Raw genomic sequence first — 230,686 nt, forward strand, 5'->3', positions numbered from 1 at the left:
AAATATATCGTACAGAAACATATTTGAAAAATATGTTTGTAGGCAATGTACGAATGATGGATCATATTTATGAACTTGAGGATATTAATGTTCAATATGGTGCTTGTGATGTGGAAATAGATTTAACAACTGCTATGATTCCAGAAGGGGAAACGGTAATTGTTATTCGGGGTGTCGTTGGTAATATTCGTTTATATGTGCCATATGATATTGAACTTTCTTTAAATCATTCTGTTATTGTCGGACGTGTGCTCTTGCCAGGTCATGAAGAGACAGGGTTTAACCGCAATGTTACATTTAGAACAGAGCAGTATAAAGAGGCTCCTCGTCGTATTAAAATTATTTCTTCGCTTGTCGTAGGCGACACGGAAGTGAGGAAAGTATAATGAAGAAACAAAAAAATATTTCGTGGATGTATATTCGTTATTCTATGTTGTCCTCTGTTAGTATCGCACTCATTTGTACAATTGTATATGTATGGAAAAGCGAGCAACAAGTGTATGATTTATTATGGAAGGAATCCATCGCTTCTGTTCCAATTGGCTTGTTTATTATGACTACAAGTTTACTTATCGGGGGAATTGTAGGATATGCAATCGGTTATTATATAGAGCAGCGTATACAAGGATTAAATACTTTTCTATTTGAAGTAGAGCGAGGGAATTTTCCGAGCGATGTTTCGTTTACTGCAGATGATGAATTTCATGAAGTGGAACGAAAAGTAATCGTTCTGGCTCGTCGATTAGAGGAGCAAGCTGGACTCTTTCAAAAAGTAACGAATGAACGAGCTCATTGGAATGAAGAGATGAGACAAGAAGCGATTTCTCAAGAAAGGCATCGTTTAGCAAGGGAGTTGCATGATTCAGTAAGTCAGCAGCTTTTCGCAATGTCGATGATGATGTCAGCGATTAATGAACAAATAACTGAATTTCCAGATGTGACAAAAAAACAATTGCAACTTGTTGAAAATATGGTTGTAAATGCTCAATCAGAAATGAGAGCATTGCTCCTTCATTTACGTCCTGTACAATTGGAAGGTAAGAAACTGACAGAAGGTATAGAGGAATTATTAACGGAATTATCGCGAAAACAACATATGAAAATTGAATGGCTTATTGAGCCAATAGAATTAAAAAAAGGTGTAGAAGATCATTTATTCCGTATTGTGCAAGAAGCGCTATCAAACACGTTGCGACACGCGAAGGCAAAGAAAACAGAAGTGCGCCTTCGAAAAATTGATCAATATGCGATTTTAAAAATCATTGATGACGGCGTTGGGTTTGAAGTAGGGGTTAATAAGGCTGGTTCATATGGCCTAAGATCGATGCAAGAGCGTGTTCATGAAATTGGTGGGACACTTAAGGTACTTAGTTTCCCGACCAAAGGTACACAAATAGAAGTAAAAGTACCGATCATGATTGAGAGAGGGGGAGAAGTATGATAAAAGTATTGCTTGTCGATGATCATGAAATGGTTCGTATGGGTGTATCGGCATATTTATCTACACAGCCAGATATTGAAGTAGTAGGGGAAGCTGAGAATGGAAGAAAAGGATCAGAGTTAGCATTGCAATTAAGGCCGGATATTATTTTAATGGACCTTGTTATGGATGAGATGGATGGTGTCGAAGCAACACGTGCTATTATTCAAGAATGGCCAGAAGCAAAAATTGTAGTTGTAACAAGCTTTTTAGATGACGAAAAATTGTATCCTGTTATTGAGGCTGGGGCGACCAGTTACTTATTAAAAACATCAAGAGCAAGTGATATTGCTGATGCTGTACGAGCTACTTATGATGGAGAAACAGTATTAGAGCCGAAAGTTACCGGGAAAATGATGTCCCGTATGCGTCAAAAGAAAGAGCAACCTTTGCATGATGATTTAACGGAAAGAGAGTTTGAGATTTTGTTATTAATTGCAGAGGGAAAAAGTAATCAAGAGATTGCGGACGAGTTATTTATTGCACTGAAAACGGTAAAGACACATGTGAGTAATATATTAAATAAATTGAATGTAAGTGACCGTACTCAGGCGGTTATTTATGCATTTAGGCATCAATTAACGAAGTGATAAAGTGAAACTTTAATCAGTGGGGAGGTTGTTCCTCTCCCACTGATTATCAGCCCTCACCAATCGGGCTTTTACGGGCAGTTAATGCGAAGCTTTAATTGGAGGGGAATTCCTCGCTGATTATTGGCTCGATACAATATAGATTTGGCATTAAAACAATTGAATGTTTTTATTGACGATAAATAATGTAAGCGTTATCATTGAGGTGTTAACAGTACATATAAAGGGGAGAATGTATATGTTAGTTCAAACTATATTCGGAATGGATAAGTCTAAAAAATTAGGGGATTATGTGAACGCATTACAAGCGCTTTGTGAACAATATAATGTTGAAACAGATAAAATTGCGATTATTGAGGCAACAGAGGAATACTATTTATTTTTAGTAAAGCAAGAAGAGCGCTATGATGTTGTCAAGGTAGAAACAGTTGATACAAATATTGAATATTATACGAAGGCTTATAAAATAAGCAGTTTTAATCATGCTGCGTATCAAATGTAAAAAAACTCCCTTTTGGGAGTTTTTTTAGGAGGCTTTTACTTCGTGAGATTCGGTTACTAATGGAACTTTTTTCGTACCGCTTAACCTAGCCGTTGCAAGACCAATAAGACCTCCTACTAATGCTGGTATTAGCCAGCCGATTCCTTCATTATATAAAGGGATAAATTCAAAATATGGTGTGATAAATGAAACTGAAATACCACCTTGTTTTAATCCATCAAATACGCTCACTACAGCTGCTCCAATTAAAGCACCTACATAAACAGAGCGATATCCACCGAAGTATTTATGAAGTAATGATAGTAGTACGAGTACAATCGCAATTGGATACACAACAAGTAGAATTGGAACAGAGATTGCGATAATTTTCGTTAAACCTAAGTTGGCAACTAGTAATCCTAATGCGCAAATGATACTCGCGAACGTTTTGTATGAAAATGTAGTCAATAATGTTGAAAAATATTGGCTGCACGCAGATACGAGTCCAACGCATGTCGTTAAACAAGCGAGTGTAACGATAAGAGATAATAGGAGCAAACCGTATGGACCGAATAATTGTTGTACGATAACAGTAAGTAGCTGTCCGCCATTTTTTGCATATCCGAGCGAGACGCTAGTTGCCCCAAGCCAGCCGAGTGCACCGTATACAAGTACGAGCCCTGTAGCGGCAATAAGCCCTGCTTTTGCTGTGGCGATGGCAATGGACTTACGATCATTCACACCTTTAGAGCGAATTGCATTTACAACGATAATTCCGAATGCAAGTGCTGAAATAGTGTCCATTGTTAAGTAGCCTTCCATAAAGCCTTTGAAGATTGGAGAAGTTTGATACTCTTGCATCGCTGGTCCTGATTGCCCAAGTGGTGTAAATACACTTTTAACAAATAATAAGAAAATAGAGAGTAATAAAATAGGTGTTAATACATTCCCAATACGATCAACAAGTTTAGATGGATTCAAACTCAGCCAAAATACGATAGTAAAGAAGATGATTGTATATACAAATAGCACTAGGCTGCTAGAGCGGATTGTTTCTGGCAAGAAAGAACTAACCCCCATTTCATAAGCGACATTTGCAACACGTGGGATGCCCATGGATGGACCGATGGCAATGTATACAACTACTGTAAAGAAAATTCCGAATAATGGATGGGCATGACTTGCAAGTTGCTGCATTCCATTTCCTGATAGAGAAATTGCGATAACAGTAAGTAGTGGTAAGCCAACTCCTGTTAGTAAAAATCCAATCATTGCTGGCCAAAAGTTTTCACCTGCGTTTTGCCCAAGCATGGGAGGGAAAATTAAATTACCTGCCCCAAAAAATAAAGAAAATAGCATAAGACCCGTGAAAAAAATATGTTTTTTTGATACAGTGTTCATTGTTTTTCCTCCTTTTTCATTCATTTGTAAGAACACAAAAAACTCGTCCCTAAAGAAAGGGACGAGTTATATTTACCCGCGATACCACCCTAATTTACACATGTAGAAATAAATCTATATGTATACGGCTTTGCAACGTACAACATGATACGTGTTCCTTGTAACGGGGGACGGCCGGTAAGAACTTACTGTAACATTCGGTTCTACTTCTCGGAGATGATTTTCGATTACGCACTGAACGTTGGCTTTCAGCAAATCGCCAACTCTCTGGGGAACAGTTCTATAACGTACTCGTTCTCGTCAATGAATTTTTATTCAAGTATTCTGACAGTATTGTTGCATGTTTTTTTTAGAAAGTCAATATGTTTTTTGGAAGATATATTTATATATGGAAATATTGAAAGTGATATTCGTTGTTGCAAAAGGAATAATGAATTGTAAAATAGGAGTAAAAATTTGCGGAGAATTGTAAAATTTATAGAGAAAGTTGATATTTATAGGAGTAAAGAAGGGATTGTTTGAATTTACAGAGAATAATACAACAATCCACTTGCTGGAAAGAACAAACCAAAAGAGGTGACTGAAATGCTTGCGATGGGAGTATTATTTGGCATTATTGCTATAATTGGTTTTATGTGGTTATATTATTCGCGTTCGTTTAAACAAGCAGAAGTTTTACTCTTTCAAAAAGGTAGTTTATTGACAAATCAGTCTAGATATTTAGTATGTCCGAAGTGTGGAAGTGCACAGGCCAGAAGTGGAGGATATCAAGAGTGTTGTAAAATTAGATTATGAAAGAAAGGAAGCCTCACATTATTTTGTGAGGCTTCCTTCCTTACAACTTCATGGCGCTCCAAATTGTCCATCGATCTCTTTCAATAATAGGAGAGACGTTTTGTAATGCGGTCTGTATATGTTGTAGAAGTTGAGAAAGTTCATCATCTGTTAACTCATATAGAATGGATCGACCTGTTCGAGGAGATAAATCTTGCAATAATGCTTCTACAGAATCATGTATTTTTCGTATTTCCCATTGTGTTTGTGCGGGAAGTACATGAAGAGAATGTTTTTGTAATTCTGTCTGTATAGTGTTGGTTTTTGGACGTCTTTTTGACTCTATTTCAATAAGTTTTGGAAATAGAGAGAAAAAATATCCGCGAATGTGTTCGGGACTTCCTGGAATTGTACAATCTTCAATTGTTCGATCTTGTAAAATAAGTACACCGTTTTTATTTAATATACGAGAAGCTTCACGTAAAAATGTAGGAATGTCTTGTAAATGATGAATAACTGCACGCGAAATAACTATGTCGAATGTTTCATTAGGGTATGGGATATTATGTGCATCACCGTGGATGAATGAAATGTTTGAAAAGTTGTTACAATTTTCTTTTGCAGCTTGTAATATTTCTTTTGAAAAATCAAGTCCCACAACATTTTTGGCTCCCATAAGAGCGAGTTCTTTCGTATAAATCCCACCACCACAGCCGATATCAATTATTTGCTTGTTTTGTATTTCTGTAATGTTTTTTACCATTTCAGCCCAAGAAATATGAGCGTTTCTTGTTGCATATGTGTACTTATTATTTTCATCATGAAAATTAATGGACATGATAAAGACCTCCTTTCAATGATTAGTATAGCGTATTTAATAGGATGTCACGTTTTTGTTTTATGTATGAAGATTATAAGGATTTCTTATCGTAAGAGGAGGATTAATTTGAAAGGGAAATATGTATTGGTGTTGTTGTTTGTTATGTTACTAGCAGCTTGTGGTCAAGTTGAGCCGAAAAAAGAAACAAAAAAAGTAGAAGAGACGGTGAATGAAGTGAAAGAAACAATAGGGGTAACCGTTATACAAAAAAAACATAAAGAGAAAAAGTTGCAGGAATCAGAAGCGAAGTTAGTAATAGACATTTTGAATAAAGCTGAGAAACAAGAAATAACAGGAAGCTTCGGTGAACCTGAATATGAAATACAAATTAGTAGAGATGGGAAAAAAGAAACTTATTATGCATGGTTAAGAGGAGAAGATAGACGAGGATGGGTGCAATATAAGAAAGCTATGTATATGTTGAATGAAAAAGATACGGAAAAGCTTTTGGATATATTTCCAAATGTCTCAGAACAAAAAGAAGATGAGATGCAGGTAAGCCCTTTAACAGAAGTAACAAAAAAAGATTTACAGATTACCGCATTTCATATTAAAACAGGCGATCAAAACGTGAATTATACGGTACGGTATACGATTTCACAATCACTATACAATAAGTTAGTGAAGGAGCAAGAATATTATTTGCAACTCAATTTTCCAGAAAAAGTTCAAAAATTAATTGGAGCAAAAGAGAGTGAAATAATTTTAGGTGAAAAAGTAAAGGAAGGGTATAAGCAATATGAATTGCATGCTACTGTTCTGATAAAAAGCGCTTCACAATCACAATTAAAATCATTAGAAACATATTACGAAAATTATGATTTGAAAATATTAAACAGTGAAAAAGAAAAAATAGGTGTGTTTCAAAATATAATTCAGATTGTTAAAGATTATGGTGAAAAAATGAATTTTCAAAGATAAAGTGAGCCTTTAATTAGCCCTTACGGATTGGAATGAATGTAAACTCGTCAAATCTATATGGCCTTTCCTAGGAAATGATAATAGAGAGGGGAAAGCACCCCTCTCTATTACTTTGCTTTTGCAGATGGCTCATTCATTGATTTTCGTGTAATAAGAAAAGAAATCATAAGAGCGGAAAGGATGACAAGGGCAATAAATACGTGATTGGGCAACAAATCTAATAATAATACGTAACTAACGGTATAAAAAATAAGAGTTGAAGCTAAAAACGATAGAGCACCTATTATAAGAGATTGTAAATTCATTTGTGTACACCTCCTTTTATTTATATTTTTGGCTGAAAATGGATTATATAAACATTATTTCTAACAATAGAAAAAAATATGTCATAATAGAGAAAAGAACAAGCTTTGATGAATGAATATGATTCATTAATGAGAGATAAAGGAGAGGAATATGAAAAATAATAAAAAAGGATTATGGGGAATTATTGTTGCGGTAGGTCTATTTTTACTGTCTAAGTTAAAGTGGGTATTTGCAATTTTTAAATTAGCAAAGTTTTCAACGGTATTTAGTATGTTTCTATCGCTTGGCGCATACGCAGTTCTATATGGTTGGAAATTTGGAGTAGCGCTCATTTATTTGTTGTTTGTTCATGAAATGGGCCATTTATGGGCTGCGAAAAGAAAGGGGATCCCGACATCGCCAGCAATCTTTATTCCATTTATGGGGGCCCTTATTGGAATGAAAGAGATGCCGAAAAATGCGAAAGATGAAGCTTACATTGCCTATATGGGGCCGCTTTTCGGACTTCTGTCATTTTTACCGGCGATACCGCTTTATATAATGACGAAAGAGCCATTTTGGGCGCTTGTTATTTTGCTTGGAAGTATGATTAATTTCTTTAATTTAATTCCCGTTTCGCCGCTAGATGGTGGGAGAATTATTTCAGTTGTCAGTACTAAAATTTGGGGAGCAGGCCTTATTTTATTACTTGGCTATTCAATTTACTTTAAAAGTATTTTGGGAGGATTTATTGTTATTATCGGTTGTATGGAGTTATATAGAGTAATAAAGAGAGATGAGCCGATTAAGGAATTAGGGCATAAAATTGATGGGATGAAAGAATATGTTACTAGGCTTGAAGAGGAATTAAAAGAAACGGGTGCTGTACATCGGACTATATACGTGATGCATCATGAGATGAATGCATTAAGACAAAGAGAACGGGAAAAAGAGTTACAAATAGGTGAACTTCAAAAAATGGAAGTGTTAGAGTATCTTTTACCGAAGTTCGAACCGTTAGATTATGTTCCATATGAAGATGAAAAAGATGAGTATACAATTCACATAAGGGAAGCATTTGAAGCGTCAGAAAGAAAATTAAATGAATGGAAAACAGAAAAGGAACAACAAGAAAACTATTATAAAGTGGATGAGAAAACGAAATGGACAGTATTTGCTTGTTATATCGGATTAATGGTTATACTCGGTTACACAGCTTATGAAGGATATATTGTTTTACAAGAACATTTGCCAACGAGAAATGTATAGAAAAATATTGTCGAAATGATAGGAAGAATTAATACAGGAATTATATTTCTACGAGAGAATGTTACAAGTATAGTCATACGTTGCAATATTTTTAGTAGAGAAGGAGTTCTGTGTATGAAGAAATTGTTAAATGTATTAGGTATTATTATCGTGATGATCATTGCGAGTTATAGTCTTATGAAAGTGCTGTTACATTATGCGAATAAGCCTGCTGAGGTAAATACAATAGCTCAAATAGAAGATGTGCAAGAAGAGACAAAAGTGCTAGATTTTATTCGAATGACACATGAAAGCTATAATAATTTCTTAAATTATGGTAAAGCAGAGAATTATACAGACGGGGATTGGAATCAATTTAAGCAATGGTTTCAACAACAAGAACAATCTTTAAAAAATATACATACGGAAATAAAGAATGAAAAAATAAAACGCGATGTAAATAGAAGCTATGAAATTGTAAAAAAAGGTGTGGAACTTCAAAATATTGAGTATGTAGTGTATGCCCACCGTGTATATCATGACTTGGATATTATCGTAAATAAATATAGAGGTGAAACGAATATCTGGGGGTATACGGAGTTTGGCGATGGGAAAGATATAAAAGTAATCGAACAAGCTATACAAACAAAATAATAAGCTAGCTAGAATTCTAGTTAGCTTATTTTCTTTTGTAAATGCAATGTTCATATATTATTCACAAAAACACCGTGTTAATAGTGATTAAAATCACAATCTGCATTATAAGATTCAGTTAAACTAAAAACAGTTAAGGAAATAGAGGAGTGGGATACAATGTTAAGTGCAAAAACAATTGAAATCGTAAAGTCAACAGTACCATTATTACAAGAAAAAGGTGTTGAAATTACAACGAGATTCTATCAAATTTTATTTTCGGAACATCCGGAATTGTTGAATATTTTCAACCATACGAATCAGAAAAAGGGAAGACAACAACAAGCGTTAGCGAATGCTGTTTATGCAGCTGCAACGTACATTGATAATTTAGAAGCAATTATTCCAGTTGTAAAACAAATTGGTCATAAGCATAGAAGTTTAGGGATTAAAGCTGAGCATTATCCGATTGTAGGTACATGTTTACTACGTGCCATTAAAGAGGTCGCAGGTGCACCAGATGAAGTTTTAAATGCATGGGGAGAAGCATATGGTGTAATTGCTGATGCATTCATTAGCATTGAAGCAGAGATGTATGAAGAAGCTGCACATAAAGAAGGTGGATGGAAAGACTTCCGCAACTTTGTGATTGTAAAAAAAGTGAAGGAAAGCGATGTTATTACGTCATTTTATTTGAAACCTGAAGATGGAGGGAAAGTTTCTTCATTCATCCCAGGTCAATATGTAACGATTCAAATCAATATTGAAGGTGAGACATATACACATAATCGTCAGTACAGTTTATCCGATGCTCCTGGGAAAGAATATTATCGTATTAGTGTAAAAAAAGAAAAAGGTGTAGATACACCAGATGGTAAAGTGTCTAATTACTTACATGAACATGTAAAAGAAGGAGATGTTTTACCAGTAAGTGCACCAGCGGGAGATTTCGTGTTAAATATGGATTCAACATTACCAGTTGTACTAATTAGTGGTGGAGTAGGGATTACACCGATGATGAGTATGTTAAATACGTTAATTGAACAAGATTCAAAACGTAATGTATATTTTGTTCATGCAGCAATAAATAGTAATACACATGCAATGAAAGAACACGTTAAGGCAGTAGAAAATGAATATGAACAAGTTAAAGCATATACTTGTTATTCTGCACCGACTGAAAAAGATTTAGAAATGAAGAACTTTGATAAAGAAGGTTTCATTGAAAGTGAATGGTTAAAAACTATTATTCCGACAACTGAAGCAGAGTTCTATTTCTGTGGTCCAGTAGCATTTATGAAGCATATAAATGCTGCACTAACTGATTTAAGTGTGAAACAAGAGCATATTCATTATGAATTTTTCGGCCCAGCAACAAGCTTACAATAAGCAAAAAAACGAGGTATTTATTTTACCTCGTTTTTTATTTGTTCTCGTAATAAACGGTTTACTGTTTCACGGCGTATACCTATCAGTTGGCCAATTTCGGTTTGTGTTAATATTTCATATATAGGAATGTCACCTAAATATAGGGTGAACCATTCTTGTAAACGATGAAGACGTTCTTTCGGGGAGACGGTTGTCAATTGATCAATTCGTTGTTGCATCATTCTTAATTTAGATTGTAATTGCATAGCAATGTTAGCATACGATTCGGGATTTGCTTGAAGTCTCTCATACCATTCACTACTAGTGATCGGTTCCACTTCTGTTTTTATTAAAGCGATAGCTGTACCGTGATATTCTTTCGGTGAAATTAAAGAATGATGAGGTATCGTTTCACCTGGAACGATAATGTTGAATAAAAATGGTGTTCCGTTTTCTTCTAGCCGAACTACTTTTAATAAGCCTGTTTTTATAAAGTATAAAGGACCGTCCTCGCCTTGACGGAATAGTACATCTCCTTTGTGTAGAATCAATGTTAGCCCCCCATTAATATGTTTCTATTTCTTCTATTTTAGCGTATATGTATATAGACAATATGCTATTTCAACAGCAATTTCATTGACGAAATGTATGCTATTACAGTAGTATACTATTTAGTGTGTAATAGTACTAGCAATGAATACGCTGTAGGGGGTTTAGTATATTGTTAGATGCGATGAGAATGACGGATATGAGAATTCCGGCGAATGCTATCATTCATGTAGAAGAGATGAAAGGTGGAGTCGTTTTATCCGTTGAAGTAGACGGCCAAATTATTTATACGATGGCTTATGATGAAGAAACAGATAGTTATGCTGAATTATATGATCGAAAGGATAAGAGGGCGTGCCAAGTACATGAAGACTTCATGGGATGGTCACTTCTTCACTAAAAAAGATGTCAATATGACATCTTTTTTTATTAAATCGATAGAATATACAAAGAAATGAAATATAAGGATAAAATTTGTAATAATTGATTTTGCATTGTTAGCACTCTGTAACTGCAAGTGAACTATTTTTTCGCTATCATAAAGATAACAGTCGCAGTTATAGGAGTGGTCAACTTGAAGAAAGTACATATTTCAAATTATATGTTATTATGTGTTTGTTTAATTTTATTTGTTCTCCTCGGAGGATTTTTATATTCATGTGTATAAGAAAAACGCATTCTAAAAAGAATACGTTATAAAAGGGAAATAATGATTAATCTAGTTCCAAGAATAATTAACGTAATACGCAATAAATTAATTACGGCGTTACCACTTAGTTTTGTATTAATGTAAGCCCCGATTTTTCCGCCAATCCATGCACCCGGAATCAGGATTAATGCATAAATCCAGCTGACATTTCCAAGTGAGATGTGAGTTGCAGAACTTACAATTGCTGATAGAAATACGATGAACATTGAAGTTGCTACTGCAATATGTGCTGGGAATGCAAAAAGAAGCATCATTGCTGGAACAAGTAAGGCACCGCCACCAATTCCAAATAATCCAGATATAAACCCAACTATAAAAGCGATAAAGATAGCAAGAAACGGTGGGAATTGGTAGTGTACAGTATTTCCATCATTATCTGTAAAAGAACGCTTAATTACAGACGTATTTGAGAGGGAAAGAGGTTTTAATTTGTCTCGAAGCATAAGTAGAATTGAGACGAATATAAGGAAAATCCCAAAGTATAAAGAAAATGTGTCTTGGTTTAAAAATTTATTTGCCCATGATCCGATAATACCACCAGGGCCGCTTCCGATAAATAAAATAAGTCCACTTTTATAATCTACTCGCTTATGCTTCATGTAAGTAAGGGTGGAAGATAGTCCTGTGAAAACGACTGTTACCATAGAAGTCCCTACTGCAAGTTGTGGTGATAAACTGTGTAATCCAATTAATAACGGAACAATAATAATTCCGCCTCCAAGCCCAACTAGGCTGCCGATTGTTCCGGCGATTAGTCCGATGAAAAGTAACATGATGTATTCCAAAATTGCCAACTCCTCTAAATAACTTATCCATCAATTATTATACACGCTTTTTAATGAGAAATAGGCTTGTTCACAAAAAAGTCGTCTTCCTAGAAAAATAAGGAAGACGACTTTTGATTAGAAAACAAAATGTAATAGGTAGTAAAACAGAGCAGCTAAAGAAGCTGAAATAGGAAGTGTAATAACCCATGTAATTAACATACGTTTTGCAGTTCCCCATTTTACCCCTTTCACACGGTGAGAAGCACCAACCCCTAAAATAGAAGAAGAGATAACGTGCGTCGTACTAACCGGTAAGTGAATGAATGTTGCACCGAAAATAACAAGTGATGATGATAAATCGGCAGCTACACCATTTACAGGACGAATTTTCATAATTTGTCCACCGACAGTTTTAATAATTTTCCATCCACCGACAGAAGTACCAAGCCCCATTGCGATAGCACAAGATAATTGTACCCAGAACGGGATATCGCTAGAAGTATGATAGTTATTAGCCATAAGAGCCATCGTAATGATTCCCATTGCTTTTTGTGCATCATTCGTACCGTGTGTGTAGGCTTGTAATGCTGCAGTGAAAATCTGGAATATACGGAAGTTCTTATTCGTTTTTGTTAAGTTAAAGTTTTTAAATACTACTTTAAAAATACTGTATACGATATAACCAATAACGAAAGCGATAATCGGTGAAATGATTAAAGCTTCAATAATTTTAATAAATCCTTTAAGATTTAGCGAGCTAATCCCAGCGGCCGCAATTGCTGCACCTGCGATTGAGCCGATAATTGCATGCGAAGAACTACTTGGAATACCGTAGTACCAAGTAATTAAGTTCCAAGCTATCGCCGCAAGCAAAGCAGCTAAAATTACAAGAGAACCATTTTGTAAGGCGAATGGATCAACGATATCTTTTGTAATCGTTTTTGCTACACCTGTAAATGTCATTGCGCCTAAAAAGTTCATAATAGCCGCCATAATAATGGCATGTCTAGGCTTTAGAGCTTTCGTTGAAACAGCCGTTGCAATAGCGTTTGCTGTATCGTGAAATCCATTGATAAAGTCAAAAGCTAAAGCGCAAATGACTACTAAAACGGTCAGTATCAAGAGTGTATCCATGATCAAACTCCTTACGCGTTCTTCATAATAATTGTTTCTAATACGTTTGCAACGCTTTGACAGCTATCAGCTACTTCTTCAAGCTCTTCGTAAATCTCTTTAAATTGAATAATCTTAATCGGATCTTTTTCACGAGAGAATAAGTTCTTAATCGCATGACGGCGAATATCATCACACTGTGATTCATAATCCTTAATTTTAATCGCATTTGTACGAATGTCGACTAATTTTTTGTTAGACATTAATTCAACAGAGTTTGCAATCTCAATCGCACATTGATTAATTGCTTCTACGAATTTAATCATGTATTCATCAGCTTCTGTAATAGAATACATTTCGAACAGACCAGCACTGTGATCTAATCCGTCTAATACATCATCCATACTCATCGCAAGTTGTAGGATGTCCTCACGCTCAATCGGAGTGATAAACGCTTTGTTTAACTCCATAATGATTTCGTGAATAAATGAGTCACCTTTTGACTCATACTCTTTCATGCGCATAGAAAACTCTTTTAAATCGCTAGCATTTTTAATTTTATACTCCACGAAAAACTGCGCGCCTTCTTTTAAATTTTCGGAAACATTCATTAACATTTCAGAAAATTTATCTTTTTTTGATTTAAAGACCATTATTGTTACCCCCACAAAAGTAATATATGTAAAATATATTGGCTAATCAATTCTAACAAAAAACTGTCGTTTTTTAAAACATTTTATCGAAAAGTTTACAAAAACTTAACATAACTCTCGTTGTTCTATTAATAATATTAATATCCAATAGTGAATATCTTACTTGTAGAATGTCCTTTTCTTGCAAAAAGTATGAATGCAAAAGAAAAGCTTTACACTATAGGAATGACTACGTTATTATAATAAATTTAAAAGGCGGTATATTCTTCCTTTTAAAAAGAAGAGTGTAAATAAATGAAGGAAGTGAACGAATGAAATTGAAGAACACTCATTTTAAAAAAATGCTTGAGTGGTTCAATAAGAGGAAGAAACTTCGTAATTCATTAATTGTATTGGGAAGTGTATTCGTTACTCTATTTATTGCTGTAAATATAATAATTTCCATTCAAGACATATCTGAATTAAAACAAGCTGTTCCACAACCGACTTTAATTTATGATGCAAATAATGAGGTCGCAACTAAATTAGCTTCTTCGAAAACAGAAGGCGTTAAAAGAAAAGATATTCCTGATATTATGGTTCAGGCAATTGTTGCAGTAGAAGATAAGGAATTTTTTAACCATCATGGTATTTATTATAGTGGAATTATAAGTGCGGTTTTTAAAAATATTACAGCAGGAGAAGTTGTAGCAGGGGGAAGTACAATAACACAACAACTTGCGAAAAATGTATTTCTGACACAAGACCGCACATACTCCCGAAAAATAAAGGAATATTTTTTAACGAAAAAAATAGAGCGCACGTATACGAAAGATGAAATCATTGAAATGTATATGAACCAAATTTATTTTGGTGAAGGGGCTTGGGGTATAAAAAGGGCAGCTAAATCTTATTTTGATAAAGATGTAAAAGATTTAACAATTTCAGAAGCTGCAACGATTGCGGGCTTGATTAAAGCACCATCTGCGTATTCACCTTATAAAAACTTTAACAAGTCAATTGAAAGACGTAATGTCGTATTAAGTTTAATGAAAGAGCAAGGGTATATTTCTGACGAACAGTATAATAAAGAAAAAGAGAGCGGACTTGTGTTAAAACGTGGCGTTGATGATAAATACAAGGGAAAATACTCTCAATATGTAGACTATATTGTTAGAGAGGCGATGGAAAAGTACGAATTAACACAAAATGAAATTTTAGCGGGTGGTTATCGTATTTATACAGAGCTTGACCCGAAAAAACAACAGGCTGTAGAAGACGTTGTGAATAATGATAGTTATTTCAAAGATAGTGGCTCAGACCAACTTATGCAAACGGGTGTAGTTCTTATGAACCCAAAAACAGGTGGTGTACCAGCTCTAGTTGGAGGCAGAGGGCCGTATCAGTTTTTACAGTTTAACCATGCAACCCAATTAAAAAGACAACCTGGCTCAACGTTAAAGCCTTTGGCTGTATATGTACCAGCGTTAGAACAAGGATATGAAGTATACGATATATTAAAAGATGAACCATTTAACATTAAAGAATATAAACCACAAAATAGCGATCATACTTTTCACGGTGATGTGACAATGTATGAAGCTGTGGCAAAGTCGTACAATGTTTCAGCTGTGTGGCTATTAGAACAAATTGGATTAGATAAAGGATTGAAATCTTTAGAGCGATTTGGTATCCCATTAGTGCCAGAAGATCGTACGTATCCGATTGCTTTAGGCGGTATGCATGTGGGGACATCTCCATTTGTAATGGCTCAAGCATACAGTACATTTGCAAATGATGGAGTCCAAGTGGAAGCTCATGCAATTAGGGAGGTACAAAATGCTGAAGGTGAAACACTTGGAAAGTGGTATAAGAAAGAGACACGAGTGACGAGCGAGAAAATTTCTCAAAAGATGACATATTTATTAAAAGGTGTTGTCGAAAAGGGAACGGGTGAAAAGGCGAAAGTTAATAATGTTGATACGGCAGGTAAGACAGGAACTACTCAAATTGTAAATGGCCCGAGCACCGGTGCAAAGGATTCATGGTTTGTTGGATACACGCCAGATTTGGTAGGTGCGATTTGGGTAGGATATGATAAAACAGATAGCGATCATTATGTTCCGGGTGGTAGTCAAATTACGACGATAATGTTCCGGGATATTATGAAAAAAGCAAACGCAAATCCAGCTCAAAAAGCATTCCAGTTATCGCTCATATCTGAGGCTGATTATAAAAAACAATTGACTACAATAGAAGAGGAAAAACGAAGAAAAGAAGAAGAGAAGAGAAGGAAAGAAGAGGAACAACAACGAAAACAAGAGCAACAAGAGTGGCTTGATAAAGTGAAAGAATGGATTCCTTCATTTTGGTAAAAGAAAGAGGCGAATAAAAAAATTCGCCTCTTTTTTTGTATGAAAACAAAATAAAATTTTAATCGGTAGAGATTTTTGTCTATCTTAATTAGCTATTAATCCATATCCGTTGAGATACATGATATTACTCATTAAGTACAATATTCGTACTGCCAAAGGATTCGGAATCGTATGTGACGATTATTTTGCCTTTACTAATAGGTTCGTAAGGCAATTCTTCTTCGTAATTACCATTATTTTCATTGTGGATAGAAAGTGTAATTTCATCGATTTTTTTATTTGTATACTGATCTTTAATCGTTTCAGCAATTTGGAGTAACGCCTCGGAACTAGAAGCTTTCGTAATAAGCATTCCTTTTATAACTTTTTTTTCATTATTTGTTGCATTGGAATAAGGGATGTTGCTTTGTTTTGTATACAAAAGTTTGTATGGAACAGTTTTTCTCTCTGCTTTTGATATAGTGGAATATTTTAGAGTTAAAAAAAATCCTACACAGAAAATAATGCATACCATAAGAGCAAACCAAATGCGTATTAGTGACATAACTCTCATTTTCATCCCTCTTTCATATCTTTGACTTCATTATTTATCATACAAAATGAGGATTAAGATAGAGTAAATTTGAGGTAAAGAAACGTAAAGAAGGAGCACTTATCCTCCCAAACAAGTGCACCTTTTTATTAAAAGAGAGATTTAATAGTCAATCAAAATCACATCTATTACTTATAAATGTGCTTAGTCCTCCCAAAATATTTTCGGAAATTGTGGTTAGTAAATTCGGAAGACAGATAGTGTCGCAGTTGTATCGCCCGCAGGTCCTTGTTGAGGCCCTTGAGCACCAGTAGTCCCCGTAGTTCCTCCGCCTAGGCAACCAGATCCATATTGAACTAGAATAGCTTGGCCAAGAGCTTGAAGAAGTCTAACGAATTCTGTAAGTTCGGACTTAGAGATGTTAATGTGACTGCAAGTTCTGACTTCACAACAATCATTACCATAAAATACTTTTCCTTTATTTTTATTGTTCATCTTTTCATTCTTTTCTTTCATAGAATCAATAGTCATTACTATATATTAAAATGAAATTTCTACTAAATCCGTGCTGGACAAACTACCATTTCTAAAAAAATAAGAAATCGGCCCAGCTAGCAAAAAATAAGTAAAATATAGAGAAGGTTTTATATAATGTAAAGAAGAAAAGTTCAACATAAAAACTGCATGTCAATTGTTGAAGGATGTAACAATTGACATGCAGTTCGTGGATTGGATTTTATTTGTATTGATTTAATCTTTCAAGGGCTGTTTTAGGTAAGATTGGAATTGAAATAGTAAAAGTAGTACCATCTTCATTACTAGTCATTTTTAATGTACCGTTATGATTTTGAATAATTTTTTTCGTTACTGACAAGCCCAAACCTGTGCCGGAATCTTTTGTTGAGAAGAATGGATCAAAGATATAGTCTTGAATCGCTGGTGGAATACCAGTCCCATTATCAGTGAAAGTAATACGAACAAAATTATCTAGGCGGTAACTAGTGATTTGGATAGAAAGTTTTTTTTCTCCTTGAGCATCGACAGCGTTCTGGAATAAGTTTAAAAAAACTTGCACAAGTTCATGACGATCAATATGAACTAATATATCATCTAATTCGGTAGAAAAATTATAATCAATTGAAATGTTATGTAAAAAGACTTCGCTAGCTAGTAACTGTTGAATATACTCACGTAAAAATGTATTAATGGGAAAGGGTTCTCTTTTAAATTCACGTGTTTTTGAAAGAGATAAAAATTTTGTAATGATACTATTTGCTCGATCTAATTCAGGAATAAGTAAATTTTTAAATAGTTCTTTATTGGATGGAGAAACACTTTCTTGTAAAAATTGTAAGTATCCTCGTACTGTTGTAAGAGGATTTCGTACTTCGTGTGCAATTCCAGCTGCGATTCGCCCTGCTAACGAAAACTTCTCTGCATCACGTTCTGTATTTAAATAATGAAAGACACTAATAACTCTAAAAATCTCCCCGTTATAATCACGAATAATTCGGTTATTTATAATGCCATAGTTTTTGTCTAAAACTTCTTCATTATATATTTCTGTTCCCGTTTTTAATGTTTCAATCGCTTTAATTTTTTCTTCCGGCAAGTTTAGTAATTGTTGAATCGGTTTTCCGATAATATCATTTCGTATTACACCGAAATCATCTGCAGCAACTTGATTACATAAAGTAATATTCCCTTTATTATCGATAAAGGTTACATGATGTGAAAAGGCATCAAAAATATGTACAAAGTGTTTTTCGAGTTGTTCAAATAAAAATAATGAATCACAAGTAAGTTGAAAATGAGCCTCTTTATTCTCTTTTGGTATTTCTTGAATGGAATGGGTTGTTCTAGTTTTCTTTATTCGTAAACCAATATGTGGATTTTTGTATGTGAAATGATGTGGTAATTGATTCACAAGTTCTTCATAAAAACGTACTTTATTTTCTAGTTCTTCAATTCGTTTTTCATGAGATACAGTAGCATCGTTTGGAAGCATAAATAAATAACCCCTCATTTTAAAAATTCTTCCATATAGTATATCATATTTTTATAAGGATACTCTTAAAGAAAAGGCTACATGATGCAAAGTGTTTGGAAAGTGAATAGAAGATGAAGTTAAAAAGGGAGGGGTATATGTGCTGTTTATTGGATTGACAGGATGGGGAGATCATGATTCTTTATACATAAATCCCTATGAAAATAGAAATAAATTACGAACATACAGCGAGTATTTTCCTATAGTAGAAGTGGATAGCTCATTTTATGCGATGCAACCTGCACGAAACTATACAAAATGGGCAATGGAAACACCGAAAGATTTTTCTTTTATCGTAAAAGCATATCAAGGAATGACAGGACATATGAAAGGTGAAATTCCTTTTTCTACGTTCGATGAGATGTTTGATGTATATAAACAATCTATTCTTCCCTTAATTGAAGCTGGTAAATTAAAAACGATTTTATTTCAATATCCACCATGGTTTGATTGTAAAAAGAAAAATGTAGATTTTCTTCGATATACGAAAGAAAAAATGGAAGGTTTACCATGTGCAATAGAATTTCGAAATCAAACATGGTTTTATCCAGAAATGAGAGATAGGACGTTACAGTTTCTAGAACAAGAGAAATGGATTCATACAATTTGTGATGAACCACAGGCTGGGATAGGTTCTGTGCCACTCGTGTTAGAGGTTACGAATTCAGACATGGCATTAATACGTTTTCACGGTCGAAATGTTCATGGTTGGCTTGATAAAGGGGAAAACTGGAGAGCGGTTCGCTGTTTATATCGCTACAACAATAAAGAACTGGAAGAATGGGTTGAACGATTAGAGCAATTAAAAAAGAAAACAAAGGATATATACGTACTGTTTAACAACAATTCAGGTGGGGATGCAGCAGATAATGCGAAACAGCTTATGAAAATGATGAACATTACATATGGTGAGCCGAAGCCGGAGCAATTAAATTTTTTTGAATGATAATAAACAAGAAAGGCACTGTACAAACAGGGGGAATGTACAGTGCCTTTCTATATGAAAAAGAGGGGTAACAATGTTACTGAGCGTTTGGTTGATTCATCAATTGTTGGCTTCATAATGAATGATAATGGTTATCATTATCATTGTCAATGGTTTTTCTAAAAATATATAAAAAACTTTGTATATTTTAAATAGAGATAAAAAAAGAACAGCATTAATGCTGTTCTTTTCCGTTGACGAATTGTTGTAAATCAAAAGGAGTTATCGCCTGGATAAATTCTTTTGAGATAAGTGTTTGAACGAGAGTGCTCTCAGAGATAGAAGCACCTGTTTTCTTTTCATAAGCTTGTTTTAATAAATCAAGTTTTTCAGCCGTTTCTTTTGGTAATTCAATTGTAAGTGTGTTCATAATTTCTCCCCCTTATTATTAGAGTACCACTACAGTATAGGAGAGACAAGAAAAGAGAATATGAAATATAAAAAAGGTTACCAAATTTTCAAATGGTAACCTTTTTTATGTATAAGAGTTATTAAGCAATACCGATATACTTTAAAGTTTTTGATGGAGTACTGTGATCAAAGAAGTGTTGTAAAAATGCAATATCAACACCTGATTTGTATGCACAATAACCCCAAGTTTTTCGAAGTGTATGTGAGCTAATCCCTTCTAATCCAACTTCTTTTGCAGCTTTGTTTAAAATGTACCATGCATGTTGTCTCGTAATAGATTTTGTTCCTTTTTGAGATTTTAACAATGGTTCATTACGTTTCCAAGTTTTACGTTCTTTCATGTAGTCTTCGATTGCGTGCTGTAAGTCTTCATTTACAGCAAACCATTTATGTTTCTTTACTTTTTCATTGTAAAATAAAATGGAATGGCGAACATTTTCATTTTCATCGATTACATCACTAACTTTTAATTGTAAGATTTCACTTACTTTTAAGCCAGAATTTACAGCTAATACGAATAATAAGCCATCACGTTTCGAAGATTGTAAAAGTATATTTTTGATAGTTTCTAATTGTTTTTCATTTTGAATAGGTTGTCCTGCTTGTTTCATTTCACGCACTCTCCTCTTTTATATGTGTAAAGGAAAGGATTAACTTGTTTCTTACTATAAAGGGAGAGTGTGAATTTCATGTGAACTCCTAGTGAAATTAAGACAAATTATTTGACTTCTTTTACTTTTTGTAAATTGAAATAGAATACAACACTGTTAGTCGTATTATACACACCGTATTCGGCATGATGGAGGTCTAAAATATTTTTTACAATAGATAATCCGAGACCGGTACCTCCAGTGTGACGGCTACGTGATGCATCTAGACGATAGAAGCGATCCCAAATTTTTTCAAGACTTTCTTCAGGGATAGGGTTTCCTGTATTCTCGATTTCGACTTTTACGGTATCTTCTGCTTCTATAATGGAGACTTGTATTTTTTCTCCCTCTGGCGTATAACGGATTGCATTACTTAGTAAGTTCACAACTACTTGCTCAATGCGACTGCGATTTGCTTTAACAAGTATAGAAGGGTCTGCATCGATGTTCACTTGTAAATGTTTTTCTTCCATGCTAAATAATAATTTTGTGTAGACTTGTTGCGTTAATTCACCGATTGAGAACGTCGTCATATCTAGTTTGTAAGTACCAGATTCCAACTTTGCTAATTCTAACATTTCAACAATCAGCCTGTTCATATTTTCTGTTTCTTCTAAAATAACATCAGTATAATACGAAGTATCCTTACTAACACCATCTTTAATTCCTTCTGCAAAACTTCTAATTACACTTAGCGGTGTTTTTAATTCGTGTGATACGCCAGAAATGAATTCTTTTCTTGTTTTTTCTAATTGACGTTCACGTTCAATATCTTGTTGTAACTTTGTATTAGCAACATTTAATCGATCGATTCGATCTTTTAAATTTACAGATAATGTATTGATACTGCCAGAAAGCCCGCCAATTTCATCGTCAGCTGTAACAGGTAATTTCTCGCTGAAATCAAAATTAGCCATTTTTTTTGTAACACGATTTATTTTAATTAATGGCTTAACAATGATTTTTGAGTAGTAGAAGGATAACAAAATAATTACGAGAAACACGATGATTAAGGCATAGACATAATAATCTTTTAAAACGAGCATCGCTTCATTAACAGGCTGCAAAGATGCTATCGCAAAAGCGTATTCTGTAATCCTTCCATTTTCTATAATCGGTTTTACAAAGATACTATTTTTTATATTTTCTCCGCCATCTAATATGAAAGTACTTAATTGGTTCGAGTTAGAAGTTCCCTCTCTAATCATATCTGCAAAATATTGAACGGCTTGTAATGTTTCAATATCATTTGCAAGACGAACCTCCGCTTTGGATGGGAGCTGTAACTTAGTTATAACACCTGTAAAGACGATTCGAGTTGTAGATTTGTATCGGCTTGCAAGTCTGTTCTTAGAAGGGTTACCATTAATTGACTGAAAATCCGAATAGAAATGTTCGTTCTGCCATTGATTATAATTCGTTCCTAATTTTTGTGGTGTGATTATATTATTCTCTTGTACGACTCCATCAACATTGATTATTACATCTTTTTTTAAGCCTAAATTTTCGAATTTATTATATTCTTCTGGTGTTAAAAGATTATTGAGTGGTATGGAATACTGTTTTTCATTTTTGGGATTAATGACATCGATATAGTAATTATTATCACTTTTAATAATGCCGTTGGAATCCAAAAACTGCATATCTGCATTTGTTTTATCATGAAATTCTTGTTTTAGTTTTCTAACCTGCTCATAACTTTTATCACTTTTATCGTAATTATCTACGAATTTTTCAAAAGCAGTTTGGACTGTTTTTACTTTCTTGTTAATATAAAATTTTTCTAAAAATAGAGATTGTCCTAGGAAAAAAAGTAGGAATATGATTGTAAATAAAGTGGATGTTAATAAAAATAGTTTAAAGACGATACTTCTGTTTTTCACTGCGTCACCTCTTATGAGAAATACTGTAAATGATTTCTTTATCCCGTTAAATCCGATTGGTTCAACTAATAATCAGTGGGGGATGGAAAAACCCTCCACTGATTAAAGTTTCACTTCATTATAACAAACGTTACAAGAAAGTAGAGGGGAGAAATCTGTCTCTTTATAAAGTAGTTATTTATAAAAAGTCACATAAAAAGAACTCGCCAGACGTATGACAAGTTCTTTAGTGTATTATTGTTGAATTGCTGCATCTAAAGCGATTTCAATCATTTCGTTAAATGTAGTTTGACGCTCTTCAGATGTTGTTTCTTCGCCAGTGAAGATGTGATCGCTAACTGTTAATACAGATAATGCATTTACACCGTATTTCGCTGCTAATGTGTAAAGAGCAGTTGTTTCCATTTCTACTGCTAATACACCGTAATCTCCAAGTTTTTTAACTATGTCCATGCTTTCACGATAAAACACATCTGCTGTTAAAACGTTACCGACACGAACGTGTAATCCTTTTTCAGTTCCAGCATCATAAGCTTTCTTTAAAAGGTCAAAGTTTGCAGCTGGTGCAAAATCAAATCCTGGGAATGTTAAACGGTTCATATTAGAATCAGTACAAGCCGTCATTGCGATAATAACATCACGAACTTTTACATCTTTTTGAATTGCACCGCAAGTTCCAACGCGAATTAAATTTTTAACTCCGTAGCTTTGGATTAATTCGTTTACATAAATAGAAATAGAAGGAACACCCATACCTGTACCTTGAACAGATACACGTTTTCCTTTATAAGTTCCAGTGAAACCTAACATACCACGCACATTATTATAGCAAGTAACGTCCTCTAGAAATGTTTCAGCGATATATTTTGCACGTAATGGATCACCAGGTAATAGAATAGATTCAGCGATTTCGCCTTGTTTTGCTTCGATATGTACACTCATAAAAAAGTCCTCCTTATAATGTATTGATAGAAATCAATATCATTTGCATTATACACTACGAATCCTTTCAATTAAAATCTTTTTATTATTTGTAATATGTGCAAAATAGGAGGATTTCATAAATCATAATCTAGAATATATATCTTAAGAAGTTTTGTATGAATAGAGACAATAAAAATGGTAGGTGATGTTTTGAAAAATCTTGTCATTGGGCTTATTGCGTTAGTACTTATTGTGGCAGGAGGATTTTACATAAAAAAATATCAAGAAAACGAAGAGACTGTAGGAGATGTTCAGGAAGTAAAGTGGGATGTTTCAAATGGAAAGGGAAATGAGAAAGTAGATATTGTATTTCAGTTGTTAAACAACAAGAATAATGAAATTCGTGGTGTAAATGATCAAATGCGGGCAGTGATTGTAGATGGACAGTTAAAAAACATACAACAAATTAAACCCACATTTGCAGGGAACGGGTCATATAAGTTATCTTCCAAAATAGCAAAAGACGAAGAATATACAATATTTTTATACGAAGACAAAAATAAGTCCGTAGAGTCATTCGCTAGGAAGAATTTTGGTAGAACGAAAGAGGAGAACAATAAGAAAAAAGTGAAATTTCCAATCGACAGTGTACTTACAAAAAAAATAGGAGAGTATGAAGTTTCTCTTTTATTTGGCGCATTACATCCGAATGAACCAGTTACGTTAACATTTCAGTTTCAAGCGAAAAAGGGTGAAAAATTGAAATTGCATTCAGAGAGAGGAGAAGTAGAGTCACTCTATATAGTGGATGAAACGAAGGAGAATTTTTTATACGCTATGCCTGTAGATACGGATGAGCAATTACAATACCGAATTACATTTCCTGCCGAGGGCACGTATAAAATGTGGGGGAATTTCTATATAAATGGTAAGAAGTATGAAAAAGAATTTATTGTACAAGTTCAAAAAAGAAAAAACAGCTAAGAATTTAGCTGTTTTTTCTTTTTCCTATTAATTTTGTTACAGAGAGCATTGTAATTGGTAAAGAATGATTCTTCCTAAATGCTAAATATTTACCGCTCCATGCTGGTTTATATTTTTCTTTAAAATGTCGTAATCCGCTGAAACTATACGTATAACGAACGTTATTAAAGATTGCAGCAGCCACTCGTTCAGACCAGAAAGACTGTGTGGATAAACCAACATTTGAAAGTGGTGCCATACCGATATTAAAGGAGTGGTATTCATTTTCTTTTGCCCACTGGAATAAGTGGATGAAAATTGCGTCCATAATGCCGCTAGGCGCATCTGGATAATATCGCATTAAATCGACAGATAATGATCCGTTTTGATATACAGGCATGAATGTTGTGAATGCAATAATTTTTCCATCCGCATCAGATAATGTTGCGATAGGAGCGCGACTAATATATTCACGATCGAAGTATCCGAGTGAAAAACCTTTCTCTTTTTTTCCACCAAGCCATGCATCTGAAACTTTTCTTAACTCTTCATATAATTCGTCGGAGAAAGATGGCTCATGAATAGAGAATGTATAGCCTTCTCTTTCAAAACGGTTGAAAGTAGCTCGCATGCCAGCGCGTTTCTTTCCTGTTATTGTAAAGGTATTTAAATCAACAACAGCTTCTTCACCAAGCTTAAAGAAGTTATAACCAAAATCGTGGTATAAACTCATCCATTTACTTTCAATTTGATAGAATACACAAATGTATCCAAATCGATCAGCCTCAGCTAAAAACTCTTGCAATACAGTACGATAGGAGGAAGGGTCCCCAATTGGATCACCCAGTACAATAAGTCGTTTTCCAGTTATTGAGAAGAGAATGAGTGCTTTTCCATCACTACTGAAAAAGAACTGTTTATCTCCTAAAAAACCTAAATGACTAAGTACATTTCCACCATGTTCATCTAAGAAGTTTTGTAATCGTTTATCATTAGCTGGTTGCCCGGGAAATTCATTTCGATAACGATTTGCAATGAGTGAACCAATTAGTAAAAAAGTAGGAACAAAAAAGGCAGCTGCTAATGCACTTCGTTTTACTTGTGTAATATTACGAACGACAAAATCAGGTTTGAAAGCTTCTTTTGCACCTGCAAATAAAATACCTAAGTTTTTATATAAATATAACGTTACAAGTAGGAATATAAAAACTTTTACGATATCGGAAAGTGAGACTTCCATTTTCTCACGTACAAACCTTTTACGAAGCATATACAATACAGCGAGTACGATTAATAAAATAAAAGTTTCTTCAACATCAATTCCTTTTAGTGTGTTAAAAATAGCCGCTCCTATTAAAGAAACAATCGTCATATAATAAGAACGTTTTGTTCCGTAATATATCCCCCGCGAAAGAATGAGGAGGAGAATACCGAATGTTAGCGATAAGCTAAAAGAAAATTGAATAAGATGTTTTGGAGCTAGAATATGTAAGGCGTGTGCCCGATTTATACTTGTCGGTAGAATGGTTGATAAAATAACCATTAAGCCAGCAAATACTGTTAAAGCAGCAGATGCCCAAGAACCTAACTTTCCTAGAAAGTCACGCTGCAAAGTCCATATAACACCAGTTGTCTCTAATGCAGGCGCAATAAAAGGTTTATCTTCAAACTTTTTAATGGCTACTCCTGTCATTTCAAAAGCTGCAAAAATGAGACCAAGGCAGAAGGGCAAGATGTAATAGACGAGACGATATAATAACATAGCAGGGAGTAAAACACCTGTATCGATGCCGTATTGCCCAAGCCCAGTTAAGAAGACAAGATCAAATGATCCAAGGCCACCAGGAACAAGACTAACGACACCAGCTAAAGCAGCAATAACATATACGCCTAAAAACTTTTGGAATTCGATTTCAATGCCAAATAATAGTAATATGACGTACATAACAATACCAGCAGATACCCATTCGACTAATGAAACTAATGAGTATAAAACAGTTGGGTTTTTCTCCTCTTCTTCTTGTTCCTCTGTTTGCGTCGCTTTTCTATTTTTTAATTTAGAAAATCCGATATATATAGGGACGAAAAGAGCGAAGAAGATAAGAACAGGCCATAGCCATGGTTTTTCATGCAAAATAAATCTCGTGTCTAATATTCCGATAAGACCAAGAAATGAAAGAATGGCTAATCCATTAATAAAGGCAGTTGTCATCCAAGCGATACTTTTAATAAGTTTTCCATTTTCTTTTATATATGGACGATAAAGCATTGTGCGTACGCCGGCTCCAACAAGACCACCAAACCCGATAAATCCATTTAAAGTATTAGCAATCCACGAGATACGGAAAATCTTTTGGACAGGAATGTCAGCTTTTAAGTAACGAAGCATAACATAGTCATAAAAGAACATTGTTGATACAGCGAATGCACCAAGTGTAATTGCTAAAAAGACTCCTCCAGTTGGAATGTTTTTAATTGTATCAATCGCTTCTAAAAAAGAAATGCCCGCTAATTCTTTTTTTGCTTGAAAGAATACAATTGTTAATACAACAAATGGGAAGATAATTTTCCCGATTTGTAAGAAACGTTTCCATGAAAACGACATAAATACAACTCTCCTTGTATAAGAAAACTGAGACAATAATATTATTATGACAAACTTCAAGAAAAATAAAAAGGTAATTTCCTGTATAGGGGAGCTATTTTTTATATAGGTATATTTAAAAGAATATTTTGTTTATCGGAAAATTAAGTTAGAATAAGGTGAAAGAAGGGTGAGGGGGGAGTATATGATTATAAAAGGTTACGTAGGATATGAGTTAGAAAAAGAGAAACCTAATACATCAGAAGATTTTTTTAACAGATCTGAAGTGACATATATATTAAATGGTAAAGAGAAAACTTTTTCGGTTTTATACGTTCGATATTTTGAAGAAGTTTTACAAGAAATTACTCCTTTTGAAGGAAATCCAGTGTATAAAGTAGAAGAACAAAACATATATTTGCGCGATATTGTAGCGATATGTTGTTTAATGAAAGATAAGGAGCTTCGTGCGCAAAAACGTTTGTATTTAAATAATATGGAAGAATTTCAACAATATTTTGATGAGGGAACGGTGTCGAAAGTACAAGAAATATTGGCTGAATTACATAAAAATAAAAGAGTAGAAATAGCGTGAAATGGCAAAGGAGAGAGAAAAAATGTCTAATTTGATGGTTGAAAATCAAACAGAACAAGTTTCTATATTTTTAGAAGATGCTATTAATTTGATAACCAATTATGTAAATTATCATACGTTACCTTCTTTATTAGAGGAAACACCAGCAGGGAATGAGCGATATTATAAAGGGTTATTAGCATCAATGAGACGACTTCTCGTTTTTTGCGAAGAAGGACAGGATGCATGTTTTGTTTTGTTGAATAGCCAGCCATTTCGAAAAACAGCAGCTGAAAAAATTTTATATAAGATTTACCATCAAGTAATTGCAGAGTTTTTTTCACCGAAGAGTGATCATTGGTATGAAAATAGTCGGTCTGCATATACAGGGAAAAATTCTATCGTTTTTCAACAAACACCACCTGCATCTTTAGAGCAAGTGATGAAGAGTTTAGAAGGTAAATTTCAATTGATGCGTGAAGAACTAGAATATTATGAGACGGATTATCAGACAAAGATGTTACACAAATATTGATTGAGGAAAAGAAGCTAAGGTGACTTAGCTTCTTTTCCTTTTGTACAGTTATATAAGGGATTTTCATTGAATATAGTTAAGTGGATAGCATTAGGGAGGTGCAACATGAATCAGCAAGGTGTATTTACAGATTACTTTCATGAAGTAGAAAATTGGTGTGAAAGTGTTCTTCACGTATTAGATAGTCGCGCAATGGAAGTGTATGATGTCCATATGCTTGCTTATAAAATTCAGACGTTATTAGAGCGTATGAAAGAGCATGAGTATGAAACAGATGCAGAGTTTATGTATGAAATAAGCGATGATGTAGAACATATTCAGCATCACTTGCAGGAAGTATTTATGCAAGAAGAAGAGGAATATGAATTATATGAAAGAGGGGATAGTGAACGAGCTGTCCCAATTGGAGGACATACACTCCCGCCATTACCTTATCCATATAATGCGTTAGAACCGTATATTTCTAAAGAAATTATGATGTTACATCATGATAAACATCATCGGAGTTACGTGGAAGGATTAAATAAAGCAGAGAAGATGATGGAAGAAGCGAGAAAAACAAATAAATTTGATTTAATTAAGCATTGGGAAAGGGAAGCGGCTTTTCATGGGTCAGGTCATTACTTACACACGATATTTTGGAATAACATGAAAAAAGACGGTGGTGGAAGTCCAAGAGGAACTTTTTCACAACAAATTGAACAAGATTTTGGGAGCTTTTTACGTTTCCAAAAACATTTTACAGAAGCAGCCTCTAAAGTAGAAGGTTCAGGCTGGGCAATTCTCGTTTGGGTACCCCGGTCTGGAAGGTTAGAAATTTTGCAAAGTACACTTCATCAATTATTTACACAATGGGATACGATACCGCTCCTTGTACTAGATGTCTGGGAACATGCGTATTATTTACAATACCAAAATCGAAAAGATGAATATATTAAAAACTGGTGGAATGTTGTAAATTGGCCTGATGTAGAAAAAAGGTTTGAAACTGCGAAACAAATTGAATGGACACCATATTAGACGCAAATTCTCTGCGTCTTTTTTAATGGAAGTAGAAGGAAGATTTCGTTCATATTTTAAAAGGCCAAGCATACACTTGTACAAAAAGTGCCAAAAGGACGTGGGGGGGAAATATGAGACGAATTTGTGTAATCATTACGCTTCTTATGATGTATGCAAGCGTTATGCCGATTCCTACATATGCAAAGATGAACAGCAATGTTAGTGCTCGAAATGCTGTATTAATGGAGCAACAGTCTGGTCGTGTATTATACGGAAAGGCAGAACATGAGCCTCAAAAAATTGCTAGTATAACAAAAATTATGACCGCCTTATTAGCTGCTGAATCAGGGAAGATGAAAGAAATGGTATCAGTTAGTAATGAAGCGGTGAGGGTGGAAGGATCGGCAATCTATTTAAAGCCTGGACAAAAAGTGAAGTTAGAAGATTTAGTATACGGACTCATGCTTAGATCTGGTAATGACGCAGCGCAAGTAATTGCTGAAAGTGTGGGTGGGAGTATAGATGGATTCGTATATTTAATGAATCAAAAAGCGAAAGAAATTGGAATGAAAGATACGCACTTCTCAAACCCTCATGGCTTAGATGGAGATGGATCACATTATTCGTCGGCTTACGATATGGCATTATTAACGAAATATGCAATGGGAAACGAGACATTTAAGAAAATCTTTGGAACCAAAACATATAAATCAGATTCTTGGGATTACCCGTGGAAAAATAAACATAAGCTGGTAACGTCTTATTATGAATTTGCAACAGGGGGAAAAACAGGCTTTACGAAGAAAGCTGGGCGAACGCTTGTTACAACGGCATCAAAAGGTGGACTAGATTTAATTGTCGTAACTTTGAGTGCCTCTAGTGATTGGGATGATCATATGAATTTGTTTGATAAAGGTTTTGACCGTTTCAAACAAACGAAAGTTTTAGGACAAGGAGCAATTGCTGAAATAAATGAAAAGAAGTATGCCAACCATGTTTATACGAAAAATAGTTTTTCGGTACCGTTAACTGAAGAAGAAAAAAAGAACGTAGTATTAAAAGTTGAACTCGATAAAAGTACAAAACTTACGGATGGAGTAAAGGTTGGGAAGACAGACATTTATGTTGGTAATGAAAAAGTTGGAGAACGGAATTTATTTTATAGTAAACGAAAGTTAGTAGCTACAACGGGACTTTACTGGAATAATGTGAAAGAAATTTTTTCTTACATGATAGGTGTTGGGAACGATGGTTAATCTCGTATGGGTAGCGATGGCTGTCATTGGGATTGTATACGCCATGATAAATGGAACGATGGAAGAAGTGAATAAAGCTGTATTTGACGGAGCAAAAGATGCGGTAACGATTTGTATAGGACTTATTAGTGTTTTAGTATTTTGGCTCGGTTTAATGAAAATTGCAGAGGAAGCCGGATTGTTAAAAAAATTAGTTACACTTTTTATGCCGATAGTAAAAAGGTTGTTTCCAGAAATACCAAAGAATCATCCGTCTATGGGATTTATTCTATCAAATATGATGGCAAACTTTTTTGGTCTAGGTAATGCAGCGACCCCTCTTGGTATTAAAGCGATGGAACAACTGAAAGAGTTAAATGGAGGAAAGGATTCGGCGAGCCGTTCTATGGTGACGTTTCTAGCATTAAATACATCAGCTATTACATTAATTCCTACGACAGTCATTTCCATTCGAATGACGTATGAATCAGCGAATCCTACTGAAATTGTTGGGGTAACATTTATTGCACAAGTACTTTCTATGATTGGGGCAATTTGGATTGACCGCTATTTTTACCGAAGAAGGAGTAGAAAGGGGCGGAAAAAATGAGCATTGTAAATACAATTTCCTTATGGGTAATCCCTTGTGTAATTGGTTTTATCCTTTTATATGGCACAATAAAGAAAGTGCCGACGTATGAATCGTTCGTTGAGGGAGGAAAAGAAGGGATTCAAATTGCAATTTCCATCTTACCGTTTATGGTTGGAATGCTTGTGTCTATTTCTATATTCCGGTCTTCAGGTGCGTTAGATGCAATGATATCGGTAATGAAGCCAATGTTAGATTTGATCCATGTTCCAGCAGAAATTGTACCCTTAGCACTTATACGCCCTATTTCAGGCTCTGCTGGTTTAAGTATTACGACCGATTTAATTGCAACATATGGGCCAGATTCGTTTATTGGGAGATTGGCTTCTACGATGCAAGGGAGCACAGATACGACTTTCTATATTTTAACTGTATATTTTGGAGCGGTTGGGATTAGAAAAATGGGGGATGCACTAAAAGTAGGACTTTTTGCAGATTTAATCGGGATTATATGCTCAATTGTGTTCGTTTCTTTATTGTTTCAGTAATACTATTCATTTTTTACGCTATTTCGCTTATAATACGTATACGACCACTATTAAGGTGTAGCTTAATAGTGGTTTTTTTATGTGGTATTTTTGACAAAATGATGAACTTTTATTGTGAGAAATATGAAAAATATGGACAATAATAAAGGGTAAAAACATGATTTGACCTTTATATGTTTATTATCATCGCTATGTTGTTTAAGTAAGATGAAGCGAATAGCCGTAAAGCGTATGCGGTTGCCAAGTCTTTCTAATGTAAGGTAAGATAAATTCGAGGTGAAAAAAAGAAATGGAACGATTACAAAAAGTGATTGCGCAAGCAGGTATTGCATCGAGAAGAAAGGCTGAGGAATTAATTCAGCAAGGAAAAGTGAAAGTTAATGGAAAAATAGTGAAAGAGTTAGGGACAAAAGTAACTCCTCAAGATAAAGTAGAAGTAAATAATATCCCTCTTGAAAAAGAAGAACCTGTTTATTTTTTACTATATAAACCAACTGGCGTAATTTCAAGTGTATCAGACGATAAAGGAAGAAGTGTTGTAACGGACTTTTTCCCGGAAATTACACAACGTTTATTCCCAATCGGACGCTTAGATTATGATACGTCTGGCGTATTATTAATGACAAACGATGGGGACTTCGCAAACGTATTAATGCATCCTAGATATAAAGTTGAAAAAACATATGTTGCAAAAATAAAAGGGCCATTAACAGGTGAGAAAATTCGCATGTTAGAACGCGGTGTTACGTTAGAAGACGGTAAAACAGCACCAGCACGTGTGAAAATTATTTCTTGGGACAAGCGTAAAGAAATGGCTATTGTACAATTAACAATTCATGAAGGACGTAATCGTCAAGTACGTCGTATGTTTGAAGCGTTAGACTGTAAAGTAGTGAAATTAAAACGTGAACGTTATGCTTTCTTAGAAGTAGGAAGCCTGCGACCTGGTGATGCGAGAGAATTGACACCACATGAGGTGAAACAATTACGCGCGCTTGCTTCTACAAAGCCAAGATAAGCTATAGAGTTAAAAATTCACCAGTGGAGTGCTCTGCTGGTGATTTATTCAATACAACATTTACAGAAGATAATACATAACATTTACCGAGGAGAGGAGAGGTAATATGAAGAAAAATCGCTTATTATTTCGCGTTATTATTCTACTCATTTTATGTGGTGCTGTAGGATTTACCCTTTATCAAGGATTCTTTGCTAATAAAGAGAAAATGCAAATCGGAAAAGAAGCACCTAACTTTATTGTGACGGATTTAGAAGGAAAGAAAATTGAACTAAAAGATTTAAAGGGAAAAGGTGTATTTTTAAACTTTTGGGGCACGTGGTGTAAACCTTGTGAAAAAGAAATGCCTTATATGAATGAATTATATCCAAAGTATAAAGAAAAAGGCGTTGAAATCATAGCGTTAGATGCAGATGAAACGGATATTGCAGTAAAGAACTTTGTGAACCAATATGGTTTGAAATTCCCAGTTGCCATTGATAAAGGACAAAAGATTATAGGAACATATGGAGTAGGTCCTTTACCGACAAGCTTTTTGATTGATAAAGATGGAAAAGTAGTGGAGCAAATTATAGGGGAACAAACGAAAGAACAGTTAGAAGGGTATTTAAAGAAAATTACTCCGTAATAAAGAAAGCCTTTACATAAGGGGTGCGTGTTTATAGTGCCTCTGGTTTAAAAATTCTGAGTATTGCGGTAACTCAAGGTTAGAATATACAATAGTACATATAGATACAGGGGCGGTGAGAGTGTTGAAAGAAATTAAATGTGAATGTGGACATGTTAATCCGATAGGAACCGTTTTTTGTGAAGCTTGCGGGAAACCATTTGAAAGCAATGAAAATGCAAAACTATTGGATATGCGCTATGAGGGGAGTGCACGGAGATCTCTCACGCAGACAAAAACGATAGTCGATAAAATTTGGAGCTTTTTCTCTTCTGTAAAAGTAGGTGTATGGCTAATCGTAATAACTTTAGCTGCATCAGCGATAGGAACTATATTTCCGCAAGAAATGTACATAACTCCAGGTATTGCACCAGCTGAATATTATAAACAAGAATATGGATTTTTAGGACAATTATACTATCAATTAGGGTTTAATAATTTATACGGTTCATGGTGGTATATGATTTTGATTGCTTCTATCGGTATTTCACTTGTGATATGTAGTTTAGACCGCGTTATTCCACTTTATAAAGCTTTAAAAAAGCAAGGCGTAAAAAGACATCCTAGTTTTTTAAAGAGACAGAGATTATATGGGACTGGTACACCGCAAGAAGGTGACCTGGAAAGAGTGCAAGAGAATTTAAAGAAAAGAAACTATAACGTGAAAGTGGAAGACGGAAACGTTTTAGCAGAAAAGGGACGCTTCTCGCGTTGGGGTCCATATGTAAATCATATCGGTCTTATTATCTTTTTATTCGGTGCGATGCTTCGTTTTTTACCGAGTATGTACGTAGACGAAGCACTTTGGTTACGTGACGGTGAAACGAAAGAAATACCAGGGACGGATGGACAATACTACTTAAAAAACGAGAAATTTATAAAAGAAGTTTATGATAAAAGTAAGGACAAGGAAGTTTTTGATGAAGCGATTGATCGTGTAGGCGATAAAATGATTGCGAAAAACTTCCAAACGAATGCCGTATTATATAAAGCAGTAGGAGAAAATATAGCAGGACAAAAACCGAAATTAGAAAAAGTAAAAGAAGCGGAAATTCGAGTGAATGAACCACTGAAATTTGATCAATTTGCAGTGTATCAAGTGGATTATAAAGAAAGTGAATTTAAAAGTATGTCCTTTAACTTGCAAAATAAAGAAAATAATCAAAAGTGGGGACCAATCAAAGTAGATTTAACGAATCCTAAGGAAAAATATGATTTAGGAAATGGTTATTCTCTAGAACTATTAAGCTATTTCCCTGATTTTTATTTTGATGAGAATGGAAAACCAAATACAAAAACGAAATTACCAAACAATCCTGCATTTGTATTTAAAATGTTTACACCTGAAACACCAGATGGTGAAGTGAGTTTTGTTGGTATTCAGCAAAATATAGAACCAGATGGAAACAACAAATATAAAATGTCGTTTGCAGGTGTTGAAATGCAAAATGCAACAGCACTTACTGTAAGAAAAGATTTAACGCTTTGGATTCTCGGCATTGGAGGATTTATATTTATGGTTGGTGTCATTCAAGGTATGTATTGGAATCATCGCCGTATTTGGATACAACGTGTTAATGATGAATGGTGGATTGCAGGGCATACAAATAAAAATTGGTTCGGTTTAAAGAAAGATATTGAAAGAGTACTAGAAGGTACAGCAATTCCACAGCCAAATGATAAAGTAATTGATAAAAAAATTAGTTAAGGTGGGGAAACGATATGGTGCAAATAAGTAGTAACTTTCTCTTTACCGCATTTATTTTATATTTAATTGCCACTCTATTTTTCGGGGGAGCAATTAAAGAAAAGGGTCATAAATGGGCAAATGTAGGAATAACGATTACAATTTTAGGGTTTATTGCACAAACAGTATATTTTGTTACAAGGTGGATTGCATCAGGACATGCGCCAGTGAGTAACTTTTTTGAATTCGGTACATTTTTCGGCATGATGCTTGTAGGAGCATTTATTGTCATGTATTTTATGTACCGTGTAAGCATAATCGGACTATTTGCATTACCAGTTGCGCTTTTATTAATTGCCTATGCAAGTATGTTTCCGAGGGAAATATCTCCGCTTATTCCATCTTTAAAAAGTAATTGGTTACATATTCACGTGACGACGGCAGCAGCAGGACAAGCCATTTTAGCGATTAGTTTTATTACAGGTGTTATGTATTTATTGAAAAATGTAGATCAATCGACGAGAAGTAAACGTACATTTTGGCTAGAGACGGTAGTATTTACACTTGTTTGTACAGTTGGATTTATTGGAGTAACAACGGTATTTTCTAGTATGAAATATGAAGCGAAGTTTCAATGGATTGATAAAAATGAACAACAAGTGGAAATGAAATACAATCTTCCGGCTTTAGTTGGACCGCACGAAGGGAAGTTACTGACAGAAAATAAATTAGAACCGGCAGTTGAAGTTCCAGCGATTGTAAATGCGAAAAAATTAAATACTGTTATTTGGTCAGTGTTAGTTGGAACATTACTGTATATTGTATTAAGACTTGTTTTACGGAAGCGAGTATCGGCGGCACTTCAGCCGTTAGTAAAGAATACGAATAGTGATTTACTAGATGAAATCGGATATCGATCTATTGCAATTGGATTCCCAGTGTTCACATTAGGTGCATTAATTTTTGCGATGATTTGGGCACAAATAGCGTGGACACGTTTTTGGGGCTGGGATCCAAAAGAGGTTTGGGCACTTATCACTTGGCTCTTTTATGCGGCAGTATTACATTTACGCCTATCAAAAGGATGGCATGGAGAGAAGTCAGCTTGGCTTGCAGTAATTGGTTTTGCAATCATTATGTTTAACTTTATTGTAGTAAACTTAATTATTGCCGGTTTACATTCATATGCATAGAGAAATAAAATAGGGGAGTGCATGTCACTTTCCTATTTTATTTTTGTCAACTTTTCTTCTTTTTTGAGAAAAACATGACAAAGTAGCGGTTGATTTTGTAAAATGATGTCGAGGACATTATATGCTGTTCAAAAAAAATACATAGTTTTGGAAAAAAATTGAACAAAATTTATTATTCTTGTGAAGCATAATATGGGAAGTGAAACATTTAGAAGATTGCTTAAATAAACGAGAATAGCGCAACATAATAGTTAAAGAAGGGTAGGTGTGAACCGCTGAGGTGAGAGTACGCAGCGGGTAGAGATGGAAAATGAATCAAGAATTTTAATTGTAGATGATGAGGATCGTATTCGTCGTTTATTGAAAATGTACTTAGAAAGAGAACAATATACGATTGAAGAAGCAGATAATGGTGATACAGCTTTAGAAATGGCGTTGCAAAATGATTACGATTTAATCTTATTAGATCTTATGATGCCTGGTAAAGATGGCATTGAAGTATGTAAAGGGGTTCGTGAGAAGAAAGCGACACCAATTATTATGCTGACAGCAAAAGGTGAAGAAGTAAATAGAGTACAAGGATTTGAAGTTGGAACAGATGATTATATTGTAAAGCCATTTAGTCCACGTGAGGTCGTACTACGTGTGAAAGCGGTATTACGTCGTGCTGTACCAACAACATTCTTTACACAAGATACAACGACAAAAGATGTTACTGTATTCCCGCACTTAACAATTGATAACGATGCACACCGTGTTACTGCAGATGGTAATGAAGTAAACTTAACGCCGAAAGAATATGAGTTACTATTATTTTTAGCGAAAGCTCCTGATAAAGTATTCGATCGTGAGCAACTGTTAAAAGAAGTATGGCAATATGAATTCTTCGGAGATTTACGTACAGTTGATACACATGTAAAGCGTTTACGTGAGAAGTTAAGCAAAAAATCACCAGATGCAGCGAAAATGATCGTTACTGTTTGGGGTGTAGGTTACAAATTTGAGGTTGTGAACGACTGATGCTTTGGAGAAGTGTAGTAGGGAAGTTATGGATGACCATATTACTTCTCGTTTCGTTTGTTCTTGGATTTGTTGCGATTTTACTTTCACAGTTTTTTAGAACGTATTATGTTGATATGAGTGAAGCTAGGCTTCAAAAAGTTGCAACAAGTGTTTCAGAGTTAATTGAAGAAGGTGCCGATGTAAAAACGATTGAGAATATCGCTTACAAATTCTCTGACCCACTTTCAAGGATTATTATTGTAGAAGATGGTAAAGAAATCTCTTCTTCACCGAAACAAGAAGGGTTAGTCACTCTTACAATGGATGACTTAAAAGAAGATAAAGAATTAGCGGCTGTGTTTACAGACAAAAAAGAAATTAAGAATAATATTAGAAAAGCGTCTAATAGTAGGAAGAATAAAAACACCGAAAATGATATTATGATCGTCGGAAAACCAGTGCAATCAAAAAATCAAAGTGCAGTGTTCGTATATGAATCTTTACAAGTACCGATACAAGGTATGGAAAGAACAACTGATTTTATTTTCTTATCGGCTGGAATTGCGATTATATTAACAACTTTCTTTGCGTTCTTCTTATCTACTCGGATTACAGCACCGCTTCGTAAAATGCGTGAGGTTGCTTTTGAAGTGTCACGTGGGAAGTTTGATGCAAAGGCTCCTATGGTATCTCAGGATGAGATTGGTGAGCTTGCAACGGCCTTAAATCAAATGGGAAAACAGTTGAAGTTTAATATGAACGCCTTGCAACAAGAAAAAGAGCAGTTAGCAAGTATTTTGAGTAGTATGGCAGATGGGGTTATTACGTTAAATCAAGAAGGTGAAGTCGTTGTAATCAATCCGCCGGCCGAACATTTCTTACAAGTTTGGCAAGAAGAAAAAGAGATAGAGCTCAGTAAAAAACTACCTTCTGAACTTGTGGAATTATTCCATCTCGTTGTAGAAAGCGAACAACAACAAGTTGTTGAAATTAATTTACAAAAAGGAAACTATGTAGTTCTTATGACGCCGCTTTACAATCAAACGAAAATTCGTGGAGCTGTAGCAGTGCTGCGAGATATGACGGAAGAACGTCGTCTTGAAAAGATGCGTCAAGATTTTATTGCGAATGTATCACATGAACTTCGTACACCAATGGTCATGCTGCAAGGGTATAGTGAAGCGATTTTAGATGATATTGTGCAAACGAAAGAGGAAATAGATGAGTTTGTTCAAATTATTTATGATGAATCTGTTCGTTTAGGTAAACTTGTAAATGAATTGTTAGATTTAGCTCGTATGGAAAGCGGTCATGTAGAGTTACATATTGGTGAAGTGGATATACATCCGTTTGTTGAAAAAATTGGTCGTAAATTCCAAGGGATTGCAAAGGATAAAGAGGTCGCGTTAACGGTTGATTTCAAAGGTCCAATTGAACAATACCCGTTTGATGCAGATCGTATGGAACAAGTATTGACGAATTTAATTGATAACGCAATACGTCATACGAATGCAGGCGGACATGTAATGCTTGTAATTGATACGAAAAATAACGGTCTTATTTTTGAAGTACAAGATTCGGGTGCAGGCATTCCAGAAGAAGATATTCCATTTTTATTTGATCGTTTCTATAAAGCTGATAAAGCAAGAACACGTGGGAAAAAGGGTGGAACAGGACTCGGGCTTGCGATTGCGAAAAATATTGTTCAAGGCCATGATGGTAAAATTTCTGTATCAAGTGTTGTTGGAGAAGGAACTACATTCTCTGTATATTTACCGCATCGTATAATTTAGATATGCGTTTTTAAAGTTGATAATGAATAAAGTTCTGCTGTTTTTTATTTTTTTGTAAACTCAATTAAATAAAGAATGGTAGAACTTTTTTCTATGTTGCTCGAATAAAGAATAACAAGAGAGGTGCTGTGAAGAAATGAAATTATATACAAAAACAGGAGATAAAGGAACGACAAGTGTAATAGGTGGCAGGGTTGATAAAGATGATATCCGTGTGGAAGCGTATGGAACAATAGACGAGGCAAATTCTCATATTGGATATGCAATGACTAAGCTTCAAGGCGGGGCTTTTATAGATATTTACAATGAGCTCGAAAATATTCAACATGAACTATTTGATTGCGGAGGAGACTTGGCAATAGTGGAACAAAAAATTCCTTATAAAGTGACAATTGTGATGGTTGAAAGTTTAGAAAGAAAGATTGATTTATATATAGAAGAAGCCCCGCCACTAGAACGCTTTATTTTGCCAGGTGGTAGCGAGGCAGCGGCTACTATTCATATTGCACGTACTGTTGTAAGGAGAGCAGAACGCTCTATAGTATCATTGCAAAAAGAAGTGAAAATAAATGAAGTTGTATTAAAGTATGTAAATAGATTATCTGATTATTTGTTTGCGATAGCTCGAGTAATAAATGCCCGATTACAAGTGAAAGATGTGGAGTATAACCGTAGTGCATTAGTTTTTCGTGATAAGAAAGAGAAGGAAGTGGAGTAATTCACTTTCTTTTTTTGTATACTTTTTTCTGTAATATACCAAAATAGAGAAGGTATGGTGGTAATTAGAAAACGGAGGATGTATATGAAAGTTTTAAAATGCGGTGTCATGTTATTGAGTATACTGTTTGTATCTCAATTACATGTTTATGCAGAAGAAAATCGATGGACATGGCCTGTTGAAGGTCAGATAAGTGATTATTTTGGGACAAGGCATGGAAAACACTATGGTATTGATGTAGCTGCGCCGATTGGAACGCCTGTGGCAGCTATCCAAGATGGTAAGGTAACGAGGTCTTATTATTCAAGTAGTTATGGAAATGTTGTATTTATTAAACACGGAGAATATGAGGCTGTATATGCACATTTAAATAAGAGATATGTGGATCAAGGAGATTATATTTCCAAAGGAGAAAAAATTGGAGAAGTAGGGAACACGGGAGAATCGCGAGGTGCGCACTTACATCTAGAACTTCATCAAGGAAGATGGACGATGGCGAAAAAGAATGCGATGAACCCATTGCTTGTTTTAAGTGAACAAAGAAATGAAGTTGTTTCTTCGTCATTATATGTCGTACAAAAAGGGGATACTTTAGTTAGTATTGCACGGAAATTTAGTATGACACTTAAGGAAATTAAAGAAAAAAATGGATTGCAGCAAGAGCTAATTTATCCTAATCAACAATTATATGTTAAGTAAAGGAAACGCTTCAAAAATTAAACTTTGAACAAATTTATGTTCTTCTTAAATAAGATTCAATGTAAATGAAATTATATGGGCGCTTTTGCTAGAACTATTGAGTGAATCAGAGCATCTATATCTAAAAGAAAACCGTCCCAAAATTTATTTTGGGACGGCTTCTTTTACCAAAAAATAAAGACACATATAAATCCAGAAATAGCTAAATAGCTATATAAGTAAAAAACTTTTGTTCTTGTTTTCTCTTTTGTTCGAAACAGTACGATAGTCGGTTCAATTAAACCGATTGTCAAACAAAGTAGGCCAAGAAGCATACAACCAATCGAGATAGAATACAGGGCGATTTGTGGTGCTTGAAATGGAATCATCCATTTTAATAAAAATGCAATAAGTGCAGTGTAACAAATACTACCGATGTATTTATTCAGTGGTGTATTAGAACGAAAACCAGGAAGTTTTTTTAAGAAAGAGCGGGAAACAACTTCTGTTTGTAAAGATGTATGCTCTTCAATAATTTTTTGAGCTTCTTTTCCTTTTTGAAAAAGAGATAAGATCCAATTTCGCTCACCCTGAAAAATAAATTGAGAAGTTGTCAAATAGTGATCAATCTTCACTTTATTCCAACTCTTCCACGGATGACGCTCACACAATTTTAATTTACTTTCTGTTTTTTTATCATACTGATAAATACTGATGCCATCTTCATCGAAAGTAGCATAGTATGTCTCGTTTGAGAATGTGCCTAAATCAATTGGGCAGTAGAAAAGTAATTCTTTTTTTAAGTAAAAGTATTCTTTTCTTAAGTTTTTTTTCATTGCTTCTCGAATAGAATGTCTCTTGTCTTTTTTCATGACATTTCCTCCATAACTCAGAAAATGTTCTTATCTTAACAATTCAATATCTTATCACTTTTAATTATATATGACTAGGTAATTCAAAAGAGAAATGCCGAATAATAAAAAATATGGATTGTATTGTAAAATATCTCGCAATTTATTTGTTGTTACGAAAAATAAATAACTAATTTTAAATAAGTTACAATTTTTTAGTTCACAATGTTATGAGGTTGTTGTATAATGAAGGGGAAAATAGAATATCGGTCTATCTTCGGGGCAGGGTGAAAATCCCGACCGGCGGTGATGAACTATTTATGATTTTGTTCTAAGCCCGCGAGCCGTTAAGGCAGGATTTGGTGTGATTCCAAAGCCGACAGTATAGTCTGGATGGGAGAAGATGGAGGTTCAAGCGTTCAAAAAAGATATGGATTTGAACGTCTGTTTGATGTGCCTTAAATTCTCCCTTTGTGTAAAACACAAAGGGTTTTTTCGTTCTATGAAAAAATAGGCATAGCAGAACCTTTCCACTTTCCATGAGATGATCGATGGAAAAGGAGAGAGAAAGATGAAACAAAAAAACAGTGTAGTGCAGATGGTGAGTGTAGCGATGCTAAGTAGTATTGCATATTTACTAATGATGTTGGATTTCCCGTTCCCAGGGCTTCCGCCATTTTTGAAAATTGATTTTAGTGATGTACCAGCTCTAATTGCGGCAATTATCTTTGGACCAGTAGCAGGAGTGATTGTAGAGGCGATAAAGAACATTTTACATTACGGGATTCAAGGAAGTTTAACGGGAGTACCAGTTGGAGAAATTGCAAACTTTATTGCAGGATGTTTATTTATTGGGCCAGCAGCTTTCTTATTTAGAAAGTATCGTACTGTGAAGAGTTTAACTACAGGATTAATGCTAGGGACAATTACAATGGCACTTATTATGAGTGTATTAAACTACATCATCATATTCCCGGCGTACACTTGGTTTTTAAATTCACCAGCTATGTCTAGCGAAGCTATAAAAACAACGGTTGTAACGGCAATCTTACCATTTAATTTAATTAAAGGGATTGTTGTAACAATTGTATTTGTAGCATTATTTTCACGCCTGAAAGTATGGGTGTTTGCAAAAATGAAAAATGCATAATATATACTAAAACCATTAGTAGTGTGAAACTACTAATGGTTTTTTATTAAGGAAAATAAAATTTAGATACAAAAAACGCCCCTCATCAATAGGAGGGGCGTTTTTTGAAGTTAATAAAAGACTATTCGAATTTTAAAGCGTCTCCGTCGAATGATTCGTCAGCAACTTTAATTGAGTCAGTTGGACATCCTTCGAATGCATCCATCATATCTTCAATTAATACATCTGGAATTTCAACGATACCTTGGTTATCATCTAATGTTACAAATGCAATACCTTCATCATCATAGTCATAAATGTCTGGTGCAGCAGCGCCACAAGCACCACATGCAATACAAGTATCTTTATCAACGATTGTATATTTTGCCATCTTTTTTCCCTCCTGATAATATGTATGTGAAAAGCTCGCCATAAAAATTATAACCTTATTGTAAAACGGTTTGTAAAACTTTTCAACATAAAATTATAATGATAATGCTTATCAATTAGAGTGTCAACTTATTTTTGAATTATGTCATAAGATTTTCAAAATACGTAAATATGATTTCGTTTGATACAATAGAATATATACAAGTATATAGTTCTTATATGATAAGTTTAATGAGCGACAGTAGATAGTGTAATTGTACTGAAAAGAATGAAGTTAAGATTGGAAGGTGGAAGCGGTCATGCAAATACAATATACTTTGTTGCATTGTTTAAAACAATTGAATGGTGAAAGAACCGTTTCTTCTATTTATTATTTACTAAAGGGCAAACGTTCTTCGCAAACTTTACAAGATGGAAATATGTTCCGAATTTCTTTTTTGTTCGGAATATATAAATCATTAAATAGAAATGACTATGATGGTGAAGTTGCAAAGTTGTTGCAAGCGGATTTTATTCAAGAAATACATGAAAATACATATGTGTTAACACCTACGGGTAAAATGCAGTTACATAAATGGGAGGAAGTTTATGCTTTTCCGGCGCATTTGCATGGTTTACAATATGGTGAATTAGGTGAAACATTTTGGAAAAGATTATCATTAATTATTCAAACCATATCAAATTTACAACAGAATAATACGAGATTTATTCCAATTCAGCAAGATACAGAAATAATGATGTGGGTGAAACGTTTTCTAACAGGAAGGCCATATAAGAGAAGTGAGTTGGCGAGAAAACTATGGACGGAAGTACATAATCTTTTAGAAAAGAGTAATGCGATAGAAGCGACGATTGTAACATATCGATTAACGGGTTATGAACGCATTGGTTGTACATTGCAACAATTAGCAGAAATTACGAAACAAGATATATTCAGGGTGTATTTTTTATTTTGGGGTACAATACATTTCTTTATACAAGAAGTTCGTGATAAAGAAAATGAATTTCCACTATTAGCTGAAATTATATCTTATCCAAATGAGAGAGCTGAATTATTTAGTTTATCCACGAAAAAAACATATAATTTTTGGAGACAAGGACGTTCTTTAGAAGAAATAGCGACGATTCGGAATTTAAAGGTTGCAACGATAGAAGATCATTTTGTTGAAATTGCTTTGCGAGAAAAAGATTTTTCTATTGAAATGTTTATGGAAAAAGAAAAGATAGACAAAGTAATAAAAGTAATTGAAGCATTGCAAACGCGGAAGTTACGTGTTTTGAAACAAGCGGTTGGAGAAGATATCTCTTATTTTGAAGTTCGTCTTGTATTAGCGCGGATGGAGGGTGTAAATGAAACTTGAAGAATATTTATATAAGTGGTTTGGATATTCTGAATTTCGTCCAGGTCAAAAAGGAGTAATTACAGATTTATTAGAAGGAAAAGATGTGATAGCAATGCTTCCGACTGGAAGAGGGAAATCTATGTGCTATCAGTTTCCGGGGCTTATGCGAGAAGGAACAGTGCTTGTTGTATCACCGTTATTATCTTTAATGGAAGATCAAGTGACACAATTAAAGTATGTTGTGAAAAACCGAGTGATAGCATTTAATAGTTTTCGGACATTAAATGAAAAAAGAGAAGCGATGAAAAAATTATCTTCATATAAATTTATTTTTGTTTCACCAGAGATGTTGCAGTCGGAGTTATTAATTAGGGAATTGAAGAAAATTCATATTTCATTATTTGTTGTTGATGAGGCTCATTGTATTTCTCAATGGGGTTATGATTTTAGACCGGACTATAAAAAACTAAATGTAGTTATTGAAAATATTGGTTCTCCTACAGTATTAGCATTGACAGCCACAGCGACAAAAGGGGTACTGCAGGATATCGCAGATAGTTTAAATTTAAAGGGTGCCGCGGAACATGTATACTCTATTGATCGTCCTAATATTGCAATGGATGTGCAATTTGTAGAGACGATAGAAGAAAAGAAAGAGGCGCTTTTAGAGCAGGTGATGTATTTACAAGGGCCGGGGATTGTATATTGCTCAAGTAGAGCGTGGACAGAAAGGTTAACGGAATACTTGAGAGGGAAAGGTGTTACTGGTGTAGCTTTTTATCATGGTGGTATGGAACATGAAGAGCGTATGTTAATTCAACAGCAGTTTATGAACGATCAATTGCAACTTGTAATATGCACAAGTGCATTTGGTATGGGGGTAAATAAGGCGAATACGCGATATATTATTCATTTTCATTATCCAACTAATATAGCCTCTTACTTACAAGAAATCGGAAGAGCTGGAAGAGATGGCGAACCGAGTATAGCTATTTTATTATGTAGTCCGTTGGATCATGATTTACCAATTTCAATCATTGAGGATGAATTGCCAAGTAAGTCACAAATAAAATTTTTATTTTCTTTACTACAAGAAAGAATATTTCAAACGAAGGAATTACCAATAGAAGATGTAGAAGAAATTTGTTATAATGCAGCAAGATTTAATGAGCAATATTGGCGTTTCGTTCGTTATCATCTCGAACAGGTTGAAATTATACAACAACGAAGATTATTGTTAGAAGGTTTGTCAGATGAAATCATGAACCGATTAATAGCTGAAGTAGAAATAAGGTTGCGTAATAAATATAGTGAGCTAGAAAATATGAAGTCATGGATACAAGTTAAAGGGTGTAGACGTGAATATGTGCTGCAACAGTTCGGTTATAGGAAAGAGCAAGAGTTAATTAATTGCTGCGATTATTGCGGTATTACCAAAGAAGATTATAAAAAAAGACGAGCGCAACAATCGGATTTCGACTATAATTGGGAAACAGAGTTACAAAAGCTTTTCGGCCTAGAAAAGATGGAGGAATGATGAACATTCAAAGGCATAATGTTGAAGATATGAGTCCGCAGGAAATAAGGCTGAATCTATATATAACACAGTTAATTATTATCGGTATTGGCTGTTTACTGGCATATATATTATTTCAAGATGTAAAAGAAGTCTTTAATTTATGGAAATGGGAACCAGTATCTATACTTATTATAGGTGGTTTGTTAGCGATTGGTATTGTGTTATTAGATTATGTTGCAATGCGAGTGTTTCCGGAGTCATGGTTTGATGATGGTGGTATTAACGATAAGATGTTTCGAGGAATGTCCGTTCTACACTTACTCGTTATTACGTTCTTGATTGGTTTTGCAGAAGAATTTTTATTTAGAGGTGTAGTACAGACTCATTTTGGAATTGTAATTGCGAGCTTCGTATTTGCAGTGTTACATATTCGTTATATAACAAAGCCATTTTTATTTTGTTTCGTCTGTTTCATTAGTTTTGTCTTTGGTTATGTATTTGAATGGACAGGAAATTTGTTTATAACAATCTTTGCACACTTTCTTGTTGATTTTATAATGGGACTCCAATTAAGAAAATAAATGGAAGGTGGTGGTGAACAACATGAGGAAACGAATTCCTGATTTTGAAGAGGAATTAGAAGTTGAGCGAGTGGAAGAAAAAGAAAGTTTACCGCCGCGTAGTGAAATTCATAGAAATAAAGAGAAAAAACAAAAGTTTAAAATAAATCACATTTTCGTCCGGGTTTTAACATTTCTATTCATTCTTCTGCCGATTAGTATTTTGTGGTACACGGATAAATATATTCAGGTGAAGGGTGATAGTAATAATGCTGGAAAAAGTGCGTTTGAAGTAATCTTCTTTGATTCAGCTAAATCTGAGTCGCAGAAACATTCTGAAAAAGTAATAACGCATACTGTGAAAGAGGGAGAAACTTTAGAAAGTATAGCGAAGCAATATTTTTCAGATGGAAATGGAATTGAAGTAATTAAAAAGTATAATAACTTGCAGGAAGATGAAGTGAGTGCAGGTCAAGAATTAAAAATTCCGATAAAAGATAAGTCCACAAAGCAAGAAAGCTAGCGAGTTAAGCGATCATAGTTTGTTATAAAAGCCTAGGATTATCTTTATGAGGAGGGAGTCAAAAATATGATATGGATTATATTATTCAGTACTCTCATAGGCATGGGGATTTTATTACTTTTTGTGATGTATAAAGAAGCGATGCGTAATACGGTGTTGGAACATACTTTAGTATTTAAAGAATTTCCGAAAAGTTTTCAAAAAGTAAATGTGTTTTTTATTTCTGATATTCATAGAAGGGTCATTTCGAATTTGTTAATTGAACAAGTAAAAGGAAAAGTAGATCTCGTAATTATCGGAGGAGATTTAGCAGAGAAAGGTGTCTCTTTATCAAAAATCTCTGCGAATATTCAAAAGTTAAGAGAGATAGGTCCTGTATATTTTGTGTGGGGAAACAATGATTATGAGATAGAATATCATGAATTAGATGCGTTATTATTAGAAAATAACGTAAAAGTTTTAGATAATACAAGAGTGGTATTTGAGTCTGAATTAGGAGAGAAAATTTGTTTGCTCGGTATAGATGATGTTGGATTGCACCGTGATCGTCTAGATTTGGCATTGGCGGATTGTAAAGAAGAGGGTTTTCGTATCCTAGTTAGTCACAACCCTGATATAATAAAAAAAATGTCTGGAAATGAACAGATTTCACTTGTGTTAAGTGGACATACGCATGGAGGACAAATCCGATTATTCCCATCTAAAAAATATTTAAAAGGTGGCGTATATAACCATTTGAATACGATTCTCTTTGTTAGTAATGGGTATGGAACAACATTGATACCACTTCGTTTCCGAGCACCTGCTCAAACACATATCATTACATTGTGCGGAGGGAAATGATGCCAACTCTTAGTGGGAAATATAATATAAAAGCCGTTTCGAATATAATAGGAGTTCAGCCGAGTACGCTTCGTGCATGGGAAAGACGATATCAAATTATTGCCCCAAAGCGGAATCAAGCTGGGCATCGCTTATATACAGAAGAGCATATTCAAATTTTAAAATGGTTAATGGAAAAAGTTTCTTCCGGTATGATGATTGGACAAGCAGTTCAGTTATTAGAAGAGAATCGTTTGCAGAGTACAGTTCAAAAAGAGATACATTTCGATAAAGAAGTTGTTTTAGTGGACGATTTGCTACAAGCTTTGTTAAAATTTGATGAAATTACAATTGCTGCATTATTAAACGAAGCTTTTAGTATATATTCAACAGAAAAGGTTGTTGCTAGTATCGTTCTTCGAGTGACAGACAAATTATTAACGTCAAAAAATAATAATGAGATTTCAATGGTGCAATTTCAATATGCACTATCATTTTTACAAACGCGTCTAGGGATGGTGTATCACAATGCCTCAATGTTTTCCTCTTTATACAAAGTTATTGTGTTAGAAAAGGATGCATTGAAAGGATTTATTTTTTCAACTTATTTACGCTTAAAAGGATATGAGGCGATATATATTAGGACAAGCTTAGCTGAAGATGGTATGTTATCAGCGGTAGAGGAAATACAGCCGAAATATGTATTTATATCTTTTGCTGACGAACAAGAAATGAAAAAGACGATGAACTTTATAAATTTATTACAAGGAAAAAGGGAATCTCTTTCTGTTGGATTTATCGGAAAGCTAGGCGTTCTAAACCAGTTGGACATTGAAACAATCTTAATTGGTGATACGAAAGAAGAATGGGATGGATGGTTAAAAATGTCGGAATAGTTGTTCGAAAAGAACCATCTATTTTCTATTTCATATAATAAAAATTAGATGCATTGGTTACGTAGGGAGGGTATGAGATGAGGCTGGAACGATTAAATTACAATAAGATAAAAATTTTTCTAACATTTGATGATTTATCTGAACGAGGATTAACGAAAGAAGATTTATGGAGAAATGCACCGAAAGTACAGCAATTATTTCGTGATATGATGCAAGAAGCAAATAAGGAATTAGGGTTTGAAGCAGATGGTCCGATTGCAGTTGAAGTGTTTTCTCTACAAGCACAAGGGATGGTTGTAATTGTAACGAAAGAAAATCAAGAAATGGATACAGATGATGAGTTCCGTGACGAGTTTATTGAAATGCAAGTGACTCTAGATGAAAGTGAGCATATATTATATGAGTTTGCTACGCTAGATGACGTAATTAACCTGTCGAATCGCTTATATAACCTTGGTGTAACTGGCGGAAAGCTATATACGTGGGATGAGCGCTTCTATCTTTGGGTGGAAGAAGAGGAACAAATTCAATTGTTAAAGGCGGATTTTATAGCTATTTTAGCGGAATACGGTAATCCGTCTACAGCAACCATTTATCGCATCATGGAGTACGGTAAAGAATTAATGGATGTTAACGCGATAGAACAAATACACAATTACTTTGTGAAAAAACAAAACCTCAGCTAATACAACATAGCTGAGGTTTTGTTTTTATTTGGAGAAGGGAAGGGATGATTGTAAATACTCGAACATACTTTTTGAAAATAAAATATGCAGTTTTATGGGAGTGTGGTTGATGAAAATAAAAAATATTTAAATATTTAAGTATTTTACTTTTCTAAAAGTAATAAAAGGACTATAATAATAGTGAAAACGCTTGCAAAAGAAAATAGTTTGTATATATTTGTTAGCGTTTTCTATTGCATTCCAAATTTAAGGGTGTATACTAGGCAATGAAGGTTTACTAAACAAGTGAAATTACAGGGGGTTTACTTACTATGGTAGCCGAAAAGGGAACTCAAACAAAAACACAACAACAAAGGGAACAACATTTTGAACTATTGAATTCAACACAAATTGTTATTAGTGAAGCGTTAGAAAAATTGGGTTATCCAAACGAAGTATATGAATTATTAAAAGAACCAATTCGTATGATGACAGTGAAAATACCAGTTCGTATGGATGACGGGACTGTTAAAATATTTACAGGATATCGTGCGCAACATAATGATGCTGTTGGTCCAACGAAAGGTGGAATTCGCTTCCATCCGAATGTAACAGAAAATGAAGTGAAAGCACTTTCAATCTGGATGAGTTTAAAATGTGGTATTGTTGATTTACCATATGGTGGAGGTAAGGGTGGAATTATCTGTGATCCACGTGAAATGTCATTCCGTGAGTTAGAAAGATTAAGCCGCGGTTATGTACGAGCAATTAGCCAAATCGTAGGTCCGACGAAAGATATTCCAGCTCCAGATGTATTCACAAACTCTCAAATTATGGCGTGGATGATGGATGAGTATAGCCGTATTGATGAATTTAATTCACCAGGATTTATTACAGGTAAACCGCTTGTATTAGGTGGATCACATGGACGTGAAACAGCAACAGCGAAAGGTGTAACAATTTGTATTCGCGAAGCTGCTAAAAAACGTGGTATTGATATTAAGGGTGCACGCGTTGTTGTTCAAGGATTCGGTAATGCTGGTAGCTTCTTAGCTAAATTTATGCATGATGCAGGTGCGAAAGTTATTGCAATCTCAGATGCTTACGGCGCGTTACATGATCCAAACGGATTAGATATTGATTATTTATTAGACCGTCGTGATAGCTTCGGTACAGTAACAAAGCTATTTAACAATACAATTTCAAACAAAGAATTGTTAGAACTTGATTGCGATATTTTAGTACCAGCTGCAATTGAGAACCAAATTACAGAAGAAAATGCTAATGATATTAAAGCAAAAATCGTTGTTGAAGCTGCAAATGGTCCAACAACATTAGAAGCGACTAAAATTTTAACAGATCGCGGAATTTTGCTTGTTCCAGACGTGTTAGCAAGTGCTGGTGGTGTAACAGTATCTTACTTTGAGTGGGTACAAAACAACCAAGGTTACTACTGGACTGAAGAAGAAGTAGAACAACGTTTAGAAAAAGTAATGGTAAGATCATTTGATTCTATTTATGAAACAGCACAAGTTCGTAAAGTGAACATGCGCTTAGCGGCGTACATGGTTGGTGTTCGTAAAATGGCTGAAGCAAGCCGCTTCAGAGGTTGGGTATAAAATATTATATCTTGAGAAAACGTGATTTCCTTTCGAGGGAATCACGTTTTTTTGTTGAAGTATTAAATGAGGTGTTGTATATGGAGAATGAAATGCTGGAACGAGTAGAACAATTAGAAGAGAAGGTTAAGAGGTTAGAGGGAGAACTTGCAAGAACGATGAAAGCTCGAAAAATAAGTACCGTTCGGATGTTCGGGGAAGGGCTACTGTTTTTGGTATTTGGTGTGGTTGTAGTAGGGCCGATTATTGCCGTTGTAATCTCGATTTTTACTTGGCTTGCTGAAAAATAAAATAAAATAAAAATAAAAAGAACGCTTGTTCTATACGAACAAACGTGCTATACTCTCCTTAGATAAACAAAACGGAAATGATTTTAAGGAGAGATAAATGATGAAAATGACAGTAGACCAAAGATTTATGATGCCAGCAGATGTTGTAGAGCGAGTGGAAGTATTACGAAACAAACAAAGCAAGCGTGGCACATTATTACAATCGGTAAATAAATTTTTCGGTTTAGATACGAAAGAAGATTGTGTTTGGTTTTACGGTTTTTATGGAGTGGCTGTAAGTATCTTGTTGTTTATGGTGTTCACTTCAAATATTTTCGATTTTCTCTTCGCGTAAGAAATATGCGATAAGGACATTGCTACCGAATACATATATAAGGAAGTAAGGTAATCTTCTAGAGCGGGAGTTGGTAGCAATGGCGATGTTTCCTATAGAGCGCAACTATATTGGATATGGAAGTTCACGACCGGGGATTCCTCTGACTAAAGTGAGATTTATTGTAAGCCATGATACGGGGAATCCTGGAAGCAATGCGATAGGGAATCGAGATTACTTTAATGAATTACAACCGAAAGCTTCGGCGCATACATTTATAGATGATAAAACAATATTGGAGATTATTCCTATAAATGAAGTTGCGTATCATGTTCGATATGGTGTGCCGACGGATAATGACTTATATGGCTATGACGCGAATAAGGCGGCCATTGGAGTGGAACTTTGTTATGGTGGTGATGTTAACTTTTGGGAAGCATATAATCGTTTTACATGGTATCATGCGTATTTATGCCAAAACTTTGGCTTAAATCCGAAAAAAGATATCGTGTCACATAAAACGCTTGATCCAGCTAGAAAGATTGATCCTGAGAATGTATTAGGGAAACAAGGTATTAAATTTCAGCAGTTTTTAGCAGATGTCTATCGGATGTACGTTTCGTTTAGATGACAAATATATGAAAAATGAATACAATAAAGATAGGTGCCTACTGCTGTAAGTAGGTTTTTTCTTGTTTTTATAAATAGTGTATTGGTAGAAGACTAGGAGTGGACGAGTATGCAGAAAGAAACAGTTATTATAATCGGAGGCGGTCCGTGCGGATTAGCGGCTGCAATTTCGTTGCAAAAGGTAGGGATAAATCCGTTAGTAATTGAAAAAGGAAACATTGTAAATGCCATTTATAATTATCCAACTCATCAAACATTTTTCTCTTCTAGTGAAAAATTAGAAATTGGTGATGTAGCTTTTATTACAGAAAATCGTAAGCCAGTTCGAAATCAAGCGCTTGCGTATTATCGTGAAGTAGTAAGACGTAAATCTGTACGTGTAAATGCTTTTGAGCGAGTGGAGAAAGTTCAAAAAGATGGAGAAGCTTTTCAGGTTGAGACGACAAAGCGTGACGGAAGTAAGGAAATATATATAGCGAAATATATTGTTGTAGCAACTGGATATTATGATAATCCAAATTATATGAATGTTCCAGGTGAGGAATTGAAGAAAGTAGCTCACTATTTTAAAGAGGGGCATCCTTATTTTGATCGAGATGTAGTAGTTATAGGTGGGAAAAACTCGAGTGTAGATGCCGCGTTAGAACTTGTTAAATCTGGTGCACGTGTAACGGTACTGTATCGTGGAAGTGAGTATTCACCAAGCGTAAAGCCTTGGATTTTGCCGGAATTTGAGGCGTTAGTACGAAATGGTACAATTCAAATGCATTTTGGGGCTCATGTGAAAGAAATTACTGAGCATACATTAACGTTTACAGTTGATGGTGAAGCTCTTACAATCAAAAACGATTTTGTATTTGCGATGACTGGTTATCATCCTGATCATAGCTTCTTAACGAAGATGGGTGTTCAGATTGATGAAGAAACAGGACGTCCAATTTATACAGAGGATAGAATGGAAACGAATGCTGAAAATATTTTCATTGCAGGTGTCATTGCTGCTGGAAATAATGCAAATGAAATATTTATCGAGAACGGAAGATTTCATGGAGATGCGATTGCGCAAACCATTGCATCAAGAGAAAAATAAAAAGGAGCTGTCGGGAAAACCTCGACAGCTCCTTTTTATTCGTGCATAAACATATTTTGAATGGATTCATGAGAATTTGTATTCTCTAATGCAACAAGTAATTTAATGCGTGCTTTTTGTGCATTTAAGCCGTATGTGAATACAATGCCCATATCTTTTAAGTGTTTACCGCCACCTTCATACGAATATACGTCTTGAACGATACCGTTGAAACAGCGAGAAACTAATACGACAGGAATACCTCTATTTAATAATCTTTCTAGACTAGGTAGTGTTCTTGGAGGGAGATTACCTTGTCCAAGAGCTTCGATAACAATGCCGTCTACAGGAAGATTTTCGATTGCTGCTAATAATGTATCATCCATGCCAGCATATGCTTTTAGAACAACTACATTTTTAGACACTTTGTTTATCGTATATGTTTCGTGATGTACTAAAGCGTGATGGAAGACAACGCCGCGTTTTGTTACCATTCCAATTGGTCCGTATTGTGGGCTTTGGAATGTTGCAACATTACTTGTATGTGTTTTCGTTACATTTGTAGCGCAATGAATTTCGTCGTTTAATACGACTAAAACACCTTTTTCTGCAGCTTCATCACAACTAGCAACTTTTACAGCTGATAAGAAGTTATATAGACCATCAGCACCTAACTCATTGCTAGAGCGCATTGCACCTGTCACTACGATCGGAATAGTTGCTTGTACTGTTAAATCTAAGAAATAAGCTGTTTCTTCTAATGTATCCGTGCCATGCGTAATGACTACGCCATGAATGTTGTCTTGTTTTACTCTTTCATCAATGATGACTTGTAATTGTAACATTTCGCTCGGTGTCATATGAGGAGATGGTAGGTGGAACACATCTTCAACGATTAAATCAACATCGCCTTCTAAATCAGGAATGAATTTTAAAAGAGGATTTTTTTCACCTGGTTGTACGACCCCAGTTTCTTTATCTTCCTCCATTGCAATTGTTCCACCTGTGTGTAAAACTAGGATTCTTTTCAATGCTTATACCCCTTTCAAGTAAAAAAATACATTTAGAACATAACATGTTTTGAGTAAATTCGACAATGGAAATGTATAAAAGTATGCCTCGAAAATGACAATAAAATTAACTGCTATATGTACGATGTATAAAATCATGAAACGAAATGTGCAAATATAGTATAGGAGGGAAGAATTCCGGTGAAAAAGATGGAAAGAATTTTTATTCGTATATTAATAATACAATTCATTTGTCTTTCTGTTGTGCAATTGTTATTTATACATAAGTCATCAGTGAAATATTTATCTAAAATTGTTTATTATGAGGGTGTCATGGTAAAAAACAAAGTGGAAATCTTGCAGGTGAATAGGTAGTTTTCATTTTCTTCTATGAAGGATTATGCTACAATAATTGAGGATTTAATGACGTGAAGCAAATGAGAAGAAGCAGGGTGAACACCTGCTTTTCGTTTTGTTTTATAAGTGAAAAAATGAGGTGTTACAATGGATAAACGAATTTCAATTGCTATAGATGGTCCAGCAGCTGCTGGGAAAAGTACAGTGGCAAAAGTTGTTGCGAAGGAACTTTCTTACGTTTATATTGATACAGGCGCAATGTACCGTACGCTTACATATGCAGCCCTTGAACAAAAAGTAGACATTGAAAATGAAGAGCAGTTAATGGAAGTTGTAAAGAATGTAAATATTGAGTTTCAGCAAGGAGAAAATACACAGCTTGTATTTTTAAATGGACAAGATGTTTCTGAAGTAATTCGTACACCTGATGTGACGAATCGAGTATCTATTGTAGCGAAACATCGCCTTGTTCGTGAAGAAATGGTACGTCGTCAGCAAGAGTTAGCGAAAAAAGGCGGCGTTGTAATGGACGGCCGTGATATTGGTACACATGTATTACCGGATGCTGAAGTGAAAATCTTTATGCTTGCTTCTGTTGAAGAAAGAGCGGAAAGAAGACATTTAGAAAATTTAAATAAAGGTTTCGATTCTAATTTAGAGCAGCTAAAAGAAGAAATTGCTCAGCGTGATAAATTAGATTCAGAACGCGAAGTTTCTCCACTAAAAAAGGCTGATGATGCATTGGAATTAGATACGACTTCTTTATCAATTGAAGAAGTTGTCCAAAAAATTATGAGCATTGTTTCTGGAGTGTTTGCGAAATAAAGAAAGGGGATAGTCCTCTTTCTTTTTTTGTTTAAATAGAAATGTAAAGGATACGTGAATTGTGAGTCTCTTTCCTTGACAAATGAGCTGATTTGTAAGAAGTTAGTTAAAGAGGAATAAAACTGTCAGAATATATTCGCTATTATATTTCAAAACATACTTTTTTCAAGCTGGTTTTGCTGTATACTATTTATATAGGTTTAATATATTTTCTTGTGAATGTTATTGAAAAAGAGTATGTGATGAGAAATTCTTAAACATGCAAATGAAAACTTTGTTTTCATTTCGTATATACATAAAAAATGCTTTGTCAATTCTGTAGGGAGGTATTTCCATGGTAGAGAAAATGAATGAAGAAGTTATGGATTCAAAAGAATTACAAGTTGGTGACGTTGTTACAGGTTCTGTAACGAAGGTTGAAGAGAAACAAGTGCTTGTAAATGTTGGATACAAAACAGATGGCGTAATTCCAATTAGTGAATTAGCTAACGTTCATATTGAAAAAGCAAGCGATGTTGTAGAATTAGATCAAACACTAGAGTTGAAAATTATTAAATTAGAAGAAGATGATCTTGTCTTATCTAAACGTGCTGTTGATGCAGAAAAAGCATGGGTAGAACTACAAGAGAAATTTACTTCTGGTCATGTATTTGATGTTACTGTAAAAGATATTGTGAATGGCGGATTAGTTGTGGACCTTGGTGTTCGCGGTTTTATTCCAGCTTCACTTGTAGAAGTACATTATGTAGAAGACTTTACTGACTATAAAGGTAAAACATTAGCGGTGAAAATTGTTGAATTAGACCGTGAAAAAAATCGTGTAATCCTTTCGCATAAAGCGGTAGTAGAATTAGAACTAGATTCTAAGAAAAAAGAAGCAATTTCTTCATTAAAAGAAGGGGACGTTGTTGAAGGAACAGTACAACGATTAACTGACTTTGGCGCATTCGTTAACGTTGGTGGAGTGGACGGTTTAGTTCACATTTCACAAATTTCACACGAACGTGTAGAGCAACCTTCTGAAGTGTTAGAGCAAGGTCAAAAGGTTAAGGTAAAGGTGTTATCTGTTGATGCTGATACACAACGTATTTCTTTATCAATTAAAGCAGCTCAACCAGGACCTTGGGAAAACGTTGCTGGCGAAATAAAAGCTGGAGATATTCGTGAGGGAGTAGTAAAACGCCTTGTTACATTTGGTGCATTCGTTGAGATTTTACCGGGCGTTGAAGGGCTTGTACACGTATCTCAAATTGCAAATCGTCACGTGAAAAATCCGAATGAAGTATTGGAAATGGGACAAGAAGTAAAAGTGAAAGTACTTGAAGTTCACGTAGCAGAGAAACGTATTTCTTTAAGTATAAAAGAAGCGCTTGAGGAAAATAATGTAACTGAAGATTATAGTCAGTATGAGCCAAATGCTGATTCTGCTACTTTCCAATTAAGTGATATTATTGGTGAACAACTGAAAAAATTAAAGAAATAATGAGGGGTACAAGTGGTAAGGGCAAAACGTAAATTAGATCATATTGAATACGCTCTTTCTACTGGTCAGTCTCGTACGCATGGCTTTCATGATATTGATTTTGTGCATCAAAGCTTGCCAAATTCAAATTATGACACAATAACATGTGAAACAAAAATCGGCGAACTTTCACTAAGTTCGCCGATTTTTATCAATGCGATGACTGGTGGTGGAGGAGAGAAAACGTTACATATTAATGAGCAATTAGCATATGTAGCGAAACATCATAACCTTGCTATGGCTGTAGGTTCGCAAATGGCGGCGTTAAAAGATGAAAGTGAAGCTGCTTCTTATAAGGTGATTAGAAAGGTAAACCCAAATGGTATTTTCTTTGCTAATTTAGGTAGTGAGGCAACTATCGAGCAGGCAGAGCGCGCCGTTGATATGATTGAAGCGAATGCATTACAAATTCATTTAAATGTCATACAAGAGTTAACGATGCCAGAAGGAGACCGTGATTTTACTGGAGTACTTCAGCGCATTGAGAAAATTGTTTTAAATAGTAAAGTTCCTATCATTGTAAAAGAAGTTGGATTTGGGATGAGTAAGGAAACAATGCAACAGTTAGTGAACGTAGGTGTAACAGCAATTGATATTGGTGGGCAAGGTGGTACGAATTTTGCTGCTGTTGAAAACGAAAGAAGACAGCGAATGCTTTCTTATTTTAATAACTGGGGCATACAAACAGCAACCTCGATTATTGAAGCAACCTCTACAAATAATAACCTCTCTTTTATTGCATCTGGGGGTATACAAACAGCGCTTGACGTAGCGAAAGCAATCGCATTAGGGGCGAATACAACTGCGTTTGCTGGTTATTTTTTACGTATTTTAATGCAAGATGGTATCGAGAAGTTAGTAGATGAAATTGAGCTTCTACATACAGATTTGAAATTTATAATGACAGCTCTTGGTGCGAAGACGATAGAAGAGTTGCAATCTGTACCTCTTGTTGTAAAGGGTGAAACATATCATTGGTTAATGCAGCGTGGTATTGATACTGCGCATTATAGTAGGAGATAAAAAATCAACCATTCGGTTGATTTTTTTTGTTCTATTCTTTTTCGTAATATAAAGTGGAGAATGGAATTAGTATTATATAAAAATATCATTTCGTAAAAATTGTAATTGAAAAAGGGTTGAAAAATGTAGATGGTGTGTTGTCGAATTACTGGAGAGAACTTAATTTTTAATGGGAATAGGTGAAGGTAAAAAGAAGTAATGGGAAGATATAGTATGCGAAATATTATTTCGATATAAATAGAAATCATTAAACTGATTATGTAAAAGACGGTTTCGTACAATATAGAAACCGTCTTTTTGTATTAATTAGTGCTGGTTTTGTTTTCGAGCCTGTTCTGGTGTATCAAGTCCAGTTGCACCTGGATATTGTAGTGATTGATCACGATCGGATTCAACGCGGCGTGATTCTCGTAGTTTTCGTTCTTGGCGATCTTTACCCATAATGAATAACACCTCCTTGTTAAAAGTGTTGCTGTTATAAGAAAAAACTATGCGTAAATAAAGTGGATTAACTTTCATAAAAAGTTCCCATAATGGAAAACATAGGAGGTGAAGTTGATGGATGGAAGTACTTTTTATTTTGTAGCTTGGATAGGGTGGATCATTGTAACCTTTTTTATGAAAAAGGACCCTATCCGGTGGAAGTTAGGCGCTTGTATACTGATTTTTATAATTTGCTCTCCGTTACATGTAACGATTGCCTCATTCGTGGTATCAGTAAATGCTCTTTTACTTTGTATTATTTCTTTTATAGGGATCACGCTATATTCCGTCTGGAAAAAATTGTATAGCTTACTTTCGGCACTTATTATTGCAATGTTATATACAAGTTTTCATCTGTTAGAAATATATGATCCGATTTGGATTGTGGTGGATAGAGTGTTTCTGCTAAGTAGTGCTCTTGTGTATGCATCGGTGTTATTGCATGGGGATCGCATATTACGATTATGTTCTCTATATGTAGGGATGTTACAAGGAGAGCTGCTAGTGACATTTATTTTTAGGAAATTGAATTTTCCATATGATTACGGTAGTTTAGCATTTTTTGATATCGTCGCCATTTCTACATTATTCATGGCAATATTGTTTTGGATTGCAAAAGCATCAGTATACATGGAACGGTTTAAGAGAAAAACACGTAAAAGAAAGGCGAGGGTAATACATGACTGAATATACACCAGCCATTTTATGCGGCGTAATAGCGGGGACAGTTACAAGGGTGCTAATGCTTCGGACGGATACGCGGCAATATCCGACGAGGCTACATGGGAAAATTATTCATATTGCAATGGGGTTAATTGCAGCTGCTTTAGGAGCGATTGCAATCCCGTCTATTTTGAAAAAAGATTTTTCTGCCATTACATTTCTTACATTAGCAGCGACACAATTTCGTGATGTACGTAATATGGAAAGAAATACGCTTCAACAATTAGATGGGTATGAGCTCGTACCGCGTGGAAATACATACATTGAAGGAATTGCATTGGTTTTTGAAAGTCGCAACTATTTGGCAATGTTAACGTCGTTTGCAACGACGTTTGCGTATATAGGATTCCGTTCATGGATTGCAGGAGTAATTATGGCTATAATCGCATTTTTTATCGCGAAAAAATTAATGTCTGGTAAAAGGCTACATGATCTTGTTGAAATTGAGCACGTTCCGCTTCGTTTTGAAGGAGCAGGGCTTTATATTGACAATATTTACATTATGAATATTGGATTGCCAGCAAGACAAGAAGAAATTATGAAATATGGTATGGGTTTTATTTTAAAGCCGAAATCAATTGATGCGATGGTTACAATCTCAAATTTAGGGCAACGACAAGCTATTTTACACGATGTTTCAGTAGCGTTAGGGATTTATAGAGATTCTGGTACACCAGCGCTTGTACCGTTAGCAAAGCGTGATTTAGAGGATGGCAGGGTTGGGATTTTTGTCCTGCCGCAAGATCAAGATGCAGAGAAAGCGATAGGTGTCATAGGAAATGTACCAACGTTAGAAAGTGCTGTCCATATGTCATCGGAAGCCCCAAAAGGAAGGGGAGATAAGAGATGATGTTAGAAAGTGTTATTCTGGCAGTTATAACAACGACTCCAGAAAAATTTGCAGGTGGTGCTCCTTTATTCGTTTGCGAATCGACGGAGGAACTAGAATTTGTTGCAAATAATTTAGAAGCAATTTTAGATGGTATAGCACATCGCTTACAAGAGGATGTATATATTATTGTGAAACATTAGCAACGTGTGTTATAATGTGAGGTGTTTTGATACGTTGAGAAATATTCTGGAATGCAAATCCCTTCTTGCACAAAGAAGGGTTTTTTACATAATAAACAGAAGCAAGTTGAAAGGATGAAAGTATATGCCGAAACCAGTAATAGCGATAGTAGGTCGCCCGAACGTAGGGAAATCTACTATTTTCAATAGAATTGTTGGAGAAAGAGTTTCAATCGTAGAAGATATTCCAGGTGTAACGCGCGATCGTATTTATAGCGCTGGAGAATGGTTAAATCATGAATTTAACATTATTGATACGGGCGGAATTGATATTGGAGACGAGCCGTTTTTGACACAAATTCGTCAACAAGCTGAAGTAGCAATTGATGAAGCGGATGTTATCATTTTTATGACAAACGGTCGTGACGGTGTAACAGCAGCTGATGAAGAAGTTGCAAAAATTTTATATCGTTCAAATAAACCGGTTGTACTTGCAGTAAATAAAGTAGACAATCCGGAAATGCGCAGTGACATTTATGACTTTTATGCATTAGGATTTGGCGAACCATTCCCAATTTCAGGTACACACGGATTAGGGTTAGGTGACTTACTAGACGAAGCTGCACAACATTTTCCAAAGATTGAAGAAGACGGATATGATGAAGACACAATTCGTTTCTCTTTAATTGGACGTCCAAACGTAGGGAAATCATCACTTGTAAATGCTCTTCTTGGTCAAGAGCGTGTAATTGTTAGTAATGTAGCAGGAACAACTCGTGATGCTGTCGATACACCATATAGTAAAGATGGAAAAGATTATGTAATTATTGATACAGCTGGTATGCGTAAAAAAGGAAAAGTGTATGAAAGTACAGAAAAATATAGTGTACTTCGTGCGCTAAGAGCGATTGAACGTTCTGACGTTGTTTTAGTCGTTTTAGATGGTGAAGAAGGAATTATTGAGCAAGATAAAAAAATCGCTGGATATGCTCATGATTCAGGGCGAGCTGTTGTTATCGTTGTAAATAAATGGGATGCAGTGAAAAAAGACGAAAAAACAATGAAAGCATTTGAAGAAAATATCCGTGCTCATTTCCAATTCTTAGAATACGCACCAATTGTTTTCTTATCTGCAAAAACGAGAAAACGTACACAAACATTAATACCGGTTATCGATGAGGTAAATGAAAGTCATAGTATCCGTATTCAAACGAACGTATTAAACGATGTAATTATGGATGCGGTAGCGATGAATCCGACGCCAACTCATAATGGTAGCCGTCTGAAAATTTTCTATGCAACACAAGTTGCGGTAAAACCACCGACATTTGTTGTGTTTGTAAACGATCCAGAATTATTGCACTTCTCATATGAGCGTTTCTTAAAGAATCGCTTACGTGAATCATTTGGCTTCGTAGGAACGCCGATTCACATTATCGCTAGAGCAAGAGACTAATGGAGAGGATGTGATTTTATGACAAAAATCACAGTAGTAGGAGCAGGTAGCTGGGGAACAGCGTTAGCGATGGTATTAGCTGACAATGGACATGATGTACGTATTTGGGGAAATCGCCCAGAACTTATGGATGAAATTAATACGAAACATGAGAATAGTCGATATCTCCCAGGCATTACATTGCCAAGCACAATCGTAGCCTACTCTTCTTTAGAAGAAGCATTAGTAGATGTAAATACAGTACTGCTAGTAGTACCAACGAAAGCGTACAGAGATGTATTACAAGAGATGAAAGAAATTGTTACTGAACCAATTACTTGGATTCATGCGAGCAAAGGAATTGAACCTGGTACGTCAAAACGTATTTCGGAAGTGATTGAGGAAGAAATTCCAGAGCACTTAATTAAAGATGTTGTTGTACTGTCTGGACCGAGTCATGCTGAAGAAGTCGGTTTACGACAAGCGACAACAGTTACGTCTGCAGCAAAGCGTATGGAAGCGGCTGAGGAAGTACAAGATTTATTTATGAATAGTTATTTTCGTGTATACACAAATCCAGATATCGTTGGAGTTGAACTTGGTGGTGCGTTAAAAAATATTATCGCATTAGCTGCTGGTATAACTGATGGTCTTGGATTAGGTGATAATGCAAAGGCGGCATTGATGACACGTGGTTTAACAGAGATTGCTCGTTTAGGAAGAAAAATGGGCGGGAATCCGTTAACGTTTGCTGGTCTAACTGGTATGGGAGACTTAATTGTAACTTGTACAAGTGTTCATAGCCGAAATTGGCGCGCTGGAAATATGCTTGGAAAAGGACACTCTTTAGAAGAAGTGTTAGAAAGCATGGGTATGGTTGTGGAAGGTGTAAGAACAACGAAAGCTGCTCATGAATTGGCAGAGAAAATGGAAGTTGAAATGCCGATTACAGCTGCTTTATATGACGTGCTGTTCAATGGGAATAACGTAAAAGATGCAGTAGGCTCATTGATGGGACGTGTTCGAAAACATGAAGTGGAAGCTATACCTGATTTACTGTAAAGAAAAGCGACAGAAGTACATTTGTACTTCTGTCGCTTTTTTATTTTTTGGGTCTTTTCACCATTTTTTCATTTTTGCATAGGATGAAGAGTAACTTGAGGAGAGGGTGAAAAGAATGGATAATAATATTTTTAATAATATTGAGAAGGAAGCGAAAGTAAATAAAGAGGATATTTTTAAATTAGCATCATCCGTGCAAAATGCGAATTTACGTGATGAAACTGTACTTCGTCAATTAATTCATCAAGTGGCTCTTATGGCGGGACGTGAAGTGCCGAAAGAGCAAGAGGATCAAATTGTAAAAGCGATTATTAATAATAATATGCCAACAGATTTTGGTTCGTTAAGCAAAATGTTTAAAAAATAAATTATGAGAAACAAAGAGTTTGGAGATTGCATATGATAGCCATGAAAGAATGGGAATAGAGCTGTTTTTGGGCATATTTGGTCAACCGAAGCGAGAGATACAATCGCTTCGGTTTTATTTTTGCCTAGATTGGTGAGAAATGCTGGAAAACCTATTGATTAAAGTTACATACTCGCGATTTGTAGTAAAATGTTCTTTTTGTATTTGTTTAAAGATTTTAATTTGTTAAAATAGTATAAAAATAGATTAATAAAAAGGGGTGTGTATATGTCAGAAGGGCTTATGAAAATGTGGCTGGCTTTAGGGGCAATTGGATTTATGTTTTTTGCAGTAAGTTTTATTTTATTAAGTAGACATAGAATAAAGAATAAATTTTTGAAAGGGATTACAGCGTTAGTAGCGTACACCCTTATGATTGTGTCAGGAATTGTTATTTTTCTTGTTGTATTTAGTGGACCTGTACAGCAGTAAATGGAATGGTCTCGAAAATACTACATACGGAGCAAATTAGATTAGTATGAAAAGGTGATGCTAGTGAAAAAATTCCATATTATTTTAATATTTTGTTGTATGAGCCTTTTAACGGGGTGTCTGTATCCGAAAGAAAATATGAAGCAAAATGCGGTTCCTTATGAAGATCAGCTACAGGTTGTTCAAAAAGCTGTTGTGACATTTAAGGAGCAAAATGATGGGATATTGCCAATTAAGACGAGGGATATGAGTACACCTATTTATCAAAAGTATCCAATCGATTTTCAACAGATTGCCCCGCGTTACATACAAGAAGCGCCAGGGAATGCGTATGAAAGTGGAGGAGTATATCAATACGTATTAATAGACGTTGAAACAAATCCGACAGTAAAGTTAATTGATGTTAGGATGGCTGAACAAATTCAGGAACTATCTTTAAAGCTTAGGATGTATCGTGATGAACATCAATATCCACCTTTTAAAAAAGTAATTTCAGATGGTGTATATGAATTGGATTTCAAAAAACTAGGATATAAAGATGTGCCACAAGTGACAAGTCCATATTCTGGTAAAGGACTTCCTTTTGTAATTAATGAAAAAGGAGAAGTTTTTGTTGATTATAGAATCGACCTATATGACGCTTTGAAAAAAAATGAAGGGCAGTTTACAGAGGGAGAAGATATTCGAAATATACTTTCGAAAGGTTCCCCGTTTGTACCAGCTTATTCTTTACCGTACACAGTAAAGGACGGAGAACCAATTTTTTTAAAATGATAAGTCATGAACCTTTCTTTTAGTGAATAAGTTCTAGAAGAAAGGTTTTTTATGTTATACAACTTACGATGAAAACAAAAGATATTTTTTAATAGTCATATGAAATTGGACAAAATTATATGATATATTGTCCGAACTTCTAGAATACCATTATATTATATCAGATATTATAGGCAACGTTAGAGAAGGTATTAGTTGACTATAAACGCGGAATTATTCCCAAAAATTTTGAGGGAGGGAATCACTTGGAAAAGGTAGATATTTTTAAAGATATTGCAGAACGAACAGGCGGTGATATTTATTTTGGAGTTGTAGGAGCTGTTCGAACAGGGAAATCAACATTCATTAAAAAATTTATGGAACTTGTAGTTATTCCAAATATTGAGAATGAGTCTGACCGTCAAAGAGCGCAGGATGAATTGCCTCAAAGTGCTGCTGGTCGTACAATTATGACGACGGAACCGAAGTTTGTTCCAAACCAAGCGGTTTCTATCGAAGTAGATGAAGGACTTGAAGTGAATATTCGATTAGTAGATTGTGTTGGATATACGGTTCCTGGAGCGAAGGGCTATGAAGATGAGAATGGCCCGCGTATGATTAATACCCCTTGGTATGAAGAACCTATTCCATTCCATGAAGCTGCAGAAATCGGCACGCGTAAAGTAATTCAAGAACATTCAACAATTGGTGTTGTAATTACAACAGATGGAACAATTGGTGAAATTCCAAGAAGAGATTATATAGAGGCAGAAGAACGCGTTGTAAATGAGTTGAAAGAAGTAGGAAAACCTTTCATTATGATAATTAATACGGTACAGCCGTATCATCCAGATACAGAGCAATTACGCCAAAGTTTATCAGAAGAATATGATATCCCGGTTATTGCAATGAGTGTGGAGAGTTTAAGAGAAACAGATGTATATAATGTACTTCGTGAAGCGCTATTTGAATTCCCTGTATTAGAAGTGAATGTGAACCTTCCGAGTTGGGTAATGGTGCTAAATGAAGGGCATTGGTTGCGTCAAAGTTATCAAGAAGCAGTTCAAGAAACTGTGAAGGATATAAAACGTCTTCGTGATGTGGATCGCGTTGTTTGGCAGTTTAGTCAATATGAATTTATTGATCGAGCGAGCCTAGCTGGCATTGATATGGGGCAAGGTGTGGCGGAGATTGATTTATATGCGCCAGATGAATTATATGATCAGATTTTAAAAGAAGTAGTAGGAGTAGAAATTCGAGGGAAAGATCATTTGTTAAAGCTTATGCTCGATTTATCTCATGCGAAAATAGAGTACGATCAAGTGGCGGATGCACTGCGTATGGTTAAGCAAACAGGATATGGTGTAGCAGCACCTGCATTAGCGGATATGAGCTTAGATGAGCCAGAAATTATTCGTCACGGTTCAAGGTTTGGTGTGAAGTTAAAAGCGGTAGCGCCATCTATTCATATGATTAAAGTAGATGTAGAGTCAACGTTTGAGCCGATTATTGGTACTGAAAAGCAAAGTGAAGAATTAGTTCGTTATTTAATGCAAGATTTTGAAGATGACCCGTTATCAATTTGGAATTCTGATATATTTGGACGTTCACTTAGCTCGATTGTTCGAGAAGGAATTCAGGCGAAATTATCTTTAATGCCAGAAAATGCTAGATATAAATTAAAAGAAACGCTAGAAAGAATTATTAATGAAGGATCTGGCGGATTAATTGCGATTATACTATAAGAAAAAATCCCTCTCATTGTAGAGGGATTTTTTGTTTTTTTTGATTATAAAATAGAAAAATAAACAGTCATTATCTAATACATTGTTGTAAATTGTCAAGTTTCATCAGATTTTCACATTTTAAGAGTAACAATTTCCTTAAAAATATTGAATTATAAAGGAGAATCGTATAATATAGGCGTTGATAATGATTTATCTACATCTTTGTAGTATAGAATTTGCAAAAATTGCCTACAAATGAAAGTAAGACTCATTTTATGATCATTATACAGTCTTATCTTTGGGAGGAGGTGAATGGCATGAACAAGACAGATTTAATCAATGCTGTTGCAGAAGCAAGTTCCCTTTCTAAAAAGGACGCAACAAAAGCAGTAGACGCTGTTTTTGATTCTATCTTAGAAGCTTTAAAACAAGGTGATAAAGTACAACTGATCGGATTCGGTAACTTCGAAGTTCGTGAGCGTGCGGCTCGTAAAGGTCGTAACCCACAAACAGGTGAGGAGATTGAAATCGCTGCAAGTAAAGTACCTGCATTCAAACCTGGTAAAGCGTTAAAAGATGCGGTTAAATAATCCTTACATATTAACAGGGAAGAAGAGTTTCCTTTTTGGGAACTCTTCTTTTTGCTTTTAAAAACATAAATATGCTAGAATGTGTTCGTATCACTTTTAGGTTTTCGGGAGGGCTAGCGGATGGCAAAAGTTAATTTAGAACAAATTGAACATGCAGTACGCCTTATTTTAGAGGCGATTGGGGATGACCCAAATCGTGAGGGAGTACTTGATACACCAAAGCGTGTTGCAAAAATGTACGCAGAAGTGTTCTCAGGTATGCATGAAGATCCGAAAGAGCATTTGCATAAAGTATTCGGAGAAGATCACGAAGAGCTTGTACTAGTAAAAGATATACCATTTTATTCGATGTGTGAGCATCATTTAGTACCATTCTATGGAGTTGCTCACGTTGCATATATTCCGCAAGGTGGAAAGGTAACAGGGTTAAGTAAATTAGCTCGTACCGTAGATACAATTGCACGTCGCCCACAACTGCAAGAACGTATTACATCAACAGTAGCGAACTCTATTATGGAAGTACTAGAGCCTCATGGTGTAATGGTAGTAGTAGAAGCAGAACATATGTGTATGACGATGCGTGGTGTGAAAAAACCAGGTGCGAAAACAGTAACGACAGCAGTGCGTGGTGTGCTTGAAAATGATGCTGCAGCGCGCAGTGAAATTTTATCGTTTATTAAAACGAAGTAAAGAAAAGCGGGAAACTGCTTTTCTTTTTTTTTTTAGTAAATAAATGATATAGTTTTAACTAGACAGAGTGAGATTAGAAAGATTGCTTACATGAATGGTAGGTGTAGCCAAGTTTTGGTTATAGAAAATAGAGTGTATGTGTTATAATAAGTTTTATGAATTAGAAAACAAGGGTGATTTTTTGTGTGTGACATCTACGGAGGGTATGCGGGTATAAAAGAAAAATTGATGGAGAAATTACGCCATCCTTATTTTATAAACTATATTGAAGAACCATTTATTGATGAAGAAAAGATAGCATTGTTATATGGTGCTTTAAAGAGTGCAAACTTACATATAGAACAAATTGAGCATTACGTAGTAACAATTATGCTTGTACAAATTGCGCTTGATACGCATGAAAGGGTATCAAATAAAGCAGGCGAGGAAGAGATTGAATTCCATAAATGTCGTCAATTAACAGTACTTGCAGGCGATTACTATAGTGGACTATATTATTATTTATTGTCTATGAATCGTGATATTGTTTTAATTCGTGCACTTGCTGAAGGAATTAAAGAGATAAATGAACACAAAATTATGTTATACCAAAAAGCGCATGAAACGACGGATGACATAATGAAAAGCATAGTAACGATTGAGTCTGCGCTCCTTCAAAAAACATGTGATCATTTTCAGTTATCACATTGGAAGCCATTTATCACATACGTATTAGGTGGAAATCGCCTTCAAAAAGAAATTCAATTGTATGCTGATAAGCAACATTCACCTGTTTTTCAAGCTATGCAAGATGCTTTAGGGGATAAAGCAGAAGTAGTGATTAATGGTTGGATGAAGGAATTGAGAAAGAAAGAAAAACAATTTTTAGAAAATCACACAGACATAAATGAAATAAATTCTGTGTTAAGGAATGAATAGAAGACATAAGCAATTTTACATTGGAAGAAGGTACGAGCATGCAACAATCAAAAGAAGAAAGAGTACATGACGTATTTGAAAAGATTTCTGATAAATACGATGTGATGAATTCTGTAATTAGTTTTCAAAGACATAAAGCGTGGCGGAAAGAAACGATGCGAATTATGGATGTACAACCAGGCAGTCAAGCGCTTGATGTATGCTGTGGAACCGCAGATTGGACAATTGCGCTAGCTGGAGCCGTAGGTGAGCAAGGAAAGGTTGTTGGCTTAGACTTCAGTGAAAATATGTTATCTGTTGGTAAGCAAAAGGTAGAGGCGTTACAATTAAAACAAGTAGAACTTCTACATGGGAATGCAATGGAACTTCCGTTTGAAGATAATACGTTTGATTATGTGACGATTGGGTTTGGTTTACGTAACGTACCGGATTATATGCACGTATTAAAAGAAATGACGCGTGTAGTAAAACCAGGTGGAAAAGTAATCTGTTTAGAAACATCTCAACCAACAATGATTGGTTTTCGACAAGGGTATATTTTATACTTTAAATATATCATGCCGTTATTTGGAAAGATGTTTGCGAAAAGTTATAAAGAATATTCATGGCTTCAAGAATCTGCTAGTACGTTCCCAGGGATGAAAGAATTGGCTCAAATGTTTGAGCAAGCTGGACTTGAACGTGTGCAAGTGAAACCATTTACTTTTGGGGTAGCAGCAATGCATTTAGGAATTAAACCAGAATCAAAATAGAAAAAAGAAGTTTTAGGTTAAGGTGAACAATATGAAGTTACAACTTATGTACTCTTTTTTACGATCGGATATTAATGTGATAGAAAAAGAATTAAAAAAGACAGTCGCTTCTGAACAGCCATTAGTAGAAGAGGCAGCATTACAGCTTATTGAAGCTGGTGGGAAACGAATTCGTCCTGTATTTGTGTTGCTTGCAGGGAAATTTGGAGATTATAAGTTAGATGCGATTAAGCATGTTGCTGTTGCGTTAGAACTTATTCATATGGCTTCTCTTGTTCACGATGATGTTATTGATGCTGCATTTTTACGACGCGGCAGTGCGACTGTGAATGCGAAATGGGGAGATCGTATTGCGATGTATACAGGGGACTATCTGTTCGCTAAGTCTCTTGAATGTATAACCAATATCGAAATTCCAGAGGCACATCAAGCGTTATCACATACTATTTTAGAAGTCTGTAAAGGTGAAATTGAACAAATTAAAGATAAATACAATTATGACCAAAATTTAAGAACGTATTTAAGAAGAATAAAGCGAAAAACAGCATTATTAATTGCCGCGAGTTGTCAATTGGGAGCGATTGCTGCTGGTGCTAATCGTGATACGGTAAATCGTCTATTTTGGTATGGGTATTTTGTAGGAATGTCTTATCAAATTATTGATGACATTTTAGACTTCGTTTCTACAGAAGAGAAACTTGGAAAACCTGCTGGTGGGGATTTACTACAAGGGAATATTACACTTCCTGCTTTATATGCGATGGAAGATCCCGTACTTCGTCAGAAAATCACATCTGTACATGAAAATTCAACAGCAAGTGAAATGCAAGAAATTATTGATGCTGTAAAAAATAGTACAGCAATTGATCAAGCATTTGCGTTTAGTGAACGTTATTTACATAAAGCTTTAGAAATAATAAAACCACTCCCACGTGGAAAAGCAAAGTACGCATTACAAAATGTTGCAAAGTATATTGGAAAACGAAAATTTTAAGGTTTATTCTAAAAAATAAAATAATCTCTCTATTTCAAAACTATTGCACAATTGTGATAAGGGTGATAATATGTGTGTGGGGATATACAATTACATACATAATTCAGAAGTGGAGAGATTTTTTATGGAAAAAACATTTCTAATGGTAAAACCAGACGGTGTACAACGTGCCTTCATTGGGGAAATTGTAGCTCGTTTTGAGAAAAAAGGCTTTCAATTAGTTGGTGCAAAATTAATGCAAGTCACTCCAGAAATTGCTGGACAACACTACGCTGAGCATAAGGAAAAACCTTTCTTTGGTGAGTTAGTAGACTTTATTACATCTGGACCTGTATTCGCAATGGTATGGCAAGGTGAAGGTGTAGTAGATACAGCTCGTAACATGATGGGGAAAACAAGACCACATGAAGCAGCTCCTGGAACAATTCGTGGAGATTTCGGTGTAACTGTTGCGAAAAACATTATCCATGGTTCTGATTCTTTAGAAAGCGCAGAGCGCGAGATTGCTATTTTCTTTAAAGAAGAAGAATTAGTTGACTACTCAAAAATAATGAATGAATGGATTTACTAATTATTTTGAAATAATTTGTAAACGCTTTAATCACTGTGATAATAGTAAAAAGTGCAAGGAGAATAGGGGTATTCTTCTTGCACTTTTTTTATTTTCAGTTAGTTACGAAGTTTGAACTGTTATGATATGTTGATATTTAAATTAGGACTATCGGAAATATAGAATAAGAAAATGGTCGATTTATGATATAATTTCTTTAATATTTTTAGAATGATAAAAGTTAATATAGTGAGATAAATACATATACGAAAAGAGGAATAACGTATGCGATATATTACAGCTGGTGAATCTCATGGTCCACAACTTACAACGATTATAGAAGGTGTTCCGGCAGGATTGTCTTTAGTAGCAGATGATATAAACGAAGAGTTAGCTAGAAGGCAAAAGGGATATGGGCGCGGTAGACGCATGCAAATTGAAACGGATCAAGTGCAAATTTTAAGTGGTGTTAGACATGGAGAAACATTAGGTTCCCCTATTGCACTTGTTGTTGAAAATCGTGATTTTGCACACTGGACAAAAATTATGGGGGCGGAGCCTTTAACTGAGCAAGAAGAAAAAGAGATGAAAAGGAAAGTGACAAAACCAAGGCCTGGGCATGCTGATTTAAATGGTGCGATTAAATATGGTCATAGAGATATGAGGAATGTACTGGAACGTTCGTCAGCGCGCGAAACGACGGTGCGTGTTGCTGCTGGTGCGGTTGCTAAAAAGGTGTTAGCAGAACTTGGTATTAAAGTAGCGGGCCATGTAATTGAAATTGGCGGTGTACAAGCTAAGGAGATTACGTATAGTTCAATTGAAGAATTAAAGAGTATTACCGAAGCATCTCCTGTACGTTGCTTAGATGACGAAGCTGGTAACCAAATGATGAAAGCGATTGATGATGCGAAAGCAAATGGTGATTCAATTGGTGGAATCGTTGAAGTAATTGTGGAAGGGATGCCAATTGGAGTAGGTAGCTACGTGCATTATGATCGAAAACTGGATGCGAAATTAGCAGCTGCAATTATGAGTATTAATGCTTTTAAAGGTGTCGAGATTGGAATTGGTTTTGAAGCAGCGCATAGACCAGGAAGTGAAGTTCATGATGAAATTCTGTGGAATGAGGAGCATGGATATACACGAAGAACAAATAATGCAGGTGGATTAGAAGGCGGTATGACGACTGGAATGCCAATTGTTGTGCGCGGTGTGATGAAACCGATACCTACACTTTATAAACCTCTTCAAAGTGTAGATATTGATACGAAAGAGCCTTTTACAGCGAGCATTGAACGTTCAGATAGTTGTGCAGTGCCAGCAGCTAGTGTCGTTGCAGAAGCGGTTGTGGCTTGGGAATTAGCGACAGCTTTAATAGAACAATTCGGATTAGATCGTATGGAACTAATTCGTGAAAATATTGAGAAACATAATGAATATGCGAGGGGATTTTAATGGGAAACATACATATTCAAACGAAATCAAAAGAATATGATGTACATGTTGGTAAAGAAGTGTTGTCAAACTTAACAACGATCGTTCAAAATATGCAGCCAGCGGTATCTAACGTAATGATTATTTCAGATGAAGCTGTTGCATCACTACATTTACAGACAGTTATCGATGCATTACAAGTAGAGCAGCACGTGTTTTCGTTTGTTGTACCAAGTGGCGAAAAAGAGAAGTCTTTCGAAAATTTCTATGCGGCTCATACGTCAGCTCTTGAAAATAAATTAGATAGAAATTCTTTAATTCTTGCACTTGGAGGCGGAATGATTGGAGATTTAGCTGGTTTTGTTGCTGCATCGTTTATGCGTGGTATTCGCTTTGTGCAGGTTCCGACAACTTTATTAGCGCACGATAGCGCAGTGGGTGGGAAAGTAGCGATTAACCATCCGTTAGGTAAAAATATGATTGGTGCATTCCATCAGCCAGAAGCAGTTGTATATCATACACCGTTTTTACAGTCTCTTCCTGAAAAAGAGTGGCGTTCAGGTTATGCAGAGGTGATAAAGCATGCTCTTATCGGTGATGTGGAGCTATACCATTGGTTAAAAGAAGAAGTGCAAACATTAGCGGATCTTCATGATGAGAAGTTAATCCATATATTAACGAAGGCGATTCCTGTAAAGGCAAATGTTGTGTCACAAGATGAAACAGAGAAGGGTGTACGTGCTCATTTGAATTTTGGACATACGTTAGGACATGCTCTTGAAAAAGAGCTAGGGTATGGAAATATTACTCACGGTGACGGTGTAGCGGTTGGAATGTTATTCGCCATATTTTTAAGTGAGCAAGTGTACAAGGTTGATCTTGCTTATGAAGATATGAAGCAGTGGTTCTTGAAATACGGCTATCCAAAAATGCCAGGAGATTTGAATGTAGAGCGCCTCGTTCAATTGATGAAACAAGATAAGAAAGCAAATGCAGGAGCAATTCATATGGTGCTTATGCAGGAATATGGGGTAGTGAATGTCGTATCTATTTCAGATGAGACTGTTCATATTGCGTTAGAGGCATTTCAAAAAGATATGGTTTAAAATGATAGCGAAGTGCTGTGAAGTGCTCATTTAGAGGTATTCTCGTAATAGTGACGGTTATGACAAAAGATTACAGTAAGGGGCTATAACCGTATTGTAATCAAATTGAATGAAATGACTGGGGGAAGAAAAATGAGAGTGAAAGAGCAATTGTTAACTTTGAGAGCGTATGTGCCTGGGAAAAACATTGAAGAAGTAAAACGAGAATATGGTTTGTCAAAAATTGTGAAATTAGCATCCAACGAAAATCCATTCGGTTGCTCAGCACGTGTGACAGAAGCATTAACTTCTTTAGCGAGTCAATATGCCCTTTATCCAGATGGATATGCCTTTGAACTTCGGACAAAAATAGCGGAACATTTAGGTGTAAAAGCAGAACAACTACTATTTGGTAGTGGATTAGATGAAGTCATTCAAATGATTAGCCGAGCGTTACTACATGAAGGAACAAACGTTGTAATGGCGAATCCTACGTTTTCACAATATCATCACCATGCTGTTATTGAAGGAGCAGAAGTTCGTGAAGTATCACTTAAAGATGGTATTCACGATTTAGATGCAATGCTAGAGCAAGTAGATGAGAAAACGAAAATTGTATGGATTTGTAATCCGAATAATCCAACAGGTACATATGTTGAGAAACAAAAATTACTTTCATTTTTAGAATCAGTTCCTAAGTCGGCTCTCGTTATTATGGACGAAGCATATTATGAATACGCGGAAGCAGAAGACTATCCGCAAACATTACCACTTCTTGAAAAGTATGAAAATCTTATGGTTTTACGCACGTTTTCAAAAGCATATGGTTTAGCTGCTTTTCGTATCGGATATGCGATTGGGGATGCGAAGTTAATCGGACAGCTAGAAGTAGCTAGGTTACCATTCAATACATCAACTGTAGCCCAATCTGTAGCACTCGCTGCATTAGAAGATCAAGCTTTTTTACAAGATTGTGTGCAAAAGAATGCTGAAGGTTTAAATCAGTATTATGCATTTTGTAAAGAATATAACGTATTCTATTATCCATCTCAAACAAATTTCATTTTCTTAAAACTCGGTATACCAGGTAATGAAGCTTTCGAACGATTAATGAAAAAAGGATATATCGTTCGTTCTGGTGCTGCATTTGGTATCGATGATGGTATTCGTATTACTGTCGGTTTGAAGGAAGAAAATGATGAAATTATAGAGTTACTGAAAGAGCTTGTAAATGAGCAAGTACAGAAAGAAGAAACATATTCTTAAGAGATTGTGGAGGCTCCTATTATAGGAGCCTTTTTTATCGCATTCAAAATAAAGGTTGAAGACTGCTAATTAAGTTATTCTGTAAACCACGGTTTGTATGGCTTGATAATTAGTGAGAGAAGTTATTTGCACGGTCATAAAAGAAAGCGGTACAATAGAAGATGATGATAAGGTATCGGTGTCATATCCGAACCTTTTGAACAATTAACTACTCTGTAGGAAGAAGTATAAGAAGAAGCATGCTCATTCTAAAGGTTGCGTTCTAACAGTGAGTTGCTTATGATAAATGAACAGAAGAGAATATTTTTTAGAATTAAAGGAGACGTTTATGCAAAAGTTTGAACAAGCTGTTTCATATATTGAAAATGGTGAAGCAGAAAAAGGATTACAATTATTAAAAGAACAATTAAAAATTGCGAATGATGAAGAGAAGTATGATATCGCTCGTTACTATCATACACTTGGATTTACAGATGAGGCATTAGCAATTACTGAAGACTTACGTTTACTGTATCCAGAAGAAAGTGAATTCACTGTATTTTTAGCAGAATTATATATTGATCTAGATAAAGAAGATGAAGCGATTGAAGTGCTTCATGATATTCCAGAAAATGACGATTTATATGTTCAATCGTTATTACTTGTTGCAGATTTATTCCAAATGCAAGGTTTTGATGATGTAGCAGAGCAAAAACTATTAAAGGCGAAAGAAATGATGCCTGATGAACCTGTTATTACGTTTGGGTTAGCAGAATTATATAGTAGTAAAGGTAAAGAACAAAAGGCAATTACTTATTATGAATCGCTATTACCGGAACATAAAGTAATGGGTGGTGTTGTGATCGCACTTCGCCTCGCAGAAACGTTAAGCGCGATCGGAAACTGGGAAGAAGCGATTTCTTATTATGAAGCAGGCCTAGAGGAACAAAAAGATATTCACTCATTATTTGGATATGCCTTCACATTATACCAAGGTGAAGAATATCAGAGAGCAATTGGTGCTTGGCAAGAACTAAAAGAATTAGACCCTGAGTACGCATCACTGTACATGTATTTAGCGAAAAGCTATGAAAAAGAAGGAATGCTTCAAGAAAGCTATGAAACGCTTCATGAAGGAATTAAAGTAGATGAGCTTTCAGTTCCATTTTATGTAGAGTTAGCGAACATTGCGGCGAAATTAGGAAAAATAGTAGAAGCAGAGGAAGTTCTTCAAAAAGCGCTTGAGTTAGATCCAGGGCATTTAGGTGCAACATTAAAATATGCATATATCTTAAAAGAACAAGAAAAGTACGAAGAGTTAATTGCAATTGTAGAGCGTGCTATTGATAGTGGAGAACCAGATACACAACTACTTTGGGATCTTGCGTATGCAAAAAAACAATTAGAAATGTATTCGGATGCATTAAAACACTATGAAAGTGCATATACTTCTTTTAAGAATCATCCAGACTTCTTAGAAGAGTACGGTTATTTCTTATTGGAAGAAGGAAAACGAAAAGAGGCGAAAGAAGTATTTACCCAGTTATTACAACTAGACCCGACACAAATTCATATTGAAGAGTTGTTATATAATTTAGAGGATTTTTCATAAGTTGGAAGGAAACTGAATGCCGCTTCTTGAATCTAAAAAGAAAAGAGAAAGACAGAGGAGGGACTTAATTGCTATGAATACCCCTGTTTCTGTAAACGAGAAGAAGGATTTTGTAAAATGGTTTTTGAATAATTACCAACTGAAACAGCGTGAATGTGTATGGATTCTGAATTATTTAATGAGTCACGACCAATTGATGCATAAAGTCCACTTCGTAGAGCATGCAAAATATTGTCCGCGTGGCTTAGTGATGTCAGCAAATTGTGTGAAAGACACACCGTTTCACTTTTTTAAACAAAATGTTATGACAACAGATGCTGAAAAATCGTTTCATGATATTCGTTTAAATCGAGATGAGGATATTTATATTCAACTCAACTTTAAATCATCGTTTCAAAATGCGAATTATGTAGCTGTATTAGAAGAAAACCCATATCTACCAAAGCATATTGAAGTAAATGAAAAAGATCGTTTACTTGCAGAAAGGTTTTTGGAAGAAAGTGTATTTTCGTTTAGGAGAGAACGCCTTTTGAAACAAATTGATGAAGCGTTAGATAAGCAAGATAAGGAAGCGTTTCATAGATTAACGGCAGAGTTAAAAACTTTATAGAATTTATTTGGATTAATAAATTTTTACAAATTTCAGACTTTCATCAAGAAAAACTACCTATATTGGGTAGTTTTTCTTTTTTTACCTCTTTTAGTATGGTTTAATATATATAAAGTGAAAGTTCTGTCATTTGTAAGTGAAGGAGGGAAGGAATTTGAAGTGGATTGTAAAAGATGTGGAACAGTTTGAGCAAGCAAGAGAGTATGTTGATACAGGAGTAATACCGCTGTTATCAATTTCGGCAGCAAAAGAAATGAAAATGGTTGTAGAACAAGGTGAATTTATCGAATTGTTGAGCACGGAATTGGAAAGAGAGTATAAGGGAAGAGTGCTTTTACTGCCTGCGTTTACGTATTTGGTAGAAAGTCAAAAGAATGAAAAAGGTCGTTTGCAAGAATGGACAAATCATTTACGAAGTGAAGGTTTTAAGCATATTGCTTATGTTACAAGTGATTTTTCATGGAAAGAGGATATGCAAGAGTTACAGGGAGATTTGTTTTGGTTTCCTTCATTAGCATTAGAACAATTTAGTGATCAAGCAAAAAGAGAAGTTATTCATGCACATATAAAAAATATAATGGTGATGTTGGAAGAGAAATGGGGAAACTCACAATAAACAGAAAGTTCTTATTATTATGAGTAGTATGATATTGACCTGTGCATGAGCGTATTATATCATGATAGTGTCCTAGTTTTTATTTTTTATATAATTTATCACGAGGGGACAATTTCTGATAGAGGGGGGAAATTTTCGTGAGCGAGAAAGAACATCGCGTGTCAAGAAGACAATTTTTAAATTACACACTCACAGGGGTAGGAGGCTTTATGGCTGCCGGTATTTTAATGCCGATGACGCGATTTGCGCTTGATCCGGTGTTAAGAAAAGAAGCGGGAACGGATATGGTTGCTGTTGCGCAAGTAAAGGATATTACAACAGAGCCGAAGCGTTTCGATTTTAAAGTGAAGCAGGTTGATGGTTGGTACAAGTCTGAAGAACCAAAATCAGCTTGGGTTCATAAAGATGAAAGCGGAGACATTGTTGCGTTCTCTCCAGTATGTAAACATTTAGGATGTACAGTTAACTGGAATTCGGACAAAGCACATCCGAATCAATTCTTTTGCCCATGTCACGGGGGTCGTTATACAAAAGATGGGATTAACATTAAAGGTACGCCACCCCTTGCTCCGCTTGATGTGTACGAGTCTAAAGTGAAAGATGGAACGCTGTATCTAGGAAAAGCGAAGCCAAGAGGGGGTGCAAAGTAGATGTTAAATAAAATTTATGATTGGGTGGATGAAAGATTAGATATTACACCAATATGGCGTGATATCGCTGATCATGAAGTACCTGAACATGTAAACCCGGCACATCACTTTTCTGCATTCGTCTATTGCTTTGGAGGACTTACCTTTTTCGTTACTGTAATTCAAATTTTATCTGGAATGTTTTTGACGATGTATTATGTGCCTGATATTAAAAATGCTTGGGAATCAGTTTACTATTTACAAAATGAAGTTGCTTATGGGCAAATTGTTCGTGGTATGCACCACTGGGGTGCTAGTCTCGTAATTGTAATGATGTTTTTACATACACTCAGAGTTTTCTTCCAAGGTGCGTATAAAAAGCCCCGTGAGTTAAACTGGATTGTTGGTGTTCTTATTTTCTTTGTTATGTTAGGTCTTGGTTTTACCGGATATTTATTACCGTGGGATATGAAAGCTTTATTTGCTACAAAAGTAGGGATTCAAATTGCAGAGCAAACACCGCTCATTGGTCCTTATATTAAAACATTACTCGCTGGTCATTCCGAAATTGTTGGCGCTCAAACATTAACTCGCTTCTTTGCTATTCACGTCTTCTTCTTACCAGCAGCACTTCTAGGTTTAATGGCCTTCCACTTCATCATGATTCGCAAACAAGGTATTTCCGGTCCACTATAAGAGATTGCTAAATTAAAGGGGAAAGAACTAAAGGAGGGAGATTATGCATCGCGGCAAAGGGATGAAGTTTGTAGGAGATTCTCGGGTACCAGTAGCTCGGAAACCAAATATTCCAAAAGACTATTCTGAATACCCAGGGAAAACAGAAGCATTTTGGCCGAACTTCTTGTTAAAAGAATGGATGGTTGGTGCAGTTTTTTTAATCGGTTATTTATGTTTAACAGTGGCGCATCCGTCGCCGCTTGAGAGAATGGCGGACCCAACAGATGCTGGATATATACCACTTCCAGATTGGTATTTCTTATTCTTGTATCAGTTATTAAAGTATTCGTATGCTTCCGGTTCATTTACTGTAATTGGAGCATTTATTATGCCAGGAATTGCGTTTGGAGCATTACTGTTAGCTCCATTTCTTGATCGAGGTCCAGAAAGACGTCCATTGAAGCGTCCTGTGGCAACTGGATTTATGCTTTTAGCAATTGCATCGATTATCTTTTTAACTTGGGAATCTGTAGCACACCACGACTGGGAAGCTGCAAAAAAACAAGGAGCAATTGTAAAAACAGCGCCAGTTGATAAAAATGATGATGGCTATAAATTAATGCAAAAAAATACTTGTTTAACATGTCATGGTGACAATTTACAAGGCGGGGCAGCAGCACCGGCACTGCAAAACTTAACTTTAAAGCCAGAAGAAATTGCTAAAATTGCGAAAGAGGGAAAAGGTTCAATGCCTAAAGGTGTATTTAAAGGTACGGATGAGGAACTGAAGAAGCTTTCGGAATTCGTTGCAAAGTATAATAAAAAATAATAAAAAAGCTGACTACAAAATTTGTAGTCAGCTTTTCTATTTAGTTGGATGAAGTTTGTTATAATAGAGTAGGATTTAGTGAATGAATTACTTTGCTTGAAAGGTGTTGGACATACGGATTGGTGTACTTGTATGCAATGTTAAGACAACGCTCGGTATTATTATTTTTATTAATTGTTAACTTATTAGGTACAATTTATGGATTTATATGGTACGGAAATCAATTGAAAGAAACGTCACCTATATTTTGGCCGTTTGTACCAGATAGTCCTATGGCGACTCTCTTTTTTGTCTTTGTTTTAATTGCTTTTTTGGCAAAGAGAAACTGGGGATTAATAGAAGCGTTAGCGATTGTAACTTTAATAAAATATGGTATTTGGGCTGTTGTTGTAAACGCGATTATGATTTACGTAAAAGGGCCTATAGGCCTTATGGGCTACATGTTAATGCTTTCGCACTTCGCGATGGCAATACAAGGATTTTTATATGCTCCATTCTATCGTATAAAAAAATGGCATTTTATAGTAGCAGCTGTGTGGACGTTGCATAACGATGCAATTGATTATTTATTTTGGCAAATGCCGCGATATGGAATTATGCATTTGTTTGTAGAGGAAATTGGTTATTTTACGTTTTGGTTAAGTATTGCTGTACTATGTATTACATATTATTGTTGCTTACGTGAGCAAAGAAAACAATTTTCTTTATGATGGTTAGAACATTTAGGGGGAGAACATGGAGAAAAATAAGAGTGGTACAAAAATATTGGATCGATTAATTACTTTAGTTGTTTCATATAGCATAGCATTTTCTATTTTTGCACTCGCAACAACGGCAGTTGTATATGGAAAATGGTTGTATTATTTTGAAATTGATTTTTTAAATATTCCTGATTTAGCGGATATGACGAAGGATGAAATTAAAAGAAATTACGATGTGCTTATTACATATTTATCCCCGTTTTATGACGGAGCATTACATTTGCCCACATTAGATATGTCCACAAATGGCCGTATTCATTTTGTAGATGTTAAAAATATTTTAGTAAAGATTCAATATGTGATGTATGCGACAATTATGATTGCAGTGATAGGCGGAATTTATTTATTAAAAAAGAAAAATGAAAAGTTTTTACTGCACGGATCGATTTTAACAATCATTTTTCCGATAGCGCTTATGTTACCAATTGCTATTAATTTTGAAAAGAGTTTTGTATTATTCCATAAACTTTTATTTAGTAATGATTATTGGGTTTTTGATCCTGAAAAGGATCCAATTATATTAATGTTACCAGAAGAGTTCTTTATGCATGCTGCGTGTGCTATTTTATTATTCATTTTAGGTGGGAGTATACTTTGTTACAGCTTATATAGATATCTCGTAAAAAAGAAAAGGATGTCACAGAAAAAATTCTCTGCTTAAAGAGAATTTTTTTCTTTGTAAAACGATAATATATTTTTCGGTCTAGTTCTGTTCTATTCTTGTCCAAATTAACATATTTTGTACTAGTAGTTAAGGGGGGACCGGGATGAAGAGAACATTAATTGGATTGATAGCATTTCTAATTATAATGTTTCCGTTACGTATATATGCTGAAGAGTGGAATGAGCTAACAGGGTTGTTAGACGACTCGTTACAGTTAGTGAAGCGTAATGAAGATGAAAAAGCGGTACAAGTATTACAACATTTCTCGGAGCAGTTTTTAATAAAGGGGAATGAAAAGAAGCAGGAAGTAACACCAGATCAAGTTAGAGTTATTTCTTTAGCTTACGATAAGGCGCAACAATCGCTCTCTGAAGAAGGTTTAGGTAAGCAAGCTAAAATTGATAATGTGCTGGCATTACAACTTGCTGTTGATGCACAAGTATCGAAATATCAACCACTTTGGATGGAAAGAGAAAGGAAAGTAATGGATGCCTTTTCTCAAATGGAAAAAGCGATGGAAAAAGAAGATGCTGGGCAGTTTCAACAAACGTTAAATACGTTTTTAAATGAATTCAATATTATTTATCCAAGCTTAATGATTGCTTTGCCAGAAAACGAGGTCCAGCGTGTAAATGTTCATTTATCTTATTTAGATGAATTTCGTAACGTTATGTTAAAAACGAAAGGCGGCCAAATGCAATTAGGGATTATTAAAGGGGATTTGCAAAAGATATTTCACACAGTAAAAAAAGATGAAATTGCACCCTCTCTCATTTGGTTTATGACAATTACTGGGGGACTTATTTTATTCACATTAACTTATGTTGGATGGAGAAAGTATAAAGGAGAGAGAGAAAAAAGAAAAAGTAATGTACATTCTAAAAATAGATAATGCAATAAATAAAGATATGGATTGTAAGGTTTATTCATTGACAATAGTGGCAGAAGAAAATAGAATGAGAAGTACTATAATTAAAACTTCAATGGAGGTTCATGATGTTTTATTTAATTTACTTCGCGATCATAATGATCATACCGTTGTATGCACAGTCAAGAGTACGTAGTGCCTATAGCAAGTATTCACAAGTTTATTCAACATCAGGTATGACAGGAGCGGAAGTGGCTCGAAAAATTTTAGATGAAAATGGATTATACAACGTAGCTGTCGAAGAAACACCAGGTCATTTATCAGACCATTATGATCCAACCGCTAAGACGGTTCGATTATCAACAGATAACTATTATGGACATTCAGTTGCTGGTACAGCAGTTGCAGCACACGAAGTAGGACACGCAATTCAAGATGCACAAGATTATAACTTTATGCGTATTCGTCATTCGTTAGTTCCTGTGGCTAATTTTGGATCGAATATATCATGGGTATTTATTATGATTGGTATATTTGCGACAATGTCAAAACTATTGTTATTAGGTATCATTTTAATGGCAGCAGGTGTTGTGTTCCAGCTCGTTACATTGCCAGTTGAGTTTGATGCGTCAAAGCGCGCAATGCAACAAATTGAAGCGTTAGGTATTGTATCAACAGATGAATATGGGCAAGCTCGTAAAGTATTAAATGCGGCAGCATTAACATATGTAGCAGCTGCAGCTGTAGCGGTATTTGAATTATTACGTCTCGTATTAATGTATACTGGTATGCAGCGTAGCGACGACTAAAGACTATCAATTTTGATAGTCTTTTTTTGTTGTGTGGATTGAATTATATAATGTATTGCAAATAGAAATAATAGAAGTAATGCGGAAAGGTGGTGGGGGAAATGAAATATCCAGACCATTTAGTAAAACAAGTACAAGAGCGTAGTGCTCCTTATCAACTAGAAGGTTTTTTAAGTGGACAAGGTCCTGAAAATCCCAAATTTATGTTGTTAGGAGAAGCACCTGGTGAAACAGAAATTCATAATGGGATTCCGTTTAGCGGGAGGGCGGGAAAACAATTAATGGTTTTTTTAGAGCGTATCCACGTTACAAGGGAAGAAGTATATATTACGAGCGCTGTTCGGAGTAGACCTTATAAATGGCGAGAGAAAAAAGAACGAAATGGTGAAATCATACAAAAAAAGTATAATAGAACGCCAAATCAGGGAGAAATAGTTGCCCATGCGCCTTTGTTAGATTATGAATTAGAGAAAATACATCCGAAGCTTATCGTCACGCTTGGAAATATCGGTCTTCAACGTTTAACAGGAAAAAATAAAAAAATCACAGATGTACACGGGCAATTATTAAAACAGCCCATTCAAAAATTAAAGGATATGCAAAGTGCAGAGTTTACATGGTCAGAGAAAGAATATCATGTTTTTCCGACTTTTCATCCAGCTTCCATTTTTTATAATCGGAGTTTATTGGAGCTTATTCATGAGGATTTTGAGAAGCTTAAAAGACTTGTAATAAAAAACTAGAAAAGCTAAGGCGCTTTTCTAGTTATATTTAATTATGTAAAGGGTTTTTATTTTCATCTAACGTAAACCCTTCACCAACTACATCATGTACATCACTTACAGCGACAAAAGCATGAGGATCTACAGAAGTAATGATATTCTTTAATTTCACGATTTCATTTTTAGCAACAACGCAATACAATACATTACGTTCCACTTTTGTATACGATCCAACAGCTTTTAAAAAGGTTGCTCCGCGCTCCATTTCAGATAAAATTTTGGCAGCAATTTCATCGTTTTTCTCTGAGATAATAGTCGCTCCTTTGGCAGCATAAGCTCCTTCTTGCATAAAATCAATGACTTTAGCACCGATAAAAACAGCAACTAGCGTATACATGCCCTCACGGTATGATAAATAGGTAAGAATAGAGACGACGATAACGACAGCATCAAACATAAACATTGTTTTCCCCATACTCCAGCCAACATATTTGTGCGCTAGTCGTGCGATAATATCTACACCGCCAGTAGTCCCGCCATATTTAAATATTATTCCAAGGCCGATACCGATAAATGCCCCGGCGAATAAAGCTGCGAGTGTCATATCATTTTGCAAGTTTAAATGTAAGTTGAGTACTTCGTAACGCTGGAAAATCCATAGAAATAAAGATACGCTAAAGGTTCCAATTAATGTATATAAAAATGTCGTTCTGCCAAGTAACCTCCAGCCAATAAAAAATATAGGGATATTTAAAATTAAGTTTGAGTAGGAAGGATCAAACTTAAATAAAAAATACAATAATAGTGTAATACCAGTAAACCCACCCTCTGCAAGGTGGTTTTCAATATTGATATTGACAATACCGAAAGAAAATATAGCGGAACCAATTAAAATAAAAATAATATTTCGCATCTTCAATTTTGATGTCATATAGAAATCCCCCTAATTATGTAATGATTGCATTGCTCCGCTGAAACGGTAAAACATAATAATAAGTAATTTCTAGTTGCTAGTGAAAATAGTAAGAACCTGATTGATGTGGGCTGATTTTTTGTGAAAAGTGCAAAAGAAAGTTTCACTTTATCCCGCTCTAAAGGCTGATAGGAGATGAAGCAAAGAAGAGGGGCAAACCAGCCGTAGGAACCTGATTGATGTGGGCTGATTTTTTGTGAAAAGTGCAAAAGAAAGTTTCACTTTATCCCGCTCTAAAGGCTGATAGGAGATGAAGCAAAGAAGAGGGGCAAACCAGCCGTAGGAACCCGATTGGTGTGGGCTGATCTTTTGTAAAAATCGCAAAAGAAGTTTCACTTTACCCCGTACCAACGGCTGGTAGGAGATAAACCTCTGAAGAAAGGCAAACCAGCCGTAGGAACCCGATTAGTTCAACTAATCTTTTGCAAAAAAATCACAAAAGAAGTTTCACTTTATTATAGTCTATCCAAAAATGGGTCGCAAATAGGTGTTTGGCGGGGAATAATATTTGTCAAATCGCGATGAATTGGCTAACATGAAAGAGGAAGGATTAGAGGTGAATAGTATGGAAGCAAAAACGATGAAAGATATGCAGAAAGAAGTAGATGCATATATTGGTCAGTTTAAAGAAGGTTATTTCAGTCCGCTTGCAATGATGGCTCGTTTAACGGAAGAAATGGGAGAGCTTGCAAGAGAGGTAAATCATTATTATGGTGAGAAACCGAAGAAAACAACTGAAAAAGAAAGAAGTATTGAAGAAGAGCTTGGAGATGTATTATTTGTTATGATTTGTATGGCAAATAGTTTAAATATTGATTTAGAGACAGCACATAACATTGTAATGAATAAATTTAATACACGTGATAAAGATCGCTGGACACGTATTGATGAGGGAGAGAAAGAATAATGAAAGAAATTAAAGTAATTATCGCCGGACCAAGAGGACGTATGGGACATGAAGCAGTCCTTCTTATGGAAAGAACGGAACATTTTAATTTAGTAGCAGCAGTGGATTATAAGCATGGTGGTGAGAAGATTTCTGATTTACCTGGCATGCCAGCATTACATGCGCCGATTTACGCTGATTTACATACTTGTTTAGATGAAGTAGAAGCAGATGTGTTGTTAGATTTAACAACACCAGAAGTGGGGAAACAACACGTTACACTTGCAGTTGAGCGTGGACTTCGTTCGGTTATTGGTACAACTGGATTTACAGAAGAAGAATTGACACGTTTAACAGAGAATGCAAAAGAAAAAGCAGTAGGAACAATTATTGCTCCAAACTTTGCAATTGGTGCAGTTCTTATGATGAAATTCTCACAAATGGCAGCGAAATATTTCCAAGATGTTGAGGTAATTGAATTACATCATGATCAAAAATTAGACGCACCATCTGGTACAGCTGTAAAAACGGTAGAGTTAATTCGCCAAAATCGTGAATCAAAGCAGCAAGGTCATCCAAATGAAGTAGAGCAACTAGCAGGTGCACGAGGTGCAAATGTAGACGGTATTCACATTCATAGTGTACGTTTGCCAGGGCTTATTGCACACCAAGAAGTAATGTTTGGTGGAGATGGACAAATGTTAACAGTTCGTCATGATTCATTCAATCGTGCATCATTTATGTCAGGTGTAAAACTATCAATTGAGACAGTAATGAACCTTGATCATCTTGTGTACGGTTTAGAAAATATTATCGACTAAAGGGGAGACAACGGATGAAAATTGCCTTAATCGCACATGACAAAAAGAAAAATGATATGGTTTCGTTTGCATACGCATATAAACCAATTTTTGAACAACATGAATTATTTGCAACAGGAACGACAGGGCTTCGCATTATGGAAGCGACTGGATTAGTTGTAACAAGATATCAATCTGGCCCTCTTGGTGGAGATCAAGAAATTGGTGCAATGATTGCAAAGAACGATTTAGATATGGTGATTTTCTTCCGCGATCCATTAACAGCACAGCCGCATGAACCGGATGTGAATGCATTACTTCGTTTATGTGATGTATATGCGATTCCACTTGCAACGAATATGGCAAGTGCTGAAATGTTAATGCACGCATTAGAGCGAGGAGATTTAGATTATCGTAAGTTAAGAAAATGAGGGGAACGATTATGAGTGGATTACATATATTAGCGTTTGGTGCTCATGCCGATGATGTTGAAATCGGCATGGCTGGTACCATCGCTAAATATACAAAGCAAGGGTATGAAGTAGGTATTTGTGATTTAACAGAAGCTGATCTTTCTTCAAATGGAACGATAGAGTTGAGAAAAGAAGAAGCGAAGGTCGCAGCTCGTATAATGGGAGTAAAAACGAGGCTGAATTTAGCGATGCCAGACCGTGGTTTGTATATGAAAGAAGAGTATATACGTGAAATTGTCAAGGTGATCCGTACATATAAACCAAAACTAGTTTTTGCGCCGTACTATGAAGATCGCCATCCAGATCATGCAAATTGTGCAAAGCTTGTGGAAGAGGCTATTTTTTCAGCAGGAATCCGTAAATATATGCCGGAACTTTCACCACATCGTGTGGAGTCTTTTTATAATTATATGATTAATGGTTTTCATAAACCGAATTTTTGTATAGATATAAGTGAGTACCTCTCTATAAAGGTGGAAGCATTAGAAGCGTATGAAAGTCAGTTTTCAACAGGGAGTGATGGTGTTAAGACACCGTTAACAGAAGGTTACGTTGAAACTGTGATTGCTCGTGAGAAGATGTTTGGAAAAGAAGTTGGAGTCTTGTATGCCGAAGGATTTATGAGTAAGAAACCGGTTTTATTACATGCTGATTTATTAGGGGGATGTAAATGAAATTAAAAATAGGTATTACATGTTATCCTTCTGTAGGTGGTTCTGGAGTTGTTGGAACAGAATTAGGAAAGCAATTGGCGGAACGTGGGCATGAAATTCACTTTATTACATCGGGTTTACCATTCCGGTTAAATAAAGTATATCCAAACATTTATTTTCATGAAGTGACGGTAAATCAATACTCTGTATTTCAATATCCACCATACGATTTAGCGTTAGCAAGTAAAATGGCCGAGGTTGCACAAAGAGAAAACTTAGACATTTTACATGTGCATTACGCAATACCACATGCAATTTGTGCATATTTAGCAAAACAAATGATCGGAGAGCGTATTAAAATTGTTACAACCTTACATGGAACAGATATTACTGTGTTAGGTTCCGACCCTTCGTTAAATAATTTAATTCGTTTTGGTATTGAGCAATCGGATGTTGTTACTGCTGTCTCGCATTCATTAATTAACGAAACACATGAGCTTGTAAAACCAAGTAAAGAAATTCAAACGGTATATAACTTTATAGACGAACGTGTATATTTCAAGCGTAATATGTCTCAATTAAAGAAAGAATATGGTATAAGTGAGAGTGAAAAAGTACTTATTCATATTTCGAATTTCCGTAAAGTGAAACGTGTGCAGGATGTTGTTCAGGCATTTGCTAAAATTGTTAAAGAAGTAGATGCGAAGTTGCTTCTTGTTGGAGACGGACCAGAATTCTGTACGATTTTACAGATAGTGAAGAATTTACATATTGAAGATCGCGTTTTATTCCTAGGGAAGCAAGATAATGTTGCAGAACTACTTGCGATGAGTGATTTAATGTTGCTTCTATCAGAGAAGGAAAGTTTTGGTCTTGTTTTATTAGAAGCAATGGCGTGTGGTGTACCTTGTATCGGAACACGGGTTGGAGGTATTCCAGAGGTTATTCAACACGGGGAAACAGGATATTTATGTGAAGTTGGCGATACAACAGGAGTGGCAAATCAAGCTATTCAGCTATTAAAGGACGAGGAACTTCACCGTAATATGGGAGAACGAGCAAGAGAAAGTGTTTATGAGCAATTTCGCTCAGAAAAAATTGTTTCACAATATGAAACGATTTACTATGACGTACTAAGGGATGACAAAAATGGAAAGATTTAAAAAAGCTAGTTCTATTATTGAGACATTAAAGCAACAAGGACATGAGGCTTACTTTGTTGGTGGGAGCGTACGAGATCTTATTATCGATAGGCCGATTGGAGATATTGATATTGCGACATCTGCTCTACCAGAAGAAGTGATGGCTATATTCCCAAGAAATGTTCCTGTTGGTCTTGAGCATGGAACTGTAATTGTTGTAGAAAATGGTGAGCCCTATGAGGTAACTACTTTTCGAACAGAAAGCGAATATGAAGATTTTCGAAGACCTAGTAGTGTTCAATTTGTTCGTTCATTAGAAGAGGATTTAAAACGTCGTGATTTCACGATGAATGCAATTGCTATGACAGAAGAAGGCAAAATGGTCGATTTATTTGCTGGACAGGAAGCCATTCAACAGAGAGAAATTGTGACAGTTGGAAATGCTGCGGATCGTTTTCAAGAAGATGCCCTGCGAATGATGCGTGGTATTCGGTTTGTAAGCACGTTAGGTTTTTCATTAGAAATGAAAACGAAGCAAGCGATTGAAACGTATGGGCATTTGCTAGAACATATAGCAATTGAGCGTATTACAGTAGAGTTTGAGAAACTGTTAACTGGTACATATTGTGTGAAAGGTCTCAAAGAATTAGTAGAGACGAAGCTATTTTCTCATTTGCCATATTTACAAATGTCAGAAGAGAGACTGTTAAAAGCTACGCAGTATAAATGGGATTCTTTCGAAACGGATATTGAGGCGTGGGCATTTTTCTTATATTGTATCGGAGAAGAACATCCATCTGTCTTTTTACGTCAATGGAAGTTTTCGAATAAAAAAATAAAAGATATTGTTGCAGTTTTATTGACAATCCGTACTAGAAAGGAGAAGGATTGGGATACAGTCCTTCTTTATAAAACGGGAATTCATATCGCTGAAATGGCAGAGAGAGTATATGAAGCGATGATTGAACGCTATGACCCTACATCTGTTGAACGAGTACAATCAATGTTTCATGCATTGCCAATCCAGGAGCGTCAAGAAATGAATGTGACTGGTAATGATTTATTAAACTGGGCAAACAAAAAGCCTGGTCCGTGGGTTGCTGAGATGCTTCAGAAAATCGAAGAAGCAATCGTACAAGGAAACGTAGTTAATGAGAAAGAGCGTATAAGGGAGTGGCTACAAGGATGCAATCTACTATAAGAAAGCAGTTATTGCAAGTTTTTTCTGAAGCGGATGGCGAGTTTGTATCCGGCCAAACAATTAGTGATAAACTTGGTTGTTCAAGAACTGCTGTGTGGAAACATATGGAGGATCTGCGGAGTGAGGGATATGAACTTGAAGCTGTGCGTCGATTAGGTTACCGAATTGCAAGTAAGCCAGACAAAGTGACCGCTAATGAAATTCAGTTAGGGCTACAAACGAAGCGGATTGGTAGAACAGTGTATTTTGAAGAAACCGTTGAATCAACGCAGCACATTGCAGCAAAACTTGCTTATGAAGGTGCAGAAGAAGGAACAGTCGTTGTAGCAGAAGAACAAACAGCGGGAAGAGGTCGTTTAAGCAGAAAATGGCATTCACCAAAAGGAACAGGGATTTGGATGAGTATTATTTTACGCCCATCAATCCCAGTTCATCATGCACCGCAACTTACTTTGTTAGCGGCCGTTAGTGTTGCACAGGCAATTGAAAAATGCACGGGTGTAAACGTAGGAATAAAATGGCCAAATGATATTTTAATTCAAGGTAAAAAGGCTGTAGGTATATTAACAGAAATGCAAGCGGATCCTGATAAAATTAATGCTGTCATTATGGGCATCGGTATTAATGCGAATCAAAAGCAAGAACATTTTGATGAAGAAATTCAGCACATTGCTACTTCATTAGCGATTGAATCAGGTAAGCCGATTGTTCGTGCAGAACTTATGCAACAAATCTATTTACAACTAGAAAAATTATATGAAGAGTATTTACAAAATGGTTTCTCTGTCATTAAAATTCTTTGGGAAAGTTACGCTGTGAGCATCGGGAAAGAAATTACCGCTCGAACGATGAGAGAGACAATTACGGGGTTAGCAAAAGGAATCACAGAGGATGGTGTATTACTTCTGGAGGATCATGAGGGGAAAGTACATCATATTCATTCTGCAGATATTGAAATTAAGTAAAAGAAGTTCCTCTTTTGGAACTTCTTTTTATTTCAATAGTTTTGAGTTGAATTTGTAACATGATAATAAATTTTTTTTCATATTTAAAGTTCATTTCAAAATATCTTCCGCCTAGTTGGCAGGGCATGTTATTTGACGATTACTTTGCCTGCCATTCCTTTAAGAAGATGGTATCGACATATTAATTCATATGTACCAGTATTTTTAGGTTTCACGGTAATATGCTTTTCTTTTCCTGACTCGATTACGACGTCAATGCCGAGTTTTTTCACTGTAAAGGTGTGCTCGTTTTTACCTTTATTTTTCAATAGTAATGTTGTTGATCCTTCAAGCGGAATCGTGATAACATTTGGATTAAAGTAATCATCATTTAGTTCAACCTCAATCACTTTCGTTAAATCGGTGGGGGGTGTTACGACAGTAACTGAGGCAAATACATGGGAGGATCCTAAAGACATCCACCATACAATCATTACAAGCAAACTGCTGAATCGAAATAACCACCTGTTCATAGACATCTGCAATTCTCCTTTGTTAAGTACTTTCCTCAATTAACCTGCATCATTAGTTTAAGAGTTATACTATACAGTTAAATGGATTACAGAAAAAATTAACTTGGACTTTTTTAGCATGCGTTGAAAAAACATGTATCTTTTCAGGATTGAATTCTCCATAAAAACTGTATAGCATATATACTCTCGTGTTAAATTTCATATACCGTAATAAGAATAAAAAATTATTTTTTCAAAAAAATGTAGTAATTCCTTTTTGTAGTTTGCTATAATTAGTTCGAATGTGGGCAGTATCAGAGCGAACTGCACCATGATTCGAAGTCATACGAAAAATAATAACTTGGATTCTGCCTTGATCCAATAACGGACTGGGACAGAGGGATGAATAATGCCGACTAACACACAACCCTTCTGCCCTTTTATGGTCAGAGGGGTTTTTCATATGATTTCGGCCATCTCCTCTCTCCTGCATAAAGGAGGAGTAGTTTTTGAAAACAAAAACAGATTTTTTGAAGATGAAAGAGCAAGGTGAGCCGATTACAATGCTAACGGCGTATGATTATCCATCTGCTAAATTAGCAGAAGAAGCTGAAGTTGATATGATTCTAGTTGGAGATTCTCTTGGAATGGTTGTACTCGGATACGATTCAACAGTACCTGTAACAGTAGAGGATATGATTCATCATACGAAAGCTGTACGCCGTGGAGCGAAAGAGACGTTTATTGTAACTGATATGCCATTTATGTCGTATCACGTATCATTACAAGAAACGATGGTGAATGCACGTCGCATCGTTCAAGAGAGCGGGGCACACGCACTGAAGGTAGAAGGTGCTGGAGAAGTTATATCGACGATTCAATATTTGACGAACGCAGGAATTCCTGTTGTAGCGCATTTAGGTTTAACCCCTCAATCTGTAGGAGTGTTGGGTGGATATAAAGTGCAAGGAAAAGATGCGGAGAGTGCAAAAAAATTAATAGAAGATGCAAAGAAATGTGAAGAAGCTGGTGCAATAGCGCTTGTGTTAGAATGTGTACCAATGCAGTTAGCAGAACTTATTTCAGAGCAACTAACAATACCAACAATTGGGATTGGTGCAGGACAAAAAGTAGATGGGCAAGTGCTTGTTTATCATGATCTTATCTCATACGGCGTAAATCGTGTTCCGAAATTTGTGAAGCAATATACGTCTGTTCAAGAGGAGATTGTGCGTGGGATTTCACAATATGTTACTGAAGTAAAGACAAGGCAATTTCCTGAAGAAAAACATTCGTTCACAATGAAAGAGGAAGAATGCTTAGCGTTATACGGAGGAAAACAATAATGAAAATCGTAACTACAGTGCAAGAGATGCAGCAAATTACAAGCGAACTTCGTGCAAGTGGAAAGAGTATTGGTTTTGTTCCAACAATGGGTTATTTACATGAAGGCCATGCTACTTTATTACGTAAGGCAAGAGAAGAAAATGAAATTGTAGTTTTAAGTGTATTTGTAAACCCGCTACAATTCGGCCCAAATGAAGATTTAGATCGATATCCTCGTGATATTGATAGAGATGAAAATGTAGCAAAAGAAAACGGTGTAGATTATTTATTTTATCCGAGTGTAGAAGAAATGTATCCAGCAGAACAAACAACAACAGTAGAAGTTGTGAAGCGCACGGACGTATTATGCGGTCAACAAAGACCTGGTCATTTCGCTGGTGTTGCAACTGTACTGATGAAACTATTTAATATTACGGTGCCAACGCGTGCTTATTTCGGTATGAAAGATGCTCAACAAGTTGCAGTAATTGAAGGATTTGTAACTGATTTCAATATTCCAGTTACAATCGTACCAGTTGATATTGTAAGGGAAGAAGATGGTTTAGCGAAAAGTTCTCGTAACGTGTACCTATCACAAGATGAACGTGAAGAAGCTCTTCATTTATACCGCAGCCTATGTATAGCGAAAGAAAGAATTGAGGCAGGTGAACGTAATCCGGAAATCATTACAAATCTTGTGAAAGATTATATTGAGACGCATACGAAAGGCACTGTAGATTATGCGGATTTATATGCATATCCGTCATTAACAATGGTAGAGAAAGTCGAAGGAAGAATCATTTTAGCTATTGCAGTTAAGTTTGAAAATGTAAGATTAATTGACAATATAACATTAACGGTTAAATAAGGGGGAGCATCTATGTTTCGCACAATGATGAGAGCAAAGTTACATCGTGCAACTGTAACGGAGGCAAATTTAAATTATGTAGGTAGTATTACAATTGATGAAGACTTAATGGATGCAGTAAATATTGTAGAAAACGAAAAAGTCCAAATTGTAAATAATAATAATGGTGCTCGCTTAGAGACATACGTTATTAAAGGGGAACGCGGTAGTGGTGTTGTTTGTTTAAACGGTGCGGCGGCAAGACTTGTACAACCAGGGGACAAAGTAATTATTATTTGTTATGGGCTAGTTACGGAAGAAGAGATTCATACACAAGAACCAAAAATTGCAGTACTAGACGATAATAATCAAATTATTGAAATGTTAGGTGCTGAAAAAGCGGGTACGATATTATAAGTAGAAAGGCTATCTCCATTGCGGAGATAGCTTTTTTGTGCATCTTTTCATTAAGATGAGATAAAACGTGGTATAGTAACATTATATAAATTATTGTTGTTTGAAAGGTAAGAAATTGAGGTGTTACATATATGAGTAAGCGTTATGTCGTTGTTGATTTAGAGACGACAGGGAACTCCTGGAAAGATGGGAAGGATAAAATTACCCAAATTGCAGCTGTTGTAGTAGAAGATGGAGAGATATTGGAGATTTTTTCGTCTTTTGTTAATCCAAAGAGAGAGATCCCACCATTTATTACAGAATTAACAGGGATTGATGAAAGTCTTGTAAAACAAGCCCCGTTATTTCAAGATGTAGCCCCGATGATTGTTGAGCTATTACAAGGTGCGGCTTTCGTTGCGCATAATGTTCACTTTGATTGGAATTTTTTAAATGAAGAATTAAGGCAAGCTGGATATACAGAAATACATTGTCCGAAAATCGACACGGTTGAATTGGCTCAAATTCTTTTGCCGACAGCCGATAGTTATAAATTACGTGATTTAGCTAAAAAGCATGAACTAGAGCACGATCAACCACATCGTGCGGATAGTGATGCTCTTGCAACAGCGGAATTATTTTTACAATTTTTAAATGAAATTGAAAAGTTACCACTTGTCACGTTGCAATCGCTTTATGAATTAAGTGATGTGTTCCAAAGCGATATAGCTGATGTGCTTTCTGAAAATATTTTAAAGAAAGTAATGCACGGTAAAGAAGATATAGCGGAGTATGAAATACATCGAAATATTGCGCTGAAAAAGCGGAACTATTCCTTAAACCTTGGAGAAACGTGTTCATCAAAGTTTGATGCTTTCTTGAATAAAACGATGGATAAATTGGAATCACATATGCCAAAGTTTGAAAGAAGAGAAAGTCAACAACTGATGATGAAAGAGATATATACGGCGTTAAGAGATTCTCGTTTTTCACTAATTGAAGCCGGTACAGGAACAGGAAAGACTCTCGCTTATTTGCTTCCTAGTCTTTATTTTGCAAAGAGAAAAGAAGAACCTGTCATTATAAGTACACAAACGGTACAACTCCAACAACAAATATTAGAAAAAGAAATTCCGTTATTACAAAAAATAATGCCATTTTCATTTGAGGTAGCTCTTCTAAAAGGAAGAAAGCATTATTTATGCTTACATAAATTTGAGTATGCTTTGCAAGAGGAAGAAAAAAATTATGATATGGCACTTACAAAGGCGAAGATTTTAGTTTGGCTATTGCAAACTGAAACAGGTGATCGAGACGAATTAAATATTCCTGAGGGCGGAAAGTTACTTTGGAATCGTATTTGTAGCGATGCGTATAGTCCAGGCGGTATGCAAAGTAATTGGTTTAGTCGTTGTTTTTACCAGCGAGCGAAGAATAAAGCTTTATTTGCAGATATCGTTATTACAAATCATGCGTTATTATTTCAAGATTTTTCAAGTGAAGAACCGTTGTTTGCTTCATGCGAACATATTATTTTTGATGAAGCTCACCATATTGAAGAAGCCGCGAGTAGAACATTGGGTGAACAGTTCTCTTGTATGTATTTTCAATTGGTTATATCTCGTCTTGGGACACTAGAAACAGAAGATGTACTCTCCAAAGTATATAAAATGATGAAAAAATCAGAGCAAGCATCTCGTTCAACTTTCCGTATGATAAGTTATAGTTTGAAGGAACTTAAGTTTGATGCGGATGAACTCTTCCAAATGTTACGTACTTTTATATTTAAACAAACAAAGCAAGAGCAAGGAACGAATAATATGCCGCTCATCTATAGGTATAACGCAGAACTAGAAAAAGGTAAGTTGTGGGATAGTATCGTCGAATTAACAAATCGTTTTATATATGAATTAAGAAGGGTAGTAACTGCTCTTGAGAAGCAAGTGGATATATTGCAAAGTAAGTTAGAATGGGAGATGCATGTTGTAACAGGTGAATTTATGCATTTAATTGAGTTGCTGAGAAAGATGGCAGAATCATTACAGTTACTCGTATTAGAAAAGAATTCGTATGTAACTTGGATGGAGACTGAAACGAAAGGGACGATTCATTCAACAGTTCTATATGCACAGCCTGTTCATATTGGTGAAAGATTTGCTGATGAATTTTTAACAGGAAAAAAGAGTGTTATTTTTACATCCGCAACACTAACAGTTAACGATACGTTTGATTATATAAAAGAGGAACTTGGTTTACATGACTTCGCTCCAAATACTTTAAAGGTTCCGTCGCCATTTCGTTATGATGAACAGATGAAATTAATGGTGTCAACGGATGTACCTTTTATTAAGCAAGTAAGTAATGAGCGATATATTGAATCTGTATCGGAACATATTGCAAAGATAGCGAAAGCCACAAAAGGCAGAATGCTCGTTTTATTCACTTCGTATGAAATGTTAAAAGAAGCGTATGCGAATTTAAAAAATAATGATGAATTAGAGGGGTATTTATTACTGACCCAAAGTGTGAATAATAGAAGTCGAAGCCGCTTAATTCGAAAGTTTCAAGAATTCGACAAATCAATTTTATTAGGGACGAGCAGTTTCTGGGAAGGAATAGATATTCCAGGAGATGCCTTAAGTTGTCTTGTTATAGTCCGTCTACCATTTACACCTCCTCATCAGCCGATGATGGAAGCGAAAGGTGAGTGGCTAAAAAATCAAGGTGAAGATGTATTTGCTAAATTAGCGCTTCCACAAGCAATATTACGTTTCAAACAAGGATTCGGCCGCTTAATTCGAACGAATACAGATACAGGAACGGTAGTAGTGTTAGATCGTCGTTTGACGAGTTCTTCCTATGGAAAACGATTTCTACAATCGATTCCTAACGTACCTCTTTATGAAGGGCCATTAGAAGAATTGTTAGTACAATTAGAAGAAACACCAAATGAATAAAAATGGAAGAAAAATACGCCTGAAGTACTTATAAACTTCAGGCGTAAAAAATGTGGGTAGGAGGAATTTTATTTTTCTTACTTCTTGTATACAAAATGTGTTGGTTTTCGACTTGAAACCTTTTTTTGCTGTACATGTCCTGCTATAATAGATGGGTGATGAAGCAGGGGTTGTAAAGAATGTACTCTTATTGTAACCGCATTGCGTTCTTCTATAATTAGAAATTTTTGTGTAACGGAGGAGTTTTTTCATGGAGAAGAAAATCGAAGTACTATCAACGACGCGTATTAAATATTCGTCGGATTTGTATAAAATTGTTGATAGTTTAAATCGTACGTTAAAAGAGCAGGACCTCATGTTCGGACTAGCATTAGACGAAAAAGATAAAGAAACAGCTGTATTTACGATTTACAGAACGTAGTGATACAATGAAAAAGTGGATCTTTGCAATCATTATTGTTATCGTTGCTAGCGGAATATATGGGGCGTATGTTTATAATAAAGCGATGGGAAAGAAAATTCCAAAAGAGTCGAAATTTGTAGAAATTGCTAAAGAAAAAGCAAAGCTTACAAAGGTGAAATCTGTTGATTATTACAACGGAAAATCTGCATATATAGTCGTGCAAGGTACAGATGAAAAGGGAGAACAACTTATCGTTTGGGTGCCTGAGAAAAAAGGGGATACTGTAGTAAGGAAAAAGAGCGAAGGTATTTCTGAAAAAGAGGCTATACAAAGAACAATAGAGCAAGTCGGCAATGAAAGTAAGGAATCAAAAAGTAAGCCGAAAGAGATTATGAAAGTGAAATTAGGCTTTGAAAATGATGTACCACTATGGGAAGTTACATATATTGATGATGACAATCGTTATAGTTATTACTATCTTGAATTTAAAGATGGAAAATTTTTAAGACGATATAGCATTGAAAAATAGATGTAGGGGGAACTACAAATGAAATTAGCAAAGCGAGTAGCTGCTTTAACACCGTCTTCAACTTTAGAAATTACAGCAAAGGCACAAGCATTAAAAGCAGAGGGTCATGATGTAATTGCATTAGGGGCAGGGGAACCTGACTTTAATACACCAGAGCATATTATGGATGCTGCACATAAAGCGATGTTAGAAGGGCATACGAAGTATACACCAACAGGTGGATTACAATCGTTAAAACAAGAAATTGTGAAGAAATTTACTCGCGATCAAGGTATTGCGTATGATCCATCTGAAATTATTGTATGTAATGGTGCAAAGCATGCATTGTATACATTATTCCAAGTATTACTTGATGAGGGAGATGAAGTTATCATCCCAACTCCTTACTGGGTAAGCTATCCAGAGCAAGTAAAGCTTGCTGGCGGTAAGCCGGTTTATGTAGAAGGTTTAGAAGACAATGAGTACAAAATTACAGCAAAGCAGCTGCGTGAGGCAATTACAGAGAAAACGAAAGCAGTTATTATTAATTCACCGAGCAATCCAACAGGAATGATTTATAGCAAAGAAGAATTACAACAGCTTGGAGAAGTATGTTTAGAACATGATATTTTAATCGTTTCTGATGAAATTTATGAAAAATTAATTTATGGTGGCGTAGAATATACTTCAATTGCCCAGCTTTCTAATGCATTAAAAGAACAAACACTTATTATTAATGGTGTATCTAAATCTCATTCTATGACAGGATGGCGTATTGGATATGCTGCAGGAAATAAGCAGCTTATTAAAGCGATGACGAACTTAGCGAGTCATAGTACGTCAAACCCTACTTCAATCGCTCAATACGGCGCAATTGCGGCATATGCAGGCTCACAAGAACCTGTGGAAACAATGCGTCAAGCCTTTGAAGAGAGATTAAACATCATTTATGATAAATTAATTCAAATCCCTGGCTTTACTTGCATTAAACCGCAAGGTGCATTTTACTTATTCCCTAACGTAAAAGAAGCTGTAGCTTTATCAGGATATGCAACAGTTGATGATTGGGCAAAAGCTCTATTAGAAGAGGAAAAAGTGGCTCTTGTACCAGGTACAGGATTTGGTGCTCCAAATAATGTTCGCTTATCATATGCGACATCTCTTGAACAAGTAGAGAAAGCATTAGAGCGTATCCATACATTTATGAAAAGTAAAGTGCAAGCTTAATTTTATATTTCATTCATGTAATATAAAAAACCTCCCCATTAATAGGGAGGTTTTTTTGACGAATTGTGGCAAAAAGAAATAGCTAAAGGTGTGTTATACTAGAGAGCGAGGTGTTTGGTGATGGAAAAGAAAATGATGTTACAGTGGTTTGAGCAGGGAAGCATTGCAATTCCAAAATTACTTATGATGCATTATAAAAAATTAGGTTTAAATGAGACGGAATTTATGGTCGTACTTCATGTACACACATTTTTAGAATCAGGTAATTCGTTTCCGACTCCATCAGAGATTTCTGAACGGATGACGATAACGGAAATGAAATGTATGGAAGTAATTCAAGCATTGATTCAAAAAGGGTTTTTATCACTAGAAGGTGGACAAAGATCAGAAGCGATGATGTGCGAAAGTTATTCTTTACAACCGTTATGGGAAAAAATATTACATTTCTTAATGGATGAATCAATAGAGGAAGAGCAAAAAGAAAAAAAACAGCTGCAAGTAAATTTATATACAGTATTTGAAAAAGAATTTGGAAGACCACTTTCGCCGTTCGAATGTGAAACGTTAGGAATGTGGGAGGACCAAGATCAACATCATCCAAATTTAATTCAAGCGGCTCTTAGAGAAGCTGTAATGAGTGGAAAACTAAATTTCCGATATATTGATCGTATTTTATTTGAGTGGAAAAAGAATGGAATTAAAACGGTAGATCAGGCTCAAAATCAAGGTCAAAAATTTAGAGCGAATCAACAAAGAGCACAACAAATGACAAAACAAGAGACGAAATTTACTGGAAAAGTGCCTTTTTATAATTGGTTGGAGCAGTAATATAGGAGGAAGTATATGTTAAATAAAACGCAAATTCGCTATTGTTTAGACACAATGGCGGATATGTATCCAGAAGCACATTGTGAATTAATTCATGAGAATCCTTTTGAATTAGTAATCGCGGTGGCACTATCTGCACAATGTACAGATGCACTTGTAAATAAAGTGACGAAAAATTTATTTCAAAAATATAAAACACCAGAAGATTATTTAAGTGTATCTTTGGAAGAGTTACAACAAGATATACGTTCTATTGGGTTGTATAGAAATAAAGCAAAAAACATTCAAAAATTGTGTCAGATGTTGCTGGATGATTACAATGGAAAAGTTCCAGAAGACCGTGACGAGTTGACGAAATTACCAGGAGTAGGGAGAAAAACAGCAAATGTAGTTGTTTCGGTAGCGTATGGCATCCCGGCAATTGCTGTTGATACGCATGTAGAAAGAGTGAGTAAACGGTTAGCGATTTGTAGATGGAAAGATTCGGTGTTAGAAGTAGAAAAAACATTAATGAAGAAAGTACCGATGGATGAGTGGGGAGTTACACATCATCGTATGATTTTCTTTGGACGTTATCACTGTAAAGCACAACGACCGCAATGTGAGGAGTGCAGACTGTTAGAAGTATGTCGTGAAGGAAAGAAGCGAATGAAGGTGAAATAAAGGATGGAGCGAGTTATAGAAATACCGAAAGAATTTCACTGTTTACCATTTTTTAAAGAAAGTGTAAATTTAATTAAGTATCATACAGACAATTCTTTTGAAGAGATAATACAAAATACTTACTTTATATTTGATATTGAAAGACAGTATGAGCCGTGGAAGGAAATTGAAAACAGCATTCCAGCGATGTTGAATGTATGGAAAAATAAGCATGAAGACATTGCTATACTGTTTCGAAATAGAAATAAGCAAGAGGCTGAGGGACCAATGATTCTTTTTGCAGCTCACTTGTTATCGGTTGTCTATTGGCTAAATGAACAACCTGTTCATAGTTTGAATGAAATGCAAATAAATACGAATAAATTAAAAGTGCAACCTGTTAATTTTATGGAAAGATATTCATTCATTATAAAGAAACCGAGTAATTATCATTCTTATATTCAATTAGCGCAGTTGTATATCGAAATAGAAAAGCTGTATGTAAAGAAAATGATAACAAAAAAGAAGTCCGCTTCTCGTTAAGAGAAACGGACTTCTTTTTTTTGTATATTAGGACTCTGTTGTAACAACAGCACCGTCTGCGTGAGGTGTATCTCCTCCGGTATTTTGGTGTTGCTGTTCTTGTTGTTTCTTAGCCTCTTCTTCAGCTTTTTTCTTGGCCTCTTCTTCAGCTTTCTTCTTAGCTTCTTCATCAGCTTTTTTCTTAGCTTCTTCTTCAGCTTTTCTTCTAGCTTCCTCATCAGCTTTCTTTTGAGCTTCTTCTTGCTGTTTACGTTGTTGTTCTTGCTGTTGTTCTTGTTGTTTCTTAGCCTCTTCTTCAGCCTTTTTCTTAGCTTCGTCTTGTTTTACTTTATCTTCATTAGCCTTTTTCTGGGCTTCTTCATCAGCTTTTTTCTTAGCTTCTTCATCGGCCTTTTTCTTAGCCTCTTCTTCAGCTTTTTTCGCATCTGGAGTTCCGCCAGGCGCAGTGAAGGATGCACCAACTGCTGGGCTTGTTCCAGTGCCTTTTTTCGCTACTACAGAGAAGCTGTAAGTAACACCTGGTTTAATACCACCAAGAGTAGCTGTCGTACCACTTATTGATAGGCTACCACTTGAACCATCAGTTGCTTTATAGCTGGCTGCATATGCATCGACTTCTGCTGGTCCAGACCAGTTTAGTGTAACTGTGCTAGCGCCATCAAAAGTGACATTCAGACCACTAGGGGCATCTACTTTAATTTGTTTAATTGCATCTTTTTTCGCACCTTTTACGTATAATTCTCCGTTTATTTCTTGTACAGAAGAAGGACGTTCAAAGCGAGATTTATCTGTAGCGAATTTGCTCATCATTACTTGGAACATTTGCTGTGCAATTTTAGTATAACGATCACTAATGTAGTTTTCTGGACCATTCTTTACGTAACCAGTCCATACAGCCATCGTATATTGTGGTGTATATCCAGCGAACCAGCTATCCCTGTTTGCATCAGCTGGAATGCCGTATTTCTTTAAATCTTTTGCATCAAAGTTTTGCGTTCCAGTTTTACCCGCTACGTCAACACCTGAAACATATGCTGTTGGTCCTGTACCACCAGAACCAGGTTTTACTACGTCACGAAGAACGTCAGTTACCATGTAAGCTGTATAGTCTTGCATAGCGCGTTGTTCTTTCGGTTTAAAGCTTTTCTTTTTCCCGTCCGGGAAGGTTACTTCTTTTACGAAGTGTGGTTTATTATAGTTACCACTATTACCGAAGGTTGCATATGCACCTGCTACTGCTAATGGAGAACTATCGTTACTACCAATTGCAGTAGATTCATGTACTCCATTTTCAAATGTCATGCCTAAACCTTCAGCAAACTCTTTTGATTTATTAAGTCCAACTGTTTGAGCTGTCTTTAAAGCCGGGATGTTTAATGACTTCTTCAATGCTTCACGAAGTGAAACGTCACCTTTAAAACTCCCTGTAGCATTTTTAATCTTTGTGCCATCCGAATAAGTATATTCAGAGTCATTTAATTGATGGTAAGTAGACCATTGAAGATTCTCAATCGCTGGACCGTAGTCGAAAATTGGTTTCATTGTTGAACCAACTTGGCGTTTTAAATCAGTTGCCATATTATGACCTTTGAAAGTGGACTTATTTTCTTTACGTCCAGCACCAATTGCTCGAACTTCTCCAGATTGTGTATCCATAAATACGAATGATCCTTGGAATTGATCGTTTGGATACTTAATAAGATTACCATCCATAATTTTTTCAGCGTAATCTTGAGCATCTTGATCAAGTGTTGTATGAATCGTTAAACCATCTGAACCGATATTTACATCAGGATATTCTTTTTCAACTTCTTTTACAACCGCATCTAAAAATGCTTGATACTTCATCTCAGTTACTTCTGAAGACGGTTGAAGGCCCTCAGTTACTGGGATCTTAACGGCGTTATTCATTTCTTCTTTTGTTATATAACCATGTCGATTCATTAATGATAATACGACATTACGACGATTTGTTGCTCGTTCAACATTTTCCTTTTTTGTTGGATCATAAATGTTTGGACCTTGGGGTAAACCAGCGAGCATAGCAGCTTCATGTAATTGCAAGTCTTTTAAATCTTTACCATAATATTTTTGCGCTGCTGTCGCAATACCGTATGAACGGTTACCTAAATTAATCTTATTTAAGTACATTTCTAAAATCTCATGTTTAGAGTATTGTTGCTCTAATTTGTAAGATAAGTACCATTCTTGTACTTTTCTTTTAGCAGTTTTGTCCATCGTTAGAAAGTAGTTTTTAACGACTTGCTGTGTAATCGTACTACCACCTTGGGAACCGAAACCACCAGTGACATTTTCCATAACTGCTTTTGTAGTTCGTTTAAAATCAATTCCATTATGATCATAGAAACGCGAATCCTCAGTTGCAAGGAATGCATTTTCAACTACTTTTGGAATTTGATCATAAGTAACGTGTGTTCGTTTTTCAGCACCGTATTCATAGAAGAAATTCCCGTTTTTATCAAGAAACTTTGTTGATAAAGGATTAACAAGTTTGGCTTTGTCTAATTTTGGAGCATCCTTTACCATAACAAAGAAAGCGGAAACGCCGGCTACAAGTCCAACGATACCAAGAAGTAGACAACCTATAAGAAATTTCTTGAAAAAGGAGCCTTTTTTCTTTGGTTTTTCTTCTTTATGTGTTTTTTTCTCTTGATTTTTCACATGATTTCGTTCTGTACGAGAACGATAATTATCTGACATTATACTTTCTCCTACCTTTCATTCTCTCCCCCAAAAGTCGAAAAAAGAGCCTTAGTGATGACTCTATCACGAAAAATAAACCATGTCTAGTACACGGATATAGTCAATCCGAGGGTGATAACCGCATGATAATAAGGATCCATGCTCTTCTATTTCTTCTTTCGTAATCGACTTGCGTCCACCAGTATTTTGACGATTCCAAAATGCAATAATATGTTTTGCATCTAGTAAATAAAATTCATCAAAAAGTGTAAATTTAATAATAACAAATGCAATTCCATTATGAGCAACCACTTGCTTCATATGTTCAATTTGATGAAGGTGGAAGTTTTGAAGTGGGAAACTAGTTTTATTTTTTGTTTCCTTTGCTTCAAAATCGATGTATTTCCCTTTGTATACACCGTTGTAATCTGTTGTAGAAGGTTGTTTAAAATACGCTTCTTTTACCACTGCAGCACTTCGAGCGGGGTAATCTACTTTTACAATTTGAAGAGGTGTAGGCTTTTTATGTACACATGCAATATTATGGGTTAAGTAATATTGATTTGTTTCATTCAATTCCTCTTCAAGGGACATACCTCTATTACTATAAGTATGTGTTTTTATAGGTGTTTTTTGAGGTTGTGAAGCTTGATTATACCTTTTTCCATTTGGGTAACGAATGGTCATAGTGTGTCCACCCCCAACTTGCTAAGAATTACTTACAAAGGTGATTATATCAAAAAATGAAAAAAGATGTGACCTTTTTGATGAAAGGTATGATGACTTATTTATGTTTACATGGAATGATTATATGAAAATGAAACAAAATCGAGAAAAAAATTTTTGTACAGAGGAAGAAAAAGCAATCATTCACAATATTAAAAAGAAAACAGAAATAGCTAATGTGGACAATATTTCTCGGACACAATCTTATCAAGAATATTATTTAAGAAATAGTGAAATCAGGTGGGCCTTTTTAGCGAGTATGGTTTCGAGAAATGCGGGCTGGAATATGACTGATTTAGAAGGGAGATATTATGCTACTGTTTTACCTAGAACGGTAAAAAAACATTTATTTATTCTGTACGAACAGGCTAATTGGATTATTTTTTTAGATGCATTTCCTCAGCTATTATTGTATGAGGAAAGTAAGAAGAGACGTGCACCTCTCTTTCATTTGTTGCAATATTTCAACGTATCAATTTTTATGGAAAAAGAATGGTTACTTTTCTGGGAAAGAAGAGATATGAATAGGCTTATGACAGCGCTTATTATAAATGAACAAAATAAAATTCAAAAACCAGTCATTGAGAACACATATTTTAAAAAACATGTATTCCATACTGCACTTTTTAAAGTACAAGAAAGACTTCATATTAGTGCAGTTATCTTCCCAACAATTGAAGGGAGAATGTATGGATTTTCGGTTTATCAATTTGAAACGTTACAACAGCGTATAGAACTAGGAAAAAAATTAGCATGGTTATTGTTTCATCCAATTTATAATGGTTCGTTTTATAAGTTTGCATTGCAAACTACACATACTGGGTCTAGAGAAGATTATGAAGTTTACGCAAAGGAAACTCGAAAGTCTTATACGCCAACACTTAGAGATATTTATCCTGTTATTTTACATGAAGAAATAAAAATGAGAGATTGGTTTTGTGCAAATATGAAAATGAATGTGCTATTTGTACCTGAAGAACCTAAAGGGGAAGTTAATATAACAGAATGGTATAGAAGAAAGAGAGAACAAATCTATAGGCTATCTATGGCAAATCGTTTTGCTAAAAGGATGGATGAGTTCATGATATAATAAAAAAGAAGTCCCGTCTTCCATTTTGAAGACGGGACTTCTTAATTTGAAACAATCCTGCTATGTGTGCTACAACTTTAATCTCAAAACGTAATGCTAGTAGGAGATTAAGGGTGACTTGAAATTTAACTGTTCGTAATAAAGTCTCGCTTTATGTAGCAGGGAAGTTTGGACCATCTAGCTTTGGATTGCCAGTCTCGGGTTTATTTTGTTGTTTGTTTTGGTTTTTCTTTTTTTCATTTTTGTTCTTTGCCATTGTAATACACCTCCTTTTTGTATTGTTACCATTTCTATAAATGACATACGAAATGATTTCTTTGACGAATAACAACTAGTTTTGTCATGTGGGCAGGAGTGGTGAATCATTCGGCGAAATTACATGACAAAGGAAAAGCAAAGAAGGAGGCGTTTTGTATATGGCGATGGTTCAGAAGGAAGATGTAATGAAAAAAATGGATCAAATGTTAAGTTCTCTCGATTTGCTGGAAATGAATATAGGGATTAGAATGAATCATGCATTAAAGGATGCGAGTGAAAAAATATGCAATAAGATAGAAATAACAGAAATGCATATTGAACATATGGAAAATAAATTAGTGCATCACGAAGAGAAAGGGAATTGGGTAAAGACATTTCAAAACGTCGTAGTGAGTGCATAATAAGGTGGGAAAGAAATGAAGAATGAAGCATTAATACAGTCTTCAGAAAAACTCATGCAGTATAATAATGAAGCGAATGTAAAAAAGAGAGAACTAACCGAATACGACTTTTATAAGGATATGAAACCGTTTGTAGATATGGTAGATGAGGAATTAAAGAAGTGGAAAGAATTAGCTTATAAGTGGATTAAAGAAGAAAAGCCAAAATATATACATGTACAGCAAATTGATCAAGTATATGATAATTTACAAACGAATGTGTTGCAATGCTTTGTAAATAAAGGTAAAGGTAAACGATTCTTTGAAACACACCAAGCCATTTCGTATACTTTGCAAAATATAGTTGAGCAATGTAAATAACAAGAGGGAGAGCCCTCTTGTTATTTTTATGCTTCTGTCATTGTTGTAGGTTTTGTTGCGCCGTTTATTTCTAATTCTTTTATTAATGTTCGATAATCTGATATGCATATTTTTCCTTCGAGATACCAATGTCTCGCAAAGTCTAATAATTCATTTGCATTCTCTGTGCAATACCCCTTTTTTTGAGAAAACGCTTGTTTTAAATCCCCTAATACCATGTTGATTCCTCCCCCATGAGAATCTTCTTCTTCATTATCATAGCATGGAAGGGTTTTCTTTTTTAATTTTTTAAAAATTTAAACTTCCGACAAAAATAGACAGATACTCCATCACACATATTATTTTATAGGTACATATTATATATGTAGAAACTTATGTGAAGGAGGAGAGAATGCATGTTTCAACAACCTAACTTATATCAGCAAACGAATCCATATGCACAGCAAAATATGTACCAATATAATACGGATACATATTTACGGTATAATATGTATCCTTTCGAGCCTTATTATGGAAATCAAAATTATTATCAACCGTTTGAAGTGTCCTTTATGAATCAAGCTCAACAACCACAACAGCAGCAACCTTATGTGAATCAAGCTCAACAACCACAACAGCAGCAGCAACCTTATGTGAATCAAGCTCAACAATCACAAGCTCAGCAACCATACATGAATCAACCACAGCAGCAGCCTTATATGAATTCGCAATATTATATGCCACCACCATCTCCGTATGCTAATCAACAAGCGATGTTTTATCCACCAAAACAACCGTACCCGACGCAGGGTAAGCAAAAGCAACAACAGCCAAGTCAGTTTTCTAGTTTTGTTTCTCAATTTAAAACATCAGATGGTAACTATGATGTAAATAAAATGATGAATACAGCTGGACAAATGATGAATGCGATGAATCAAGTGACAGGTATTGTAAAGCAAGTTGGAGGCTTTTTTGGTAAGTGATGTTGAAGAATTGTCTATAAAAACAATGTAAATGAAATAAAGGACTAGACAAATTTCCTTGTAATAAATGGGTATATATAACAAACGGCTTTCTCTCTTTTCTCATACTGTAAAGTGTAATCAGATTTTTTTAACGAGAGAGGAGAGAAAAAACTATGCATCATTGTCATCCTTGCTTTGGAGGGCATAAGCCTACAGGACCTATTTGTACGACTGCTCCTGTCATTCATCCGACGAAACAATGCGTAACACACTCTTTTTCAACAACGGTGGTGCCACACATTTTCCCAACACATACAACACATGTACATCATCAACAAATTAAAAACCAAAACTTCTTCCCGCAAACAAATTCAAATGTAAATGTTGTGGACCCAATCGACCCAGGATTCGGTGGCGGATGTGGACCGTGTGGCCATGGTCATCATCATCATCACCACGGTCATCAAATATCTCCATTTGGGCCAGGACCGAATGTATCACCGTTTGGACCAGGACCAAATGTATCACCGTTTTTACCAAACAATGTATCACCAGTAGGTCCAAATATCGGACCAAACGTTGGTGGAATATTTAAAAAGTAAATGATATGTTAGAACTAGCGAAATGCTAGTTCTTTTTTTGTAATTGGAGTGTTGATATGAAAGTTATTGCAGTAACAGGATATAAGCCATTTGAACTTGGAATATTTAAAAATGATCATCCAGGAGTGGAGTGTATAAAGAAAGCATTACACCGTAAATTAATCACTTTTGTAGAAGATGGTTTAGAATGGGTTATAATAAGCGGCCAATTAGGTGTAGAATTATGGGCTGCTGAAGTTGTTTTTGAAATGCAAGTAGAATATCCTGATTTAAAATTAGCGGTATTCACTCCGTTTTTAGAACAAGAAGAAAATTGGAAAGAAGATAATCGTGAATATTACGAATTTATTCTTTCTCAAGCAGACCATGTTGATAGTATCACGAAACGGAAGTATGAAAGCCCAGAGCAATTTAAATTAAAAAATCAATTTTTTATTGAAAAAAGTGATGCGCTTTTAGCGGTATACGATGAAGAAAAACCAGGAAGTCCCAAATATATTGTAGAATCAGCAAAGAAAAAAGGAGAAATAGAAAATTATCACAGTTATTTCATTCTTTTTTCTGATTTACAAGATATAATAGAAGAGGAACAGTGGAATAATGCAGAGTAATATGTAATATAGTACTCGTATATATGATTGACAAAAAGCATTGTTTCTGAAAAAATTTAGTTAATGAAAGTTTTGGTAAAAATTTGAGGTGAAGAAAATGATTTCGGATAAAATTAAATTAACAGCGAAAGATATTTTAGAAAAAGAATTTAAAACAGGTATGAGAGGTTATCAGCAAGAAGAAGTAGACAAGTTTCTTGATATGATCATTAAAGACTATGAAGCTTTCCACAAAGAGTTTGAGCAATTAAAGCAACAAAATGCTCGTTTAAAGCGTGAATTAGAGGAACAAAAACTAGCAGTAACGCAAGTTCCACAACAACCTGTACAAACACCAGTTGCACAACCGGTTTATAACAACACGAATACGGATATTTTAAAACGCTTATCTAACTTAGAAAAAGCTGTATTTGGAAGTAAGTTATACGAATGATGTAAGGTGGGAAAAGGTTTAAGCATTTTACATAGAAAAAAACGTTGCAAAATCTTTTTGTTTCCACTATACTAATGGATGTCATAACGTTTGGGTAATCGCTGCAACGCCAACGTTGTAGAGGAAAGTCCATGCTCGCACGGCCTGAGATGGCTGTAGTGTTCGTGCCTAGCCAATTCATAAGCTAGGGTATTCTGGCTGTAAGGCTGGTTTAACGGCAGGGAAAAAACCTAAGTCCTTTCGGATATGGTTTGACTACCTTTAAAGTGCCACAGTGACGAAGTCCTTGAAGAAATGATAGGAGTGGAACGAGGTAAACCCCACGAGCGAGAAACCCAAATAATGGTAGGGGAATCTTTTCCAAGGAAATGAACGACGGGAAAGGACAGGTTTTATAACCTGTAGATAGATGATTGCCACCGGAGTACGAGGCGTGGGCCGTTTGTAGTACAAAGGAACAGAACATGGCTTACAGAACGTTATGAACCAACTATGAAATAACTCAGCTCTCCTTTGTTAGAGGAGGGCTTTTTATTTGTATGAAGTTATAAAGTATGAGTTAAAATGGTTAATGAGAAAATTTTTCGTAAAATGTAATAATTAATAGGACCAATTGCTATTAATTATTGTTTGAATATACATAAGAGGTGAATGCAAATGGGAAAAGTTACTTTAATTGCAACAGCGGCAATGGGTATTGAAGCGTTAGTTGCCCGAGAAGTTCGCGATCTTGGTTATGAATGTCAAGTAGAAAACAGCAAAGTAACATTTGAAGCAGATGAAAAGGCGATTTGTCGTACGAACTTATGGTTACGTACTGCGGACCGTGTAAAAATTAAAGTTGGCGAATTTAAAGCAACGACATTTGATGAGCTATTTGAAAAAACAAAAGCATTAAACTGGGGAGATTATATTCCAGAGAATGGTGAATTCCCTGTTATCGGTAAATCTTTAAAATCTGAATTATTCAGTGTTTCGGATTGCCAACGTATCGTTAAAAAAGCTGTCGTTGAAAAATTAAAAACAACATATAAACGTACAACTTGGTTTGAAGAAGATGGTCCGTTATTCCGTATCGAGATTGCAATGCTCAAGGATATTGCAACATTAACAATTGATGCGAGCGGTGTTGGGCTTCATAAACGTGGATACCGTATGGATCAAGGGGAAGCTCCGTTAAAAGAAACATTAGCTGCGTCTTTAATTAAATTAACAAACTGGAAGCCAGATCGTCCATTTGTTGATCCATTCTGTGGATCAGGTACAATTCCGATTGAAGCAGCATTAATTGGACAAAACATTGCACCAGGATTTAACCGTGGTTTCGCATCTGACGAGTGGGGCTGGGTAGGTAAACAAAACTGGCGTGAAGCTCGTCAAGAAGCTGAAGATTTAGCGAACTATGATCAACGATTACAAATCATTGGATCAGATATTGATCATCGTATGATTCGAGTTGCTCAAGATAACGCAGAAGAAGTAGGCTTAGGCGATTTAATTACATTTAAACAAATGCAAGTAAAAGATTTCACAACAAAAGAGGATTATGGCTACGTTGTAACGAATCCTCCATACGGAGAACGTTTAAGTGAAAAAGCACTCGTTGAACAACTGTATAAAGAAATGGGACAAGTATTCCGCCCATTAGATACATGGTCAGCGTATGTATTAACAAGCTACGAAGCATTTGAGAAGTGTTACGGAAAAGATGCGTCGAAGAAGCGTAAGCTGTTTAACGGATTTATCCGTACAGATTACTACCAATACTTCGGAAAACGTCCACCGCGTAATTCATAGTATAAAACTCCTCTAGCGCGCATATACTGGCTATTATGTAATGCGTAAAGGAGGAAGTCATATGGATAATTTTCAATTATCAATGATTCAAAAAGCTATTCACCGTACGTATGATGAGCTCGGAAAAGAAGTGGATAGTCAAGGTGCGATTGTAGATGAAATACAAAAAGCACAAGAAGAATATTTGTCAGCTCTTTCACATGAAACAGCGATTGATAAACGGTATTTAAAGTCATTAATATAGAAGAAAATTTTCCTTTTTCGAAAGGAAAATTTTTTTTCGTGAATTTCTATGTATTGCAACAGGGGAAAGTGGCTGCACACATATGCGTAGCAGTTGCTATTATCTTTTTATAGAAAAACTTTTTGGTTGGAGGCTAAGGATGTTTACTGAGAAGAGATTACCATTTGAAGTAGGAAAACAAGATAATTTTTATGATAAGTTGAATGAGTGGATTGGAGATGTGTTTTACGACATCCTTCCGGAAAAAGGCTTTGAAGAGCGTGATGAACAAATTTTTATGGCGTTTCAGTTAGAACGCGCTTTCCAAGAAAAGAAAGTTATGTTCGCAGAAGCTGGTGTAGGAACAGGGAAAACAATTGTATATCTTCTATATGCAATTTGTTACGCGCGTTATACTGGGAAACCAGCTATTATTGCTTGTGCAGATGAAACGTTAATTGAGCAGCTTGTGAAAGAAGAAGGGGACATCGCTAAGTTATCTGAAGCATTAGGGCTATCTGTTGATGTAAGGCTTGCAAAATCAATGGATAATTATTTATGCTTACGTAAACTTGAAGATGTTATGAGTGGACGAGCTCCAGAAGTAATTGAAGACGTATATTACGAGTTACCACAGTTTGTATTCGATCATGGTACGATGCAAAACTTTACTCACTATGGTGACAGAAAAGAATTTCCACTTTTAAATGACGAAGAATGGTCAAAAGTAAATTGGGATTACTTCCAAGATTGCTTTACTTGTGATTCTCGTCATCGTTGTGGACAAACTCTTTCTCGTGAACATTATCGTAAAGCAGCAGATTTAATTATTTGTTCTCAAGATTTCTATATGGATCATATTTGGACGTACGATGCTCGTAAGCGTGAAGGGCAAATTCCATTATTACCAGAAAGTAGCTGCGTTGTATTCGATGAAGGACATCTTGTAGAATATGCAGCTCAAAAAGCTTTAACATACCGTTTAAAGCAAACGATGATGGAGCAACTATTAACGAGATTGCTACAAAACGATATTCGTGAGGAGTTTGCACATTTAGTAGAAGAAACAATTTGGCAAACTGAACGATTCTTTGATGTGTTACAAGAGAATAAAAAGGAAATTGCCGGTTCTGATCGTCTAGAAATTACTGTGACAGAAAAAGTAACAGCTGAAGCGAAACGACTTTATGCAAAAATCGGTGAAGTTGGAGATGCATTAGTATTCGAAAGTGAAATGCATACAGTAAACACGTATGATTTAAATATTGTTGATGAGCATTTAGATGTATTAGAACATTCACTTCGTCTGTTCATGCACGAGAAAAATGTAATTACTTGGGGTGAAGAAGGTGATGGTGCCTTCACGTTAGTTATTATGCCACGTGCAGTTGAAGAAGTGTTACAAGAGAAAGTATTCTCGAAGAAAATACCGTATATTTTCTCTTCTGCGACATTATCGAACAACGATTCATTCGCTTTCACAGCTAATAGCCTAGGGGTAAAAGATTACTTGTCATTCTCAGTTGCTTCACCGTTTGATTACGAAGAGCAAATGACAGTAAACTTACTATCACATACGAAAGAAAATGAATGGGAAAGAAAGTGTCAATATACACTTGAAAATATACAAAAAACAAATGGACGTACGCTTGTATTATTCCGTACAACGCAAGAGCTTGCAGCGTTCAAAGAGTATGTAAGTAAAGAGCAAATGTCGGTTCCGTTCTTATATGAAGGAGATCAGGAAATTAGCCAGCTCGTTTCTCGTTTCCAAAATGAAGAAGAGACTGTACTTTGTGCGGTTCATTTATGGGAAGGTTTAGATATTCCTGGTTCATCATTATCGCACGTTATTATTTGGTCTTTACCATTCCCTCCAAACGATCCTGTGTTTGAAGCGAAACGTAAGCACGTAAATGATCCATTCTGGGATGTAGATGTACCATATATGATTTTACGACTTCGTCAAGGAATTGGGCGTTTAATTCGTACAAGTGAAGATAAAGGTGCTATATCAATTTTCTTATCTGATTCAGAAGATGAGAAAGTAGTTGCAGCTGTGAAAAATGTACTGCCAGTAGAAGGTAAAGAATTATAAGGAGAAAGCTTGGCGCTTGCCAAGCTTTTTTTCTATTATAAAAGGAATTTATGTTTCTGTGTCGAATTAAATTTGAGGTAGAAAAAGGAGGCTTTTATACGATGACAGTTGCTACATATGAAGTAGAAAAACAATTTTTAACATACGTGAAGAAGATACAAAATTACGGAGAAGCATTAAGTTTAATGTTTTGGGATTTAAGAACAGGTGCACCCAAAAAAGGTGTAGATCAGCGTTCAGAAGTAATTGGTATGCTTTCGTCAGAAGTGTTTGCTATGTCGACTTCAGATGAGATGGGAAACTATTTAACAGAACTTGAAGCTTTAATACGTGAAGATAAACTTTCTGAAACGACAAAGAAAATGGTTGAAGAGTGTCGGAAAGAATATGATAGAAATAAAAAAATTCCACAAGCTGAATATGAGGCTTATGTGAAATTAGAAGCGAAAGCAGAGAGTGTGTGGGAAGAAGCTCGCGAAAAATCTGATTTCGAAATGTTCCGCCCGTACTTAGAAAAAATTGTTGAATTTAAAAAGAAATTTATTACATATTGGGGTTATGAAATATATAAATATAATACATTATTAGACATGTATGAGCCAGGTATTACAGTAGAAGTTTTAGATCACGTATTTGGTCAACTTCGTGAGCGCATCGTGCCGCTTGTAAAAGAAATCTCTGAGTCTAAAAAAGGATTAAAAACAAGTGCTTTATCGGAACAGTTTTCAAAAGAAAAACAAAAGAACTTTACATTAGAACTATTAAAGCAATTGAATTATGACTTTGAAGCAGGTCGTCTTGATGAAACAGTACATCCTTTCGAAATTACATTAAATAGAGGGGATGTTCGTATTACGACACGCTATGATGAAAAAGATTTCCGTATGGCTGTATTTGGAACAATTCATGAATGTGGTCATGCAGTATATGAACAAAACATTGCAGAACAATTTGAAGGTACACCACTTTGCAGTGGTACATCTATGGGTATTCACGAATCACAATCATTATTCTTTGAGAACTTTATCGGCCGTAATAAATCATTCTGGAAGAAAAATTATGATTTATTAAAAGAGTATAGCGATGGTCAATTTGATGATATGTCAGTCGATGAGTTTTATGATGCAATTAACGAATCGAAGCCGTCATTCATTCGTATAGAAGCAGATGAGCTTACATACCCGCTTCATGTTATGGTGCGTTATGAATTAGAGAAAGAATTATTTGATGGTACATTACAAGTGAAGGACTTACCAGCAGCTTGGAATGATAAGATGGAAGCATATTTAGGAATTCGTCCGGAAAATGATGCACAAGGTGTATTGCAAGATGTTCACTGGGCTGGTGGCTCATTTGGATACTTCCCATCTTATGCGCTTGGTTACATGTATGCAGCGCAATTTAAGCAAAGAATGTTAAAAGACATTCCGAACTTTGATGCATTATTAGAAGAAGGAAACGTAACACCAATTCGTGAATGGTTAACAGAACATATTCACCAATACGGTAAAACGAAAAAGCCACTTGAAATTTTAGAAGATGTAACAGGTGAAGGCTTAAATGCAAACTACTTAGCCGATTATTTAGAAGCGAAATATAAAGAGATTTATGAGTTGTAAAAAAAGAGCTGCTTAATTGCAGCTCTTTTTTAAAGGGGGATGGGAGAATGGACTATACATATACAGTAATGACGCAAGAAGAAGCAGAAGAAATTGCATACAACTGGCATTATGAAGGGAAATATTCCTTTTACGATATAGAGGCAGATGAAGAAGATTTAGCTGAATTTTTACATGATGAAAGTAGAGGGGATCATACATTTTCTGTGAAGAAAAATGGCACTCTCATTGGTTATTTTACTGTTTGTAAAATAAATGACGGAACGGTTGATATTGGTCTTGGAATGAGACCTAATATGACTGGGAACGGATTTGGTTTACAGTTCTAAAACGCTATACTAGCTTTTAGTAAAGAAAAATATGGATGCAAGTATATAACACTATCAGTAGCTATATTTAATGAGAGAGCGATTAAAGTGTATAAAAGGGCAGGGTTTGAAGTAGTTGGAACGTTTATACAGAAAACAAATGGTAGTTGTTTTGAGTTTTTGAAAATGAATTATATATGTAAAAATGATTAAAAAACAGAAGAATCTCCTTCTGTTTTTTTATGCAGAAATAAATCATACTTTTTGTAATTGGAAGTTTTGAAATTTTGGAAGAGGATGTGTATGATTGAAGTTTAATAGTAAATAGCAAGTTTAGTAAGGAGAGACAGCATGAGTATAATTAAAACGAAAAATGAAATAGAGTTAATTCATAAATCTGGAAAATTACTTGCTTCATGTCATAGAGAAATTGCGAAGATGATGAAACCAGGTATTACTACAAAAGAAATTAATACGTTTGTTGAAGCATATTTAGAACAGCATGGTGCAACGTCTGAGCAGAAAGGGTACAACGGATATCCATATGCGATATGTGCATCTGTAAACGATGAAATGTGTCATGCGTTTCCGGCCGATGTTCCTTTAACTGAGGGTGATATTGTAACAATTGACACGGTAGTAAACTTAAATGGAGGTCTTTCAGATTCTGCTTGGACGTATAGAGTTGGAAAAGTTTCTGATGAAGCAGAAAAGTTGTTGTTAGTAGCTGAGAATGCTTTGTATAAAGGAATTGACCAGGCGGTAATTGGTAATCATGTAGGAGATATTGGCTATGCAATTGAAAGTTATGTAACAAATGAAGGTTTTTCTGTTGCAAGAGACTTTACGGGACATGGAATCGGTAAAGAGATTCATGAAGAACCAGCAATTTTTCATTTTGGGAAACAAGGACAAGGACCTCAGTTACAAGAAGGAATGGTAATTACAATTGAACCGATTGTAAATATAGGTATGCGATATTCTAAAGTAGATTTAAATGGGTGGGCTGCACGAACGATGGACGGGAAATTATCAGCTCAATATGAGCATACAATTGCGATTACAAAAGATGGGCCAATCATTTTAACGAAGTTGTAATTGGAAATGAAAGAGTTTGCAAAACTCGAACAAAAATAGTAGTTTTTAAAAATTTGTACGTGTTTTTTCGATAAATGCTTTTCAAAGCATAAAAAGTACGTTATAATCCTTCTATAAAATAAATAGTTAGCTACACTCATATAATCGCGGGGATATGGCCTGCAAGTTTCTACCGAAGTACCGTAAATACTTTGACTATGAGTGAGGACGAATATAATTGCTTGTTTAGCATTCTTTTTTTGCGAAACTCCAAAAGCGCGTCTCTCACTTGTAACGAGTGGTGGTGGCTTTTGGAGTTTTTTTATTGCATAAGAGGGGGAACAAACATGAAAGTATTACAAGAAAAGATTTTGAACGAAGGAAAGGTTTTATCTGGTGACGTATTAAAGGTAGATGCTTTTTTAAATCATCAAATTGATCCAGTACTTATGCAAGAAATCGGAAAAGAATTTGCTAAACGTTTTAAAGAAGAGAACATTACAAAAATCGTGACGATTGAATCTTCAGGCATTGCACCAGCAGTTATGGCTGCATTAGAGCTTGGTGTAAAAGTAATTTTTGCACGAAAACGTAAATCGTTAACGTTACAAGATAATATGTACGTTGCAAACGTATATTCATTTACAAAACAAGAAACAAATGAAATTTCATTATCTCGAAATCATATCGATGAAAATGATCGTGTATTAATCATCGATGACTTTTTAGCAAACGGTCAGGCTGCTTTAGGTTTAATGAGTTTAGTAGAGCAAGCTGGAGCGAGTATTGCAGGGATTGGAATTGTTATTGAAAAAGCATTTCAAGATGGAGGAAAGAAGCTTCGTGAACAAGGCGTTCGTGTTGAATCACTAGCAGAAATTGCATCACTTGATAACGGCACAGTTACATTTGTACAGCAAAAAACTGCGGAGGTGAAATAAACGATGAAGCAGCATCCATTTAAAATTGCATCGCTTGGTATGCAGCATATGCTTGCAATGTATGCTGGAGCAATTATCGTTCCGCTTATTGTGGGCGGTGGACTTGGTTTAAATCAAAAAGAGTTAACATATTTAGTCTCAATTGATTTATTAATGTGCGGCGTTGCGACAATTTTACAAGCATTATCAAATCGCTTTTTCGGTATAGGACTTCCCGTTGTACTTGGTTGTACATTTACAGCCGTTGGACCGATGATTGCGATTGGAAAACAATACGGTGTGTCTTCAATTTATGGAGCAATTATTGCTGCTGGGTTATTCGTTGTTATTTTTGCGAAATTATTTGGAAAACTTGTAAAACTGTTTCCACCTGTTGTAACAGGATCTGTTGTTACTGTAATTGGAGTTACACTTGTTCCAGCAGCAATTAATGATATGGCTGGAGGAGTAGGAAGTAAGGATTTCGGTAGTCTTGAAAATTTAGCATTAGCATTTGGTGTGTTATTATTTATCATCATTATGTATCGTTTCTTTGATGGATTTATTCGTTCAATCTCTATTTTACTAGGTCTATTGTTCGGTACTATCGTTGCAGCGTTTATGGGGAAAGTAAGTTTGCAAGCGGTTGGAGAGGCGGATTGGTTCCACGGTATTCAACCATTTTACTTTGGTACACCAACATTTGAATTAACACCAATTATTACGATGATTCTCGTTGCTTGTGTAGGGATTGTAGAAGCAACGGGTGTATACTTTGCATTATCTGATATTTGCAATAAAAAAATCGGTGAAAAAGAATTAACAAAAGGCTATCGCGCAGAAGGATTAGCGATGGTGTTAGGTGGTATTTTCAACGCGTTCCCATATACAACATACTCTCAAAACGTAGGACTTGTTCAATTAACTGGAGTAAGAAATCGCGTTATTATTTATACTTGCGGTGGTATGTTAATCGCACTTGGTTTCATTCCTAAAATCGCAGCTATTACAACAATTATTCCGAAATCAGTACTGGGCGGTGCGATGTTAGCGATGTTCGGTATGGTTATGGCATATGGTATTAAAATGTTAAGTAGCGTTGACTTCGGAAGACAAGAAAACTTATTAATCGTTGCATGTTCTGTCGGAATTGGGCTTGGCGTAACAGTCGTTCCTACATTATTTTCACAACTTCCAGAAAGCATTCGTATTTTAACAGATAACGGAATTGTACTTGGAAGTGCTTCAGCAGTACTTTTAAATATCGTATTTAATATGGTGCCGCAGCGCAAAGTGAAAGTAGAAGAAGAGCCAGTATCTATGCAAAATGCAGTAAGAGAAGCGTAAAAAAGCAAGGTCTCGTTATGAGACCTTGCTTTTCTTTTTAAGTGGCATCATTTTCCCGTAAGTACCAAGACGCCAAATGTACTCAAGTGGCCCGTATTGGTAATGTGAAAGCCACCAGCGGCTAATAAAGATTTGTAACGTGTAGAAACTAATGCAGAATATTGGTCCAACCCATAATGGAGCAGGATAATAATTTTTAAGAAATAGACCAAATACAAGTAATGTAACAATTGTATGCGAGATGTAATTTGTTAATGCCATTCGTCCAACGTATTGGAATGGACGTAATAACGTTTGCCATTTTTCTTTTTGTAATAAACGCATTAGTGTGAAAATGTAGAATATGAATAACGTTTTTCCGCTAAACATTGTAAAGACCTGCATATAAATTGGTTCATAAAATGGTTTTGATAAGAAGTAACGAACCATGAAGAACCACATTGGTAATGTAAAAAGGAACATAATAATTTGCCATTTTTTAAGCTTTGGATCTAACTCTTTCGCGCGGCGGAAAATATCCTTTTTGCCGGCGTATAAACCAAGTAAAAACAGCCCAACTGTTTCTGGGAGCATAAGTAAATTTAATCCAATTCCATCAGCGTAAAATGCATGGAAACGATTTTGTATTTGTGACAGCCAGTCTTCTAATGGCATGATAGGTAAGGAAAAACCTAGCTCTTCCTTTGGTACCAATGCAACCGTAATACCAGCCATTAGCATAATGAATTGAAAAATACTCAATAAAACGATAGCCCATATTAAAATAGTACGAGGTTCTCTCTTATAAAATAAAAATAAGAAAAATCCAGCAATCGCATAAGTATGTAAAATGTCTCCGTCCCATAAAAGAACGTAATGTAAGAAACCGAATAATAATAAAATAAGTAAGCGGCGAACAAATAAAATTTTTGGATGATCTGTTTTCGCTTCAGCACGACTCATAAAAATATAAAAACCTAATCCGAATAAAAACGAAAAAATTGTATAAAATTTCGTTTGAATAAACATATCGTAAAATAGGCGAATGTAGCTGTCTATCCCTTCGTAAATTCCTGAAAGATCACGTGAGTCAACCCCGGCGATAACAGGCCAATTCACAAGAAAAATACCTAGTACAGCTATTCCTCTAATAATATCAATGGAGTGTATCCTCTCGCCTTGTGTGAGATTTTGTGTCATTTTTTTCCTCCTTGTTAAGTAATTCCCTTTTATTATACGAAATGTAAGGTGGAGGGGATAGGGGATATTTCCATTTTTTTAAACTGTTAAGTTATGTAGGATGAGATATAATAAGAGTGCACAACAAGTTTTAACCTTTTTCAAAACAGGCAGTAAAGCTCCTTCTTATAAGGAGCTTTCTTTATGAAAAGTGTTGATAATGATTCTCTTTAATGATAAACTGTATTCAAAAGTGATAATCATTATCAAAAAAAGGTTGGTGCGTAAGTATGGTATATGCATTAGTAGCAGGTACAGTCGCTGTATATGCAGTTATTGCGAAGTATGTTTTAAATGGAGTAGGAACAGCAAAATGAGTGATATGACATAAAATCCCTTTCATTTGTAAAAAGAATGAAAGGGATTTTTTATTTTTAATGAGAATATGCTGAAAATTTAGTATGATAGTAAAGTGAAACTGTAATCAATGGGTAGGTGTAACTCTCACTGGTTATGAGCTCGCAAATAGCGGGGAAAAGTATATACATCTTGGATAAAGGGGAACAAGGGGATGACAAACATAGTACAGACAAACGGTATGAAAAAACTTGTTTGTTTTTATGAAGAGTGGCAAAAACACGGCGATGCAGAGAATAGTTTAAAGTTGTTTGAGGTAATTCAAAAATATAAACAAGAACAGCTTATGATAGCGTTCTGCGGTCACTTCTCTGCAGGGAAATCAACGATGATGAATCATCTATATAAAGCGCAGTTGTTACCGACAAGTCCAATTCCGACAAGCGCTAACGTTGTCAAAATTGAAAAAGGAATGGATCGTGTTGTTGTAACGGTTAAATCTGGAGAGCAGTACGAATATGACGGTGCATATTCAGCAGAAGAATTAAAACAAATTTGTAAAGACGGCGATGAAGTAATTGGTGTTCATATTTATCGAAACGACGCGCCGATTCCTGAAGGGGTTATGTTAGTTGATACACCAGGGATTGATTCAACAGATGATGCCCATCAATTAGCGACAGAGTCGACACTTCATCTGGCAGATGTCATTTTTTATATGATGGATTATAATCACGTCCAATCGGAAGTGAATTTACAATTTGTTAAAGAATTGAAACAACGTAATAAAACGGTTTATCTCGTTGTAAATCAAATAGATAAACATAAAGAAAATGAATTATCGTTTGAGAATTATAAAGATAGTGTAAAACAATCATTCTCTAACTGGGATATTGAAGTAGATGGTGTTTATTATACGTCATTACGAATGATGAACCATCCACATAATGAAATTAGAAGCTTAGAAGCGTTAATTACTTCTATTATGAAAGAAAAAGAGCAGTATGTAAGGACTGGAATGGAGCGAGAAACAGAATATTTAATGGGAGAACATTTCTCGTTTATTGTTTCTGAAAATGAAAAAGCTCTCTTGAAATATGAGGAAGAGTTAGCATCACCACTTTCTATTTCAGAGGTAGTTGAAAAGAAGGAAGAGTTAACGGAAGCGAAAAATCGTGAGGCAAGTAAAGAATCTTATGTGAGAAATGAATTTATAAAAGGTTTACAAGCTATATTAGATAACGCATATTTAATGCCGTTTGAAATGAGAGAATTGGCAAATGCATATTTAGAAACGAAATTAACAAAATTTAAGGTCGGTTTGCTATTTGCGAAAGGAAAGACGGAGCAAAAAAAACAAAGACGTGTAGAGGCGTTTTATTCTGCCCTTCAAAAGACTGTTGAAACGCAGCTTGATTTTCATGTGAAGGAATTTATTGTAGCCTTCTTAAAAGAAGAAGGATTGTTCACGGAGGAAATTGGGAAAGACATATATGGGTTAGAAATTGCTTTCGGACCAGAAATGTTGGCTGAAGTAATTAAACAAGGCGCAGGTTTCACAGGTGATTACTTACTTCTTTATACAGCGGATGTAGCGAATGAACTGAAGAAACGTTATTTTATAAAAGCACAGCAAATTTTTGATAAAAGTGCGGTCGTTTTAAAGCAAAAGGTGAGAGAAGCAGTTGCTCGTATTGAAGAAGAGATTGAAACATATACGATGCTGCAAACGGCGAAAGAAACACAATTACAATACAGTAACAATTTGGAGGCATATGAAGACTATTTACGAAATGTTTGGCACGATCATGTTGCTACGCCTGAAGGGCTGCAAATAGATGAGATATTGCAAAGGGAAAAGCAAATTGTTAGTGAGAAATTTACACTACAAGAGCAGGAAATCGTAAGCGATAACGTAGCGGTTCATGAAGAAGAGCTGAAAGGAACGACGGCTTTAAATATTCAGCGGATATTAGAGAAAGTGAAAAAAGCTGAAACGATATTAGAGCCATTGCCAGCGCTGAAACATGTACAGCAAGAGGTAATAGAGAAAAGAAGACGTGTGGAAACAAAACAATTTACAGTAGCGTTATTCGGGGCATTTAGTGCTGGAAAATCATCATTTGCCAATGCCTTACTCGGTGAGAAAGTACTTCCTGTATCACCAAACCCGACGACGGCAACGATTAATCAAATTTTGCCGGTTACAGAGGAAAAACCACACGGAACAGTAATTGTTCAGTTTAAATCAAAGCAAGCGTTATTAGAAGATATGAAAGCTGTTTATAAGCTGTTTCATTATGAGATTGCTACGTTAGATGAAGCGTTAGCACAAATTGATAAAGTTATGAAATATCCTTCACCAACTGGGAAGCAAAAAACAACATTTAGCTTTTTACGAGCGGTACAAAAAGGATATGATGCAGTTTCTACTTATTTAGGAGAACAAGTACAAGTTACATTAGAAGAGTTCTCTGATTATGTAGCGAATGAAGAGAAATCATGCTTCGTTGAGTATATGGAACTTTATTATGATTGTGCTTTAACAAGGCAGGGAGTAGCGCTTGTAGACACACCTGGAGCGGATTCTATTAATGCTCGCCATACGGATGTTGCATTCCAGTATATTAAAAACGCAGATGCTATTTTATTTGTAACATATTATAATCATGTATTCTCTCGTGCTGACCGTGAATTTTTAATTCAGCTTGGTCGTGTAAAGGATACTTTTGCCCTTGATAAAATGTTCTTCTTAATTAATGCGGCGGATTTAGCAGAGTCTGAAGAAGAACTTGAAATGGTAAAAGGTTATATCGCAGATCAGCTGCTGCAATACGGTATTAGAAATCCGCGTTTATTTGCAATTTCAAGTTTATGTGCGCTTGAAGAGAAACAAGGAAAGAATGTTGAAAAAGAGAAGTATGGTATTTTACAAAACTCTGGGATTACGAAGTTTGAGGAATCATTTACGTCCTTTATGATGAGAGATTTAATGCTTGTTTCTGTGCATGCTCTATATGGTGCTTTGCAAGGGGCAGATCAGCTTTTAGTAAACATGATAAAGGGTGCAAAACAGGGGAATGAAGAGAAAGAGAAGCAAACGAAAAAATATGAAGCAGAGCGTGATCAACTACTTCATATCATTTCATCATATAGTGTACTTGCTGAAGAACAGGCGATGCAAAATGAAGTGAAAGAGTTGCTTTATTACGTGCAACAGCGTCTATTCCTGCGCTATAACGATGTGTTTACTGAATTTATTAATCCGGCGTCACTTCGAACGGATGGAAATGTGAAAACACAATTGCAACAGTGTGTTATGGAATTAGTAGCATTTATTCAGCATGATTTATTGCAAGAAATGCGTGCGACATCATTACGCCTTGAAAAATGGATAGACGAAGCGATGAAGCGTGCAAAGGACGAAATTGTAGTGAACTGTAAAGTAGAAAATGAATCAATTTCTATGAATGGAATAGTGGAGTATGAATATAAAGATATTACACATAAAGAACCGTTCCCTTCAGTTGAAATAAAAGATTTCAAAAAAGCACTGGCACATTTTAAAAATGAGAAAAGCTTTTTTGAAAAGAATGACAAAGCTTTTATGCAAGAAGACGCTAAATCTGTATTAGAACCGTTCGTATCAAACTATGTAGCTGATGAAAAAGATTTATTTGTTCATCATTATAAGCAAGAGTGGGATATGAAGTGGAACTTATTCCAAAAAGTGATGCAGCAAGATGTGATGAACTATTATGAAAGTATATTGTTTGCATTGGCTGAAACGATCGATGTATCTCTATATGAACAAAGTAAAGAACAATTGCAAAAGCAGTTAGTAGAGATTGAAAAAGAAATTTATGTTATATAGTCGTTATGAGAAAAAGATTCGTTCAATTTTCTTTTGCAGTACAGTATCTAAAGATTTTACAAATCCAGCAAATTCATCGGTAGAAATCATATGAGTAAGAACGAGTCGTCTGCCATCTGGTGTTTCACCGCATAAGACGAATGAAGAAAATTCATATGTTTTGTTTTCAACTACTAATTTTGGATAGGAATACGTGTCGCTTTTCTTCTTCTTTCCATCAATAGAGATGACGTTGCATTTTTTCTCATTGTTGTCCATGGTGAATCCCTCCTTTCTATTACTTATGGTAGACAAGGAGGGTTTAGAACAATAGAGAAGGGGGAATTTTTTATGTCTGTTGTAATAGAACGTATTCCAAAAGAGGCTATACCGAAGTCTTTATTGCTACTTGCTGATCCAAGTGAACGGCAAATAGCTACATATGTACAAAGAGGATTAACATACGTAGCTAAGCAGGGGAGGAGCGTTATCGGTGTATATGTTCTTTTGGAAACAAGGCCAAAGACGATGGAAATCATGAATATTGCGGTTGCAGAGCATTTACAAGGAAAAGGGATTGGGAAGAAGCTATTAAGGCATGCTGTAGAAACTGCTAAAGGATATGGTATGTCAAAACTTGAAGTTGGTACAGGCAATTCTAGTGTTTCACAACTTGCTTTATATCAAAAATGTGGATTTCGTATTTTTTCTATTGATTTTGATTACTTTTCGAAGCATTATGAAGAAGAGATTATTGAAAATGGGATTGTATGTCGTGATATGATCCGGCTTGCAATGGAATTGAATAAAAACGTATAACTATTTAGGGGGAAGAGAAGATGGAAGTACATAAAGCAATTACAGCACATTCTCGTAAACAAAATGAAAGTGTAAAAGCATGTTTACAATTAGATGCACAGCGTGAAGCAGCTATTGAAGCTGCCGTATCTCTTGCGTCAAATGGGAAAGAATTTTCGGTTGATGTCATTAATGTTGTAACGAAGCAAATTAATGATCTTGCAAAAAATGGTATTACCTTGCAGCGTAAATATGTTACAGAAGAAATGGTTATGGAGTATGTAAGTCGTTTGAAAGAGAAAGAAGGTCGTTAAAGATGATAGTTACAGTCGAATGGTTACGTGAGCATATAGAAGATGAGAATGTCCGTATAATCGATTGTCGTTTTGATTTAGCGAATCCTAATTGGGGTAGAGAAAAGTATGAAGAAGGACATATTCCTCATGCGTTATATTTTGATTTGAATTTAGATTTATCAAGTCCTATAGCAGAACATGGTGGCCGCCATCCTTTACCAAATATTGAGGAGTTTGCAGACAAGCTTTCGGAGGCTGGTATTGATGAACATACGAAAGTAATTGCGTATGACAGTCAAGCCGGTGCAAATGCTGCTCGTTTATGGTGGTTATGTAACTATGTAGGACATGAGAAAGTATATATATTAGATGGTGGTTTCCCGGCTTGGAAAGAGAATGGACTACCGACAACAACGGAAATTCCTGTTGTTATACGAAAAACATTCAAAACAAACATACAAGATCATATGCTTGTAACGATGGAAACGGTCAGAGAGAATATCCGTGCAGGTGCGGATGTTACATTAATTGATTCTAGAGAGCCAAAGCGTTATGCTGGTGTCGAGGAACTTGTCGATCATAAAGCAGGTCATATTCCGACAGCGGTAAACCATTTTTGGAAGGATGGAATGTTGCAATCAGGACAATTTAAGAATGGAGCTGGGCAACAAGAACGCTTCCAAAATCTTTCGAAAGATAAGGAAACCATTGTATATTGTGGTTCTGGTGTTACGGCATGTCCAAATATCGTTGCATTAAAATTGGCTGGATTCCAAAATGTAAAATTGTATGCAGGTAGCTGGAGTGATTGGATTTCTTATCCAGAAAATCAAATTGCAAAAGAAGAAGATTAATCACTTGCATGCAAAAATAATTTGTATTAAAATAAGGTCACAAGCAAGAGATTGCTCGAAAAACTTTGTATTTTACACATTAGAAACAATGTGATAATATAACGACAAGTAAATAATACATCCTGCGGTGTGCGTAACTTATTTATGTCTAAAACCGATGTTAGTTATACGGAAGCTCAATATTTAGCGACCATCATCAAGCCTTCCTTGTGGAGGAAGATGTACGGTAACTGTGAGGGCATCCACCTGCGAGTAGCGGGTTTTTGGACATTTACGAGGAGCGGCACGTGCGGGGGTCTTATTTCAACTAACCTTATATAAAATTCCTACGGTGTACGTAGCTTATGCATGTCTTAAACCAATAAGTTTAATATGGAAGTTCAATATTTAAATGTAGCTAACATGCCATCTTTTTAAGAAGGAAGTTACAAACATTTGTGAGAGCATCCACCTGTGAGAGCAGGTTTATGGACATCTAGAGAGAACGGCATATGTGGGGCTATATAAAAACCTTACGTTTTATACGTAAGGTTTTTTTGTTGCATAGATATATCAATATTATCTTGATTCACCTGTGAAGTTTCCGTAATAAATGTAGCACTTTCTGTCTTCATCAATCTCTCTTGAATCTAAGGAGAACTCCATAGACATGCCGTCTCGCTGAATATATATAATATCTGAATGAAGAGATGGTAAAATTTCTTCATAGTTCCATACATCTTGACTATCTACTATGTTTGAACTCGTTTCACTTAGTTCTCTAATTTCAAAACCGATGTAGGAGTATGTAGGGTCTGAAGGGTCATTTGCGAAAACTTCTTTTTGAATATAAATAACTGCTGTTCCGTCTGGATCAACCGAAGTTGCAGTAACAACATAAGTATTTTTCTCTTTAATAAAATATTCACAAGTCATGCGTGCGATAATTTCAGAATTAGAAATATTGGCGTAGTTCCATAAAGCAGGATACCCTTTCGTTTCATCATTAAGTCGATATTCTAAGCGCATTTAATCCCTCTTCTTCCTTTTTCTTCTACTTTATCATGCCATCCTATATAATAGGAATAGAATTTAAAAAGGGGAGTGCGAAGGTGACAAAAACGAAATGGCTAGTAGGTGGTGTCGTAACGTCTTTAATGACTGGCACTTTATTTGGTTGCGCACAAGATCTTCCCCCAAAACCAAATGATAATAGTTGTTCTGATTGGGATTGGGATGATGAACTTGGGGTATGGCAGTGTGATGATAGTAGTTCAGGTTATCGTGGGCATTATTTCTATGGTGGGCGATACTATCAAAATAAATCCACTTTTAAAAATTCATCGGCGTTTAAATCGTATCAATCGTCTGCTGAATTTAAAGGTGGAATTGGAAGCGGTTCAAAGGGAGGATTTGGGGGCTAAAATATGTCGCAATACATAAGGGATCGAAAAGAATTTTATTTAAAATATCCGGATTTTTGGTCGGATTTATATGAATGTGAGTATAGTTTGTTTCATGTTTTTTCTATAACAAATCAGACTTTGGACCAATTACACTTAGCGACTGAACGAATGGGGAAAATATTTTTTAAGACTGCTAGACTGCTGCGTAATTTAAGTGACGAACAGCTTCTAGATCTTGGCTTTCCATCCGCGAGTTTATCTTTCATTAGAATGAAAGGGCTCTATCCTGAATCTGTAATTTCGCGATTTGATTTTGCTGTAACAGAGGATAACAAAATCAAAATGCTTGAGTTTAATAGTGATACACCAACTTTTATTGTGGAATGTTTTCAAATGAATGGGAAAGTATGTGGAAATCTAGGCTATGATGATCCAAACTCGGATCAAGAACGATTGCTATCTTCTGGTGTAACGAAAGCAGTAATGGAAGCGACAAAGGGATTAGATAATCCAAATGTTGTTTTTTCAGCACATCATGAACATATCGAGGATTGGAATACCACTATGTATTTAAGTCAGCTATGCCATGTTGAAAATAAAGTAGTGCCAATGTCAGAACTTAGAATTACAAAGGATGCTCTAGTCGATAAAGATGGGGCGAAGATTGATGTTTTATATCGCCAAACATATCCGATAGAAGATTTAATTGAGGATCAAGATCCTGAAACAGGAGATTTGGTAGGTGTGGAATTGTTACAACTTGTAAAAGCCGGAAAGCTTTTTATAATAAATCCTTTGTCAGCATTTTTACTTCAGCCAAAATCAATTCAGTGTCTTATTTGGGGGTTAGCAGAAGAAGAGGCCTTTTATACAAATGAGGAACAACAGTGGATTAAAGAATATATGTTACCTACATATTTAGAACCAGATTTATTTTTAGGAAAAGGTTCTTTCGTTCAAAAACCTTCATTTGGGAGAGAAGGAGATACAATTACGATTCGCGATAAAGACGAAAATATTATGCTTCAAAATGCACACCAAACATATAAAGCGTCACTGCCGATATTTCAAAAGTATATCGAACTGCCAGTCGTATCCTTGGAAACAGAAAAAGGGATCGAGAAACTGTCATATGTGTTTGGTTCGTTTTTAATTGCTGGAAAAGCGAGTAGTATCGGTATTCGTGCGGGAGAAAAGATTACAGGAAATGAATCGTACTATTTACCGGTAGGTATAAAAAGGAGGGGAAAAAATGATTAATTTTTTATTATATTTAGTAGTAACACTCGGCCTTTTATGTATAGGTCTGTTCTTGATGGAAGTGACAACGAAAGTAAAGGAATTTAAGTTAATGGCTCAAGGAAATAAGGCGGTAAGCTATGTGCTTGGAGGACGATTACTTGGGTTAGCTGTTGTTTTATATTCGACAGCAGCTAATTCAATTTCACTTCTTGATATGATTTCGTGGGGAGCAGTTGGGATTTTGGCTCAAATTATCGTCTTTTATTTAGCTGAGTGGCTTACACCACGCTTTAATATAAACAAAAGTCTCGAAGAAGATAATCAAGCAGTCGGTCTTTTTCTTATGTTTTTATCAATTTCAATTGGGATTGTAATTGCTGGTTGTATAACTTATTAAAAACTTTACGTTTAAACGTAAAGTTTTTTATTTTATCCCGTAAAAGCCCGATTGGTGAGGGCTAATAATCAGTGGGGGATGAACAAAACCTCCACTGATTAAAGTTACACTTTATATATGTTAGTTTGCCATACCTTTTGAAAAAATTGTAGGCTACGGTTGACATCTATTTTAAATAAGAGTAACATTTTCAATGTAATGAAAATAAGTCTCTGTTAGGTGAGGCTCCTGTATAGAGAAATGCTACTGCCCAAAAATGTCGAGAGACGCCAATGGGTCAACAGGAATGATCGAATTAAGGTTTTTCTTAACGTAGCTGGTAATGTACCTATGCTATACAGTGCTAAAACTCGGTGAGGGAGAGGTCCGTAGATTTCTAATTATATTAGAAATCGTTTATTTGTGTATGTAATGGCCGCTACTCTCTTAAGGGTAGGGGCCTTTTTTGTTACCAAGCTATGAGTAATTTCATAGTATAAACTATAAAATTAAACGAGGAGGTGAGGAGCATGTCAAATTCTGACTCGGTTCCGTTACCCATATACTTCAAATCAAAAATATATGATGTAGGCAGGAAACGATTTGTTCCTCCCTCTATATTTATCATAATGTAGCGTTTATAAAACGCGAGACACTTTCACAGTAAAGTGGATAAATTGAGAAACAAAGCGTTTCTTCCTATGTTGTAAAGGAGGAGACGATAATATGTTATATGCAAACAAAACTGTGGGTAACACGTCATATAAACTAAGTAAAAAATCAATAAAAGAACAAACAATGCTCCAAAAAAATAAAGATTTATTAATTGAAATTGCAACAAGAGATGTAAAATCTGTATTTGCATATTTTAAAACAACAAGAGACGGACTATCAATGAAAGAGGCGCAAAAACGTATTCAAGTATATGGCCGAAATGAACTAACTTCAAAAAGAGCACTTCTCGCAGAAGTAATGATGAAGCTTGGTGGCATGATTCCAGGTTTTTCAAAACAACGTGTGTGTGATGAATTACAACGTGAAACGATTACTGTATCTAGAGTAGAATGTTCTAGTAGTACAGGGTTAAATAGTGAACTGAAAATGATGGAGATACCAGTGCAAGAACTTGTACCTGGAGATATGATTTTTCTTTCGGCTGGAGATGCTGTGCCAGCTGATGTACGTATTATTTATGCAGATGATTTATTAGTGAATGAGTCTGTGTTAACGGGAAACGAAGCGAATATAGAGAAGTTTGAGAGCTGCTATCATCTTGAACGTAAACGATTTATTCCATTAAAACGGATGAAAGATTATAATCCACTTGAGCTTGAAAATGTATGTTTTAAAGGTTCGCATATCGTTAGTGGAAATGCAAAAGCTATCGTTGTTTCTACTGGAAAAAATACGTATTCAGGCATATTGCATACTTGTTGTAGTAGAACGTCTTAATGTGTTAATGGTGCTAAATATACAAAAACAATGTATAATAGACAAAGTTGAGCAAAAACGTAGAATGGTAATCTATTTATATAACCTTACGTGATAACGTGAGGTTATTATTTTTTTAATAGGAGAGGAATTATGAAAAAAGTATTATTAGTTGATGGTATGGCACTATTATTTCGTGCTTTTTACGCAACAAGTGTCTACGGACAATTTATGAAACGACAAGATGGAACCCCTACGAACGGGATTCATGGTTATATGAAACACTTGTTAACAGCTACGCAAGCGATCGAACCAACACATATCGTTACATGCTGGGATATGGGAAGTACGACATTTAGAACAGAATCGTTCTCGAATTATAAAGCAAATCGTGCAGCGCCACCAGAAGAATTAATTCCTCAATTTGATTTAGTGCAAGAAATGACTGCGAAATTATCCATTCCAGTTATCGGTATGAAAGGCTACGAAGCGGACGATTGTATCGGTACGCTTGCAAAACAATATTGCAATGAAGCTGAAGTTTATATTTTAACTGGTGATACAGATTTACTTCAACTTGTTGATAAGAACGTTACAGTTATGCTTCTGCGTAAAGGAATTGGAAATTACGAATATTACACACCGGAGAAAATCATGGAAGAAAAAGGTGTAGAGCCGTGGCAAATCGTCCATGCAAAAGCTTTCATGGGAGATACAAGTGATAATTATCCAGGGGTAAAAGGTATCGGTGAAAAAACAGCGTATAAGCTTATTCAAGAGCACGGAACAGTATCCGCTGTACTAGAAAATGTAGAGTCATTAACAAAAGCGCAGCGTACGAAGATTGAAAGTGATTTAGAGAACTTAAATATTTCGTTACAATTAGCCCAAATTCACTGTGAAGTTCCAATTTCATGTTCACTAGAAGAAGGATTACACACAATGGATGAAGAAAAACTTAGATTTGTTTGTGAAGAAATGAATTGGGGAAGACCTGAAATATTAATAAATATGCTATAAATAGTTTGGGAAGAGGGATGTTGCATAAGTCGAACTTTGACTTGGTGACACCTTCTTTTTGTTTTTGTAAACAGTATGATAATAAATAAAATTATGTCGAACTCAATTTTAAATATATAAATATTTCGACAAGATATAATGATAAAAGTTGATGAAAATAATAACTTTTATCATGAAGTGAATTAATTTCAACATAGTTTTAGATAATCATTTTTTCGTGTTCACAAAGTTGTCAGAAAATAAACGGAATTTTCATATGAAGTTCAAATAGAATTCACAACAATCAATTATTATAAGAACACACAGATAATTCTTTATCTTTTATATAAACCATCCCCCAAGGAGGACAATGAAAATGAGAAAAAAAGTGAGAAAATCTTTTAAACAATTATTAATTGAAAATAAACAATCACTATTAAATAATAAAGAAAATATGAAAGAAATTGAAGAGAGAATTGAGAAACGACATGTAGCATATAGTGGTGCCAGTAATTAAATAAAATAAAAAAGATAGCCTATGTAGGCTATCTTTTTTATTTTATATTGAAAAAACGCTATTCAGCTCTTTAATTTTGTAAATATGCAAGATATTTTTATAGCGTTTTTCTATCAATATTACTCATTTTTCGAGGTTGAAATTGGTATATACCAATTTTTGAGATTTTCTATTCAAAATATTACAAAAAATGTTACAATACACTCAAATTTATACTATAAAATCATTTTAATATGAAAAATTGGAATGAAAAGAAAGGAGAGGAATATGAATAAAGATGTCGCTTTGAAATGATTATTATCATTTCATTAGGAGTTGATGTAAAAAGATGAAAAGATACGAAGAATTGGACTCTATAAGAGGGATTTCTTCATTAGTAGTAATGATTGGTCATCATTTAATGATTTTTTCAGCATTTCAAAATTACAGTTATGAAGATAATAAACCATTTGTTGTGTATCTATTAAAAGAAACGCCTGCTCGTCTAATTTTTAGTAGTGGTAACGAATCAGTTATTATCTTTTTTGTTTTGAGCGGATTTGTTTTGTATGAATCTATTCAAAAAAACTATAGTAGCTATGGGTCATACCTTTTAAAACGTATATGCAGAATATATATTCCTTATATTGTGGCAATAATTATAGCTATTGTATGCCAGATTACAATTAGTGAATATGGTATTTCTTATTTAAGTGAATGGTTTAATCGCTCATGGACGATTGAAAGTTCTTCAAGCTTAATCGCACAACATATTTTATTGGTTGGGAAATATAATACAGATGCATATAACGGTGTGATTTGGTCACTTGTCCATGAAATGCGAATATCAATAATTTTTCCGTTAATTTTGATGATTTGCTTACGAAAAACGTTAAGGTGTTCATTACTATTATTGTTTAGTTTTAGTATATGTTCTGTCGTAATATTATTTTTGTTTCGCTCGGGCTTAACATTAACAAGCTATGCATTAACATTGCATTACACAGTACTGTTTTTACTAGGAGCACTAGTTGCGAAGTATAAAAATAATTTAATAGTTTTTTATAGTAATTGTACTAAAAACACAAAAATTGCATGGTTTTTATTTGCGATTTTACTTTTTATGTATGAAGGGCTTATAGGAGAAATTAAAGTGCTCAATAATTTTATATTTCGAGACTACGTAGTGGCGATAAGTGCAAGTCTATTTGTCATATTAAGTTTGTCAATATCAACTTTGTCGTCCTTGCTACATAATAAATATTTGTTATATTTGGGGAAGATTTCTTACAGTCTTTATTTATACCATATTATATCGTTGTTTTCCCTTATATACATGCTCCATGAAATATTACCGTTGCCTATTATTTTAATTTTTTCACTTGTTTTTTCGTTTATACTTGCAATGCTTTCGTATGTATATGTAGAAAAATTTGCATTCGGAGTCGGAAAGTATGTAACAAAACAAGTGGATAGAAGAGAGAAAGGGTTATCTGTAAAGAGTGAATTGCAGGATGTTATTCAGAAAAGGGCGGTGAAATAATTGAAGCAAGAAATGAGTATAAAAGATTTTCAACAATTACTGAAAAGAAGATTCGTAACGATTATTTTAACGATGTGTTGTTTAACCGCTTCTTTAGTTCTTATCTCTATGTATGTTTTAAAGCCGTCATATCAATATTCAACGCAAATTCTTGTTGGGAATTTAGATGAGTTTAATAAGGAAAATTCAACAAATAAAACACAAGAAAATAAGCAACTAGTAACATCGTATGTTGATATTTTAAAAAGCCCATTAATTATTTCAACAGTCAAAAAAACTTTGAAATTAGAGCAATCAAGTTATGAATTAGCACAAAAAATCTCGGTTGTGAATACGGACAACTCACAAATTGTAACTGTTACAGTAAAAGATTCCAATCCGAAAATCGTGAAAGACATTGTAAAGACATTGGCAGAGCAATCACAACAAAGTTTTCAACAGTACACAAATGTACAAGGTGTGAAAGTGTTGACGGATCCTGAGTTACAGGAACAGGCTGAAAAATTGTTTCCGAAATTTCAACTGATCATTCCTATTTCTTTAATTGTTAGTTTTTTTGTTGGGATAGGTTTAGCTGTATTTCGAGATTATTTTGATGAACGTATATACACGGAACAAGATTTAGAGAAAATAACAACAGTCTCTGTTATTGGTCACATAAATGTGAAACCGAATAGAAAACAGAAATCTACAGAGATTGATAAACAATCATCTATATATCGAGGTGAACATGTCGATGTTTAGGACAAAGAAACAGCTGCCATTCGATTTGCATGATGATCTGATGAAAGAGCAGTTTTATACGGTGTATCACGAGCTGAAAAAATCTGGAAAACAACTATTCACAGTTAGTTCAACGAAGGACAGAGGGGTTGTTGCCTCACTTATAGTAAATATGAGTCTAGTGTTTGCAGAAATGAAGAAAAAGGTGTTACTTATTGATGTGAATTTTTCTGACCCTAAATTACATGTATTATTACAAAGTGATCACATGATAACAGTAAACGATATAATAAGCTCCTCCTCCTGCAATTATGAATCTTTTTCTAGTAATTTGTCTAAATACTTATATTGTATTCCTGCAAAAAAAACAGTACACACAGGGACGCCTTTAGTTGCTATGGATGAATTTGATAATGCGATTGCTAAGTGGAAAGAAGATTTTGATTACATTTTCGTTTATTCTTCTGAAGTATTTGAACTTCCTGCTACGCACATTATTGCAGGGAAATGCGATGGAGTGGTTTTAGCAGTTAAAAAGCAAAAAGATTCATTACGTACAGTGCAAAAAGTAATAGCGGATATAAATAGGAAAGAATGTGAATTAATAGGTATAATTTTATATTCTTGAATGTGGGGGTAACGATCCATGATTCGTGAAACAAATCAAGCCAAGTTGTATACGATTCCGGCTCAAGAAAAGCCTAGCATATTGAATCGAAGTGTAAAACGCTTGTTTGATATTATATTTTCAATCATATTGTTACTATTAACAATACCAATTATGTTGTTCTTTTGTATTATGATTACCTTAGAAACATCAGGGGCTCCAATATACTTTCAAGAACGTTTAGGTATAAACGGGAAGAAGTTTAATGTATTTAAATTAAGGTCGATGGTAAAGGATGCTGAAATGAACGGACCACAATGGGCAAAAGAACATGATCAAAGAATTACAAAAGTTGGATTGTTTATAAGAAAAACGAGAATTGATGAATTACCACAGCTCTTAAACATTTTAAGAGGAGATATGTCTTTTGTAGGCCCTAGACCAGAGAGAGAGTTTTTTTATAATGAGTTTGATGCGTATATTCCAGAATTTAAGGAACGTTTAATAGTAAAACCAGGACTAACAGGATGGGCACAAATAAATGGAGGGTATAATCTTGATCCAAAGGAAAAGTTGAGGCTGGACATGGAGTATATTGAAATGAAAACATTTCGGATGGACATCCGTATTTTATGTAAAACCGTTTTAATTGTATTGAACGGTAATGGTGCAAGATAAATATATATGTAAACAAACAACATATGTAAGTAGGTTACTTGCAAAGGAGAACTTGTATGGGTAGATCTATTCTAAGCAATATTATCCATCTATTTTATAGTACGATTTTAGCTAACCTTCTTCAGGCCGTCAGTTTAATTGTTTTAGCAAACTTTTTTAACGCACAACATTATGGGATGTTTAGTGTTGCCATAGCAGTGACGTTTGTTATGTTATTTTTTACAGACTTAGGACTTAGTAATACGTTTCTTCGAGAAGGGGCAAAGGATGGAGCAGATTTAGAGAAGATTTTATCATCGTATATAAAAATAAGGATGATTCTACTTATTTTTATTTCTATCATCGGTTATATTGCTATTCATTATATGTATGCGGATAAAAATTTAATTTATATGATGATAAACGTAATGTTTTTCATGTTAATAGGATTAACTTGGCAAAACATAGGGATTGCCTATTTTCAACTGACGGAACGTATGAAGTATATAGCGCTCATAAAAGTTGTATCAGCATCAGTTGTCATTATAATTACATGTTTTTGTATTTTCGGAGAGTTACCGGTGTATGTAACAGCCCGTTTATATGCTTTTGGGTATATGATTGGTGGTTTATTCAGTATATATATCATGAGAAGAAAGACGAAAATGAATATGAAAGTCGTAATTCATAAAGCGTTATTTTGGCAATTAACTCCCTTTATTATTAGCGGTTTTTTAATAATGAGTACGCCACAATTAGCGCCTATCTTGCTTAACTATACATTGCCATTAAGTATGGTAGGTGTTTTTGCAGTGGCGTACCGGATGCCGGCAGCTTTATATCAAGTACCAGGGGTAATTGCAGGTGCATTTTTTCCGGTGCTCTTTAAGCATTATAACCAGAATAATATAGAAGAGCATACGAAATTAAATTTACTTCAAATTAAATCAATGGCGATTGTAGGAATATGTATGACGATCGGTTTATATCATTTAGCACCATACTTTATTTCTATATTTTTTCATGAAGAATGGAGGAATGCAGTAGAACCACTCCAAATATTATCATTTCTTATTGTGCTACAAAGTTTAAATATTGCCATTGCTGACGGTTTAACGACGAGTGGTTGTCAAAATAAGAGGACTGTTGTGCAGTGTGTAGCATTGGTGATAGGTGGGGTTATGCTTTATAGCTTTAGTAGTCTTGGTGGAGTGATAGGAGCGGCATACGCTATGGTTTTATTTGAAATAGTCGCTTTAGTGGGATATATAGCGGTAAGTGTAGTGAAGAAAAAAATTGTATTCCAAATTGTAATACCGTATACAATTTATTTTGGTGTAACCTTTATTGGAGTGCAATATATATTGCATACATATCATTTAATTGCGCTTGTTCTTAATATACTAATTGTAGTAGCTGCCATATTCCTATATGATTATGAGCTAAAAAAACTTCTTCTTTCTTTTATAAGAAAAATACGCAAAAAGGATTATATTACGAAACAGGGGATATAGCCTATGGAAAATAATATGAAAGTATCAATGGGATGGATTATTCTTCTAATATTATTTGTCATGTTAAGTAAATACAATTTATATATTGGATTTTCATTGAAGATATATATGGTTTTTTTAGTCATATATTTTTGTTTAACAATTAAAGACTTTCATATTCAAAAGTTATATTTTCATGAAGTTATATTTTTAATGTTTTATTTCATTTATTGTTTAAGCGGAATTCTTTCTATGTATTTAAATGCTAGTATTCGTATGATTTTTGGCGTGCTACTCGTTTTAGGATGCTATTTTATAATGAGAAATTTATTGGGGAATACTGAAATAGTGGTACTTGAATCATCTATTGCTTATGTAGGAATAGTATTTAATGTTGTAAGTCTACTACTCTATATAATCGGTTTACAATACTTTAGTTTATACGGTGGAGAAGAGAGAGAAATTTTTGCTGGATTATTAGTTGATAGAGGATATCCACGGTTAATTGGATTGCTAGATGATCCTAACATTTTTATTTTCTATAATACAATATTTTTTATGTACTATATGACGAATTTGCAAAATATCACTAACATCTTAGGGTTAATTTTATGTGTTACGACGAGTCTATTAACCTTTTCAAGAGGGGGAATATTAGCGCTTGTGCTTGTCATTTTTGTATATATATGTATGTCTAGTTTCGCTAAAAAAATAAAAATAATTATGAGTTTAGTATTGTTTAGTGTAGTTATTTTTAGTTTATCGAATAGTGTAATGGGGGGCCAATTAGATGACATATTAAATAAACGAATTTCTGATTTTTCCCATGATAATGGAAGTGGTAGATTTACATTATGGGAAGCTGCTTTTAAATATTATTTATCCAATCCATATATCGGAATTGGTGCGTTTAACTTCTCGAATTATTATGAGTATCAATTTAATGAAAAATTATATGTACACAATACATTTTTAGAAATTTTGTCTGAGTCGGGTACAATTGGTTTTCTTCTATATAGTGCGTTTTTATTCATATTAATGTTTAAGTTAGCGCAGCATACTTTGTTTCGTGAAAAACCATACCTTCTATTGACTATGATTGCATTTTTATTTCAGATGATGTCATTGTCACTCATTATTAACGAAGCGTTCTTTTTATTTTTAGCAGTTGTTGTGAAGTATATTTCAATATATGAAGGAAGGGGAAAGATAGATGGTAAAATGTCTATCAGCACATAACGAGCCGCCTTATGTTTCTGTAATAACACCTTCTTATAATAGTATACGATTTATAGGTGAGACAATTTCATCTGTACAGAATCAATCGTATGAAAACTGGGAAATGATTATCGTTGATGACGGTTCAACCGACCAATCTGCCGCAAAAATTAAAGAGATAATAGAAGGAGACTCACGAATTAGGTTATTATCATTAAAAGAAAATGTTGGTGCTGCTAAAGCTCGGAATTTAGCGATCCAAGAGGCGAGAGGAAGGTACATTGCCTTTTTAGATAGCGATGATATATGGTTGCCGCATAAATTGAAGACACAATTGTTATTTATGGAAGAAATGAATATTGCTTTTTCATATGCGTCGTATAGTTTAATTGATGAAAACGGTAATGAATTAAATCGTGAAGTGAGTGCACCAAAATCTGTTGACTATCATTATTTAGTAGGAAATACAATTATCGGTTGTTTAACAGTGATGATTGATCGTGAAAAAATTCCATATGTCGAAATGCCTAGTATACAGCCGGAAGATACAGCGTTATGGCTGAACTTATTACATGAAGGGTATGAAGCAAAAGGGATACAGCAAGTGTTAGCAAAATATAGAATTGTTACAAATTCTGTTTCTAGAAATAAAATTAGAGCAGCTTTCCGGTATTGGAAATTGTTAAGGGAACAAGAACGACTGAATTCGGTGCAAATTTTTTACTATTTTAGTAAGTATGCTTATCATGCTTATAAAAAAAATAAAATCAATGTAGTTGGGAAGACGCAATTATGAATATACTGTTGATGACAGATAAATTGATAACTGGCGGAGCCGAGAGCTATTTTTGTAAATTGGAAAGTAATTTGCGTTATGATGATTTTAAGATTTATACAGCTGCAGGTGATGGAGAACTATATGAATCTCTTACTAGAAAAGAAAATTTTATATTACTTAGTCGATGGAATCATTTGAGAAATATTTATTATTTACGAAACGAAATTTGTAAACGAAAGATAGAGCTTATTCATGCAAATAGTTTGCGAATGGTATTATATGCTTTTCTAATTCAAAAGTTTATTAAAAAAAAGATGAAAATTGTTTATACGAAACATAATGTAACGATATTAGAAAAGAAAATGCCAACGCTTTTTCGTTATTTCATGAATAAATATGTGAACAATATTATTACAGTAAGTGAGTTTGAGAAGAATAATTTAATTTCAATTCATGTAGCAGAAGAAAAAATAAATACAATTTATAACGGTGTCGATATTGAAAAGTTTTTATTCCAGCAGAAAAAGAAAGAATCTACATATAAAATAGGGATATTAGCTAGATTATCCAAAGAGAAAAACCATCAACTATTTGTCAAAATTGCAAATGTGTTGAAAAAGAGAAATGATTTTATGTTTTATATTGCTGGTGATGGACCAGAGAAAGAATCGATTATGAAAGAAATAGAAAAATATGGATTGCAGCAAAGGGTGAAGATGCTAGGGAATATTTCAGAGCCGCATGAGTTTATAGGGAATATGGACGCCTTACTTTTATTATCTTTTCGTGAAGTGTTTCCAATGGTAGTAATTGAAGCGATGGCTACAGGGACACCAATTGTTTCAATAGATGTTGGTGGAATACATGAAGCGGTAATAGATGGAGAGTCAGGTGTTTTAATATCTGAATATTGCGAAACGAAATTCGCAAGTGCGCTTGAGGAACTACAAGGGAATGAACAAAGGGTAAATGATATTAGATTGAAAGCACGAGAGAAAGCAATGAGATATTTCTCGTTAACTAAAATGATAGAGGAAACGAAAAATATATATGAATTAAACAAATGACCGAGTAGGTCGTTTGTTTTTTTTATTATAGAAACTTTTAAGAGACAACTCACATATTATATGAAAAAGGTAATATGAGGAGTGAATTTATTTTGTCAGAATATATTTCATCCCAAGAAGATTGTGCGCCAGAAAGTAGCGTTCATATTGATTGTTTTGGCGCAGTTCCAAACTCGGGAAATGATAGCTCATTAGCAATTCAGCAAGCTATTGATTATTGTGTAGCGAATCGAATTTCGACGGTTAGAATTACAGGGATAAATACGTACAAAATTGTAAAGCCGATTGTTATTAAATCAAACGTAAGATTAGAGTTGGATCCTACCGTAACACTGCAAATTGATGGGGATTTTAATGCATTTGAGCTACAAAGTAACGCTTCGATAGTTGGTGGTACTCTTCAAGTTATAAATCCATTGTTTCAATCTGCTGTTATTTATGTTTCTGGTTCACAACAAATCGAAGTACCTAATCAATCTGTTATATCAAATATAAATATAATAAATACAACTCCATCGTATAAAGGAAAAGCTATACATTTTTATTGTCAAAAGGCATGGGATTTTATTAGTTTCTTTCAAGTTAAATTTATTCAAATTAAAAACTTTCAAACTGCAATACATTTGAAGACAGAATATATAAATGATATCAATACACCTTGCTGGATTAACGCCAATGTATTTCAATCTATATTTATTGATGGATGTGTGTATGGGATTGAAGTAGATGGAAATAGTGATTTGCCAAATGAAAGTTCAGGAAATACGTTTCATGATATTCAAGTGCAATGTAGACAACAAACGGAAAAAGTAATTCGTTGTTCAGGTGCGTATAATACATTTGATTGTATGATCTGGGATACGTACCGGATGAGTAGTGAACAAATTGTTATTGAATTTTCTTCCAATTCTCATCGTAACTACCTTTTTTCAAATCTGCTTTCGACAACTATTGTAGATAAAGGACAATACAATGTTTGTAAGTCTACCTATGAAGAATCTCTTCGAATTCAGTTACCGATTACGTTAAATAAACCACATTTAATAGGGAATCAAGATGATATTTTAGTAAATGCTCAGCAGAAGTATACGATTAAGCAAGTAAGTGGGAAAGTGCCTTACGGGGGGAATCTCGCAAATTGCTTTAATTTAATAGATGAACAAAGTGTAAACTATATTGACGTTCCAGATAGTAATCCAGTTGTAATTGAACTGGATTTTACGAAAAAACCAATACAAATGTTAAATTGTTTTGGAATGTATTTTGGGTGGGGAGAGAGCCCAAAGAAAATTAAAATTGAATATGCATTAAGCGCAACTGGAAGTTGGGTTATCGCGTTGGATGTTCCATTAAATGTTGGCGATACAATTATATCGAATATGAAGGCGAGTCAGTTATATAAAGTTAGAATTACATTAAGTGGTTATTCTCAAGATCATAAGCGTTTTCGAATTAATCGTATTTTTGCAAGGTCTTCTATGGAAAACGGGAACGCTTGGTTAGCGACAACTGGCGGAAGAATGTTTGGAGATATTGAAATAGAGGCAAGTAAAGGTATAATCATGAAGACTGTTAGTGGAGTGAAATGGAAAGTTACTATTAATGAAGCTGGCCAACTTATTACGACTAAGATAACTTGAGATGTTGTTTAATTGTATATCCTTGGACGAGTTACAACGTAGTGGGATATAGGTAATGAAAAAGAGATTGTAATTTGGTTTCAACCAAACTACAATCTCTTTTTTGTTTCAATTACTTCCACCAAATCCAAGTCCAAAGGTAATTTCGTACATTTCGAGGAGTAATGCGAATGAAGCGTTCACCGTCAAAGAAGCAATTTAAATTTGGAAGTGTTTCATCTGGATTTTCTGGAACAAAAGTGACGATGTTTTCGTTACTTGTAACGGTTACTGTAATTGGTGGGTCGGTAGGCGAGACTTGAAGTTGTAACGAAATATTGGCCGTATTTTTAAATTCATTATTAACAGGTGGACTTATTACTTGTACTGTGAATAATACGATAATTGTTTCGTTTGGTTCCAAATTAGTGGCAACTAGGAAACCGATATTCGGATTCGCTAGTGGAGAGCGTTCACCGTTAATAAAGACAGTGCCGTTTATAAATTGTAAACCTGCTGGAATGGTATCTTGTAAAGAAATATTTGAGAGTGAAATTTTGGAAGTATTTGTAATACGTACCGTGTAATCAAAATATTGATTTAAATAAGCTGAGCTGACGGAAGCATTTTTCGTGACTGTTGCAGTTATAAATTGAATTGGTATACGAACAATATTTGAATTAACAATGAAAGTAATAATTGGATCCTGTGGTGTCAATTGAAAGGCAGCGGTAACTGTTGCAGAATTTATAATTGTACTGTTTGAAGGAATAGAAGTTACGAGAACTTGAAATGTTATAGTTGCTACTGAATCTGCAGGTAAAGAGCCGATATTAATACCAGTGTCTGGACGAACATTTGTAACGGGAGTACCGTTAATTGTTACGCTGTTTTCTATAAATGTTGTACCAGCTGGAATGCTGTCTATAACAGAAGTACTGATTGTCGGAATTGGGGAGTGATTAAATACCGCTAATGTGAATGTAATGATATCTCCTATAACGACAATAGATTTGTCAGCTGTTTTTTCAATGTCAACCATCGGATCAACGACTGTCGTTGTAACGGTATTTGTTTGCTTTGAAACTGTATTTATTTGCTTTGTAATCGTAATAGGTGGTTGGATTGGACCGACAATAGGCGTATAGGAAATAGTAGCATCGTTATTGATTGTAGATTGAAGAGTAGAAGAAGAAATTGTCACTTGGAATGTAATAATAACAGATTCATTTGGAGCAAGATTTCCTAACGTAATACCATTTTCCGGATTCGCATTAGGTTGATTGATTCCGTTAATCGTAACACTACCAATAACAAATGTCGTATCTGCTGGTGCTGTGTCTACTAAAAGAAGGTCTTCGATAATGATATTACCATTATTAGTAATCGTGATGGTATACGTTAAAGTTTGACCGGGTAAGGCACTTGTGAAATCAACAGCTTTTATCGCAATGACATTATCATTTTGGACAGTAGTTGTGACGGTGTTTGTTGTAGTCGTATTTGTAACAGGTACGTTATTTGGGTTGACTATATAGTTAAAAGTAGTAATTGCGTTGTTGTTTAGTTCATTTGGTGTTGGAATAGAAGTCACAGTTACTTGGAATGAAACGATAGCATCTTCACCAATAGTTATAGTACCAATTGGTATGCCGCTTACTGGATTCACTCCTGGAAGAGTTTCTCCGTTTACAATGACGCTATTTTCTATAAACGTAGTACCTTGAGGAATAATATCTTGAATGATTACATCATTTACTGCAACATTACCGGTTTGATTTAGTGTAATCGTATACGTTAACGTATCACCAACCGTTGCAAATGCAAGGTCAACAGCTTTATTACTATTCAAATTTGCGTGATTAATTTCTGTTGCGACAGCTGATGAAATAATAGTTTCGGTAATAGGTGGTCGATCTGGTAACGTGTATTCATATTCAATTGTACTCGTGTTAGAGATTGGATTTGTTTGTGGAATCGAAGTAACCCTTACTTGGAATAGAATAGTTGCTGTCGTATTAGGTGGAATGGTATCAATTTGTATACCGTTAAGAGGATTGTCATTTGGCCGAGCGTTGCCGTTCACGATAACACTATTCTCTATAAAGCTCGTATTTGCTGGGATAATATCTGTAACAATAATGTTTTCGACTTGTATATTTCCGTTATTTATGATGGAAATTGTATAAGGGATGATAGTTTGTAAGTCAGCATATTGGATAGGTGTTGTTTTTGTCGCAATTACATTAGCGGAAATAACTTCAGTGAAGGTAATATTGCTAGTCGATATTTGTTCTTCCACGTTTATTGTATAACGAGAAGTTGATTGATTTTGAACATGACCGCTAGCAGGAAGAGCTACGACGGTAACAGAAAATGTGACTGGGATAGAAATGTTAGGAGCAATCGTTCCCACAAGTATACCTACACTTGGGTTGGCGTTAAGCTGAGGAATGTTATTTACTAAAACGCTACCATCAATAAAGGTTGTTCCATCAGGTATATTGTCTGTAAATACAACAGCAGTGGCATCCGTATTCCCTGTATTCGTTAAAGTTGTTGTATAAGTTAAAATGTCACCAATCGTTACAGAGGTTAAATCAACAGTTTTAAGTGAAACGATATCAGCATCATTAATTTGAACGAAAGTAGTATTGGAAGTAGTAGATTTTTGAATTGGTGCAAAGTCAGGATTGAAAATAAAGTCGTAGGCGATGTTTGCAGTATTAGGTGTTGGATTTACAGTAGGTAAATTCGTAACGGAAACTTGGAATGTTATTGTAGCCATTTGACCTGCTGCGACATTAGGAATGGAAAAGCCGATATTCGGATCTGCTGCAGGAAGTACAGTATTATTAACTATTACACTTCCTGGAATAAATACTGTTCCATCTGCTATAGTATCTGTAAAAAAGATGGAGTTAGTTGTAGCCGATCCATTATTTTGAATGAATACTGTATATTCAATGGTTTCATCAATAGTAGCTAATACAGTATTAGCAGATTTTGTAGCAATAAGAATAGCATCAATAAATTGTATGTTTGTAGCATTGGAAGAGGTCGTTTCTGAAATTGGTGGTGTGCTTGGGTCTGGTCGATACTCATAGTGAATGACGGCGATATTATTAATGTTATTTTGTGGCGGTATAGAAACTACGCTTACTTGGAACGTAACAATAATCGTATTATTTGGAAGAATTATATCAAGATTGATACCGGTAATTGGATTTTCGTTAGGTCTTGGTACGCCATCTACAAGAATGCTATTTGGAACGAATGTGGTGCCAGAAGCAATTGCGTCAAGTAGGAGAGTATTTGTAATAGGTATTGTACCGGCGTTTGTAACTGCGACTGTATATGTGATGATTTGACCGATACGTGTAATGGATCTGTTAGCGGATTTAATTGCACTAACATTTGCCGTTCGCACTTCAGTATTTACTGCATTTGATAACGATCTACGCTGAATAATTGGAGAACTAGGGTCAATTTGGTATTCGTACGAAGTGTCTGAAATATTAATGACTGTATTGCCCTCTGGTATATTTGTAAGTTGTACTTGGAATGAAATAGTGACTGTTTCATTTGGTTGTATCGTGCCGAGAGTTACTCCGTTTTCAGGATTCACGCCAGGCTGAATTACATTATTTATTGCTAAGCTATCTTCAATGAATATAGTATCTTCTGGAATGTTATCAATGAACACGATATTGTTAGCCGGAACGGTTCCTATATTTTGAAGTGTATTTGTGTAGGTAATCATTTGCCCGATTGATACGAAATTTACATCCGCACTTTTAACAGAAATAATATTTGCATTTTGAAGTGATGTTGTAACAATGTTAGAATTTGCAGAGCGATTTACTGGTGGGGCTGTAGGAATACTTACATATTGGTAAGTTGCTGAAGATTGATTTACAATTTCAGTTTCATTCGGTGGATTATTTGTTTGCACTTGAAATAGTATCGTTTTGGAACTGTTTGCTGGAATTGTTCCAATCGGTATTCCGTTTTCAGGATTTACACCTGGCTGAAGGACACCATTAATTGTGACACTATCGGGAACGAATGTAGTCCCAGCAGGGATAGAATCTGTGAAATTAATATTTATTGCGTCAACATTACCGATATTTTTCACTTCAGAAATATAAAGTATAGTTCCACCGATATCTACAGTTGTTGGATTGGATGTTTTTGTAATTGCCAATTGTGCTTGCACGAAATTTGTAATAACGATATTACTAGTAGATGTTTCAGTAATAGGCGGTTGCCCTGGGTCTGGTTGGATTGTATATGTTGTATTGGATTGATTTGTAATCGATTCTTGGGAGAATGAATCGTTAATAAGAATTTGGAACGAAATAAGGTGAGTAGCGTTTGCTGCTAAAGTAGGTAAAGTAACACCTACATTTGGATTGGCATCAAGTATAGTTGTTCCGTTAAGTGTAAAACTATTTTCTACGAATGTAGTATCTTGGGGGATCGTATCTGAAAATATGAGATTAGTAGCTGGAATATTTCCTGTATTTTCTAGTGTTATTGTGTAAGTCAAAATATCACCTGTTGTTGCTTGCTGTGCATTGACTGCTTTTAAAGAAAGGATAGTCGCATCCGAAATTTGTGTGAAAGCAGGATTAGACGTAATTGTTCGAGAGATGATAGGAGCAGTTGGATCGGCGATAAAAGTATAGTCAATACGGGCTGTATTAGAAATTGGGTTTACGCTTGGAATAGATTGAACGATAACCTGGAATGTTACAGTGACGATTTCTGACGGTGTGATGGAGTTTAATGGTATTCCTACGTTAGGATCAGCATCTGGAACGGAAACGCTATTAATAGTTACGCTATTCGGAATAAAGGCAGTTCCTTCGGGGACCAAATCTGTTAAAGTAACTGTATTTGCAGTAGTATTTCCGTTATTTTGAACGACTACTGTGTAAGTGATTGTACCGTCAGTAGATTGTACGAGAGAATCTGTACTTTTAATTACGGATAATGATGCATCAACAACAGCTGTATTAACCGTATTAGACGAGGATGTTGCTGTAACAGGAGGTTGACTTGGATCGACAATATACGTGTAACTTGTAAGTGCTTGATTTATAATTGCTCCTTGTGGTGGAATAGAACTTGCAAGAAATTGGAACGTAATAGTAGCGGAATCACCTGGTGCGATAATACCAACGGGAATACCGAGAGTTGGACTTGCATCTGGAAGTGAAATCCCGTTGAGCGTAACACTATTTGGAACAAATAATGCTCCTTCAGGAACTCCGTTAATGAGTAATACAGAGTTTGCAGGGAAGTTTCCAGTATTCGTTAATGTTGCTGTATACGTAATTACATCCCCGATAGACACAATTGAACGATTTGCTTGTAAAACAGTTGTAACAGTCGCGTTATTAATTTGTGTTGAAGCGCTATTAGAATTTATCGTGCCTGTAACAGGAGGAGAGGCCGGATCAACGATGAATGTGTATTGAATAGATGCTACGTTTGTAATCGGATTTGAAGGTGGAGTTGATGTAACTATGACTTGGAAAGTAACGGTTAAGGAACTATCCGAGCTAATTGTTCCGATATTCACTCCGTTATTTGGATTTGCACCTGGAATGGTACTTCCATTTACAGCAAAACTATTTTCAACAAAGGTTGTTCCTGCTGGAACTGGGTCTGAGAAATTTACATTCGTAGCGTTTGTATTGCCGCTATTTTGAATCAAAACTGTATAAGTGATCGTATCTCCAATATTTGCAAAGGCTGTATTAGCAGTTTTTACAGCTGAAAGTATTGCTGTATTAATAGAAGTAACGAAGACATTCGTTTCCACATTTCCAGGTTGAGCCAGTAATGCATTGCCTACGTTATATTGGAAGTTAACAAATCCTAAGTTTTGGAGTTCAGGTGTGAACGTTGTTGGATTACTTACGATTTGTACTTGGAATATGATTGTAACAGTTTGATTTGGATTGATTGTATTTATGCCAACACCGTTAATAATCGAAGCGGATGGTAATGGAGTGCCATCAACAATAACTGATCCTGCAACAAATTGTGTCCACGATGGTAAAGGGTCTGAGAATATAGCGTTGTTAGCAGGAATATTGCCTGTGTTCGTAATAGTCGTTGTATACGTAATCGTATCACCAATCGTTGCAAAAGTTTTATCTCCTATTTTAATAGTATTTAAAATAGCACTTTCAATTTTTGTTGTAACGTTGTTAGAAATAATGTTTTTTGAAACTGGGGGATTAGCTGGATTAACGATATGTTGAAAGCTAACGCTAGCTTGATTAGTAATTGGATTTATAGGCGGAATTTCATTGGCGATAATGTTAAATGCTACGATGACAGATTCGTTTGGCGCGATATCACCGATTGGAACGCCTGTAATGATATCTGCATTTGGGATGCTAGTTCCGTTCAGTGTAAAGCTATTCGGTTCAAAGGAAGTTCCGTCTGGAATAAGGTCGGTAAAAATAACATTCGTTGCACTTACATTTCCGCTATTTGTAATTGTAACGGTGTAGGTAATATCCTGCCCGATATCTACCGTAGATACATTTGAATTTTTTTGTGCAGTAAGGATAGCGCTATTAATTTGTGTTGTCGTTGTATTAGATTGATTGGAAGTTGTAATAAGTGGCTGGCTAGGATCAACGACATAATGATATGTGGTAGAAGCAGAGTTAGAAATGGGATTAAGTGTTGGAAGTGTAATAACAGTTGCTTGGAATGTAACGATTGCCGTATTACCAGCATTAATGGAACCAATATTTACACCAGTTGATAAATCGGCGTTTGGAATGATTTGCCCATTAGCTGTGAAACTATTTGGAACGAAACTTAAATTGCTATCAAGAATATCGATAATAGTTACATCAGTTGCGGTCACATTTCCGGTATTAGGAAGGTTAAGTGTAAATGTTATTGTATTACCAACATCCGCAAAAGTAAGATCTGCTGTTTTGGTGCTAATAATAGTTGCGTCGTTTATTTGAAGGAGTGTAGTGTTGGAAGTAGCTGCACTTGAAACGGGAGGAGTAACAGGATCAACAGTAAATTCATACGTCGTTGATGCTGTATTTGGTGCTGGGTTACTAGGGGGAATATTGTTTACTGTAACTTGAAAGACGATACTATATATTTCATTTGGTGGAAGTGTTGCAAGTAATACACCTGTATTTGGATCCGCGTTAGGTTGTAAAACGCCATCGATAGTTAATGTGTTAGGAACAAATGTGAGTCCACTTGGTAATGCATCTGTGAATACAATATTAGTTGCATCGGTATTGCCTACATTGGTAATAGAAGTAGTATAAAAAGCAGTTTGCCCGATATCTGCAAAGGATACACTTTCATTTTTCGTCATAGACAATATTGCTTCGTTAATTTGGGTTGAAACAGGATTACTAATTGAAGTTTCTGCATCAGGCGGTGAGACTAATTGATACGATGTTGATGAGAAATTTACAATTGGGTTTTGGGTTGGTAATGATGTTACAGTAACTTGGAACGAAACTGTTACTGTAGTCCCGGCTGTTATTGTCCCAATATTCACACCGTTCGATGGATCCGCCCCACTTTGAGGAACTCCATTAATAGAAAATGTGTTTGCAATAAATGTAGTGACGCTTGGCACTGTATCTGTAAATATAACATTTTGTGCAGATGAGTTTCCATTGTTTGTTAAAACGACAGTATAAGTGAGTGTGTCTCCAATACGACTAAAGGATTTATCGACTTGTTTTAATGAAAGAATGTTAGCTGTATTAATCGTAGTAAACACTGTGTTTGAAGTAACGTTTCTTGAAACGATCGGTGCATTTGGATCAGCGATAAATGTGTAAGAAGCAGTAGCGGAATTGGCTACAGGATTTTGGTTTGGTGTAGAAGTAGCAGTAACTTGAAATGCGATAGATATTGAGTTGTTAGGAGCAATTGATCCGATTGTTATACCTGTATTAGGATCGAGTTCGATGTGTGTACTGCCATTGATTGTGACACTATTCGGAATGAACGTTGTGCCGTCTGGAATAAGATCAGTGAAAGTAATATTCGTTGCATTTGTATTGCCATTATTCGTTAGAATGGTTGTATAGGTAATGGTATCACCTAGTGTTACAATTGTTTGATCGACCGATTTTACCATCGTTATCATAGCATCTAGTACCGGGTTTGTAACAATATTCGTTGAAGTAGAAGTTGTAATAGGAGTTCCGTTTGGATCGACAGTATAAGAATATAAAATTGTGTCATTACCCATAATCGAACTTGAAGGGGGAACAGAAAGAACATTTGCTTGGAAAGTAACGGTTACTGTTTCACCAGGAGCGATATTTGGTATAGTTACTCCAAGTGCTGGTTGCGCACCAGATTGCTGAACCCCATTTATTTTGACTGAGTTTGGTATAAAGGTAGTGTTAGCTGGAATTGCGCTCGTGAAAGTAATATTCGTTGCAGTCGTATTTCCTGTATTTGTAATAGTTGTTGTATACGTAATCGTATCTCCAACAGAAATGATAGATTTATCAACGCTTTTTTGGGTCGTTAATATTGCACTATTAATTGTTGTCGAAACAGCATTAGATACGTTCGTTTGTGTTACGGCAGGTTGGCTAGGATCAACTACATGTGCAAATTGTACAGAACTAAAATTAGAAATTGGATTTATACTTGGAATGTTTGTAACAAGTACGTTGAGAGTAATCACGGCCGTTCCATTTGGGTTTATATTTCCAATCTGAATCCCGTTAGATGGATTTCCGATTTGCTGTGTACCAGAATCGTTTGTAAGAGTGCCAGATATGAATGTCGTCCCATCAGGTAAAGTATCCGTGAAAATTATATTTTGTGAAGTGACATTTCCAGGGTTACTTAATGTAATTGTATAAGAAATTGTATCACCAATCGTTGCGAAAGTTTTATCTACAGATTTGATTGCCACAATTTCCCCAGAATTTATTTGTGTCGAAACAGAATTAGATGTCGTATTTCGTGAAACAAGTGGTAAATTAGGTCCTGTCATAAATTTATAATCAATAGAAGCGCCGTTTACAACCGGTGAGTTTGGTCCGCCTGGTCCAATTGTGAAAATTGGATTTGGAATGCTAACTACTTGCACACGGAAGGTAACATTTATAAAATCTCCTGCAATAATATCTCCAATTGGTATCCCGTTAGCTGGATTTACTCCAGGTAATAAAACTCCGCCTACTCGAACGCTATCTTCTATAAATACTGTGTTATTTGGAATCGGATCTGTAAAAATGATATTCGTAGCAGTTGTGTTTCCTACATTTTCTAATAAAACTGTATACGTTAAAAATGAATTTCCAGGTGCTATGTCAGAAAATAGCCGATCCACACTTTTCGTTGCTTGAATAATCGCTTCGTTAATTTGAACTAAAGTTGGATTACTTGTAGCTGTTTCTGTCACCGGCGGCTGGGTAGGATCAACAATGATCGAGTATGTCGTGCTAGACTGGTTCAAAGTTGGATTTGTAACTGGTATTGAGCCAACGATAGCTTGAAAGCTAATTGTTGTCGTTCCTCCAACTGGAATTGAGTCTAAAGAAATCCCGCTATCTGGTCTAAATCCAAGTTGTGGGATGGTATTAATTTGTACGCTATCAGGAACGAATGAAAGTTCAGGTGGTAATATATCGATAAAAACAGGTGTGTTTGCGGCAGTATTTCCGCTATTGGTGAGGGTAGTTGTATACGTAATTGTATCTCCAACAGCAGCAAAAGCACTGCTTGCAGTTTTTGTTGCGATAACAGAAGCAGTATTTACTTGTGTAAAGGTTTTATTAGATTGAACTGTTCGTGAAACTGGCGGTTCATTTATATCTACAATAAAGCTATATTGAAGCGATGATTTATTTGGGATTGGATTAGGGTTTGGAAGTGTTGTAATGTTTACTTGAAAACTGAGTGTAGCAGATGCATTTGAATTTAAGTTACCAATATTGATACCGTTTTGTGGATTTGCATTCGGAACGGTTACACCATTTATCTTAAAGCTATTTGGGATAAAGGTAGTACCGTTTGGAATTGTATCAGTAAAAATAATGTTGTTCGCAGTAGTATTTCCGTTGTTTGTAACAGCTGAAGTGAATGTAATTGTATCACCAATTGTAGCGAAAGTTGTACTAGCGCTTTTATTTATTACTAAAGTAGCGTCAATAATTGGTGTAACTGTTGTATTTGTTACAGTGCTACCAACAGCAGGAGATTGGTTTGGATTTACGGTATATTCATAATTTACAAGAGCATTATTTGTTAATGTGCCACTAGGTGGTATCGCTAAAATTTGTGCTTGAAAAGTAATGAATACAGTATCTCCTGGCGAAATATCTGCCAAGTGAACACCAAGTGATGGATCTAATCCTAGTTGTGGAACATTATTGATCGTTACGGAGTTTTGGATAAATGAAGCTTCTGCGCCAAGCCCATCTGTTAAAACAGTTGCACTAGCAGGGATATTACCTGTATTTGTTACTGCAATCGTATAAGTAACAATATCACCAATTGCAGCTGTCGGTGTATTCACAGACTTAGTAGCGACAATAGTAGCGTTATTAATTTGAGTTGTTATTACGTTACTTAACGTATTGGCGGATGCTGGAGGTAAGTTAGGATCTACGACATACTGGTACGTTGTATTATTTTGGTTCGGGATTGGATTTGGATTCGGGATAGAATTTACTTGTACTTGGAATGAGATGATTGTATTTGCATTCGGATTTATTGGGTCGATTGCAATTCCGCTTGCTGGATTGACATTAGGCAGTGTATTCCCATTTACAGTAACACTATTAGGAATAAACGATGTTCCGTTTGGAATTACATCTGTAAATATTACATTTGATGCAAGTGTGTTCCCGTTATTCGTTAAAGTAGTCGTGTACGTAATAATATCATTTACGTTAGCAAACTGTTTATCTGCAGATTTAGTAGCGGCAATTGAGGCGTTATTAATAGTTGTCTGTACAGTGTTAGAAGCAACCATCTGCATCACAGCAGGTTTGGATGGATCATACGTATATTGGAATGTTGTGCTTGATTGATTTGTAATTGGGTTTACAGCAGGGATAGTTGGTACAAAAACTTGAAATGCAACGGTGCGTGATGAATTCGCTCCTATCGTACCAATTGAAATGCCAGTGGCAGGATTTGCGTTAGCTACAGGGACATTATTAATCGTTACAGTATTAGGAATGAAGAGGGTACCCGCTGGAATGATATCTGTAAACGTTACATTAGCAGCAGAGATATTCCCGTTATTTGTTAAAATAGTTGCATATAGTATGACATCACCAACATCAGCGAAGTTTGTGCTTGTGAGTTTTGTAGCAACGATATTAGCAGTATTAATTTGTGTAGTTACTATATTGCTAGCAGTGTTTCTAACGAGAGCAGGTAAGTTTGGATCAGCGATAAAGCTATATTGAAGTGAAGCAATGTTTTGAATTGGGTTTGGTGAAGGTAGCCCATTTGCACTTATTTGAAAAACAATCGTTGTAAAACCACCTGAAGGAATGGAGCCGACTTGAAGACCGGTACTAGGGTCTGCACTTTGTTGTAAAGTACCACCTATAAAAATACTATTTGGTACGATAGTGGAGCCATTAGGGATTATATCGGTAACAATAACATTATTTGCTGTAGTATTGCCAAGATTAGCTAAAGAAATTGTATATGTGATTGGTTGCCCGACATCGGCGATAGTTAAATCTACTTCTTTGACAATCACTACATTTGCTAAATTAATTTGTGTACTTACAGTATTACTTACAGATGTTTCTATAGTTGGTGGATCGCCCGGATTTAGAATAAAGCTATACTGTGTACTAGATGAATTTAATGTTGGGTTTTGTGTTGGTAAAGAGGTGACGGTTACTTGATAAGAGACAGTAAGTGAGCCATTAGCAGCAATGGAAGGTAGTGGAACACCTATATTTGGATCTGCGTTATTTTGGAGTACACCATTAATAAGAAAAGTGTTTGGGATAAAGGTAGTACCGTCTGGATTCGTATCTACGAAAGTAGGACTATCAGCAGAAACACTTCCTGCATTCGTCAAAGTAACAGTATAAGTTAATATATCCCCTACGGTAGCGAACGCTCGGTCCACTGTTTTGGCTGAAATGACATTTGCATCGTTTACTTGAGTAAATGTAGTAGTTGAAGTAGTGTTCTTACTTACAGGTGAAGCGTTTGGATCAACGATAAAGTTATAGGAGATGGAAGCGCTATTTGAAATAGGGTTTGGATTTGGAATGCTAGTTATTACTACTTGGAATGAAGCTGTAATTGTAGTATTAGCATTGATGCTACCAATATTGATGCTAGCTGGTGTAACGCCTGGCTGAGTAACACTGTTAACTATAACGCTGTTTGGGACAAAGGCGGTTCCATTCGCAATTAAATCAGATAGTAATACATTGTTTGCTGCAACATTCCCATCGTTCGTAAGAGCGAAGGTGTAAGTTAATACATCGCCAACTTCCGCAAACGTTTTATCTACAGATTTATTAGCACGGAGATTTGCTAGTCTAATTGTTGATGTAACAGAATTAGAATTTGCTGTTTTTGAAGTCGGTGGCAAACTTGGATTTACAGTATATAGATAAGAAGCGAAGGCGTTATTAATGATAGGATTTTGGGTCGTAATATTGATGACTGTTACTTGGAAAGAAAGGGTAACAGTAGACCCACCAGGAATTGTGCCGATAGGTAAAGCAACGAGAGAATCTACATTTTGTAAAACTCCGTTTAGTGTTACAGTACCAGGAGTCAATATCGTTCCGTTTGGAAGTGGATCTGTTAGTTGCACGTTATTAGCGGCTGTATTTCCACTGTTTGTAATAAGGATTGTATAACTTATTGTTTCGCCAATTGTAGCAAATTGTTTATTTGTTGATTTTGTTAATGTTACATTCGCATTGTTAATTTGAGTGGAAACGAGATTCGAAGAAATATTTTTTGTAACAGGTGATTGGCTAGGATTGACAGTATATTGATAAGAAGCGCTTGATCCGTTAGATACGACATTTGACGTGGGTATTGTGTTTACTACTACTTGAAATGCAACATTTTTTGTTGTGCCGCTTGTTATGGATCCAATGTTCACGCCGGTAGCGGGATTTGCACCCACTTGTGTCGTGCCATCTATTGTTAAACTGTTTAGAACGAAAGTTGTTCCAGTAGGGATGACATCTGTAAAAATAACATTGTTCGCATTTGTATTACCTGTACCTGTAAAGGAAACGGTGTACGTTAGTGTATCACCAATATCTGCAAAATTTTTATCTACTGCTTTCGTCATTGTTACAGTAGCATTATTCACTTGAGTGGAGACAATATTTGTCGTATCAGTCCCACTTACTGCTGGTTGATTAGGTACAGGAATGTATTGATATGTTGTTGTTCCACTATTTAATATTGGGTTTGTTTGAGGGATAGAAGGAACGAGCACTTGGAATGAAATAGTAGTAGTGGAATTTGCGGCAATTGAACCAATTGTTATACCATTAGCGGGATTTGCGCCAGCTTGAGTAACTCCGTTCACAGTTACACTCCCTGGAATGAAAGTAGTCCCGCTAGGAATCGGATCCGTATATATCACATTCGTTGCAGCGATATTTCCTATATTAGCTAAGGCAATACTGTAAGTTAATGTTTCACCAATATCGGTAAAAAGTTTGTTAACTGATTTTGTTCCATTAATATCTGCAAGGTTAATTTGTGTTCCAGCAGAGTTACTTGTTGCAAGACCATTAAAAGTTGTTCCTCCGGCGATTGGTGTATATTGAAATGTAATATTAGCAGTGTTAGAGATAGGATTTTGACTTGGAAGAGAAACGACAGTAGCTTGGAAAGTTACTATACGAGAAGCACCATTATTAATTGTTCCAAGAGATATACCAGCCGCAGGATTTGCATTTGTTTGTGGTACGTTATCTACTGTTACAGTGCCGGGTATAAAAGAAGTACCATTAGGGAGACTATCTATAAAAATAGCGTTATTGGCAGGAAGAAGCCCGGTGTTAGGGATAGTAACTGTATAAGTGAGAATATCTCCAATTGCAGCAACACTTTTATTTACGCTTTTCGTTGCTTGTATATTTGGGGAGTTTATATTAATTTGTAAGCCGACTGTATTTAACATATATGCATCTCCGTTAGTAGTTAAACGGATTGCAGCGGATACTTGTGAGTTTGTTAAATAAGGAGAAATATCAATAGAAGTAATATCCCAGCCCTGTCTTCCTGCGGAAATGTTTGTACCTGTAGAAGCACTTTGATTTCGCGTTCCAAATGTCCCAGTTGTATCTAAGTTTCCTGCAGCATTATTAACTTGAGAACCGAAGAAATTATTTATGGCATTATTTGGTCCAGATAAAGCATTTAATGAACTGAAATTTGGTCCAAATAAAGCTTGATCCCCGGTTAAATCTGCATCTCCTTCGGTAGAACTTAAAAATAATCTCCCGCTTACTGGTCCTCCTGAAGGTGTTAAAAATCCAGAAACAGATACATCGGCACTACCAGTTTCTGCAGAAACACGGTTACCAGCTACATAAATGGTTAAGTTTCTTGCTGGCAATGTCCCGTTTTGATAAGCGACGATAAGCGTCCATCCAGCCGAATTAATTGTTCCATTAGAAGCATCTATAGGATCTACAAGTCCAGGAACCGCTCCTGTAGTATAGGAACCAGCACCTCCCGCTTGAATAAGAGTTGTTACGTCTGCTGAACGAGTGTAAAAGCCAAATGTAATAGAGTTTGAAACGAAAGTTTGATTTGAAGCCGTAACAGCTGAAGGAGTAATCGAGTATGTTGAAACAGGTGTTGTAAAAGAAACTGGGTTTCCTAATACACTCGTAATGTTTTGATCACGAGATAAATAGTTTCCACCCCAAACGAGTTCTGCGTAAAGAATAGTACTACCAGCAGGGATATTTAAAATAGCGGTAGAACTATTTTGTGTATAGTTTAATGTTGTACCAGCAGGAAAAGTAGTTACTTGTAAAGCAGTATTCGTAGTTGCGAATGCACCAATTGCCCCGATTGTACCAGCACGGTTTTGATTGCTGATTTTACTTAAGCCTAAAGTATTACCTGTAATAGCGAGTGCGCCGTTAGTGGTGGTAGAAAATCGATTCGTAATGGGCATGTTGTCACCTCATTTACAATATAGTCTTGGTCAAAATAACATATGTGTGTGACAAATAAAGGGAAACATGTACAAGTTGATTTCGTAATAATGATTTAAATGTCTAGATAAGGGGATGGAGTATGATTGAATTGGAATTTAGAGTGGAGCGTCTTCGGAAAGAACAAATAAGCGACATTGTAGCGCTATCTTCTTATATTGGTTGGGATTATAACAGAGAAGAAATTGAGACTATTTTTAACGCAGGGATTGTATACGGTGTTTGGAATGAGAAAGAGGAACTAATTGCTAGCGCAGCAATAATATTATATGGGGAGAAATTAGCATCTATCGGAATGGTGATTGTACATCCAGATTATAAGGGGAGAGGGATTGGAAAGATAATAACGGAAGCGTGCGTTAAAAGCGTATCAGCTCATACTCCAATTATGCTTATTGCTACGGATGAAGGGAAACCTTTATATGAAAAGTTAGGATTTAGGGCAGTAAGTTATGTTTCTAAATACATATGTAACTCATACAATGCGAAACATTATTGTGTAAGAAATGAAGATTATGTGATGAATTATGAAGAGGGTGATTTAGAAAAAATAATAAAAATAGATGAATATGCGTTTGGAACAAATAGAAAAGAGTTTTTAAAGAAAAGAATTATGCAAAGTGAACAGTGTATCGTTGTAAAGGACAAGGAACAAAATGTATTAGGTTACGGTTTAAGCATACAAACACCAGAAAATAAGATAATAGGGCCGGTTGTTGCTAAAAATGATGAGATGGCAATGAGAATTGTACATGATTTAGCAAAAGGGCATAATGGTAAATTAAGAATTGATGTACTAGAAGGAAAGAAAGATTTCATGAAAGTATTAGAGATTGCTGGTTTTAAAAAGGTGAATACACCACCAATTATGATGAAAAATAGCGATCAATTATTAAAAAGAAATAATGAGTTATATAGCATTGCAGCACAAATTTTTGGGTGAAAAAGAATCCTTCTGAATGAAGGATTCTTTTTCGCTAATCACGATATTGATCATGAGTCGGCTGAAAGAGGTCTTCCTCGATATCTCTCACCATAGAAAAATGATCAACGTTATAATGACCGTGTAAAGTTTTATTGTGATGACCAATAATTTGTTCTGCAGACAATACGTTAGAATCAGTTGTTGAATGACCGTTTTTAATTAAGGTAACGTCAAATCCTTGTACAGTTGCTGCTCTAACTGCAGTGTCAATGCAATGTTCTGTTTTACATCCGCCTATAACAATATGATTAATGTTTTCTTCTTTTAAAAGTTCAAGTAAAGAAGTGCCGTAGAATGAATTGGTTGCTGCTTTATTAATAAAGATTGCAGACTGGGGTACTTGAATTTGATTATGTACTTCAAATCCTTCGCCACTACCAGAAGCAACATCGATATCTCTTACGAAAACAATAAGAGCATTTGAATCTATTGCTTTCTGCAGGGCTATATTTAGTGTAGATAATAGCTCGGTTTTACGAAAAACTTCATTTTCTTGCTCATTTCCATCAATTAATTCTTGCTGAGCGTCAATAATTAATAGTGCTTGTTTCATCGTGTCTCCCCTTTAATATGAAATAAGTTCCACTGTACATATTCCTTCAGATTGTTAGAAAATCCTCCATTGTAAGAGAAGTAGAAGATTGATTTACAAAGTTGTCAAAGAAATTTCATTCTCATAGCGTGTAAAAACATGTATGATAGGAGATGGAGAATTTTTGAGTAGGTGGGAATAACATGCAAACAGTAGAAGATTATCTTTCATTCTTACATACGAAAGGATTTAAATTATCAGAGGAAGCACAAGGGTTTATTATGTTTGGACAAGGATATACTGGTGCGTCTGATGGGATTGTGAACGCAGCAATAGAAGCCACAATTAAACATCAATTGCAGTTTGATGGTAGTTATTTCGTTGCGTTATTAGAACGATTGAAAGAGGAAGAAATTACAGATAAAAAAAGCGCTAAGGCTTTTATGCGGAAGTTACAAGCGTAACTTCACGCAGCCTGCGCTTCTTTTTTTGTTTTGGAAGGTAATTCAACAAAAATCATGCCTAGAAAAATACATAGACATCCGATAATAGCAGAAATAGAAAGTTGTTCATTTGCAACGAGAAAGCCTGTTAATGCAGCAAAAACGGGCTCCATTGCGAAAATAATTGCTACTCTCGTTGGAGAAGTGTGTTTTTGTGCCGATGTTTGAATGAAAAAAGCAATAGATGTTGCAAACAAGGCAGTTAGAAAGAGTGCGAATAAAAAGGATTGATTCGTCCATAGTGATACTGAAAATAACTTTTCCCAATCTTCAAACAAGAAAGCGCAAATAGAAGAAAATATACCAACAGCTAATACTTGAGATGTGCTTAATAATAAAGGTGATATTTTTTTAGAAAAGAAGCCGTTAATAAGAATATGGGCAGCGAAAGCGACTGCACAACCAAGAACAAGTATATCTCCTATATTTAATTGGAAAGAATCAGCAGCTGTTAATAAGTACAAACCTGTTGTAGCTACAGCAATACCAAGTATGATGAAAATGGTGGCTTTTTGTTTTAAAAAGATAAATGATAAGATTGGGACCATAACAATGCTTAGCCCAGTTAAGAAACCTGCTTTTGAAGAAGTTGTATAGAGTAAGCCAAATGTTTGTAATAAATAGCCGACAAATAAGAAGAACCCAACCATTAATCCAGCTAAACTACTATGTTTTAATTCTTGTTTTGAAGTTTTCTGTGAGAAAATAATTTGAACGAATAATAAAATAATTCCAGCGAATAAAAAGCGAATACCATTAAACGTAAATGGACCAACGAAAGACATAGCGTTTTGAACGACAACAAACGTAGCTCCCCAAATAAAAGAGACAAATAATAAAGCAAGAGGAGCAATCCACTCTTTTTTCACACTCATACCCCCGTTAATTTTGTAAGATAGCTTTTCTAGCTAATTCATCAGCTACTTTATTTTGACTACTTGGAATCCACTTAATAAAAAAGAGATCGAAGTTTTTTATGTACTGCAGTGCTTCATCTAAAAGAGGTGCAAATATTTTATTTTTTGCGTATTCCTTTTCAACAGCCCGCTCAACAAGCTGCGAATCTGTACGAAAAGAGACAGTGCTATAATTATGCTCGATGCAATATTTTAATGCTAAAAGTAAAGCGCGGTATTCTGCTTCATGATTGGACATTGTTCCAAGTGGTACTGATAATTGTACAGGTGGCTGAACGCCTTTAATAAACACTCCTGCACCAGAAGGACCAGGATTTCCTTTTGATGCACCATCAATATATACTTCAATCAAAATGAGAAACCTCCAAATTATAAGATGATCCCCTACTTAAATATTTTTTTGAAGTAGGGGATAGAGTAGTTATCCGATTGTGATGCTGTAACGACATGTAAATGTTTCATTCGCTTGTAAAGATTGAATTCCCTTTTTGTTCTTGAAATCTTTTGCTGGATTTACTTCATCAGCGATGCCATACCAAGGTTCAATACATAAGAAAGGTGCGTTATCCCCTGGTGTCCATACGCCAACAAATGGGAATCCATCAAATTCTACTTTTACAAATTTATTATGTTTATGAGAACGAATCGAAATTTCATTCGTATTCATATGTTCAAAAATAAGTGCATCATTTTTGAATAAATCATATGTAAGTGGCAATTCAGTCGTATTTTCAGCGATTAATTGCTTTTTGTTTGAAAGATAAGGTCCTTCTAATACGCTTGTTTCTAAGCGTTCCGAACCATTAAACGATAAGTGATAATCTGTAAATGATTCACCGTCCAATAAAGGGAAGTTGAATCCAGGATGTGCTCCGATTGAGAAGAACATCTCTTTTGAAGTAGGATTGTTTACTTCATATGTTATATGAACGCTTTGTCCATTTAGCTCATAAGAAACGAGTAATTCGAATTCGTATGGGTATTTTTTTAATGTTTCTTCATTACTAGTAACGATATAAGTGATTTTTGTTTCGCTTTGTTCTTTCACAGAGAAAGTAAGATCACGAGCGAAACCGTGTTGTGTTAATGAATATGGTTTACCGTCTACGTAGTATGTATTATCTACTAATCGGCCGACAATTGGGAACAAAATTGGTGCACGGCGTCCCCAATAAGTAGAATCACCTTGCCATAAATATTCTGTGTTGTCTTCTTTTAAGCGAACGCTCTGTAATTCTGCACCTTTGTCAGAAATGGAAACGATCACTTTTTCATTTTGAATTGTTGCTGTCATGAAGTGAAACCTCCTAAATCTTTCATATGTTTCATTATACGTTGTCTAAAAGGAAAAAGGTAGTTTATGATAGGAATCTATTGACGAAAGAGGGGCTACGACGTAAAATATAATCTTGTTGCTTAAAAAACGAATAACGTGGTTCGAAACCATCCCACGTAAAAAAACTAAGGAGATTTTGTCATGAATATTAGAACTTTAGTCGGTAATGGTATTTTAGCGGCATTATATATTGCTGTTTCTATGCTTATTCAGCCATTTGGCTTTACGAATGTACAATTTCGTATTTCAGAGATGTTTAATCATCTCGTTGTATTTAACAAGAAAGCAATTTACGGAATTGTATTAGGTGTATTTTTAACGAATCTCTTGTTCTCACCTATGATCGCTTATGATTTAGTATTTGGAGTAGGTCAATCTATTCTTGCATTAGTTGCAACGATTATTTCTATGCGATTTATTAAAGGTGTTTGGGCTCGTATGATTTTTAATACAGTTATCTTTACGATTACAATGTTTATGATTGCAATTGAACTTCATCTTGCATTGGGTTTACCATTTATGTTGTCTTGGTTAACTTGTGCAATCGGTGAATTTGTTGTCATGGCGATCGGTATGCCTGTAATGTACTGGATTAATAAGCGAGTACAATTTGAAAGATTTATGTAATAGATGAAAGAGCTATTCCTATAGGGATAGCTCTTTTTGTATGTAATCATATTGAATATAATGCTGTGACTCTAGATAAAATATAATAAAATAAAGTGAGGCTTCAATTAGCCGGATATATATAAGAAGTCTTACATAAGGGGAATGTAGTATGAAATATAAAATTCATTGGTTGTATAAAACGAAGCGTGGATTGCAGACGGAATTAACAACAGAGTATATGAACATAGAAGAAGTACTTCAATTTGCAGAGGATTTTGAGAAAACAGGAAGAGCTAAGGAACTTTTATTTTACGATGAAATGGACGCAGAGTGGTCATTAAAAGAGATGAAAAAGTTAAGTAAGCAAGTAGAGGAAGAGCCCCAAGAAATACTCGTTTATTTTGATGGGGGGTATGATGTGCAAACGAAAGAAGCTGGCGTTGGTATATGTGTGTATTATAAAAAAGGAAATACAAACTACCGCATTCGCCGCAATGCATATATAGAAGGTATATATGATAATAATGAAGCGGAATATGCATCATTATTATACGGTATGAATATACTCGAGGAACTAGGGATTAAGTATGAAGCAGTTACACTTCGCGGAGACTCACAAGTGGTACTGCAGCAATTAGCCGGAGAATGGCCTTGTTACGATGAACATTTAAATCATTATTTAGATCAAATTGAACAAAAGGCGAAGCAAATGAAATTAAAACTTGTATGTGAGCCGATATCTAGAAAACAAAATAAAGAAGCACATCAATTAGCAACGCAAGCATTAGAAGGAACAGTTATTGATAGTCATAAAGAAATAACCGAATAGAGAGGTGCAAAGGTGGATAAAAAGCAACTCATTACAGAGGTAAATGACTTATTAGAAACGTATTGTGAAGGATGTTTCTTGCGAGAACATAATCGAAAGACAAATAGTAAGTATTACGCTCATTCATTTTGTATAAGGCAATGTACAGTGGGAGAAACATTGAAAAAGTATGGGGAACAGTTGTCATGAAAAAACATCCAGAGAAAATTCTCTGGATGTTTTTTAGTGTCTTGCTTCGTTTAGTTGATGCTCACATTTATTTAATTTTTTTTCCTCATTCATTAAAAATGGCTCATCTAAATCAGTTGCAACAGATTTCATAATTTCAAGCTGAGAGCGAGCTGCTTCTACAGCAGTAGTAGCATGTTCTAATGTATCTGGATCCATTGAAATTGTTGCTGATCCTACCATTTTTTGTGCTGTTTCTACACGGAATTTCACTTCTTCAAAATCATTTACTTCTGATCCCATTAATAATTCCTCCTTTGTATAGTGCGCATTTCACATAGTTTTTGCTCTGTAAAACGGAAATATACAAAGGAATAACAAAGGAGGTTACCAAGTAAGGTAACCTCCTGTTATATGTTGGATTAAAGTTTTACTACGTTAGCAGCTTGAGGTCCGCGGTTACCTTCAGTAATGTCGAAAGATACTTCTTGACCTTCTTCTAAAGCTTTGTAGCCGTCGCCTTGAATAGCAGAGAAATGTACGAATACATCGTCAGCGCCTTCCATTTCGATAAATCCAAAACCTTTTTCGTTGTTAAACCATTTTACTTTTCCTTGCATGTTACAATTCCTCCTAAAAGCGTTTACTATTTTCATTTAGTGAAATTCATTTTAAAAAAATAATATAAACTAAAAATGCTATATTCTTGAATATTCTGCTAAATGATTAATTTAAATATACACGAATTGGGAGAATTTAGTCAAGTAAGCGATTTTATTTTTTTGTATTTTTAAATAATTTTTCAGTCAAATTTTTAAATAGGTATAGGACAGGCTGAGTATATAATATTCTTAATTGAATGCTATACATAATGAGGTGAAAGAATGAATAAGTCTTACTTATTAGATAATGAAGGAATGAGAACGAGAACCGACATACCGGATTGGGTTGCAAAAGAATTTGAGATTTTTTCAAATGTTGTGTTAGAACCAACTTTTCCATGTTATTTCGGTTTAACAGCTTTGAAAAAGAATGAACTTCGTTATTCATTTCTTTCTCATAATGATTGGAGTCATTTACCACATACAATGTTATCTTTTTTAGAGTTAATGAAAGAGAGGCCGATTGTAAGAAGGGGCTTTTTCCTTTTTGTAGAACCGGAATGTGAAGAACAGCCACTCGAATATTACCGTGATTCCTTTTGGAAAGTGTTACAGTATTTACATGAAAACGATAATCAAGCATGGCCAAAGCAAATTCCTGAAGATCCAGACCATTATTTATGGGAATTTTCATTTGGTGGTGAGCCAATATTCGCATTTGGAAATGCGCCAGCTTATAAACAACGAAAAACTAGACATTTAGGGAATTCTCTCGTTATTGGGTTTCAGCCACGCACTATTTTTGATGGATTAGAGGGAGATTGTCCTAAAGGAGCATATTCAAGACAAATGGTTCGTGAGCGAGTTGAAAAGTGGGATCAATTGCCGAAACATCCTAACATTAGTCATTATGGTGACCCAGAGCATCGTGAATGGAAACAATATTTCATAGGAGACGATGTAGAGCCAATAAAAGGGAAATGTCCTTTTATTCATAGGATAGAAAAGTAAGAGCCATCACCTAGATGGCTCTTTTGTATATTTTGGATAAAAAAGGGTATTTTATTATGAAAGCTAGTCTATTTTTTCAAATTACATCATTAACTAGTAGTAAAGAGAGTAGAAAGGATAGAGCGATGTTTGGAGCAATTATACAGCAAATCGTATTAGGTATATCATTAGCTGCGCCAGTAGGGCCGATTAATATTGAAATGTTAAAACGAGGAATTGAACGTGGGTTTTGGCACGCTTGGGTTGTTGGAATTGGTGGAATGACTGCAGATGTTTTATTTATGCTTCTCATTTATTTCGGTTTATCTTCTGTGTTTATGTATACATATGTACAAGCCTTCATGTATTGCACGGGTTTTTTCTTGTTATTTTATTTAGGATTTCAAAGTGTAAAACAAGGAATTTTCGACTCGAATATGGAATATAAAAAAGAAGAGGTAGGTGGCCTTAAGCAATCGTTTATGGCAGGATTTTTAATTGCGATATCCAATCCATTAAATCTTGTTTTTTGGTTTGGTATATACGGAAGTACACTTAGCTCATTACTTACGAAGGTAACGAAACAAGAGGCTTTTTTGTACAGTCTTTGCATTATTGTTGGTATTATTTTATGGAATTTAAATATTGCTTTTTCTGTACATTTTGGAAGAACTTTATTAAAACCAAAAGCGCTTGGCTACATAACAGCCGGAGCAGGTATTATTTTAGTAGGTTACTCTATACATTTTGCATACAAAGCTTTACAGTTGTTCACATAAGATTGAAGGGGAGATTTTTATGTATCGAACCACTATTGACGGAAAAGAAATTATAATTACGTTAGCGCCAAAAATCCGAAAAGAAATTACTGATAGAAATCCACTATATGAAGCGGTATTTCATAATGCTGCAAGATTGTTACAAACAAAGCAACCGACGTTTGCAGTAAATCATGAAATATTTGGGCTCATTATTGGAGAAGTGCAAAGAGGAGAAGTAACAGTGTTTGCAGTGGAACATATTATTCCGAAGCAAAATATATTTGGACCAAACAATTTTTTCTCGACAATAGAACAGCAGGCAAATTTGTAAAGTGAATAGAATAAGAATAGAAAAGAAATAGTCGTAACGATATGTTGCGGCTGTTTTTTTGGAAAAGGGGGAAACAAGATGAAGAAAGTGGGGAAAGAGTTCTTTTTACAACATGATATCGTTATTATGTATAGCATTCTATTTGTTTTCATTATTATTTTAAAAATGCAATTTTTTACGTGGTTTGGCATGTTAGCATGTATGTTTGGGATTGTTTTCTATACACTTAATGAATATATGACACATCGTTTTTTATTCCATATAAAGCCACCTAAAAACACATTTCTATTAAAAATGTTAAGAAGATTGCATTATGATCACCACGTATATCCAGATGATTTAAAACTTTTGTTTTTACCTGTATGGTTTAGTATACCTAGTTTTACTATATATTTACTTATAGCATATGGTATTACAAAAAGTGTTACTATTACACTTTCATTTGGAATCGGAATGATTATTATGCTGCTCGTTTACGAATGGAAACATTATATTGCTCATAGACCGATTCGTCCCGTCACTAAGTTTGGAAGATGGCTAAAAAAACAACATATATTACACCATTATAAAAATGAAAAGTTTTGGTTTGGTGTTTCAAATCCAGTATTCGATTTTATATTTGGAACACTGAAAGACGGAAAAGATGTTGAGCTAAGCGAAACGGCTCGTAATTTAGAAAAGGAAAAAAAGACAAAAGTAGTGCGTTAAGCACTGCTTTTGTCTTAATGAGGATAAATAAGTAAAGTGTCACTTTATTTTGAAAAAGTATATTAAAAATTTAGGGGAAATTGCCGAAAAATGTCTATCAAAAAATCTTTGCATGAATGCATGGATTGTCTAAAATGAATATAAGTTTCTGAATATTTATAAAATTTAGTCTTTGGGTATGCAAGGGGGAAGTGTATTTCAAGTAAGAGAGGGGATCGGTTAATGAAACGAGACGATACGTCAGCACGTAAGTTGCAAAATGAGGTGAATTATACAGAGGTCGTTCAGTCGGAAGAATTTCAATTGTTATTAAATACGAAAAAGAAGTTTATCATTCCAATGAGTATTTTCTTTTTTAGTTTTTTTATCGCATTACCTATTCTAACATCGTATTCAAAGGTGCTTAATACACCTGCATTTGGAGACGTTACATGGGCGTGGGTATTTGCTTTTTCCCAATTTATCATGACATGGGCACTATGTATGATTTATAGCAAAAAAGCAGAATCATTTGATGAAATCTCCCGAAAAATTCTGCAAGATATGCAAAAAGGGAGGGGCTGAACTTGAATACTACTGCATTTGCACTATTTTTAATTATTGTTCTTGGTACGCTCGTCATAACCTATTTTGCATCGAAAAAAACGAAAAATGCGAGTGAATTTTATACGGCTGGAGGGGGATTAACTGGTTGGCAAAATGGTCTGGCCATTGCTGGAGATTACATGTCTGCTGCTTCATTTCTCGGTATAGCTGGAGCAATCGCATTAACTGGGTTTGATGGATTCTTTTATAGTATCGGTTTTTTAGTTGCTTATCTAGTTGTACTATATCTTGTTGCAGAACCGCTTAGAAATTTAGGAAAGTACACTTTGGCGGATATGATTGCAGCACGCTTTGATGCGAAAAAAGTTCGCGGAGTTGCAGCTCTTAATACGATGACGATTTCTATCTTTTATATGATTGCACAATTAGTTGGCGCGGGTGCACTTATTAAATTATTATTAGGGATTGAATATACGACATCTGTATTAATCGTTGGAACACTTATGACGGTGTATGTTATTTTTGGAGGTATGACAGCAACGAGCTGGGTACAAATCGTAAAGGCTGTATTACTTATGGCTGGTACGTTTATTATTTCTGTTATCGTTTTCGCAAAATTCAACTTCAGCGTGACTGAAATGTTCGCTCAAATGAAAACAGCTACACCTTTAAAAGATTCATTTTTAAATCCAGGTGTAAAGTATAAGGATGGTCTTGATACACTTTCTTTAAATTTAGGACTAGTACTTGGTACAGCTGGATTACCACATATACTTGTCCGCTTTTTTACAGTACGTGATGCAAAAACTGCACGTCAATCTGTCGTATATGCGACGTGGTTAATTGGTGCATTTTATATTATGACGATTTTCTTAGGATTTGGTGCGGCAGCGTTTGTAGGAAATGAAGCGATTATTAAAGCAAACCCAGCTGGTAATATGGCGGCACCTTTATTAGCCAAAGCGTTAGGTGGAGACTTCTTATTTGCTTTCGTATCAGCAATTGCTTTTGCAACGATTTTGGCTGTAGTGGCAGGTCTTGTATTAACAGCAGCATCAGCATTCGCTCATGATTTTTATAATGAAATCATTCGTAAAGGAAAATCAACGGAAAAAGAGCAAGTATCCATGGCTCGTTATGCATCTATTGGAGTAGCGATACTATCTATCATACTTGCATTATTTGCCCAAACATTAAACGTAGCATTTTTAGTATCATTAGCATTTGCAGTTGCAGCGAGTGCAAATCTACCAGTAATTTTATTTACAATATATTGGAAGCGTTTTAATACAACGGGTGCTATTTCGGGTATGATTGTAGGTCTCGTATCAGCGATTGTTCTCGTAGCGTTGAGTCCGAATGTTTGGAACCCTGTAGCTGGAAAAGCTATTTTTGTTGGGGAAGCGTTATTCCCATATACGACACCAGGAATTATTTCAATTCCACTCGGATTTCTTGCAGCATATTTAGGAACGGTTTTATCTAGTAAGAAAGAAGATGAAGCGAAATTTGATGAAATTCTAGTGAAATCTAATACTGGTCATGGCATTAGCGATGCGTCTTCACATTAAATAAAAGAGGAGCTTTTCGATAGATAAGAAAAGCTCTTTTTTCTTTTGTCATTTTCTTGTAAATATTACTGATTTGTAAGTAGGATTTGTCTTAATTTTGTGGAATGAAAATAGCAGGGAGAAATTTAAGTCATCATGGCACCAGCGCAGCTTTTGTGAAAAATAAGTTGTTATGGAAGGTGGAAGTAATGATGAAAACGAAGCAAACTGATGAATTATTAGCAAAAGATGAGCAATATGTTTGGCACGGAATGCGTCCCTTTAGTCCAAATAGTACAATGGTAGGGGCAAAAGCTGAAGGGTGCTGGGTTGAAGATATACAAGGAAAAAGATATTTAGATGGTATGAGTGGCCTTTGGTGTGTCAATAGTGGATATGGAAGAAAAGAGCTCGCAGAAGCGGCTTATAAGCAATTACAAACATTATCATACTTTCCAATGTCACAATCCCATGAGCCAGCTATAAAGCTTGCTGAAAAGTTAAATGAGTGGCTTGGGGGAGAGTATGTTATTTTCTTCTCAAATAGTGGTTCAGAAGCGAACGAAACAGCTTTTAAAATAGCAAGGCAATACTATGCTCAAAAAGGTGAACCACATCGTTATAAATTTATGTCACGTTACCGTGGGTATCACGGGAATACAATGGCGACAATGGCAGCGACGGGACAAGCGCAGCGTAGATATCAGTATGAGCCGTTTGCTTCAGGTTTTTTACACGTAACACCACCGGATTGTTACCGTATGCCTGAAATTGAAGGGCAGCATATTTATGATGTAGAATGTGTGAAAGAAGTCGATCGTGTTATGACGTGGGAATTAAGTGAAACAATTGCCGCTTTTATTATGGAACCAATTATTACAGGCGGGGGCATATTAATGCCACCACAAGACTATATGAAAGCTGTTCATGAGACGTGTCAAAAACACGGTGCCTTGCTTATTAGTGATGAAGTAATTTGCGGTTTCGGTCGTACAGGAAAAGCATTTGGGTTTATGAATTATGATGTGAAGCCAGATATTATTACAATGGCAAAGGGCATTACGAGCGCATATTTACCATTATCTGCAACAGCTGTGAAAAAAGAAATATATGAGGCTTTTAAAGGTAAAGGAGAATATGAATTCTTCCGCCATATTAATACATTTGGTGGAAATCCAGCAGCTTGTGCATTAGCACTTAAAAACTTAGAGATTATGGAAAATGAAAATTTAATCGAGCGATCTGCGCAAATGGGTTCCCTTTTATTAGAGCAACTAAAAGATGAAATTGGGGAACATCCGCTTGTTGGGAATATTAGAGGAAAAGGTCTATTAGTTGGAATTGAATTAGTAAATGATAAAGAGACGAAAGAGCCAATTGATAACGACAAAATTGCAAGTGTTGTAAATGCTTGTAAAGAAAAGGGCTTAATTATAGGACGAAACGGTATGACAACAGCAGGATATAATAACGTTTTAACATTAGCGCCGCCTCTTGTTATTTCAAGTGAAGAGATTGCTTTCGTTGTTGGAACGTTGAAGACAGCGATGGAGCGTATTTAATAAATAGAGAGAGGAGCGAGCTGTAATATAAGGCTCGCTCTTGTTTAGTAGGAGGGGACTTTTAATGGAGAAATATGATCCTAACAAACATTATCACATCGGATATTATGAAGACGGATATGATTTAGAAGTGACGGCGTACAAAAGAATAAATGAACCAGTTTGGGATGCTTATATTCCGCACTATGAGGCAGACGATTTTTATAAGAAAGTGGAGGGAATGAAGCTAGGTAAATATATAGATGATTATGGCATTATGGTGTATTCATTTGGGAATGATATTGATGATGATGAAGCACGAATTATTTTTGAAAAATGGTTAAAAAAGAACGGGATTGTTTAAAGATAAAACAAAAAGGAGATTGCTATCTTATAAAATAGCAATCTCCTTTTATTATAGTAAATTTATTTACTTGCTTTCATTGCTTTATCTTTTGCACCAAAAGTGTATTTTAACATTGGTGGTGTAATCATTGTAGTTAAAATAACGACAATAACGATTGCTGTAAAGTAATCTTGTGCCAATAGACCTGAAGAAAGTCCTGTTCCTGCAATGATAAGTGCAACTTCACCACGAGAAACCATTCCAGCACCGATAATTGCAGAAGACTTAGCGTCAAATCCAGTCATTCGTGCACCGAATCCACAGCCGATTAATTTCGTTAATACAGCGATAACAGTTAATGCTAAGATGAACCAAATTTGATTGCCGATACCGTCAAATGTAATATTCATACCGATACTAACGAAGAATACGGGAACGAACATAGCGTAAGCAATTGGTTCTACTTTCTTTTCTACTTCATGTTTGTAGTTTGTTTGAGAAATTGCAATACCAGCAGCGAAAGCACCGATAATACCAGCAATTCCTAATAATTCGCCAAAATATGCGAATGAGAAACAGATGATAAGAGCCGCGCTTACGATAGACTCAGATACGCGCAGTGGTGATAACCAGCGCATAATCGCAGGAACACCTTTCCATCCGATTAAAATAATAGAAGCGAAGAATACTACTTTCTTCAAGATAACCATTGTTAAGTTAACATCATCAGTACCTAAGAAGCTCATTGCAAATGCTAATAAAATAACAACAAGAATGTCATCAAATACAGCGGCTCCAAGCATCGTCGTACTTTCACGTGTTTTCATTTTACCTAAATCACGAAGTGTTTGTACGGAAATACTAACACTTGTCGCACATAGAAGTAATCCTAAGAATACAGCGTTTCCTTGTTCCATTCCCATCACAAGACCGGAAACGTAACCACCTACGAATGGAAGAATGATACCTCCGAGTGCAACTGCTAAAGAAGAATTACGATTTGCGTTTAATTCTTCTAAGTCTGTTTCAAGTCCAGCCATAAACATTAAAAGAATAACCCCGACATTACTTAATTGAGTTAGAAGCTCTGAATTTTCAATCCAACCTAATACAGCTGGACCGATAACGATACCGACAATTAATTTACCTAGTACAGAAGGTTGACCTAATCTAACACTAAGATCACCAGCAAGCTTTGTACTTAATAAAATAAGTGCAATTTGAAAGAAAAATTCGAATTCCATCTGATCCTCTCCTCGTCATTTTTAATTTTATCATACGATTTCTCGGAATTTGCCTAATGAAAATATGTAAAACCCATTAAACAAAAGGGTCTGATTACAAGTTCTTTTGAACTCGTAATTTGAACCTGTAATTAATATATAATAGATTTTATAAAAAATCAATGAAAAAATGGGAGCTTTTTGAGGAAGAAGCTGCCTTATTGGGATATAGGTGTAAGAGTAGTGTGTGAATTTTATATGTATAAAATAGTATGAAGTCCTTTTCCATTACAAATAATAAATTCTACATACTATTTCACGAACTATAACTGTGAAAGGGAGGATTTATAATTTGAAGGCATTAAAAAATAACTTGTCTATTGTTGCTTTAGGTGGAGTAAATGAAATAGGAAAAAATATGTATGCTATCCAATATGAAAATGATATTGTCGTCATTGATTGTGGATCTAAATTTCCAGATGAAAGTTTATTAGGGATTGATTTAATAATTCCAGACGTCACATATTTGCAAGAAAATAAAGAAAAAATTCGCGGTTTAATAGTAACGCACGGGCATGAGGACCATATTGGCGGAATACCATATTTTTTAAAACAACTAAATGTACCAATCTATGCAACAAAGTTAACGTTAGGTTTAATTGAAATTAAATTAAAGGAACACAATCTTCAAAATGATACGGAATTAATCGTTATTCATTCAGAATCAGAAATTGATTGTGGTTCTATTAAGGCAACTTTTTTTAAAACGAACCACAGTATTCCGGATTGTCTCGGTATTGTTTTTCATACACCAGAAGGTACTGTAGTACATACAGGTGATTTTAAATTTGATTTAACACCAGTAAATAATCAACATCCTGATATTCATAAAATGGCTAAAATAGGAAGTGAAGGTGTACTAGCTTTATTATCTGAAAGCACAAATGCAGAACGCCCAGGTTTTACTCCATCAGAAAGGTCAGTAGGAGAACGGATAGAGGAAATATTTATGAAAGCAAATAGAAAAGTAGTTATTTCTACGTTTGCTTCTAATGTGAATCGTGTTCAGCAAATAGTTGAAGCATGTATAAAAACAAATCGAAAACTAGCTTTGCTAGGGAGAAGTATGGTAAATGTAGTAGAGGTTGCTCTAGAGAAAGGTTATTTACATATTCCAGAAGGTATGTTGATTGAAGCAAATGAGGTAAATCGTTTAGATCCAAAGCAGGTTGCAATACTTTGTACAGGAAGTCAAGGAGAACCAATGGCAGCTTTAGCGCGTTTAGCTAGTGGAAACTATAGACAAGTGGATATTTTACCAGAAGATACGGTTATTATAGCCGCGACCCCTATCCCAGGAAATGAACGTAACGTTTCTCGAATTATCGATAATTTATTTGCATTAGGAGCAAAGGTGATTTACGGATCAGGTAGTTCTACTGGAGTGCATGTATCCGGTCATGCATATCAAGAAGAGTTGAAGTTAATGCTTACATTAATGAAGCCAAAATATTTTATTCCAATTCATGGAGAGTTTAGAATGCTACATCACCATAGTTTGTTAGCAGAATCAATTGGTATTGAAAAGGAAAATATCTTTATTGTACGTAATGGAGATGTTGTAGATATAAGTAATGAAGTGGCAATTCAATCTAGAAGAATACAGGCAGGAAATATATATGTAGATGGATTAGGAATTGGAGATGTTGGAAATGCATTATTACGTGATCGTAAACAACTTTCAGAAGATGGAATGCTCGTTATAGTTATTACTTTTAATAAAGTGGATGGAGAAATAATTTCAGGTCCAGATATTATTTCTCGTGGATTTGTCTATGTCCGTGATTCAGAAGAATTTCTAAGAGAATTAAATAAATTAGCTGTTATTACGATTAATAATTTAAAGAAAGAGAATGTGAATAGCTGGGGGATTTTGAAAAGGGAGGTAAGAGAAGCGTTAGGGAAGTATATATATACAAATACAAAACGAAAGCCGATGATTCTTCCTATAATAATAGAGGTTTAATAGTAAAAAAGAATTCTCGTATGGGAATTCTTTTTTGTTTTGAAGAGAAAATGAACATATAATGAAATAAATGGAAATGGAAGGAAATAAAAGATGTTATTAAATAAACGTTTTACAATTGGAGAAATGGCGAAAATGCATAATATCGCAGAATCTACATTAAGGTATTATGATGAAAAAGGAATTTTTCATCCGTCCATTGTGGATCCTCAAACGAATTATCGTTATTATACAATCGATCAATTTTCACTGTTAGATACGATTAAATTTTTACGCCAGTTAAATATTCCGTTAAAGGAAATTAAGAAATATATTGATGAAAGAAATCCAGCATACGCACTCAATTTACTGGAAAAACAACAAGAGATGATGCTGAAGAAACAAAGAGAAATTGAGTATGCTTTGGCGAAAATGGAGCATAGAATTCATTTAATTAAGAAAGCAACAAAAGCAAAAGCTGAACAAATGGTAATTAAAGAGATTCCGCAGCGAAAAATTACAGCAATTGCGGTTGCTCCAAATACGACGGATGATATGTTTGAGTACTACATTCATTCGTTACAAAAAAATATGAGGCAAATGGATGATAGTTTATTTTCTGGAGATATTGGTGTAACTGTTGCGAAAAAAGGATTAATGCAAAATGAGTTTCAAGCATATAGCAGTGTATTTATTCTTTTGGATTATATGCCGTATGAAGTGCATACTTCAGATGAAATTAAAGAAGGTTTATATGCTTGCTCTTATCATCATGGACCGTATGAAGAAACAGATGCAACGTACAAGGAGTTACTTACATACATTGATAAAGAAGGTTACGAAGTACATGGAGATTCGATTGAGATTGGATTGATTGATTGGTCTGTAACAGAAAATCCAGAGGAGCAAGTAACAGAAATTCAAATTCCTGTAGTGAAAAAATAAGATGAAAACTTTTGAATTGATTACAAATTTACATTCATTAGTATAAGTCAGTTACCTGTTTTTTTAATTCTCTCTTGACCTTCAAGTTACTTGAAGGTTTAAACTAAGAAAAGAGAGTTAAAAAAAGGAGCATATTAGAGTATGGAAGCAACAGAAAAATTAAGAGAAAAACCGATAAAAAGCTTATTTATTTCTTATTTAATACCAGCCGTTCTTGGAATGGTATTAATGTCAGTGAATATTGTAATTGACGCGGTCATGATTAGTAGAGGAGTTGGGGCGAACGGTTTAGCAGGAGTGAACGTGGCTATTCCAGCATTTTCGATTTTCTTCTCTATTTCATTATGGATCGGAATGGGCGGGGCAACGTTATACTCCATTGCATTAGGCGAAAATAAACGAGAAAGAGCAAGGTCTATTTTTACTCAATCCATGACGGTAGCAGTTGTTATCGTAGGGATTTTAGCAGCGATTTGCTTATGGAGAATAGAAGATTTAGCATACTTATTTGGTGCAAATGAAGTGATTCTACCATATGCGTTAGACTATTTACACGTATTATTAACATTTGGAATGATATACGTTTTAGAAAATATTTTAAGTACATTCATACGGAATGATGGAAATCCTAATTTAGCAATGGCTGGTCTTGTTGTAACAGCTGTATTAAATATAGTGTTTGACTATATCTTTATTTTTATCTTTGGATGGGGCGTAACAGGTGCTGCTTCAGCGACTATTCTTTCGGCAGCGATTGGTTTCCTTGTATTATTAACTCATTTCTTTAGAAAAAGTAGTATTTTAAAGTGGACGAAATTCCATTTTGAATGGGATACTGTCAAACAAATTATGGTGATTGGTTTCCCAAGTTTTACAGCAGAAAGTACGGTTGCAATCGTAACGATTGGTTTTAATATCGCATTCGTCCAATATGCAGGAGAAGTAGGAGTAGCTTCCTATGCGATGGTGAATAGTATTCATGCAATGACATTACTATTATTCTTTGGTGTTGGAGCAGCATTACAGCCAATTGCTAGTTTCCATTATGGGGCAAATTTATCAGAGAGACTTCGTGAAGGATTGAAGTTTGCTGTGAAAATTGCAGTTGTCCTCGGAGGCATTGCGATAATTGTCGGATTATTCTTCGGGAAATATATCATTGGTTTATTTGATGTTCAATCTCCAGAATTATTGGAGTTAACCTTAACAGGTATTAGCTTATTCTTTATCCAATACGTATTTTTAGGTTATAACATTGTGTATGGAGAGTATTTCCAATCAGTGCGACAAACGAAGAAATCAGTACTTATTATAATGAGCCGAGGATTACTATTTATTATTCCATTGTTATGGATTATGCCGAAATTATTTGGGATAAACGGAATTTGGCTCGTTATGCCAGTTGCAGAATTAATGACAGCGATTATCGTATTTACGATGAATCGTATGAAACATCCTGTTCCATTAAATATGGCAGGAGAGAAAGAAGCGATATGATGAAGAAAATCCCCTTAAGCAATTAAGGGGATTTTTTTATTCCTTTAAACTAATCGCAAAAGATCCATCCGTTTCTTGAACAGAAGCAAAGGCAACGTTTTTAATATTTGTAATTCCTTTTTCCTTTAATTCTTTATATAACCATTTTTCATCTTTATGTATTAACTTTAAGTTATCATATTGAATTTGTGAATCGACGATAAGTGCAATTGGTAATCCAGCATACTTAACTTCTATGTTTAAATCTTTTGGAGTTAATGGTACAAGTTCTCTTTTTGGTAAAATACTAATAGCGCCGTTCGCTTCTAAAATAGCGTATTCAATTTCATGAACACTTGGATATCCTGCAACGCGAAGGTTAGAAAGTAATTCAGCAATTGGATATCTACTTTTTTGTAAATTCTCAAAAATAATGTCACCATGTTTAATTAAAATAATAGGGTGCCCGAGAATAAAACGATTTAGTTTGTTGAATAGGCTTAATTTTGTAAGGATTAAATGTAAACATGTAATTACAAGCATACCGAGAAAAGCTTGCAAAGCACCAGAGACTGGTATGGCCTGAAAAGCTAAATAAGATAAAAAGATAATAGCACCAAAATCATGAGGAGTTAGTTGTGCTAAAGCTGATTTACCGAGCATCTTAAGTGATAGTAAAAATAAAATAAAAAAGAACGATACGTTACATAAAAAGAGAAGCAATAGAGACACTCCTTCGTGCAAAGTTGTACTTACTGTTCCCGAAAGAAATATAAATATTACTTTCTAGAGGATAAATTAGGTTGAATTGGAATTTGTCTGTATACAAACAAATAAATGGATATTATCATGAAAGAAGCAAAGAACATAGGAGTATATGGATATGAAAAAGAAAAAAATAATTAAGTATATGATAGGAATTATAATGGTTTGCGCCGTTTATGTGGGATTTTTACAATATAACATTTATAAGCATGGGCAAATGAATGCGACCTATGAAGCTGATTATATAATTGTATTGGGCTCGAAAGTAAACGGAACGAAACCATCGTACTCATTGCAATATCGTATTGATAAAGCAGCTGAGTATTTGAAATCACATGATAAAGCAATCGCTATTGTATCTGGAGGGAAAGGAAAAGGGGAAGATATTTCAGAAGCATTAGCAATGAAAAATGAATTAATGAAATTAAAAATTGCAGAAGACCGCATTATAATGGAAGATAAGTCAACGAGTACTGATGAAAATATTAAATTCTCAAAACCTTTAATTCCGGACAATATGAAAAAAGGAATGATCGTAACAAACGATTTTCACATGTTTAGAGCGAAAAAAATAGCGGCAAAACAAGGTTTACAATTAGAAGGTCTTCCGGCAAAAACACCGAAACCAATCATCATTCCATCGAATGTACGAGAATATTTAGCAATCACACAGTACTGGTTTATGAATCGAATATAGTGAAAGTGATCCCGGCTGAAACTTCAGGCGGGATTTAGTTTGAGGAAAATCTTACAAATATGTCACGTTCGTGAAAGGTAAAGCGATAGTTTCTAGAATGATTTCCTGACATAATGAAGGTAACAAAAACTATTTAGAGGTGAATCGGATGAAAGGAAATAATATTTTATCTTCGTTATGTTACTTTAGTATCTTTTTTGCACCATTTTTACTACCAATTATCGTGTACTTTGTTGCAGAAGATGAAGTGAAGTATCACGCGAAAAAAGCATTTTGGTCACATGTTTTCCCATACGCAATCTTATTTGGAGGACTAGCAGTATCAGGTATGTACGGTTTAGGTTTCAATCAATCTGACGGTGCTGGAATTGGAATGGCTATCACATATGCAGTGTTCATTCTTGTAGGAATTTACTACTTCATTTGGAATATCGTAAAAGGTATTAAAGTTTTGAAAACGGCGTAATATAATAAGTATAATTTCATTTACCGTATCGATAAACGTTTTAAAAAAGAGCAGTTCAAAAAGAATTGCTCTTTTTGTGCTTATAAGTTGTGAAAATTGAAAAAGATATGTTAATTTTTCATTAGGAAGAGAAAAAAGGAGTGATTTTCATGAATGAGATCATACATAAGATGGAGCAACATGTTTCAGTTCGTAAATATAAAGAAGAATCAATTCCGAAAGATGTAGTAGAAAAGATGGTGCACGCTGCGCAACATGCAGCTTCATCACATTTTGTACAGGCTTATTCTGTTATATATGTAACAGATCAAGACCTAAAGATTAAACTAGCAGAGCTATCCGGAAATCGTCACGTGAAAGACTGTGCAGCATTCTTTGTTTGTTGTGCAGATTTAAAACGACTTGAAATTGCATGTGAAAAACATAGTACAGAGATAAAGTATGAGGGAGTAGAAGACTTTATCGTTGCGACGGTAGATGCTTCACTTTTTGCGCAAAACTTAGCACTAGCAGCAGAATCGTTAGGATACGGTATTTGTTATATTGGTGGTATTCGTAATAATCCGAGAGAAGTGAGTGAACTGCTTCATTTACCTGATAAAGTATATCCTGTATTCGGAATGACAGTCGGCGTACCAGATGAAGATCATGGAGTGAAACCACGTTTACCGGTAGCAGCAGTTCTTCATGAAAATGGATATGATGAACAAAAATATGATGAATTACTAAACGAATATGATGAAACGATGAACGCGTATTATAAAGAAAGATCATCAAACAAGAAAAACGTAACATGGACGGAATCAATGAGTTCGTTTATGTCTAAAGAAAAAAGAATGCATATGAAAGAGTTCTTAAGTGAAAAAGGATTAAATAAGAAGTGAGTAAAGAGGCAAACCTGTGATGTAGGTTTGTCTTTTTGGGAAGGAGAAATACCTAAGGCCAGAAAGTTGTTTATTCTTTCTGAACTTAGGTATTTTGTTTGTTATCATATACATAGAAATAAAAATTAATAATTTTTTACAAAAGTGATAGAAAATGAGAATGAAATGCCAATAGTAAGTAAAAGCGGCATAATAGCCGCTTTTTATCGTTTTATTTAGTATTTGATTTGAAATGTTTATCTTATGAAAGAAAGATTATTGCTAATTGTAAACTGTAAATAAAGTTATTTAAGTTTTGATATGGAATACCCTGCCGGAAAATACAGCAATAATTTTGTTTGAACATATCTGTTATGGCACAATCTAAAGCATCTTCTATAACAAGTTCAAACTTTCAATAAGAAGATAACCCCCTGTACAACTTAAAAGAATGTACGTAAATATTTTAAAAATCCGTTGATTAAGCCATTTAAAAATAATTTGACCTATAAACAAACCTAAAAATACAATTGGAATGGCATAAAAACTTGATTCCCAAATGGTTTTGTTTGTGCCAGTAAAGAGTATTTGAGTTACTAGACTAATGAAATATATAAACAGATAAAAAGCTAATGTAGTTGCTCTTAACTTCTCTTTTTCAGTATTAGTTCCTGTAAAATAAAGTAACAGGGGTGGACCTGGCATACCGATACTTGTCGTTAAAAGACCAGATAATCCGCCAACTATGAAATCTCTAGATTGTGTTGATCTAACCTTAACGTTGCATATTAGCAACAATGTTAATAGTAAGAGTAGGATGCTAACTGCTAATTTAAAAGTGTTTATGTTAACGGAAATGAAAATTAAAATGCCAAAAGGAACACCAACTATACTTCCAAAAATAAACCTTTTCAGTAGAACAAAATCAACGTCCATTCTTATTTTCCAAATAAGTGAAATGGATATAATTAAAGATAAAATAATGTTTATTTGTATAGCTTCTTGTGGTAGAAATAACATAAGTAAGAAAGGGGTTGCCATTATGGAAAAGCCAAAACCTGTACTTGCTTGCAGAATAGAAGCCACTAATATAATACATACGAAAATGAATGTGATACCCAAAACAGCCCTCCTATTTAATCAAGTTTAACTAGTTAAAGTCTATTATTTAAGTGCAATGTTTCACAAACTTATTTGTATTTTAACATAAATATCTAGTTTTTTCTCAAATAGTGTTGCCATATAAGGCTCTTTAATTAAAAAATCTGACTTGTATTTTTAAACAATTTTATTATGGGGAAACAAATAAGGAATGGGATCAAAATGTATTGATTATCATTAAATTATTCACTGAGATCCCCGCGATAAAACAAGAACAGCCATATAAAACTTACAAAAATACAGCATGTAGCTAATAAACAGCCAATCATTTGAGGAGAAAGAATTTCTAACAGCCCTCCTGTAAAAAACATTAATAACTGAATAAGAGATCCGTAAATGGAATAATGGAATGAAAAAACTTTACCTATCATATTTTCGTGTGTGTAAGTTTGAAGTAATGTCGTATCAAGTGGAACGATGATTCCTCCTGCTATGCGCATACAGAATAAAGTAATGATACCGATACTAAGTTGATCGGATAGAATGAATCCGTGAAAGAAAATTCCTTGTAATAAGTAGGCCCAACCGAATAATTTTTTCATTTTTTCTTTATTATGGGATATATAAAGATTAACGAGAAGGCTTCCTATCATAAGCCCAGCCCCTTGAACCGTATATAAAATCCCAATGTTCGTATGGAAAATTTTTTCGGCATAGATCGTTAGAAGTAGTTGATAAGCGCCTCCAATAATCCCCCATGAAATGCCGACAAGAATTAATGTTAAAATGATTTTTGTTTGTAATATGTATGTATAACCACCTTTTATATCAGTGAAAAATGCTTTGTTCTTGTTACAAGTATCATGAGCAGGAATACTCATGTTATAAATAAAATAGGCTGAAATAAAGTATGATAGGCTATTTACTAAAAAAGCGAACTCAATATGTAAAGATTGTGCAATTACTCCGCCCAAAGAAGCCCCCATAATAGACATAAAACCATTAATTGTACTAGAAAGAGAGTTAGCAGTTACGAAATGATTTTGGTGTACGATATTTTTTAGGGTTGCTTGTTTAGCCGGTTCAAATACACAAGAAAGTACAGATAAACATATATTAGCAATGAAAATAATCTCAATTTTATAGCCTGCGAGTAAGTATGTAAGGACTAGAATTCCCCGTGTAATATCGGTAAAAATCATAATATTCTTTTTAGAGAAACGATCTACAATTCCGCCTATGAATGGACTAAGAAGAAGCTGTGGTAAACTTTTACTTATAAAAGTAAGTGCGATCATAAACGGCGATTCCGTTATGCTGTAGACAAATGTTAATAAAGCTACCGTATGGAACCAATCCCCAAGTACACTTAATGTTTGCCCATAAAATAGTTTATTGAAGTTTTTATTTGTTTTAAGAAGTGTGGAATAAGAAACTGACATAAATAGATTAATCCTTATGTAATGACGATGTTTGAATTTGTTTTTTCCACTCACTTAAATACACTTTTTCCTCTCTGGGAAGTCCAACAGGTAAATGTGCTTCGTAAAGACCTCTAATCATTGTAATCCCCCTTAGTAAAAATGTTTCTTATTCCATAGTAAACAATATGTTGCTAGTTGAAATCGCAAATAAGAGGGATATAAATTCATACGAAAGTATGAAAAAAACAGCTCATATTTGAGCTGTTTTTCTATAGTTTTTAGTTCATTTTTCAAGGATAGGATATATTAATATCCGTATCCGCCGCCACCCCAACAGCTACATCCGATGATGATTAGAAGGATGAATAGTACGATAAGCAAAGCAAATCCACCGCCGAAACCAGCGCAACTTCCACCATAACTCATATGTTTTCCTCCTTTTTAGTAAGTTAATCTATATGGTTCATGGACTACTATATACAGTATGTTTTTTGTATAGAAAACGAGCCAGTCTCATTTATAATTAGACAAATGCCCGTAGATTCATTAGGATTGCATGTTAGTGATTTGTAAATAAACCTTTACGTAATTCATAATTTAGGCATAAAAAATAAAAAATTGTAAAAAAAACCATTTTCTTATTTTTTTATGAGAGAATATGTACTATAATTTTACAAGTAATATTATGGGAAAAGGGAGTTTTAGTATAGAGATGGAGATGGGACAATTAAAAAATAAAATAGAAAACAAAAAGAAAGAGTTAATTCAACTTGTTGCGAGACACGGATTGGATCATGATAAAGTTTTGTTATTTAGTCGTGATTTAGATATACTTATTAATAAGTTTATGAACATAAAAGACAAAGTGCATAAATAAAAGATTTATAGTTTTTTATATTAAGATGTTTCACAGAAAGGAGAGGACAGTAATTGGAACATTTACAGGAAGAATTGTATAAACAAATAAAAGAAGAAAAAGGTACAGTTACCATTTTCTTAAAGAGTGGCGTTAGAATAGTAGGAGAAGTTGTTGGAGTAGATAAATTTACAGTTTTAATCTTAGTGGATGGAAAACAACAGCTTATTTATAAGCAGGCTATATCAACAATAATGAAATAAGACACTCTTGTTGAGTGTCTTATTTCATTATTGCTTGCATGCCTCAACATCAATGCCGGCAGCAATTAACTTCTTTTCTCCATCTTGTTCAATGATTTTTTGTAATTTAGATAGGAAAGAATCAAAGTTTGTATGCTTTGCTACTTGGAATGTCATTTTATGTTCAATTGGTAGCCACGTATCAATATCAGCTTCGTTATGCTGGATTTTCACCTCAAGTTTATCGAGTGCATTAGCAACTTTTGCTTCGTACGTTTCTTTCGCTTCAAACTCCATCCATAAGTCATATAATTCCTCACCGAGAGAACCTGTTAATGTTTGTTTAATATTTAAAATAGCTTCTAGTTCATTTTTTTGTTTTTGTAGCTGTAAGTCATGACTATTCATTGTATCAAATGCAGGGATATCACCAGCTTCGGCTTCGACTAGATCGTGAATAATAACCATTTTAAGTAATTTCTCAATATTTACTTTTTGATCCAAATAAGGTTCAACTAAAATGGCCATTAGAGACATACGCCATGTATGTTCGGCAACACTTTCTTGACGTCCGTTGGAAAGCCAGCTATGTCGCATTTCATATTTTAGTTTTTCTGCTAATGCAATGACTTGTAAAATGTTGTGTTCCATCGTGATCCTCCTCATTTATTCATACCATAATTCTAATATAGAAATGAAATGTGTCAATTTCATGAGTATATTGCGATAAACAGATGATAAGCGTATAATACATGTTATATGTGAAAACGTATTATTAAAATAAAAAAATGTTATATAAAAATGGAAAGGAAAGGGCAGAAATATGGGAGAGAAAAATCAAGTATTAGCTAGACCACAAAGAAGAAAAAGGAAGTTTGATATTTCTAGCCCAGTGGGCATTATAGTAGGTTTCATTATAGTGATAGCGGCAATTATGCTTGGCGGCGGTGGAATAAAAGCTTTCAAAAACTTTTTAGATGTTTCATCTATTTTAATTGTCATAGGGGGAACAACAGCGACAATTGTTGTGGCATATCGATTTGGAGAAATAAAAAAATATACGAAAAGCATTTTTACTGTTTTACATAGAAGAGAAGAAGATTTAGAACAGTTAACAGATTTGTTTGTCGATTTTTCGAAAAAGTCTAAAAAGAACGGCTTGCTTTCTTTAGAGGTAGATGGAGAGCAAGTGGATAATCCTTTTATTCAAAAAGGAATTCGATTAATGTTAAGCGGTTACGATGAAGATGAATTAAAAGAAGTGTTATTGAAAGATATTGAAACGGAAGTGTATGAGTTAAGAAAAGGAGCAGCATTATTAGATAAAATTGGTGATTTTGCTCCAGCTTGGGGTATGATAGGGACTTTAATTGGTCTTATCATTATGCTCCAAAACTTACAAGATACATCGCAAATTGGTACAGGGATGGCAGTTGCGATGTTAACGACATTATATGGGTCTGTACTTGCGAATATGATTGCAATCCCTCTTGCGGAAAAAGTATATCGTGGTATTGAAGATTTATATACAGAGAAGAAGTTTGTAATAGAAGCTATTTCAGAATTGTATCGTGGACAAATCCCTTCTAAATTAAAGTTGAAACTGGATACATACGTATACGAAACAAAGGTAAAAAAGGTAAAAGGAGCAGCCTAATATTTCAAGGAGTGGTATGATGAGTAAAGGACCGCAAAAGGGATCGCCTCGTTGGATGACGACTTTTACAGATTTAACGATGTTATTATTAACTTTCTTTGTATTACTAGTTGCTACATCAAAGCAAGATGCAGTAAAATTGTCAAAGATGCTTGAAAAGTTTAGTGATACGGAGCAAGTAGATGCAAAAGTAATGGAAAATACAATACCGGATATTTCACATGAAAAAAATGATGAAAAAATGATTTCAAAAAAGAGAATGGATGAATTATATAAGAAGTTAAAAGCGTATGTAGATAATAACGGTATTAGTCAAGTGAATGTATATCGAGAGGATACAGGGGTAAGCGTCGTTATAGTAGATAATTTAATATTTGATACAGGCGATGCGAACGTTAAGCCCGAAGCGAAAGGGATAATAAGTCAATTAGTTGGATTTTTTCAATCCGTACCTAACCCAATTGTTGTAGAGGGACATACAGATAGTAGACCTATTCATAACGAGAAATTCCCTTCTAATTGGGAGTTATCTTCAGCACGAGCGGCAAATATGATTCACCATTTAATTGAAGTGTATAATGTGGACGATAAAAGGCTAGCTGCGGTAGGATATGCAGACACAAAGCCAATTGTACCAAATGATTCACCGCAAAACTGGGAAAAGAACCGTCGCGTTGTTATTTATATAAAAGAGTAGTATATTGTTATTTTAATAATAAAATAATAAAAATACGAAAATTCTTTTAAAAAAATATTAAATTTTATCATTTTATTTTGTATAATGAGTGAGAATGATAAGGTGAAATATTAAGATATATTTATACATAGAAGGAGAGAATTAAAAAGAATGGCACATAAAATTTTAGTAGTAGACGATGCGATGTTTATGCGAACGATGATTAAAAACTTATTAAAAAGTAATGCTGAATTTGAAGTTATTGGCGAAGCAGAGAATGGGGTAGAAGCAATTCAAAAGTATAAAGAACTTCAACCTGATATTGTAACATTAGATATTACTATGCCAGAAATGGACGGGCTTGAAGCATTAAAAGAAATTATTAAAATTGATTCAAGTGCAAAGGTTGTTATTTGTTCTGCAATGGGACAACAAGGTATGGTATTAGATGCAATTAAGGGCGGGGCAAAAGACTTTATTGTAAAGCCATTCCAAGCGGATCGTGTAATTGAAGCTTTAACAAAAGTAGCAAATAGTTAATATAGAAGGGGTGCCACAAGGAATCAAAACAGTGATAGCGGATCGACGTGTGGCCCCCTTTTTTCTCATTGTAAAACACTAAATTGTTATACATAAATGAAATGTTTGTTAGACAGGTAGGGGATAAAAATGCAAACAGATCTATTAAATATATTTTTCGAAGAGTCAGAAGAACATTTACAGTCGCTAAATGAAAATGTGCTAGTGTTAGAACAAAATCCTGCTGATATGGATGTTGTAGGAGAAATATTCCGATCCGCTCATACATTCAAAGGTATGTCTGCGAGCATGGAATTTACGGAAATGGCTGATTTAACGCATAAGATGGAAAATGTGTTAGATGAAATTCGTCATGGAAATATAGTTGTAAATGCGGATATTATTGATGTGATTTTTGAGTGCATTGATAATTTGGAGAAGATGGTTGCAGATGTGCAACAAGGTGGAATGGGCAATATTGATGTAGCCTCAACTAAACAGAAATTAGAAGCATTATTGAACGGCAATGTAGAAACTCCTACGGAACATATAGAGCAAAATCATATAGACACCGATGATGGAGTTTCGCATGAAGTGCATATAACAGTTGAACAGCAAGCGATTTTAAAAGCAGTACGTGCCATTATGTGTATTGAAGCATTGCAAAATGTAGGGAATATACAAAAAACAGCTCCGAGTATTGAAGAAATTGAAGCAGATGCTTTCGGATTTAAATTTACAGTATTTATGGATACGGATTGTAGTATAGAAGAGTTGAAACAAGTAGTACTTCATGTTTCTGAAATTGAGAAAGTGGAAGTAAAGCAAGGAGAACCTATATCGAAGGAAGTTGCTTCTAAAAAAGTCGTGACACAAGAAGTTGTGCAAGTAGAAGAAAAGCTACAACCTGCTGTGGTTACGCAAGTAAAATCACCGATAGAGGCAACGAATCAACCTTCAAGTACTATGCCAGCTAAAAGTACTACAAAAACGAAAAATGCTAAAGTGGAGAATCGTTCAATTCGTGTTCAATTAGAGAAAATCGAAAGATTAATGAATATGTTTGAAGAAAGTGTAATTGAACGTGGGCGCATTGATGAATTGGCTCAAACAATTCAAAACAAGGAGCTAATTGAACATTTAAATCGATTAGGCGATATTTCAAAAGATATTCAAAATGTACTATTAAATATGCGTATGGTGCCGATTGAAACTGTGTTCAATCGTTTCCCGCGTATGGTACGTATGCTAGCGAAAGATTTAGGGAAAAAAATCGATTTACAAATTACAGGTGAAGATACTGAAGTAGATAAAATTGTTATTGATGAAATCGGTGATCCGCTCGTTCATTTAATTCGAAATGCAATCGATCACGGTGTTGAAACTGTTGAAAAACGACGTGATGCAGGTAAAAATGAGACAGGTACGATTAAATTAGAAGCCTTTCATAGTGGAAATCATGTCGTTATTCAAATTACGGATGATGGAAACGGTATTAATAAAGGGAAAGTATTAGAAAAAGCGATTAAAAATGGCGTTGTAACTGAAGCGGATGCGAATAGATTAACAGATCGTGAAGTGTTTGATCTTATTTTCCAACCAGGATTTAGTACAGCTGAAGTTGTATCAGATCTTTCTGGACGCGGTGTCGGATTAGATGTTGTAAAACATACGATTCATAGTTTAGGTGGACATTTAATTATTGATTCTGAGGAAGGAAAGGGAAGTACATTTAGAATTGAACTTCCATTAACGTTGTCTATTATTCAATCTATGCTTGTTCAAACGAATGATAAGCGTTATGCTTTACCTCTTGGAAATATCGTTGAAGCAATTCGAATTAAGAGAGAAGACATCCAATCCTTACAAGGAAAAGATGTATTAAATTATCGTAATCAAATTATTGAAGTGAAACATTTAAGTACTGTATTTGGTGAAAAAACAGTAGATGAGGCGTTTGCGTCATATGATGGTCAAATGGTTCCTGTGTTAATTGTTCGTAACACACATCGCAGCTATGGACTTATTGTAAACACAATTATCGGTCAAAGAGAAATAGTCTTAAAGTCATTAGGTGACTTCTTTGCAGAGAGTTCTAACTATTTCTCTGGTGCGACGATTCTCGGTGATGGACGAGTGGTCCTCATTTTAAACCCAGAAGGTTTATAATAGGAATGAAGGAAAGCTCCCCACTTGTATACAATTGGGGAGCTTTTTGGCTAATCGTTACGAATCTAATAATGGGATACATAGTAACGTTTTATACTAATGAGTTTGCTAACATAAAATAAGAGTTTATATTATTTGATAGAAAAACAGAAATGAGGAGGCAGGGAAAATGCCTGAGCAACACACAAAAGGGGATACGAGCACGATTGTGCTAGAAAAAGAAAATGAGCATTTAACGCCCCAAGAATGCGATATTCTTGGCGAAATTGCAAATATATCATTTGGTTCAGCTTCGACTGTATTATCAACAATTTTAAATAGGCAAGTAAGCATTACTGCTCCTCGTATAGAGTTGGTAGATTTATATGATTCAAGAGATGTCGAAGTTCCACATGTTGTATTAAACATTCATTTTACAAAAGGATTAGATATGGAAAACCTTCTTGTTCTTAAACAAGATGTTGCATTGTCCATTGCTGATTTAATGATGATGGGAACAGGTGAAGTCGAGGACGGAAAAGAACTTGGTGAATTAGAGCTAAGTGCTGTACAAGAAGCGATGAATCAAATGATGGGATTCGCAGCTACATCTATGTCGGAATTCTTCCAAGATACAGTAGATATGTCTCCGCCGACGATTAAAGTTGTAAAGTTATCAGAAGAAATGGAGAAAATCTCTGAAATCGATGGGAATCATACGATTGTTAAAGTATCGTTTGATTTAAAGATAGATAATCTTGTAAACTCTAAACTTGTACAAATTGTTTCAGTTGAGCATGCGAAACAAATGGTAAATAAATTAATGCAATTATCTGGTGGAGTAGAAGAAACAGACGAACCAGCAGAAGTAGTGGAAACTGAGATTGTAGAAGAAGTTGAAAAAGAGCATTTAACACAAGAAGAGAAAGATGTGCTTGGTGAAATTGCAAATATTTCAATTGGCTCTGCTTCAACAGTATTGTCAACGCTTTTAAATCAGCCAGTTACAATTAGTACACCAAATGTGGAAGCAATCAATGTTCGTCATTATGATGGAGTACCAGTACCATTTGTTATTTTAAATGTCGACTTTGTTGAAGGGCTAAAGAATGAGAATGTATTTGTATTTACGAAAGATGTTGCCTTAACAATGGTAGATTTAATGATGATGGGAACAGGGGAAGTTGACCCAGAAAAAGAGCTTACTGAATTAGAACTGAGCGGTATTAAAGAAATTATGAACCAAATGATGGGTCATGCTGCTACGGCGATGTCAGAAATGTTTCAAGAAAAAATGGACATGACGCCGCCAAATGTTAAATTTGTAACGTTAAAAGAAGAAATGGAATATTTGGGAGAGTCAATGGAAGTGGACGAACTCGTTCAAATTACGTTCAATCTTGAAATTGGCGATTTGCTTCAATCGAAGATGTATCAAATTTTGCCAATTTCTGAAGCGAAAGAAATGGTAAGGCGACTTCTGTATCCAATGGTGGAAGAAGAAGAGATTGCCACAGAAGAAATTGAAGAAGAAAAAATTGTAGAACCAGTTGTGCAACCTATTGAATTTAAAGAAGTAAAACAAATGGAACCAGTATATATGGACACGTCCATTCTACAAAATGTAGAAATGAACGTGAAATTTGTATTTGGAAGTACAGTGAAAACGATTCAAGATATATTAAGTTTACAAGAAAATGAAGCAGTTGTGCTAGATGAGGATATTGATGAACCAATTCGTATTTATGTAAATGATGTATTAGTGGCGTATGGAGAACTTGTAAATGTAGATGGATTTTTCGGAGTAAAAGTGACGAAATCACTATAAGGCATTGAAATAGGAGTTTGAACTAGTAGATGAAAAACGTAAAGTTTTTTCTAATGAGTTGGCTATGCATACATGTATGCTTGTTCTTCCCCTTGCAAAGTCAGGCTGAGGAACAAATTGAGTCAGATCAAAAAATAAATGAAGTGAATGTACAAGAAGAAAATAAGGAATCTCAAGAATCGTCAGAGCAAGTGGAAACGAAGCAAGATGAAGAGAAACAAAAAGAAGCAGAACAACAAGAAGTAGTAAATAAACAATTGAGTGAAAGAAAGATAGAAACAGAACAGGGAATTATTACAGTAAATAAGCCGGAGCTTAAAGTTGGCGAAGAGGTGCGAATTGCTGTAGAACCAAATGGGAAAAACATTCAAAGTATGAAAGGTATATTGCAGTTACAAAAAAATGGGGAGCAATATGCGCAAGAAAGAATGTTATCTTTTGAGTATGATGAAGAAACGAAGAGCTGGGTTGCTAACTATAAAGCAGGGGATTTTGATTTGCAAGGTGATTGGAATCTTCAGCTCGTTCAAAGTTACAAAGAGAATGAGAAAGAGAAAGAAGAGCTCATAAAAAATGAAGTGAAAGTCCCGCTCATTCGTATTAAAAATGAAACGCCAACTATAGATAAAGAATTGCCAAAGTTACAGAAAGTTACTATTGATGAAGTAAAAGAGAACTTAGTTGAACGAAAACAGGGAGATTCTATACATATACGAGTAAAAGCGTCAGATATAGAATCGGTTGTAAAAGAAGTGCGCGTTACATTAAAAGGGAAAGAAAATAAAGAGCTTTCGTTTTTATTAGACTACAACAAGCATGATATGGATTGGCAAAAAGTATTTGAAATAACAGAAGCATTGACGGCTGGGCCATACGAATTGCTTGTAGAGATAATAGATGCAGCAGGTAATAAACTTGTTGAGGAAAGTGAATATACCATTTCTGTTTTGGCGCCAAAAAATGAAGATGATAAAAAGATAGAAGAGAAAGAAGATAAATTAGATAATAAACTAGAAAATGAATTAGAAGATAAGAAAGAAAATGAGAAGCAAGAAGATTCCAAAGTCAAAAACCCGATTCCAGAAGAAAATTTGCCAGTTGTTCAAATTCCGAAGCGAGATGAGAAAGTAAATAAGTTTATAAAAGAACCGTTGAAAGAGAAAGAGGAATTTACTTACGTTATAAAAGAGCCGTTCGAAGACAACAAGGAAGTACATAAGGCGAAGGACCAAAAAGAGAAAAATAACAAACAAGTTGCCTCTAAAAAGAAAGAACAAAAAGAAGAACCGAAAGACAAGAAAGAAGAAAAAGGTGAACAGGGAGTGCAAGCTTCTGATGTGTTTACTATCATGTCAGGTTTATTCGTACTGTTTTTAGTTTTAAAGAGTAATAAAGAATGGGGCTAATTATTTCATAGTAGTGGAGGCGCTTAAATGGAGATTAAACGTACGACAATTGAAGATAAGGCGTTACAACCATTAAAACAGCCTGCAGCTATTTCGGAGCATGAAATCCAGAAAGAACGAAAGCGTAGCAATTTAGTGTTTACTGGACAGTCTAAAATTATTTCGAAAAATAATGAAATAGGCATTTTACTTGCAAGTTTAAGTGATGGAAAGATTATGAAGGAAATGCTTTCTAAAGAGATGGATACAGTGTTACAACTTTTTAAAAAGTTACATACGTTATCTGGAGAAGGTAAGCAAACAGAAAAAATATTTGAACAAGTAATTAGAAGCCTACAAGGGCTTGTTAAGCAGGCGCATATAAAAGAACTTCCTTTGTTAGATGGAACATATGATTTCGCTGAAGTACAACTATCATTTGGTAGAAAAGTACATATTCCGTTACTAGATGTGAGTGCACTTATCTCTAGAGTGGAAAGTGATTCTTCAGAAGGAAATATAAATTTGATGGTAACGGTTATTACTGCTTATATAACGAAATTGTCTAACGAAACAATTTTAATTAGTGTTACAGACCGCATTGCTAAAGATCGGGATGTAAGTGTATGGAGAGCGCTTGCGGAAATGAACATGACACAATTATCACAGGCATTGAAACAAACGATGCAAGAACATAAATGGTCTATGACGCTTCTTTTTCTCTTTATATGGATTGTCGGTATTATTTTAATTCGAGTTATGTAAAAAGGTCGTCACTCCATTGTGACGACCTCTTTTATATTTTTTCGTAGAAGAATGTATCAAATCGCTGAAGATTGTAACGCTCGGGTGTTAAAATTTGTTCCGTACTACCAACAAATAGTACACCGCCTTTTCGTAAAGAACGACTAAATTTTTCGTAAAGTTTTACTCTTGCTTCTTCTGTGAAATATATCATTACATTGCGACAAATAATCAAATCATAATTTGTATCGAATGACTGCATTAAAAGGTCATGTTGTTTAAACGAGACGTTTTGTTTAATGTTTTGATGCAATGAATATAGATCATTTTCTTTTGTGAAATGACGTTCTTTCAAATCAGTAGGTAATTCCTTTAAAGAACGTTCTGTATATTGACCGCGTTTTGCGGTTTCTAAAATATGAAAATCAAGATCTGTTGCTTGAATTTCAAAACGAAATGGAGCAAGATGCTTCGATAAAATTAAAGAGAGTGTATACGGTTCTTCACCAGCAGCGCAAGCGGCACTCCATACCTTTAATTTTCCGCTATTTTGTTCGAGTAATTTTGGTAGTGCTTTCGACTCTAAAGTTTGCCATCGTTCTTTATTTCTAAAAAACTCTGAAACGTTAATTGTAATATAGTCAATAAAATTTAAAAATAAATTTTGATCAGCGCGTAATTTGTTTAAAAAATTAGTGTAGTTTTCGAAGCCTTTTCTCGAAATGAAAGCATCGATTCTACGGCGCATTCTATCTTGTTTATATGAAGCGATGTCCATATTGAATTGTTGTTTAAAACTCGCGATAAAATGATCATAATCTTGTTCAATTATCATATTTACAATGGGCACAATAATGATATTGTGCCTCCCCCTTTACATCATACGAATTTTTTGTTCAAAGCTTTTTTTCATTTGCTTTTCATGTAATCCTGGTAAATCATAAATGACAGCATCAATACCTGCTTCTTTTGCAACATCGACAGGGATGACAGATGTATGTTTGTCCCCATTATAAAAACAGAGAACTAAATCAGTGTCTTCAATAATTTGTTTAACAAAAAACATATAATCTGATCGGTAAATGGAGTCAGAAGGATGATCAAAAGCAACATATTCGGCTCCGTGTTTTTTTAAGTAATCAACGACTTCTTGGAATTCATCTGTAATTGCTTGCAATGGTTGTAGCGTGTAAAGGCATAAATTTTGAGCGAGTCTTTCATTCTCAACGAAAAAACGAAGAACCTCATTTTCAATAGATTTATAACATAATATGTAAATTTTATGTTTGTGAGCATAGTCAGTTAAAAAATTTTTAATTTCTTCTTGATCTAATGCTGTTAATTGATTTGAACCACAAAGGAAAATATTCATAGAATTGTGCCACCTCATGCTAAATTGTAACATATCTTTTATAAAAAATAACTGCAAAATATTACTGTTCAGAGTATAATTATAAATAACTGGATTTTACGATTAAGTTTAGGAAGAAATAAAAAAATAAATAGGTGATATATATGCTACGTTCTATCTCGCATAATCCAATTTTATCGCATATACCGCCTGCTACTCAAATGCCGAAAGAAGCAAATGTCAGAACAGGACTTGCATTTTCGGATAATTTGCATGCAGATCCGAAAAAAGATAAATTACTAGAACAAATGGAAGCGTTTGTCGATAATATTGGAGAAATTAAAGAGAAAATTGAAATGGAATTAACGCTTGATAATGTAATGGAATACAAAAATACAGTAAAATCATTTTTGAATTTCTACGTTGATAATGTATTGCAGTATAAAGATGTCATGTCTCGTCACCCACGTTACGGATATTCACAGAAAATGACGATTGTGAAACAGGCAGAAATGGGATTGAATGAATTAGAAGATGTTATGAATTTAATTAACACGAAAACAGGACATTTAGAAATGTTAAATCAAATTGGAGAAATCCATGGCTTAATTGTAAATTTAGTCTTGTAAAAGGAAGGAAGCTATATGTACATACAATTATATGAAAAGCTTGTTATTATACAAAAAGCGTATAAAAATATTCAAGCGCTTGGAGAGCAAATATATGAGAATTTAAAAAATAAAAATGTAAATGCAGTTCAAAAGTTACAAGTAGAGCAATTGCAGTACATTGATGGTTTAAAAGGGTTATCAAGCTCATTTGAAGAAATGGTTGTTCAGTTCTGTAAAGAACAAGGAGTTGAATCGTTTCGTGTAAGTGCGTTATTTTCGTATTTTTCTCAAGAAGAAATTGAAAAAATGAAAGAATTACAAAAAAACGCAACTGAATTAGAAGAGAATGTAAAAATGATTCTTTTGAAAAATCAATATTACTTAAACGTACTATTAAAAACTACAGAAAGTATTGTGGATTCTGTTTCTGAATATAATTTAGAGCGAAACAATAATTCGCAAATCTTTATGAACGAACTATTGTAAAGGAGAAGTGAAGCTTTATGAGATTATCTGATTATAATACACCGCTATCGGGCATGTTAGCGGCTCAAATGGGGTTACAAACAACGAAACAAAACTTGTCTAATATTCATACACCGGGTTATGTGCGTCAAATGGTGAATTACGGATCTGTTGGAGCAAGCAATGGTCATACGCCAGAACAGAGAATTGGTTACGGTGTACAAACGCTAGGTGTTGACCGTATTACTGATGAGGTAAAGACGAAGCAGTTTAATGATCAATTATCTCAACTCTCTTACTATAACTACATGAATTCGACTTTATCACGTGTAGAGTCTATGGTTGGAACGACAGGAAAGAATTCATTATCTAGTTTAATGGACGGTTTCTTTAATGCCTTTCGTGAAGTAGCAAAAAATCCAGAGCAACCAAACTACTACGATACATTAATTTCTGAAACTGGGAAGTTCACAAGTCAAGTGAATCGTCTTGCGAAAAACTTAGATACAGTGGAAGCACAGACAGCAGAAGATATTGAGGCGCATGTTAATGAATTTAATCGTCTTGCTGCTAGTTTAGCAGAAGCGAATCATAAAATTGGACAAGCAGGTACACAAGTGCCGAATCAACTTTTAGACGAAAGAGATCGCATCGTTACAGAGATGTCTAAGTATGCAAACATCGAAGTATCTTATGAATCTATGAATCCTAATATCGCGAGTGTTAGAATGAATGGTATTTTAACAGTAAATGGACAAGATACATATCCACTTCAATTAAATAAAGAAAAAGACCCAATGTCAGTTGAGATTTACGGTTCAGAGATCTCTGTAACTAGCGGGGCGATAAAATCAGCGATTGATACGAAAGCGAAGATTGTTGAATATAAAAAAAATCTCGAAGACTTAATGAGTTCGATGAAAAATCAAGTGAATACAGTGATAGGAAAAGATTTCTTCGTTGGAGATTATGCGAAGGATATGAAGTTAAATCCAGAATTCCAAAAAGATGTTTCGAAAATGAAAATGTCTGCTGAAACAGCAAATAAACTAGCAGCAGTTACAGATGACGATTATAAAGAAGGTCTTTCTTATAAACAAGCATTAGACCAATTTATAGTTCGTGTTGCATCTGATAAAAGTGCAGTAAATGGTTATCAAAAAATTCATGGCGACTTACTAGAAGGTATTCAACAAGAAAAAATGAGCGTTGAAGGTGTAAATATGGAAGAGGAAATGGTAAATTTAATGGCCTTCCAAAAATATTTCGTCGCAAACTCTAAAGCTATTACTACGATGAATGAAGTGTTTGATAGTCTATTTTCGATTATTCGATAAGTGATAATAATTGATTGGAAATATATAAGGAGGAGATAGAAATGAGAGTATCTACATTTCAAAATGCAAACTGGGCAAAGAATCAGTTAATGGATTTGAATGTGCAACAACAATACCATAGAAACCAAGTAACTTCAGGGAAGAAAAATCTTCTTATGAGTGAAGATCCACTTGCAGCGAGTAAATCATTTGCGATTCAACATTCATTGGCGAATATTGAACAAATGCAAAAAGATTTAGCTGACTCAAAAAATGTATTAACACAAACTGAGAATACTTTACAAGGTATTTTTAAATCTTTAACGAGAGCAGATCAATTAACGGTACAGGCATTAAATGAGCCAAATGGTGAAAAAGAATTGAAAGCCATCGGTGCAGAGATTGATCAAATTTTAAAACAAGTTGTATATTTAGCGAATACGAAAGAGCAAGGTCGTTATATTTTCGGTGGTGATAGTGCAGAAAAGTCACCATTTACAGAAGATGGTACGTACCAGGGCGGAAAAAATGATGTGAACTGGCAATTAAATGATGGTTATGAATTAAAGGCATTTCGTAACGGAGAAGCATTATTATCCCCGGTTATAAAAACGTTAAAACAGATGAGCGAAGCGATGCAAAAAGGTGACCAAAAAGCGTTACAACCGTTATTAGGAGAAAATAAGAAAAACTTAGATGGCATCATTAACCGTACAACTGAAGTTGGTTCAACAATGAACACAATGGAGACGTTTAAAACAATTTTAAGTGAGCAAAATTTAGCGCTTCAAGAAAACCGTAAAGAAATTGAGGATGTTGATTTAGCGGTCGCAATTTCTGACTTGGCATATATAAATGCAACGTATGAAGCGACGCTTAAAGCGGTTAGTACGATGAGTAAAACGAGTATTTTAGACTACATGTAATCTATAAGGAGTGAGAAAAATGGCAGGAACAACGATGACAGGTATTGGTGGTAGACAACAAATTTGGAACCTCGGAAATAATATGATCGATACTTCTAACTTCGTCGAATTAGAAATGAATGCTTTAGATATGAGGAAAACACCATATACGAAAGAAAAGAATGACCTTACAAATGATAAACTACTATATACAAGTTTAAAATCAGAATTTAGTTCTTTTACACAAACTTTTAAAAACTTAGCGGCTTTTAAAGGAAATGAGAAAAAAGTAACGACAACACAAGACGGTTATATTAATGTAAAAGCTGATGGTGGTGCGATTGCAGGAACTTTTAATATGACGATTACACAGCTTGCACAGCGTCATCAAATAGCTTCAAATGAAATTAAAGATATAAATGCAAAGCTTCCTAAAGATGAAACATTAAAACTAGGTGGTAAAGAACTAAAAGTAACAACTGATATGACATATAAAGATTTAATTAATAAGATTAATGATGGAGATTATGGCGTATCAGCATATACACTTGGAAATAAAATTTTCATGACCTCGAAAAAAGAGGGAACAGATGGACAGATTAAGTTTGAGGCGAACACATCTACACTATTTCAAGATATGGGTTTAGCTAAGGCGGATGGCACAGCGCTCAATACAATCAATGAAGCACAAAATGCTATGTATACTATTAATGGTATCAAAGGGGAAGGTTCTACTAATACAATTGAAGCTCTTCCTGGTGTGAAAATTGAGTTGTTAAAGGTAACTGAGCCGAAAGTAGAAGGAGCGCCAGATGCTGGTACAACAACAGATCCAAAAGCAAAAGGTATAGATCTGAAATTTACAGTAAGTGATTCAAACGTAACAGATGCATCGAATGTTATTAAAAAAATGGTAGCTGATTATAATAAAGCTGTTTCTACAGTAGATATCTTTGCTGGAAAAGGTGGAGCTTTCCAAGGTCAAGCTATTATGCAAAGTGTACGTCAGGCAATGAACAATGTCGTAACATTTTCTCAAGATGGCAATTATTTATTCACATTTGGTATTCAATTAAAGCAAGATGGAACGATGGAAGTTAATGATGAAAAATTAACACAAGCATTAAAAGAAAAACCCGATGCAGCGAAGCAATTTTTCTTTAGTTCTAACGGTTTAGGAAAAATGATGGAAGAACCGCTTGATAAACTATTCGGTGATAAAGGTGTGGTCGGCGAGAGAGTTAAAAACATTGACTCACGTGTAAGTGATTTAGATAAAAAGATTAAAGATATTGAGACGCAAAACTTGCAAAAGCAAGATGAAATTGTGAAGAAGTATCAAAAGCTAGAGAGTACATTGGCGGCGCTTGATAGCCAACTAAAAACAATTAAAGCAATGACAAAACAAAAAAGTGATGATTAATGAAAGTTGAGGAAGTGATCGTATGCAAGCATGGCAACGTTATATGCAAAATGATATTATGACGAGTAATCCGATTAAAAATACAATTTTTATTTATGAAAGATGTATTGTAGAGTTTCGTAATTTAGAAGAACTTTTACATACTTTTAAACTACAAGAAGGGGACGCACTTCTTGAAAAATTAGAACGTATTTTTGAAGAACTAAAACTTCAATTAAATCCTGAAATTACGAAAGATTTATATGATAGTCTCTATGGTTTATATGATTGGATTAGCATTCAAATTCAAACGATGAAAGTAACTCGTGAAGCGAAAGATATTGATGCAATTGTGAAAGTGTTACAAGATTTAATAGACGGTTACCGCGGAGCACTTGAAAATGAACAATGATATTTATCGGACGTTTGTCAGCTGTTTTAATGAAATCGGTGAATTGCAAGTGTCAGACAGAGAGTTTGCTGAGAAGAGTGAGATGTTAAATCGCTGGATGATGACATTGGATGAAGAAACGCGTGCGCAAGTTGCAGCAGAAGTAAGCCCGTTCATTATTAAGGCAGCTCAGCATATTCGGGATAAGCAAAAGATTTTGGAAGAAATGATTATGACAAATGATGGGCGAATGAAGGCTAATTCATTTTACGGTAAATATTAATAATAACGTTTGGAAACAGATTCCCCTTTTAAAAGGGGGTCTATTCCTTCGTTTACATAAAGAACTCCGCTGATTGAGGTTTCATTTTATGACTGTGATGAAAAAATAATAGTAATCTAAATAATAGAAAAATGGACTTTAGTTTGTAGTTTATATATTGAAATGTTCTATAGATTACTATGTGTATACAGTTTTTTGCATTCTTTTTTATATTTTTGTATTTTTCTAAAGACAACAATGAAAAAATGGAATAAAATATGTAAGGGTACATGATAGTAAATATTTTAATAAACGCATATAAGAAAATAAATAATGAAGTGAAACTTCTATCAGTGGATCATTACGTTAGAAAAGGAAGGGTGTGGAATATGCCAGATTTAGTGAGTGATGTAAGCCATTATATGAATTATTTAGTGACGAAACGAAATACTGTTTCTAGTAATATTGCAAATGCGAATACACCTGGCTATAAAGCACAAGATGTAACATTTGCTGAGCAGATGAATAAAAGTAGTGCCTTATATAAAAATAATGCGGCTGATTTAAAGAGCAATCCAGATTTATATCAAACGAATGAAATGCACTTACCGACAGTAAATACGAAAAATACATATGCAAAGATTCAAACAAAATCAATGCAAACGAATAAAGACGGAAATAGTGTGGATGTAACGACAGAAATGCTAGATTTAATGAAAGCAAATCAGTTATACGGTATTTCAATAAACGCAATTAATACACAATATGCAATTAACCAAGCGGCACGCGGACGTTAAAAGTAGAAGGAGAGACAACGGATGTTTCAGGCAATTAATGCAAGTGGCTCAGGACTAACGACAGCGAGAAAGTGGATGGAAGTTACTTCTAACAATATTGTAAATGCAAATACGACGGCGGCTCCGGGGGCAGATTTATATGAGCGTCGTAGTGTGGTGTTAGAATCAAACAATAGTTTTGCAAGTATGTTAGATGGGGCTCCTACTAATGGAGTAAAAATAAAAAGTATTGAAGCAGACAAAACGGAAAATTTAGTGTATGATCCGACGCATCCGCACGCAAATGAAGAAGGATATGTACGTTATCCAAATATTGATGTAACTGCTGAAATGACGAATGTAATGGTTGCTCAAAAAATGTATGAAGCGAATACGAGTGTATTAAATGCGAATAAAAAAATGCTTGATAAAGATTTAGAAATCGGCCGAGGATAAGGGGGAAAATCGTAATATGAAAATTCAACCAATGTTACATACACAACCATTTGGAGCAATTCAGTCAATTGGTGCACCGAAAACTTCTCAAACATCGGTAGCTCCGGAGAAAAAGTTTATTGATTTATTGGAAGATATGAATCAAACGCAAAACAATGCGCAAACAGCAGTATATGATTTACTAACTAAAGGGGTAGGAGAAACACATGACGTTTTAATTCAGCAAAAGAAAGCTGAGTCTCAAATGAAAACGGCTGCTCTCGTACGTGATAATCTTATTGAAAATTATAAGTCACTAATTAATATGCAAATTTAGGAAAGTGGACGGGTGTGTTTAAATGGAAAAGATGAAAAATGTTATCCAATCGTTAAAAACGTGGCATAAGTTAGTAATCGGTGCTGCGCTTTTAGCGATTGTAACAGGAGCACTTTTATACTTCACCTTGCCAGATAAATATGTTGTTGTATATCAAAATTTAAATGATGCAGATAAACAAGAGATTACAGCAGAATTATCGAAGTTAGGTGTCGATTACCAATTAGCGGCCGATGGCTCAATTCGTGTGCAAAAGAATGATGCTCCATGGGTTCGAAAAGAAATGAATGGGATGGGCTTACCGTTTAATTCGAAAAGCGGTGAAGAAATTTTATTAGAAAGCTCTCTCGGTTCAAGTGAACAAGATAAAAAAATGAAGCAAATTGTCGGTACGAAGAAGCAATTGGAACAAGATATTGTAAGAAACTTTGCGACAGTTGAAACGGCAAATGTTCAAATTACATTGCCTGAAAAAGAGACAATTTTTGATGAAGAAAAAGCGAAAGGAACAGCGGCGATTACGGTTGGAGTGAAACGTGGACAATTGTTAACAGCTGATCAAGTTGCAGGTATACAGCAAATGATTAGTGCAGCGGTTCCTGGTGTGAAAGCAGAAGAAGTAAGTGTTATTGATAGTAAAAAAGGTGTTATCTCAAAAGGAGCAGATGAAGCACATTCTAGTAGTTCCTCTTCTTATGAGAAAGAAGTAGAGATGCAGCACCAACTTGAAGGTAAATTAAAGCAAGATATTGATGCAACGTTAATGACGATGTTTAAACCGAATGAATATAAAGTGAATACGAAAGTATCTGTAAACTACGATGAAGTTACACGTCAGTCAGAGAAGTATGGTGATAAAGGTGTACTTCGTAGTAAACAAGAGCAAGAAGAAAGCTCTACTGCGCAAGAAGGGGCAGATACGAAGCAAGGTGCTGGTATTACAGCGAACGGTGAAGTGCCAAACTACGGTACGAACAATAATCAAAATGGTAAAGTTGTCTACGATAATAAAAATGGCAACAAAATCGAAAACTATGAAATAGATAAAACAGTTGAAACAATTAAGAAACACCCAGAATTAACGAAAACAAATGTTGTTGTATGGGTAGATAATGATACGTTAGTAAAACGAAGAATTGATATGACTACTTTCAAAGAAGCAATTGGAACAGCGGCAGGACTTCAAGCTGATCCGAACGGTAACTTTATAAATGGTCAAGTTAACGTTGTAACTGTTCAGTTCGATCAGCCGAAAGCTGAAAAAGAGAAAGAGCCAGAAAAAAGTGGTATGAACTGGTGGTTATTCGGTGGAATTACAGCTGGCTTATTAGCAATCGGTGGTCTAGTATGGTTCTTATTAGCAAGACGTAAGAGAAAGAAAGAAGAAGAGGAATATGAAGAATACTTAGCAGAAGATGAAATTGCTGCAAGTAATGAAAGTATCTTGGAAATTCCTGAAGAAAAAATAGTGCCAGAGCCAAAACCTGAACCAGAAGAACCGAAAGAACCAACGTTAGATGAACAAGTGCAGGATGCTACGAAAGAACATGTAGAAGGTACTGCAAAAGTAATTAAAAAATGGTTAAACGGACAGTAAGGGAGGAACAACGATGTTAGATGAAATCTCCTCCAAAGAAAAAGCTGCCATCCTCATTCGTACATTAGACGAAGGGGTGGCAGCAAAAGTCATTGAATATATGACAGCTGAGGAAAAAGAAGTATTACTTCGTGAAATTGCGAAGTTTCGTGTATATAAACCAGAAACGTTAGAGAATGTACTAGGAGAGTTCTTATATGAACTAAATGTAAAAGAATTGAACTTAGTCACTCCAGATAAAGAGTATATTCGTCGTATATTTAAAAACATGCCAGAAGACGAACTGGAAAAATTATTGGAAGACCTTTGGTATAACAAAGATAATCCATTTGAATTCTTAAATTCACTTACAGATTTAGAACCACTTCTTACAGTGCTTAATGATGAGTCACCACAAACAATTGCAATTATCGCTTCTTATATTAAACCGCAACTTGCGTCTCAATTAATTGAGAGATTGCCAGATCATAAGCGAGTAGAAACGGTAATGGGTATTGCGAAACTAGAACAAGTTGATGGTGAATTAATTAATCAAATTGGTGAGTTGTTAAAAACGAAATTAAATAATATGGCATTTAGTGCAATTAATAAAACTGATGGCTTGAAAACAATCGTAAACATTTTAAATAATGTTTCACGAGGTGTTGAAAAAACAGTCTTTCAAAAACTGGATGAAGTCGATTATGAGTTATCTGAGAAAATTAAAGAAAATATGTTTGTCTTTGAAGACTTACTTGGTCTTGAAGATCTTGCGCTTCGCCGTGTATTAGAAGAAATTACAGATAACGGTGTTCTTGCGAAAGCACTTAAAATTGCAAAAGAAGAAATTAAAGAGAAATTATTTACATGTATGTCTTCAAACCGTAAAGAGATGATTCTAGAAGAATTAGATGGCTTAGGACCGCTTAAGATGACGGATGCTGAAAAAGCGCAGCAAACAATCACTGGTACAGTGAAAAAGCTAGAGAAAGAAGGAAGAATTATCGTTCAAAGAGGTGAAGAGGATGTCCTTATTTAAAAACAGAATTCCGAAGAATTCTGTTTCTTTTTCTGAAGAAACGTATGAATTACAATTTCCAAAACCAGCTTCAGTCCAAATAGAAGAGGAAGAATTACAAGCAGATCATGCAGAGCTTCGCGCCCAACAAGAATCATTACATATGGAAATGAATCAGCTAAGGCAAGAGCAGCAAATGCTAGAACGAGAGCGTCAGCAGTTATTACAAGATAAAGAACAATTTCAAATGCATATTCATGAACAAATGGAACAGATGGAAGCAGCGCGTGTGCAGTTTCAAAAAGAACAACAAGAAATAGCATATGAATGGACAGAGTTATTATGGGATCAATCATTTCATTTAGCAGAAAAAATCGTGAATCAAGCGGTAGATTCACGATTGCTTGATGTGCTACCTATTTTAACTGGCATCGTGCAAACATTGCCAACTTCGTTTGAAAAATTAATCATTACAGTACATCCAGAAACGTTTGAACGTATTCAAGAAGAGAAGGAGAATACGAAAGAATATTGGTTACTACAATTAGTAGAATGGAAATATGATTTCTCCCTGCAGTTTGGTGAATTTGTTCTGGAAGAAGAGAAAGAGTTCTTTGAATTTAAATTTGCACCTATATTTGCGAAACTTCGTCAGAAATGGGAAGAAGAGAAGTTATTTGAGGAGCAAAATGTATGAGCCGCCTGTTAAAGAATGAGAACGAAAAATGGAATAAGTTCATTGAAACACCGCTGTATACGAAAGTAGGCAAAGTTCATAGTGTACAAGAACAGTTTTTCGTAGCAAAAGGGCCGAAAGCGAAGATCGGAGATGTTTGCTTCGTTGGAGAACATAACGTCTTATGTGAAGTGATTGCCATTGAAAAAGAAAATAATATGCTACTTCCATTTGAACAGACAGAAAAAGTATGTTATGGAGATTCAGTGACACTAGTTTCAGAAGATGTTGTTGTACCACGTGGTAATCACTTGCTCGGAAAAGTGTTAAGTGCAAATGGTGAAGTGTTAAATGAGGAAGCTGAAAACATTCCATTACAGAAAATAAAACTAGATGCACCGCCTATACATGCATTTGAACGTGAAGAGATTACCGATGTATTTGAAACAGGAATAAAATCAATTGATTCTATGCTAACAATTGGTATTGGTCAAAAGATTGGTATTTTTGCTGGGTCAGGTGTTGGTAAATCAACTTTACTTGGAATGATAGCAAAAAATGCAAAAGCTGATATAAACGTTATTAGTTTAGTAGGAGAACGTGGCCGGGAAGTAAAAGACTTTATTCGAAAAGAGTTAGGCGAGGAAGGTATGCGAAAAAGCGTCGTTGTTGTAGCGACGTCAGATGAAAGTCATCTTATGCAACTTCGTGCAGCGAAACTCGCAACGTCTATTGCTGAATACTTCCGTGATCAAGGTAATAACGTATTACTTATGATGGACTCTGTTACTCGTTTTGCCGATGCACGAAGAAGTGTTGATATTGCTGTTAAAGAGTTACCGATTGGTGGTAAAACACTATTAATGGAAAGTTATATGAAGAAGCTGTTAGAGCGGTCCGGTAAAACACAAAAGGGATCTATAACAGGTATTTATACGGTGCTTGTTGATGGGGACGATTTAAATGGTCCTGTACCAGATTTAGCACGTGGTATTTTAGATGGACATATCGTATTAAAGCGTGAGCTTGCAACGCTTAGTCATTATCCTGCAATTTCAGTATTAGATTCAGTAAGTAGGATTATGGAAGAAATCGTTTCACCACATCATTGGCAACTTGCAAATGAAATGAGAAAGATTTTATCAATTTATAAAGAAAATGAATTGTATTTTAAGTTAGGAACGATTCAAGAAAATGAAGAAAATGCTTATATTTTTGAATGTAAAAATAAAGTAGAAGGCATAAATACATTTTTAAAGCAAGGCCGATCGGATAGTTTCCCATTTGATGATATCGTTGAAGCGATACACCATATAGTATAAGGCCTCTGCCCAAGAGGTCTTATTTTTTTGTTTTTTAATATTTCACAGATTTTTTTGGAAAAAAACTATATAATAGAAAAAGAGAACGTTATAATAGGAAGGGGCTATGAAAACAGGTGGATAAACAGCAGTACGACACAATAAAATTGCAAATAAATCAAGAAAAAGAGCATATTTTAAAAGAAGTGTATGAATTAACAGCTGAAAAAAGAAAAATAGAACAAAAAAAAGAATATGATTTATATGTTGTGAAATCGCGTAGTAAAGTCGTACAAACTGGGCAACGTATTATGGCTGGCATGCTTTCTTCACATACGTTTTCACCTGAAAGAATAGAAGAATGGAATCGAAAAATTAAAAAAACAGAAGGTTTTATTCAAAAAAATGAAAGCCTTTTAGAGCAAGTAAAAGAAAAAGAACGTGTCATTGATGAGATGTATCAAGAAGATTGCAGAAAGCTTGCGAAAGCACAAGAAAAGCTGGAAGAAAAAATGCTTCTGGATTTGAAAATGTGTATGAATGGATGAGGTGAATGTAGTGATACAGTCTGTATTACCGGTGCAACAAAGTTTACCTCCGCAAAAAGAAAAAGGGCTAGAAGTACAATCGAAAAATGAAGATTCTTCATTCGATCGTACGATGAGAATCGAAAATAAAAAGCAGCCGAAAACGGAGAAAACGAAACGAGAAGAAGCACCAAAAGAAGAGAAAAAAGAATATAACCTTTCTAAACCATCGGTAACGAAAGAAGAACCAATTGTAAAGAAAGAAGAAAAAAAAGAGACAGAACAGTTGTTATTAGCTGTATCTGAGCAAATGGTTGCAATTGAGCAATTACATGTGCAGCCGGAATTGTTATATCAATACATACAAAAAATACAAGAGCTATATAAAGAATATGGCAATATTAAACTTAATGAATTACCTGCAGCTGAATTACAACAATTACAAGAACTTCTTTCAAATATGAATATCAAAAACGCTATATGTTTAGAAGATACAATGCAAATGGTATTAGACAAAATGAAGATGCCAGAGCAAACGATGCAAGCATTGAAGGTTGTAGAAACAGAAAATTGTAATATTGCAAAGGAACAAGAAGAGTCTAAAGAGGTAGATCTTCCGAAACTTGAGAGCGATGATGCAAAGGTAGAGTTGCCAGAAGTTGATGCATTAAACGACTCGAGCTCTGCAGGTGCAGAATTATTAAATAAAACGACGAGTACCGAACAAGTAGGGAAATCAAATAGTGGTGCTGAGAAAGTTTCATTACCTGACTTAGGAAAGAAAATGGAAGCGCAAGTAGAAGCGCTGCAAAAATTTGTAGTGAAACAAGAACGTGTTTTATTCCAGTTAAATCCAGAAAAACTTGGTACATTAACAGTGTTTATGAAAAAACACGGAGATCAAATTGACGTTCACGTAGAAATGGAAAAACACGATGCGAAAAAACGTGTTGAAATCATTTTTGATGAATTGAGATTAAAGTTAAAAGAAAAAGAAATCAATATTCAAATTAGCTATTCAGATAAAGATGAAAATCGTAAAGAACAGCGAGAACAAGAGCAAAGGCAAAAACAAAAATTAGCAAATACAAATCATGAAAAACAACAATCAACAGAATTTGCGGGATTATTGGAGGAATAAAGCGTGCCAACAGTTGGATTAAATACAACGAGTACAAATCATATTCCGTTACAAGCAGGAGCGCAAAAAAGTAATGTACCTGTTAATGGTGTACAATCGCCAGTGCAACAAAGTAATGGAGTTTCGGCAGGAGCGCAAAAGACTCCTGGGGTAATGGGGAAAGATGATTTCCTAAAATTATTTTTATCAAGTTTCCAACATCAAGATCCATTTAATGCGATGGATATGAATCAAATGATGAATCAGACAGCGCAGTTATCTCTTATGGAACAAGTACAGAATATGACGAAAGCAGTAGATAAGCTGCAATCAACGATGTATTCAACAGCACTTGATGGTGGAATGAAGTTTTTAGGGAAATACGTAAGAGGTGTTGACGGCGAAGGAAACAAAGTAACTGGTCAAGTAGAGACAGTTCGCCTTGCAGAAAATAACGATGTGCAGCTCGTTATTAATAATAAAGTTGTATCTCTTCGTTTCGTTGAGAGAGTGTCTGATAAACCGATTGGAGAAACGAATCCAGAAGACGCAAAGAAAGACGATCAAAAAGTAACTGAAGAAGTAAAAACTACAAATTCATAAGGAGTGTCCATACGTTATGATTAAAGCGTTATATACAAGTATTACAGGAATGAATGCAACACAAAATGCATTAAGTGTAACTTCAAATAATATTGCCAATGCACAAACAGTAGGTTATAAAAAACAAAAAGCAATGTTTGATGATTTACTATATAACAATTCGATTGGTGCAAAAGGTGACGGTAAATACGCCGGAACAAATCCGAAAAGTATTGGTAACGGTGTGAAAATGAGTGGTACGGTTACGGATTATAGTGATGGTACAATAACGTTAACAGGTGGTAAAACACAAGCGGCAATGGAAGGTAATGGTTTCTTCGTTGTGGGTGATTCAAAAGGCGGAAATATGGAATTTACTCGTAAAGGTACGTTTGGGATATCTTCAGATTACTATATTACGAATACTGAAGGTCAATACGTATTTGCATACCCTGCAAATGAGGCAACTGGTGAAGTTGATTTATCTGGAATTCCAGGACCGTTGCAAATTCCAATGGGAACAGCAATTGGTGGTATTCGAACATCGAAAGGGACAATTAAAGGGAATATTCCAACTGGTGAAAAACAAATTACACAAGATTTACCTGTATATGATAATGCGGGGAATACATGGACAATGCGTGTAGAGTTTAAACAAACGAGTGAACATAACTATACATATAAAGTACAAATGCGTAATGACTCGAAAAAAGAAACAGAGTTTAAGGATGTTCCAGGTGCAGGTGGTAATATGACATTTGATGCTGTCGGAAATCCAAATCCGAAAGAGCAAGGAGCCAATATTCCATTTGATGGCGGTTCTATAAAATTAGACTTAAGCCATTTAACAAATCATCCAACAGATAAAACATTATCAGTAACAGACGTAGATGGTAGAGCAGCAGCGACGGTTAAAGATTGCTTCATTGCTGACGGTGGATACGTAATGGTAAAATATTCTGATGGAAGTATGAAATCTGCAGGTCAATTAGCTGTTGCGATGTTCCCAAACGAAGGCGGACTAATGAAAACAGGTAATGGTAACTATACAGCAACGAATACAACAGGTATTTTAGCTCTTGGTGCATCTGGTCAAAACGGTGCAGGTAAAGTACGCGGTGGTGCACAAGAAGGTGCAAACGTAGATTTATCTGTAGAATTCGTTGACTTAATGTTATACCAACGCGGATTCCAAGGAAATGCGAAAGTAATTAAAGTTTCAGATGAAGTATTAAATGAAGTTGTAAACTTAATTCGATAATATATCGCATGGAAAAAATGTAATGGAGTAGAAAGGGTTTTTTATTCGTATGACAAGACAAGAGCGAATTTTACAATTGCCTTTTTTCGAAAATAAACGTGAACTTGCCGAGCAAGTATTAAAAATAGAACGAGAAGAGCATGTATATTTACCAGATCAATTTGAAATTAAGCAAGTGCCTCCGTATTCATTTGGTGAAAAACAAGCAATCATTGGCCGTATCCATGAGTTTTATTTCATAAGTGTTGGTAGCGATAGCGTTTGGAAGTATCAACTGTTTAAGGATGAGATGAAGTGTCGTGAGTTTTTTGTTATGTTGCCAAATATTACGGATCAGCAAATAGCGTTTTGGTTTAATAACATAGAGTTATTGAAAGGTTCTTAAAAGCACTTTTTAGGTTTTGAGAGAGGACCTGGCGATGTTTTGGAGCGGTTAGTGCCTAATAGAGTCCCGACCGATGTGTAAGACCAGAGATATGTAGAGTTACTAGAGTAGTATGGTAGTGTAAGAAGTGGTAATATAAAAGAGTTTTAAGTTAATTTAAGGTAGTTGTAGTATACAATTAGACTGAATTTCTATAAAAGGAGAGGTGAGGAGGATGGCGCAAAATAAGTATCGCGTTACATTCATTTCGCCGAGTGAGGTTGAGCAGCGGACTGTAATGGCGGCGAATAGTTTGCCAGATTTAATTCGTAAAGTAGAAAGTATTATCGCAGATCCAAACGGTTATTTTGTGAATGATAAAAAAAATAATTGTTATTTTAAAGTGATTAAAGAAAATGTTACGTTTATTCAATATGAGTTACTATTTTCGGATAAGGAAATTCATATTGAAAAATTAAAACATATAGCACCGGTAGTATTAAAGCGATTATTCGAAAAAATAAATGACCCGGAATTATATGCACTCGCGCTACTTGATGTTGATATAGCAACGAAAGAATATGTGCTAGCAGAAATGAATTCTGAGCTGAGAATAAGAGTAGAGACCGAGCTTTCGAAAAAATGGGAAGCAATGCCGACGGAAATTGTAGGAGCACAAGAAGTGTTATTAGAGGCACTTGCTGCGTTTATACAAGATTAATTGTTTTTTAATAAAATGAATCGTTCGACTATCTATATTTTTTATATAGGTAGTTGACTTTTTCTCTTTTATAAAGCTTAATAATTAGATATACGGAATTAATGGAAGGGGAGCGACACCTTTATGTCACAAGCACAAAGTATTTTATTAGAAAGCGGAACAAATGAATTAGAGATTGTTACGTACACTGTTGGTGAAAACCTATTTAGTATTAATGTAATGAAAGTACGTGAAATCATTAATCCATTTCCTGTTACAACTGTGCCAGAATCTCATCATGCAGTTGAAGGTGTTGTTCAAGTACGTGGTGAAATTTTACCTGTTATTAACTTGGCAATGGCTCTTAATTTAAAGTCAACAAAGCCACTTGATCAAACGAAATTTATCATCTCAGAATTAAACCAAATGAAAGTTATTTTCCGCGTTGATGAAGTGCATCGTATTCAACGTATTTCGTGGGAACAAATTGATGAACCAGCTTCATTATCTATGGGACTAGAAGAAACGACATCTGGTATTGTAAAACTAGATGGAAAAATCATCTTATTATTAGATTATGAAAAAATTGTATGTGAAATTAGCGGCACTGGTTATGACAATAAATCAATTGCAGGGTTAGAACAAAAAACAGATCGAGCTGAAAAAGTAATTTACATTGCAGAAGATTCAGCGATGCTTCGTCAAATATTAGAAGAAACATTATCATCAGCTGGATATACGAAAATGAACTTCTTCAGCAATGGTGCAGAAGCGTTAGCGCAAATTGAAAAATTAGCGAAAGAGCAAGGAGAGAAAATGTTTGAACATATTCACTTGCTAATTACCGATATTGAAATGCCAAAAATGGATGGACATCATTTAACGAAAGTGGTTAAGGATAGTGAAGTAATGAATCGTTTACCAGTCATTATTTTCTCTTCATTAATTACAAATGAATTATTCCATAAAGGTGAAGCTGTAGGAGCAAATGCTCAAGTAAGTAAGCCAGATATTCAAGAGCTAATTGGTTTAGTTGATAAGTTAGTGCTTTAAAAGCTTCTATTTAGCCGGAATAGAAGCTCTAGCTAAGTGTTGAGCAGTCAGTGCTTAATAGAGCCCTATGCGATGTTGAGACCAGAGATATGGAGTGGTTATAGGTAAGTAGAAGAGCTGGCGTATAACATTTTTCTATTTAGTAGGAATAGAGGAACTACTTATGTAAGGAAGTTTTCAGTGCTTAATAGAGTTTCATGCGATGTGAGTTCAGAGGTATGAAGTAGTTTTAGGTAAGAAGAAGTGAGACTTTGATTGAGGATTTGAAGACTGGGTTTATAACTCTATTCTGTTAGAGAGAGGAAGGAATTAGCCAATGCTACATATGGCTAATTCCTTTTTAGTATTCTATACTTTAAGCTGGTAGAAAAATGAAAGGTTTCTTGGGTGTTTGTCGCTGTATGTGTGAATAATCTTTATTTAGAGATTTTTGATTTTAAAATATAAGCAAACGTATTTTCGATTTTTATTTTAGTAATATTTCGTGGTAACGCAAATTTTTTCGGTGAAAAAACATTCAAAATACCATATAATATAATTAAATGTAATTAATATGCAATTTTGCATATTAATAAAAAACATTTTCCAAATTTTTATACTTTCTATACATTTTTGTATGTTTATTATTTGACAGATAATTTCGAACTGTTATAATATGGATATGTAAAAATTGCTATTTTCTTAAAAGACATGGGAGTCAGATGAGAATTGTGAAAGGATGAGGGGGAGTGGCACAGATTATGTATCACCACACAGCAATTAATGTATTAGGTCTTTTGCAAAACATGTCAAATAATAAAATGAACGATATGCAACTAGAGGTGGAATTTAAAAAAATAGAAAAAGAATTCCAAGTAAAGTATGAAGAATTAGTTGATTTACATAATAGAATGGTATTATTTCAAATAGATATAGAAAAAAATGGCGGGATGCGAGCATATGAAAAATCAGCAATTACATGGCTGAAGTCTGAACTAGAGCTACTGTATGAAGTGTATCAATTTTGTCAACGTCACGGTTTAAACATTTTAAGTATTTCAAAATACGTAAGTAAAAATGAACTAAATCTTTTTCCAAAAACAGAAAGTCAATTGCAAAATACGTATTATAAATTAAAAAAACGTGAAATAGCGTTTGAAAATATTGAAAAACAAAAACCAGGACGAAAGCGGAAATATATACCAGTAAAAGAGGCAATCGTTGCAAGAAAACAAGGAAATGAGTACGAATTAAAAGAAGAAATCCAGCATAAAGAGGATGAAAAAAATCTTGTAACAGTTATATCTGGTATCGTTGATAACTTTGAAACAATTAATCAATGTAGTGAAAGGAAAGAAGACGAACTACATCAGTTTATGGAAGGTATTTATAAGCTTTCTAGCATGGCAGCAGGGCGTTCTAGAGAAGCAAAGAATACACGTAGCTTAGAAGGTGAATTGCAGTCGTTACAACTAGAAAATGAAAGGCTAAAACGAGAGAAAGAAGAGCTTGTACAAGATATTAAAGGTATGACGCAGCTTTTAATTCATTTCATTACAAGTTCTGATATCGATCAAATTCGTAAATTACCAACTTTCGTACAAGATTGTAAAATGGAATTACATAAACTTGGGCTATATAATGCACAAGACGGAAAAATGAAAATAATGGTTGACCGTAGCGGACAAGTTATGACGGTAACACAGTAATAAAATTTGGGTACAAAATAAAAGGGAGATACATAGTTTATATGTATTTCCCTTTTGTTTTGTATGGAATCGTTCCAAAAATGGAAGATTAATTTTTATGATTGTAGTAGTTTAAAGACCATTTTCGGAATTTGGTTCGCTTGTGAAACCATACTAATTGCAACTTCAGTCAATAATTTGAACTTTAAAAAATCACTCATCTCCTGCGCCATGTCTGCATCTTCAATTCGTGATGCAGCATCTGTTAACGCCATACTTTGGTTATTTAAATTTTCAATATTAAACTGTAAACGATTTATCATTGCACCAAGGTCGGCACGATGAATTGACACACTTTGCAAAGCCTCTTCAATTTTACGGATTGCCGCTCTTGCTTCTTGTTCTGTTGAAATCTTGATGTCATGTTGTGTAGGGGAAGGGGGAATAGATTTTGATATATGTACCGTATGACCGATATCGTCTAATGTAATAGGGCGGTTTGGAACGTCAAATACGGATAAATCATTAAACTTAGTCGTCTCGCCAATATAGCCAATTTGTTCTGTTAAAGATTGAAACTCTTTATTCAGCGAATGACGGTTTTTATTTGAATTTGTACCGTTTGAGGATTGAACGGCCAAATCACGCATACGCTGTAAAATATTCGTCACAGTTTGAAGTGCAGCTTCCGCTGTACGAAGCATCGATAGTGCATCTTCATTATTACGAATCGCCACGCGCATACCACTTGCTCGCGCGTGCATACGAGTCACAATTGCAACATTCGCTGGATTATCAGAAGCAGTATTTAACTTCTTACCAGTCGCCAAATGCTCCATCGCCACATTCATATGCTTCTCATTCTCATACAACGACTGCCTAGCATTCATACTCAAAACATTCGTACCAATACGCATAATAGACACCCCTTATAGATTGATATAGTTAGTGTTCTAAAGCTAATAAAAGGTCATGAAAAGATAAAAGGCTTATGCTTATTTGCTATTTGTGTTTTAGCATAAGAGGGGATCAAGATAAGCACTGACCGCTTCTATGCATGGCAGATACTCTCTTTCACATAAAAAAGAAAGTTTTATAAATAATCTATCTATATAGAAAAAATAAACCTCTCCGCAAGCAGAGAGGTTTATTCAGGAAACTAACTCAAATGGCTTATTGTAATAATTTAGAAACCATTTGTGGAGTTTGGTTTGCTTGAGAAAGCATGCTGATTCCAGCTTCGTTCAAGATTTTGAACTTAGTCATTTCAGACATTTCTTTCGCCATGTCAGCGTCTTCGATTTGAGAAGCAGCTGAAGCCATAGAAGAAGATTGGCTCTTCAGGTTGTTTACGTTAAAGTCAAGACGGTTTAATGTAGCACCTAGAGTTGCACGGTTAGAAGCAATGTTTTTTAATGCTGTATCGATCGATGCAATTGCACCAGAAGCATTAGCTTTAAGATCTGTAGTCTCAAGTTTTGTTAAAGTAGCAAATTCTTTACCTAAGTTTTGTGCTGCAACTTTTGATCCAGCATCATCTGCTTTAGTGTAGGCATCTAATTTTGCTTCGATTTTTTTCACATCATCTGCAGACATGAAAGATTTAACCTTTTCAAATTCTTTCATAGTAGCATTTACTTGTGGATCAAGATCCGCTTTAGTGGCATCTGTTGTTTTTCCAAGAGTGTCAAATGATGTTGCAGTAGCTTCATATACTGTTTTTTCTACTTTATCAGTTCCAATAGATAAAGTAGAAAGTCCTAATTCTTTAGTAGACACATTAGATAAGTTGATGTTAATTTGCTTACTTGTATCAGCATTATCTAATGTTTGAACTGCGATAGTTTTATTTGAACCATCTAATAATTTTTTATCATTGAACTCAGTGTTTGTAGAAATATAATCGATTTGTTCTTTTAATGCATCAAACTCTTTGTTTAATGCAGCTTGGTTTTCGTTAGTATTTGTACCATTTGCAGATTGGTTTGCAAGGTCACGCATACGAAGTAAGATATTAGATACTGAGTTCATTGCTGAATCAGCAGTACGGATTAATGAAATACCGTCTTGAGTGTTGTTAGCTGCTACTCCTAATCCGCTTTCACGAGCACGCATACGAGTTGCGATTGCAAGACCTGCTGCATCGTCAGAAGCGTTGTTGATACGTTTACCGCTTGATAAACGGTCCATAGCGTTGCTCATTTTAGCTTGGTTTTGGCGCATGTACTCTTGAGTACGCATGCTGTTAATGTTTGTATTAATTCTCATGTTAAGAAACCCCCATTTTTTTATATTGACTTTTCTGCAAATTGAAAAACGGTAATATGCGAAAAAATCAATTTCGAGATTTATTGTAATCCTTGCCACAACGGGTGTCAACTAAAAATTCGAATTAATAAATATAAAAAAATAACAGTTTAACAATATATTCATTTTTTTATTACATAATTATTAAAAGGATTATTGCAAACTTTAAAAAAAAACTCTAATATTAGATTATCTTTGTTTACCGAAAAGGTGATATTATGATAGTTGGAAATATAGTAAAAGAAGTGCTTGCATATAAAAAAGGACAAATTCAGCAAAAGCTAAGTAGTCCACAAGCATTTGTTAGTAGTCGTTTTCAAGAGAAATTGCAGAGTGAACCTGCGAAGGAGACGAAGGCTACTACGCAGCCGGCAAAAATAGAAGATATGAGTCAGCCGGTACAATCTACGAAAATAGAAACGGTTGTTAATAAGCCGGAACAATCTATTAATAAAGTAGATGAAGCGAGTAAGCCTGAAGAAAAGGGTGAAACGAAGAAAGCAGATGAAGTGCAAGTTGCGCAAAAAGAGTTTGAACGACGTTTCCCAGAAACGAAAAATGAGGCTGCTGATACGTGGGAATTAACGAAGAAGTATAATATTCAAAAAATACGTTCTTCTAATGAAGGGAAGTATGAGGATATTATTGATCGAGTAAGTCGTACATACGGAATTCCAAAAACGTTAATTCAAAAAATGATTGAAGTAGAGTCTAATTTTAATCCGAAAACGGTGTCACATGCCGGTGCGATGGGACTTATGCAGCTTATGCCAGCGAATGTGAAGGAGATGGGTGTGAAGAATCCCTTTTCACCAGCTGAAAGTATTGAAGGTGGCGTGAAAGAGTTAAGCGGTTATTTAAAGAAAAATAACGGCGACTTAGTATTGGCGCTTGCTTCTTATAATGCTGGTCCTGGTAATGTGAGAAAGTACGGAGGCGTACCGCCATTTAAAGAAACGCAAGGATATATTAAAAAAATATTAAATATCGACGTTTCAAAATAAGAAGTTTCATATATAGAGAGAACATGAAATTTTCGTGAACATGATATGGGAGTTGGCTAGATTTGAAATTACAAGATGATATTCCGTTAACAATTTATTTTGAAATCGGAAATACGAAAAAGAAAATTGAAGATCTGCTTCATATTACGAAAGGTACATTGTATCGTCTTGAAAATTCAACGAAAAATACGGTGCGTCTTATGCTTGAGAATGAAGAGATTGGAACCGGAAAGATTTTGACGAAGAATGGAAAGATGTACGTTGAAATCGTTGAATTGAAAAGGTAGGGAAGGGGATTGTCATGAGTGGCGAAAAATTAAGCCAAGAGCAAATTGATGCCCTGCTGAAGGCGGTAAATGAAGGCGAGGAAATGCCAGCTTTCGCACAAGAAGCAGGAAAGCAAGAGAAATTTCAAGAGTATGATTTTAATAGACCAGAGAAGTTCGGTGTTGAGCATTTACGTAGTTTGCAAGCGATTGCTTCTACGTTTGGAAAACAGACGTCACAGACGTTATCAGCGCGTATGCGTATTCCAATTGAACTAGAGCCTTCAACAGTTGAGCAAGTTCCATTTACGAGTGAGTATGTGGAGAAAATGCCGAAAGATTATTATTTATATTGCGTAATTGATCTCGGTTTACCAGAGCTTGGAGAAATTGTTATTGAGATTGATTTAGCATTCGTTATTTATATTCATGAATGTTGGCTTGGCGGAGATAGTAAGCGTAACTTTACGATGCGCAGACCGTTAACAGCGTTTGAGTTTTTAACGCTTGATAATATATTCTTGCTTCTTTGTAAAAATTTAGAGCAATCATTTGAAAGTGTTGTTGCGATTGAACCGAAATTTGTAACGACGGAAACAGATCCGAATGCATTAAAGATTACGACAGCGAGCGATATCATTTCATTACTTAACGTAAATATGAAAACAGATTTTTGGAATACGACGGTGCGTATCGGAATTCCATTCTTATCTGTTGAAGAAATTATGGATAAGTTAACGTCTGAAAATATTGTCGAACATTCTTCAGATAAACGTAAAAAGTATACGTCTGAAGTGGAAATGAAAGTAAATCAAGTGTACAAACCTGTTCACGTTGCAATTGGTGAGCAGAAAATGACAATGAGTGAAATTGAACAAATTGAAGAAGGCGATATTATTCCGCTTCATACGAAAGTTTCGGATGAATTACTTGGTTATGTAGATGGAAAGCATAAATTTAATTGTTTTATTGGAAAAGATGGAACGCGTAAGGCGCTCCTATTTAAAAGTTTTGTAGAGTAGGAGGATCCATATGAAGCATGAAGTATCTCCTGTGTCATTAATGGGATTAGAAGATTTTGCAGGAAAGCGAAATGAAGCAGGTAAAGCACATATTGATACTGTTTCAGATATTTCGATTGAACTTGGTGTAAAGCTTGGAAAGTCATCTATTACACTTGGTGATGTAAAGCAGTTAAAAGTTGGCGATGTTCTGGAAGTAGAGAAAAACTTAGGACATAAAGTAGATGTGTATTTAAGTAATATGAAAGTCGGCATCGGTGAAGCAATCGTAATGGACGAGAAATTCGGTATTATCATTTCTGAAATTGAAGCTGATAAGAAACAAGCGGCGCTTATGAAAGCGCAAAGTCAAATGCAAGATAAAGAGTAGAGGAGGAGTCATATGTCGTATATGACGACCTTATTTCAAGTCGTTTTACTGTTTGGTGCGCTCGGCTACGGTGCATATTATATGACGAAAAAGACGCGCAAACAGCAGTTTTTTAAGCAGGGTGAAAATGGCCATATACAAGTAAAAGACGGCGTTTATTTAAATCATCAAACGAGTGCCTTTTTATTTGAAGTGGACGGAAAGCAAGTGTTCACTGTTATTAGTAATAACGGTGTGCAGTCTGTGCAATTAACCGGAACAGGAAATCAGTTTCAACAAGCACTAGAAGACGCGGTGAAGACTGAAACGAAAAAAGTAGAGGATCCATCATGAGAATAAAGAAACAGTTATCATTATTAGCCGTTATTTTCGTATTTTCTATCGTTTTTTCAATTATTTTTGTAAATCCAGCGTATGCAGCCCCGAACGGTTTTATTAATTTCGAAAATGGAAAAGAGTTTACGAGTAATTCAAGTGTACAACTATTTGCGCTCGTTACCCTTTTATCATTATCTTCTTCTATCGTTCTATTATTTACACATTTTACTTATTTTATGATCGTTCTAGGGATTACACGTCAAGGACTTGGGGTAATGAATTTACCACCAAACCAAGTGCTTGTTGGACTTGCATTATTTTTATCACTCTTTACGATGCAGCCTGTACTTGGGCAACTGAAGAGCGATGTGTGGGATCCGATGACGAAAGAGAAAATAACAGTAAGTCAAGCTGCGGAAACGACAGCTCCTATTATGAAAGAATATATGTCAAAGCATACGTATAAGCATGATCTAAAAATGATGCTGAAAGTACGCGGAGAAGAGTTGCCGAAAGATTTAAAGGATCTTTCACTATTTACGCTCGTACCATCCTTTACGTTAACGCAAATTCAAAAAGGTTTACTAACAGGGATGTTCATTTATTTAGCGTTTGTATTTATAGATTTGATTATTAGTACACTTTTAATGTACCTCGGGATGATGATGGTACCGCCGATGATTTTAAGTTTACCGTTTAAAATACTCGTTTTCGTATATTTAGGTGGATATACAAAAATCGTCGACATTATGTTTAAAACGGTCGCCTGAAGCGTTTGATGCTATGTGATAGGAGTCATATAAATGAATACGTCACCAATTATAGATATTTTTCAAACCTTTTTTTATAAAGGGGTTATGATTTTAATGCCGGTTGCCGGCGTAAGTATGATTGTCGTTATTATCATCGCTGTTATTATGGCGATGATGCAAATTCAAGAGCAAACGCTGACGTTTTTACCGAAAATGGCGAGTATTGTCCTCGTTATTATCATTTTAGGTCCGTGGATGTTCCAAGAGTTAACGACGCTTATTTTAGATTTATTTGATAAAATCCCATCGCTATTGCGTTCGTACTAAGATAGGTGAACTGAAATGAATATGGAATTATGGGCGGCGACGTTTTTTGCGTTTTGCCGCATTACTTCATTTTTATATTTTTTACCGTTTTTCTCAGGACGATCTATTCCAGCTATGGCGAAGGTTACATTTGGGCTCGGTCTGTCGATTACAGTTGCCGATCAAGTTGATGTTTCTCATATAAAGACGGTTTGGGATGTAGCTGCTTATGCAGCGACGCAAATTGTCATTGGATTATCTCTTTCAAAAATTGTAGAAATGCTGTGGAACATTCCGAAAATGGCTGGACATATTTTAGACTTTGATATCGGTTTATCACAGGCGAGTTTGTTTGATGTGAATGCAGGATCACAGTCTACTTTACTTTCAACACTTTTTGATATGTTCTTCCTCATTATTTTTATTTCACTTGGCGGCATTAATTATTTCGTTGCCACGATTTTAAAGTCGTTTCAATATACAGAGGCGATTTCAAAATTGCTGACGACTAGTTTCTTAGATAGTCTACTCGCAACGCTATTATTTGCGATCACATCAGCGGTTGAAATTGCTCTTCCGCTTATGGGAAGTTTATTCATCATTAACTTTGTTCTAATTTTAATTGCAAAAAACGCTCCGCAATTAAACGTTTTTATGAATGCATACGTAATTAAAATTACATGTGGTATTTTGTTTATTGCGATGAGTGTACCGATGCTCGGTTATGTGTTTAAAAATATGACGGATGTATTACTTGAAGAATATACGAAACTATTTAACTTTTTCTTAACGAAGTAGGGGGACGCGCATGGCAAAGGATAATAAAACAGAAAAGGCCACCCCGCAGAAGCGTAAAAAATCGCGTGAAGAAGGGAATATTGCCCGGAGTAAAGATTTAAATAATTTATTTTCCATTCTCGTATTAGCAGTTGTCGTTTATTTCTTCGGAGATTGGCTAGGGTATGAGATTGCAAATTCCGTAGCGGTGCTGTTTGATCAAATTGGAAAAAATACAGATTCAACCGAGTATTTTTATTTAATGGGGATTTTATTACTGAAAGTATCAGCTCCGATATTAATACTCGTATACGCTTTTCATTTATTCAATTATATGATTCAAGTCGGCTTTCTATTTTCTTCTAAAGTCATTAAACCGAAAGCGTCACGTATTAATCCGAAAAACTATTTTACGAGACTGTTTAGTCGTAAAAGTTTAGTAGATATTTTGAAATCACTGTTTTATATGGGATTAATCGGTTACGTCGCTTACGTTCTCTTTAAAAAGAATTTAGAGAAAATTGTCAGTATGATTGGATTTAACTGGACTGCATCACTTACTGAAATTATTAGGGAAATTAAATTTATTTTCTTAGCAATTTTAATTATTTTAATCGTTCTTTCTATTATTGATTTCATTTATCAAAAATGGGAGTACGAGCAAGATATTAAGATGAAAAAAGAAGAAGTGAAACAAGAGCATAAAGATAATGAAGGGGACCCGCAAGTTAAAGGGAAACGAAAAAACTTTATGCATGCAATCTTGCAAGGAACAATTGCGAAGAAGATGGATGGCGCAACGTTTATTGTAAACAACCCGACTCATATTTCGGTCGTACTTCGTTACAATAAACACGTTGATGCAGCACCAATTGTCGTTGCAAAAGGGGAAGATGAGCTCGCATTATATATACGAACGCTTGCCCGTGAACAAGAAATACCAATGGTGGAAAACCGTCCACTTGCTCGTTCTTTATATTATCAAGTCGAGGAAGATATGGCGATTCCAGAAGATTTATACGTAGCTGTAATTGAAGTTATGCGCTATTTAATTCAGACGAACGAACTTGAAGTATAATAGCGCGTTTGGAGGAGATCTCTTTGTTTAAGATAGATTCTGCAAGAACCTATTTTTCTATCTTTTTAGCAGCGTCATTCGTAGTGGCGCTCTTAATTCCACTTCCACCATTTATACTTGATATCATTATCGTTTTTCTACTAAGTATGTCAGTACTTATTTATATGCGAGCGACAAGTATTAACGAGTGGGATGAATTAAAGTCATTTCCGACGATGTTGTTATTAATCGGGATTTTCCGCGTATCGATTAACGTTTCGACGACGCGAGCGATTTTGACAGACGGAAATGCCGGTCATGTTATTGAAGAGTTCGGCCAGTTCGTAATTGGCGGAAACTTATTAATTGGTATCGTTATTTTTACAGTATTAATCATATTCCAGTTTATCGTTGCAAACGGTGCATCGCGTACAGCTGAAGTAGCAGCTCGTTTTACACTTGATTCTTTACCAGGGAAACAAATGTCTATCGATGCTGATTTAAACCAGCGTATTATTTCAGAAAAAGATGCACAAGCAAAACGAAAAAAATTAAATATGGAAACAGAGTTTTACGGAGCGATGGATGGTGCCGGGAAGTTCATTAAAGGGGACGTTATTTTCGGGATTGTCATTTTATTCGTAAACATTATTTTCGGTTTAATTGTCGGAATGATGCAGCAAGGAATGAGCTTTGCAGATGCGGCTCTTCATTATACACAGTTAACTGTCGGTGACGGAATCGTAAACCAAATTGGATCGCTTATGCTTGCGATTTCAACAGGTATTATCGTAACGCGTGTATTTGATGGTTCACCGGATACGGTAACGGAAGGAATCTTTAAAGAGTTATTAGCACATGAAGTTGTTGTATATGCGCTCGGTGGTTTGTTTATCGCAATGGGTATTTTTACTCCGCTACCGTTTCTACCATTCGCACTTGTTGGCGGAACGATTATCTTCTTGGGCATTCGTAATAAAAATCGAATAAAGAAAGAAAAAGAAGACGAGCTTCAAAAAGAAATAGAAATGATTCAAGGCGAAGATGAGCAACTGCAACAAGTGGAAGATTCATTTGGAGTATTTACGGATAAATATCCAATTATAGTAGAACTCGGTTTAGATTTAGCAGCACTTGTAAAGCAGAAAATTAACGGGGAAACAGCGCGTGATAAAGTTGTTCTTATGAGGAAGTCAATTATTACTGACCTTGGTATTAACGTTCCTGGAATTAACTTTAAAGATAATACGAGTTTTAGACCACGCGGACGTTACATTATTCGAATTAAAGGTGCGAAGGCGGCTGAGGGTGTTTTAAAATCAGGTTATTTATTAGCATTGAAAACGCCAAACGTAATGGCTGATTTAGATGCAGAGCCAGCGAAAGATCCAATTTTCGGTGAAGATGGATATTGGATTTTAGAGCATATGGTGCAAGATGCACAAATGAAAGGCTATCAAGTGTTAGAGCCACTTAGCATATTAATTACACATTTAGATGTTGTCGTAAGACGTAATCTGCATGAATTAATTCAGCGCCAACATGTAAAAGACTTAATTAACTCGCTTGAAAATGATAATGGCGTTCTATTAGAAGAGATTAAGAAGAAAGAAATTGATTTATCACTCGTTCAAAATGTTATTAAACAACTTCTAAAAGAAGGTATTTCTATTCGTGATTTACCAACAATTATTGAAGGTATTATTGACGGAAAAGAAGTGTATCAAAATCACGTTGATGGTGTGACATCATTTGTTCGTGAATGTATTTCAAAAGTTATTTGTGAAAATGCGAAAAATCCGGACGGAAAAATTTATGCAGCGCTCTTCTCTGATTCAATTGAGTTAGATGCGGATGTTGTGAATAATTCATATCAAGGTTACTTGTTAAACTGGGATTTAGATTTAGAAACACGTGTCGTTGAGCAAGTGCAGCGCGTCTTTAAGCAAGCACGTTTAATGGGAAGAGAACCAGTGTTATTAACACGTAGAAAAGATTTTAGATTTGCAATTGTAAGACTGCTAGAACGTTATCAAGTAGAAGCACAAGTACTTTGTATTAGCGAATTAGCACCAGAAATTGTTGTGGATCAAATTGCCTATATTGAATAGTAGGGGGTGAAGTAATGGAAAGTACAGAAAAGAAGGAAGCGTTAATGCGAATAAAAGCAGCTTCGAAAAATGAATTGTATCGAAAGTTATTTGACCAATATGGTACAGATTATTATTACGTTGTCGATGAAAGTGTAAAACGAAATATACCGTTTTTTTGGAAAAAGGATTATGAAATGTTAGTTGCTTTTCCAGAAGAAAAACAGGAAGAAGTGAATGAAGGTACAGCTCAATTTCATGAACAGTTAATGGATGTTGTGAATGATCCTTCAGAACAAATTGTGAAGGCGAATGGAATTCAATCAGTACTGCACAATTTAGAAAATGTAACGACTCCTATGTCATACGCGGCGATGCAAACAGGAAATAGTGAAGAATGGGCAAGAAAAAAAGAGAAACTATTAAAGCTGTTTGAAAAAGGAATTGTCGTGGTGAAACAGACGAAAGAAACGGAAGTAACGAAAAAGAAAAAAGTTGTGAAACAAGTCGTTCCACTAAAGAAAGAAGAAGTGGTTACAAAGAAAGAAAACCAAGAATCTGTACCGTTTATTATTCAAAAAGTAATTCGGATGCTAGAACAAAACGATGTGGAACAATATTTCATTCATGCATATGCTGAAAAGTTAAAAATAAAGTTTGAAAATGCAACGATGATTACGGAAGAAGAAGTTATCAGGTACATATTGGAAGATATGAAATCTCATTTCAATACGGAAAACGTCTTTGAAAAAGAAGTACAAACAATTGCATTAATCGGTCCAACTGGCGTTGGTAAAACGACGACACTGGCGAAAATGGCATGGCAATTTCACGGTAAGAACAAAACAGTTGGTTTTATAACGACCGATCATTCGCGCATAGGGACAGTGCAGCAATTGCAAGATAACGTAAAGACAATTGGATCTGAAGTAATTGCTGTACGTGATGAAGCTGCAATGACAAGAGCGCTTACGTATTTTAAAGAAGAAGCACGCGTCGATTATATTTTAATTGATACAGCCGGAAAAAATTATCGTACGTCAGAAACAGTGGAAGAAATGATTGAAACGATGGGACAAGTAGAACCAGATTATATTTGTTTAACGTTATCAGCTTCTATGAAAAGTAAAGATATGATTGAAATCATTACAAACTTTAAAGATATTCATATAGATGGTATTGTGTTTACGAAATTTGATGAAACAGCAAGTAGTGGCGAATTGTTGAAAATTCCAGCGGTATCATCAGCTCCTATTGTATTAATGACAGATGGCCAAGACATAAAGAAAAATATACATATCGCTACAGCTGAACATTTAGCAAAACAAATGTTACAAACATCGTAGAAAAGAGGTGAAGAATAAGGCGCTTGCCTTATTCAAACGAATATGAACGGTCTTTATATAGGTTCTATGGGCATGATGAATTACATGCAGCGCATTAATGTTCATTCGAATAACGTTGCAAATGCTCAAACGACAGGATTTAAAGCAGAAAATATGACGTCTAAAGTATTTGATGTACAAGACACATATCGCCGCGGAGATGGGGCGGTAACAAATATCGGTTCGGTCGATTACGCTGTAGTACCAGCTGCAACGCATGTGAATTTAGTACAAGGAAATATACAAATGACAAATAGCGCTACAGATTTCTTTTTAGATGACGGCGCGGCCGGCACAACATCATTTTTCGTTACTTCTAAAAATGATGAAACGTTTTTAACGAGAGATGGTAGTTTCACATTAAATAGTGATCGTTATTTACAAACGTCATCTGGTGCTTTCGTAATGGGAGAGAATAATGAGCGTATTCGTATTCCAGAAGGAGCAAAGGTTGCTGTACAAGCAGACGGTACATTATATGATGAAGTAACACAAAATAATATTGGTCGTTTACAAACAAAAACAGTAGATGCAGAAACGAATGCACGTCTCGTGCAACGTGAAAACAAAAGCTTTACACTAGCAGAAGGAAACATTGCTAATTTACCGAACGGAACAGGAATAGTAAAAAATCATATGCTAGAAAATTCAAATGTAGATATGACGAAAGAGATGGCAGATCTTATGACAGATCAAAAGATGATTCAAGCATCACAGCGCGTTATGACTTCATTTGATAAAATTTATGAAAAAGAAGCGAATGAAATATTGAGATAGTGGACTCCTAATAAAGGAGTCTTTTATTAATTTTAAATTTCAGAATTATCATTTGACTTTAAGGAGCTTCTTTTTTATATTAGTAGGTATAACTATAACTACTAAAGAGGTGAGAGTATGACAACGGCATTATATTTAGAAGATGCATACAAAACGAGTTGCGAAACAGAAGTGATAAAAGTAGAAGGGAATAAAGTATTTGTAAAGGAAACAGTTTTTTATCCAACTGGTGGAGGGCAAGAATGTGATACGGGTGTCATTGTACAAGATGGGTCTGTATTTAAAGTTGAAAAAGTAAAGAAGGAGCAAGGAGAAATAGTTCACTATATAAAAGATGAAGCTCAAGTAAAATTAGGTCCAGTTAAATTAGAGATAAATTGGGAAAGACGTCATAATTTAATGCGTCATCACTCTTTACTGCATCTTATCGGAGCTGTTGTTTATGAAAAGTATGGAGCTCTATGCACCGGAAATCAAATTTATCCTGATAAAGCACGTATCGATTTTAATGAGTTACAAGAGTTATCGAGCGTGGAAGTAGAAGAAATTGTTGAGGAAGTGAATAAACTTATTAAGCAAAATAAAGAAATTTCCACTCGTTATATGAGCCGCGAAGAAGCAGAAAATGCTGTAGGAATGATTAAAACAGCAATAAATCTCCTGCCAACTACCATCCAAGAAATCCGCATTGTTACAATTGAAAATTTAGACGAACAAGCTTGTGGGGGCACACATGTGAAAAATACGAGTGAAATAGGAACACTTGTTATTGATAAAGTAAAAAGTAAAGGGAAGCAAAATCGTCGTTTTGAAGTAAGGGCGATTTAGATTGTGAGGGGTTACCGATGGATGAAATTATAAAGGAGTTACAAAAGTTAGGATTTTCCCAGTATGAATGTAAAGCGTATATTGGATTGTTAAAACATTCCCCAGTAACAGGCTATGAAGTGAGTAAACAAACAGGAGTACCTCGTTCTATGATTTACGAGGTACTCGGTAAGTTAATGGATAAAGGAGCGGTGCATATTGTACCTTCTGAACCAGTTAAATATGTACCAGTACCAGCTACCGAATTAATGAATCGAATGCGAAAAGACTTTGAAAAGTCCTTTGAATTTTTAGATGAGAAACTAAATTGTTTAGAACAAGAGCGACAAATAGATGTAATTTCGCATATTCGCTCAAATGATCGTGTTTTAAAAGAAATATGCAATATAATTAATAGGGCAAAGGAAGAATTATGGATTTCTGTATGGGAAGATCAAGTGCATGAAATTGAGCCATACATTCATCAAAAGAAAGAGGAAGGCGTACATATATTTTCAATCTTATTTGGAGCTCCAGAAACAAAAATAGGAGCGACGTTTCATCATAATTATATGAAGCCCCACGTTGTTGAAAAGAGAATGGGTGGTCATTTAACTGTTATTGCTCGTGATGGAGAGGAAGTATTAATTGCGAACTTCTCAAATGATAGCACTTCATGGGCCGTTACAACGTATGACCCAGCGCTAGTTCTCGTTGCGACAGAGTATGTGCGGCACGATATTATGGTTGAAGAAATCACAAAGGAATTTGGAGCTGATAAGTTAGATACGTTATGGCGTGAAAATATAGATTTAGTTCATGTCGTAACAGGAAAACGAACTTTAGAAGGAATGGAGGATGATAGAGATGAGTAAAGCTCAGGCACATGTAGCTTTGCAGAGCGATGATACATTTCAGCAAGGAGTAAAAGATTGTTTACCAACTGTATTTGGTTATTTGAGCATCGGTATAGCAGCTGGTGTAATTGCAAAAACAGCAGGTTTTTCTATCATTGAAATTGCATTTATGTCCACTTTAATTTATGCAGGTTCTGCCCAATTTATATTAGCTGGTATGTATGCAGCCGGTGCTCCTGCTTCCGCAATTATTTTTACTGTATTTTTTGTTAATTTACGCCATTTATTAATGAGCGCAGCGCTTGCACCGTACTTTACGAAAATTCCTCTATTTAAAAACTTAATCATCGGTTCGCAAATTACAGATGAAACTTTCGGCGTTGCAGTGCAGCATGCAGCGCAAAAAGGATATTTAGGTGAAAGATGGATGATTGGGCTTAACGTAACAGCGTATTTAAATTGGATACTTGCTACCATTATTGGTGGGCTATTTGGTGAGTGGATACCAGATCCACATACATATGGGATGGATTATGCATTACCAGCGATGTTTATCGGATTATTTGTTCTTCAGCTCATAAGTAGTAAACCAAAACTAGTAATTCATTTAAGTGTTGCAATTGTATCGATTATTATCGCATACGTTTCACACCTATTTATGCCAGATAGTATAGCGGTTATTATCGCAACATTACTAGCAGCGACGATTGGAGTGGTGATTGAAAAATGGAAATGAGATTAGATGTATTATTACTTTTACTAGCAGCAGGAGCTGTTACACTCGTGCCACGTATTTTACCTCTACTCGTATTTAGCAAACTACAAATTCCTGAATGGGGTTTAAAATGGTTAAATTACATACCAATTGCGATATTAGCAGCGCTTTTAGCACAAGTTTTATTTATGCATGAGACGATGCAGTGGGATTACCTTATCGCAGCAATTCCAACATTTCTTGTAGCGATATATACTCGTAGTTTATTAGGTACAGTATTAACGGGAGTGGTTGTGATTATTTTGTTACGTTTCTTTTTCTAAAAAGGATTACGCTCATATAATAGCGAAAAGTGTAATAACATGAAAAATATAGGGGTGGTGTTATGATACTTTTAACGATAGGAGCAATTTTGTTAACGTTGTTTATTTTCTTTATTATCGGTTTCGTTACGTTTATGATGTTTGTTGATAAGGCGACACCTCAAATATATTATACACCTTGTGAATCAGTGACAGTGAAAACTAAAGGTAAACATGGAAGGAAGAAAAGTTGAAAGTTGGCTTTTCTTCCTTCTTCTATTACATCCCCGAAATAACTAACAACAATAATCCAAATAAAAAACTAGTCAAGGAAAGAAAAACGATACATATGGAGAATACACGATTATTTTCCCATTCACGCCAGAAAGTTATAAAACCTAAAATACAAAGGAAAAACCAAATGGGTAGGAATAGGAACTCACTAATCTTTTCGGGAAGTAACGCATAAAAAGTTGATAAATATAAAATCCAATTTGTAAAAAATAAAATGCAAACGATAATAGATTGTAAGTAGAGGCGGTTGAAAAATATCCCTTTTTTTACGGTTATAAAAATGATAGTTAGCGCTGAGATAAAGGAAATGAGTATGAAAATAAGTAAGAGTAATGTAAGTGTCATTTACATCTCCTTTATAAGAGTGTTTTTTACAAGAAATGAATCTATTAAATTGTATGCTTGTTTTGTAGAGTGCTCGTTATATTTTTCAGTGTACGGATTTAGAAATCCATGTTCACCGTGTAGTTGTTTTATTTCTAATAAAGGGTTATTCTGTTGCTGCAATGTTTGAATGAAAGAGGATACTGAAAAACTAGCTTCTTTTTCAGGGAATATAAGTAGTGTAGCGCATGTAGGCTTTATGTGAACATAGTCGCGTATACGAGAACCGTAACATCCGATAATAAAATCTATTTTCGGATTGTTACTACATAGCCATGAGATGGTAGCTCCAACACTAAAGCCGATAAGTCCAATATGTGTATAACTACTAGAAAGATGAGAAATGAATTCTTCAATTTGCTTTTTTCCATCATCAAATCCAATATGATTTACAAAATGTTCATATGCTTTTTCTTCATCACGATAATGAAATGCGTGTTGTGATTGTAGAAGATTAGGACAGAATACATCTATATGAGATGAAGTAAAGTGCTGGGTAACGTGATGCATATGGTCGTTCACACCATATATTTCATGAACAATAACGAGAGCTAATTTTTCCTTCATAGTTATAAAGTACCTCTATGAAACTTAAATTCTTTCTCAACAAGGCAAATACGCAGATGGAAGTTTTCATACCATTGCTCACGACCTCTTTTTTTCGCTTCTTTATGTAAGGTGTTCTTCTTCCAATTTTCAATCGCATCAAGTGATTCCCAATAAGAAATTGTTATTCCGAGTCCAGAATTACCTCTTGCACTTTCTACACCTAAAAATCCAGGTTGTTGCTTTGCAAGTTTCTCCATTTCTTCGGCAACGGTATTATAGTCTGTTGTATCATTTGATAAATTAGAAGTGAATATAACTGCATAATAAGGCTTGTTTTTTTCTAAAGTAGATGCCATTATTTTTCCTCCTTAATGTATAGTACGAATAATTAATCCATAGTTTGTATTTTAGCAGGTCACAAAAAGAAAAGAAGTAGAAAATTCTTATTTTTTCAGCTCATGTAAAATAAAGGGTTGAAGAAATTTATAGTAAGTAATCTGAAAGAAGAAAAATGCCACTTCAAAAGAGAAGTGGCATTTCTTATATTTCCTCTAAGCTATTAACTGGAACAGTTAATTCGCGTTCTGGGTTTTTTACTTCATATATGCGGGCGGTTTCATTGCTTTCATCGACGTGTTGAATCATAACAGGCATGCCTTGAAAACTGACATTGGCTTGCTCTGCTGACACAGAAAGCTCTATTGCACGTTGTATATTCATTTATATTCCTCCCATCATTATTATCTTTGCTAAAAAAGAGGAATAATATACCATTTAGAGACATTCTTAAAGTTTTTGTATTATTTGTAATGTTTCTTTAATAAATGAAGTGAAGATGGAATCAGGATAGGACTGTACGATTTCATATGCTTCTGTTACTTCTTCAAGAGCTCTTTTTTTATCATTAAGTTTCACATAACAAAGAGCGCGATATGCCCCAGCTGTTGTAAGTCGTGCGTGATCAAGTGGATGGTTTATATAATCTGGTATGATAGCGCGTTGCAATGTTTTTAAAGCTTCTTCGTATTGTTTTAAACCATACAAAGCTTTTCCTTTTTCAAGATAATATGATCCATCATCTTGAAAAATTGGCTCATCTTTTAATTTTTCTCGAAATTGTTCTAAATGTTCTAATGCAACTGTATATTCATTAGCAATTGTGTTGTAGTAGAAAGCTTTTAAAAGATCAATAACCGCCGCAGAGAAATTATCTTCTGTAAAAATGGCGAATTGCTCTGATTTTTTTATGTAATGTAAATATTGTTCTTTATCAGCCGTGATTACTTTTTGATAAGATAAAATACGATAAAATTCATCTGTTTTATAATACACTTGATGCTTTTTTGAAAATGCAAGTGCATCTAAAATGACACTTTCACATTGTTCGTAATCACCACATGCAAGAAAAATAATTGCTTCATATAAATATAATTCGATATGTATAATGAGATCCATTTCTAAATGTTTCTCTTCATAGTCATTTCGGATACTAGCTATAAGTTGTAAACATTCAGCATATTTTTTACGTGTGAATATCGTAAAGGATAATTTTAATTTTGTTTCCGTACTATCCCGGTATAACGTATATTTCTCAAAAATAGAAGTAGCCTTTTCAACGTAATATTCAATATTGTAATCTTTCATTTTAGCCGCAGCTGTTACAAACTGTTTATATAAACGAGCAGTATTCAAAGTGGGAGGTAGCTCTTTTTGAACGATCGGTAGTAAAACCTCATATACTTCATCGTACTTGTTTGCTTTTATTAGTTTCTCCGTTTGTTGAATGAGTTCTACAATTTCTACATCATCATCTTCTAATAAAAAACTTGTTTCACATTCAAGTTTGTCAGCGATATATTGTAGTGTTTTCATAGAAGGTGTAGCTTTTCCATTTTCAATTTGACTTAGCATACTTTTTGTGAGTTCTGAACCTGCTAGATCAGTTTGAGTAAGCTTTTTTTCTTTTCGTAACGTTTTAATTTTTTCACCGAGAGTAGCCATATAATTGCTCCTTTATAGTTAGAAAGTTAAATGTCATTAAACTTTTTGTTGTAAAAATTGGAAAGTTAATTATATAATAAGTTTAACACAATTTAACTTTTAAGGGGAGAGTGTCAAAAATGGGGGATATAAGTATAGGACAACATGATTCAAGAATGAAGATTGCAACGAGAAATATTATTTTAATGATGATTGGGAAAATGACGTCTTTGCTAGGAGCCGGTATTTATACGTTTGCAATGGGATTATACGTATTAAAGACAACGGGTTCAGGAATGGGGTTTGCAACTACGCTTATTTGTGGATCGATTCCAAGGCTAATCTGTGGACCAATTGCTGGTGCTGTAGCTGACCGCGTCAATCGAAAATGGCTTGTCATCGGTACCGATTTGTTAAGTAGTTTAACAATGTTTATTATGTTTATCCTTGCAACTACTTTTGGGCCATCACTTCTGTTTATTTATGTTTCAGCAGCATTATTATCAATTTGTGCGAGTTTTTACTCTGTTTCATTAACTTCATCTATTCCAAGTTTAGTAGATGAAGGACGTATTCAAAAAGCCAGTGCTTTGAACCAGACGGCAGCATCTTTATCAAATATTTTAGCACCGATTATTGGCGGGGTTGTATTTGGTTTCTTTTCAATTAAATCGTTTTTCCTATTGAATAGCATTACATTCTTTTTAGCGGTTGTTGTGCAATTATTTATCGTATTTGATTTATACAAAAAAGAAATGGCTGAAAGTAAAGAGCATTTCTTGACGAGTATAAAAGAAGGGTTTTCATATGTAAAAAGACAGCATGAAATATATGGTTTAATGAAAATTGCAGTAGGGGTAAACTTTTTTGCGAGTGCACTTTTCGTTTCACTTCCATATATTATTGTTCAAAATTTGCATCTATCTTCGAAGCAACTCGGTGTTGTAGAGGGAATGTTAGCAGTTGGGATGTTAATTGGTGCAATTGCGTTATCAGTACGTAAAGAAGTGAATAATCCGTTTCGTTCTGTTTATATTGGGTTGCTTTTATTTGCGGGCTTGAGTTTATGTACAGTGTTTCCATTAGTAGTCACCATCCCGAAAGTAGCAAGTTTTATTTACTATATCGCTTTTATGATGTTAACTGGTATATCAATGATGGTTGTAAATATCCCGATGCAAGTACATTTGCAAAAGACGACAGATCCAAGTTATTTAGGACGCGTTTTCGGCTTACTTGAAACAATTTCTACTGCAATCGCACCGCTCGGTATGATTGTGTATGGATTATTATTAGATATGTTGCCAACTAGCATTGTTATGATGACATTAGGCGGAGGTTTATTGTTAGTTGTATTAGTAGGAATAAAGAAGCATGTAATGAAAAAGCAAGTGGATGTGTCTGTCTAAAAGGCAATTTGACTTAATAAAATAAAAATGACCGAATTAGTATTTTAGTTTTTGAAACTCTTTTTCATGTATGTTACAGTATAGTGAGCAGGCAAAGAAAAGGAGACAACAGCATGAAAAAATTAAGTTTTGTTATGCTTTTTCTATTAGTCGTAATGGCTGGATGTAGCAATTATGACACATATATTGAAACAGGTATGCAATCATTGAAAGATGAAAAGTATAGTGATGCAACAATGTGGTTCGAAAAAGCAGAAAAAGAGAAATCAGGAAATGAAGCGAAATCATATAAAGAAGTTGCTGAGAGAATGGATCACGGAGCAACAGCATTAAAAGACGGTAAGTATTTAGAAGCGAAAGACATTGCAAATGAAGTGTTACAAAAGAAAAAAGATGATGAACTTGAAAAAGCTGTAACATCAAATGCAGAGAATATGCTTCAAAAAGCAAAAGATGTGGAAGAGAAAGTAAATGAAAGAGTGGCAAAGCGTAGAAAGGTAGAAGAAGAAGGAATCGATAAACTTATTAAAGCTGTCGATAGTATAGATGAAGTGAAAGAAAAAGAGAAGAAAGTATCAGAAGCATTAGATAAGGCTGAAGAGGCGCAAGCAAAAATTGAGGCAAAGAAAAATAAATAGATTTATAGTTTAAAAGGCTGTCGTGCATAACGACAGCCTTTTAATTTTTTGTTGTAAATGAAGTGATGCTTTGTAGTAAAAAAGAAATGATTTTAGAATTCCATCTGTCCTCATGATGAATCGT

General features: G+C 35.0%; 243 protein-coding genes, 3 other RNA genes, 1 pseudogene, 4 riboswitches and 1 other annotated feature (2 of these 252 only partly in view). Of the genes and pseudogenes, 196 read left to right on the forward strand and 51 right to left on the reverse strand.

Going from position 1 to position 230,686, the window contains the following annotated elements; translation table 11 throughout:
• From liaF to M1D73_RS07190, 4 genes are all read left to right on the forward strand, one after another.
• Positions 1-386: the 3' portion of a cell wall-active antibiotics response protein LiaF gene (liaF, locus tag M1D73_RS07175; RefSeq protein ID WP_000716095.1), read on the forward strand. The gene continues 355 nt to the left of window position 1, outside the view; the window shows 386 of its 741 coding nt (coding positions 356-741); its start codon lies beyond the left edge, outside the window; the stop codon is at positions 384-386.
• A complete protein-coding gene (locus M1D73_RS07180) occupies positions 386-1,441 on the forward strand; it encodes a sensor histidine kinase (RefSeq protein WP_100655219.1) in 1,056 nt (351 codons plus the stop codon). Before liaF ends, M1D73_RS07180 begins: the two co-directional genes overlap by 1 nt.
• Positions 1,438-2,070: a response regulator gene (locus M1D73_RS07185; RefSeq protein WP_000598707.1), complete on the forward strand. Its 633-nt coding sequence runs from the start codon at positions 1,438-1,440 to the stop codon at positions 2,068-2,070. Before M1D73_RS07180 ends, M1D73_RS07185 begins: the two co-directional genes overlap by 4 nt.
• 163 nt (positions 2,071-2,233) lie before the next feature.
• Positions 2,234-2,572 carry a DUF3922 domain-containing protein gene (locus M1D73_RS07190; RefSeq protein ID WP_119683145.1) on the forward strand — a complete coding sequence of 113 codons (339 nt, stop codon included), beginning with the start codon at positions 2,234-2,236 and terminating at the stop codon, positions 2,570-2,572.
• Positions 2,573-2,596: 24 nt separating this feature from the next.
• On the opposite strand, the gene brnQ3 is transcribed toward M1D73_RS07190, so the two are convergent.
• Entirely contained in the window at positions 2,597-3,952 is a 1,356-nt protein-coding gene (gene brnQ3, locus M1D73_RS07195; RefSeq protein ID WP_001099135.1) for a branched-chain amino acid transport system II carrier protein BrnQ3, read from the reverse strand.
• A gap of 54 nt (positions 3,953-4,006) precedes the next feature.
• Positions 4,007-4,265, reverse strand: a binding site (T-box leader).
• A gap of 272 nt (positions 4,266-4,537) precedes the next feature.
• Here brnQ3 and M1D73_RS07200 point away from each other — a divergent pair.
• The gene (locus M1D73_RS07200) at positions 4,538-4,747 is read left to right on the forward strand and encodes a hypothetical protein (protein ID WP_000880630.1); all 210 of its coding nucleotides are present in this window, start codon (positions 4,538-4,540) and stop codon (positions 4,745-4,747) included.
• Between the two features lie 40 nt (positions 4,748-4,787).
• Here the strand turns inward: M1D73_RS07200 and M1D73_RS07205 are convergent, their stop codons facing one another.
• Positions 4,788-5,564 (reverse strand): class I SAM-dependent methyltransferase, encoded by a 777-nt coding sequence (locus M1D73_RS07205; protein ID WP_000026281.1) that lies wholly within the window; start codon positions 5,562-5,564, stop codon positions 4,788-4,790.
• Between the two features lie 108 nt (positions 5,565-5,672).
• Between M1D73_RS07205 and M1D73_RS07210 the strand changes: the two genes are divergently transcribed.
• Positions 5,673-6,527: a YhfM domain-containing protein gene (locus M1D73_RS07210; protein WP_000677061.1), complete on the forward strand. Its 855-nt coding sequence runs from the start codon at positions 5,673-5,675 to the stop codon at positions 6,525-6,527.
• A 107-nt stretch (positions 6,528-6,634) separates the two neighbouring features.
• Here M1D73_RS07210 and M1D73_RS07215 read toward each other — a convergent pair whose 3' ends face one another.
• Positions 6,635-6,832 (reverse strand): hypothetical protein, encoded by a 198-nt coding sequence (locus M1D73_RS07215; protein ID WP_001053356.1) that lies wholly within the window; start codon positions 6,830-6,832, stop codon positions 6,635-6,637.
• Positions 6,833-6,983: 151 nt separating this feature from the next.
• Between M1D73_RS07215 and M1D73_RS07220 the strand changes: the two genes are divergently transcribed.
• The 3 genes from M1D73_RS07220 (at position 6,984) to hmpA (ending at position 10,082) form a co-directional block, all read left to right on the forward strand.
• Entirely contained in the window at positions 6,984-8,081 is a 1,098-nt protein-coding gene (locus M1D73_RS07220; RefSeq protein WP_098212753.1) for a site-2 protease family protein, read from the forward strand.
• A 114-nt stretch (positions 8,082-8,195) separates the two neighbouring features.
• Positions 8,196-8,714, forward strand: a complete 519-nt coding sequence (locus M1D73_RS07225) for a hypothetical protein (RefSeq protein ID WP_000735227.1) — start codon at positions 8,196-8,198, stop codon at positions 8,712-8,714.
• 159 nt (positions 8,715-8,873) lie between these two features.
• On the forward strand, positions 8,874-10,082 hold the full coding sequence (gene hmpA / locus M1D73_RS07230; protein ID WP_000947334.1) for an NO-inducible flavohemoprotein: 1,209 nt from the start codon (positions 8,874-8,876) through the stop codon (positions 10,080-10,082).
• A gap of 17 nt (positions 10,083-10,099) precedes the next feature.
• Here hmpA and M1D73_RS07235 read toward each other — a convergent pair whose 3' ends face one another.
• Positions 10,100-10,612: a Crp/Fnr family transcriptional regulator gene (locus tag M1D73_RS07235; protein WP_000600589.1), complete on the reverse strand. Its 513-nt coding sequence runs from the start codon at positions 10,610-10,612 to the stop codon at positions 10,100-10,102.
• A gap of 170 nt (positions 10,613-10,782) precedes the next feature.
• Between M1D73_RS07235 and M1D73_RS07240 the strand changes: the two genes are divergently transcribed.
• Positions 10,783-11,010, forward strand: a complete 228-nt coding sequence (locus tag M1D73_RS07240; protein ID WP_000883008.1) for a hypothetical protein — start codon at positions 10,783-10,785, stop codon at positions 11,008-11,010.
• Between the two features lie 293 nt (positions 11,011-11,303).
• Here M1D73_RS07240 and M1D73_RS07245 read toward each other — a convergent pair whose 3' ends face one another.
• From M1D73_RS07245 to M1D73_RS07255, 3 genes are all read right to left on the reverse strand, one after another.
• A complete protein-coding gene (locus M1D73_RS07245; protein ID WP_000455748.1) occupies positions 11,304-12,104 on the reverse strand; it encodes a sulfite exporter TauE/SafE family protein in 801 nt (266 codons plus the stop codon).
• A 117-nt stretch (positions 12,105-12,221) separates the two neighbouring features.
• The gene (locus tag M1D73_RS07250) at positions 12,222-13,220 is read right to left on the reverse strand and encodes an inorganic phosphate transporter (RefSeq protein WP_000380272.1); all 999 of its coding nucleotides are present in this window, start codon (positions 13,218-13,220) and stop codon (positions 12,222-12,224) included.
• 11 nt (positions 13,221-13,231) lie between these two features.
• The gene (locus M1D73_RS07255; protein WP_000231449.1) at positions 13,232-13,852 is read right to left on the reverse strand and encodes a DUF47 domain-containing protein; all 621 of its coding nucleotides are present in this window, start codon (positions 13,850-13,852) and stop codon (positions 13,232-13,234) included.
• 311 nt (positions 13,853-14,163) lie between these two features.
• On the opposite strand from M1D73_RS07255, the gene M1D73_RS07260 reads away from it, so the two are divergent.
• Positions 14,164-16,206 carry a transglycosylase domain-containing protein gene (locus M1D73_RS07260; protein ID WP_481158010.1) on the forward strand — a complete coding sequence of 681 codons (2,043 nt, stop codon included), beginning with the start codon at positions 14,164-14,166 and terminating at the stop codon, positions 16,204-16,206.
• A 124-nt stretch (positions 16,207-16,330) separates the two neighbouring features.
• Here M1D73_RS07260 and M1D73_RS07265 read toward each other — a convergent pair whose 3' ends face one another.
• From M1D73_RS07265 to M1D73_RS07275, 3 genes are all read right to left on the reverse strand, one after another.
• Positions 16,331-16,759, reverse strand: coding sequence for a hypothetical protein (locus M1D73_RS07265; protein ID WP_001265547.1), 429 nt, complete (start codon positions 16,757-16,759; stop codon positions 16,331-16,333).
• 216 nt (positions 16,760-16,975) lie between these two features.
• Positions 16,976-17,254, reverse strand: coding sequence for a hypothetical protein (locus M1D73_RS07270; protein ID WP_033689285.1), 279 nt, complete (start codon positions 17,252-17,254; stop codon positions 16,976-16,978).
• Between the two features lie 220 nt (positions 17,255-17,474).
• A complete protein-coding gene (locus tag M1D73_RS07275; RefSeq protein ID WP_000937237.1) occupies positions 17,475-18,746 on the reverse strand; it encodes an ATP-binding protein in 1,272 nt (423 codons plus the stop codon).
• A 139-nt stretch (positions 18,747-18,885) separates the two neighbouring features.
• On the opposite strand from M1D73_RS07275, the gene M1D73_RS07280 reads away from it, so the two are divergent.
• The gene (locus M1D73_RS07280; protein ID WP_000897329.1) at positions 18,886-19,731 is read left to right on the forward strand and encodes a DUF72 domain-containing protein; all 846 of its coding nucleotides are present in this window, start codon (positions 18,886-18,888) and stop codon (positions 19,729-19,731) included.
• 214 nt (positions 19,732-19,945) lie between these two features.
• On the opposite strand, the gene M1D73_RS07285 is transcribed toward M1D73_RS07280, so the two are convergent.
• From M1D73_RS07285 to deoD, 4 genes are all read right to left on the reverse strand, one after another.
• A complete protein-coding gene (locus M1D73_RS07285; RefSeq protein WP_001094860.1) occupies positions 19,946-20,140 on the reverse strand; it encodes a DUF3924 domain-containing protein in 195 nt (64 codons plus the stop codon).
• 121 nt (positions 20,141-20,261) lie between these two features.
• The gene (locus tag M1D73_RS07290; protein WP_000806236.1) at positions 20,262-20,792 is read right to left on the reverse strand and encodes a tyrosine-type recombinase/integrase; all 531 of its coding nucleotides are present in this window, start codon (positions 20,790-20,792) and stop codon (positions 20,262-20,264) included.
• A gap of 107 nt (positions 20,793-20,899) precedes the next feature.
• Positions 20,900-22,714 carry a sensor histidine kinase gene (locus M1D73_RS07295; RefSeq protein ID WP_000797520.1) on the reverse strand — a complete coding sequence of 605 codons (1,815 nt, stop codon included), beginning with the start codon at positions 22,712-22,714 and terminating at the stop codon, positions 20,900-20,902.
• Positions 22,715-22,948: 234 nt separating this feature from the next.
• A complete protein-coding gene (gene deoD / locus M1D73_RS07300; RefSeq protein ID WP_000110703.1) occupies positions 22,949-23,656 on the reverse strand; it encodes a purine-nucleoside phosphorylase in 708 nt (235 codons plus the stop codon).
• A 177-nt stretch (positions 23,657-23,833) separates the two neighbouring features.
• Between deoD and M1D73_RS07305 the strand changes: the two genes are divergently transcribed.
• The gene (locus M1D73_RS07305) at positions 23,834-24,622 is read left to right on the forward strand and encodes a hypothetical protein (protein ID WP_000232610.1); all 789 of its coding nucleotides are present in this window, start codon (positions 23,834-23,836) and stop codon (positions 24,620-24,622) included.
• A gap of 4 nt (positions 24,623-24,626) precedes the next feature.
• On the opposite strand, the gene mprF is transcribed toward M1D73_RS07305, so the two are convergent.
• The gene (mprF, locus tag M1D73_RS07310; protein WP_000010850.1) at positions 24,627-27,206 is read right to left on the reverse strand and encodes a bifunctional lysylphosphatidylglycerol flippase/synthetase MprF; all 2,580 of its coding nucleotides are present in this window, start codon (positions 27,204-27,206) and stop codon (positions 24,627-24,629) included.
• A 184-nt stretch (positions 27,207-27,390) separates the two neighbouring features.
• Here mprF and M1D73_RS07315 point away from each other — a divergent pair, with 184 nt between their 5' ends.
• The 14 genes from M1D73_RS07315 to M1D73_RS07380 all read left to right on the forward strand — a co-directional run bounded on the left by M1D73_RS07315 (position 27,391) and on the right by M1D73_RS07380 (position 40,445).
• On the forward strand, positions 27,391-27,780 hold the full coding sequence (locus tag M1D73_RS07315) for a hypothetical protein (protein ID WP_000584367.1): 390 nt from the start codon (positions 27,391-27,393) through the stop codon (positions 27,778-27,780).
• A gap of 22 nt (positions 27,781-27,802) precedes the next feature.
• A complete protein-coding gene (locus M1D73_RS07320) occupies positions 27,803-28,294 on the forward strand; it encodes a YpuI family protein (RefSeq protein WP_000067557.1) in 492 nt (163 codons plus the stop codon).
• Positions 28,295-28,399: 105 nt separating this feature from the next.
• Positions 28,400-29,314, forward strand: a complete 915-nt coding sequence (locus M1D73_RS07325) for a superoxide dismutase (protein ID WP_001075741.1) — start codon at positions 28,400-28,402, stop codon at positions 29,312-29,314.
• A 113-nt stretch (positions 29,315-29,427) separates the two neighbouring features.
• Positions 29,428-30,552 (forward strand): D-alanyl-D-alanine carboxypeptidase DacB, encoded by a 1,125-nt coding sequence (gene dacB, locus M1D73_RS07330; RefSeq protein WP_001252638.1) that lies wholly within the window; start codon positions 29,428-29,430, stop codon positions 30,550-30,552.
• Positions 30,545-31,141 (forward strand): spore maturation protein SpmA, encoded by a 597-nt coding sequence (spmA, locus tag M1D73_RS07335; RefSeq protein WP_121868160.1) that lies wholly within the window; start codon positions 30,545-30,547, stop codon positions 31,139-31,141. Before dacB ends, spmA begins: the two co-directional genes overlap by 8 nt.
• Positions 31,138-31,668, forward strand: a complete 531-nt coding sequence (gene spmB, locus M1D73_RS07340) for a spore maturation protein SpmB (protein ID WP_000029514.1) — start codon at positions 31,138-31,140, stop codon at positions 31,666-31,668. The genes spmA and spmB overlap by 4 nt, the downstream gene beginning before the upstream one ends.
• Positions 31,669-31,957: 289 nt before the next feature.
• Positions 31,958-32,686 carry a 23S rRNA pseudouridine(2605) synthase RluB gene (gene rluB / locus M1D73_RS07345; protein WP_000440556.1) on the forward strand — a complete coding sequence of 243 codons (729 nt, stop codon included), beginning with the start codon at positions 31,958-31,960 and terminating at the stop codon, positions 32,684-32,686.
• A gap of 106 nt (positions 32,687-32,792) precedes the next feature.
• Positions 32,793-33,314 (forward strand): thiol-disulfide oxidoreductase ResA, encoded by a 522-nt coding sequence (gene resA, locus M1D73_RS07350; RefSeq protein WP_000742192.1) that lies wholly within the window; start codon positions 32,793-32,795, stop codon positions 33,312-33,314.
• A gap of 121 nt (positions 33,315-33,435) precedes the next feature.
• On the forward strand, positions 33,436-35,061 hold the full coding sequence (resB, locus tag M1D73_RS07355) for a cytochrome c biogenesis protein ResB (protein WP_000910522.1): 1,626 nt from the start codon (positions 33,436-33,438) through the stop codon (positions 35,059-35,061).
• Between the two features lie 14 nt (positions 35,062-35,075).
• Complete coding sequence (gene resC / locus M1D73_RS07360; RefSeq protein ID WP_000250083.1) at positions 35,076-36,233, forward strand: cytochrome c biogenesis protein ResC; 1,158 nt, start codon at positions 35,076-35,078, stop codon at positions 36,231-36,233.
• A gap of 303 nt (positions 36,234-36,536) precedes the next feature.
• Positions 36,537-37,253, forward strand: coding sequence for a DNA-binding response regulator ResD (gene resD / locus M1D73_RS07365; RefSeq protein ID WP_000426861.1), 717 nt, complete (start codon positions 36,537-36,539; stop codon positions 37,251-37,253).
• The gene (resE, locus tag M1D73_RS07370; RefSeq protein ID WP_000964674.1) at positions 37,253-39,028 is read left to right on the forward strand and encodes a sensor histidine kinase ResE; all 1,776 of its coding nucleotides are present in this window, start codon (positions 37,253-37,255) and stop codon (positions 39,026-39,028) included. The genes resD and resE overlap by 1 nt, the downstream gene beginning before the upstream one ends.
• Before the next feature lie 136 nt (positions 39,029-39,164).
• Positions 39,165-39,746, forward strand: a complete 582-nt coding sequence (locus tag M1D73_RS07375; RefSeq protein WP_000781268.1) for a cob(I)yrinic acid a,c-diamide adenosyltransferase — start codon at positions 39,165-39,167, stop codon at positions 39,744-39,746.
• An 84-nt stretch (positions 39,747-39,830) separates the two neighbouring features.
• Complete coding sequence (locus tag M1D73_RS07380; RefSeq protein ID WP_000866117.1) at positions 39,831-40,445, forward strand: peptidoglycan DD-metalloendopeptidase family protein; 615 nt, start codon at positions 39,831-39,833, stop codon at positions 40,443-40,445.
• 164 nt (positions 40,446-40,609) lie between these two features.
• On the opposite strand, the gene M1D73_RS07385 is transcribed toward M1D73_RS07380, so the two are convergent.
• Positions 40,610-41,296, reverse strand: coding sequence for a hypothetical protein (locus M1D73_RS07385; RefSeq protein ID WP_000710837.1), 687 nt, complete (start codon positions 41,294-41,296; stop codon positions 40,610-40,612).
• Positions 41,297-41,544: 248 nt separating this feature from the next.
• Positions 41,545-41,684: riboswitch (FMN riboswitch) on the forward strand.
• Positions 41,685-41,846: 162 nt separating this feature from the next.
• On the opposite strand from M1D73_RS07385, the gene M1D73_RS07390 reads away from it, so the two are divergent.
• The gene (locus M1D73_RS07390; protein WP_000810855.1) at positions 41,847-42,425 is read left to right on the forward strand and encodes an ECF transporter S component; all 579 of its coding nucleotides are present in this window, start codon (positions 41,847-41,849) and stop codon (positions 42,423-42,425) included.
• 121 nt (positions 42,426-42,546) lie between these two features.
• On the opposite strand, the gene M1D73_RS07395 is transcribed toward M1D73_RS07390, so the two are convergent.
• A complete protein-coding gene (locus tag M1D73_RS07395) occupies positions 42,547-42,795 on the reverse strand; it encodes a ferredoxin (protein WP_001151993.1) in 249 nt (82 codons plus the stop codon).
• A gap of 298 nt (positions 42,796-43,093) precedes the next feature.
• Here M1D73_RS07395 and M1D73_RS07400 point away from each other — a divergent pair, with 298 nt between their 5' ends.
• The 12 genes from M1D73_RS07400 (at position 43,094) to M1D73_RS07455 (ending at position 53,064) form a co-directional block, all read left to right on the forward strand.
• Positions 43,094-44,155 (forward strand): YpbB family protein, encoded by a 1,062-nt coding sequence (locus M1D73_RS07400; protein ID WP_098212751.1) that lies wholly within the window; start codon positions 43,094-43,096, stop codon positions 44,153-44,155.
• A complete protein-coding gene (gene recQ / locus M1D73_RS07405) occupies positions 44,145-45,674 on the forward strand; it encodes an ATP-dependent DNA helicase RecQ (protein ID WP_098212750.1) in 1,530 nt (509 codons plus the stop codon). Before M1D73_RS07400 ends, recQ begins: the two co-directional genes overlap by 11 nt.
• Positions 45,674-46,237: a CPBP family intramembrane glutamic endopeptidase gene (locus M1D73_RS07410; RefSeq protein WP_001025780.1), complete on the forward strand. Its 564-nt coding sequence runs from the start codon at positions 45,674-45,676 to the stop codon at positions 46,235-46,237. Before recQ ends, M1D73_RS07410 begins: the two co-directional genes overlap by 1 nt.
• Before the next feature lie 22 nt (positions 46,238-46,259).
• Positions 46,260-46,739: a LysM peptidoglycan-binding domain-containing protein gene (locus M1D73_RS07415; protein ID WP_001231553.1), complete on the forward strand. Its 480-nt coding sequence runs from the start codon at positions 46,260-46,262 to the stop codon at positions 46,737-46,739.
• A gap of 66 nt (positions 46,740-46,805) precedes the next feature.
• Positions 46,806-47,582, forward strand: a complete 777-nt coding sequence (locus M1D73_RS07420; protein ID WP_000637793.1) for a metallophosphoesterase — start codon at positions 46,806-46,808, stop codon at positions 47,580-47,582.
• On the forward strand, positions 47,582-48,457 hold the full coding sequence (locus M1D73_RS07425; protein ID WP_121868161.1) for a MerR family transcriptional regulator: 876 nt from the start codon (positions 47,582-47,584) through the stop codon (positions 48,455-48,457). The genes M1D73_RS07420 and M1D73_RS07425 overlap by 1 nt, the downstream gene beginning before the upstream one ends.
• Positions 48,458-48,534: 77 nt before the next feature.
• On the forward strand, positions 48,535-49,143 hold the full coding sequence (locus M1D73_RS07430) for a genetic competence negative regulator (protein ID WP_001235402.1): 609 nt from the start codon (positions 48,535-48,537) through the stop codon (positions 49,141-49,143).
• 311 nt (positions 49,144-49,454) lie between these two features.
• Positions 49,455-50,741: an NAD-specific glutamate dehydrogenase gene (gene gudB, locus M1D73_RS07435; protein ID WP_000225173.1), complete on the forward strand. Its 1,287-nt coding sequence runs from the start codon at positions 49,455-49,457 to the stop codon at positions 50,739-50,741.
• Positions 50,742-50,821: 80 nt separating this feature from the next.
• On the forward strand, positions 50,822-51,031 hold the full coding sequence (locus M1D73_RS07440; protein WP_000426763.1) for a hypothetical protein: 210 nt from the start codon (positions 50,822-50,824) through the stop codon (positions 51,029-51,031).
• A 97-nt stretch (positions 51,032-51,128) separates the two neighbouring features.
• Complete coding sequence (locus tag M1D73_RS07445; RefSeq protein ID WP_001983018.1) at positions 51,129-51,365, forward strand: DUF3961 domain-containing protein; 237 nt, start codon at positions 51,129-51,131, stop codon at positions 51,363-51,365.
• 79 nt (positions 51,366-51,444) lie between these two features.
• Positions 51,445-51,975 (forward strand): peptidoglycan recognition protein family protein, encoded by a 531-nt coding sequence (locus M1D73_RS07450; RefSeq protein WP_001240655.1) that lies wholly within the window; start codon positions 51,445-51,447, stop codon positions 51,973-51,975.
• A gap of 108 nt (positions 51,976-52,083) precedes the next feature.
• Positions 52,084-53,064, forward strand: a complete 981-nt coding sequence (locus M1D73_RS07455; RefSeq protein WP_071740351.1) for a YpdA family putative bacillithiol disulfide reductase — start codon at positions 52,084-52,086, stop codon at positions 53,062-53,064.
• Positions 53,065-53,099: 35 nt separating this feature from the next.
• On the opposite strand, the gene ansA is transcribed toward M1D73_RS07455, so the two are convergent.
• Positions 53,100-54,074 (reverse strand): asparaginase, encoded by a 975-nt coding sequence (ansA, locus tag M1D73_RS07460; protein ID WP_000822010.1) that lies wholly within the window; start codon positions 54,072-54,074, stop codon positions 53,100-53,102.
• Between the two features lie 180 nt (positions 54,075-54,254).
• On the opposite strand from ansA, the gene M1D73_RS07465 reads away from it, so the two are divergent.
• The 4 genes from M1D73_RS07465 (at position 54,255) to M1D73_RS07480 (ending at position 57,780) form a co-directional block, all read left to right on the forward strand.
• Positions 54,255-54,428, forward strand: coding sequence for a YpfB family protein (locus M1D73_RS07465; protein WP_000738057.1), 174 nt, complete (start codon positions 54,255-54,257; stop codon positions 54,426-54,428).
• A gap of 129 nt (positions 54,429-54,557) precedes the next feature.
• Positions 54,558-55,235, forward strand: coding sequence for a (d)CMP kinase (cmk, locus tag M1D73_RS07470; protein ID WP_000361252.1), 678 nt, complete (start codon positions 54,558-54,560; stop codon positions 55,233-55,235).
• Between the two features lie 334 nt (positions 55,236-55,569).
• On the forward strand, positions 55,570-56,718 hold the full coding sequence (gene rpsA / locus M1D73_RS07475) for a 30S ribosomal protein S1 (RefSeq protein ID WP_000229559.1): 1,149 nt from the start codon (positions 55,570-55,572) through the stop codon (positions 56,716-56,718).
• A 12-nt stretch (positions 56,719-56,730) separates the two neighbouring features.
• A complete protein-coding gene (locus tag M1D73_RS07480; protein WP_000251036.1) occupies positions 56,731-57,780 on the forward strand; it encodes a type 2 isopentenyl-diphosphate Delta-isomerase in 1,050 nt (349 codons plus the stop codon).
• Positions 57,781-58,086: 306 nt separating this feature from the next.
• Here the strand turns inward: M1D73_RS07480 and M1D73_RS07485 are convergent, their stop codons facing one another.
• Entirely contained in the window at positions 58,087-58,221 is a 135-nt protein-coding gene (locus M1D73_RS07485; protein WP_000513900.1) for a YpzI family protein, read from the reverse strand.
• Between the two features lie 117 nt (positions 58,222-58,338).
• Here M1D73_RS07485 and M1D73_RS07490 point away from each other — a divergent pair, with 117 nt between their 5' ends.
• From M1D73_RS07490 to M1D73_RS07630, 29 genes are all read left to right on the forward strand, one after another.
• Positions 58,339-58,950 (forward strand): YphA family membrane protein, encoded by a 612-nt coding sequence (locus M1D73_RS07490; RefSeq protein ID WP_000349103.1) that lies wholly within the window; start codon positions 58,339-58,341, stop codon positions 58,948-58,950.
• Positions 58,943-59,836 carry a YIEGIA family protein gene (locus tag M1D73_RS07495; RefSeq protein ID WP_000141596.1) on the forward strand — a complete coding sequence of 298 codons (894 nt, stop codon included), beginning with the start codon at positions 58,943-58,945 and terminating at the stop codon, positions 59,834-59,836. Before M1D73_RS07490 ends, M1D73_RS07495 begins: the two co-directional genes overlap by 8 nt.
• Positions 59,833-60,018: a capping complex subunit for YIEGIA gene (locus tag M1D73_RS07500; RefSeq protein ID WP_481158011.1), complete on the forward strand. Its 186-nt coding sequence runs from the start codon at positions 59,833-59,835 to the stop codon at positions 60,016-60,018. Before M1D73_RS07495 ends, M1D73_RS07500 begins: the two co-directional genes overlap by 4 nt.
• A gap of 124 nt (positions 60,019-60,142) precedes the next feature.
• Positions 60,143-61,453, forward strand: coding sequence for a ribosome biogenesis GTPase Der (der, locus tag M1D73_RS07505; RefSeq protein WP_001125893.1), 1,311 nt, complete (start codon positions 60,143-60,145; stop codon positions 61,451-61,453).
• A gap of 18 nt (positions 61,454-61,471) precedes the next feature.
• Entirely contained in the window at positions 61,472-62,494 is a 1,023-nt protein-coding gene (locus M1D73_RS07510; protein ID WP_000161763.1) for an NAD(P)H-dependent glycerol-3-phosphate dehydrogenase, read from the forward strand.
• A 115-nt stretch (positions 62,495-62,609) separates the two neighbouring features.
• Positions 62,610-62,861, forward strand: coding sequence for a stage VI sporulation protein F (locus tag M1D73_RS07515; RefSeq protein ID WP_000369754.1), 252 nt, complete (start codon positions 62,610-62,612; stop codon positions 62,859-62,861).
• 267 nt (positions 62,862-63,128) lie between these two features.
• Entirely contained in the window at positions 63,129-63,332 is a 204-nt protein-coding gene (locus M1D73_RS07520; RefSeq protein WP_001289008.1) for a DUF2768 domain-containing protein, read from the forward strand.
• A gap of 63 nt (positions 63,333-63,395) precedes the next feature.
• Complete coding sequence (locus M1D73_RS07525) at positions 63,396-64,106, forward strand: hypothetical protein (RefSeq protein WP_000713407.1); 711 nt, start codon at positions 63,396-63,398, stop codon at positions 64,104-64,106.
• A gap of 245 nt (positions 64,107-64,351) precedes the next feature.
• Positions 64,352-65,830 (forward strand): stage IV sporulation protein A, encoded by a 1,479-nt coding sequence (spoIVA, locus tag M1D73_RS07530; RefSeq protein ID WP_000416519.1) that lies wholly within the window; start codon positions 64,352-64,354, stop codon positions 65,828-65,830.
• Positions 65,831-66,129: 299 nt separating this feature from the next.
• Positions 66,130-66,402, forward strand: coding sequence for an HU family DNA-binding protein (locus tag M1D73_RS07535; RefSeq protein WP_001043860.1), 273 nt, complete (start codon positions 66,130-66,132; stop codon positions 66,400-66,402).
• 120 nt (positions 66,403-66,522) lie between these two features.
• On the forward strand, positions 66,523-67,092 hold the full coding sequence (gene folE / locus M1D73_RS07540; RefSeq protein WP_001151482.1) for a GTP cyclohydrolase I FolE: 570 nt from the start codon (positions 66,523-66,525) through the stop codon (positions 67,090-67,092).
• Between the two features lie 183 nt (positions 67,093-67,275).
• Positions 67,276-68,010, forward strand: coding sequence for a heptaprenyl diphosphate synthase component 1 (locus tag M1D73_RS07545; protein WP_121868162.1), 735 nt, complete (start codon positions 67,276-67,278; stop codon positions 68,008-68,010).
• A 38-nt stretch (positions 68,011-68,048) separates the two neighbouring features.
• Positions 68,049-68,762 carry a 2-heptaprenyl-1,4-naphthoquinone methyltransferase gene (menG, locus tag M1D73_RS07550; protein WP_001187674.1) on the forward strand — a complete coding sequence of 238 codons (714 nt, stop codon included), beginning with the start codon at positions 68,049-68,051 and terminating at the stop codon, positions 68,760-68,762.
• A 31-nt stretch (positions 68,763-68,793) separates the two neighbouring features.
• Complete coding sequence (hepT, locus tag M1D73_RS07555) at positions 68,794-69,756, forward strand: heptaprenyl diphosphate synthase component II (protein ID WP_000776077.1); 963 nt, start codon at positions 68,794-68,796, stop codon at positions 69,754-69,756.
• A gap of 124 nt (positions 69,757-69,880) precedes the next feature.
• Positions 69,881-70,327: a nucleoside-diphosphate kinase gene (gene ndk / locus M1D73_RS07560; protein ID WP_071740354.1), complete on the forward strand. Its 447-nt coding sequence runs from the start codon at positions 69,881-69,883 to the stop codon at positions 70,325-70,327.
• 264 nt (positions 70,328-70,591) lie between these two features.
• Positions 70,592-71,764 carry a chorismate synthase gene (gene aroC, locus M1D73_RS07565; RefSeq protein ID WP_001269384.1) on the forward strand — a complete coding sequence of 391 codons (1,173 nt, stop codon included), beginning with the start codon at positions 70,592-70,594 and terminating at the stop codon, positions 71,762-71,764.
• Positions 71,764-72,849: a 3-dehydroquinate synthase gene (aroB, locus tag M1D73_RS07570; protein ID WP_000526819.1), complete on the forward strand. Its 1,086-nt coding sequence runs from the start codon at positions 71,764-71,766 to the stop codon at positions 72,847-72,849. The genes aroC and aroB overlap by 1 nt, the downstream gene beginning before the upstream one ends.
• A gap of 132 nt (positions 72,850-72,981) precedes the next feature.
• A complete protein-coding gene (hisC, locus tag M1D73_RS07575; protein ID WP_001264019.1) occupies positions 72,982-74,094 on the forward strand; it encodes a histidinol-phosphate transaminase in 1,113 nt (370 codons plus the stop codon).
• A 328-nt stretch (positions 74,095-74,422) separates the two neighbouring features.
• Positions 74,423-75,685 carry a tetratricopeptide repeat protein gene (locus tag M1D73_RS07580; protein ID WP_098212749.1) on the forward strand — a complete coding sequence of 421 codons (1,263 nt, stop codon included), beginning with the start codon at positions 74,423-74,425 and terminating at the stop codon, positions 75,683-75,685.
• Between the two features lie 73 nt (positions 75,686-75,758).
• The gene (locus tag M1D73_RS07585) at positions 75,759-76,295 is read left to right on the forward strand and encodes a ReoY family proteolytic degradation factor (RefSeq protein WP_001095925.1); all 537 of its coding nucleotides are present in this window, start codon (positions 75,759-75,761) and stop codon (positions 76,293-76,295) included.
• Between the two features lie 154 nt (positions 76,296-76,449).
• Entirely contained in the window at positions 76,450-76,911 is a 462-nt protein-coding gene (locus M1D73_RS07590; protein ID WP_000871314.1) for a YpiF family protein, read from the forward strand.
• Between the two features lie 137 nt (positions 76,912-77,048).
• Entirely contained in the window at positions 77,049-77,561 is a 513-nt protein-coding gene (gene qcrA / locus M1D73_RS07595; RefSeq protein ID WP_001290418.1) for a menaquinol-cytochrome c reductase iron-sulfur subunit, read from the forward strand.
• Entirely contained in the window at positions 77,562-78,236 is a 675-nt protein-coding gene (qcrB, locus tag M1D73_RS07600; RefSeq protein WP_000932700.1) for a menaquinol-cytochrome c reductase cytochrome b subunit, read from the forward strand.
• 43 nt (positions 78,237-78,279) lie between these two features.
• Complete coding sequence (gene qcrC / locus M1D73_RS07605; RefSeq protein WP_000554603.1) at positions 78,280-79,047, forward strand: menaquinol-cytochrome c reductase cytochrome b/c subunit; 768 nt, start codon at positions 78,280-78,282, stop codon at positions 79,045-79,047.
• Positions 79,048-79,166: 119 nt separating this feature from the next.
• Positions 79,167-79,757: a lipoprotein heptaprenylglyceryl N-acetyltransferase LhaT gene (gene lhaT / locus M1D73_RS07610; RefSeq protein ID WP_025709269.1), complete on the forward strand. Its 591-nt coding sequence runs from the start codon at positions 79,167-79,169 to the stop codon at positions 79,755-79,757.
• Between the two features lie 25 nt (positions 79,758-79,782).
• Positions 79,783-80,469 carry a lipoprotein intramolecular transacylase Lit gene (gene lit, locus M1D73_RS07615; RefSeq protein WP_000414378.1) on the forward strand — a complete coding sequence of 229 codons (687 nt, stop codon included), beginning with the start codon at positions 79,783-79,785 and terminating at the stop codon, positions 80,467-80,469.
• Between the two features lie 106 nt (positions 80,470-80,575).
• Positions 80,576-81,364 (forward strand): sporulation protein YpjB, encoded by a 789-nt coding sequence (gene ypjB / locus M1D73_RS07620; RefSeq protein WP_000831584.1) that lies wholly within the window; start codon positions 80,576-80,578, stop codon positions 81,362-81,364.
• A gap of 101 nt (positions 81,365-81,465) precedes the next feature.
• Positions 81,466-82,149: a zinc metallopeptidase gene (locus tag M1D73_RS07625; protein WP_011109966.1), complete on the forward strand. Its 684-nt coding sequence runs from the start codon at positions 81,466-81,468 to the stop codon at positions 82,147-82,149.
• A gap of 101 nt (positions 82,150-82,250) precedes the next feature.
• Positions 82,251-82,892, forward strand: a complete 642-nt coding sequence (locus M1D73_RS07630; protein ID WP_000876873.1) for a uracil-DNA glycosylase — start codon at positions 82,251-82,253, stop codon at positions 82,890-82,892.
• Positions 82,893-82,920: 28 nt separating this feature from the next.
• Here the strand turns inward: M1D73_RS07630 and M1D73_RS07635 are convergent, their stop codons facing one another.
• Positions 82,921-83,802, reverse strand: a complete 882-nt coding sequence (locus tag M1D73_RS07635; RefSeq protein WP_000202121.1) for a YitT family protein — start codon at positions 83,800-83,802, stop codon at positions 82,921-82,923.
• Positions 83,803-84,409: 607 nt separating this feature from the next.
• On the opposite strand from M1D73_RS07635, the gene M1D73_RS07640 reads away from it, so the two are divergent.
• Genes M1D73_RS07640 through M1D73_RS07670 form a run of 7 tightly spaced genes read left to right on the forward strand, consistent with a single transcriptional unit; the run spans position 84,410 to position 89,964 of the window.
• Positions 84,410-84,751, forward strand: a complete 342-nt coding sequence (locus M1D73_RS07640; RefSeq protein ID WP_002108639.1) for a nucleotide pyrophosphohydrolase — start codon at positions 84,410-84,412, stop codon at positions 84,749-84,751.
• Positions 84,751-85,551 carry a dihydrodipicolinate reductase gene (gene dapB / locus M1D73_RS07645; protein WP_000658813.1) on the forward strand — a complete coding sequence of 267 codons (801 nt, stop codon included), beginning with the start codon at positions 84,751-84,753 and terminating at the stop codon, positions 85,549-85,551. Before M1D73_RS07640 ends, dapB begins: the two co-directional genes overlap by 1 nt.
• Positions 85,552-85,565: 14 nt before the next feature.
• Positions 85,566-85,961, forward strand: a complete 396-nt coding sequence (mgsA, locus tag M1D73_RS07650) for a methylglyoxal synthase (protein WP_000684765.1) — start codon at positions 85,566-85,568, stop codon at positions 85,959-85,961.
• An 11-nt stretch (positions 85,962-85,972) separates the two neighbouring features.
• Entirely contained in the window at positions 85,973-86,677 is a 705-nt protein-coding gene (gene bshB1 / locus M1D73_RS07655) for a bacillithiol biosynthesis deacetylase BshB1 (protein ID WP_000015673.1), read from the forward strand.
• The gene (bshA, locus tag M1D73_RS07660; protein ID WP_000768305.1) at positions 86,674-87,819 is read left to right on the forward strand and encodes an N-acetyl-alpha-D-glucosaminyl L-malate synthase BshA; all 1,146 of its coding nucleotides are present in this window, start codon (positions 86,674-86,676) and stop codon (positions 87,817-87,819) included. Before bshB1 ends, bshA begins: the two co-directional genes overlap by 4 nt.
• Positions 87,806-88,999, forward strand: a complete 1,194-nt coding sequence (locus M1D73_RS07665) for a CCA tRNA nucleotidyltransferase (protein WP_000439321.1) — start codon at positions 87,806-87,808, stop codon at positions 88,997-88,999. The genes bshA and M1D73_RS07665 overlap by 14 nt, the downstream gene beginning before the upstream one ends.
• A complete protein-coding gene (locus tag M1D73_RS07670) occupies positions 88,984-89,964 on the forward strand; it encodes a biotin--[acetyl-CoA-carboxylase] ligase (RefSeq protein WP_001192063.1) in 981 nt (326 codons plus the stop codon). The genes M1D73_RS07665 and M1D73_RS07670 overlap by 16 nt, the downstream gene beginning before the upstream one ends.
• Positions 89,965-90,092: 128 nt before the next feature.
• On the opposite strand, the gene M1D73_RS07675 is transcribed toward M1D73_RS07670, so the two are convergent.
• Entirely contained in the window at positions 90,093-90,482 is a 390-nt protein-coding gene (locus M1D73_RS07675) for a cupredoxin domain-containing protein (protein ID WP_065212122.1), read from the reverse strand.
• A gap of 482 nt (positions 90,483-90,964) precedes the next feature.
• Here M1D73_RS07675 and panB point away from each other — a divergent pair, with 482 nt between their 5' ends.
• The 10 genes from panB (at position 90,965) to M1D73_RS07725 (ending at position 100,132) form a co-directional block, all read left to right on the forward strand.
• Positions 90,965-91,801 carry a 3-methyl-2-oxobutanoate hydroxymethyltransferase gene (gene panB, locus M1D73_RS07680; protein WP_000851108.1) on the forward strand — a complete coding sequence of 279 codons (837 nt, stop codon included), beginning with the start codon at positions 90,965-90,967 and terminating at the stop codon, positions 91,799-91,801.
• The gene (gene panC, locus M1D73_RS07685) at positions 91,801-92,649 is read left to right on the forward strand and encodes a pantoate--beta-alanine ligase (protein ID WP_000707025.1); all 849 of its coding nucleotides are present in this window, start codon (positions 91,801-91,803) and stop codon (positions 92,647-92,649) included. Before panB ends, panC begins: the two co-directional genes overlap by 1 nt.
• A 12-nt stretch (positions 92,650-92,661) precedes the next feature.
• A complete protein-coding gene (gene panD, locus M1D73_RS07690; protein WP_000490184.1) occupies positions 92,662-93,045 on the forward strand; it encodes an aspartate 1-decarboxylase in 384 nt (127 codons plus the stop codon).
• A 131-nt stretch (positions 93,046-93,176) separates the two neighbouring features.
• Positions 93,177-95,981 carry an ATP-dependent DNA helicase DinG gene (dinG, locus tag M1D73_RS07695; protein ID WP_098212748.1) on the forward strand — a complete coding sequence of 935 codons (2,805 nt, stop codon included), beginning with the start codon at positions 93,177-93,179 and terminating at the stop codon, positions 95,979-95,981.
• Positions 95,982-96,231: 250 nt separating this feature from the next.
• Positions 96,232-96,402, forward strand: coding sequence for a YpmA family protein (locus M1D73_RS07700; RefSeq protein ID WP_000412179.1), 171 nt, complete (start codon positions 96,232-96,234; stop codon positions 96,400-96,402).
• A gap of 7 nt (positions 96,403-96,409) precedes the next feature.
• A complete protein-coding gene (locus tag M1D73_RS07705; protein ID WP_000758739.1) occupies positions 96,410-96,913 on the forward strand; it encodes a cell wall elongation regulator TseB-like domain-containing protein in 504 nt (167 codons plus the stop codon).
• An 18-nt stretch (positions 96,914-96,931) separates the two neighbouring features.
• On the forward strand, positions 96,932-98,119 hold the full coding sequence (aspB, locus tag M1D73_RS07710; RefSeq protein ID WP_000761560.1) for an aspartate transaminase AspB: 1,188 nt from the start codon (positions 96,932-96,934) through the stop codon (positions 98,117-98,119).
• Positions 98,120-98,239: 120 nt separating this feature from the next.
• A complete protein-coding gene (dnaD, locus tag M1D73_RS07715; RefSeq protein WP_121868164.1) occupies positions 98,240-98,947 on the forward strand; it encodes a DNA replication protein DnaD in 708 nt (235 codons plus the stop codon).
• 15 nt (positions 98,948-98,962) lie between these two features.
• Entirely contained in the window at positions 98,963-99,610 is a 648-nt protein-coding gene (gene nth / locus M1D73_RS07720) for an endonuclease III (protein ID WP_000933030.1), read from the forward strand.
• A gap of 3 nt (positions 99,611-99,613) precedes the next feature.
• The gene (locus M1D73_RS07725) at positions 99,614-100,132 is read left to right on the forward strand and encodes a YpoC family protein (protein WP_000442650.1); all 519 of its coding nucleotides are present in this window, start codon (positions 99,614-99,616) and stop codon (positions 100,130-100,132) included.
• Positions 100,133-100,159: 27 nt separating this feature from the next.
• Here the strand turns inward: M1D73_RS07725 and M1D73_RS07730 are convergent, their stop codons facing one another.
• Together M1D73_RS07730 and recU are read right to left on the reverse strand one after the other, a co-directional pair.
• On the reverse strand, positions 100,160-102,853 hold the full coding sequence (locus M1D73_RS07730) for a PBP1A family penicillin-binding protein (RefSeq protein WP_001283090.1): 2,694 nt from the start codon (positions 102,851-102,853) through the stop codon (positions 100,160-100,162).
• 66 nt (positions 102,854-102,919) lie between these two features.
• Positions 102,920-103,522: a Holliday junction resolvase RecU gene (gene recU, locus M1D73_RS07735; RefSeq protein WP_000155598.1), complete on the reverse strand. Its 603-nt coding sequence runs from the start codon at positions 103,520-103,522 to the stop codon at positions 102,920-102,922.
• Positions 103,523-103,625: 103 nt separating this feature from the next.
• On the opposite strand from recU, the gene M1D73_RS07740 reads away from it, so the two are divergent.
• The gene (locus M1D73_RS07740; protein WP_000495659.1) at positions 103,626-104,651 is read left to right on the forward strand and encodes a DUF2515 domain-containing protein; all 1,026 of its coding nucleotides are present in this window, start codon (positions 103,626-103,628) and stop codon (positions 104,649-104,651) included.
• A gap of 151 nt (positions 104,652-104,802) precedes the next feature.
• On the opposite strand, the gene M1D73_RS07745 is transcribed toward M1D73_RS07740, so the two are convergent.
• Complete coding sequence (locus tag M1D73_RS07745; protein ID WP_001987054.1) at positions 104,803-104,982, reverse strand: hypothetical protein; 180 nt, start codon at positions 104,980-104,982, stop codon at positions 104,803-104,805.
• 85 nt (positions 104,983-105,067) lie between these two features.
• On the opposite strand from M1D73_RS07745, the gene M1D73_RS07750 reads away from it, so the two are divergent.
• Both M1D73_RS07750 and M1D73_RS07755 read left to right on the forward strand, forming a co-directional pair.
• Positions 105,068-105,310 (forward strand): hypothetical protein, encoded by a 243-nt coding sequence (locus M1D73_RS07750; protein WP_001252036.1) that lies wholly within the window; start codon positions 105,068-105,070, stop codon positions 105,308-105,310.
• A 15-nt stretch (positions 105,311-105,325) separates the two neighbouring features.
• Positions 105,326-105,670, forward strand: a complete 345-nt coding sequence (locus M1D73_RS07755; RefSeq protein ID WP_000786939.1) for a YppE family protein — start codon at positions 105,326-105,328, stop codon at positions 105,668-105,670.
• 26 nt (positions 105,671-105,696) lie between these two features.
• Here M1D73_RS07755 and M1D73_RS07760 read toward each other — a convergent pair whose 3' ends face one another.
• Entirely contained in the window at positions 105,697-105,888 is a 192-nt protein-coding gene (locus M1D73_RS07760) for a YppF family protein (RefSeq protein WP_000242652.1), read from the reverse strand.
• A 177-nt stretch (positions 105,889-106,065) separates the two neighbouring features.
• Here M1D73_RS07760 and M1D73_RS07765 point away from each other — a divergent pair, with 177 nt between their 5' ends.
• From M1D73_RS07765 to pbuX, 13 genes and pseudogenes are all read left to right on the forward strand, one after another.
• Positions 106,066-106,632 (forward strand): YppG family protein, encoded by a 567-nt coding sequence (locus M1D73_RS07765; RefSeq protein WP_000487608.1) that lies wholly within the window; start codon positions 106,066-106,068, stop codon positions 106,630-106,632.
• 155 nt (positions 106,633-106,787) lie between these two features.
• Positions 106,788-107,216, forward strand: coding sequence for a CotD family spore coat protein (locus tag M1D73_RS07770; protein WP_000546270.1), 429 nt, complete (start codon positions 106,788-106,790; stop codon positions 107,214-107,216).
• Positions 107,217-107,272: 56 nt separating this feature from the next.
• Positions 107,273-107,827, forward strand: coding sequence for an SLOG family protein (locus M1D73_RS07775; protein ID WP_000862908.1), 555 nt, complete (start codon positions 107,273-107,275; stop codon positions 107,825-107,827).
• Between the two features lie 97 nt (positions 107,828-107,924).
• The gene (gene gpsB, locus M1D73_RS07780) at positions 107,925-108,260 is read left to right on the forward strand and encodes a cell division regulator GpsB (protein ID WP_000622431.1); all 336 of its coding nucleotides are present in this window, start codon (positions 107,925-107,927) and stop codon (positions 108,258-108,260) included.
• A gap of 86 nt (positions 108,261-108,346) precedes the next feature.
• An RNA gene (gene rnpB / locus M1D73_RS07785) (RNase P RNA component class B) lies at positions 108,347-108,737 on the forward strand.
• A gap of 180 nt (positions 108,738-108,917) precedes the next feature.
• Positions 108,918-110,057 carry a THUMP domain-containing class I SAM-dependent RNA methyltransferase gene (locus tag M1D73_RS07790; protein ID WP_000521224.1) on the forward strand — a complete coding sequence of 380 codons (1,140 nt, stop codon included), beginning with the start codon at positions 108,918-108,920 and terminating at the stop codon, positions 110,055-110,057.
• A gap of 61 nt (positions 110,058-110,118) precedes the next feature.
• Positions 110,119-110,301, forward strand: coding sequence for a DUF3921 domain-containing protein (locus M1D73_RS07795; RefSeq protein WP_000368570.1), 183 nt, complete (start codon positions 110,119-110,121; stop codon positions 110,299-110,301).
• A gap of 139 nt (positions 110,302-110,440) precedes the next feature.
• Positions 110,441-112,378: an ATP-dependent DNA helicase gene (locus M1D73_RS07800; protein WP_000493709.1), complete on the forward strand. Its 1,938-nt coding sequence runs from the start codon at positions 110,441-110,443 to the stop codon at positions 112,376-112,378.
• Between the two features lie 101 nt (positions 112,379-112,479).
• The gene (gene ypwA, locus M1D73_RS07805) at positions 112,480-113,997 is read left to right on the forward strand and encodes a carboxypeptidase (protein WP_121868165.1); all 1,518 of its coding nucleotides are present in this window, start codon (positions 112,480-112,482) and stop codon (positions 113,995-113,997) included.
• Positions 113,998-114,044: 47 nt separating this feature from the next.
• Positions 114,045-114,518, forward strand: a pseudogene (locus M1D73_RS07810) (GNAT family N-acetyltransferase).
• A gap of 138 nt (positions 114,519-114,656) precedes the next feature.
• On the forward strand, positions 114,657-115,403 hold the full coding sequence (locus M1D73_RS07815) for a type I methionyl aminopeptidase (protein ID WP_121868166.1): 747 nt from the start codon (positions 114,657-114,659) through the stop codon (positions 115,401-115,403).
• Positions 115,404-115,519: 116 nt separating this feature from the next.
• A riboswitch (purine riboswitch) is annotated at positions 115,520-115,621 on the forward strand.
• Positions 115,622-115,729: 108 nt separating this feature from the next.
• Positions 115,730-116,323 carry a xanthine phosphoribosyltransferase gene (locus M1D73_RS07820; protein WP_017657090.1) on the forward strand — a complete coding sequence of 198 codons (594 nt, stop codon included), beginning with the start codon at positions 115,730-115,732 and terminating at the stop codon, positions 116,321-116,323.
• 3 nt (positions 116,324-116,326) lie between these two features.
• The gene (pbuX, locus tag M1D73_RS07825; RefSeq protein ID WP_048538184.1) at positions 116,327-117,649 is read left to right on the forward strand and encodes a xanthine permease PbuX; all 1,323 of its coding nucleotides are present in this window, start codon (positions 116,327-116,329) and stop codon (positions 117,647-117,649) included.
• A 15-nt stretch (positions 117,650-117,664) separates the two neighbouring features.
• Here pbuX and M1D73_RS07830 read toward each other — a convergent pair whose 3' ends face one another.
• Positions 117,665-118,828, reverse strand: coding sequence for a DUF418 domain-containing protein (locus M1D73_RS07830; RefSeq protein WP_000193190.1), 1,164 nt, complete (start codon positions 118,826-118,828; stop codon positions 117,665-117,667).
• 550 nt (positions 118,829-119,378) lie between these two features.
• Between M1D73_RS07830 and M1D73_RS07835 the strand changes: the two genes are divergently transcribed.
• On the forward strand, positions 119,379-123,038 hold the full coding sequence (locus M1D73_RS07835) for a dynamin family protein (protein ID WP_121868167.1): 3,660 nt from the start codon (positions 119,379-119,381) through the stop codon (positions 123,036-123,038).
• 3 nt (positions 123,039-123,041) lie between these two features.
• Here the strand turns inward: M1D73_RS07835 and M1D73_RS07840 are convergent, their stop codons facing one another.
• On the reverse strand, positions 123,042-123,296 hold the full coding sequence (locus M1D73_RS07840; RefSeq protein WP_000369740.1) for a DUF3931 domain-containing protein: 255 nt from the start codon (positions 123,294-123,296) through the stop codon (positions 123,042-123,044).
• A 72-nt stretch (positions 123,297-123,368) separates the two neighbouring features.
• Here M1D73_RS07840 and M1D73_RS07845 point away from each other — a divergent pair, with 72 nt between their 5' ends.
• From M1D73_RS07845 to ssrS (M1D73_RS07865), 5 genes are all read left to right on the forward strand, one after another.
• Positions 123,369-123,836: a GNAT family N-acetyltransferase gene (locus M1D73_RS07845; protein ID WP_000117692.1), complete on the forward strand. Its 468-nt coding sequence runs from the start codon at positions 123,369-123,371 to the stop codon at positions 123,834-123,836.
• A 20-nt stretch (positions 123,837-123,856) separates the two neighbouring features.
• Complete coding sequence (locus tag M1D73_RS07850) at positions 123,857-124,129, forward strand: YpbS family protein (protein WP_000451814.1); 273 nt, start codon at positions 123,857-123,859, stop codon at positions 124,127-124,129.
• A gap of 2 nt (positions 124,130-124,131) precedes the next feature.
• A complete protein-coding gene (locus M1D73_RS07855; RefSeq protein WP_071740361.1) occupies positions 124,132-124,965 on the forward strand; it encodes a sulfurtransferase in 834 nt (277 codons plus the stop codon).
• A gap of 116 nt (positions 124,966-125,081) precedes the next feature.
• A non-coding RNA gene (gene ssrS, locus M1D73_RS07860) (6S RNA) lies at positions 125,082-125,264 on the forward strand.
• A 21-nt stretch (positions 125,265-125,285) separates the two neighbouring features.
• A non-coding RNA gene (gene ssrS, locus M1D73_RS07865) (6S RNA) lies at positions 125,286-125,469 on the forward strand.
• A gap of 54 nt (positions 125,470-125,523) precedes the next feature.
• On the opposite strand, the gene M1D73_RS07870 is transcribed toward ssrS (M1D73_RS07865), so the two are convergent.
• Positions 125,524-125,973 carry a hypothetical protein gene (locus tag M1D73_RS07870; protein WP_001235523.1) on the reverse strand — a complete coding sequence of 150 codons (450 nt, stop codon included), beginning with the start codon at positions 125,971-125,973 and terminating at the stop codon, positions 125,524-125,526.
• A gap of 83 nt (positions 125,974-126,056) precedes the next feature.
• Between M1D73_RS07870 and M1D73_RS07875 the strand changes: the two genes are divergently transcribed.
• From M1D73_RS07875 to M1D73_RS07945, 15 genes are all read left to right on the forward strand, one after another.
• Positions 126,057-126,368, forward strand: coding sequence for a hypothetical protein (locus tag M1D73_RS07875; RefSeq protein ID WP_000169030.1), 312 nt, complete (start codon positions 126,057-126,059; stop codon positions 126,366-126,368).
• Positions 126,369-126,371: 3 nt separating this feature from the next.
• Positions 126,372-127,610 carry a glutathionylspermidine synthase family protein gene (locus M1D73_RS07880; protein ID WP_000084932.1) on the forward strand — a complete coding sequence of 413 codons (1,239 nt, stop codon included), beginning with the start codon at positions 126,372-126,374 and terminating at the stop codon, positions 127,608-127,610.
• The gene (locus M1D73_RS07885; RefSeq protein ID WP_000606868.1) at positions 127,603-127,989 is read left to right on the forward strand and encodes a DUF350 domain-containing protein; all 387 of its coding nucleotides are present in this window, start codon (positions 127,603-127,605) and stop codon (positions 127,987-127,989) included. The genes M1D73_RS07880 and M1D73_RS07885 overlap by 8 nt, the downstream gene beginning before the upstream one ends.
• Positions 127,990-128,193: 204 nt before the next feature.
• Positions 128,194-128,359, forward strand: a riboswitch (M-box (ykoK) riboswitch).
• Positions 128,360-128,694: 335 nt separating this feature from the next.
• Positions 128,695-129,420 carry a P-type ATPase actuator domain-containing protein gene (locus tag M1D73_RS07890; RefSeq protein ID WP_000964949.1) on the forward strand — a complete coding sequence of 242 codons (726 nt, stop codon included), beginning with the start codon at positions 128,695-128,697 and terminating at the stop codon, positions 129,418-129,420.
• Positions 129,421-129,552: 132 nt separating this feature from the next.
• Complete coding sequence (locus tag M1D73_RS07895) at positions 129,553-130,419, forward strand: 5'-3' exonuclease (RefSeq protein ID WP_000757072.1); 867 nt, start codon at positions 129,553-129,555, stop codon at positions 130,417-130,419.
• Between the two features lie 355 nt (positions 130,420-130,774).
• Entirely contained in the window at positions 130,775-130,915 is a 141-nt protein-coding gene (locus tag M1D73_RS07900; RefSeq protein ID WP_001228048.1) for an FbpB family small basic protein, read from the forward strand.
• A 328-nt stretch (positions 130,916-131,243) separates the two neighbouring features.
• Entirely contained in the window at positions 131,244-132,437 is a 1,194-nt protein-coding gene (locus M1D73_RS07905; RefSeq protein WP_000833055.1) for an acyltransferase family protein, read from the forward strand.
• A complete protein-coding gene (locus tag M1D73_RS07910) occupies positions 132,438-133,181 on the forward strand; it encodes a YveK family protein (protein WP_000807058.1) in 744 nt (247 codons plus the stop codon). It begins immediately after the preceding gene.
• Positions 133,168-133,788 (forward strand): CpsD/CapB family tyrosine-protein kinase, encoded by a 621-nt coding sequence (locus M1D73_RS07915; protein WP_002182617.1) that lies wholly within the window; start codon positions 133,168-133,170, stop codon positions 133,786-133,788. Before M1D73_RS07910 ends, M1D73_RS07915 begins: the two co-directional genes overlap by 14 nt.
• Positions 133,789-133,806: 18 nt before the next feature.
• Positions 133,807-134,445, forward strand: coding sequence for a sugar transferase (locus M1D73_RS07920; protein WP_000617648.1), 639 nt, complete (start codon positions 133,807-133,809; stop codon positions 134,443-134,445).
• A 56-nt stretch (positions 134,446-134,501) separates the two neighbouring features.
• Positions 134,502-135,938, forward strand: coding sequence for an oligosaccharide flippase family protein (locus M1D73_RS07925; protein ID WP_000533741.1), 1,437 nt, complete (start codon positions 134,502-134,504; stop codon positions 135,936-135,938).
• 3 nt (positions 135,939-135,941) lie between these two features.
• Entirely contained in the window at positions 135,942-137,156 is a 1,215-nt protein-coding gene (locus M1D73_RS07930) for an O-antigen ligase family protein (RefSeq protein ID WP_025688381.1), read from the forward strand.
• Positions 137,131-137,931 (forward strand): glycosyltransferase family 2 protein, encoded by an 801-nt coding sequence (locus tag M1D73_RS07935; RefSeq protein WP_059303975.1) that lies wholly within the window; start codon positions 137,131-137,133, stop codon positions 137,929-137,931. Before M1D73_RS07930 ends, M1D73_RS07935 begins: the two co-directional genes overlap by 26 nt.
• On the forward strand, positions 137,928-138,980 hold the full coding sequence (locus M1D73_RS07940) for a glycosyltransferase family 4 protein (RefSeq protein WP_121868169.1): 1,053 nt from the start codon (positions 137,928-137,930) through the stop codon (positions 138,978-138,980). The genes M1D73_RS07935 and M1D73_RS07940 overlap by 4 nt, the downstream gene beginning before the upstream one ends.
• Positions 138,981-139,072: 92 nt before the next feature.
• Positions 139,073-140,620 (forward strand): glycoside hydrolase family protein, encoded by a 1,548-nt coding sequence (locus tag M1D73_RS07945; RefSeq protein WP_121868170.1) that lies wholly within the window; start codon positions 139,073-139,075, stop codon positions 140,618-140,620.
• Positions 140,621-140,732: 112 nt separating this feature from the next.
• Here the strand turns inward: M1D73_RS07945 and M1D73_RS07950 are convergent, their stop codons facing one another.
• Positions 140,733-155,786 (reverse strand): cell surface protein, encoded by a 15,054-nt coding sequence (locus M1D73_RS07950; protein ID WP_481158012.1) that lies wholly within the window; start codon positions 155,784-155,786, stop codon positions 140,733-140,735.
• 122 nt (positions 155,787-155,908) lie between these two features.
• Between M1D73_RS07950 and M1D73_RS07955 the strand changes: the two genes are divergently transcribed.
• Positions 155,909-156,769, forward strand: coding sequence for a GNAT family N-acetyltransferase (locus M1D73_RS07955; RefSeq protein WP_000570994.1), 861 nt, complete (start codon positions 155,909-155,911; stop codon positions 156,767-156,769).
• A gap of 34 nt (positions 156,770-156,803) precedes the next feature.
• Here M1D73_RS07955 and M1D73_RS07960 read toward each other — a convergent pair whose 3' ends face one another.
• Positions 156,804-157,364 (reverse strand): cysteine hydrolase family protein, encoded by a 561-nt coding sequence (locus tag M1D73_RS07960; RefSeq protein ID WP_000806319.1) that lies wholly within the window; start codon positions 157,362-157,364, stop codon positions 156,804-156,806.
• Between the two features lie 182 nt (positions 157,365-157,546).
• On the opposite strand from M1D73_RS07960, the gene M1D73_RS07965 reads away from it, so the two are divergent.
• Positions 157,547-157,807, forward strand: a complete 261-nt coding sequence (locus M1D73_RS07965) for a DUF6123 family protein (RefSeq protein WP_001195212.1) — start codon at positions 157,547-157,549, stop codon at positions 157,805-157,807.
• 2 nt (positions 157,808-157,809) lie between these two features.
• On the opposite strand, the gene M1D73_RS07970 is transcribed toward M1D73_RS07965, so the two are convergent.
• The 3 genes from M1D73_RS07970 to M1D73_RS07980 all read right to left on the reverse strand — a co-directional run bounded on the left by M1D73_RS07970 (position 157,810) and on the right by M1D73_RS07980 (position 160,057).
• Positions 157,810-158,715, reverse strand: coding sequence for a DMT family transporter (locus tag M1D73_RS07970; protein WP_121868172.1), 906 nt, complete (start codon positions 158,713-158,715; stop codon positions 157,810-157,812).
• Between the two features lie 13 nt (positions 158,716-158,728).
• A complete protein-coding gene (locus M1D73_RS07975) occupies positions 158,729-159,115 on the reverse strand; it encodes a reverse transcriptase-like protein (protein WP_000573880.1) in 387 nt (128 codons plus the stop codon).
• Positions 159,116-159,184: 69 nt separating this feature from the next.
• Positions 159,185-160,057, reverse strand: coding sequence for an aldose 1-epimerase family protein (locus tag M1D73_RS07980; RefSeq protein WP_000127417.1), 873 nt, complete (start codon positions 160,055-160,057; stop codon positions 159,185-159,187).
• 132 nt (positions 160,058-160,189) lie between these two features.
• A riboswitch (PreQ1 riboswitch) is annotated at positions 160,190-160,234 on the forward strand.
• A gap of 6 nt (positions 160,235-160,240) precedes the next feature.
• Here M1D73_RS07980 and M1D73_RS07985 point away from each other — a divergent pair.
• The 3 genes from M1D73_RS07985 to M1D73_RS07995 all read left to right on the forward strand — a co-directional run bounded on the left by M1D73_RS07985 (position 160,241) and on the right by M1D73_RS07995 (position 161,726).
• Positions 160,241-160,726 carry a QueT transporter family protein gene (locus M1D73_RS07985; RefSeq protein ID WP_001026480.1) on the forward strand — a complete coding sequence of 162 codons (486 nt, stop codon included), beginning with the start codon at positions 160,241-160,243 and terminating at the stop codon, positions 160,724-160,726.
• A gap of 151 nt (positions 160,727-160,877) precedes the next feature.
• Positions 160,878-161,537, forward strand: coding sequence for a ribonuclease H family protein (locus M1D73_RS07990; RefSeq protein WP_000875548.1), 660 nt, complete (start codon positions 160,878-160,880; stop codon positions 161,535-161,537).
• Positions 161,538-161,549: 12 nt separating this feature from the next.
• Entirely contained in the window at positions 161,550-161,726 is a 177-nt protein-coding gene (locus M1D73_RS07995) for a zinc-finger domain-containing protein (RefSeq protein ID WP_000358801.1), read from the forward strand.
• A gap of 33 nt (positions 161,727-161,759) precedes the next feature.
• On the opposite strand, the gene M1D73_RS08000 is transcribed toward M1D73_RS07995, so the two are convergent.
• Entirely contained in the window at positions 161,760-162,008 is a 249-nt protein-coding gene (locus tag M1D73_RS08000) for a DUF2564 family protein (RefSeq protein ID WP_000534392.1), read from the reverse strand.
• A gap of 119 nt (positions 162,009-162,127) precedes the next feature.
• Positions 162,128-162,325 carry a cold shock-like protein CspB gene (gene cspB / locus M1D73_RS08005; protein WP_001161731.1) on the reverse strand — a complete coding sequence of 66 codons (198 nt, stop codon included), beginning with the start codon at positions 162,323-162,325 and terminating at the stop codon, positions 162,128-162,130.
• Positions 162,326-162,589: 264 nt separating this feature from the next.
• Between cspB and M1D73_RS08010 the strand changes: the two genes are divergently transcribed.
• The 8 genes from M1D73_RS08010 (at position 162,590) to M1D73_RS08045 (ending at position 169,098) form a co-directional block, all read left to right on the forward strand.
• Positions 162,590-163,318 (forward strand): YqcI/YcgG family protein, encoded by a 729-nt coding sequence (locus M1D73_RS08010; RefSeq protein WP_121868173.1) that lies wholly within the window; start codon positions 162,590-162,592, stop codon positions 163,316-163,318.
• 14 nt (positions 163,319-163,332) lie between these two features.
• Positions 163,333-164,076, forward strand: a complete 744-nt coding sequence (locus M1D73_RS08015) for a LysE family transporter (RefSeq protein ID WP_001196841.1) — start codon at positions 163,333-163,335, stop codon at positions 164,074-164,076.
• Positions 164,077-164,095: 19 nt separating this feature from the next.
• Positions 164,096-164,389 (forward strand): hypothetical protein, encoded by a 294-nt coding sequence (locus M1D73_RS08020; RefSeq protein WP_000286361.1) that lies wholly within the window; start codon positions 164,096-164,098, stop codon positions 164,387-164,389.
• 78 nt (positions 164,390-164,467) lie between these two features.
• A complete protein-coding gene (locus M1D73_RS08025) occupies positions 164,468-165,097 on the forward strand; it encodes a sterol desaturase family protein (RefSeq protein WP_000755401.1) in 630 nt (209 codons plus the stop codon).
• A gap of 222 nt (positions 165,098-165,319) precedes the next feature.
• On the forward strand, positions 165,320-165,661 hold the full coding sequence (locus tag M1D73_RS08030) for a DUF485 domain-containing protein (protein WP_000817366.1): 342 nt from the start codon (positions 165,320-165,322) through the stop codon (positions 165,659-165,661).
• Between the two features lie 2 nt (positions 165,662-165,663).
• Complete coding sequence (locus M1D73_RS08035; protein ID WP_001098240.1) at positions 165,664-167,214, forward strand: solute symporter family protein; 1,551 nt, start codon at positions 165,664-165,666, stop codon at positions 167,212-167,214.
• A 191-nt stretch (positions 167,215-167,405) separates the two neighbouring features.
• Positions 167,406-168,755, forward strand: a complete 1,350-nt coding sequence (locus M1D73_RS08040) for an aspartate aminotransferase family protein (RefSeq protein ID WP_000850962.1) — start codon at positions 167,406-167,408, stop codon at positions 168,753-168,755.
• A gap of 64 nt (positions 168,756-168,819) precedes the next feature.
• The gene (locus M1D73_RS08045; protein WP_000417068.1) at positions 168,820-169,098 is read left to right on the forward strand and encodes a DUF3986 family protein; all 279 of its coding nucleotides are present in this window, start codon (positions 168,820-168,822) and stop codon (positions 169,096-169,098) included.
• 62 nt (positions 169,099-169,160) lie between these two features.
• Here M1D73_RS08045 and M1D73_RS08050 read toward each other — a convergent pair whose 3' ends face one another.
• The gene (locus tag M1D73_RS08050) at positions 169,161-170,324 is read right to left on the reverse strand and encodes a cation:proton antiporter (protein WP_000393901.1); all 1,164 of its coding nucleotides are present in this window, start codon (positions 170,322-170,324) and stop codon (positions 169,161-169,163) included.
• 331 nt (positions 170,325-170,655) lie between these two features.
• On the opposite strand from M1D73_RS08050, the gene M1D73_RS08055 reads away from it, so the two are divergent.
• From M1D73_RS08055 to M1D73_RS08065, 3 genes are all read left to right on the forward strand, one after another.
• Entirely contained in the window at positions 170,656-172,329 is a 1,674-nt protein-coding gene (locus M1D73_RS08055; RefSeq protein ID WP_000645621.1) for a ribonuclease J, read from the forward strand.
• Positions 172,330-172,422: 93 nt separating this feature from the next.
• Entirely contained in the window at positions 172,423-173,253 is an 831-nt protein-coding gene (locus M1D73_RS08060; RefSeq protein WP_000925935.1) for a MerR family transcriptional regulator, read from the forward strand.
• A 141-nt stretch (positions 173,254-173,394) separates the two neighbouring features.
• On the forward strand, positions 173,395-174,750 hold the full coding sequence (locus M1D73_RS08065) for an MATE family efflux transporter (RefSeq protein ID WP_000388388.1): 1,356 nt from the start codon (positions 173,395-173,397) through the stop codon (positions 174,748-174,750).
• A gap of 36 nt (positions 174,751-174,786) precedes the next feature.
• Here M1D73_RS08065 and M1D73_RS08070 read toward each other — a convergent pair whose 3' ends face one another.
• Positions 174,787-175,452 carry a DUF421 domain-containing protein gene (locus M1D73_RS08070; RefSeq protein WP_000923927.1) on the reverse strand — a complete coding sequence of 222 codons (666 nt, stop codon included), beginning with the start codon at positions 175,450-175,452 and terminating at the stop codon, positions 174,787-174,789.
• 160 nt (positions 175,453-175,612) lie between these two features.
• Here M1D73_RS08070 and M1D73_RS08075 point away from each other — a divergent pair, with 160 nt between their 5' ends.
• The 3 genes from M1D73_RS08075 to nfsA all read left to right on the forward strand — a co-directional run bounded on the left by M1D73_RS08075 (position 175,613) and on the right by nfsA (position 177,541).
• Positions 175,613-176,191, forward strand: coding sequence for a YdcF family protein (locus M1D73_RS08075; RefSeq protein ID WP_000727393.1), 579 nt, complete (start codon positions 175,613-175,615; stop codon positions 176,189-176,191).
• A gap of 148 nt (positions 176,192-176,339) precedes the next feature.
• Positions 176,340-176,657 carry a magnetosome magnetite crystal formation protein family gene (locus M1D73_RS08080; protein WP_000678055.1) on the forward strand — a complete coding sequence of 106 codons (318 nt, stop codon included), beginning with the start codon at positions 176,340-176,342 and terminating at the stop codon, positions 176,655-176,657.
• 149 nt (positions 176,658-176,806) lie between these two features.
• Entirely contained in the window at positions 176,807-177,541 is a 735-nt protein-coding gene (nfsA, locus tag M1D73_RS08085) for an oxygen-insensitive NADPH nitroreductase (RefSeq protein WP_001002387.1), read from the forward strand.
• Positions 177,542-177,916: 375 nt separating this feature from the next.
• Here nfsA and M1D73_RS08090 read toward each other — a convergent pair whose 3' ends face one another.
• The 3 genes from M1D73_RS08090 to M1D73_RS08100 form a co-directional block, all read right to left on the reverse strand.
• Positions 177,917-178,642 (reverse strand): sulfite exporter TauE/SafE family protein, encoded by a 726-nt coding sequence (locus tag M1D73_RS08090; RefSeq protein WP_088867709.1) that lies wholly within the window; start codon positions 178,640-178,642, stop codon positions 177,917-177,919.
• Positions 178,643-178,863: 221 nt separating this feature from the next.
• Positions 178,864-180,063 (reverse strand): MFS transporter, encoded by a 1,200-nt coding sequence (locus tag M1D73_RS08095; RefSeq protein ID WP_208755796.1) that lies wholly within the window; start codon positions 180,061-180,063, stop codon positions 178,864-178,866.
• 288 nt (positions 180,064-180,351) lie between these two features.
• Positions 180,352-180,471 carry a YjcZ family sporulation protein gene (locus M1D73_RS08100; RefSeq protein WP_000120179.1) on the reverse strand — a complete coding sequence of 40 codons (120 nt, stop codon included), beginning with the start codon at positions 180,469-180,471 and terminating at the stop codon, positions 180,352-180,354.
• A 232-nt stretch (positions 180,472-180,703) separates the two neighbouring features.
• Between M1D73_RS08100 and M1D73_RS08105 the strand changes: the two genes are divergently transcribed.
• Complete coding sequence (locus M1D73_RS08105) at positions 180,704-180,922, forward strand: aspartyl-phosphate phosphatase Spo0E family protein (RefSeq protein ID WP_000291688.1); 219 nt, start codon at positions 180,704-180,706, stop codon at positions 180,920-180,922.
• A gap of 53 nt (positions 180,923-180,975) precedes the next feature.
• Positions 180,976-181,164 (forward strand): RNA chaperone Hfq, encoded by a 189-nt coding sequence (hfq, locus tag M1D73_RS08110; protein ID WP_000400665.1) that lies wholly within the window; start codon positions 180,976-180,978, stop codon positions 181,162-181,164.
• Positions 181,165-181,191: 27 nt separating this feature from the next.
• Here the strand turns inward: hfq and M1D73_RS08115 are convergent, their stop codons facing one another.
• Positions 181,192-181,794 carry an HD domain-containing protein gene (locus M1D73_RS08115; RefSeq protein WP_000400752.1) on the reverse strand — a complete coding sequence of 201 codons (603 nt, stop codon included), beginning with the start codon at positions 181,792-181,794 and terminating at the stop codon, positions 181,192-181,194.
• A 172-nt stretch (positions 181,795-181,966) separates the two neighbouring features.
• On the opposite strand from M1D73_RS08115, the gene M1D73_RS08120 reads away from it, so the two are divergent.
• The 7 genes from M1D73_RS08120 to M1D73_RS08150 all read left to right on the forward strand — a co-directional run bounded on the left by M1D73_RS08120 (position 181,967) and on the right by M1D73_RS08150 (position 190,121).
• Positions 181,967-182,800 carry a flagellar motor protein MotP gene (locus M1D73_RS08120; protein WP_000504192.1) on the forward strand — a complete coding sequence of 278 codons (834 nt, stop codon included), beginning with the start codon at positions 181,967-181,969 and terminating at the stop codon, positions 182,798-182,800.
• Between the two features lie 19 nt (positions 182,801-182,819).
• Positions 182,820-183,497, forward strand: a complete 678-nt coding sequence (locus tag M1D73_RS08125; protein ID WP_000033625.1) for an OmpA family protein — start codon at positions 182,820-182,822, stop codon at positions 183,495-183,497.
• Positions 183,498-183,647: 150 nt separating this feature from the next.
• Positions 183,648-184,016: a response regulator gene (locus M1D73_RS08130; RefSeq protein WP_000940568.1), complete on the forward strand. Its 369-nt coding sequence runs from the start codon at positions 183,648-183,650 to the stop codon at positions 184,014-184,016.
• A 129-nt stretch (positions 184,017-184,145) separates the two neighbouring features.
• A complete protein-coding gene (locus tag M1D73_RS08135; protein WP_121868175.1) occupies positions 184,146-186,164 on the forward strand; it encodes a chemotaxis protein CheA in 2,019 nt (672 codons plus the stop codon).
• 169 nt (positions 186,165-186,333) lie between these two features.
• Positions 186,334-187,971, forward strand: a complete 1,638-nt coding sequence (locus tag M1D73_RS08140) for a flagellar motor switch protein (RefSeq protein ID WP_001115014.1) — start codon at positions 186,334-186,336, stop codon at positions 187,969-187,971.
• A 29-nt stretch (positions 187,972-188,000) separates the two neighbouring features.
• Entirely contained in the window at positions 188,001-189,377 is a 1,377-nt protein-coding gene (locus M1D73_RS08145) for a transglycosylase (RefSeq protein WP_121868176.1), read from the forward strand.
• Between the two features lie 27 nt (positions 189,378-189,404).
• Complete coding sequence (locus tag M1D73_RS08150; protein ID WP_000403950.1) at positions 189,405-190,121, forward strand: hypothetical protein; 717 nt, start codon at positions 189,405-189,407, stop codon at positions 190,119-190,121.
• Positions 190,122-190,152: 31 nt separating this feature from the next.
• Here M1D73_RS08150 and cheR read toward each other — a convergent pair whose 3' ends face one another.
• Together cheR and M1D73_RS08160 are read right to left on the reverse strand one after the other, a co-directional pair.
• On the reverse strand, positions 190,153-190,935 hold the full coding sequence (gene cheR, locus M1D73_RS08155) for a protein-glutamate O-methyltransferase CheR (RefSeq protein ID WP_000582879.1): 783 nt from the start codon (positions 190,933-190,935) through the stop codon (positions 190,153-190,155).
• Between the two features lie 39 nt (positions 190,936-190,974).
• The gene (locus M1D73_RS08160) at positions 190,975-191,472 is read right to left on the reverse strand and encodes a flagellar motor switch protein FliG (protein ID WP_121868177.1); all 498 of its coding nucleotides are present in this window, start codon (positions 191,470-191,472) and stop codon (positions 190,975-190,977) included.
• 143 nt (positions 191,473-191,615) lie between these two features.
• Between M1D73_RS08160 and M1D73_RS08165 the strand changes: the two genes are divergently transcribed.
• From M1D73_RS08165 to M1D73_RS08270, 22 genes are all read left to right on the forward strand, one after another.
• Positions 191,616-192,080 carry a YaaR family protein gene (locus M1D73_RS08165; RefSeq protein ID WP_000946323.1) on the forward strand — a complete coding sequence of 155 codons (465 nt, stop codon included), beginning with the start codon at positions 191,616-191,618 and terminating at the stop codon, positions 192,078-192,080.
• A gap of 15 nt (positions 192,081-192,095) precedes the next feature.
• Positions 192,096-192,548: a hypothetical protein gene (locus tag M1D73_RS08170; protein WP_121868178.1), complete on the forward strand. Its 453-nt coding sequence runs from the start codon at positions 192,096-192,098 to the stop codon at positions 192,546-192,548.
• 17 nt (positions 192,549-192,565) lie between these two features.
• Positions 192,566-193,864 carry a flagellar hook-associated protein FlgK gene (flgK, locus tag M1D73_RS08175; RefSeq protein ID WP_121868179.1) on the forward strand — a complete coding sequence of 433 codons (1,299 nt, stop codon included), beginning with the start codon at positions 192,566-192,568 and terminating at the stop codon, positions 193,862-193,864.
• Between the two features lie 41 nt (positions 193,865-193,905).
• Positions 193,906-194,769 carry a flagellar hook-associated protein 3 gene (locus M1D73_RS08180; protein ID WP_001266403.1) on the forward strand — a complete coding sequence of 288 codons (864 nt, stop codon included), beginning with the start codon at positions 193,906-193,908 and terminating at the stop codon, positions 194,767-194,769.
• Between the two features lie 19 nt (positions 194,770-194,788).
• Positions 194,789-196,171, forward strand: a complete 1,383-nt coding sequence (locus M1D73_RS08185) for a flagellar hook-associated protein 2 (protein WP_059303962.1) — start codon at positions 194,789-194,791, stop codon at positions 196,169-196,171.
• 22 nt (positions 196,172-196,193) lie between these two features.
• Positions 196,194-196,562: a flagellar export chaperone FliS gene (locus M1D73_RS08190; RefSeq protein WP_001149516.1), complete on the forward strand. Its 369-nt coding sequence runs from the start codon at positions 196,194-196,196 to the stop codon at positions 196,560-196,562.
• Positions 196,552-196,824, forward strand: a complete 273-nt coding sequence (locus tag M1D73_RS08195) for a hypothetical protein (protein ID WP_001058088.1) — start codon at positions 196,552-196,554, stop codon at positions 196,822-196,824. Before M1D73_RS08190 ends, M1D73_RS08195 begins: the two co-directional genes overlap by 11 nt.
• Before the next feature lie 317 nt (positions 196,825-197,141).
• Positions 197,142-197,600, forward strand: coding sequence for a flagellar basal body rod protein FlgB (gene flgB, locus M1D73_RS08200; protein ID WP_370445031.1), 459 nt, complete (start codon positions 197,142-197,144; stop codon positions 197,598-197,600).
• A gap of 21 nt (positions 197,601-197,621) precedes the next feature.
• The gene (gene flgC, locus M1D73_RS08205; RefSeq protein ID WP_000484680.1) at positions 197,622-198,035 is read left to right on the forward strand and encodes a flagellar basal body rod protein FlgC; all 414 of its coding nucleotides are present in this window, start codon (positions 197,622-197,624) and stop codon (positions 198,033-198,035) included.
• A gap of 16 nt (positions 198,036-198,051) precedes the next feature.
• Positions 198,052-198,351: a flagellar hook-basal body complex protein FliE gene (gene fliE / locus M1D73_RS08210; protein ID WP_000701670.1), complete on the forward strand. Its 300-nt coding sequence runs from the start codon at positions 198,052-198,054 to the stop codon at positions 198,349-198,351.
• A 22-nt stretch (positions 198,352-198,373) separates the two neighbouring features.
• A complete protein-coding gene (locus M1D73_RS08215; RefSeq protein ID WP_000413931.1) occupies positions 198,374-199,948 on the forward strand; it encodes a flagellar M-ring protein FliF C-terminal domain-containing protein in 1,575 nt (524 codons plus the stop codon).
• Between the two features lie 13 nt (positions 199,949-199,961).
• On the forward strand, positions 199,962-200,966 hold the full coding sequence (gene fliG, locus M1D73_RS08220) for a flagellar motor switch protein FliG (protein WP_000883356.1): 1,005 nt from the start codon (positions 199,962-199,964) through the stop codon (positions 200,964-200,966).
• Positions 200,953-201,642, forward strand: coding sequence for a FliH/SctL family protein (locus tag M1D73_RS08225; protein WP_000051695.1), 690 nt, complete (start codon positions 200,953-200,955; stop codon positions 201,640-201,642). Before fliG ends, M1D73_RS08225 begins: the two co-directional genes overlap by 14 nt.
• Entirely contained in the window at positions 201,639-202,943 is a 1,305-nt protein-coding gene (locus M1D73_RS08230; protein ID WP_121868180.1) for a flagellar protein export ATPase FliI, read from the forward strand. Before M1D73_RS08225 ends, M1D73_RS08230 begins: the two co-directional genes overlap by 4 nt.
• Before the next feature lie 116 nt (positions 202,944-203,059).
• On the forward strand, positions 203,060-203,470 hold the full coding sequence (locus tag M1D73_RS08235) for a hypothetical protein (RefSeq protein ID WP_000360859.1): 411 nt from the start codon (positions 203,060-203,062) through the stop codon (positions 203,468-203,470).
• 10 nt (positions 203,471-203,480) lie between these two features.
• Complete coding sequence (locus M1D73_RS08240) at positions 203,481-204,590, forward strand: flagellar hook-length control protein FliK (protein WP_121868198.1); 1,110 nt, start codon at positions 203,481-203,483, stop codon at positions 204,588-204,590.
• 3 nt (positions 204,591-204,593) lie between these two features.
• Positions 204,594-205,172 (forward strand): flagellar hook assembly protein FlgD, encoded by a 579-nt coding sequence (locus tag M1D73_RS08245; protein WP_001143463.1) that lies wholly within the window; start codon positions 204,594-204,596, stop codon positions 205,170-205,172.
• Between the two features lie 16 nt (positions 205,173-205,188).
• Entirely contained in the window at positions 205,189-206,412 is a 1,224-nt protein-coding gene (locus M1D73_RS08250; protein ID WP_000588320.1) for a flagellar hook protein FlgE, read from the forward strand.
• 49 nt (positions 206,413-206,461) lie between these two features.
• The gene (locus M1D73_RS08255; protein WP_000198166.1) at positions 206,462-206,797 is read left to right on the forward strand and encodes a DUF3964 family protein; all 336 of its coding nucleotides are present in this window, start codon (positions 206,462-206,464) and stop codon (positions 206,795-206,797) included.
• Between the two features lie 214 nt (positions 206,798-207,011).
• Positions 207,012-207,497, forward strand: coding sequence for a LysR family transcriptional regulator (locus tag M1D73_RS08260; protein ID WP_121868181.1), 486 nt, complete (start codon positions 207,012-207,014; stop codon positions 207,495-207,497).
• A gap of 123 nt (positions 207,498-207,620) precedes the next feature.
• Positions 207,621-208,529 (forward strand): chemotaxis protein, encoded by a 909-nt coding sequence (locus M1D73_RS08265; protein WP_000075943.1) that lies wholly within the window; start codon positions 207,621-207,623, stop codon positions 208,527-208,529.
• Between the two features lie 740 nt (positions 208,530-209,269).
• Complete coding sequence (locus tag M1D73_RS08270) at positions 209,270-210,217, forward strand: DNA-binding domain-containing protein (RefSeq protein ID WP_071740377.1); 948 nt, start codon at positions 209,270-209,272, stop codon at positions 210,215-210,217.
• 95 nt (positions 210,218-210,312) lie between these two features.
• Here M1D73_RS08270 and M1D73_RS08275 read toward each other — a convergent pair whose 3' ends face one another.
• Together M1D73_RS08275 and M1D73_RS08280 are read right to left on the reverse strand one after the other, a co-directional pair.
• Positions 210,313-211,113: a flagellin N-terminal helical domain-containing protein gene (locus M1D73_RS08275; protein ID WP_121868182.1), complete on the reverse strand. Its 801-nt coding sequence runs from the start codon at positions 211,111-211,113 to the stop codon at positions 210,313-210,315.
• A 256-nt stretch (positions 211,114-211,369) separates the two neighbouring features.
• Positions 211,370-212,464 carry a flagellin N-terminal helical domain-containing protein gene (locus M1D73_RS08280; protein WP_121868183.1) on the reverse strand — a complete coding sequence of 365 codons (1,095 nt, stop codon included), beginning with the start codon at positions 212,462-212,464 and terminating at the stop codon, positions 211,370-211,372.
• Positions 212,465-212,721: 257 nt separating this feature from the next.
• Between M1D73_RS08280 and M1D73_RS08285 the strand changes: the two genes are divergently transcribed.
• The 17 genes from M1D73_RS08285 (at position 212,722) to M1D73_RS08365 (ending at position 225,562) form a co-directional block, all read left to right on the forward strand.
• Entirely contained in the window at positions 212,722-213,507 is a 786-nt protein-coding gene (locus tag M1D73_RS08285) for a lytic transglycosylase domain-containing protein (protein WP_048538194.1), read from the forward strand.
• 62 nt (positions 213,508-213,569) lie between these two features.
• Positions 213,570-213,794 (forward strand): flagellar motor switch protein FliN, encoded by a 225-nt coding sequence (locus M1D73_RS08290; RefSeq protein ID WP_000775712.1) that lies wholly within the window; start codon positions 213,570-213,572, stop codon positions 213,792-213,794.
• Between the two features lie 14 nt (positions 213,795-213,808).
• A complete protein-coding gene (fliM, locus tag M1D73_RS08295; RefSeq protein ID WP_000012356.1) occupies positions 213,809-214,795 on the forward strand; it encodes a flagellar motor switch protein FliM in 987 nt (328 codons plus the stop codon).
• Positions 214,796-214,805: 10 nt separating this feature from the next.
• Complete coding sequence (fliN, locus tag M1D73_RS08300) at positions 214,806-215,165, forward strand: flagellar motor switch protein FliN (RefSeq protein ID WP_000680010.1); 360 nt, start codon at positions 214,806-214,808, stop codon at positions 215,163-215,165.
• 12 nt (positions 215,166-215,177) lie between these two features.
• Positions 215,178-215,498, forward strand: a complete 321-nt coding sequence (locus M1D73_RS08305) for a hypothetical protein (RefSeq protein WP_000121178.1) — start codon at positions 215,178-215,180, stop codon at positions 215,496-215,498.
• Entirely contained in the window at positions 215,495-216,253 is a 759-nt protein-coding gene (locus tag M1D73_RS08310; RefSeq protein ID WP_001220582.1) for a flagellar type III secretion system pore protein FliP, read from the forward strand. Before M1D73_RS08305 ends, M1D73_RS08310 begins: the two co-directional genes overlap by 4 nt.
• 33 nt (positions 216,254-216,286) lie before the next feature.
• Positions 216,287-216,562 (forward strand): flagellar biosynthetic protein FliQ, encoded by a 276-nt coding sequence (locus M1D73_RS08315; protein ID WP_001098085.1) that lies wholly within the window; start codon positions 216,287-216,289, stop codon positions 216,560-216,562.
• A gap of 15 nt (positions 216,563-216,577) precedes the next feature.
• Positions 216,578-217,339, forward strand: coding sequence for a flagellar biosynthetic protein FliR (locus M1D73_RS08320; protein ID WP_001055706.1), 762 nt, complete (start codon positions 216,578-216,580; stop codon positions 217,337-217,339).
• Between the two features lie 10 nt (positions 217,340-217,349).
• Positions 217,350-218,396, forward strand: a complete 1,047-nt coding sequence (flhB, locus tag M1D73_RS08325) for a flagellar type III secretion system protein FlhB (protein WP_001040112.1) — start codon at positions 217,350-217,352, stop codon at positions 218,394-218,396.
• A gap of 23 nt (positions 218,397-218,419) precedes the next feature.
• The gene (flhA, locus tag M1D73_RS08330) at positions 218,420-220,486 is read left to right on the forward strand and encodes a flagellar biosynthesis protein FlhA (RefSeq protein ID WP_069355346.1); all 2,067 of its coding nucleotides are present in this window, start codon (positions 218,420-218,422) and stop codon (positions 220,484-220,486) included.
• A gap of 14 nt (positions 220,487-220,500) precedes the next feature.
• A complete protein-coding gene (flhF, locus tag M1D73_RS08335; RefSeq protein ID WP_000446167.1) occupies positions 220,501-221,811 on the forward strand; it encodes a flagellar biosynthesis GTPase FlhF in 1,311 nt (436 codons plus the stop codon).
• 42 nt (positions 221,812-221,853) lie between these two features.
• Positions 221,854-222,627, forward strand: a complete 774-nt coding sequence (locus tag M1D73_RS08340; RefSeq protein WP_001013935.1) for a flagellar basal-body rod protein FlgG — start codon at positions 221,854-221,856, stop codon at positions 222,625-222,627.
• 117 nt (positions 222,628-222,744) lie between these two features.
• The gene (locus tag M1D73_RS08345) at positions 222,745-223,455 is read left to right on the forward strand and encodes an alanyl-tRNA editing protein (RefSeq protein WP_121868184.1); all 711 of its coding nucleotides are present in this window, start codon (positions 222,745-222,747) and stop codon (positions 223,453-223,455) included.
• A 17-nt stretch (positions 223,456-223,472) separates the two neighbouring features.
• Positions 223,473-224,309, forward strand: coding sequence for a TrmB family transcriptional regulator (locus M1D73_RS08350; protein WP_121868185.1), 837 nt, complete (start codon positions 223,473-223,475; stop codon positions 224,307-224,309).
• Complete coding sequence (locus M1D73_RS08355) at positions 224,302-225,027, forward strand: AzlC family ABC transporter permease (protein WP_048656975.1); 726 nt, start codon at positions 224,302-224,304, stop codon at positions 225,025-225,027. Before M1D73_RS08350 ends, M1D73_RS08355 begins: the two co-directional genes overlap by 8 nt.
• Positions 225,018-225,329, forward strand: a complete 312-nt coding sequence (locus tag M1D73_RS08360; protein WP_000425954.1) for an AzlD domain-containing protein — start codon at positions 225,018-225,020, stop codon at positions 225,327-225,329. The genes M1D73_RS08355 and M1D73_RS08360 overlap by 10 nt, the downstream gene beginning before the upstream one ends.
• A gap of 62 nt (positions 225,330-225,391) precedes the next feature.
• Positions 225,392-225,562: a DUF3951 domain-containing protein gene (locus M1D73_RS08365; RefSeq protein ID WP_000602243.1), complete on the forward strand. Its 171-nt coding sequence runs from the start codon at positions 225,392-225,394 to the stop codon at positions 225,560-225,562.
• A gap of 25 nt (positions 225,563-225,587) precedes the next feature.
• Here the strand turns inward: M1D73_RS08365 and M1D73_RS08370 are convergent, their stop codons facing one another.
• The 5 genes from M1D73_RS08370 to M1D73_RS08390 form a co-directional block, all read right to left on the reverse strand.
• Positions 225,588-225,947, reverse strand: a complete 360-nt coding sequence (locus M1D73_RS08370) for a hypothetical protein (protein WP_121868186.1) — start codon at positions 225,945-225,947, stop codon at positions 225,588-225,590.
• A complete protein-coding gene (locus M1D73_RS08375; protein ID WP_000660122.1) occupies positions 225,948-226,553 on the reverse strand; it encodes a dienelactone hydrolase family protein in 606 nt (201 codons plus the stop codon).
• A 2-nt stretch (positions 226,554-226,555) separates the two neighbouring features.
• Complete coding sequence (locus tag M1D73_RS08380; protein WP_000168851.1) at positions 226,556-226,891, reverse strand: antibiotic biosynthesis monooxygenase family protein; 336 nt, start codon at positions 226,889-226,891, stop codon at positions 226,556-226,558.
• A 184-nt stretch (positions 226,892-227,075) separates the two neighbouring features.
• Complete coding sequence (locus tag M1D73_RS08385) at positions 227,076-227,255, reverse strand: H-type small acid-soluble spore protein (protein ID WP_001025733.1); 180 nt, start codon at positions 227,253-227,255, stop codon at positions 227,076-227,078.
• A gap of 66 nt (positions 227,256-227,321) precedes the next feature.
• Complete coding sequence (locus M1D73_RS08390; protein ID WP_000212380.1) at positions 227,322-228,536, reverse strand: transcriptional regulator; 1,215 nt, start codon at positions 228,534-228,536, stop codon at positions 227,322-227,324.
• 119 nt (positions 228,537-228,655) lie between these two features.
• Between M1D73_RS08390 and M1D73_RS08395 the strand changes: the two genes are divergently transcribed.
• Together M1D73_RS08395 and M1D73_RS08400 are read left to right on the forward strand one after the other, a co-directional pair.
• A complete protein-coding gene (locus M1D73_RS08395) occupies positions 228,656-229,924 on the forward strand; it encodes an MFS transporter (RefSeq protein ID WP_000502476.1) in 1,269 nt (422 codons plus the stop codon).
• Positions 229,925-230,037: 113 nt separating this feature from the next.
• Positions 230,038-230,562, forward strand: a complete 525-nt coding sequence (locus tag M1D73_RS08400; protein ID WP_000736443.1) for a COG3014 family protein — start codon at positions 230,038-230,040, stop codon at positions 230,560-230,562.
• Positions 230,563-230,602: 40 nt separating this feature from the next.
• Here the strand turns inward: M1D73_RS08400 and M1D73_RS08405 are convergent, their stop codons facing one another.
• Positions 230,603-230,686: the final stretch of a LysR family transcriptional regulator gene (locus M1D73_RS08405; protein WP_121868187.1), read on the reverse strand. The gene runs 810 nt beyond the window's last position; 84 of the gene's 894 nt are visible here — the last part of the coding sequence; its start codon lies off the right edge, out of view; it ends in the stop codon at positions 230,603-230,605.

The sequence above is a fragment of the Bacillus sp. PK3-067 genome, from assembly GCF_056738645.1.

Coding starts and splice junctions, on each gene's coding strand:
- M1D73_RS07180 (WP_100655219.1), top strand. CDS start 386: ATGAAGAAACAAAAAAATATTTCGTGGATGTATATTCGTTATTCTATG.
- M1D73_RS07185 (WP_000598707.1), top strand. CDS start 1,438: ATGATAAAAGTATTGCTTGTCGATGATCATGAAATGGTTCGTATGGGT.
- M1D73_RS07190 (WP_119683145.1), top strand. CDS start 2,234: ATGTTTTTATTGACGATAAATAATGTAAGCGTTATCATTGAGGTGTTA.
- brnQ3 (WP_001099135.1), bottom strand. CDS start 3,952: ATGAACACTGTATCAAAAAAACATATTTTTTTCACGGGTCTTATGCTA.
- M1D73_RS07200 (WP_000880630.1), top strand. CDS start 4,538: ATGCTTGCGATGGGAGTATTATTTGGCATTATTGCTATAATTGGTTTT.
- M1D73_RS07205 (WP_000026281.1), bottom strand. CDS start 5,564: ATGTCCATTAATTTTCATGATGAAAATAATAAGTACACATATGCAACA.
- M1D73_RS07215 (WP_001053356.1), bottom strand. CDS start 6,832: ATGAATTTACAATCTCTTATAATAGGTGCTCTATCGTTTTTAGCTTCA.
- M1D73_RS07220 (WP_098212753.1), top strand. CDS start 6,984: ATGAAAAATAATAAAAAAGGATTATGGGGAATTATTGTTGCGGTAGGT.
- M1D73_RS07225 (WP_000735227.1), top strand. CDS start 8,196: ATGAAGAAATTGTTAAATGTATTAGGTATTATTATCGTGATGATCATT.
- hmpA (WP_000947334.1), top strand. CDS start 8,874: ATGTTAAGTGCAAAAACAATTGAAATCGTAAAGTCAACAGTACCATTA.
- M1D73_RS07250 (WP_000380272.1), bottom strand. CDS start 13,220: ATGGATACACTCTTGATACTGACCGTTTTAGTAGTCATTTGCGCTTTA.
- M1D73_RS07255 (WP_000231449.1), bottom strand. CDS start 13,852: ATGGTCTTTAAATCAAAAAAAGATAAATTTTCTGAAATGTTAATGAAT.
- M1D73_RS07260 (WP_481158010.1), top strand. CDS start 14,164: ATGAAATTGAAGAACACTCATTTTAAAAAAATGCTTGAGTGGTTCAAT.
- M1D73_RS07265 (WP_001265547.1), bottom strand. CDS start 16,759: ATGAGAGTTATGTCACTAATACGCATTTGGTTTGCTCTTATGGTATGC.
- M1D73_RS07270 (WP_033689285.1), bottom strand. CDS start 17,254: ATGAAAGAAAAGAATGAAAAGATGAACAATAAAAATAAAGGAAAAGTA.
- M1D73_RS07275 (WP_000937237.1), bottom strand. CDS start 18,746: ATGCTTCCAAACGATGCTACTGTATCTCATGAAAAACGAATTGAAGAA.
- M1D73_RS07285 (WP_001094860.1), bottom strand. CDS start 20,140: ATGAACACACTTACAATTGAATTACCAAAAGAAACGGCTGAAAAACTT.
- M1D73_RS07290 (WP_000806236.1), bottom strand. CDS start 20,792: ATGAAACAAGCAGGACAACCTATTCAAAATGAAAAACAATTAGAAACT.
- deoD (WP_000110703.1), bottom strand. CDS start 23,656: ATGAGTGTACATATCGAAGCAAAACAAGGCGAAATCGCTGAATCTATT.
- M1D73_RS07305 (WP_000232610.1), top strand. CDS start 23,834: ATGGTAGGTGATGTTTTGAAAAATCTTGTCATTGGGCTTATTGCGTTA.
- mprF (WP_000010850.1), bottom strand. CDS start 27,206: ATGTCGTTTTCATGGAAACGTTTCTTACAAATCGGGAAAATTATCTTC.
- M1D73_RS07315 (WP_000584367.1), top strand. CDS start 27,391: ATGATTATAAAAGGTTACGTAGGATATGAGTTAGAAAAAGAGAAACCT.
- M1D73_RS07320 (WP_000067557.1), top strand. CDS start 27,803: ATGTCTAATTTGATGGTTGAAAATCAAACAGAACAAGTTTCTATATTT.
- M1D73_RS07325 (WP_001075741.1), top strand. CDS start 28,400: ATGAATCAGCAAGGTGTATTTACAGATTACTTTCATGAAGTAGAAAAT.
- dacB (WP_001252638.1), top strand. CDS start 29,428: ATGAGACGAATTTGTGTAATCATTACGCTTCTTATGATGTATGCAAGC.
- spmA (WP_121868160.1), top strand. CDS start 30,545: ATGGTTAATCTCGTATGGGTAGCGATGGCTGTCATTGGGATTGTATAC.
- spmB (WP_000029514.1), top strand. CDS start 31,138: ATGAGCATTGTAAATACAATTTCCTTATGGGTAATCCCTTGTGTAATT.
- rluB (WP_000440556.1), top strand. CDS start 31,958: ATGGAACGATTACAAAAAGTGATTGCGCAAGCAGGTATTGCATCGAGA.
- resA (WP_000742192.1), top strand. CDS start 32,793: ATGAAGAAAAATCGCTTATTATTTCGCGTTATTATTCTACTCATTTTA.
- resC (WP_000250083.1), top strand. CDS start 35,076: ATGGTGCAAATAAGTAGTAACTTTCTCTTTACCGCATTTATTTTATAT.
- resD (WP_000426861.1), top strand. CDS start 36,537: ATGGAAAATGAATCAAGAATTTTAATTGTAGATGATGAGGATCGTATT.
- resE (WP_000964674.1), top strand. CDS start 37,253: ATGCTTTGGAGAAGTGTAGTAGGGAAGTTATGGATGACCATATTACTT.
- M1D73_RS07375 (WP_000781268.1), top strand. CDS start 39,165: ATGAAATTATATACAAAAACAGGAGATAAAGGAACGACAAGTGTAATA.
- M1D73_RS07380 (WP_000866117.1), top strand. CDS start 39,831: ATGAAAGTTTTAAAATGCGGTGTCATGTTATTGAGTATACTGTTTGTA.
- M1D73_RS07385 (WP_000710837.1), bottom strand. CDS start 41,296: ATGAAAAAAGACAAGAGACATTCTATTCGAGAAGCAATGAAAAAAAAC.
- M1D73_RS07390 (WP_000810855.1), top strand. CDS start 41,847: ATGAAACAAAAAAACAGTGTAGTGCAGATGGTGAGTGTAGCGATGCTA.
- M1D73_RS07395 (WP_001151993.1), bottom strand. CDS start 42,795: ATGGCAAAATATACAATCGTTGATAAAGATACTTGTATTGCATGTGGT.
- M1D73_RS07400 (WP_098212751.1), top strand. CDS start 43,094: ATGCAAATACAATATACTTTGTTGCATTGTTTAAAACAATTGAATGGT.
- recQ (WP_098212750.1), top strand. CDS start 44,145: ATGAAACTTGAAGAATATTTATATAAGTGGTTTGGATATTCTGAATTT.
- M1D73_RS07410 (WP_001025780.1), top strand. CDS start 45,674: ATGAACATTCAAAGGCATAATGTTGAAGATATGAGTCCGCAGGAAATA.
- M1D73_RS07415 (WP_001231553.1), top strand. CDS start 46,260: ATGAGGAAACGAATTCCTGATTTTGAAGAGGAATTAGAAGTTGAGCGA.
- M1D73_RS07420 (WP_000637793.1), top strand. CDS start 46,806: ATGATATGGATTATATTATTCAGTACTCTCATAGGCATGGGGATTTTA.
- M1D73_RS07425 (WP_121868161.1), top strand. CDS start 47,582: ATGCCAACTCTTAGTGGGAAATATAATATAAAAGCCGTTTCGAATATA.
- M1D73_RS07430 (WP_001235402.1), top strand. CDS start 48,535: ATGAGGCTGGAACGATTAAATTACAATAAGATAAAAATTTTTCTAACA.
- gudB (WP_000225173.1), top strand. CDS start 49,455: ATGGTAGCCGAAAAGGGAACTCAAACAAAAACACAACAACAAAGGGAA.
- M1D73_RS07440 (WP_000426763.1), top strand. CDS start 50,822: ATGGAGAATGAAATGCTGGAACGAGTAGAACAATTAGAAGAGAAGGTT.
- M1D73_RS07445 (WP_001983018.1), top strand. CDS start 51,129: ATGATGAAAATGACAGTAGACCAAAGATTTATGATGCCAGCAGATGTT.
- M1D73_RS07450 (WP_001240655.1), top strand. CDS start 51,445: ATGGCGATGTTTCCTATAGAGCGCAACTATATTGGATATGGAAGTTCA.
- M1D73_RS07455 (WP_071740351.1), top strand. CDS start 52,084: ATGCAGAAAGAAACAGTTATTATAATCGGAGGCGGTCCGTGCGGATTA.
- cmk (WP_000361252.1), top strand. CDS start 54,558: ATGGATAAACGAATTTCAATTGCTATAGATGGTCCAGCAGCTGCTGGG.
- rpsA (WP_000229559.1), top strand. CDS start 55,570: ATGGTAGAGAAAATGAATGAAGAAGTTATGGATTCAAAAGAATTACAA.
- M1D73_RS07485 (WP_000513900.1), bottom strand. CDS start 58,221: ATGGGTAAAGATCGCCAAGAACGAAAACTACGAGAATCACGCCGCGTT.
- M1D73_RS07490 (WP_000349103.1), top strand. CDS start 58,339: ATGGATGGAAGTACTTTTTATTTTGTAGCTTGGATAGGGTGGATCATT.
- M1D73_RS07495 (WP_000141596.1), top strand. CDS start 58,943: ATGACTGAATATACACCAGCCATTTTATGCGGCGTAATAGCGGGGACA.
- M1D73_RS07500 (WP_481158011.1), top strand. CDS start 59,833: ATGATGTTAGAAAGTGTTATTCTGGCAGTTATAACAACGACTCCAGAA.
- der (WP_001125893.1), top strand. CDS start 60,143: ATGCCGAAACCAGTAATAGCGATAGTAGGTCGCCCGAACGTAGGGAAA.
- M1D73_RS07510 (WP_000161763.1), top strand. CDS start 61,472: ATGACAAAAATCACAGTAGTAGGAGCAGGTAGCTGGGGAACAGCGTTA.
- M1D73_RS07515 (WP_000369754.1), top strand. CDS start 62,610: ATGGATAATAATATTTTTAATAATATTGAGAAGGAAGCGAAAGTAAAT.
- M1D73_RS07520 (WP_001289008.1), top strand. CDS start 63,129: ATGTCAGAAGGGCTTATGAAAATGTGGCTGGCTTTAGGGGCAATTGGA.
- M1D73_RS07535 (WP_001043860.1), top strand. CDS start 66,130: ATGAACAAGACAGATTTAATCAATGCTGTTGCAGAAGCAAGTTCCCTT.
- folE (WP_001151482.1), top strand. CDS start 66,523: ATGGCAAAAGTTAATTTAGAACAAATTGAACATGCAGTACGCCTTATT.
- menG (WP_001187674.1), top strand. CDS start 68,049: ATGCAACAATCAAAAGAAGAAAGAGTACATGACGTATTTGAAAAGATT.
- hepT (WP_000776077.1), top strand. CDS start 68,794: ATGAAGTTACAACTTATGTACTCTTTTTTACGATCGGATATTAATGTG.
- ndk (WP_071740354.1), top strand. CDS start 69,881: ATGGAAAAAACATTTCTAATGGTAAAACCAGACGGTGTACAACGTGCC.
- aroC (WP_001269384.1), top strand. CDS start 70,592: ATGCGATATATTACAGCTGGTGAATCTCATGGTCCACAACTTACAACG.
- aroB (WP_000526819.1), top strand. CDS start 71,764: ATGGGAAACATACATATTCAAACGAAATCAAAAGAATATGATGTACAT.
- hisC (WP_001264019.1), top strand. CDS start 72,982: ATGAGAGTGAAAGAGCAATTGTTAACTTTGAGAGCGTATGTGCCTGGG.
- M1D73_RS07580 (WP_098212749.1), top strand. CDS start 74,423: ATGCAAAAGTTTGAACAAGCTGTTTCATATATTGAAAATGGTGAAGCA.
- M1D73_RS07585 (WP_001095925.1), top strand. CDS start 75,759: ATGAATACCCCTGTTTCTGTAAACGAGAAGAAGGATTTTGTAAAATGG.
- qcrB (WP_000932700.1), top strand. CDS start 77,562: ATGTTAAATAAAATTTATGATTGGGTGGATGAAAGATTAGATATTACA.
- qcrC (WP_000554603.1), top strand. CDS start 78,280: ATGCATCGCGGCAAAGGGATGAAGTTTGTAGGAGATTCTCGGGTACCA.
- lit (WP_000414378.1), top strand. CDS start 79,783: ATGGAGAAAAATAAGAGTGGTACAAAAATATTGGATCGATTAATTACT.
- ypjB (WP_000831584.1), top strand. CDS start 80,576: ATGAAGAGAACATTAATTGGATTGATAGCATTTCTAATTATAATGTTT.
- M1D73_RS07625 (WP_011109966.1), top strand. CDS start 81,466: ATGATGTTTTATTTAATTTACTTCGCGATCATAATGATCATACCGTTG.
- M1D73_RS07630 (WP_000876873.1), top strand. CDS start 82,251: ATGAAATATCCAGACCATTTAGTAAAACAAGTACAAGAGCGTAGTGCT.
- M1D73_RS07635 (WP_000202121.1), bottom strand. CDS start 83,802: ATGACATCAAAATTGAAGATGCGAAATATTATTTTTATTTTAATTGGT.
- M1D73_RS07640 (WP_002108639.1), top strand. CDS start 84,410: ATGGAAGCAAAAACGATGAAAGATATGCAGAAAGAAGTAGATGCATAT.
- dapB (WP_000658813.1), top strand. CDS start 84,751: ATGAAAGAAATTAAAGTAATTATCGCCGGACCAAGAGGACGTATGGGA.
- mgsA (WP_000684765.1), top strand. CDS start 85,566: ATGAAAATTGCCTTAATCGCACATGACAAAAAGAAAAATGATATGGTT.
- bshB1 (WP_000015673.1), top strand. CDS start 85,973: ATGAGTGGATTACATATATTAGCGTTTGGTGCTCATGCCGATGATGTT.
- bshA (WP_000768305.1), top strand. CDS start 86,674: ATGAAATTAAAAATAGGTATTACATGTTATCCTTCTGTAGGTGGTTCT.
- M1D73_RS07665 (WP_000439321.1), top strand. CDS start 87,806: ATGGAAAGATTTAAAAAAGCTAGTTCTATTATTGAGACATTAAAGCAA.
- M1D73_RS07670 (WP_001192063.1), top strand. CDS start 88,984: ATGCAATCTACTATAAGAAAGCAGTTATTGCAAGTTTTTTCTGAAGCG.
- M1D73_RS07675 (WP_065212122.1), bottom strand. CDS start 90,482: ATGTCTATGAACAGGTGGTTATTTCGATTCAGCAGTTTGCTTGTAATG.
- panC (WP_000707025.1), top strand. CDS start 91,801: ATGAAAATCGTAACTACAGTGCAAGAGATGCAGCAAATTACAAGCGAA.
- panD (WP_000490184.1), top strand. CDS start 92,662: ATGTTTCGCACAATGATGAGAGCAAAGTTACATCGTGCAACTGTAACG.
- dinG (WP_098212748.1), top strand. CDS start 93,177: ATGAGTAAGCGTTATGTCGTTGTTGATTTAGAGACGACAGGGAACTCC.
- M1D73_RS07700 (WP_000412179.1), top strand. CDS start 96,232: ATGGAGAAGAAAATCGAAGTACTATCAACGACGCGTATTAAATATTCG.
- M1D73_RS07705 (WP_000758739.1), top strand. CDS start 96,410: ATGAAAAAGTGGATCTTTGCAATCATTATTGTTATCGTTGCTAGCGGA.
- aspB (WP_000761560.1), top strand. CDS start 96,932: ATGAAATTAGCAAAGCGAGTAGCTGCTTTAACACCGTCTTCAACTTTA.
- dnaD (WP_121868164.1), top strand. CDS start 98,240: ATGGAAAAGAAAATGATGTTACAGTGGTTTGAGCAGGGAAGCATTGCA.
- nth (WP_000933030.1), top strand. CDS start 98,963: ATGTTAAATAAAACGCAAATTCGCTATTGTTTAGACACAATGGCGGAT.
- M1D73_RS07725 (WP_000442650.1), top strand. CDS start 99,614: ATGGAGCGAGTTATAGAAATACCGAAAGAATTTCACTGTTTACCATTT.
- M1D73_RS07730 (WP_001283090.1), bottom strand. CDS start 102,853: ATGTCAGATAATTATCGTTCTCGTACAGAACGAAATCATGTGAAAAAT.
- recU (WP_000155598.1), bottom strand. CDS start 103,522: ATGACCATTCGTTACCCAAATGGAAAAAGGTATAATCAAGCTTCACAA.
- M1D73_RS07740 (WP_000495659.1), top strand. CDS start 103,626: ATGTTTACATGGAATGATTATATGAAAATGAAACAAAATCGAGAAAAA.
- M1D73_RS07750 (WP_001252036.1), top strand. CDS start 105,068: ATGGCGATGGTTCAGAAGGAAGATGTAATGAAAAAAATGGATCAAATG.
- M1D73_RS07755 (WP_000786939.1), top strand. CDS start 105,326: ATGAAGAATGAAGCATTAATACAGTCTTCAGAAAAACTCATGCAGTAT.
- M1D73_RS07760 (WP_000242652.1), bottom strand. CDS start 105,888: ATGGTATTAGGGGATTTAAAACAAGCGTTTTCTCAAAAAAAGGGGTAT.
- M1D73_RS07765 (WP_000487608.1), top strand. CDS start 106,066: ATGTTTCAACAACCTAACTTATATCAGCAAACGAATCCATATGCACAG.
- M1D73_RS07770 (WP_000546270.1), top strand. CDS start 106,788: ATGCATCATTGTCATCCTTGCTTTGGAGGGCATAAGCCTACAGGACCT.
- M1D73_RS07775 (WP_000862908.1), top strand. CDS start 107,273: ATGAAAGTTATTGCAGTAACAGGATATAAGCCATTTGAACTTGGAATA.
- gpsB (WP_000622431.1), top strand. CDS start 107,925: ATGATTTCGGATAAAATTAAATTAACAGCGAAAGATATTTTAGAAAAA.
- M1D73_RS07790 (WP_000521224.1), top strand. CDS start 108,918: ATGGGAAAAGTTACTTTAATTGCAACAGCGGCAATGGGTATTGAAGCG.
- M1D73_RS07795 (WP_000368570.1), top strand. CDS start 110,119: ATGGATAATTTTCAATTATCAATGATTCAAAAAGCTATTCACCGTACG.
- M1D73_RS07800 (WP_000493709.1), top strand. CDS start 110,441: ATGTTTACTGAGAAGAGATTACCATTTGAAGTAGGAAAACAAGATAAT.
- ypwA (WP_121868165.1), top strand. CDS start 112,480: ATGACAGTTGCTACATATGAAGTAGAAAAACAATTTTTAACATACGTG.
- M1D73_RS07815 (WP_121868166.1), top strand. CDS start 114,657: ATGAGTATAATTAAAACGAAAAATGAAATAGAGTTAATTCATAAATCT.
- M1D73_RS07820 (WP_017657090.1), top strand. CDS start 115,730: ATGAAAGTATTACAAGAAAAGATTTTGAACGAAGGAAAGGTTTTATCT.
- pbuX (WP_048538184.1), top strand. CDS start 116,327: ATGAAGCAGCATCCATTTAAAATTGCATCGCTTGGTATGCAGCATATG.
- M1D73_RS07830 (WP_000193190.1), bottom strand. CDS start 118,828: ATGACACAAAATCTCACACAAGGCGAGAGGATACACTCCATTGATATT.
- M1D73_RS07835 (WP_121868167.1), top strand. CDS start 119,379: ATGACAAACATAGTACAGACAAACGGTATGAAAAAACTTGTTTGTTTT.
- M1D73_RS07840 (WP_000369740.1), bottom strand. CDS start 123,296: ATGGACAACAATGAGAAAAAATGCAACGTCATCTCTATTGATGGAAAG.
- M1D73_RS07845 (WP_000117692.1), top strand. CDS start 123,369: ATGTCTGTTGTAATAGAACGTATTCCAAAAGAGGCTATACCGAAGTCT.
- M1D73_RS07850 (WP_000451814.1), top strand. CDS start 123,857: ATGGAAGTACATAAAGCAATTACAGCACATTCTCGTAAACAAAATGAA.
- M1D73_RS07855 (WP_071740361.1), top strand. CDS start 124,132: ATGATAGTTACAGTCGAATGGTTACGTGAGCATATAGAAGATGAGAAT.
- M1D73_RS07870 (WP_001235523.1), bottom strand. CDS start 125,973: ATGCGCTTAGAATATCGACTTAATGATGAAACGAAAGGGTATCCTGCT.
- M1D73_RS07880 (WP_000084932.1), top strand. CDS start 126,372: ATGTCGCAATACATAAGGGATCGAAAAGAATTTTATTTAAAATATCCG.
- M1D73_RS07885 (WP_000606868.1), top strand. CDS start 127,603: ATGATTAATTTTTTATTATATTTAGTAGTAACACTCGGCCTTTTATGT.
- M1D73_RS07890 (WP_000964949.1), top strand. CDS start 128,695: ATGTTATATGCAAACAAAACTGTGGGTAACACGTCATATAAACTAAGT.
- M1D73_RS07895 (WP_000757072.1), top strand. CDS start 129,553: ATGAAAAAAGTATTATTAGTTGATGGTATGGCACTATTATTTCGTGCT.
- M1D73_RS07900 (WP_001228048.1), top strand. CDS start 130,775: ATGAGAAAAAAAGTGAGAAAATCTTTTAAACAATTATTAATTGAAAAT.
- M1D73_RS07905 (WP_000833055.1), top strand. CDS start 131,244: ATGAAAAGATACGAAGAATTGGACTCTATAAGAGGGATTTCTTCATTA.
- M1D73_RS07915 (WP_002182617.1), top strand. CDS start 133,168: ATGTCGATGTTTAGGACAAAGAAACAGCTGCCATTCGATTTGCATGAT.
- M1D73_RS07920 (WP_000617648.1), top strand. CDS start 133,807: ATGATTCGTGAAACAAATCAAGCCAAGTTGTATACGATTCCGGCTCAA.
- M1D73_RS07925 (WP_000533741.1), top strand. CDS start 134,502: ATGGGTAGATCTATTCTAAGCAATATTATCCATCTATTTTATAGTACG.
- M1D73_RS07930 (WP_025688381.1), top strand. CDS start 135,942: ATGGAAAATAATATGAAAGTATCAATGGGATGGATTATTCTTCTAATA.
- M1D73_RS07935 (WP_059303975.1), top strand. CDS start 137,131: ATGGTAAAATGTCTATCAGCACATAACGAGCCGCCTTATGTTTCTGTA.
- M1D73_RS07940 (WP_121868169.1), top strand. CDS start 137,928: ATGAATATACTGTTGATGACAGATAAATTGATAACTGGCGGAGCCGAG.
- M1D73_RS07950 (WP_481158012.1), bottom strand. CDS start 155,786: ATGCCCATTACGAATCGATTTTCTACCACCACTAACGGCGCACTCGCT.
- M1D73_RS07955 (WP_000570994.1), top strand. CDS start 155,909: ATGATTGAATTGGAATTTAGAGTGGAGCGTCTTCGGAAAGAACAAATA.
- M1D73_RS07960 (WP_000806319.1), bottom strand. CDS start 157,364: ATGAAACAAGCACTATTAATTATTGACGCTCAGCAAGAATTAATTGAT.
- M1D73_RS07965 (WP_001195212.1), top strand. CDS start 157,547: ATGCAAACAGTAGAAGATTATCTTTCATTCTTACATACGAAAGGATTT.
- M1D73_RS07980 (WP_000127417.1), bottom strand. CDS start 160,057: ATGACAGCAACAATTCAAAATGAAAAAGTGATCGTTTCCATTTCTGAC.
- M1D73_RS07985 (WP_001026480.1), top strand. CDS start 160,241: ATGAATATTAGAACTTTAGTCGGTAATGGTATTTTAGCGGCATTATAT.
- M1D73_RS07990 (WP_000875548.1), top strand. CDS start 160,878: ATGAAATATAAAATTCATTGGTTGTATAAAACGAAGCGTGGATTGCAG.
- M1D73_RS08000 (WP_000534392.1), bottom strand. CDS start 162,008: ATGGGATCAGAAGTAAATGATTTTGAAGAAGTGAAATTCCGTGTAGAA.
- cspB (WP_001161731.1), bottom strand. CDS start 162,325: ATGCAAGGAAAAGTAAAATGGTTTAACAACGAAAAAGGTTTTGGATTT.
- M1D73_RS08010 (WP_121868173.1), top strand. CDS start 162,590: ATGAATAAGTCTTACTTATTAGATAATGAAGGAATGAGAACGAGAACC.
- M1D73_RS08015 (WP_001196841.1), top strand. CDS start 163,333: ATGGCTCTTTTGTATATTTTGGATAAAAAAGGGTATTTTATTATGAAA.
- M1D73_RS08020 (WP_000286361.1), top strand. CDS start 164,096: ATGTATCGAACCACTATTGACGGAAAAGAAATTATAATTACGTTAGCG.
- M1D73_RS08025 (WP_000755401.1), top strand. CDS start 164,468: ATGAAGAAAGTGGGGAAAGAGTTCTTTTTACAACATGATATCGTTATT.
- M1D73_RS08030 (WP_000817366.1), top strand. CDS start 165,320: ATGAAACGAGACGATACGTCAGCACGTAAGTTGCAAAATGAGGTGAAT.
- M1D73_RS08040 (WP_000850962.1), top strand. CDS start 167,406: ATGAAAACGAAGCAAACTGATGAATTATTAGCAAAAGATGAGCAATAT.
- M1D73_RS08045 (WP_000417068.1), top strand. CDS start 168,820: ATGGAGAAATATGATCCTAACAAACATTATCACATCGGATATTATGAA.
- M1D73_RS08050 (WP_000393901.1), bottom strand. CDS start 170,324: ATGGAATTCGAATTTTTCTTTCAAATTGCACTTATTTTATTAAGTACA.
- M1D73_RS08060 (WP_000925935.1), top strand. CDS start 172,423: ATGTTATTAAATAAACGTTTTACAATTGGAGAAATGGCGAAAATGCAT.
- M1D73_RS08065 (WP_000388388.1), top strand. CDS start 173,395: ATGGAAGCAACAGAAAAATTAAGAGAAAAACCGATAAAAAGCTTATTT.
- M1D73_RS08075 (WP_000727393.1), top strand. CDS start 175,613: ATGAAAAAGAAAAAAATAATTAAGTATATGATAGGAATTATAATGGTT.
- M1D73_RS08080 (WP_000678055.1), top strand. CDS start 176,340: ATGAAAGGAAATAATATTTTATCTTCGTTATGTTACTTTAGTATCTTT.
- nfsA (WP_001002387.1), top strand. CDS start 176,807: ATGAATGAGATCATACATAAGATGGAGCAACATGTTTCAGTTCGTAAA.
- M1D73_RS08095 (WP_208755796.1), bottom strand. CDS start 180,063: ATGTCAGTTTCTTATTCCACACTTCTTAAAACAAATAAAAACTTCAAT.
- M1D73_RS08100 (WP_000120179.1), bottom strand. CDS start 180,471: ATGAGTTATGGTGGAAGTTGCGCTGGTTTCGGCGGTGGATTTGCTTTG.
- M1D73_RS08105 (WP_000291688.1), top strand. CDS start 180,704: ATGTACTATAATTTTACAAGTAATATTATGGGAAAAGGGAGTTTTAGT.
- M1D73_RS08115 (WP_000400752.1), bottom strand. CDS start 181,794: ATGGAACACAACATTTTACAAGTCATTGCATTAGCAGAAAAACTAAAA.
- M1D73_RS08120 (WP_000504192.1), top strand. CDS start 181,967: ATGGGAGAGAAAAATCAAGTATTAGCTAGACCACAAAGAAGAAAAAGG.
- M1D73_RS08125 (WP_000033625.1), top strand. CDS start 182,820: ATGAGTAAAGGACCGCAAAAGGGATCGCCTCGTTGGATGACGACTTTT.
- M1D73_RS08130 (WP_000940568.1), top strand. CDS start 183,648: ATGGCACATAAAATTTTAGTAGTAGACGATGCGATGTTTATGCGAACG.
- M1D73_RS08135 (WP_121868175.1), top strand. CDS start 184,146: ATGCAAACAGATCTATTAAATATATTTTTCGAAGAGTCAGAAGAACAT.
- M1D73_RS08140 (WP_001115014.1), top strand. CDS start 186,334: ATGCCTGAGCAACACACAAAAGGGGATACGAGCACGATTGTGCTAGAA.
- M1D73_RS08145 (WP_121868176.1), top strand. CDS start 188,001: ATGAAAAACGTAAAGTTTTTTCTAATGAGTTGGCTATGCATACATGTA.
- M1D73_RS08150 (WP_000403950.1), top strand. CDS start 189,405: ATGGAGATTAAACGTACGACAATTGAAGATAAGGCGTTACAACCATTA.
- cheR (WP_000582879.1), bottom strand. CDS start 190,935: ATGATAATTGAACAAGATTATGATCATTTTATCGCGAGTTTTAAACAA.
- M1D73_RS08160 (WP_121868177.1), bottom strand. CDS start 191,472: ATGAATATTTTCCTTTGTGGTTCAAATCAATTAACAGCATTAGATCAA.
- M1D73_RS08165 (WP_000946323.1), top strand. CDS start 191,616: ATGCTACGTTCTATCTCGCATAATCCAATTTTATCGCATATACCGCCT.
- M1D73_RS08170 (WP_121868178.1), top strand. CDS start 192,096: ATGTACATACAATTATATGAAAAGCTTGTTATTATACAAAAAGCGTAT.
- flgK (WP_121868179.1), top strand. CDS start 192,566: ATGAGATTATCTGATTATAATACACCGCTATCGGGCATGTTAGCGGCT.
- M1D73_RS08180 (WP_001266403.1), top strand. CDS start 193,906: ATGAGAGTATCTACATTTCAAAATGCAAACTGGGCAAAGAATCAGTTA.
- M1D73_RS08185 (WP_059303962.1), top strand. CDS start 194,789: ATGGCAGGAACAACGATGACAGGTATTGGTGGTAGACAACAAATTTGG.
- M1D73_RS08190 (WP_001149516.1), top strand. CDS start 196,194: ATGCAAGCATGGCAACGTTATATGCAAAATGATATTATGACGAGTAAT.
- M1D73_RS08195 (WP_001058088.1), top strand. CDS start 196,552: ATGAACAATGATATTTATCGGACGTTTGTCAGCTGTTTTAATGAAATC.
- flgC (WP_000484680.1), top strand. CDS start 197,622: ATGTTTCAGGCAATTAATGCAAGTGGCTCAGGACTAACGACAGCGAGA.
- fliE (WP_000701670.1), top strand. CDS start 198,052: ATGAAAATTCAACCAATGTTACATACACAACCATTTGGAGCAATTCAG.
- M1D73_RS08215 (WP_000413931.1), top strand. CDS start 198,374: ATGGAAAAGATGAAAAATGTTATCCAATCGTTAAAAACGTGGCATAAG.
- fliG (WP_000883356.1), top strand. CDS start 199,962: ATGTTAGATGAAATCTCCTCCAAAGAAAAAGCTGCCATCCTCATTCGT.
- M1D73_RS08225 (WP_000051695.1), top strand. CDS start 200,953: ATGTCCTTATTTAAAAACAGAATTCCGAAGAATTCTGTTTCTTTTTCT.
- M1D73_RS08230 (WP_121868180.1), top strand. CDS start 201,639: ATGAGCCGCCTGTTAAAGAATGAGAACGAAAAATGGAATAAGTTCATT.
- M1D73_RS08250 (WP_000588320.1), top strand. CDS start 205,189: ATGATTAAAGCGTTATATACAAGTATTACAGGAATGAATGCAACACAA.
- M1D73_RS08255 (WP_000198166.1), top strand. CDS start 206,462: ATGACAAGACAAGAGCGAATTTTACAATTGCCTTTTTTCGAAAATAAA.
- M1D73_RS08260 (WP_121868181.1), top strand. CDS start 207,012: ATGGCGCAAAATAAGTATCGCGTTACATTCATTTCGCCGAGTGAGGTT.
- M1D73_RS08265 (WP_000075943.1), top strand. CDS start 207,621: ATGTCACAAGCACAAAGTATTTTATTAGAAAGCGGAACAAATGAATTA.
- M1D73_RS08270 (WP_071740377.1), top strand. CDS start 209,270: ATGTATCACCACACAGCAATTAATGTATTAGGTCTTTTGCAAAACATG.
- M1D73_RS08275 (WP_121868182.1), bottom strand. CDS start 211,113: ATGCGTATTGGTACGAATGTTTTGAGTATGAATGCTAGGCAGTCGTTG.
- M1D73_RS08280 (WP_121868183.1), bottom strand. CDS start 212,464: ATGAGAATTAATACAAACATTAACAGCATGCGTACTCAAGAGTACATG.
- M1D73_RS08285 (WP_048538194.1), top strand. CDS start 212,722: ATGATAGTTGGAAATATAGTAAAAGAAGTGCTTGCATATAAAAAAGGA.
- fliM (WP_000012356.1), top strand. CDS start 213,809: ATGAGTGGCGAAAAATTAAGCCAAGAGCAAATTGATGCCCTGCTGAAG.
- fliN (WP_000680010.1), top strand. CDS start 214,806: ATGAAGCATGAAGTATCTCCTGTGTCATTAATGGGATTAGAAGATTTT.
- M1D73_RS08305 (WP_000121178.1), top strand. CDS start 215,178: ATGTCGTATATGACGACCTTATTTCAAGTCGTTTTACTGTTTGGTGCG.
- M1D73_RS08310 (WP_001220582.1), top strand. CDS start 215,495: ATGAGAATAAAGAAACAGTTATCATTATTAGCCGTTATTTTCGTATTT.
- M1D73_RS08315 (WP_001098085.1), top strand. CDS start 216,287: ATGAATACGTCACCAATTATAGATATTTTTCAAACCTTTTTTTATAAA.
- M1D73_RS08320 (WP_001055706.1), top strand. CDS start 216,578: ATGAATATGGAATTATGGGCGGCGACGTTTTTTGCGTTTTGCCGCATT.
- flhB (WP_001040112.1), top strand. CDS start 217,350: ATGGCAAAGGATAATAAAACAGAAAAGGCCACCCCGCAGAAGCGTAAA.
- flhF (WP_000446167.1), top strand. CDS start 220,501: ATGGAAAGTACAGAAAAGAAGGAAGCGTTAATGCGAATAAAAGCAGCT.
- M1D73_RS08340 (WP_001013935.1), top strand. CDS start 221,854: ATGAACGGTCTTTATATAGGTTCTATGGGCATGATGAATTACATGCAG.
- M1D73_RS08345 (WP_121868184.1), top strand. CDS start 222,745: ATGACAACGGCATTATATTTAGAAGATGCATACAAAACGAGTTGCGAA.
- M1D73_RS08350 (WP_121868185.1), top strand. CDS start 223,473: ATGGATGAAATTATAAAGGAGTTACAAAAGTTAGGATTTTCCCAGTAT.
- M1D73_RS08355 (WP_048656975.1), top strand. CDS start 224,302: ATGAGTAAAGCTCAGGCACATGTAGCTTTGCAGAGCGATGATACATTT.
- M1D73_RS08360 (WP_000425954.1), top strand. CDS start 225,018: ATGGAAATGAGATTAGATGTATTATTACTTTTACTAGCAGCAGGAGCT.
- M1D73_RS08365 (WP_000602243.1), top strand. CDS start 225,392: ATGATACTTTTAACGATAGGAGCAATTTTGTTAACGTTGTTTATTTTC.
- M1D73_RS08370 (WP_121868186.1), bottom strand. CDS start 225,947: ATGACACTTACATTACTCTTACTTATTTTCATACTCATTTCCTTTATC.
- M1D73_RS08375 (WP_000660122.1), bottom strand. CDS start 226,553: ATGAAGGAAAAATTAGCTCTCGTTATTGTTCATGAAATATATGGTGTG.
- M1D73_RS08380 (WP_000168851.1), bottom strand. CDS start 226,891: ATGGCATCTACTTTAGAAAAAAACAAGCCTTATTATGCAGTTATATTC.
- M1D73_RS08385 (WP_001025733.1), bottom strand. CDS start 227,255: ATGAATATACAACGTGCAATAGAGCTTTCTGTGTCAGCAGAGCAAGCC.
- M1D73_RS08390 (WP_000212380.1), bottom strand. CDS start 228,536: ATGGCTACTCTCGGTGAAAAAATTAAAACGTTACGAAAAGAAAAAAAG.
- M1D73_RS08395 (WP_000502476.1), top strand. CDS start 228,656: ATGGGGGATATAAGTATAGGACAACATGATTCAAGAATGAAGATTGCA.
- M1D73_RS08400 (WP_000736443.1), top strand. CDS start 230,038: ATGAAAAAATTAAGTTTTGTTATGCTTTTTCTATTAGTCGTAATGGCT.